The sequence below is a fragment of the Methylomonas sp. 2BW1-5-20 genome, from assembly GCF_052474515.1.
In genome coordinates this window covers 57672-288357 of sequence record NZ_CP184127.1, presented here as the reverse complement: position 1 = coordinate 288357, position 230686 = coordinate 57672, and the positions used below count along the sequence as shown (strand labels likewise).

At 49.9% G+C, this 230686-nt stretch carries 202 protein-coding genes, 3 tRNA genes and 3 pseudogenes (2 of these 208 only partly in view); 86 read left to right on the top strand and 122 right to left on the bottom strand.

Going from position 1 to position 230686, the window contains the following annotated elements; genetic code table 11:
- On the top strand, positions 1-967 hold the 3' portion of the coding sequence (locus ACH50O_RS01295) for a putative transporter (RefSeq protein ID WP_446810262.1). Its footprint begins 695 nt before the window's first position; the window shows 967 of its 1662 coding nt (coding positions 696-1662); the start codon falls outside the window, past its left edge; it ends in the stop codon at positions 965-967.
- A gap of 81 nt (positions 968-1048) precedes the next feature.
- A complete protein-coding gene (locus ACH50O_RS01290) occupies positions 1049-1690 on the top strand; it encodes an alpha-ketoglutarate-dependent dioxygenase AlkB family protein (protein ID WP_446810261.1) in 642 nt (213 codons plus the stop codon).
- Here ACH50O_RS01290 and ACH50O_RS01285 read toward each other — a convergent pair.
- The 4 genes from ACH50O_RS01285 to ACH50O_RS01270 form a co-directional block, all read right to left on the bottom strand.
- Positions 1626-3383: an LTA synthase family protein gene (locus tag ACH50O_RS01285; RefSeq protein ID WP_446810260.1), complete on the bottom strand. Its 1758-nt coding sequence runs from the start codon at positions 3381-3383 to the stop codon at positions 1626-1628. The genes ACH50O_RS01290 and ACH50O_RS01285 overlap by 65 nt on opposite strands.
- A gap of 36 nt (positions 3384-3419) precedes the next feature.
- Positions 3420-3962, bottom strand: a complete 543-nt coding sequence (locus ACH50O_RS01280) for a hypothetical protein (protein WP_446810259.1) — start codon at positions 3960-3962, stop codon at positions 3420-3422.
- 109 nt (positions 3963-4071) lie between these two features.
- Entirely contained in the window at positions 4072-4467 is a 396-nt protein-coding gene (locus tag ACH50O_RS01275) for a hypothetical protein (protein ID WP_446810258.1), read from the bottom strand.
- 30 nt (positions 4468-4497) lie between these two features.
- Positions 4498-4956, bottom strand: coding sequence for a DUF302 domain-containing protein (locus tag ACH50O_RS01270; protein ID WP_446810257.1), 459 nt, complete (start codon positions 4954-4956; stop codon positions 4498-4500).
- A 17-nt stretch (positions 4957-4973) separates the two neighbouring features.
- On the opposite strand from ACH50O_RS01270, the gene mobA reads away from it, so the two are divergent.
- Together mobA and ACH50O_RS01260 are read left to right on the top strand one after the other, a co-directional pair.
- A complete protein-coding gene (gene mobA / locus ACH50O_RS01265; protein WP_446810256.1) occupies positions 4974-5576 on the top strand; it encodes a molybdenum cofactor guanylyltransferase MobA in 603 nt (200 codons plus the stop codon).
- A 98-nt stretch (positions 5577-5674) separates the two neighbouring features.
- Positions 5675-6619 carry a hypothetical protein gene (locus ACH50O_RS01260; protein WP_446810255.1) on the top strand — a complete coding sequence of 315 codons (945 nt, stop codon included), beginning with the start codon at positions 5675-5677 and terminating at the stop codon, positions 6617-6619.
- A 186-nt stretch (positions 6620-6805) separates the two neighbouring features.
- Here ACH50O_RS01260 and ACH50O_RS01255 read toward each other — a convergent pair whose 3' ends face one another.
- Complete coding sequence (locus tag ACH50O_RS01255; RefSeq protein WP_446810254.1) at positions 6806-7138, bottom strand: hypothetical protein; 333 nt, start codon at positions 7136-7138, stop codon at positions 6806-6808.
- 603 nt (positions 7139-7741) lie between these two features.
- Here ACH50O_RS01255 and ACH50O_RS01250 point away from each other — a divergent pair.
- From ACH50O_RS01250 to ACH50O_RS01230, 5 genes are all read left to right on the top strand, one after another.
- The gene (locus tag ACH50O_RS01250; protein ID WP_446810253.1) at positions 7742-7894 is read left to right on the top strand and encodes a hypothetical protein; all 153 of its coding nucleotides are present in this window, start codon (positions 7742-7744) and stop codon (positions 7892-7894) included.
- 8 nt (positions 7895-7902) lie between these two features.
- On the top strand, positions 7903-8427 hold the full coding sequence (locus ACH50O_RS01245) for a cytochrome C oxidase subunit II (RefSeq protein WP_446810252.1): 525 nt from the start codon (positions 7903-7905) through the stop codon (positions 8425-8427).
- Positions 8420-10039, top strand: coding sequence for a b(o/a)3-type cytochrome-c oxidase subunit 1 (locus ACH50O_RS01240; protein ID WP_446810251.1), 1620 nt, complete (start codon positions 8420-8422; stop codon positions 10037-10039). Before ACH50O_RS01245 ends, ACH50O_RS01240 begins: the two co-directional genes overlap by 8 nt.
- A gap of 2 nt (positions 10040-10041) precedes the next feature.
- Complete coding sequence (locus tag ACH50O_RS01235) at positions 10042-10689, top strand: c-type cytochrome (RefSeq protein WP_446810250.1); 648 nt, start codon at positions 10042-10044, stop codon at positions 10687-10689.
- 92 nt (positions 10690-10781) lie between these two features.
- A complete protein-coding gene (locus ACH50O_RS01230; protein ID WP_446810249.1) occupies positions 10782-11573 on the top strand; it encodes an elongation factor-1 alpha in 792 nt (263 codons plus the stop codon).
- 52 nt (positions 11574-11625) lie between these two features.
- Here ACH50O_RS01230 and ACH50O_RS01225 read toward each other — a convergent pair whose 3' ends face one another.
- Together ACH50O_RS01225 and ACH50O_RS01220 are read right to left on the bottom strand one after the other, a co-directional pair.
- Positions 11626-12555, bottom strand: coding sequence for an HDOD domain-containing protein (locus ACH50O_RS01225; protein ID WP_446810248.1), 930 nt, complete (start codon positions 12553-12555; stop codon positions 11626-11628).
- 11 nt (positions 12556-12566) lie between these two features.
- Positions 12567-13868, bottom strand: coding sequence for a sigma-54 interaction domain-containing protein (locus ACH50O_RS01220; RefSeq protein ID WP_446810247.1), 1302 nt, complete (start codon positions 13866-13868; stop codon positions 12567-12569).
- 201 nt (positions 13869-14069) lie between these two features.
- On the opposite strand from ACH50O_RS01220, the gene ACH50O_RS01215 reads away from it, so the two are divergent.
- A complete protein-coding gene (locus ACH50O_RS01215) occupies positions 14070-14906 on the top strand; it encodes a PEP-CTERM sorting domain-containing protein (RefSeq protein ID WP_446810246.1) in 837 nt (278 codons plus the stop codon).
- Positions 14907-14959: 53 nt separating this feature from the next.
- On the opposite strand, the gene bfr is transcribed toward ACH50O_RS01215, so the two are convergent.
- From bfr to rsxA, 9 genes are all read right to left on the bottom strand, one after another.
- Positions 14960-15424: a bacterioferritin gene (gene bfr, locus ACH50O_RS01210; protein WP_446810245.1), complete on the bottom strand. Its 465-nt coding sequence runs from the start codon at positions 15422-15424 to the stop codon at positions 14960-14962.
- A gap of 1 nt (position 15425) precedes the next feature.
- Positions 15426-15647, bottom strand: coding sequence for a (2Fe-2S)-binding protein (locus ACH50O_RS01205; protein ID WP_446810244.1), 222 nt, complete (start codon positions 15645-15647; stop codon positions 15426-15428).
- 2 nt (positions 15648-15649) lie between these two features.
- Entirely contained in the window at positions 15650-15913 is a 264-nt protein-coding gene (locus ACH50O_RS01200; protein WP_446810243.1) for an RnfH family protein, read from the bottom strand.
- 12 nt (positions 15914-15925) lie between these two features.
- Entirely contained in the window at positions 15926-16627 is a 702-nt protein-coding gene (locus tag ACH50O_RS01195) for an electron transport complex subunit E (RefSeq protein WP_446810242.1), read from the bottom strand.
- Positions 16628-16905: 278 nt separating this feature from the next.
- The gene (gene rsxG / locus ACH50O_RS01190) at positions 16906-17658 is read right to left on the bottom strand and encodes an electron transport complex subunit RsxG (RefSeq protein ID WP_446810241.1); all 753 of its coding nucleotides are present in this window, start codon (positions 17656-17658) and stop codon (positions 16906-16908) included.
- A gap of 8 nt (positions 17659-17666) precedes the next feature.
- Positions 17667-18728 carry an RnfABCDGE type electron transport complex subunit D gene (locus ACH50O_RS01185; protein WP_446810240.1) on the bottom strand — a complete coding sequence of 354 codons (1062 nt, stop codon included), beginning with the start codon at positions 18726-18728 and terminating at the stop codon, positions 17667-17669.
- The gene (gene rsxC, locus ACH50O_RS01180) at positions 18725-20224 is read right to left on the bottom strand and encodes an electron transport complex subunit RsxC (RefSeq protein ID WP_446810239.1); all 1500 of its coding nucleotides are present in this window, start codon (positions 20222-20224) and stop codon (positions 18725-18727) included. Before rsxC ends, ACH50O_RS01185 begins: the two co-directional genes overlap by 4 nt.
- Positions 20225-20235: 11 nt before the next feature.
- Positions 20236-20769, bottom strand: coding sequence for an electron transport complex subunit RsxB (gene rsxB, locus ACH50O_RS01175; RefSeq protein ID WP_446810238.1), 534 nt, complete (start codon positions 20767-20769; stop codon positions 20236-20238).
- 10 nt (positions 20770-20779) lie between these two features.
- Positions 20780-21361, bottom strand: a complete 582-nt coding sequence (gene rsxA / locus ACH50O_RS01170; RefSeq protein WP_026147191.1) for an electron transport complex subunit RsxA — start codon at positions 21359-21361, stop codon at positions 20780-20782.
- A gap of 273 nt (positions 21362-21634) precedes the next feature.
- On the opposite strand from rsxA, the gene nifL reads away from it, so the two are divergent.
- Both nifL and nifA read left to right on the top strand, forming a co-directional pair.
- Complete coding sequence (nifL, locus tag ACH50O_RS01165; protein ID WP_446810237.1) at positions 21635-23272, top strand: nitrogen fixation negative regulator NifL; 1638 nt, start codon at positions 21635-21637, stop codon at positions 23270-23272.
- Complete coding sequence (gene nifA / locus ACH50O_RS01160; RefSeq protein WP_446810236.1) at positions 23265-24791, top strand: nif-specific transcriptional activator NifA; 1527 nt, start codon at positions 23265-23267, stop codon at positions 24789-24791. Before nifL ends, nifA begins: the two co-directional genes overlap by 8 nt.
- Positions 24792-24866: 75 nt before the next feature.
- Here the strand turns inward: nifA and fchA are convergent, their stop codons facing one another.
- The gene (gene fchA, locus ACH50O_RS01155; protein WP_446810235.1) at positions 24867-25496 is read right to left on the bottom strand and encodes a methenyltetrahydrofolate cyclohydrolase; all 630 of its coding nucleotides are present in this window, start codon (positions 25494-25496) and stop codon (positions 24867-24869) included.
- 71 nt (positions 25497-25567) lie between these two features.
- Positions 25568-26935: pseudogene (cysS, locus tag ACH50O_RS01150) on the bottom strand (cysteine--tRNA ligase); the annotation flags it as partial.
- A gap of 183 nt (positions 26936-27118) precedes the next feature.
- Between cysS and ACH50O_RS01145 the strand changes: the two are divergent.
- From ACH50O_RS01145 to ACH50O_RS01115, 7 genes are all read left to right on the top strand, one after another.
- Complete coding sequence (locus ACH50O_RS01145; RefSeq protein ID WP_446810234.1) at positions 27119-27631, top strand: peptidylprolyl isomerase; 513 nt, start codon at positions 27119-27121, stop codon at positions 27629-27631.
- Between the two features lie 48 nt (positions 27632-27679).
- On the top strand, positions 27680-28405 hold the full coding sequence (locus tag ACH50O_RS01140; protein WP_446810233.1) for a UDP-2,3-diacylglucosamine diphosphatase: 726 nt from the start codon (positions 27680-27682) through the stop codon (positions 28403-28405).
- A 361-nt stretch (positions 28406-28766) separates the two neighbouring features.
- Positions 28767-29561: a S1 family peptidase gene (locus ACH50O_RS01135; RefSeq protein ID WP_446810232.1), complete on the top strand. Its 795-nt coding sequence runs from the start codon at positions 28767-28769 to the stop codon at positions 29559-29561.
- 32 nt (positions 29562-29593) lie between these two features.
- Positions 29594-30982 carry a TIGR03013 family XrtA/PEP-CTERM system glycosyltransferase gene (locus ACH50O_RS01130; RefSeq protein WP_446810231.1) on the top strand — a complete coding sequence of 463 codons (1389 nt, stop codon included), beginning with the start codon at positions 29594-29596 and terminating at the stop codon, positions 30980-30982.
- Positions 30983-31162: 180 nt separating this feature from the next.
- Complete coding sequence (locus ACH50O_RS01125; protein ID WP_446810230.1) at positions 31163-32236, top strand: hypothetical protein; 1074 nt, start codon at positions 31163-31165, stop codon at positions 32234-32236.
- A 10-nt stretch (positions 32237-32246) separates the two neighbouring features.
- Complete coding sequence (locus ACH50O_RS01120; protein WP_446810229.1) at positions 32247-34028, top strand: AMP-dependent synthetase/ligase; 1782 nt, start codon at positions 32247-32249, stop codon at positions 34026-34028.
- A 77-nt stretch (positions 34029-34105) separates the two neighbouring features.
- A complete protein-coding gene (locus ACH50O_RS01115) occupies positions 34106-35224 on the top strand; it encodes an SDR family oxidoreductase (RefSeq protein ID WP_446810228.1) in 1119 nt (372 codons plus the stop codon).
- Positions 35225-35241: 17 nt separating this feature from the next.
- Here ACH50O_RS01115 and ACH50O_RS01110 read toward each other — a convergent pair whose 3' ends face one another.
- Positions 35242-35448, bottom strand: a complete 207-nt coding sequence (locus tag ACH50O_RS01110; protein ID WP_446810227.1) for a hypothetical protein — start codon at positions 35446-35448, stop codon at positions 35242-35244.
- Between the two features lie 22 nt (positions 35449-35470).
- Between ACH50O_RS01110 and ACH50O_RS01105 the strand changes: the two genes are divergently transcribed.
- A complete protein-coding gene (locus ACH50O_RS01105; RefSeq protein WP_446810226.1) occupies positions 35471-36418 on the top strand; it encodes a ThiF family adenylyltransferase in 948 nt (315 codons plus the stop codon).
- Positions 36419-36438: 20 nt separating this feature from the next.
- Entirely contained in the window at positions 36439-37500 is a 1062-nt protein-coding gene (locus tag ACH50O_RS01100) for a hypothetical protein (RefSeq protein ID WP_446810225.1), read from the top strand.
- A gap of 26 nt (positions 37501-37526) precedes the next feature.
- Here the strand turns inward: ACH50O_RS01100 and ACH50O_RS01095 are convergent, their stop codons facing one another.
- The 3 genes from ACH50O_RS01095 to ACH50O_RS01085 form a co-directional block, all read right to left on the bottom strand.
- Positions 37527-38405, bottom strand: a complete 879-nt coding sequence (locus tag ACH50O_RS01095; protein ID WP_446810224.1) for a class I SAM-dependent methyltransferase — start codon at positions 38403-38405, stop codon at positions 37527-37529.
- Positions 38406-38558: 153 nt separating this feature from the next.
- Complete coding sequence (gene prsT / locus ACH50O_RS01090) at positions 38559-40382, bottom strand: XrtA/PEP-CTERM system TPR-repeat protein PrsT (RefSeq protein ID WP_446810223.1); 1824 nt, start codon at positions 40380-40382, stop codon at positions 38559-38561.
- A 171-nt stretch (positions 40383-40553) separates the two neighbouring features.
- Positions 40554-41573 (bottom strand): EDSAP-1 family PEP-CTERM protein, encoded by a 1020-nt coding sequence (locus tag ACH50O_RS01085; RefSeq protein ID WP_446810222.1) that lies wholly within the window; start codon positions 41571-41573, stop codon positions 40554-40556.
- A gap of 1089 nt (positions 41574-42662) precedes the next feature.
- On the opposite strand from ACH50O_RS01085, the pseudogene ACH50O_RS01080 reads away from it, so the two are divergent.
- Positions 42663-42903 (top strand): annotated as a pseudogene (locus ACH50O_RS01080) (transposase); the annotation flags it as partial.
- A gap of 12 nt (positions 42904-42915) precedes the next feature.
- On the opposite strand, the pseudogene ACH50O_RS01075 reads toward ACH50O_RS01080, so the two are convergent.
- The 5 genes and pseudogenes from ACH50O_RS01075 to cysC all read right to left on the bottom strand — a co-directional run.
- Positions 42916-43998 (bottom strand): annotated as a pseudogene (locus tag ACH50O_RS01075) (transposase); the annotation flags it as partial.
- Between the two features lie 356 nt (positions 43999-44354).
- Positions 44355-45251 carry a hypothetical protein gene (locus tag ACH50O_RS01070; protein ID WP_446810221.1) on the bottom strand — a complete coding sequence of 299 codons (897 nt, stop codon included), beginning with the start codon at positions 45249-45251 and terminating at the stop codon, positions 44355-44357.
- 33 nt (positions 45252-45284) lie between these two features.
- The gene (locus ACH50O_RS01065; protein ID WP_446810220.1) at positions 45285-47657 is read right to left on the bottom strand and encodes a VanZ family protein; all 2373 of its coding nucleotides are present in this window, start codon (positions 47655-47657) and stop codon (positions 45285-45287) included.
- Positions 47658-47668: 11 nt separating this feature from the next.
- Entirely contained in the window at positions 47669-48622 is a 954-nt protein-coding gene (locus ACH50O_RS01060) for a DHH family phosphoesterase (protein WP_446810219.1), read from the bottom strand.
- A gap of 9 nt (positions 48623-48631) precedes the next feature.
- Positions 48632-49246, bottom strand: coding sequence for an adenylyl-sulfate kinase (cysC, locus tag ACH50O_RS01055; protein WP_446812097.1), 615 nt, complete (start codon positions 49244-49246; stop codon positions 48632-48634).
- 164 nt (positions 49247-49410) lie between these two features.
- Here cysC and dusB point away from each other — a divergent pair, with 164 nt between their 5' ends.
- The 4 genes from dusB to purD are packed head-to-tail and all read left to right on the top strand — an operon-like array spanning position 49411 to position 53575.
- Positions 49411-50388: a tRNA dihydrouridine synthase DusB gene (gene dusB, locus ACH50O_RS01050; protein WP_446810218.1), complete on the top strand. Its 978-nt coding sequence runs from the start codon at positions 49411-49413 to the stop codon at positions 50386-50388.
- Positions 50389-50652, top strand: a complete 264-nt coding sequence (locus ACH50O_RS01045; RefSeq protein ID WP_446810217.1) for a helix-turn-helix domain-containing protein — start codon at positions 50389-50391, stop codon at positions 50650-50652. It abuts the gene before it with no gap.
- Positions 50653-50689: 37 nt separating this feature from the next.
- Positions 50690-52270 (top strand): bifunctional phosphoribosylaminoimidazolecarboxamide formyltransferase/IMP cyclohydrolase, encoded by a 1581-nt coding sequence (purH, locus tag ACH50O_RS01040; protein ID WP_446810216.1) that lies wholly within the window; start codon positions 50690-50692, stop codon positions 52268-52270.
- Between the two features lie 15 nt (positions 52271-52285).
- Entirely contained in the window at positions 52286-53575 is a 1290-nt protein-coding gene (gene purD / locus ACH50O_RS01035) for a phosphoribosylamine--glycine ligase (RefSeq protein ID WP_446810215.1), read from the top strand.
- Positions 53576-53652: 77 nt separating this feature from the next.
- On the opposite strand, the gene ACH50O_RS01030 is transcribed toward purD, so the two are convergent.
- On the bottom strand, positions 53653-54057 hold the full coding sequence (locus ACH50O_RS01030) for a septal ring lytic transglycosylase RlpA family protein (protein ID WP_446810214.1): 405 nt from the start codon (positions 54055-54057) through the stop codon (positions 53653-53655).
- Positions 54058-54789: 732 nt separating this feature from the next.
- Here ACH50O_RS01030 and ACH50O_RS01025 point away from each other — a divergent pair.
- The 3 genes from ACH50O_RS01025 (at position 54790) to ACH50O_RS01015 (ending at position 57898) form a co-directional block, all read left to right on the top strand.
- Positions 54790-54987: a hypothetical protein gene (locus tag ACH50O_RS01025; RefSeq protein ID WP_446810213.1), complete on the top strand. Its 198-nt coding sequence runs from the start codon at positions 54790-54792 to the stop codon at positions 54985-54987.
- A gap of 150 nt (positions 54988-55137) precedes the next feature.
- Positions 55138-57414: a Tex family protein gene (locus ACH50O_RS01020; RefSeq protein ID WP_446810212.1), complete on the top strand. Its 2277-nt coding sequence runs from the start codon at positions 55138-55140 to the stop codon at positions 57412-57414.
- A gap of 103 nt (positions 57415-57517) precedes the next feature.
- Positions 57518-57898: an exosortase system-associated protein, TIGR04073 family gene (locus tag ACH50O_RS01015; protein ID WP_446810211.1), complete on the top strand. Its 381-nt coding sequence runs from the start codon at positions 57518-57520 to the stop codon at positions 57896-57898.
- A gap of 47 nt (positions 57899-57945) precedes the next feature.
- On the opposite strand, the gene ACH50O_RS01010 is transcribed toward ACH50O_RS01015, so the two are convergent.
- The 24 genes from ACH50O_RS01010 to ACH50O_RS00895 form a co-directional block, all read right to left on the bottom strand.
- Complete coding sequence (locus ACH50O_RS01010) at positions 57946-61389, bottom strand: AAA family ATPase (protein WP_446810210.1); 3444 nt, start codon at positions 61387-61389, stop codon at positions 57946-57948.
- Positions 61390-61530: 141 nt separating this feature from the next.
- Positions 61531-63561: a tetratricopeptide repeat protein gene (locus tag ACH50O_RS01005; RefSeq protein WP_446810209.1), complete on the bottom strand. Its 2031-nt coding sequence runs from the start codon at positions 63559-63561 to the stop codon at positions 61531-61533.
- A gap of 79 nt (positions 63562-63640) precedes the next feature.
- Positions 63641-64102, bottom strand: coding sequence for a pilin (locus ACH50O_RS01000; protein WP_446812096.1), 462 nt, complete (start codon positions 64100-64102; stop codon positions 63641-63643).
- Positions 64103-64385: 283 nt separating this feature from the next.
- Positions 64386-66149 carry an asparagine synthetase B family protein gene (locus ACH50O_RS00995; RefSeq protein ID WP_446810208.1) on the bottom strand — a complete coding sequence of 588 codons (1764 nt, stop codon included), beginning with the start codon at positions 66147-66149 and terminating at the stop codon, positions 64386-64388.
- 35 nt (positions 66150-66184) lie between these two features.
- A complete protein-coding gene (locus tag ACH50O_RS00990; RefSeq protein WP_446810207.1) occupies positions 66185-67444 on the bottom strand; it encodes a phenylacetate--CoA ligase family protein in 1260 nt (419 codons plus the stop codon).
- 92 nt (positions 67445-67536) lie between these two features.
- Entirely contained in the window at positions 67537-68631 is a 1095-nt protein-coding gene (locus ACH50O_RS00985) for a glycosyltransferase family 4 protein (protein ID WP_446810206.1), read from the bottom strand.
- Positions 68618-69826 carry a TIGR04063 family PEP-CTERM/XrtA system glycosyltransferase gene (locus ACH50O_RS00980; RefSeq protein ID WP_446810205.1) on the bottom strand — a complete coding sequence of 403 codons (1209 nt, stop codon included), beginning with the start codon at positions 69824-69826 and terminating at the stop codon, positions 68618-68620. The genes ACH50O_RS00985 and ACH50O_RS00980 overlap by 14 nt, the downstream gene beginning before the upstream one ends.
- A 69-nt stretch (positions 69827-69895) precedes the next feature.
- Entirely contained in the window at positions 69896-70978 is a 1083-nt protein-coding gene (locus tag ACH50O_RS00975; RefSeq protein WP_446810204.1) for a nucleotidyltransferase domain-containing protein, read from the bottom strand.
- Complete coding sequence (locus ACH50O_RS00970) at positions 70975-71892, bottom strand: HprK-related kinase A (protein ID WP_446810203.1); 918 nt, start codon at positions 71890-71892, stop codon at positions 70975-70977. The genes ACH50O_RS00975 and ACH50O_RS00970 overlap by 4 nt, the downstream gene beginning before the upstream one ends.
- Positions 71893-72169: 277 nt before the next feature.
- Positions 72170-72943, bottom strand: coding sequence for a hypothetical protein (locus ACH50O_RS00965; protein WP_446810202.1), 774 nt, complete (start codon positions 72941-72943; stop codon positions 72170-72172).
- A 160-nt stretch (positions 72944-73103) separates the two neighbouring features.
- A complete protein-coding gene (locus tag ACH50O_RS00960; protein ID WP_446810201.1) occupies positions 73104-74993 on the bottom strand; it encodes an XrtA/PEP-CTERM system amidotransferase in 1890 nt (629 codons plus the stop codon).
- A gap of 20 nt (positions 74994-75013) precedes the next feature.
- Entirely contained in the window at positions 75014-76150 is a 1137-nt protein-coding gene (locus ACH50O_RS00955) for a TIGR03088 family PEP-CTERM/XrtA system glycosyltransferase (RefSeq protein ID WP_446810200.1), read from the bottom strand.
- Entirely contained in the window at positions 76150-77355 is a 1206-nt protein-coding gene (locus ACH50O_RS00950; RefSeq protein WP_446810199.1) for a TIGR03087 family PEP-CTERM/XrtA system glycosyltransferase, read from the bottom strand. Before ACH50O_RS00950 ends, ACH50O_RS00955 begins: the two co-directional genes overlap by 1 nt.
- A complete protein-coding gene (locus ACH50O_RS00945; RefSeq protein WP_446810198.1) occupies positions 77355-78374 on the bottom strand; it encodes a FemAB family XrtA/PEP-CTERM system-associated protein in 1020 nt (339 codons plus the stop codon). Before ACH50O_RS00945 ends, ACH50O_RS00950 begins: the two co-directional genes overlap by 1 nt.
- Positions 78375-78380: 6 nt before the next feature.
- Entirely contained in the window at positions 78381-79244 is an 864-nt protein-coding gene (locus tag ACH50O_RS00940) for an XrtA system polysaccharide deacetylase (protein ID WP_446810197.1), read from the bottom strand.
- Positions 79245-79252: 8 nt separating this feature from the next.
- Positions 79253-80380 carry a non-hydrolyzing UDP-N-acetylglucosamine 2-epimerase gene (wecB, locus tag ACH50O_RS00935; RefSeq protein ID WP_446810196.1) on the bottom strand — a complete coding sequence of 376 codons (1128 nt, stop codon included), beginning with the start codon at positions 80378-80380 and terminating at the stop codon, positions 79253-79255.
- 4 nt (positions 80381-80384) lie between these two features.
- Positions 80385-81416 carry an XrtA/PEP-CTERM system-associated ATPase gene (locus ACH50O_RS00930; RefSeq protein ID WP_446810195.1) on the bottom strand — a complete coding sequence of 344 codons (1032 nt, stop codon included), beginning with the start codon at positions 81414-81416 and terminating at the stop codon, positions 80385-80387.
- 11 nt (positions 81417-81427) lie between these two features.
- On the bottom strand, positions 81428-83023 hold the full coding sequence (locus ACH50O_RS00925; RefSeq protein WP_446810194.1) for a TIGR03016 family PEP-CTERM system-associated outer membrane protein: 1596 nt from the start codon (positions 83021-83023) through the stop codon (positions 81428-81430).
- Between the two features lie 64 nt (positions 83024-83087).
- Entirely contained in the window at positions 83088-83990 is a 903-nt protein-coding gene (locus tag ACH50O_RS00920; RefSeq protein WP_446810193.1) for an XrtA-associated tyrosine autokinase, read from the bottom strand.
- Between the two features lie 23 nt (positions 83991-84013).
- Positions 84014-85561 carry an XrtA system polysaccharide chain length determinant gene (locus ACH50O_RS00915; RefSeq protein WP_446810192.1) on the bottom strand — a complete coding sequence of 516 codons (1548 nt, stop codon included), beginning with the start codon at positions 85559-85561 and terminating at the stop codon, positions 84014-84016.
- Positions 85562-85636: 75 nt separating this feature from the next.
- Positions 85637-86293 (bottom strand): polysaccharide biosynthesis/export family protein, encoded by a 657-nt coding sequence (locus tag ACH50O_RS00910; RefSeq protein WP_446810191.1) that lies wholly within the window; start codon positions 86291-86293, stop codon positions 85637-85639.
- An 18-nt stretch (positions 86294-86311) separates the two neighbouring features.
- Positions 86312-88708, bottom strand: coding sequence for a tetratricopeptide repeat protein (locus tag ACH50O_RS00905; protein ID WP_446810190.1), 2397 nt, complete (start codon positions 88706-88708; stop codon positions 86312-86314).
- Positions 88709-88989: 281 nt separating this feature from the next.
- Positions 88990-89727: a PEP-CTERM/exosortase system-associated acyltransferase gene (locus ACH50O_RS00900; protein ID WP_446810189.1), complete on the bottom strand. Its 738-nt coding sequence runs from the start codon at positions 89725-89727 to the stop codon at positions 88990-88992.
- 29 nt (positions 89728-89756) lie between these two features.
- Positions 89757-90230, bottom strand: a complete 474-nt coding sequence (locus ACH50O_RS00895) for a Crp/Fnr family transcriptional regulator (RefSeq protein ID WP_446810188.1) — start codon at positions 90228-90230, stop codon at positions 89757-89759.
- A 98-nt stretch (positions 90231-90328) separates the two neighbouring features.
- On the opposite strand from ACH50O_RS00895, the gene prsK reads away from it, so the two are divergent.
- On the top strand, positions 90329-92428 hold the full coding sequence (gene prsK, locus ACH50O_RS00890) for an XrtA/PEP-CTERM system histidine kinase PrsK (protein ID WP_446810187.1): 2100 nt from the start codon (positions 90329-90331) through the stop codon (positions 92426-92428).
- A complete protein-coding gene (gene prsR / locus ACH50O_RS00885) occupies positions 92415-93791 on the top strand; it encodes a PEP-CTERM-box response regulator transcription factor (RefSeq protein ID WP_446810186.1) in 1377 nt (458 codons plus the stop codon). Before prsK ends, prsR begins: the two co-directional genes overlap by 14 nt.
- A 23-nt stretch (positions 93792-93814) precedes the next feature.
- On the opposite strand, the gene ACH50O_RS00880 is transcribed toward prsR, so the two are convergent.
- The 5 genes from ACH50O_RS00880 to ACH50O_RS00860 form a co-directional block, all read right to left on the bottom strand.
- The gene (locus ACH50O_RS00880; protein WP_446810185.1) at positions 93815-94588 is read right to left on the bottom strand and encodes a PEP-CTERM/exosortase system-associated acyltransferase; all 774 of its coding nucleotides are present in this window, start codon (positions 94586-94588) and stop codon (positions 93815-93817) included.
- 165 nt (positions 94589-94753) lie between these two features.
- On the bottom strand, positions 94754-98065 hold the full coding sequence (locus ACH50O_RS00875) for a transglutaminase family protein (protein WP_446810184.1): 3312 nt from the start codon (positions 98063-98065) through the stop codon (positions 94754-94756).
- On the bottom strand, positions 98062-99315 hold the full coding sequence (locus ACH50O_RS00870; RefSeq protein ID WP_446810183.1) for a hypothetical protein: 1254 nt from the start codon (positions 99313-99315) through the stop codon (positions 98062-98064). The genes ACH50O_RS00875 and ACH50O_RS00870 overlap by 4 nt, the downstream gene beginning before the upstream one ends.
- A gap of 154 nt (positions 99316-99469) precedes the next feature.
- Positions 99470-100414, bottom strand: a complete 945-nt coding sequence (locus ACH50O_RS00865; protein ID WP_446810182.1) for an alpha-E domain-containing protein — start codon at positions 100412-100414, stop codon at positions 99470-99472.
- Positions 100408-101841: a circularly permuted type 2 ATP-grasp protein gene (locus ACH50O_RS00860; RefSeq protein ID WP_446810181.1), complete on the bottom strand. Its 1434-nt coding sequence runs from the start codon at positions 101839-101841 to the stop codon at positions 100408-100410. The genes ACH50O_RS00865 and ACH50O_RS00860 overlap by 7 nt, the downstream gene beginning before the upstream one ends.
- A 176-nt stretch (positions 101842-102017) precedes the next feature.
- On the opposite strand from ACH50O_RS00860, the gene ACH50O_RS00855 reads away from it, so the two are divergent.
- From ACH50O_RS00855 to ACH50O_RS00845, 3 genes are read left to right on the top strand one after another with little or no spacing between them, the layout of a single operon-like run.
- The gene (locus ACH50O_RS00855; protein ID WP_446810180.1) at positions 102018-102212 is read left to right on the top strand and encodes a hypothetical protein; all 195 of its coding nucleotides are present in this window, start codon (positions 102018-102020) and stop codon (positions 102210-102212) included.
- Between the two features lie 40 nt (positions 102213-102252).
- Complete coding sequence (locus ACH50O_RS00850) at positions 102253-102429, top strand: hypothetical protein (protein ID WP_446810179.1); 177 nt, start codon at positions 102253-102255, stop codon at positions 102427-102429.
- Positions 102384-102863, top strand: a complete 480-nt coding sequence (locus ACH50O_RS00845; RefSeq protein WP_446810178.1) for a PfkB family carbohydrate kinase — start codon at positions 102384-102386, stop codon at positions 102861-102863. Before ACH50O_RS00850 ends, ACH50O_RS00845 begins: the two co-directional genes overlap by 46 nt.
- A gap of 24 nt (positions 102864-102887) precedes the next feature.
- On the opposite strand, the gene ACH50O_RS00840 is transcribed toward ACH50O_RS00845, so the two are convergent.
- The 5 genes from ACH50O_RS00840 to ACH50O_RS00820 form a co-directional block, all read right to left on the bottom strand.
- Positions 102888-103622 carry a DUF5765 domain-containing protein gene (locus tag ACH50O_RS00840; RefSeq protein ID WP_446810177.1) on the bottom strand — a complete coding sequence of 245 codons (735 nt, stop codon included), beginning with the start codon at positions 103620-103622 and terminating at the stop codon, positions 102888-102890.
- Between the two features lie 166 nt (positions 103623-103788).
- Positions 103789-104949 (bottom strand): efflux RND transporter periplasmic adaptor subunit, encoded by a 1161-nt coding sequence (locus ACH50O_RS00835; protein WP_446810176.1) that lies wholly within the window; start codon positions 104947-104949, stop codon positions 103789-103791.
- Positions 104950-104957: 8 nt separating this feature from the next.
- A complete protein-coding gene (locus ACH50O_RS00830; protein ID WP_446810175.1) occupies positions 104958-106403 on the bottom strand; it encodes an efflux transporter outer membrane subunit in 1446 nt (481 codons plus the stop codon).
- A complete protein-coding gene (locus ACH50O_RS00825) occupies positions 106403-107983 on the bottom strand; it encodes a DHA2 family efflux MFS transporter permease subunit (protein ID WP_446810174.1) in 1581 nt (526 codons plus the stop codon). The genes ACH50O_RS00830 and ACH50O_RS00825 overlap by 1 nt, the downstream gene beginning before the upstream one ends.
- Positions 107984-108007: 24 nt before the next feature.
- Positions 108008-108865 (bottom strand): hypothetical protein, encoded by an 858-nt coding sequence (locus tag ACH50O_RS00820; RefSeq protein ID WP_446810173.1) that lies wholly within the window; start codon positions 108863-108865, stop codon positions 108008-108010.
- 91 nt (positions 108866-108956) lie between these two features.
- Between ACH50O_RS00820 and ACH50O_RS00815 the strand changes: the two genes are divergently transcribed.
- Positions 108957-109889, top strand: coding sequence for a LysR family transcriptional regulator (locus ACH50O_RS00815; protein WP_446810172.1), 933 nt, complete (start codon positions 108957-108959; stop codon positions 109887-109889).
- On the opposite strand, the gene ACH50O_RS00810 is transcribed toward ACH50O_RS00815, so the two are convergent.
- Positions 109862-110848 carry a 2Fe-2S iron-sulfur cluster-binding protein gene (locus ACH50O_RS00810; RefSeq protein WP_446810171.1) on the bottom strand — a complete coding sequence of 329 codons (987 nt, stop codon included), beginning with the start codon at positions 110846-110848 and terminating at the stop codon, positions 109862-109864. The genes ACH50O_RS00815 and ACH50O_RS00810 overlap by 28 nt on opposite strands.
- Before the next feature lie 15 nt (positions 110849-110863).
- Positions 110864-111244, bottom strand: a complete 381-nt coding sequence (locus ACH50O_RS00805) for a group I truncated hemoglobin (RefSeq protein WP_446810170.1) — start codon at positions 111242-111244, stop codon at positions 110864-110866.
- Between the two features lie 196 nt (positions 111245-111440).
- On the opposite strand from ACH50O_RS00805, the gene ACH50O_RS00800 reads away from it, so the two are divergent.
- The 8 genes from ACH50O_RS00800 to ACH50O_RS00765 all read left to right on the top strand — a co-directional run bounded on the left by ACH50O_RS00800 (position 111441) and on the right by ACH50O_RS00765 (position 118580).
- On the top strand, positions 111441-112073 hold the full coding sequence (locus ACH50O_RS00800; protein WP_446810169.1) for a helix-turn-helix transcriptional regulator: 633 nt from the start codon (positions 111441-111443) through the stop codon (positions 112071-112073).
- Between the two features lie 143 nt (positions 112074-112216).
- Positions 112217-113380: a D-alanyl-D-alanine carboxypeptidase family protein gene (locus tag ACH50O_RS00795; protein ID WP_446810168.1), complete on the top strand. Its 1164-nt coding sequence runs from the start codon at positions 112217-112219 to the stop codon at positions 113378-113380.
- Complete coding sequence (locus tag ACH50O_RS00790; protein ID WP_446810167.1) at positions 113377-114216, top strand: D-amino acid aminotransferase; 840 nt, start codon at positions 113377-113379, stop codon at positions 114214-114216. Before ACH50O_RS00795 ends, ACH50O_RS00790 begins: the two co-directional genes overlap by 4 nt.
- Positions 114213-114479: a YbeD family protein gene (locus tag ACH50O_RS00785; RefSeq protein WP_064036031.1), complete on the top strand. Its 267-nt coding sequence runs from the start codon at positions 114213-114215 to the stop codon at positions 114477-114479. Before ACH50O_RS00790 ends, ACH50O_RS00785 begins: the two co-directional genes overlap by 4 nt.
- A 9-nt stretch (positions 114480-114488) precedes the next feature.
- Entirely contained in the window at positions 114489-115109 is a 621-nt protein-coding gene (gene lipB, locus ACH50O_RS00780; protein ID WP_446810166.1) for a lipoyl(octanoyl) transferase LipB, read from the top strand.
- Positions 115110-115201: 92 nt separating this feature from the next.
- Positions 115202-116161: a lipoyl synthase gene (gene lipA, locus ACH50O_RS00775; RefSeq protein ID WP_446810165.1), complete on the top strand. Its 960-nt coding sequence runs from the start codon at positions 115202-115204 to the stop codon at positions 116159-116161.
- 31 nt (positions 116162-116192) lie between these two features.
- Positions 116193-116639, top strand: coding sequence for a putative lipoprotein (locus ACH50O_RS00770; RefSeq protein WP_446810164.1), 447 nt, complete (start codon positions 116193-116195; stop codon positions 116637-116639).
- Between the two features lie 39 nt (positions 116640-116678).
- Positions 116679-118580, top strand: a complete 1902-nt coding sequence (locus ACH50O_RS00765) for a hypothetical protein (RefSeq protein ID WP_446810163.1) — start codon at positions 116679-116681, stop codon at positions 118578-118580.
- 37 nt (positions 118581-118617) lie between these two features.
- Here the strand turns inward: ACH50O_RS00765 and ACH50O_RS00760 are convergent, their stop codons facing one another.
- From ACH50O_RS00760 to ACH50O_RS00750, 3 genes are all read right to left on the bottom strand, one after another.
- On the bottom strand, positions 118618-119556 hold the full coding sequence (locus ACH50O_RS00760) for an alpha-E domain-containing protein (protein WP_446810162.1): 939 nt from the start codon (positions 119554-119556) through the stop codon (positions 118618-118620).
- A gap of 1 nt (position 119557) precedes the next feature.
- The gene (locus ACH50O_RS00755; RefSeq protein ID WP_446810161.1) at positions 119558-121012 is read right to left on the bottom strand and encodes a circularly permuted type 2 ATP-grasp protein; all 1455 of its coding nucleotides are present in this window, start codon (positions 121010-121012) and stop codon (positions 119558-119560) included.
- A gap of 172 nt (positions 121013-121184) precedes the next feature.
- Positions 121185-121322 (bottom strand): hypothetical protein, encoded by a 138-nt coding sequence (locus ACH50O_RS00750; protein WP_446810160.1) that lies wholly within the window; start codon positions 121320-121322, stop codon positions 121185-121187.
- A 236-nt stretch (positions 121323-121558) separates the two neighbouring features.
- Between ACH50O_RS00750 and ACH50O_RS00745 the strand changes: the two genes are divergently transcribed.
- The 10 genes from ACH50O_RS00745 to ACH50O_RS00700 all read left to right on the top strand — a co-directional run bounded on the left by ACH50O_RS00745 (position 121559) and on the right by ACH50O_RS00700 (position 136706).
- Positions 121559-124090 carry a circularly permuted type 2 ATP-grasp protein gene (locus ACH50O_RS00745; RefSeq protein ID WP_446810159.1) on the top strand — a complete coding sequence of 844 codons (2532 nt, stop codon included), beginning with the start codon at positions 121559-121561 and terminating at the stop codon, positions 124088-124090.
- A 10-nt stretch (positions 124091-124100) separates the two neighbouring features.
- Complete coding sequence (locus ACH50O_RS00740) at positions 124101-124982, top strand: transglutaminase family protein (protein ID WP_446810158.1); 882 nt, start codon at positions 124101-124103, stop codon at positions 124980-124982.
- Between the two features lie 165 nt (positions 124983-125147).
- Positions 125148-129290 (top strand): EAL domain-containing protein, encoded by a 4143-nt coding sequence (locus ACH50O_RS00735; RefSeq protein WP_446810157.1) that lies wholly within the window; start codon positions 125148-125150, stop codon positions 129288-129290.
- Between the two features lie 115 nt (positions 129291-129405).
- Positions 129406-129993 (top strand): hypothetical protein, encoded by a 588-nt coding sequence (locus ACH50O_RS00730; protein ID WP_446810156.1) that lies wholly within the window; start codon positions 129406-129408, stop codon positions 129991-129993.
- A gap of 25 nt (positions 129994-130018) precedes the next feature.
- Entirely contained in the window at positions 130019-130465 is a 447-nt protein-coding gene (locus ACH50O_RS00725) for a hypothetical protein (protein ID WP_446810155.1), read from the top strand.
- A gap of 154 nt (positions 130466-130619) precedes the next feature.
- Entirely contained in the window at positions 130620-131243 is a 624-nt protein-coding gene (locus ACH50O_RS00720; protein WP_446810154.1) for an inorganic pyrophosphatase, read from the top strand.
- Between the two features lie 133 nt (positions 131244-131376).
- The gene (locus ACH50O_RS00715) at positions 131377-131634 is read left to right on the top strand and encodes a type II toxin-antitoxin system Phd/YefM family antitoxin (RefSeq protein WP_446810153.1); all 258 of its coding nucleotides are present in this window, start codon (positions 131377-131379) and stop codon (positions 131632-131634) included.
- Positions 131635-131986: 352 nt separating this feature from the next.
- Positions 131987-133249, top strand: coding sequence for a hypothetical protein (locus ACH50O_RS00710; RefSeq protein WP_446810152.1), 1263 nt, complete (start codon positions 131987-131989; stop codon positions 133247-133249).
- Positions 133250-135478: an ATP-binding protein gene (locus ACH50O_RS00705; protein WP_446810151.1), complete on the top strand. Its 2229-nt coding sequence runs from the start codon at positions 133250-133252 to the stop codon at positions 135476-135478. It begins immediately after the preceding gene.
- A gap of 1 nt (position 135479) precedes the next feature.
- Entirely contained in the window at positions 135480-136706 is a 1227-nt protein-coding gene (locus tag ACH50O_RS00700) for a hypothetical protein (RefSeq protein WP_446810150.1), read from the top strand.
- Between the two features lie 185 nt (positions 136707-136891).
- On the opposite strand, the gene ACH50O_RS00695 is transcribed toward ACH50O_RS00700, so the two are convergent.
- The 5 genes from ACH50O_RS00695 to ACH50O_RS00675 all read right to left on the bottom strand — a co-directional run bounded on the left by ACH50O_RS00695 (position 136892) and on the right by ACH50O_RS00675 (position 139292).
- Positions 136892-137137 carry a hypothetical protein gene (locus tag ACH50O_RS00695; protein ID WP_446810149.1) on the bottom strand — a complete coding sequence of 82 codons (246 nt, stop codon included), beginning with the start codon at positions 137135-137137 and terminating at the stop codon, positions 136892-136894.
- Between the two features lie 295 nt (positions 137138-137432).
- Positions 137433-137858 carry a hypothetical protein gene (locus ACH50O_RS00690; RefSeq protein ID WP_446810148.1) on the bottom strand — a complete coding sequence of 142 codons (426 nt, stop codon included), beginning with the start codon at positions 137856-137858 and terminating at the stop codon, positions 137433-137435.
- A 410-nt stretch (positions 137859-138268) separates the two neighbouring features.
- Positions 138269-138655: a hypothetical protein gene (locus tag ACH50O_RS00685; RefSeq protein ID WP_446810147.1), complete on the bottom strand. Its 387-nt coding sequence runs from the start codon at positions 138653-138655 to the stop codon at positions 138269-138271.
- Between the two features lie 121 nt (positions 138656-138776).
- Positions 138777-139016, bottom strand: a complete 240-nt coding sequence (locus tag ACH50O_RS00680; protein ID WP_446810146.1) for a hypothetical protein — start codon at positions 139014-139016, stop codon at positions 138777-138779.
- Between the two features lie 9 nt (positions 139017-139025).
- Positions 139026-139292, bottom strand: coding sequence for a TolC family protein (locus ACH50O_RS00675; RefSeq protein WP_446812095.1), 267 nt, complete (start codon positions 139290-139292; stop codon positions 139026-139028).
- Between the two features lie 357 nt (positions 139293-139649).
- Between ACH50O_RS00675 and ACH50O_RS00670 the strand changes: the two genes are divergently transcribed.
- The 4 genes from ACH50O_RS00670 to ACH50O_RS00655 all read left to right on the top strand — a co-directional run bounded on the left by ACH50O_RS00670 (position 139650) and on the right by ACH50O_RS00655 (position 141822).
- The gene (locus ACH50O_RS00670) at positions 139650-140195 is read left to right on the top strand and encodes a hypothetical protein (protein ID WP_446810145.1); all 546 of its coding nucleotides are present in this window, start codon (positions 139650-139652) and stop codon (positions 140193-140195) included.
- A gap of 50 nt (positions 140196-140245) precedes the next feature.
- A tRNA-Gly gene (locus tag ACH50O_RS00665) sits at positions 140246-140321 on the top strand.
- 49 nt (positions 140322-140370) lie between these two features.
- A tRNA-Cys gene (locus tag ACH50O_RS00660) sits at positions 140371-140444 on the top strand.
- A gap of 163 nt (positions 140445-140607) precedes the next feature.
- Positions 140608-141822 (top strand): tyrosine-type recombinase/integrase, encoded by a 1215-nt coding sequence (locus tag ACH50O_RS00655; protein ID WP_446810144.1) that lies wholly within the window; start codon positions 140608-140610, stop codon positions 141820-141822.
- Between the two features lie 36 nt (positions 141823-141858).
- On the opposite strand, the gene ACH50O_RS00650 is transcribed toward ACH50O_RS00655, so the two are convergent.
- Entirely contained in the window at positions 141859-142101 is a 243-nt protein-coding gene (locus tag ACH50O_RS00650; RefSeq protein WP_446810143.1) for an ogr/Delta-like zinc finger family protein, read from the bottom strand.
- 202 nt (positions 142102-142303) lie between these two features.
- Here ACH50O_RS00650 and ACH50O_RS00645 point away from each other — a divergent pair, with 202 nt between their 5' ends.
- From ACH50O_RS00645 to ACH50O_RS00565, 17 genes are all read left to right on the top strand, one after another.
- On the top strand, positions 142304-142522 hold the full coding sequence (locus tag ACH50O_RS00645) for a hypothetical protein (protein WP_446810142.1): 219 nt from the start codon (positions 142304-142306) through the stop codon (positions 142520-142522).
- A gap of 122 nt (positions 142523-142644) precedes the next feature.
- Positions 142645-145995 (top strand): hypothetical protein, encoded by a 3351-nt coding sequence (locus ACH50O_RS00640; RefSeq protein ID WP_446810141.1) that lies wholly within the window; start codon positions 142645-142647, stop codon positions 145993-145995.
- 57 nt (positions 145996-146052) lie between these two features.
- Complete coding sequence (locus ACH50O_RS00635; RefSeq protein WP_446809210.1) at positions 146053-147279, top strand: IS256 family transposase; 1227 nt, start codon at positions 146053-146055, stop codon at positions 147277-147279.
- Positions 147280-147320: 41 nt separating this feature from the next.
- Positions 147321-148037 (top strand): hypothetical protein, encoded by a 717-nt coding sequence (locus ACH50O_RS00630; RefSeq protein WP_446810140.1) that lies wholly within the window; start codon positions 147321-147323, stop codon positions 148035-148037.
- A 188-nt stretch (positions 148038-148225) separates the two neighbouring features.
- Positions 148226-148981: a hypothetical protein gene (locus tag ACH50O_RS00625; protein WP_446810139.1), complete on the top strand. Its 756-nt coding sequence runs from the start codon at positions 148226-148228 to the stop codon at positions 148979-148981.
- A 95-nt stretch (positions 148982-149076) separates the two neighbouring features.
- Positions 149077-149343, top strand: a complete 267-nt coding sequence (locus ACH50O_RS00620; RefSeq protein WP_446810138.1) for a helix-turn-helix transcriptional regulator — start codon at positions 149077-149079, stop codon at positions 149341-149343.
- Between the two features lie 295 nt (positions 149344-149638).
- Entirely contained in the window at positions 149639-150121 is a 483-nt protein-coding gene (locus ACH50O_RS00615) for a hypothetical protein (protein ID WP_446810137.1), read from the top strand.
- The gene (locus ACH50O_RS00610; protein WP_446810136.1) at positions 150118-150483 is read left to right on the top strand and encodes a hypothetical protein; all 366 of its coding nucleotides are present in this window, start codon (positions 150118-150120) and stop codon (positions 150481-150483) included. The genes ACH50O_RS00615 and ACH50O_RS00610 overlap by 4 nt, the downstream gene beginning before the upstream one ends.
- A 104-nt stretch (positions 150484-150587) precedes the next feature.
- Positions 150588-151454, top strand: coding sequence for a toprim domain-containing protein (locus tag ACH50O_RS00605; protein WP_446810135.1), 867 nt, complete (start codon positions 150588-150590; stop codon positions 151452-151454).
- Positions 151454-152965: a primase-helicase family protein gene (locus ACH50O_RS00600; protein WP_446810134.1), complete on the top strand. Its 1512-nt coding sequence runs from the start codon at positions 151454-151456 to the stop codon at positions 152963-152965. The genes ACH50O_RS00605 and ACH50O_RS00600 overlap by 1 nt, the downstream gene beginning before the upstream one ends.
- Complete coding sequence (locus tag ACH50O_RS00595; protein ID WP_446810133.1) at positions 152962-153318, top strand: hypothetical protein; 357 nt, start codon at positions 152962-152964, stop codon at positions 153316-153318. Before ACH50O_RS00600 ends, ACH50O_RS00595 begins: the two co-directional genes overlap by 4 nt.
- A 70-nt stretch (positions 153319-153388) precedes the next feature.
- Positions 153389-153703, top strand: coding sequence for a hypothetical protein (locus ACH50O_RS00590; RefSeq protein WP_446810132.1), 315 nt, complete (start codon positions 153389-153391; stop codon positions 153701-153703).
- Positions 153704-153812: 109 nt separating this feature from the next.
- Positions 153813-154178: a hypothetical protein gene (locus ACH50O_RS00585; RefSeq protein WP_446810131.1), complete on the top strand. Its 366-nt coding sequence runs from the start codon at positions 153813-153815 to the stop codon at positions 154176-154178.
- Between the two features lie 76 nt (positions 154179-154254).
- Positions 154255-154530 (top strand): hypothetical protein, encoded by a 276-nt coding sequence (locus tag ACH50O_RS00580; RefSeq protein WP_446810130.1) that lies wholly within the window; start codon positions 154255-154257, stop codon positions 154528-154530.
- Between the two features lie 68 nt (positions 154531-154598).
- Positions 154599-155243 (top strand): hypothetical protein, encoded by a 645-nt coding sequence (locus tag ACH50O_RS00575; RefSeq protein WP_446810129.1) that lies wholly within the window; start codon positions 154599-154601, stop codon positions 155241-155243.
- Between the two features lie 74 nt (positions 155244-155317).
- Positions 155318-155788 carry a phage integrase gene (locus ACH50O_RS00570; RefSeq protein WP_446810128.1) on the top strand — a complete coding sequence of 157 codons (471 nt, stop codon included), beginning with the start codon at positions 155318-155320 and terminating at the stop codon, positions 155786-155788.
- 677 nt (positions 155789-156465) lie between these two features.
- A tRNA-Gly gene (locus ACH50O_RS00565) sits at positions 156466-156541 on the top strand.
- A 222-nt stretch (positions 156542-156763) separates the two neighbouring features.
- Here the strand turns inward: ACH50O_RS00565 and ACH50O_RS00560 are convergent.
- From ACH50O_RS00560 to ACH50O_RS00550, 3 genes are all read right to left on the bottom strand, one after another.
- Positions 156764-160675 (bottom strand): DUF3683 domain-containing protein, encoded by a 3912-nt coding sequence (locus ACH50O_RS00560; protein ID WP_446810127.1) that lies wholly within the window; start codon positions 160673-160675, stop codon positions 156764-156766.
- A gap of 244 nt (positions 160676-160919) precedes the next feature.
- The gene (locus ACH50O_RS00555) at positions 160920-162131 is read right to left on the bottom strand and encodes an autotransporter outer membrane beta-barrel domain-containing protein (protein WP_446810126.1); all 1212 of its coding nucleotides are present in this window, start codon (positions 162129-162131) and stop codon (positions 160920-160922) included.
- Between the two features lie 176 nt (positions 162132-162307).
- Positions 162308-163984, bottom strand: coding sequence for a serine/threonine-protein kinase (locus ACH50O_RS00550; protein WP_446810125.1), 1677 nt, complete (start codon positions 163982-163984; stop codon positions 162308-162310).
- A 249-nt stretch (positions 163985-164233) separates the two neighbouring features.
- On the opposite strand from ACH50O_RS00550, the gene ACH50O_RS00545 reads away from it, so the two are divergent.
- The 3 genes from ACH50O_RS00545 to ACH50O_RS00535 all read left to right on the top strand — a co-directional run bounded on the left by ACH50O_RS00545 (position 164234) and on the right by ACH50O_RS00535 (position 169217).
- Positions 164234-165982, top strand: coding sequence for an autotransporter outer membrane beta-barrel domain-containing protein (locus tag ACH50O_RS00545; protein WP_446810124.1), 1749 nt, complete (start codon positions 164234-164236; stop codon positions 165980-165982).
- Between the two features lie 190 nt (positions 165983-166172).
- The gene (locus tag ACH50O_RS00540) at positions 166173-166886 is read left to right on the top strand and encodes an alpha/beta fold hydrolase (protein WP_446810123.1); all 714 of its coding nucleotides are present in this window, start codon (positions 166173-166175) and stop codon (positions 166884-166886) included.
- A gap of 69 nt (positions 166887-166955) precedes the next feature.
- Positions 166956-169217 (top strand): caspase family protein, encoded by a 2262-nt coding sequence (locus ACH50O_RS00535; protein ID WP_446810122.1) that lies wholly within the window; start codon positions 166956-166958, stop codon positions 169215-169217.
- Positions 169218-169425: 208 nt separating this feature from the next.
- On the opposite strand, the gene ACH50O_RS00530 is transcribed toward ACH50O_RS00535, so the two are convergent.
- From ACH50O_RS00530 to ACH50O_RS00505, 6 genes are all read right to left on the bottom strand, one after another.
- Positions 169426-170634, bottom strand: a complete 1209-nt coding sequence (locus ACH50O_RS00530; RefSeq protein WP_446810121.1) for an ABC transporter permease — start codon at positions 170632-170634, stop codon at positions 169426-169428.
- Positions 170625-171344 (bottom strand): ABC transporter ATP-binding protein, encoded by a 720-nt coding sequence (locus ACH50O_RS00525; RefSeq protein ID WP_446810120.1) that lies wholly within the window; start codon positions 171342-171344, stop codon positions 170625-170627. The genes ACH50O_RS00530 and ACH50O_RS00525 overlap by 10 nt, the downstream gene beginning before the upstream one ends.
- Positions 171341-172627, bottom strand: coding sequence for an efflux RND transporter periplasmic adaptor subunit (locus ACH50O_RS00520; protein ID WP_446810119.1), 1287 nt, complete (start codon positions 172625-172627; stop codon positions 171341-171343). The genes ACH50O_RS00525 and ACH50O_RS00520 overlap by 4 nt, the downstream gene beginning before the upstream one ends.
- Complete coding sequence (locus ACH50O_RS00515; protein ID WP_446810118.1) at positions 172627-174147, bottom strand: efflux transporter outer membrane subunit; 1521 nt, start codon at positions 174145-174147, stop codon at positions 172627-172629. Before ACH50O_RS00515 ends, ACH50O_RS00520 begins: the two co-directional genes overlap by 1 nt.
- Positions 174148-174303: 156 nt before the next feature.
- Complete coding sequence (locus tag ACH50O_RS00510) at positions 174304-174879, bottom strand: TetR/AcrR family transcriptional regulator (protein ID WP_446810117.1); 576 nt, start codon at positions 174877-174879, stop codon at positions 174304-174306.
- A gap of 961 nt (positions 174880-175840) precedes the next feature.
- Positions 175841-177211: a hypothetical protein gene (locus tag ACH50O_RS00505; RefSeq protein ID WP_446810116.1), complete on the bottom strand. Its 1371-nt coding sequence runs from the start codon at positions 177209-177211 to the stop codon at positions 175841-175843.
- A gap of 288 nt (positions 177212-177499) precedes the next feature.
- Here ACH50O_RS00505 and ACH50O_RS00500 point away from each other — a divergent pair, with 288 nt between their 5' ends.
- Positions 177500-178162, top strand: a complete 663-nt coding sequence (locus ACH50O_RS00500) for an LCCL domain-containing protein (RefSeq protein WP_446810115.1) — start codon at positions 177500-177502, stop codon at positions 178160-178162.
- A 244-nt stretch (positions 178163-178406) separates the two neighbouring features.
- Here the strand turns inward: ACH50O_RS00500 and ACH50O_RS00495 are convergent, their stop codons facing one another.
- From ACH50O_RS00495 to ACH50O_RS00440, 12 genes are all read right to left on the bottom strand, one after another.
- Positions 178407-179108 (bottom strand): PEP-CTERM/exosortase system-associated acyltransferase, encoded by a 702-nt coding sequence (locus ACH50O_RS00495; protein WP_446810114.1) that lies wholly within the window; start codon positions 179106-179108, stop codon positions 178407-178409.
- A 450-nt stretch (positions 179109-179558) separates the two neighbouring features.
- On the bottom strand, positions 179559-180500 hold the full coding sequence (locus tag ACH50O_RS00490; protein WP_446810113.1) for a glycosyltransferase family 2 protein: 942 nt from the start codon (positions 180498-180500) through the stop codon (positions 179559-179561).
- Positions 180493-181695: a glycosyltransferase family 4 protein gene (locus tag ACH50O_RS00485; RefSeq protein WP_446810112.1), complete on the bottom strand. Its 1203-nt coding sequence runs from the start codon at positions 181693-181695 to the stop codon at positions 180493-180495. The genes ACH50O_RS00490 and ACH50O_RS00485 overlap by 8 nt, the downstream gene beginning before the upstream one ends.
- A 22-nt stretch (positions 181696-181717) precedes the next feature.
- Positions 181718-182587: a glycosyltransferase family A protein gene (locus ACH50O_RS00480; protein WP_446810111.1), complete on the bottom strand. Its 870-nt coding sequence runs from the start codon at positions 182585-182587 to the stop codon at positions 181718-181720.
- Entirely contained in the window at positions 182584-183375 is a 792-nt protein-coding gene (locus ACH50O_RS00475) for a glycosyltransferase family 2 protein (protein WP_446810110.1), read from the bottom strand. The genes ACH50O_RS00480 and ACH50O_RS00475 overlap by 4 nt, the downstream gene beginning before the upstream one ends.
- Before the next feature lie 3 nt (positions 183376-183378).
- On the bottom strand, positions 183379-184323 hold the full coding sequence (locus ACH50O_RS00470) for a class I SAM-dependent methyltransferase (protein ID WP_446810109.1): 945 nt from the start codon (positions 184321-184323) through the stop codon (positions 183379-183381).
- A gap of 20 nt (positions 184324-184343) precedes the next feature.
- Entirely contained in the window at positions 184344-185663 is a 1320-nt protein-coding gene (locus ACH50O_RS00465) for a lipopolysaccharide biosynthesis protein (protein WP_446810108.1), read from the bottom strand.
- Positions 185664-185672: 9 nt separating this feature from the next.
- A complete protein-coding gene (locus ACH50O_RS00460; protein WP_446812094.1) occupies positions 185673-186932 on the bottom strand; it encodes an O-antigen ligase family protein in 1260 nt (419 codons plus the stop codon).
- A gap of 9 nt (positions 186933-186941) precedes the next feature.
- On the bottom strand, positions 186942-189296 hold the full coding sequence (locus tag ACH50O_RS00455) for a polysaccharide biosynthesis tyrosine autokinase (RefSeq protein WP_446810107.1): 2355 nt from the start codon (positions 189294-189296) through the stop codon (positions 186942-186944).
- 3 nt (positions 189297-189299) lie between these two features.
- Positions 189300-190400, bottom strand: coding sequence for a polysaccharide biosynthesis/export family protein (locus tag ACH50O_RS00450; RefSeq protein WP_446810106.1), 1101 nt, complete (start codon positions 190398-190400; stop codon positions 189300-189302).
- A 12-nt stretch (positions 190401-190412) separates the two neighbouring features.
- Positions 190413-191834 (bottom strand): undecaprenyl-phosphate glucose phosphotransferase, encoded by a 1422-nt coding sequence (locus ACH50O_RS00445; RefSeq protein WP_446810105.1) that lies wholly within the window; start codon positions 191832-191834, stop codon positions 190413-190415.
- A gap of 465 nt (positions 191835-192299) precedes the next feature.
- A complete protein-coding gene (locus ACH50O_RS00440) occupies positions 192300-193772 on the bottom strand; it encodes an IS1182 family transposase (RefSeq protein ID WP_446808290.1) in 1473 nt (490 codons plus the stop codon).
- An 812-nt stretch (positions 193773-194584) separates the two neighbouring features.
- Between ACH50O_RS00440 and ACH50O_RS00435 the strand changes: the two genes are divergently transcribed.
- On the top strand, positions 194585-195625 hold the full coding sequence (locus tag ACH50O_RS00435; RefSeq protein WP_446810104.1) for an IS481 family transposase: 1041 nt from the start codon (positions 194585-194587) through the stop codon (positions 195623-195625).
- Between the two features lie 71 nt (positions 195626-195696).
- On the opposite strand, the gene ACH50O_RS00430 is transcribed toward ACH50O_RS00435, so the two are convergent.
- The 15 genes from ACH50O_RS00430 to nifE form a co-directional block, all read right to left on the bottom strand.
- Entirely contained in the window at positions 195697-196857 is a 1161-nt protein-coding gene (locus tag ACH50O_RS00430) for a protein kinase family protein (RefSeq protein ID WP_446810103.1), read from the bottom strand.
- A 336-nt stretch (positions 196858-197193) separates the two neighbouring features.
- Positions 197194-198306 (bottom strand): methyltransferase, encoded by a 1113-nt coding sequence (locus ACH50O_RS00425; RefSeq protein WP_446810102.1) that lies wholly within the window; start codon positions 198304-198306, stop codon positions 197194-197196.
- Positions 198307-198936, bottom strand: a complete 630-nt coding sequence (locus tag ACH50O_RS00420; protein WP_446810101.1) for a TetR/AcrR family transcriptional regulator — start codon at positions 198934-198936, stop codon at positions 198307-198309. It abuts the gene before it with no gap.
- Positions 198937-200166: 1230 nt separating this feature from the next.
- Complete coding sequence (locus ACH50O_RS00415; protein ID WP_446810100.1) at positions 200167-201441, bottom strand: (Fe-S)-binding protein; 1275 nt, start codon at positions 201439-201441, stop codon at positions 200167-200169.
- Between the two features lies 1 nt (position 201442).
- Entirely contained in the window at positions 201443-201895 is a 453-nt protein-coding gene (locus ACH50O_RS00410) for a hypothetical protein (RefSeq protein ID WP_446810099.1), read from the bottom strand.
- A gap of 3 nt (positions 201896-201898) precedes the next feature.
- Positions 201899-202861 carry a Rossmann-like domain-containing protein gene (locus tag ACH50O_RS00405; protein WP_446810098.1) on the bottom strand — a complete coding sequence of 321 codons (963 nt, stop codon included), beginning with the start codon at positions 202859-202861 and terminating at the stop codon, positions 201899-201901.
- A gap of 9 nt (positions 202862-202870) precedes the next feature.
- Entirely contained in the window at positions 202871-203251 is a 381-nt protein-coding gene (locus ACH50O_RS00400; protein WP_446810097.1) for a hypothetical protein, read from the bottom strand.
- Complete coding sequence (locus ACH50O_RS00395) at positions 203248-203754, bottom strand: hypothetical protein (RefSeq protein WP_446810096.1); 507 nt, start codon at positions 203752-203754, stop codon at positions 203248-203250. Before ACH50O_RS00395 ends, ACH50O_RS00400 begins: the two co-directional genes overlap by 4 nt.
- 3 nt (positions 203755-203757) lie before the next feature.
- Positions 203758-204081 (bottom strand): (2Fe-2S) ferredoxin domain-containing protein, encoded by a 324-nt coding sequence (locus ACH50O_RS00390; RefSeq protein WP_446810095.1) that lies wholly within the window; start codon positions 204079-204081, stop codon positions 203758-203760.
- 717 nt (positions 204082-204798) lie between these two features.
- Entirely contained in the window at positions 204799-205113 is a 315-nt protein-coding gene (fdxB, locus tag ACH50O_RS00385; protein WP_446810094.1) for a ferredoxin III, nif-specific, read from the bottom strand.
- A gap of 9 nt (positions 205114-205122) precedes the next feature.
- Positions 205123-205338, bottom strand: coding sequence for a CCE_0567 family metalloprotein (locus tag ACH50O_RS00380; protein ID WP_446810093.1), 216 nt, complete (start codon positions 205336-205338; stop codon positions 205123-205125).
- Between the two features lie 8 nt (positions 205339-205346).
- Positions 205347-205820, bottom strand: a complete 474-nt coding sequence (locus ACH50O_RS00375) for a NifX-associated nitrogen fixation protein (RefSeq protein WP_446810092.1) — start codon at positions 205818-205820, stop codon at positions 205347-205349.
- Between the two features lie 428 nt (positions 205821-206248).
- Entirely contained in the window at positions 206249-206680 is a 432-nt protein-coding gene (gene nifX / locus ACH50O_RS00370) for a nitrogen fixation protein NifX (RefSeq protein WP_082769255.1), read from the bottom strand.
- Positions 206681-206724: 44 nt separating this feature from the next.
- Entirely contained in the window at positions 206725-208122 is a 1398-nt protein-coding gene (gene nifN, locus ACH50O_RS00365; protein ID WP_446810091.1) for a nitrogenase iron-molybdenum cofactor biosynthesis protein NifN, read from the bottom strand.
- A gap of 1 nt (position 208123) precedes the next feature.
- Positions 208124-209566, bottom strand: coding sequence for a nitrogenase iron-molybdenum cofactor biosynthesis protein NifE (gene nifE, locus ACH50O_RS00360; RefSeq protein ID WP_446810090.1), 1443 nt, complete (start codon positions 209564-209566; stop codon positions 208124-208126).
- A 504-nt stretch (positions 209567-210070) separates the two neighbouring features.
- Between nifE and ACH50O_RS00355 the strand changes: the two genes are divergently transcribed.
- Positions 210071-211738, top strand: a complete 1668-nt coding sequence (locus ACH50O_RS00355; RefSeq protein WP_446810089.1) for a methyl-accepting chemotaxis protein — start codon at positions 210071-210073, stop codon at positions 211736-211738.
- 81 nt (positions 211739-211819) lie between these two features.
- On the opposite strand, the gene ACH50O_RS00350 is transcribed toward ACH50O_RS00355, so the two are convergent.
- On the bottom strand, positions 211820-212020 hold the full coding sequence (locus tag ACH50O_RS00350) for a YgaP family membrane protein (RefSeq protein ID WP_446810088.1): 201 nt from the start codon (positions 212018-212020) through the stop codon (positions 211820-211822).
- A gap of 8 nt (positions 212021-212028) precedes the next feature.
- Positions 212029-213306 carry an NAD(P)/FAD-dependent oxidoreductase gene (locus ACH50O_RS00345; protein WP_446810087.1) on the bottom strand — a complete coding sequence of 426 codons (1278 nt, stop codon included), beginning with the start codon at positions 213304-213306 and terminating at the stop codon, positions 212029-212031.
- Positions 213307-213513: 207 nt separating this feature from the next.
- On the opposite strand from ACH50O_RS00345, the gene msrB reads away from it, so the two are divergent.
- Genes msrB through ACH50O_RS00320 form a run of 5 tightly spaced genes read left to right on the top strand, consistent with a single transcriptional unit; the run spans position 213514 to position 220357 of the window.
- On the top strand, positions 213514-213909 hold the full coding sequence (msrB, locus tag ACH50O_RS00340; protein ID WP_446810086.1) for a peptide-methionine (R)-S-oxide reductase MsrB: 396 nt from the start codon (positions 213514-213516) through the stop codon (positions 213907-213909).
- Positions 213906-215210 carry a M18 family aminopeptidase gene (locus ACH50O_RS00335; RefSeq protein WP_446810085.1) on the top strand — a complete coding sequence of 435 codons (1305 nt, stop codon included), beginning with the start codon at positions 213906-213908 and terminating at the stop codon, positions 215208-215210. Before msrB ends, ACH50O_RS00335 begins: the two co-directional genes overlap by 4 nt.
- 47 nt (positions 215211-215257) lie before the next feature.
- Positions 215258-215839 carry a YfiR family protein gene (locus ACH50O_RS00330; RefSeq protein ID WP_446810084.1) on the top strand — a complete coding sequence of 194 codons (582 nt, stop codon included), beginning with the start codon at positions 215258-215260 and terminating at the stop codon, positions 215837-215839.
- Positions 215832-218192, top strand: coding sequence for an EAL domain-containing protein (locus ACH50O_RS00325; RefSeq protein WP_446810083.1), 2361 nt, complete (start codon positions 215832-215834; stop codon positions 218190-218192). Before ACH50O_RS00330 ends, ACH50O_RS00325 begins: the two co-directional genes overlap by 8 nt.
- An 8-nt stretch (positions 218193-218200) precedes the next feature.
- Positions 218201-220357, top strand: a complete 2157-nt coding sequence (locus tag ACH50O_RS00320; RefSeq protein WP_446810082.1) for a TonB-dependent receptor plug domain-containing protein — start codon at positions 218201-218203, stop codon at positions 220355-220357.
- Here ACH50O_RS00320 and ACH50O_RS00315 read toward each other — a convergent pair.
- The 9 genes from ACH50O_RS00315 to ffh all read right to left on the bottom strand — a co-directional run bounded on the left by ACH50O_RS00315 (position 220354) and on the right by ffh (position 226447).
- The gene (locus ACH50O_RS00315) at positions 220354-220776 is read right to left on the bottom strand and encodes a hypothetical protein (protein ID WP_446810081.1); all 423 of its coding nucleotides are present in this window, start codon (positions 220774-220776) and stop codon (positions 220354-220356) included. The two genes, ACH50O_RS00320 and ACH50O_RS00315, sit on opposite strands and share 4 nt — an antisense overlap.
- Before the next feature lie 90 nt (positions 220777-220866).
- Positions 220867-221640 carry an acyl-ACP--UDP-N-acetylglucosamine O-acyltransferase gene (lpxA, locus tag ACH50O_RS00310; RefSeq protein WP_446810080.1) on the bottom strand — a complete coding sequence of 258 codons (774 nt, stop codon included), beginning with the start codon at positions 221638-221640 and terminating at the stop codon, positions 220867-220869.
- A 2-nt stretch (positions 221641-221642) separates the two neighbouring features.
- A complete protein-coding gene (xerD, locus tag ACH50O_RS00305; RefSeq protein WP_446810079.1) occupies positions 221643-222527 on the bottom strand; it encodes a site-specific tyrosine recombinase XerD in 885 nt (294 codons plus the stop codon).
- A complete protein-coding gene (locus tag ACH50O_RS00300) occupies positions 222524-223030 on the bottom strand; it encodes a methylated-DNA--[protein]-cysteine S-methyltransferase (RefSeq protein WP_446810078.1) in 507 nt (168 codons plus the stop codon). The genes xerD and ACH50O_RS00300 overlap by 4 nt, the downstream gene beginning before the upstream one ends.
- 95 nt (positions 223031-223125) lie before the next feature.
- Complete coding sequence (gene rplS / locus ACH50O_RS00295; RefSeq protein WP_020484866.1) at positions 223126-223473, bottom strand: 50S ribosomal protein L19; 348 nt, start codon at positions 223471-223473, stop codon at positions 223126-223128.
- 12 nt (positions 223474-223485) lie between these two features.
- Positions 223486-224226 carry a tRNA (guanosine(37)-N1)-methyltransferase TrmD gene (gene trmD / locus ACH50O_RS00290; RefSeq protein ID WP_446810077.1) on the bottom strand — a complete coding sequence of 247 codons (741 nt, stop codon included), beginning with the start codon at positions 224224-224226 and terminating at the stop codon, positions 223486-223488.
- 8 nt (positions 224227-224234) lie between these two features.
- A complete protein-coding gene (gene rimM, locus ACH50O_RS00285) occupies positions 224235-224726 on the bottom strand; it encodes a ribosome maturation factor RimM (RefSeq protein WP_446810076.1) in 492 nt (163 codons plus the stop codon).
- A gap of 25 nt (positions 224727-224751) precedes the next feature.
- On the bottom strand, positions 224752-225003 hold the full coding sequence (rpsP, locus tag ACH50O_RS00280; protein ID WP_101051787.1) for a 30S ribosomal protein S16: 252 nt from the start codon (positions 225001-225003) through the stop codon (positions 224752-224754).
- An 88-nt stretch (positions 225004-225091) separates the two neighbouring features.
- Positions 225092-226447, bottom strand: coding sequence for a signal recognition particle protein (gene ffh, locus ACH50O_RS00275; RefSeq protein ID WP_446810075.1), 1356 nt, complete (start codon positions 226445-226447; stop codon positions 225092-225094).
- A gap of 126 nt (positions 226448-226573) precedes the next feature.
- Between ffh and ACH50O_RS00270 the strand changes: the two genes are divergently transcribed.
- Positions 226574-227371: a cytochrome C assembly family protein gene (locus ACH50O_RS00270; RefSeq protein ID WP_446810074.1), complete on the top strand. Its 798-nt coding sequence runs from the start codon at positions 226574-226576 to the stop codon at positions 227369-227371.
- A 79-nt stretch (positions 227372-227450) separates the two neighbouring features.
- Here the strand turns inward: ACH50O_RS00270 and ACH50O_RS00265 are convergent, their stop codons facing one another.
- Positions 227451-229979 (bottom strand): 6-hydroxymethylpterin diphosphokinase MptE-like protein, encoded by a 2529-nt coding sequence (locus ACH50O_RS00265; protein WP_446810073.1) that lies wholly within the window; start codon positions 229977-229979, stop codon positions 227451-227453.
- A 23-nt stretch (positions 229980-230002) separates the two neighbouring features.
- Positions 230003-230686, bottom strand: partial view of a flagellin N-terminal helical domain-containing protein gene (locus ACH50O_RS00260; RefSeq protein ID WP_446810072.1) — the 3' portion only. Its footprint extends 171 nt past the window's final position; 684 of the gene's 855 nt are visible here — the last part of the coding sequence; its start codon lies beyond the right edge, outside the window; the stop codon is at positions 230003-230005.

Sequence of the window (230686 nt, the reverse complement as noted above, 5' to 3'; positions counted from 1 at the left end):
CTTCGAAGGCATGAACGTGGTCATGACCCGGATTCTGCATAACGGCGAAGTCGATGTTGCCGGTCAGGATAGCCGGCTGGCAATAGGTGACACGATTCGGCTGGTCGGCGAACGGGAACCGCTGGAACAGTTGAAAATCCTGATTGGCCCGGAATCGGATATCGATTTGAAACAAATCGCCACCAATTTACAAAGCAGACGGCTGGTGGTCACCAACAAATCCGCGATCAACCAAACCGTCGGCAATCTATGCGTATTGTATGGCGTCACTATTTCCCGAATTCATCGCCCCGATGTCGAATTCTCGCCAACCAGCAACGTACACGTGCATTTCGGCGACGAATTAAATGTAGTCGGCAACCTGGAACCATTGAACAGTATCGAAAAAGCCCTGGGCAACTCGCTGGAAGAGCTTGATCATCCGCAGATCATGCCGATTTTTATCGGTATTTCGCTGGGCGTGTTGCTCGGCAGCATACCCCTCTATTTACCCGGCATTCCGTCGGCGGTGAAACTGGGCATGGCGGGCGGGCCGCTACTGGTGGCCATCATGCTGAGCCGGATAGGCAACTGGGGCGCCATGACCTGGCATCTGCCGAAAAGCTCGAATATCATTTTGAAGGACATCGGCATCGTATTGTTCCTAGCTTGCGTTGGCCTGCACTCGGGAGACCAATTCGTCGAAACCTTGGTAAAAGGCGACGGATTTTACTGGATGGCCTGCGCGGCATTGATCACCTTATTGCCCTTGTTGATCATTGCCGCAGTAGCGCGGATAGTCTATAAGCAAAACTTCCTGAGCCTTTGCGGTTTGCTGGCCGGCAGCATGACCGATCCGCCGGCGTTGGCATTCGCCAATAATCTCAGTCCGTCGGCGGCGGTTTCGATGGCTTATGCCACCGTCTATCCGCTGGTAATGATTCTGCGGATCATTGCCGCACAATTGATTATTTTGTTGGTGAATTAAAACTGTAGCGGCCTGAATTCATCGACCTCGTGGCCTTAGGGCGATAAACCGCCCTGACGCATAGTTCAAGATCACATCGCCATGCCATCCGCGAACGGCTTACCGGCCAGCCACCAAAACCTTGCCCCCGGCGACGGTGAGTTATATCTGCTGCGAGCCTTCTATCCGCGGGCGATGGCGAATGACTATTTGCAAAACCTGCTGCAGACCCTGGCCTGGCAATCCGAACAAATCCACATTTACGGGCGTTGGCTGCAAGTGCCTAGGCTTATGGCTTGGTACGGCGATGCGGGGGCAGAGTACCGCTATTCCGGCGTCGCTCACCAACCGCTGCCCTGGACCGCCGAACTGTTGGCCTTACGAGTCGATGTCGAAACCGTTTGCCGGCAATCGTTCAATAGCGTATTAGCCAATTTATACCGCGACGGCCGCGATTCGATGGGCTGTCACGCCGACAACGAAAAGGAACTGGGGCCCAACCCGCTGATAGCCTCGCTCAGTTTCGGTGAAACCCGTTCGCTACGATTTCGGCATAACCGCAGCGGCGCTAAATTGGACATCGATCTGAACCACGGCGATTTGCTGATTATGGCTGGGGAATTACAACACCACTGGCGCCACCAGTTGCCGAAAAGCGCCAAGGCCAAACAGCCTCGCATCAATCTGACGTTTCGGCGGATTGTGTCAGCGCCCAATTCGCCCGATCTATCCGCAACGCGTTGAGTTTGTCGACCAATAGCTGTCTACCGGCTCCTTCCAGCGGCAATTTGCTGACGACCCGCGTTTCGTCGCCATCCAATTTGATCAGAAAATCTTCATTATCGCTAAATACGCTGACCATATCCCGATTGTCACCACGGCGATGAAAAATATATCTAGGCGAGACTTTGGTTTCGCCCAGCAATACCCCCCGCCAATTCGAGTAGCATTGCCGACCGGCGACCATACCCTGCAAGCTGTTGAATACGTCGATTTGTTGGTATTGCCCATTCTCCGTTACAGCGGACCGGTTTCCATCCGCAATGATTAAAGGCACTTTTGCCGTGGCTTTATACTGGCCGTATTGCTCGACTTCGGCTTTTTTCAACGGCGTCATCGAATGATGGTCACCAACGATAAGCAAAATACCGTTATTAAAAAAACCCTTATTCTGCAACTCCCTATAAAACCGGCCCAATTGTTTATCGGTATAACTAATCGCCGCGGACTCCGACTTTTCTTTACTCTCCGGATTAATATAAGGATGATGACTGCTGACGGTTTTAATAAACAACAAAAATTTATGCTTTTTATTATGCTCTACCCTAGCCAAAGCACGCTTATATAACGCTTCGTCGGGTGCGGCTTGAAAATGAAAACGCTCCCATTGCTCGTATTCGGGATGATCATGCCCTTCGATATAATCAAAACCCACGCTTTTTGCCCAGACCCCAGTATTGCCGAAGCTCAAATCGGCGGTGGTTAAAAACTCCGTTTGATAGCCATGTTTTTTCAGAATATTCGGTAAGGAATCTTTTATATTATAAAAACTATAGAACGAAGTTCCGCCATCGTCGGAATAACTAGATGGCGGATAAATCGGCTGCAAACCGGTCAACAAAGCAATTTCGCCGTCTTCGGTTATAAAGCCGTTAGCGTAAAAATTCTTGAAAGACATATTCTCGCCGGCGATCATGTCCAGATTGGGCGTCCAATCCTGGATGCCCGAAAAATAGCGGCTCTGATAGACCGATAGCGACTCCACCATCAAAATTATAATATTCTTGGCTTCGGCGGCTTGTGGCTGACAAGCAGTATCGTCCTGATAGGAAAACGCATCGACAAAGCCGTCACTATAGGGCGCAGCCTCGGATAAGATAGTCAAGTTGTAATCAATGACGTTTTTATAGATCCAGGCGTGAGCATATTTTTCATTATCGGCGAACGCCGCCGCTAATGGCGTGATCAGAATTACAAAAATAGGCAGCTTGGTATATCGCGGCGTTACCGCTTTAAATTTTGCCCAGGAAAAATATAAAGGCAATATCAAGATAAGCAGCGAGCAGCCCAACATGCCGAAGGCGCTTAAACCGTATATTTGTTGAATATATTTATAGGAATAATCGGCGTATTTTACTGCGTCGCCCCACGCCAGATGGGTATTGAAATTAACGATGACGACATAATCGATAATATAGACGGCAAATAGAAAAAAAGCCGTTAAGCGAAATAGCGCTCCCAGCCAACGATTTACTGCAGATAGAAACGATAAATACAATAACAGAAAAATACCGCAATAAATCGCCGCGTCGTTGAATAAGACCTGGGTAAATCCCAGCAAACGGGTACCGGTGTAATGATAAATAAAATTATCGACATACCAGCCTTTCAATAATAAAGGCGCGACCAAAATAAGCATCAATACTGTTTTGCTCATGCCTGGTAAATCAACTGAAATGTTAAAAAGGGACGGTTAATCGCGCTTGAGTTGCAGAAAATGAAAAATATCGACCTCAATCACACCGAAGGCAACGATCCACAACAGCGCGTCGTAAGCATCCAGCCAATCCGAGTGCATCAGCCACGCCACCACCATACCGAGCAAACCGACGAATACGGCCACGGTCATCAACCAAAACGCGGACCGGTGCCGCGCCACCAAAGACGGCCAGCGTACTTCCAATTCGAGTAACACTATCAACGCAAACCACAACAAGGAGTTAACCACCTCCAACCATTCGTTATCGCGGATATAGCTGCCAAACACTAATGCAATCACCACAATCAATACGTTGCGTACTGCATGCAGGGTACTTGCGGCAAACGGTGCGGCCTTGACGGTTTCCAGTTCGAACATCACCAACAATATCACCCAGGCCAAGGCATCGACCGCGGTCGTCATCGTGTCGACCGTTGCGTAAATGCCAATATTCAGCGTCAACAAAGCCAGAATCGCCAGTTTGAATTTAGGGTATGAAAGAAAAAACGCTGCGTTGGGCATAAAGGTAAAATGCATTGAATCCGGTAGCGAACGCCAAACCGCAAATGTTGCCGCGGTGTGGCGCGAGAAGAGCTTAAGCCATGATGCCAACCAAGCCGGCGCCATCCATCATGGTCAATAGGGCTTAATTCACGAAACAAGCCTTTTCGGCTTCGGCTTCGGCATCTTTTAGCCGCGTACGCAAATCCTTGGATTGTTTAGCGTCGCGAAACGCCGCCCCTGCTTCGCCCGGCGTTTTTTGCATCTGGGTAAAGGTTTTAGCCGATTCGTATTCTGAGAAACTGAGTTTTTCGGCGATTTTGTCGATTTTGCAGCCGCAGGCATATTGGCTGATATAAGTCAGACCGCCGTGTTTGGCAACGCATTCCAGCACATACTCGACGCGATCGCGGGTTGGATAATCGTTGGCCAATGCGGCCGGCTCACCGGCAGCGGCTTCGGGTTTTGCGTTTTCCTGGGTGCTGGCGCAACCGCTTAGCAGCGCTAAAACAGCGAGGGTAGAGAATAATGAATTTTTCATGGTACTCGGTTGTTATGTTAATAAGGATTTTTATTGTTCGGCGGCGAAATCGACAATCTGCCGCAATTGCCGGTTCATTTCTGTAGCGAATTTATTCAAGGCCGGGTTATCGGTGTCTTCCGGTAACAAATGCGTCCTGACGATGGTTTTGCCTTCGAATTGATAGGTCACCACATTGCAGGGCATATAGCCTATCGCATGTGGCGTTATCTCGAGTACGGTTCTAGCCAGCGTAAGATTGCAAAACTGTACTGTATCGTATTCCGGAAAATTCGCGGCGCCTCTATCGCGAATCACCTTCCCCACCCTGCTATGACCGGTGATGCGAAAGTTGTGTTCGGCAATCGCCACCTCCAACTCCGCCAACACATCGTCGTAGGGTTTTCCGGTTTCAACCTGATAATAGGTTACTTCCTCGGTATGCGGAGATTGCGCGGCGCAACTTGCAATCAGCGGCAGGCTTGCGAAAATGACAACTCTATTAAACATCGGCAAAGCTTATCATCATGAGCGGGCAAAACAAAGTAAGCGGCGTGGTGCTGGCCGGCGGTATGTCGCGGCGCATGCAGCAGCAGGACAAGGGCTTGCTGTTGTTCCAAAACCGCCCTTTGGTCAGTTATGCGTTGGCAGCCATGCGGCCTTTGGTGGATGAATTGCTGATCAGCGCTAATCGCAACCAAAACCGCTACCGGCAATTCGCTTATCCAGTCGTCAGCGATATAGAACAGACCTTCGATGGACCGCTGGCGGGGATTCTGGCGGCCATGCAGGTTGCGGAAAATTCGACACTGCTGATTGCGCCCTGCGACTCGCCGCTCGTTAAAACCATTCATTTACAACGTTTGCTGACCGAGCTTATCAAGGACGACGCCGAGATTGCCGTCGCCTATGACGGCGAACGTTTGCATCCGGTATTTGCCGCTCTCAGAACCGATCTGCAAGCCGATCTGCGAGCTTACTTGCAGCGTGGCGAGCGGAAACTGCAAATTTGGTTTCGCAGACATCGTATGATCAAAGTTGACTTTAGCGATGCCGCGCAAATCTTTGTCAATATCAATACGCCGAAGGAATTGGCGGAACTGGAAAAGACCGAAACCAATCCGCAGTAAAGCTACCCCCCTCAAACTACATATTACCGACAGGCACGGGGCAGCTAGCCCATCCGCGCGCGATTATGCTAACGTGGCGCTTTTGCCCCGGAATTGCAATGAAGCCAATCGCTCTCAAACTAGCACTCGCGCTGTCTTTAGTCTTGTCCAACCTGCTTTACCAAACAGCGCATGCGGACGCGACACCGGCAGGCCACGATAAATTGCGCATCCATACCGGCATGCCGAGAAAAACCAGTGATTCGCTGTTTTCATATACCGCCGAATGGCGTATCGACGATGGTGAAATTTACCGCTCGACCGGTCTGAGCTTTTTAAACGCCGCCAAAATTGATAGCGCAACGCCTGCCGCGCAAATTACCAAAAAGCTGCTTACGTCGATGAAAGACGGCATGATCCAGCTGGATCCGAATTGGCGGGGCATTACGCTCAGCCAGCCACAAGACCAAGCGGAACTGCTGATCAGCAACAAGGCCGGATATTCGCTGACCACGGTTACGGTCCGGGATTACAGCAATCAAGCCTTACGCTTCGACCTTATTGACAAGAGTTTCAGTGCCGACGGCGTACAAGTCGGGCTGGACTTGGTGTTTGCCGCCGATGTGGAATACCTGGACGGATTTTCGTCTAAAAAAGCCCTGACCGCATCGCAAGGCGAAATCCAGATCGTCATTGACGACCAAAAACCCGTCCAAATCAAAACCGACGGTAAAACCACCCGCGAACTTGAACAGGAAATCGCCAAAGCCTTGATAAGCTCGCAATTAAGCGAGACGCCTTTATATCCCGGCATGGTCACCAAGGACACCCGCAACAATAAACCTTTCGATGGCAGCGAAGTGCAATTTTTAAATCTTGCCGCCAAATCGATTGCAATCGACATAAGCGACCCGGCTTTGGGCGTGTTGATGAAATTCAAATATAAAGACGAAAATCGTTCGGTTCAGGTTGCCGAACCGCGCTTCATGCTGGGGGTTTTAGCGTTGATCGTCATCGTGACCATTGGGTACTTTTGGCGCCGAAACGCGAAAAAACCGGCATAAGCCAGCACTGAATCCGGCATAACCGGGCGTCATATATTTATTTCGCCCGACTTATTCCTTCGCTGCCAGCCATTCTGGCTAAGTGCGTGGCGTGTGAATTCAAGACCAGGTTTTGACAGCCGTATTGCGCCGGTTAATGACACGATGGCACGGGAGCTATCGTACATTTTCGTTAAATCGCAACTTTCAATACGGCAAAATCGACAGATTCAAACCTATCATCGCGACATTAACAACAAACCCGTAATTCGCCATTGTCTTCCTGAGTCTTGACTTGAACATGGCGATAGCCGCCAAGCCCAGGCCGACGATATCCGTTCCGATAAAAAACACCAACAAAAAACGCATGCCGCCACTATTCGATATTCCGTCCGTGGCGGCATAAATCGGAAATAAAAACACCAGCCAAATCAAAAAGTTGGTAGCCGCGATTAACAGCGCGGCGTTCGAAAAGCCCAGCAGACGATAGCGCACATTTCGATGTCGGTCTTGGTCGAATTCATTAGTCGGTTGGTTCATTGTCATCATCGTTTGTGTGGCAGGGATAAGACGTCGTGCGCCACGCCCAAGACTGGGCATGGTCAGCCAAACCTGGAGTGGCATGGTTGGCTAACGAAACGCCAGTTCATTTGCGCATTAAGCCCCCGGAACAGCTTACGGCGATAGACGCCGTTAACCAGGCTTCGTCCATCCCAGGAATTGCACTGGCCCTCCGAGAGATATCCGCAGTCTAACCTGAACAGAACCGTAACATCCATGAGGAAATATAGCCGAAAACATGAAAGCCTCCGGTTTGAGGCTGGAATCGATTCCGCAAAACGCCGGCGTTGAACACTTCGCCGGAGACCAGCGCACGCCGGTTATCTTTATAGCAAACGTCCTCGGCAGCTTTTTGCGACGGCATTCGAAGCCAAACGACTGCCTTGCTAGCAAGCTTCCGCATAAACCTCCTACAAACATTTAATAACATTGATTTATCGCTTTCGATTAAAGCGGCGCTAGGGGTATGATTACCCCAGCAATCGGATGGTAAAGTCATCGAAAAGAATGACGGAACCGATACTGTCCATGCCGTTAATTGCCAACATAATTCCTATCAAAACGCATACAAGAAGGAAGGATATGAACAATCTCTCTGAAGAAGAACGTCAAAAAATTCTGCAAAGCGCCCCGATTGGCACCTGGGCATTAATGCTGATCGTCAGCGGCGGCATGGTGATTGCCTGGCTACTGATGTATTACGGAGTGTTTTTACCTCGTGGTCATATAGGTTAGGGGGCCGCATGCATATCCATAAACTGGAAAAACAGTGGGCGGCCATTGCACTAATGATCGCGGGACTATTTGTAGTAGTCATTTTATCTTCCGCATTATTCCATGGCATTCACGCTCCTAGTAATGTTGAAGCGATCGATTCTGCCCGACTGCATCTGTCGGCGGAATTTGCCGAAGACAAACTTGGTGTCCAACAACATCCTGACGGCAGCGTCACTGTGCGGATGGTGGCCGGTCGTTACGGGTTTTATCCGAAAAACCTCGTTTTGCCGGCGGAAACCAACATTACCTTCCGCTGGGTCAGCCTTGACGTCATTCATGGCGTTCATATCCCTATGACCAATATGAGCACGATGATCGTGCCCGGCTATGTGGCACAAGTCAAAACCCTGTTACACCATACTGGCGACTATCCGTTGCTGTGCAACGAGTATTGCGGCATGGGCCACGCACACATGTGGAGCAACGTTAAGGTAGTCGGCAAAGCGCAGTGGGAAGCGCTCAACAAACAAGGGGGAGCAAATCATGGATAACACAGTGGAAAAAAAATTGGCGCTCACCCATTTCTGGGTAGCGTTCGGCGCGTTCGCGCTGGCCTGCCTACTGGGCGGCTATCAAGTCATCGAACGTAGCGGCTTTTTCAAAATTCTGGAATCTAGGGAAGTCTATTATGCCTCGGTGAGTACACACGGTGTTTTGATGGGTTTTGTATTAACCACCTTCTTTATCATGGGTTTTGGCTATTACGTTGCCACCAGCAGTTTGAAATTACCGGTTTGGAATAAAACATTTGCCTGGACAGGCTTCGGTGTGGCATTGACCGGTGTGGTACTCGCGGCATTACCTCTGCTGGGTGGTGCTGCCTCGGTTATGTTTACCTTTTACCCGCCTTTACAAGCCCATCCCTTGTTCTACATAGGAGCGACCTTGCTGGTGGTTGGCTCCTGGTTTTGGGCCGTGACAATGATCGTCATGTATATGCAATGGAAAAAGGCAAACCCTGATCAGCCGGTGCCGCTAGCGATGTTTGCCACCACAGCCAACGCAATCTTATGGCTGTGGACCAGCGCCGGGGTAGCTGCTGAAGTCTTATTCCAATTGATCCCATGGGCTTTAGGCCTGATTGATACCATAGACCCCGGTCTGGCACGGACGCTCTTCGCCTGGACCCTGCACCCCATCGTCTATTTCTGGTTGATTCCTACCTACACCGCCTTTTATACCTTGGTACCAAAGCAGGCTGGCGGCTATTTGTTCAGCGACATCATGGCTCGCGCCGCCTTTATTCTGCTGGTGGTCTTCAGCCTGCCGATCGGATTCCATCATTTGTATATGGATCCTGAACAAAATCATAGCTGGAAAATCCTGCATGCTATTGGAACTTTCGTGGTGACCTTGCCGACCTTTGTTACCGGCTTTACCGTAATCGCCTCGCTAGAAATTGCCGGGCGTTTGCGCGGGGGTAAAGGCCTATTCGGCTGGATAGCCGCCTTGCCTTGGCACAATCCGATGGTACTGGCGATCATCCTGGGTTTATTGATGCTGATCTTTGGCGGCTTTGGCGGTCTGGTCAACGCCAGCTATGCGATGAATGCGATGGTGCATAACACCGCGTGGATTTCAGGTCACTTTCACCTGATCTTCGGCGGCACAACCATCATCATGTATTTCGGCATAGCCTATTACTTCTGGCCGGTTTTAACCGGCAAGCCGCTATATAGCAACTCGCTGGCTACCATCCAATTATGGACCTGGTTTGTCGGCATGATCATCATGACTACCCCATGGCACATTCTCGGCTTGTTGGGACAACCCCGCCGAATCGACAGCGTCAATTACAATAATTTACTGACATTGTCTTGGGAGCCCTATGAAGTGACGATGATATTCGGCGGCATGATACTTATCTTTTCTGCGGGATTGTTGATATATAACCTTTGCAAAACTCAAACCGGCAGCGAAGTGTTCACAGGTGAAGTCGAGTATGCTGAACAGGCTGATAGCCCTGACTACCTTCCCGGCTATCTGAATAGTTTCAGTTTGTGGAATATCGTCATCGGCGTTTTCATGCTGATTGCCTTCGGCTACCCGATTCTGCAATTCTTCTTGATGGAAACCTTTGGTTCAGGCAGATGGGGGGTCTGATCATGAAAAAATTCATTTTAAGCGCTGTCTTAATACTGCCAACTGCGGCCTTGGCGCAACCCTCTTCGCAAGTGGCGTGGACTGCCGAGCAGCTTAACTTCGTTAAAGTCGGCAATCCGCAAAAAGGCCAGGAATTGGCCAAAACCTGTAGCGCCTGTCACGGCGAAAAAGGCATCAGTGCCTCCGCAGCATTTCCGTCGCTGGCCGGACAATTGCCTACCTATCTGTATAAGCAATTGCAGGATTACACCGACGGCAACCGGGAAAATGCCTTAATGGCCGGCCTGGCGAAAACCTTAAGTAAGCAGGACGCTGCCGATCTAGCGGTCTGGTTCGGTTCGCAACCGGCTGCTTTTCAATCGCCCAATCCCATGGTTTACGAGCAAGCGGAAAAACTGGTAAAAAACGGCAATAGCGAGCGGGTGTTACCGCCTTGCGAGGTGTGCCATGGCGGCAACGGCAAAGGCCAAGTCGTCGACATCCCTGCCCTATCGGGTCAAAACGCCGACTATCTGACCGCGACATTACAAGCTTTTAAGAACGGCACTCGGCGCAACGACATCTACAGTCGCATGCGCATCGTTGCCCAGGCACTGACTGACCAAGAAATCAGCGAATTGGGTTATTACTACCAAAACATCAAAAAATAGTAATATGCTTAGCACGCGGGAGGCTTGGCTTTTGCCTCCCGCTCTTGGTCTTGCTCTTAGCACCAACATCCTCAACCATCCGGAATAGGCCCATGTCAGATCGTAACGATACACCCGTAAAATATGCCTATAAAGGCGCTAATCTGATCAGTTTCGGCCTTTCGATCAAACTGCTGTTCACCGGTTATTTGACCACGATAGCCGCCGGCTATCTGATGGCATTAATCCAGATTTTATTTACGCACGGCATGGCCGACGGCAAATTCGGCTTGTCGCTGGACGACATCGTCTACAGCTATTACGGCGACCGCTCCGGCTCCGTGTTGGAATCCAAACTGAACGGCTCCATGAAATACAACGCGCCGGAACAGGAGCGCTTTAAAATTGTGCAGTGGGTTAGAGACGGTGCCGACGAAGCGGTTTATAACAAGAATGTCAAACCGATAGTCGACCAATTTTGCGTCGGCTGCCACGGCCCGAATGCCGGCACCTTGCCAGACTTCACCAAGTTTGCCACACTGAAAAAACTGACCGAATCCAATGAAGGCGCGACATTCCAATCGCTGACGCGGCTGTCGCACATCCATTTGTTCGGCATCAGTTTTATTTTTATGTTTGTGGGCATCATTTTCAGTTTCAGTACCGGCGTGCCGGGCAAATACAAATACCCGGCGATCGTAATGCCGTATTTGTTCTTGCTGATCGACATCGCTTCGTGGTGGCTGACCAAACTCAACCCGCACTTCGCCTTGCTGGTGTTCGTAGCCGGTGCCGGACTGGGTATTTCCTTCGCATTTATGTGGACCGTGTCCATGTATCAAATGTGGATACTGGGCGGGATCAGGAAACAATCGGACCGTCGCAATGCAATATTGCGCGACTAGCCGGCTGTTACCAAACTAGATTGGCGCCGGCATTTAAGGACCGGCGCTTTGCTTAATCGGTAAGTTGCTCGGCCGTCGCCAGAATTTTCGCCAGTTCCTCGTTTTGACTGTCGAGGATTTGCAGGCAAACCGCCTCATCCAACCCCAACAAGGCCGGCACTTCTTCCGGGCAGACCTGATTGACGGCGTCGCCTATCCCTAAACGCCCTAGCAAGCAATCGCTATAGAAAGTCAGCAGATTCAATTGATGATTTTCGCCGCGGTAGCAGGGATTATGATGGTGATACACAATATCGGTAATCATGCGCGGCATGGACCAGACATTCATCAGCCAAGCACCGATTTCGGCGTGATTGAGGCCGAACGCAAAGGTTTCCAGATTAAAAATCGCCAGGGTGGGGTTAGCTTTGATCAAGCCGCTTAAGTAGCTGAACTCGTCGGGAAAGCGATGCCCCAACAACGGAAAACCGATATTGTGCATAAGCCCGGCCAGAAACAAGGCCTGCGGCTCCGGCCGGCCAGCAGCCGGCATCACTGCGGCCAATTGCGCCATCATCCGGGTACTGGCCAGGGCATGCGTCCAAAACATCCGCGTTCCTATCTGACCTTCCTTGGGTGATTTAAGCGGCGCTAACACCGCCAGACCTAAAGCCAAATCCAACACGAAATCAAACCCCAAAACCCGGGTAATCGCATCGTGTACGGTCGTAATCTGGCCACGATAACCATAGAGCGCGGAACTGGCCCAACGGGTGATTTGTGCGGTCAACAAGGGATCGAGTTCGATGATGTCCGCCAATCTCCGCGCATCGGCACTGGGATCGGCGATCAGATTTAAAATGCGTAGCGCACTACCCGGCAACGGCGGTAAGGCTTTGATCTGGGCGATAGTCTCGCGCATATCTCTAGGTGGCGTTAAACCGTTGCGCTGCCGGCTGCCGATATTGTCCAGCGTCCAGTTTATCAGGTTGGATTCCATCATTGCTCCGCCGCTTAATTCAGATTGAGTCGATTAAGTTTTCTATACAGCGTCCGCTCGCTAATATTCATTTCCGCTGCAATCAATTTGCGATTACCCTGATATTTATTAATCAAACTGTTGATAAATTCCGCCTCGAATTGAGCCATGCTGCTAACCGGCAAGGGCTGATTGGATTCGTGCTGTCTATGGCTGTCGGCGGGCTCGGTGATACTCTGGCGCTGCATAAAATGAATATCGGTTTCTTGAATAATCCTATCCTTGCACAATCCGGCCGCTAGTTGCAGACAATTTCTCAGCTCGCGGATATTGCCGGGCCAGGCGTATTGGATAAGTTTGATTAAGGCCGACTGCGTAATCGTATAGTCGCTCTCGACATTCACACTCAACTGATTTAAAAAATGATCGATCAGTAAGGGTAAGTCCTGTCTACGCTGCCGCAATGGCGGTACCTCAACCGGAAATACCGAAAGCCGGTAGAACAAATCTTCACGAAACAAACCGGCTTTAACCATGTCCGCCAGATTTCTGTGGGTGGCGCAAACCACTCGGACTTTGGCCTTTTGCATTGCTGTGCCGCCAACTCGCCGGAATTGACCGCTTTCCAGTGCCCTTAATAATTTGGGCTGTTGCGATAGCGGTAGGTCGCCAATCTCATCGAAAAACAGAGTACCGTTATCGGCCAACTCGAATAAACCTTTTTTCGCGGATGTCGCACCGGTAAACGCGCCCTTTTCGTGACCGAACAATTCGCTTTCAAACAACTCTTCGCCAAGAATCGTGCAATCGACAATTACAAAATTGTCACCAGCCTGTTTTGAATGCCGATGTACAAACTCCGCGGCAAGTTCCTTACCGGTACCGGTTTCACCGAGCAATATTACCGGCGCCTGGGTTTCGGCGGCCTGCTGCAAACGGATTTTGAATTGCGTGAACGGAGCGGATTTGCCGATCATGCTGGATGCAGTATCCCCGGCCGGAGGTTTATTCAAGACGGTGAGGGTTTCGCCTAGATATAGGGTTGCATCGGCATCCAATAACGGGAAACCTCGCACATTTAGCAATCTTTGCGAACTTGGGTTGGAAGCGTCTGCGAAGATACCGGCATAAGCTTCCAGCGTTTGAAACAAGCGCCGGTGCCGGCAATCCCGGTTGTCGAGACAGCAAGGCTGCCCGATCAATGTTTGCCGCATAACGCCAAAACCAAGTTCCCAAGCCCGATTAACCGCGATAATGCGCAAGTCGGCACCGATAATAATCAGCGGTAAATCATGGGTTTCCAACAACGATTCCAGCGTAAAAGCACTTTGCGGCATAAATTCCAATATCTTCCCAATTCCAAATATTCACTGACAGCTTAACAACCGGCCCTGCCAGGGCCGTCACCGATACTGCCAGTCTTGTCAGTATTTTAAACGCCATTTTAACTGGAAACGGCGACAAACCTAGGCGGATAGGCCTTGGCATCATTCTTGTAATGTGAATAAGAATAGCTCATTCATCATTAAGGGACACCCATGAAAGTTTTACGCGCACTCTCGCTTGCAAGCATTTGCATCAGTCTTAACGCCAACGCAGCCAGCATAACCATCGACGGCAATCTGGCAGACTGGGGTTTGCACAGAAACGGCAATAGTGCCGACTGGCTTCCCAATTCCTCTCTAGTTCCCAGTTCGCAATACACAGTTGAAGACCAGACTGGCAATTCCGGCACTCGTCTGTTTCCAGGTTACGGCGGCCAAGCCTACGACGCCGAAGCATTTTACATTACGATGGATGCCACCTATCTGTATCTTGCTTTAATCACCGGTCTGTCGCCGAATACACCCAACGACCCGGCGCGTAATAGTTATGGTCCGGGCGATTTTGCGATCGATTTTGGTCGCGACGGTACCTTTGAATTCGGTGTGGAAACCACCGGTAGTCAGGCTGGCAGCGTCTTCAGAGTTAGCGCCTGGGATTACGGATTGTGGGATACCAATGGCAACTACAATCCCAACCATCCCGACCTTAGCCATCCAACATCGATAAAGACAGGAACCTTGGTCAGTAGTGCCGGCCAGTTGATTTACAACAGCAATCCTTTCAAGAATATGGGGATTTATACGAACGACAATCACTATGCGATCGAAGCAGCCATACCACTGATCGCATTTAGCGGATTTTCTGGGAAATTTGACGTACAGTGGACCATGAATTGCGCGAACGACGCCATCTTGGTAGACCCCAACTTGGCGACAGTACCGGAGCCTAACTCTTTACTGCTGTTGTCTGCCGGCATACTGGGACTGTTCTCAATAGGTCGCAAGAACAGTTCATGGCCAACCCAATACGTGTCTGTGCCTGCTATTTGATGTTAAACCAAGCGGGGATGGCACCATCCCCGCCGATAGATCTGCTAGGCAACTTACATCTGCGATTGCAGATAATTTTGAATTCCAACTTTCTCGATCAGATCCAACTGGGTTTCCAGCCAATCGATATGTTCTTCTTCGCTCTCCAGGATGTGCTCTAACACTTCTCTGGAAATGTAGTCGTTGACCGTTTCGCAATATGCGATCGCTTCCTTTAGCAACGGCAGCGCCAATTGTTCCAATTTTAAATCGCACTCCAGCATTTCCTTTGGATTCTCGCCTATCATTAGCCGTCCCAAACTTTGCAGATTAGGCAACCCTTCCAGAAATAAAATACGCTCGATCAAACGGTCAGCGTGTTTCATTTCGTCTATCGATTCGTGATATTCCTTTTCATTAAGCTTTTGCAAACCCCAGTTTTTAAACATGCGGGCATGCAGAAAATATTGATTGATCGCGGTTAATTCGTTTTCCAGCGCTTTGTTTAAATATTCGAGGACTTTCTTATCGCCTTGCATGTCAAATCTCCTGGTTTTTTGTAATTGGGTGCGCATCGTTAGCGGCCTGTAATAGCCTACATGCATTTTTTTGGTTCAAGATCCTGACTATATCCCGGTTGCATTTGCCGCAATCGCCGCCGACCCCGAAACATTGAAATAACTGCTTCCGCGAGCACAGACCGCTGTCAATAGCCGCATCAAGTTGGCTATCGGTCACCGCTTTGCACAGGCAAATATACATGGCTAGGCTACCCGGCGCCGTTGAACTTGGGCAGGATCGGCGGTAATCTTCCGATAAATCTCCACCCTATCTCCTTCCTTGACCACTGCGTCCAGTTTGGCAAGTTTACCGAAAATGCCGACCTTTTGGGTTTCCAAATCGATTTCCGGATATTGCTTCAACACGCCGGACAACTCAATGGCCTCGCCGATGGTACTACCTTCCGGCACCTCCAGCCGCAACCAGATTTGCCGATCCGCCTGCGCATAACATACACCCACATTCATAGTTTACGCCTCTTATTCAACGATAACGGCTTCCAATACATTAGGTTCGGTAGTTTTTACTGCCGCTTTTTTGTCGAGCAAGCGTTTCAATGCCACCATAAAACCCAGCATGATGAAACCACCGGGTGGCAAAGCCATCAACAAAAAACCCTTGTATTCCGGAATCAATGTCGTTTCTAAAAATCGAAAGCTCTCGCCCAATAGTACCGAAGCGTTGGCGAACAAGGTTCCGGCAGAGCTAATCTCTCGCATCGCCCCCAGCACAACCATCGCTGCGGTAAAACCCACTCCCATCATCAAGCCATCCCACATCGACGGCATCACTGGCTGCTTGGAGGCAAAGGCCTCTGCCCGGCCGAGGATTACGCAATTGGTAACGATCAATGGGATAAACAATCCCAACACTTTGTGTAACTCATGCATCCAGGCATTCAGGAAAATATCCACCAAAGTAACCAGCGCGGCGATCAACAATACAAAAATCGGGATACGAATTTCCGATGGAATCAAATGCCTGCTTACCGATACCGCGGCATTAGACGCGACCATCACCACCATGGTAGCTAATCCCATGCCCAAACCATTGGTAGCAGTGCCGGTAACAGCCAGCAACGGACATAAGGCCAGATTCTGCGTCAGGACCACGTTATTGTCCCAAAGTCCGTCGCGGGCAATTTTTCTGTATTGCTCTGAAAACAGAATCGAAAGATTCATGATAGTTTCTCCAAAAACTTAGAAAACTTGGTGTTGGCCGAGGTTTTGTCTATTATGCCCCGCGAAGCACCGGCGGGTTTAACGAACATGCCTATGAAGCGGACCCTTTAGATACCGGGTTTTAGCGTACGGGCTTTCCCTCTTCCGCCCCTCATCAAAAGATGCTGTGCCCAGGTTATCAGATCGCCTTTTCTTTAATGACGAAGTAAAACAATGCGCCCGCTCGGGGGCAAGGCCCTTATTCAAATACTTACGTCGTCACAGCTGCACCTAAAACGCTATTGACCAGACTCAACTGCAGTGCCGAGCAACTCGGCCTGATTTGCCTTGTAAAACTCCAAACCCCGCTTGATTGCCTGCACGACCTTGCGTGGCGTAATCGTCGCCCCGCTAAACTGGTCGAACACCCCGCCGTCTTTTTTCACGGCCCATTGTTCGACGGTGAGATTATTCAGCGATTTACCGTTAAACGACAACACCCATTTTGATTTGGTCACTTCAATCTTGTCGCCCAAGCCCGGTGTTTCGACATGGGCAATGACCCGTACGCCAAGAATCTCGCCCTTGCTATCGATACCCATCACCAAACTGATAGGCCCAGCGTAGCCGTCCGGCGCGATGAATTTAAAGCAAACAGCATTGACCACGCCCTGCTTTTTAGCCAGATAAACCTCGGTTTGCTCGGCCCCCAGATTGGCATCGGCCGATGCCAAAACCACACTATCCTTCAACAAATTGTTGTCATAAAACTCGGCGGGGACTACCTGTTCCAGATTCGCTTGTAGATCTTCCTGCAAACGCCGCTCAATCACGCCACGCGTTGCCAGATCCGCAATACCCAATAAAATTGCCGCCAACAACGCAAAACCGGCCAATACGCCGGCCTGAAACTGTAATTGCGGCCTGAGCAATTCCAGATGCCCCGGCTCCAACCAGACTGCCAGCTTTTGCTTTCCAACTTTTGTTACGCGCAATAAGTAATCGAGCACTTGATTGGCTTTTGGATTTTGTTTAGCAGGTTCGGAATTCATGACCGGTCTCAAGGATTGGAAATATCGAGCGGCTTACCGTTACGGTAGCGGCCATAAATTCTCGGACGAATATAATGATCGATCAGCGGCGTGACCGCGTTCATCAACAAAATCGCAAAACCAGTGCCTTCCGGATAGCCGCCCCACGAACGGATTACAAAAATCAGCAAGCCGCAACCGGCGCCAAAAATCACCTGCCCTAAAGGCGTATTTGGTGAAGTGACGTAATCTGTGGCGATGAAGAATGCCACCAACATCACTGCGCCTGAATTCAAATGCACCCAAGGTCCCAAATAATGCTGACTATCCAGAGCATGAAACACAGTAGATAGCAAAAAAACACTCAGCAGCAACAACACGGGAATATGCCATTTGATAACACCTTGCCGCATCAACCAGATGCCGCCGGCCAATAGCAATAAAGACGATGTCTCGCCCAGACTACCGCGTTCCCAGCCAAGAAACGCCAAAAAGCCGGAATACTCCATCAGACTGCCCGGTAACAGCCGATTTTGCGAAAACTCGGTCTTGACCCAACCCAGTGTGGTAGCGCCGGTTACCGCATCGGCATTTTCCAAGCCGCCGAAGGTGATGGCTAAACTATCTATCAGGCCCGGTCCGGTAAACAGCGGTGACACGTTGGCCCAAGTGGTCATCTCTATCGGAAAGGAAATCAACAACGCTACCCTGGCCAACATCGCCGGATTAAATAGGTTCTGCCCTAAACCACCGTAGACGTGCTTACCCAGAATAATCGCCATTGCCGAACCTACCGCACCTATCCACCAGGGCGCCCATGGCGGTAGCGTCATCGCCACCAGCAAGCCGGTCACTATCGCCGAACCGTCACGCAAATAAGGTGTCGCCGCGACACCTTTTAATTTCAAGCACAAGGCTTCAAAAGCCATCGCCGACAACACAGTCACCACCAACAAATACAACGCCGGCCAACCGAACAACAACACGCCGCAAGCCGTTGCCGGCGCTAAGGCAACAATCACTAAACGCATAATTTGATCGACGCGGCGGGTGGCCGCAACATGAGGACCGCTGATAGGTTTAGTACTCATGCGGTCTCCTCCGCTTGCGTTTGTTGGGCTTGCTGCGCCGCCAGACGCGCAGCTCTGGCCTCCTGTGCTCTTAAGGCTTCCGCTTCGGCTTCCAGGCGCGCCCGCTCCATCCGGTTGTTCCGATCTTCAATTAGGCGCTTGGTTTGTTCAGACTTATGCTCCGCCTGTTGACGTTTGACCAATTCGCCGGAGGCGAATTTGAAATAATGCACCAACGGAATATTCGACGGACAGACATAAGAACAACTGCCGCAACTGATACAGTCTTTCAGCCCCAAATCGACTGCTGAATCAAGTTGATTGGCTTTGATTCTGCTCGCCATTTCCAGCGGCAATAGTCCCACCGGGCAGGCCGTCACACAACTGGAACAACGGATACAGGGCTGCACCGGCGGTTCGTCTATATCGGCGTGAGACAAGGCCAGGATGCCGTTGCAGGCTTTTACGACCGGGACCTCCGCAATCGGTAACGCATCGCCCATCATCGGTCCGCCCATCACTAAGCGAGCCATTTTAGATTTTTCCAAACCGCAATATGCCAGTACCTCAGACATCAAGGTTCCGATCGGTACTTCCACGTTTCTCGGTTTGGCAACGGCCGCCCCGGAAACCGTCACCACCCGGCTGATAAGGGGTTGACCTAAGCATATCGCCTGATAAACCGCATAAGCGGTAGCAACATTATGTACCACCACACCGATGTCGGTCGCTCGACCATCGGCGGGAATTTCCTGCCCCGTCAGATACCGCAACATTTGCCTGTCCCAACCCATCGGATAGCGAGTAGGTACTTGGGCTACGACGATATTCGGAAAATCCTGACTGGCGGCAAGCATGGCTGCAAACGCCTCGGGCTTATTGTCTTCGATACCGACCATCGCCTTCGGCGCATCCATACCGCGCAACATTAAACGGATGCCGGCGACAATTTGTTCGGCGCGTTCCTGCATCAAACGGTCGTCGCAAGTCAGATAAGGCTCGCATTCACCGGCATTGATCAAAAGAGTATGAATCTTGTTTTTACGACCCAGGCTAAGCTTGACGGCAGACGGAAACACAGCGCCGCCCAACCCCACCACTCCCGCCGCGCCGACGCGCTCACAAATCTCTTCAGGACTCAGTTGATACGGATCGTCAGGAATGCTCGTTTCCACCCATTGTTCTTTACCGTCGCTCTCGATCACTACGGTACGAATCGGCAGTGCCGACGGATGCGGCGCCGGAAAATCTTTTACATCGGCAATAACGCCCGATGTTGGTGCATGAACGGGCGCCGAAATGGTGCCTTGGCTATAAGCCAACAGTTGACCCTTTAAAACTTTCTCGCCGACTTTCACGACCGGTTCGGCGGGTTTACCAACATGCTGCTGCACCGGGATGTAGAGTTTCTTGGGTAACGGAAAGTCGGTGACGATACTGTGCGGCGAGGTTTCGGACTTGTGCTCCTCGGCATGAATGCCGCCACGCAAGCGGGGATTTTCGAATAAAGCGAACATAGGCGTCTCCGTCAGGCGGCCAAGGGTTTCGGCCAGCGCCAGTTGCGCAGGGTGACTTCGACCGGGTGCATTTGCAAACACTCGGTCGGGCAAACCTCCACGCATTTTTTGCAGCCGATGCAGGCATCCGCCACTACGGCATGGATCTGTTTTGGTGCGCCGACGATCGCGTCGGTAGGACAAACCTTGAAACAGCGGGTGCAGCCGGTGCAAGTTTCTTCCCAAACTCTGGCCACCATCGCTTCCTGATCCTGAGTCTGACTCAAATCGACATCGACCCCCAACAATTTAGCTAGTTGTTCGACCAAAGAAGTCCCGCCCGGCGGACATAATGTGACTGGCGCCGCACCGGACACCACCGCTTCGGCGGCGGGCCGGCAACCTGGAAAACCGCATTGGCCGCATTGCGAACCCGGCATCAAGGCTTCGACCTTCTCGATCAGCGGATCGGATTCCACCTTCAAATATTTGGCGGCAACGCCCAATGCCAAACCAAGTAACAGCCCAAGCGATGTCAAAATAACGATGGCAGATAAAACGTACATGATGTGCCTCTTATTTGCTGTAAAGCCCCGCGAATCCCATAAACGCCAGCGATAGTATGCCGGCGGTAATAAAAGCGATGGGGGTGCCGGAAAAAAGCGCCGGCACTGCCATGAGCGCTAAGCGTTCACGTAGACCGGCGAAGAGCACCATCACCAGGGTAAAACCCATTGCCGAACCAAAGCCGAATAGCAGGCTTTGCACGAAATTGTATTTCTCTTGAATGTTTAGCAGCGCCACACCCAATACCGCGCAATTAGTGGTAATCAGCGGTAAAAAAATTCCTAACACCTGATACATAACCGGACTGGTTTTATGAATGACCATCTCGGTAAACTGCACCACGGCGGCAATCACCAAAATAAAGCCCAGCACCCGCAAAAATCCGATATCGAAGGGTATCAACAAACGATGTTCCAATACCCAACTGGCCGCGGAGGCTAGCGTTAACACGAATGTCGTTGCCAAGCCCATGCCCAATGCGGTATCCAGCTTGTTGGAAACCCCCATGAAAGGGCATAAACCCAAGAACTTGACCAACACGACGTTGTTGACCAAGGCTGTACCCAATATTAGAAGTAAGTATTCGCTCATCGCTTTCGACCAGATGTTTTGTAACAAGACAGCATCATTTGTGCCAATGCGGCAAATGCTCCGTAAGTCGCCGCCATAACGCCATACGCACCGGAAACGGCTTCACGGCCTCTGTCCTAAAATACACAGAGCCGGAACAAGTGCGCTTAAAATTGTCGTAAACCATACAAATTACCTGGATTTACTGACAGCAGCTCAGCCGAAACAGATCTGGCTCTCAAATTGCATGTAATTTTCCAACTTTTGTTACAAAATACCCGAGAACAATTTGCCATGACCAAATCCACCCCTGACTACCTGCAAGGCCAGATTGAGATTGAAACGGCCGATCTGTTAGCGCCGGCACTCGGCGCCAGCGGGCAATTACCTAAACCCGGCAAACCGGCTAAGACTTTACCGTTTTCACTATTTGTCAAAGCGGTTGAACAAGCGCCGGTCGCTATTTCGATTACCGATAAAAAAGCCAATATTCTGTATATCAACGAAGCCTTCACCGATGTGACCGGCTACAATGCCGCCGAAATTATCGGCCAGAACGAATCGCAACTGTCCGATAAATCCACGCCGCGGCAAATCTATTACGATCTTTGGCACACGATTTCCCGTAAACAGGTTTGGCACGGCCAACTGGTCAACCGGCAAAAGATGGGACAACGCTATTTAGCCGATCTGACCATTGCGCCGATGCTTGATGAGCGCGGCGCAATCAGTCATTACATAGGCATGCACCGCGACGTCACGCAGGCCCATTACGCCGAACAGCAAGTCAATAATCAAAAGCAATTGATCGAATCGGTACTGAATGCTTCACCGGTAGCGATGGCGGTATTGGATAACGACAAACGCGTTGTGCTCGACAATCAAATGTACAAGATGTTGATCAGCGAACTCGACAAGAAGGAACCGGCCTTATTCTTCCTGGAAGCTTTGGAGCAAGATATGGGCGATTTATGGGGGGACAACATCAATCGTCAGCACGGCTTCGCCAACCGAGAAGTTCGAATCGAAAGCGCCGGTCTTAAAGGGACACGCTGGTTTTCCTGCTCCGGAAATTGGTTTATCGAAAACGATGTCTGTGCCGACAGTTTTTTCGCCCGGCAATCCAAAGATTATTTGCTGTTAACGATTAACGATGTCAGCGCGCTACGCCGCCAACAGGAAAAGCTGCAAATCCAGACCTTGCGTACCATACTGGCGGAAGAAGAGCATATTCGCAGCATCCGCGAGACCCTGCTCGGCGCCATGCATCAAATCCGCCAACCTTTGAATCAGGTCAATGCGGCAATCCAGATCATGACCCAACGCAACGATGCCAACAACTCGCCGCTACGCGACTTATTGGGTCAAGTTCAAAAAATGGGCGAAGAAACGCTGGTCACCCTGCAACGTTGCGTGCCTGAAATACCGGAATCGGCAGTGGTGCCGGTCAATTTAAACCAATTGCTGCACGAGGTAATGTTGCTGTACAGCACTAAATTTCTGGCCAACGGCATCGTGGTGGATTGGTTACCCAATCCGGTATTGCCGTCGATATTAGGCTCGGAAAACAAATTGCGAATGTTATTCAAGCAGTTAATCGACAATGCTGTAAATGCGATGAACCGGGCCGGCAGCCGGGAGCGGGCGATCAAAATCAGTACTGCCACCGATCACGATTGGGTTTGCGTCGCCATTGACGATACCGGACCCGGCATTCCGTCCAATCAGCGCAGCAAGGTATTCGAACCGTTTTTTACCACGAATCAAAGCTCGTTCGGCGTTCAAGCCGGCATGGGCTTGGTGATGGCAAAGGAAATTGTCAATCAACATAGCGGTATGATAGAAATCGACCCTCATTATCAAAACGGCTGCAGCTTTAAAATCAGCTTTCCCTGTCAAAAAAACACGGCCATGGTGAATATCCATGAGTGATCGTTTATTGCTAGTTGAATCCGAGCTGGATACCCTGTTTCTAGTCAGTCAATTGCTGAACAGCACGCATGACTTACGCACCAAACTAAAGGGTATTCTGGAAATTTTGCATAAGCGCAACGGCCTGCATTTCGGCATGATTACGCTACGCGATGTCGAAGACGACAGCATGAGTATTTGCGAGATCTACGGCGAAGGCATAGACCGTTCGGTGCGCTACCAGCCAGGCGAAGGTTTGGTCGGTGCGATTCTTGACGAAGGCAGCACCATCGTCGTCGAACGTATCGCCGACGAACCGCGCTTTCTTAGCCGACTCGGCGTCTACAACCCGGATCTGCCGTTTATCGGTTCCCCGTTGGCCATCGAGCAGGGCGAAGTGGTCGGTATTCTGGCCGCCCAGCCGTGTAGCTCAACATTCTTGGGCGAACGCGCCCGCTTCATGGAGATGGTGGCCAACCTGATCGCCCAAAGCGTAAACATGCTGCGGGTGATGGAGCGCAAGCAAAACGAACTGGTCAGCGAGCGTGACTACTTAAAGCAAACGCTGGTCAAGAATTACCGTTTCGAAAACATCATCGGCCATTCCGAACCGATGCTGAAAGTGTTCGACATCATCCGCCAAGTAGCAAAATGGCACACTACGGTGCTGATCCGCGGCGAATCCGGAACCGGTAAGGAAGTCGTTGCCAGCTCCATCCACTTCAATTCCGCTTGCGCCAACGGTCCGTTCTTGAAATTGAACTGTGCGGCACTGCCGGACACGCTGTTGGAATCCGAACTGTTCGGGCATGAGAAAGGCGCTTTTAGCGGCGCGATAGGTCAACGTAAGGGCCGTTTTGAGCTGGCAGACAACGGCACGCTATTTCTCGATGAAATCGGCGAAATTTCCGCGTCGTTCCAGGCCAAATTATTGCGGGTATTACAAGAAGGCGAGTTCGAGCGGGTCGGCGGCGTTCGTACGCTTAAAGTAAACGTCCGCATTATCGCCGCCACCAATCGTAATCTGGAGCAGGAAGTGGCCGACGGCAACTTCCGCGAGGACTTGTATTACCGCTTAAATGTCATGCCGATCAACATGCCGCCACTGCGCGAGCGTATCGAGGATATACCGGAACTGGCCAGTTTTCTGTTAAACCGCATATCCCGTCAGCAAGGCGGCCGGCCGCTGGAGATCAAGGAAAGCGCAATCCGAATTCTGATGAAACACGATTGGCCCGGCAATGTTCGCGAATTGGAAAACCGGCTGGAACGCGCGGCGATCATGAGCCAGGAAGGCATTATCGACCGCGACGTGATTGCCAGTACCGGTTTGGAGAACGAAATCGGCATCAGCCGTACCCCGCAATCGATCAAACACGTCGACTTGCACGACGAAAACATGGATGAACGGGAACGGGTAATCGCCGCGCTGGAGCAAAGCGGCTGGGTACAGGCCAAGGCTGCGCGCCTGCTGGATATGACGCCTCGGCAGATTGCTTACCGGATTCAGACTTTGAATATCAACGTCAAGCAGATATAGCAAACTGACGTTGACCTGAATCGGAACGACTGTGGGCGATTTAAATCGCCCACGGCCCAGGCAACCGTAATAAGCTTAAAGCTTATCCCTGACTATCCGGTAAATCTGTTCGGCGGCCTGTTCGCCGGCTTGCAAAAGCATATCCAGTTCGGCGAGCCGTTCTTCGGCGAACGCCCTGTCTTTCAAACTGGCGGCGTTAATTTGCACATTCAGCGCCGCGCTTTTTAGTCCGGCGTAAGCCGCCATCACCGCGACGCCGGCATCGCTAATCACACCCAGATTGCCGTGTTCGGCAGCCACCCGACTCAGCTCGATGGCCTTGGCACAGGCTTTCGCGCATTCCAAGGGCACGAGAGTGGCTTCTTTCAACACGGCTTGGATTTGCAGAGTGCGTAGCGCTTTTTCGTCGTCGCTACTTTTCGGCAAGCCGTAACAGGCCATCAGTTTGTCGAACACCTCGACATCGGCCTTGATCATGTCGATCAAGGTTGCCCGTAGCGCTTCCGATTCCGCCAGCAGCGCCTGCATTTTCGCTTCCACTTCGGCGTATTTGGGTTTACCGATGGTCAGGTTACAGACCATGCTGGTCAAGGCCGCCGCTTGGGCGCCCATCACCGCCGCCGCGCTACCGCCACCCGGCGTGGCTTGTTTGCCGGCTAATTCGTCCAGAAATAGCTGTACCGATTTATCTTTGATTTCGCTCATCATTATGTCTTTGAAATATCAGCCTCATCGCTGACAGGGACTGGGTCAGAAATTTTAACTTGAATCGTTGCGCCTCTTCTCCAAATCGTAACCCCGTCACCGCCATCCTCCAATTGAATTCCGTGATTCTTAAGTTGATCACGTATCGCATCGGCTTGCTTCCAGTCTTTATTGATTTTTGCAGCCTTTCTAACATCGATTAGTCGCTCGATTTCCGCTTCACTTAAGCCATCAACCTCTGCACCGCCCTGCAAGAAACTGTCGGGATTCTCTTGCAGTAAGCCCAAAATGGCCGCCAGTTGCTTCAGAGTTGCCGCCAGCACGGTTTTGTCGTCAGCTTTGTTCAACTCGCGCGCCAGATCGAACAGCACCGAGAGTGCCACCGGCGTGTTGAAATCGTCGTCCATCGCCTGCTCGAACCGCAAACGGTAGTCAGCACTGATGGCCGCATCGACGATCTTGACACCTCTTAAGGCCGTGTAAAGCCGCGTCAATGCCGCGCCCGCCTCGTCCAGCTGCTCATCTGAATAATTCAGCGGGCTGCGATAATGGCTGGACAAAATGAAAAAACGAATCACTTCCGGACGGTATTGCTTTAAAACCTCGCGCACAGTGAAAAAATTACCCAAGGATTTGGACATTTTTTCTTCATTGACCCGCACAAAACCGTTATGCATCCAGTAATTGACGAATGGCTCACCTGTGGCGCCTTCCGACTGGGCGATTTCGTTTTCGTGATGCGGAAACTGTAAATCCATGCCCCCGCCGTGAATATCGAAATGATTGCCTAGGCAGCAAGTGGACATAGCCGAACACTCGATATGCCAGCCGGGCCTGCCCTGGCCCCACGGCGAATCCCAGTAAGGCTCGCCAAGCTTGGCCATTTTCCACAGCACGAAATCCAGCGGATCGCGCTTGGCGGTATCGACATCGACCCGCTCTCCCGCTTGCAAATCGTCGATATTTTTGCCGGACAATTTGCCGTATCCGTTAAAACGGTTTACCGCGTAAAATACATCTCCGTTGCTGCCGACATAGGCTAAATCTCGCTCGATTAATGTCGAAATCATATTAACGATGTCGGTGATGGATTGGGTAGCCCTTGGCTCGATATCCGGCGGCAACACCGACAATGCCAGCTCGTCTTCGTGCATTGCCTCGATAAATCGCTCGGTCAGCGAGGTAAACGCCTCGCCATTCTCGTGGGCTCGCTGAATAATTTTGTCATCGATGTCGGTAATATTTCTGACATAGGTAAGCTGGTAGCCCGCGTGCCGCAAGTAGCGGGCAACAGTGTCGAACACCACCATCACCCGCGCATGGCCGATGTGGCAGTAATCGTAAACCGTCATGCCGCAAACATACATGCCGACTTTGCCGGGATGCTTGGGAACGAATTCTTGCTTGCTTCGAGTCAGGGTATTGTAGATTTTCAGCATGATAGGGATCAGTAGATACGGCAAAACACTTGGCAATCTATCAAGATTCCAGCTTCTCTTTCAAGATAAAAACACATAGAATTCGCCGCTTGCAGCGAAATTAAGGAGCTTTCCGTGCGTACTACCCTGGTTTACCTAATGCTGTTTTTATTCTCAACTCTTTCATTTGCAACAGAAAATAAAATGTCCAACACTCATAGCAAAGTCAAATTAAGCACTTCACTGGGCGATATCGTCATTCAATTGGAAGACGAGAAAGCGCCGGTTTCCGCCGCCAACTTTGTGGCTTACGTGAAACAAGGCTTTTACGCAGGCACCATTTTTCACCGTGTCATTCCGGGTTTTATGGCGCAAGGCGGCGGTTTTGATACGTCTTTCAATCAGAAAGCAACCAACGCGCCGATTAAAAACGAAGCCGACAACGGCCTGAAAAACAAACGCGGCACCTTGGCAATGGCGCGTACCAACGATCCAAACTCCGCGACCGCGCAATTCTTTATCAACTATAAAGACAATTCCTTTCTGGACCATACCAGTCCGACTCCAAGCGGTTGGGGCTACGCGGTATTCGGCGAAGTCGTGGAAGGCATGGATGTAGTCGACTCAATGGCCAAACAGGCTACCGGCAACCGCGGTCCGCATCAGGACGTACCTAAAACCGATATCGTGATCGATAAAGCTGAAGTTATCGAATAACTAGTGCAGCTTCCGCCCAGCCCAGGGCGGAAGCCATTTCGAATCAACTTGAAACAAGACATACTGTTCATATCCGACCTGCATCTGGCTCTGGAAAAAACCCAGATCACCCGGCGTTTTCTAAATTTTTTGCAACAGCGCGCGCCCCTGGCAAAAGCGCTATATATATTGGGCGATTTGTTCGATACCTGGATAGGTGACGACGACAATACCTCACCAAACCGCACTATCAAAACCGCCCTAAAGCAACTCGCCGAATCCGGCACCGAGATTTTTCTGTTGCAGGGCAACCGCGACTTTCTATTGGGCGCGGATTTTTGCCGTGAAACCGGCATCCAAATGCTAGACGACTACGCGGTGATTGAACTAAATGGTCAACGAGTTTTGCTGACTCACGGCGATTTGCTCTGTAGCGACGATCTGACCTATCAGGCTTTTAGAATCAAATCTCACAGTACGGAATGGCAACGAAACGTACTATCCAAACCTTTATGGCTAAGGCTAGTAGCCGCACGCTGGTATCGGTTACGCAGCTATTTTCATAAACGCGGCAAAACGCTGAATATTATGGACGTCAATCAGGACACAGTTATCGCGACGCTACGACTGTACCAATGCCAGGTTTTGATTCATGGACACACTCACCGGCCGAATAGACACGAATTTACTGTAGACGGCCGACCCGCCACGCGTTTTGTATTGGCTGATTGGAAGGCCGACAGGGCTGAACTTTTGTGCTGGAAAAATAGTGGGTTTGTAACTGAAACAATTTAGCCGCCAATGCCTATAAAAAAATCCGGTAACATTTCAACGAGCTTGCAAACTAAGTCGGTGTCACCGATTACCTGCCAAGCAACTGCCTAACACTACCGGAAATTGTATTACTATCTCCGCCAACATTGACTAGTTATAAACCAAGTAGTTCACTTGGTTTATAATTTTCACCATCGGGTTTCGCCCAAGCAGGCCAGCAGACAAGAATAACCTGCTTAATCAAAAACTTACCTACTATTGTTTTGATTAACTTAGCGTTATTACAATAACCTGCAATTGGGACGGCGAAACAGTTAACTATCGATGCCGACTGCATTCATGCTAAGTTAGACTACACTTTCCAAGCTTTCGCTTACCTAGGATGACATCCACTCTCGCCATGAAAAACCGGACTTTGCATGTGCTGGCACTGTTGCTCGGATTGACGCATCTACCCAACAGCGAAGCCAGCGACCCCAGCCTGCCGGATATCCTTGCCCGAATTAAGCCCGGCATCGTCGCAATTGGCACCTATATGCCAACGCGTAATCCACGCGCTGTTTTTCTCGGCACCGGATTTGCGGTTGGGGATGGCAAAAAAGTCATTACCAATGCCCACGTCACCGCAAAAAAGCTGGATGAAGAACATTTGGAACGTTACGCCGTATTTTACCGCCACGAGCAAAAAGAACAGATGCAGATTGCCGAACTGGCAGCAACCGACGCCGACCATGATCTGGCATTGCTCAAAGTGGATGGCGGAGCATTGCCGGCACTGGAAATTGGCAATTCGGAGCGCGTACGGGAAGGCGAACAATATGCTTTCACCGGGTACCCAATCGGCATGGTGCTGGGATTGTATCCGGTCACGCACCGCAGCATTATCGCGGCAATCTCGCCCAACGCCATACCCGCCATTGCGACTCGGCAGCTAAACGTCAACATGCTGAAACGACTACAAACACCTTTCGATGTCTTTCAATTAGATGCGACCGCCTATCCCGGCAATAGCGGCAGCCCCTTATACGACACCAATTCGGGCAAGGTCATAGGGATTATTAATAAAGTATTTGTACAAGGTAGTAAAGAAAACGCAATATCTAATCCCAGCGGGATTACCTATGCAATACCCGCGGAACATATCAAGACGCTTCTAAACCAGAATATCGTCAAATAGTTTCTATTCAGGAGTTAAGCGGTAGCTTTAATATGATAAGAATTTTTCGACATTACATCTCCACCGCCTATTTGTGGTTACTGCTGGCGGAATCCTTGGTATTTTATTTAGCCCTGTATTGCGGCGCGGGCGTGAGGTTTTTATATACCGCATCCTGGTATTCGCAACCGGAGTTGGCGGCGGCGGCAGCCGTTTTTTCGGCAGTTTTCATTGTCAGCTGCTCCGGACTGGGTTTATACCGGAAAACCCTGGATAAGGAAGAATATAACATCCTGCAACGCATCAGTTTCAGCTTTGCCGTAGCGGTTTTTATATTGGCATTCATCTACTACATAATTCCAGGCTTGATGCTGGCTCGCAGCGTTTTGGTTTCGGCGATTATTTTTTCCTTCGTCGGCTTATTAGTCACACGCTATCTATTTTATCGTTTCGTCAATCTGGACAACTTAAAGCGTAGAGTACTGGTGGTCGGCTGCGGTCAACGGGCCGGGGAACTCAGCGTCGTAAACTCCAGCTATATTTACAGAGGCTTTGAAATCGTAGGCTACATTACATTGGAAGACGAGCCCGTCAGCGTGCCGCATGCCATTGCCCTAAACGATAAGATCAGACTCACCGACATCGTAGAAGCCGCTAATGTTGACGAAATTGTAATAGCCGTCGACGACCGCAGAAAAAAACTACCCGTCGAAGAACTACTGGACATCAAGATGTCCGGCGTACAGATTATGGACTTACAAACCTTCTACGAAAGAGAACAACGCTTGGTTTTTCTGGAGGCATTAAGCCCAAGCTGGCTGATGTTTTCCGACGGATTTGTTAACGGCGGCTTCCGCCCTATTGTCAAACGCAGCTTCGATATTATCGCCAGCTTGCTGCTACTTGCCGTGAGTTGGTGGCTTATGTTGATAACAATGCTGGCTATCTATCTCGAAAGCGGCTTCGGCGCCCCGGTTTTCTACCGGCAAAAGCGCGTCGGCTATAGGGACGTCCCTTTCGACGTCATCAAGTTTCGCAGCATGCGCATCGATGCTGAAAAGAATGGCGCGCAGTGGGCGAGCCAAACCGACGATAGGGTTACTCGCGTCGGCAAGGTAATTCGGAAATATCGAATAGACGAACTCCCGCAACTGCTCAACGTATTGAAAGGCGACATGAGCTTTGTCGGTCCTCGCCCGGAGCGACCGGAGTTCGTCAAAGGTTTTGAAGAAAACATTCCTTATTACAAAGAAAGACATAGAGTCAAGCCCGGTATCACCGGCTGGGCACAACTATGTTACCCCTATGGCGCTAGCGAATACGACACTCGGCAAAAACTCCAATTCGACTTGTATTACGTCAAAAACTACAGCCTGTTTCTGGATTTGACCATAATGATGAGCACTGTCGAAGTGATTTTGTGGGGCAAGGGCGCTCGCTAACAGCGCGCCATAAGGCCATCGCAGCGATAGCGAAGCGCAGTTTCAAACAGCGCGCTACTCGGACTTAGATAATCTAATTATCGACCAAACGGAAATTAACAACCGAGATCTAACTTTAACCGAAGCCCAAGACACGCATCGGGACTGTCAAATTTTACTACCCCATCTGGCGAGGCAAACATGGCCAACTGTAAGCAATGCTTGATTTCCGATGCAGTACCCGAAATCGCTTTAGACGCAAATCGCGTTTGTAATCTTTGTCGGGACTTCAATCCGCAAGAGCAAACACAAGCGGAACAGGGCCGCCTGGAGCGGGAACACGACCTGGAAAAAGCGCTGAAAGATTGTAAGGGTCAAGCGGAATACGATTGTCTGGTGCCGATCAGCGGCGGCAAGGATAGCCTGTATTTGGTTTACAAATTAAAAGTCGAATACGGCCTAAAAGTCCTAGCCTTTACTACCGATATCAATATTCCGCCAATTGCCTGGGATAATATCCGGCGCACACTCGGCAAACTGGACATAGACCATCTGGTATACCGCCCGTCCGACAAGTTCTACCAAAAAATCTTTCGTTATCTGTTAAAAAACCAAGAACCCAGAGGCGCGGTCTACACAATCTCGTATGTCTATGCCCCTTTATTCGAAGGTGATGCGATCAAGCTCGCCATGGAAAAAAACATACCGTTAATCCTGGCCGGATATTCGCCCGGCCAACCCGAACCGGAAAGAATGCTCTACGAGTTTTCCAGGAAACTCATTTGCGAGGTTGACTGGACCCCGCCAGCACTGAAAACCTGCGGCGAATTCGATGAAACAGAATTATCGCGTTTTTTCAATCCCAACAATTACCCAACAGGCACTCAGTTTCCGCGCTACTTAGCCCCTTATCATGCATGGAAATATAATCAGGAAGAGGTCATGCGAAAAGTTGTTGAATTAGGCTTAGTTAAATCAAGTAAGCATGCCAACCCAATTTTCAGCAATTACCCGATCAATTGGCTATTAATGTATTCCGATCTGAAACATTTCGGCTACAACCCCTATCTTCCGGAATTTGCCGCGTTAATCCGTGCCGGCAAAGCCAATCGTCAGCAATGGAAATTCATAATACCCATTGTTGACTACATGATCAGATATAAAGTCTATTTAGGTAAAGAGGTTAAAACCAGCCTGGAATGGTTGGAGATATCTGAAGATGATTTAGTTATTAACCAAACCCAAGGCGCATACGATCCACCCATGTCAGCATAAAGGAGGCTGCATGAACCGACAAGCAACAACGCTACCGGCACTACTAGAAGTCAGCGCACGCGAGAAACCTAACGAAATAGCCGCTTGGTATCTTGATAAGAACGAGCAATGGTCGCCGGTCAGTTTTCAAGAGTTTTATCGGCGAATTATAGGGTTGACGTGGAAATTTAAATCGTTAGGGATAGACAAAGGCCACGTTGTCGCAATCATGGCTACAACCGGACTGGAATGGGAATTGCTCCACCATGCAGTATTAGCCATTGGCGGTATTGTCGTTGGTATTGATCCTGACGAAGCGACTGAACAATTGGCTCTCATCGTCAAAACTGCCGGTATCAAAACGCTGATTATCGATAAATCGGAACGGCTCGATAAATTCGGGGCGGCGGAAACGGCACAACTGCAATCGATTATTCGCTTCGGCAGTCCAACTACCGATAAAAATATCGAGAAATTAACGTCGTTAGATATTCTTGGCATCCTGCCCGACGGACCGGAGCCTCGGCCGTTAGGCAGCACAATACATCCCGAGGATATTGCCACCATCATTTTCACATCCGGCACCACCGGCACCCCTAAAGGTGTCGCATACCGACACGAACAGATCATCGCCGCGATAAAATCGATATTAGATACCTACCCCGAGCTTAGCGAACTGCCCTGCCATTTGGTGTGCTGGCTACCTTTGTCGAATTTATTCCAACGCATTATCAATCTCTGCGCAATCGCCAGCGGCGCCCAAGTGTATTTCGTCAATAGACCTCAGCTATTACTCGATTACCTACCAGGGATCAATCCCCATATTTTTATTGCCGTTCCGCGTTTCTACGAAAAACTGTATCAGGGATTGGAAGCAAAGCTGAATCAACACCCCAAACCAGTCGCCAGACTACTCAGACTCTGTTTAAGCGTCGGCGAAACCGATTCGAATCCAGGCAAAATATTCCGCACAATCAATCGCCGGCTGTTCCATTCGTTCATAGCTATATTCGGCGAAAACATTCGCTTTGCGGTCAGTGGGTCCGCGCCCATGCCGCTAAGTTTACTAAGACGCTTTTATTCCCTGGGCCTTGTAGTGTTGGAAGCCTACGGCCTGAGTGAGAACGTTATTCCCATTGCGGCAAACCGCTTTTCCGAATTCCGTTTCGGTTCCGTCGGCAAACCCATGAAAGGCAACACAGTTCTGCAGGCTGAGGATCATGAACTACTGGTGAAAGGCCAAGGCGTTTTCAACGGCTATCTTGCCAGTCAGGACCCGGTCCGCCATCTTAATGCCGATGGTTATCTCGCCACCGGCGACTACGCCGAAATTGATGCGCAAGGCTTCATCCATTTAAGAGGTAGAAAATCGGAGCTATTCAAAACCTCGACCGGTCGAAAAATAGCACCGGTCGCCATTGAAACGTTACTTCAGCATACCCCTGAGGTAGAACACGCAATTGTATTTGGAGAGAGTCGACAATTTCTGATTAGTTTGATAACGACAGCTGAACATCGCCCGTTGGACAATATTACCGCCATCGCGCAAGCTCAAAAATTAGCCATGAATTTGAAGGAGCGTATCGCCGAGTTACCCAACTATAAACGCCCGGTCGGCGTCATTTTGCGTTACGCCAGTTTGTCTATCGAACGCCAAGAGCTCACCGGAACACTCAAAGTTCGGCGTCAAAACATTTATCGGCAATACCATGCATTGATAGATGCGCTTTATCAAGCACTGGACGACCCTTCATCGGCAATCCATAAACAACCGATAGTAATCGAACAGGGAATAGTACTACTCAAACTTTAACCAAAAAGCTCACAATGCTGCCGACTCGGCTCGGGAATAGTCAAACCATTCAGCAAACTTAGACAAGGTCCTTAAAAGTGACAAACAAGTATTTCGTAACCGGCGCAACGGGCGCTATTGGAAGCGCGCTGTTACCACTACTGCTGGCAGAGCCGGAAAGTAGAATTTGGGCGCTGATACGCGCCGATAGCCCCGAGCAGCTGACAAATCGCCTGGAGGAGCTCATTGCTTTTTGGGAACTGGACCCACCCCAAGTACAGGACGCCCGTAATAGAATCGTAGCTTTGCAAGGTAATACCGATCAAAATCGATTTGCCCTGCCGGACGGCATCTATTCCAAAATTACCGGACAATGCACGCACATTATTCATTGCGCCGGCGTCGTACGCATGAATCTACCACTAGACACGGCAAGGCGGCACGCAATAGATGCAGCTAAAAATATCGTCGATCTGGCTATTACTTGTCAGAAATCCGGCGTACTTCAAAAAGTTGAATTTGTCAGCACTGTCGGCGTCGCCGGAAAGATGCCTGGATTGGTACCGGAAACCTGGATTACGCGGCCAAGGGAATTTCACAATACATACGAACAATCGAAAGCCGAAGCCGAGGATTTTTTACGAGAACAAATCGACCGACACCAATTACCCGTTACGATACATAGACCAAGCATGGTAGTGGGTGATTCAAAAACAGGAAAAATTATCCATTTCCAGATTTTTTACCATATCTGCGAGTTTCTGACGGGTCGGCGGACATTTGGCTTATTGCCCCATCTCGGCAACGCAAAGTTAGATATAGTGCCAGTGGACTATGTTGCTGCCGCAATAAAATACTGCTCGGAACGGCAAGATAGCATCGGAAAAATTTTCCATTTATGTTCTGGCCCCGAGCAAGCTATCAAGCTAACCGAATTACAAAAACTGGTCCGGATAACTTTTGCAGAAGGCAATATTGCATTACCAATCAGCGTTAGTCTACCCGTTGGAGTATTTAACGGCCTGATACATTTGATTTCGCCGCTACTGAGCGCCAGAATGTCACGATTAGTTAAAACATTCCCTTTTTTTCTCGACTACTTAGCCGACCAACAAGTATTCGACAATTCGCTTGCCAAGCAATACTTAAACAGCATACCAAAGGTTAGTAATAGCCAACTAGGCATTACACTCAAGACATATCTACACAAAACCTAACCATTCCTCCTGCCGCCTCAAATCTTTTGATCTACTTGTGTTTTGGCATTGACTTCTAATCCCACCGGCACGCGCAAATCACTATTAGATTCTATAAATACCTGGATCACATCAATATCTGTACGCTCGGTGGCAATTTTGACAAAAACGGTTTTTTCCACGACCTGTTGGACCAGAGCGGCATTCCCCCCAGTATCTGGAAGACTCCCAGAATCGAAATCCAAAACTCATTGGCAGGACTGATAGATGACGGTTGACAATATAGCACCGAACAAAGTACAACCGGCTCAAGAACAGAATCAGGAGTTTGCCGTGACGACATTATTTAATTATCAACAAGCGTTTTCTCGCAATATCGGCTGGGTAACGACTGAAGAGCAAACAATATTGCGCGGCAAAAAGATAGCAATTGCTGGTATGGGCGGCGTCGGCGGCAGTCATTTAATAACGCTGACACGGCTTGGCATTGGTGCATTCCATATTGCCGATTTCGACAAATTCGAATTACCTAACTTTAACCGGCAAGTAGGAGCAACGGTTTCACATCTTGATAAACCTAAAACCGCAGTAATGGCAGAAATGGCAAAGGATATAAATCCAGAGCTGAAAATTAAGCAATTTCCGGATGGCGTGACTTCAGACAATCTGTCGGAGTTTTTTACAGATGTGGATTTGTACGTTGATGCCCTCGATTTTTTTGCATTCGACGCTAGAGAGAAGGTATTTGCTTATTGTGCTGAACACCACATTCCTGCGATAACAGCAGCACCTTTGGGTATGGGTACTGCTCTGCTTAATTTTTTACCCAGAAAAATGACATTTGAGCAATATTTTCAGCTCGAAGGCAAATCCGAAACCGATAAAATTTTGAATTTTTTGTTGGGCTTATCTCCAGCCATGTTACAACGCTGTTATCTGGTCGATCAGAGCGCCGTAGATTTAATCAACCATAAAGGTCCCTCCACACCAATGGCTTGCGAATTATGTGCGGGAGCTGCCGCCACCCAAGCATTAAAAATTTTACTCAACCGTGGCAAAGTGCTGGCTGCGCCGTGGGGACTGCATTTTGATGCTTACCGTAATACGTTAGTTAAAACCTGGCGCCCAGGAGGTAACAGTAATTTAATACAGCGTCTTGGAATCGCATTAGCTCGACGCCAATTTCTAAGGCTGGCAAAAGCCGATCTGAATTAATCAAAAACAGAGAACACGTGATGGATAGGCAAATATTACAAAAAATTTTAGAAGCAGGCGTTAGAGCTCCCTCCGGAGACAACACTCAACCATGGCGATTTGAAACAGCAAATGAATATACGCAATTGGACTTGTTTAACCTGCCGGAAAAAGACGATTCTTACTATAACTACGAGCAAGTCGCATCTTATGTAGCACATGGCGCTGTTATCGAAAATATAAAAATAGCAGCTCGGGTTTTGGGATTTAACGCTCAGGTAGAATTATTTCCCAATCAAACTAATACTGATCACGTTGCACGGATTAAATTTATTCAAACAACGCCCGAACCCGATCCACTTTACGAAGCGATTTTTAACCGTTATACCAACAGATTTCCTTACGAACGACAGGAGTTATCGGGGGAAGATATCGAAAACATTTCCAACTCGGTAAAATCCATTGCGGACATCAACGCATATTTTGTGCACAAACCAGAGGCTATCAAAAAATTAGCCAAGGTACTAATGGTTAATGATCGGATAGTTTTTGAACGCCGGGACATACATCGCTTTCTTTTCGACAAAATACGGTGGAATACTGCTCAAATCACCAGTACAAATGACGGCATGCCCGTCGACACCTTAGGTCTAATTGCCGTTGAAAAGCTATTTTTCCCTTTGATGCGCTTCTGGTGGTTGGTCAATGCTGCCAACTATCTGGGTTTATCACACATTATTGGCCTGAAATGTTGGAATAACTGCCGGAAAGCTTCATTGCTAGGACAAATTACAGCCAACAGAGCAGATAAACACGGCTTTGTGAATGCCGGCTCTGCAATGCAGCGCGTATGGCTGGAGGCAACCAAACAAGGCCTAGCGTTTCAGCCTATTATTGGATTACCCCTGTTAATTTATCGATCAAGGCAAAACGCCTTGCAAGCATTATCAGACAAACACCGGGAGATCGTTGAACAGTCCGCAAAATCGATCAGCGAGTTGTTTGAGATAGATCAGACCGAGACTTTGATCGTCGGTTTCCGGATTGGAAAAGGCCGCTCCGTTTCAACCAGAACACAACGGATGAATGCCAGCATAGATTGAAAACGGTGCGAAAATGCCTTGAACTTTTAGTTTAAATAAGGCGATTTCAGTCCACCTAGTCGAAAAAAAAGCATAAGATCTTTCAAATCAGTTTGATGATAGCCCGGCATTGCCCGTTTCAGTTCTTGCAATTGATCGAGTAAATCTGGGTCTATCTCACGTCTTACACCTGATTTAACAACCATCATATATGGCATAACAAACGTTTTATAGAAATTGCCACATCCGGCCAAATATTTTTGATAAAGGCTGAAAAAATCCTGCGGCCAAAAAGCAGCCCGCAAGGAATATAAATAATCCAGTGTAAACAATTCAGCCTGTCTATCCGCATACTGATAAGCAAAATCCCTAATCGACTTTTCAGACTTTAAATGCCCAAAATCTACCAAATACAAACCGCCGCCTGGCTTTAATACACGCTTTATCTCAGCAAAAGTACCTTCCAATGCCGTAAGATCAGGCAAATGATGCAAGACAACGGTACTCATGACTGCGTCAATACTAGCATCCGCTAGAGAAGATAATTCAGTAATATCGCCTTGCCGAAACTCGACGTTTGTGAGGTTTCTTTGCTTGATGTGGGCTTGAGCTTTGTTGAGCATCTCCTCAGATAAATCCATTCCGATAAACTGAGTTCTCGGATTTAGGCGCGCTACCATCGCCAGTTGAGTCGCCGGGCCGCAACCAAGATCGAGCACGATATCACCAGACTTTATGACTTCGCAAATTTGTGCGCAGTGAAAAAGGTATACGGGCGCCATCACTCCGTCTTCACATCCAGCCCGTGTATAGGCAGCGACCTTTTCAGGGTCGTCCATTACCAAATCGGGCTCTTGTTCACGTAAGGCTGTTTGTTTGACTAATAATTCGCGACAGAAAGCTTTAATGACAGTGGGACTTGGCATAAATATTCTCCAATAAAAGAGCCTTACTATGGTAAGTATAGCCCTTATATTTTGGTCTAACTCTAAGAAAACTTGGCAGTGGGGTAATTAACAGAAAACCTGCTGAAGAAACCGTTTTAGACAACCTGAAACACTAACGTAGACTCATGCCTCTTATTGAGATTCCAGTTTTTTAAGCAATTCGTTGCTAGCTTCACGTTCTTTAAAGACCTGCTTGCTGGATAGTAAGTTTCTCAAGATATTCTTGGCTTCTTCTTTATTAAAGCTAACTAATGACTGCGCCAAATGGTATTTGATAGTTACGTTATCAGGTGAAACAGTTAGTGCCTCCCGTAACAGTTCCGTCGCCCTTTTTGCCTGATTTTTCTTTAAAAGGATAGCGGCTAAGGTATCCGTTACTAAGGGGTCCTTCGGAGCGAGCTGGTGATTTTTTTCTGCAAGCTCAAGTCCCTTATCCAACTCACCTTTTTCAGCTAGTAGCCAAGCAAGATTATTGCTTGCATCCAGCCTATCGGGTTGTAACTTCAATACCTCAACATAATATTTTTGTGCATCTTCAAAATTGCGCTTATCGAGCAACATATCGGCAAAAATCATGCGCACTGAGATATCATTTGGGTGTTTTGCAATCCATTCGCGAAGTGTTTCATAACCGGCTTCAATTTTCTGCATGGCTATTTGCGCCATTGCCAATTGTACAATTAGCAGGGGGTTATCCCCTTGCTTCTTTAATGCAACATTAAAGTACCCAATAGCTTCTTCAGGCTTGTTTTTCGCCATCGCGATTTTACCCAACAGTTCAGGAATGTTAGCGCTATCAGGATCCGAGTCTTTCAATTCCTTAAGCAATTTTTCTGCTGAATCGAACTGACCATTAGAAGCCATCAGCCTGGCACGAACAAATTTGGACGACTCGTAAGTAGGATCTAGCTTAAGTGCTTTATCAATTTCATTTAACGCATCCTGCTTACGCCCAAGTTGTTCGAGAGTTAACGCTAAGTTGTAATGTACTGCTAAGTCGTTAGGCAATGCTTTGACAGTGGACTGCAGTAAGGGCAAAGCCTTTCCTGCAAAACCGTTCTGTAAAAACGTAACACCTGCAAACTGCATGAGTTCCGGTCGCTCTGGAAACCGCTGAAGAGATTCTTCCAATAAAGCTATAGCTTTTGAAGGCTGCCTGATAGACAAATAGATTTGCGCCAATAAAATCCGCGGCTCAAGTTGATTGGGATTTTTTGCTACACCTGACTCTAATAGCGACACCGCTTTTTGTGGGTTATTTGATTTAAACTCCAAATCTGCCAAAGTATTTAGCGTTTGCAAATGATCAGGATTTTGTGTCAAAACGTTGTTCAAGGTAGTTCTCGCCTTTTCAACGTTTCCCTGTTTAAAGTAGAGCGCGGCCAAATTTCTACCGGCTTCCGGGTCTCCTGGATGTATTTCTAAAGCCTTTTCAAAGGAAACTAATGCCAACTTCTCATCGCCGATGCCTATATATGCAATTCCCGCCAACGTATAACCTTCTGGAGAGTCAGGAGATTGATTTTGGAGTCCTTTAGCTACCTCTAAAGCTGCGCTGTATTCTTTTCCTTGCAAATAAGTGGAGGCAATGATGACGCCAGCCACTGGCAAGGATTTATCCATTGCCCAAGCATCTTTCAGTTTGGCAAGCCCCTCCTGCCTTTTACCGTTGCGTATATCGATCAAAGCTTCATCGATTAGTGAACGGATCTTATTTTCTACTACCGCACCTTCGCCGAGATCGCGGAACAATTGGGAAGCATCAAATTCGTCATCTTTCCGAGGCGTTAAAAAATCTTTCAATATCGTGGATCCATCAAGATCTAATGCTTTTTGAGTAGCCGCAAAACTCAAGGGGGCTACAAAACCGGATACAATCAACAACATTGTTCCTGTCATTCCGATGCTAAGTACCTTGTTACCAAGCTGGCTAGATTTCATTTTGCCGATGTTCATTGGAATGTCCTTACTAAAAATTCTACTAAAACGGATATGAAAAATAGACGTCATCGCCGAAGCTGTCAAAAAAACCGACACAGGTCTTTTTGCCTATAACGCTCTTAATAAAAAAAAGCCGCTTGCCAAAACACTTGGCAAGCGGCTTTTACTGTACTGATTTATCTAAATTTAGGCAACTAAGCTAGATGAGTTTGGAAATTTACGTGAGGACAACCCCATGCCCAGCAAGCCAATACCCAACAAAGCAAGCACTTGCGGCTCAGGAACTGTTTCCAGTTTAACGTTCGCATCTGTTGTAATGGTCGCAGTCAAATTATACGTTTTGAGGTGGTCCAAGGCCAAAGTTTGAAATCCTAAGGCAGTAGTAATCAAAGCACCAGTAACAGGATTATAACCAGCAATCGAATTTTCTAACACAGTGCCAGCCCCTGGAGTACTATCCGACAGGTTTTTACCCAAGCTAAATGTTCCAGTGCCGCCGCCAGCAAGAATAATTTGAGAATTACCTGCCAAATCTTCTAGGGCGAAAGTAATTGTGTAAGCAGATTTAGCGTTAACGCCAGCACCAGATGTCAAATAAGCACCGATATAAGCACCAACATCAAAAGTAAAGTTCAGAGCGCCATCAATACCTGAAAAGCTGAATTTCGCGGTCAGACCACTATTCGTACTTGTACCTGCAGTGCCTGTTGTAGCATCTAAGGAAGCATAAGACGCGTTATATAGCGTAGCTGAGCTCGCTGTGGCGGCAGGGAAGCCAGTGATAGGGGAACCAACTTCATTGGATCCAGACGCTGCAAAATTACCGCCAATAATCGGGAGAGGTGTTACCGTAAAAATTGATGGTGTAGCTGCTGAATTATTAAGAATTTCAGTTGAAATATTTGCAGGCACTATTGTACCCACGGACGCACTAGATGCCAAATTTGAAGCATCTCCAACATCAAGCTGAGCAGGAGCATTGGACGTGGCGTTGACTGAAGCTTGCACCTTTTCAGTGCTTGAAGGGGTCAATATATCGAAATCACCCTTATCAACTTGAACGCCAGTACTGGCATAAGAAATTTTGAAATTTTGAAGTGTAACAACAGACTCCGCAGATGCTACCGGAACCGCTTGTGCTGAACTAGCAACAAGGGAACCGGCTAAAATTGAGCCGATAATAGCGGCTAATTGTTTGGTTTTCATGATAATGCTCCTGTACTAAAAATAAAAATTCGCATTTCTTTTAATGCAATATGGTTGCCAGTATTTTTTTTTTATTTAACTTCAATTAGTTAGAACAAATCAACCTCTAGTTAAACTAGATTCAACACAGGAATGTAAAATTTCCCGACAACATGATTTGCGGGACCTTGCCGCCCTTACATGACTAACAAAATGAAAGCCCAAACCAAAGGGATAACATTTTCAAAGTTGCATTTCAATTTGCCAGATCACGTTAAGACGACTCAGGAGTGTTTCTCAGTCTCACGAACACATTTTCAACCGGTAGCAACACTTCCAGAGGCGCCAATCAATGGCATCGTTACCAATTAAACCACCCGACAATCTCGGAGGCATTAGGTTATGAGTTAGCTTGCCCTTAATACAAACCAACGATAGTTTCGGCGAAACGCTCGGTATATCGGATCGGAACGTACTGTACACTGGAACGATTAAAGTGACGACGGACAGCAACCAAAGTAAAGCCATAGCCCCCAATCAACTGGGTCAGCAATTCAAGGTCTCTCAGCCGAATCAGGTGTGGACAACTGATATTAGCTATGTCCGGCCCCTACAGCGGGCTGGCTTACGTTGCGGGTCGTTATCGATCTGTTCTCCCGCCAATTGGAGGGCATGGCAATTGGCGACCATATGCGGACCTCACTCTGTGCCAAGGCGTTACAAATGACCTTCTACCCACCGGGCACAAGTGGCGTCGCAAACCGCCGCTTGGTTTGCAGCATCACTCGGATCGTGGCGGTCAAGCCGGGAATATCGGCAACATCTGGCGGTGATGCACATGAGGCATGTGCATGAGCCGAAAAGGCAATTGTTGGTAATTCGCCTACGGAACACTTTTTCCACAGCTTTGAAGTATGAACAGCTCAACTACGAAAAATTCAAAACCCACAAGAGGCGGCAAAACTGAGCGTGATCGACTATTTGGCTTTTTACAATGGGCGTTGATCGCACTCAACATTGAACTACCAAACCCTGATCAAATTCGAGCGGGAATTTTATAGAAACACCGCATGAACTGGTGTCCGGTTTTTGTTGACAATTACAGAGTTCCTCGAAGCGATGCAAACACGTCAGAACAAATCGTCTGACAGCACGCGCATCCGACAGCAAACAGTGGAAACATCCCTTTGGCACCCTAAAAGCCTGAATGGGATCAACTCATTTTCTGATCGAGACACTGGACCACGTCAGTACGGAGATGAGTTTGCATGCACTTGCCTACAACTTCAAAAGAGCGATGAATCTACTGAGAACCTGCCCTGGTAATCCCCCCATTATCAGCAGAATCTAAAAGTAGAGGTTAAGCGGCAATTGCCAATTTTTGTTTGGGAGTGATACCACCGATGGCCATGTTGGGCCGTTCATGATTGCAGATCCATAACCAGCGCTCAGCAAAATCTTGAACCTGTGTGATGGAATCAAACAGATGCTGAGCCAGCCATTCGTAGCGCACGGTTCGGTTGTAGCGTTCAACGTAGGCATTCTGTTGCGGGTTGCCTGGTTGGATGTAATCGATCCGAATACCATGTTGCTCAGCCCACGTTTTTAACGTTTCGCTGATATATTCCAGTCCATTGTCACTGCGAATGGCGTCAGGTTTTCCACGCCACTCGATGATGCGATCCAAGGTGCGGGTGACCCGCAGAGCCGGTAACGAGAAATCCACTTCAATGCCTAAACCTTCCCGATTAAAGTCATCGATGACGTTGAGCAAACGGAACGCGCGGCCATCTGTGAGTTGATCATGCATGAAATCCATCGACCAAACGGCATTGATGCGATCCGGGACGGTCAAGGGGTGTGGGGTTCCCCGTACCAAACGTTTCTTGGGCTTGATGCGCAGGTTGAGTCCAACTCTCGATATATGCGATAGACCCGTTTGTGGTTCCAATGAAAGCCCTTCACATTGCGCAAATACAAGTAGCATATCCAAATCCCCAGGCGCGATGGGTATCGGTCAGGCGCAGCAGCCAGTCGGCAATCTCGGCGTTTTCAGTCGAGCGCTTTGACTGATAGCGATAACCGCTGGAGCTGATGCCTAAAGCCGAACACACCAACCGAAGACTGGCCCGGTTGGCCTGAATCATGAGTTGCGCCATTTCGCGGCGGCAAGATGGCGTTAGGCATTTTTTTCCAGGGCTTCCTTGATGATTTCGGCCTTTAGCCGCTCTTCGGCATACATTTTCTTCAGTCACCGGTTTTCGTCTTCCAGTTCTTTCAGGCGCGCCATCTAGGACGCATCCATGCCGCCATATTTGGAGCGCCATTTGTAAAACGTGGCAGAGCTAACGCCGTGTTCCCGGCAAAGCTCAGGCACTGGCGTGCCGGCTTCAGCCTGCTTCAAAATCGCCAGAATCTGACTATCACTAAATCGTGAGGTCTTCATGTAAAACTTACTCCGTCTGTTACGAGAAAATTCCACTTTTAAACGCTGCTTTTTTCAGGGGGATTACCCCCTGATGGAAGCAATGGTAGCTTGACAGCCAGTTATTACTCTTAATTTAACCTCTTACCGATGGCTATTAACATCAATTTGGCTAAACCAAATTAATAAACCAGAAACACCCTTCACCCTTCATCAGCGCTAGTCGCTCAAAGCGGCCTTAGCTCAATAAAATTGCTCGATATCCAATGGATATTTCAACGATTCATCGTTTTTACATAGCCTGAACCATGGCTGGCATCTCGAAACTGGCGTTGATGCTGAATTATATCGCTGCCTGGTTATTAATCAGAGCTTCCTTAGCTTAAATCCTGCTTTATAAAAAATCTAAATACTCGACGAAGCACGCTAATACCCATGACGCCTAACAAAAAATATATGAAATTTTTGATTGTCAAGTATTTAAAGATGGCATAAATTCGACTGATTTCAATAGCATCAGCATGAGAAATATTCTCATAAGAAAAATCCAACACCACTTTACCTCCGCCATCCTTGTGATTTGTTTTATTTGAGAAATTTTCAAACTGACTCATATTAGCGGCATCATATGAACGCCCCCCTAAAACAATCATAGCACTCATTTGACTGTCCAGCCCGACAAATTGCCTGAACTTTCCAACAAAATCGCTTCCATTAAAATTATATTCGGCCATTCTAGAGTAGATCAGATCATCTATATCCTTAATGCCATAGTAAGTCCAAACTAATTTATCGTAAATTTCATCACCTAAGCCAATTTGAACCTCATAGAGCATATTTTTATATGAAAAAAAATCATCTTGAAAATTATATTTCTTCAAATCCTGATTCTTTTTTACAGGGTAGAAACTCTTATTATCTAGTTTTGAATTTAACTCCTTACTTATCCCCTCCTGCTCCTCAAAGATAGGTTTTGAAATACCCCCTCCCTTAACAGACAAACCGTTCAGAGCGCTATTTTCCCCGGAACCTTCACCACTTAAATCTTGACTTTTAACAGCACTATTTTTTTTTCCATCTATAGCTGCATCAACTTCCACCCCCTTTTCAAGAACAACTGGCTGTTTTTCTAACCCAATTTTAGCTCCAGCGGCCGCAACATGGTTCCAGACGCCAATATCTGCCGCAACCACATTCCTCGCGAATAAGCTTATCAAAAAAATAAATATAGAACCGACAATCTGCAAACTAATAAACTCCGAGAATAAGTGCATGCCACGCCGCGTCAAAAACCATCAACATCTTAATCAGACAATCCTTTTCGCCCTCGAAAAACCAGTAAAAATTATAGCCACCGGCACTTGAGCGATATAAACCATGATAACAAATCCGGCGTGCATGATAAAAAACCGCTGCCTTAAAGTCTCGCCGGAAACCAAATGACTTCTGTCCCGACTTAATAAAAATTGCATCGCTGAAAACACGGAGTCATACTTTATGATAAATTGCTCAGTCCCCCAATTTAATAATTGATAACCAAAAGGAAAAGATAATACAAACAAAAGACTTACAATAATTAGCCTACGAAAATTACTAAAAACTGTATGCAATGAAATGGATGAACCAAGCCATCCAACCAGGAAAAAATATATGCAGATACTTAAAACTAGAAATGAATAACCGTTGTTAGCCATTAATTCCGTTAAGTTATCGGTCGCCGCCTCTACCACAACAATCCAATAATCGATCGACAACAATAGAGTCGCCCAAAAAAAACCTAACAAGAAAAGCCGAAAAAACTCCCTACTAGAGACAATCCAAAAAAGTGCAGCGTGAGCGGCACCTAGGATCATCAATGAAAATATACTGAACAACGCAAAAAACCGAAAAATTAACTCTACCTCAGCGGGAATACTTAAAATTGGCGATCCCAGTATATCGTGTATGCTTTCCATAGGTATAACTGATCTGACTAATAACCAAGCTCCCAAAGACTGTATTGCAACGAATCTGACGTAAAATAACCCGTCTAATTTATTTTTTTTTGCCTCATTTATTAAGGAGTATAACGGATAAGAAAAACACCAATACATTAACAGGGCCACACCCAACGCACTGATAATTGGGAAATTTTCCGAGAAAAGCTCTCTCACATTGTAAGGAACCTCAGTAGAAATACTTAAAAATATTAGAACTCCAAAGACCGCAGCCACAGATCCGCTTGCTAACAGCAACTCAATATTTCGAACACCTCGCGATTTACTTTTAATGCTACTTATAAAAATAGGATCCCGATTTAAATTTTCTTTCGGGCTTGGCGACACTGACGCAGAATAGTTTTTCTGACTATCCTTACCCTTCCAAATAGACGCTTCATGATGCATTAATTGCTTAGCCAAAACAAACCCCAGAAATCCACCTAAAATCTCTAAAATAACATCTGTACTATCGGGGTTTTTATTTGGTAAAAATAGCTGCCCAAACTCGATGCCTAACGATGTAACACCTGTCCCTAGCACAACAAAAAAAATAGCTGGAACTTTATTAGCAACAGACTGAACGGCTCCACTTAAAATCACGCCAAAAGGAATAAAGAATAACACCTTATGAAAAACCTCTGTAATCGCTCTAAACTCAGTACCGTAATAATAGGCATAAAATGGCAACCTGAGAAACCTATCACTCCAAGTCAAGAAGTTAGCGTAACTAAATTTAAAATCGTAAGGATACCAAAAAACCAATACTACAACTAAAGCCCATAACAAATATCCTAAGCAAACATATAAAAAATAGTGCTTTCCAGGACTTTTCAGGCCGGCATTTCCGCCATCCTGCACATTATCCTTAAAACTAATGCCAATTAAACTTACACCTATAAGCCCGCCGATCCACGCTAACAATATATCGGTAATATCTGTAACCCGGCTATACACAAATAACTGAAAAAACTCAATTAATGCCGCTGAAACCAAAACCCTTTTTAACAAATCCCGCTTACTAAAATTTCCAAGCTTATGCCATAACCAAGGCACAGGAATCCATAATGCAATATCGGAAAGGCAATCGTAAATATCTCTGAAAATATCGCCTGTTATACCGGAAAAAGGTACCAGAATGACCCGCCCCTCGCGCCACTTATGATAAAACTCGACCGGGCTTAAGGTTAAGTCTAAAGGCAATACATTATAAAAAAACATGCAGCCTAAATAGACTTGCAAATAGGGAATTGTATCTGTTTTATTTATTTGCCAATTCTCTAACCATTCAATAAATTTCTTACCTAGAATCCACCAAGAAAAGACACCAAGCACCGCACCCAAGCTTTCCGCGACGATGTCGTTTAGCGACACTGTTCTAGGCGGAAAATATAATTGGGTAAACTCTATAACGGAGCAAAGCAAAAAACAGGCTATCAATACAGCAGCCGATGCGACGAGCTTTCCAATTAATTTTTGCTGGAGCGAAAGCCTACACAGCCAGAGAAAAGCGAGGGGTATAAAGAGCAGGATATTTGCTACCCAATCCGCCCTTGAAGCAATCCCTAGTTCAAAATATTCAATGTTTTGAAAACGATACCAAGCCTCATTTGGTGACAAGCTATTAAATTGCCACGGCACCAAGCTGCCATAAATGACAAAAATCGTATAGACAATGCAAGCAATTAGTAAGCGATTTTTCACAAAAAACTAGATCATGGATATTGAGCTTGAAACGCCGCTACAAAATTGTTTAATTGTTCATATGGAAGATGATTAACACCGGCTGCCGCCTTTCTACCTCCACCGAAAAATGTTGCGCATAATCCATCTGCACCGATCTTTTTACTCAACGGCGCTCGCACGCTAACTTGATAACCGCCTTGTTGATTGTTACTTATGATAGCGTGAGCCCTGTCCGGATATCGATTACACAATTCGTTCCCCCAAACCCCGCTTACTCGCCGCGCCCATTTTTCATCCGGCAAAATAAACACAGCCGTTGTATCGGTCTGATATTCAGCATTAACTTTTTCCGCAAGGTTCATATCTCCGGCATACCCATCCAATAATTGCCGATAAATCTCGGCCTTGTCGGCTATAAAATCAAGCGGGGAAGCATAGCCCGCCATTTGTCTGTAAAGCGCATCAGGCGAAAAATACAAATCGTCGACACAGCTACCGTAAGCGTTGTAATTGATACAGATTCCCAATTGCTTTACCTTAAGCAATTCCCGGGCCGTCAAGTTACTTGATTGTGACACCAACAACGCGGCATCATCCAAATTATCGCCGAACGCCCCCGCCACAGCCCACGCTGTAAAGCGTTGCCCCAGATGAGCATTCATCAATAAGCTTGTACAAATATTCGCTTCGGTGTTTATGTGCGTTGTCAGGCCCGGATGAACGGGAATTTCGCCCGCATAATGATGATCCATGTAAAAAACTCTGACACCCTGATTCAGCAATTCGGATAACGCCGAACGATTTTTATCTAGCGACACATCCAGCACCACTACTTGATCATCAGGTTGCGCAGAAACCCGAGTCAACAATTCGATATCACGCTTAACCCCGGTAATGAGAGTCGATTCAACAGGAAATGCAAGCCGCAGTTGCAACAACGCACAAATGCCATCCGCATCACCATTAAACACATCTATATTCACGATATTTCCTTAAGCAGGCATGTTTATAACGCCACGAAGTTCAAGTACGCTCAGCACCCGCTCTACACACTCGCCCAAATCGCTGATCCCAGTATCTATATATAAATCCGGCTTTTCGGGCACCTCATAAGGAGAAGAGATACCGGTGAATAATGGGATGTCACCTTGTCGCGCTTTTCTGTAAAGCCCCTTTACATCGCGCTGTTCGCAGATTGCCAAATCGCAATTACAGTAAATTTCGATAAAATCACCATGGGGTACTAAATTCCGCGCATATTGCCGTTCGGCGCGAAACGGGGAAATAAACGCCGTCAACGTGATTAGCCCGGACTCCAACATCAACTTTGCCACTTCGGCGATTCTGCGGATATTTTCCTGTCGATCTTGATCGCTAAATCCCAAATCTCCGCACAAGCCTTGGCGGACGTTATCGCCGTCCAGCACAAATGTCCGGCAACCCAAGTGATACAATCGCTCCTCCACGGCGTGGGCAAGCGTCGATTTACCGGCCCCGGACAAACCGGTAAACCATAAAACAGCCGATTTGTGACCATTCATAACCTCCCGCCGACTACGATTTACCGTAGCATGATGCCAGACAGTATTTGTGCTGTGTTTTTCCATCATATTCCACTCCATAATTGTCATTCCAAGACTACTGCATTCGCGGCAAACGATGCAATCTTCTCGGCACAGCAATCGTGCGTTTCGACAAGCTATTCTTGCCATCGTTATTCGCGACATTTTCGGGTATCATTTGCGGCCTTTTTCGACGAGCCCGGCTTTTCATGCGAATTGGCCCTTACCAACTTCCTAACAATGTATTGCTGGCCCCAATGGCTGGCATTACCGACGCACCGTTTCGGGAAATCTGCAGCGAATTTGGAGCGGGCCTCACTGTCTCCGAAATGGTAATTTCGAATCGCAGCTTACAGCACCACCCAAAAACCTTAAAAAAATTGGATTACAGCACTAGCAATAACCTGCGTTCGGTACAAATTTTAGGCACGGACCCTACACAAATGGCCGAGGCCGCCAAATTGAATCAGGATCGAGGCGCCCATATTATCGACATCAATATGGGCTGCCCCGCGAAAAAAGTATGCGCAGTTGCGGCGGGTTCCGCGCTATTGAGAGACGAGGATCTGGTATCGCGAATTTTGGATGCTGTTATCAGTGCCGTAAACCTTCCGGTAACCTTAAAAATCCGTACCGGCTGGGATTTGGCTAACCGTAACGCGGTCAATATCGCTAAAATCGCCGAGCGTTGCGGCATTCAGGCACTAACCATTCATGGCCGTAGCCGCGCCTGCAAATTCACCGGAAGTGCCGAATACGATACTATCAAGGCCGTTAAACAAAGTGTCAGCATTCCGATTATCGCCAACGGCGACATCGACAATGCGGCTAAAGCCAGACAAGTCCTGAACTACACAGGTGCCGATGCAGTAATGATAGGCAGAGGGGCGCAAGGCAAGCCTTGGATATTTAGCGACCTAAACGCTAATCTTAATAACACCGAATATTCCCCGCTTTCCTTGACCGAGATCAAAACCGTCATTAACCGGCATCTGGAAAATTTATACAGTTTTTATGGACACGACTGTGGTGTTAGAATCGCCCGCAAGCACATCGGCTGGTATTTCGACCATCTCGGCACACTACCTGCTGAACAAAAGACTGCAATTAATCTAGCCCAACAAGCTGCGCGGCAACTCGCGCTAGTCAATGACTCTTTCAATTTGATGACACCACGAGCCGCCTAGATGGGAAAACACCTTACACACAAAGTTACAGACAGCGAGCAAACGCTGGCCGACCATGTCCGTCATTGTGTCGAAGATTATTTCGCCCACCTGAACGGCCACGACTCCTCCGGCTTATATCATTTGGTTTTAGCTGAAGTGGAAAGACCCTTATTGGAAACCACGCTAAAACACTGCGACTACAATCAAAGCAAGGCCGCGATCATCCTTGGCCTCAGCCGCAGCACCTTGCGCAAAAAACTCGAAAATTACGGCATAGGTTAATTTCCAGCCCTTCTCTTTACCCTTTCCTGAGGTTTGCATGAATACCCCTTTGGGCATAAATAAAAAAGTGACCCGCGCTCTGGTCAGCGTTTCCGACAAAACCGGTGTTCTGGAGTTTTGCCGAGAACTGGACCGCTTGGGCGTCGAGCTACTATCGACTGGCGGCACCGCTAAATTATTATCCGAGCACCAGATTGCCGTTACCGAGGTCTCCGACTACACGGGTTTCCCCGAAATGATGGATGGCCGGGTGAAAACCCTGCACCCCAAAGTTCATGGCGGCATCCTCGGACGACGCGGCATAGACGATGCCGTGATGGCGGAAAGCGGTATCAAACCGATTGATATGGTATTGGTCAATTTGTATCCGTTCGAGCAAACCGTCGCAAAGCCCGATTGCGACCTGGAAACCGCGATAGAAAATATCGATATCGGCGGCCCGAGCATGATCCGCGGTGCGGCGAAAAACCATGCCGATGTGGCGATAGTGGTGGATCCGACCGACTACCCGACAATTCTGGCTGAATTAAAGGACAATTCCACCTCGCTCAGTCACGGCACCCGGTTCAAATTAGCGCTAAAAAGCTTCGAGCATACCGCCCGTTACGATACGATGATCGCGGCATACCTCAGTAAAGTTGTCGACGCCGACAAGTTCCCGGAAACTTTGAACCTACAATTCCACCGCCTGCAAAGCATGCGTTACGGTGAAAATCCACATCAACACGCGGCGTTTTACGGCGAGAAAACTCCGCCGGCCGGCAGCATCGCCGCCGCTAAACAATTGCAAGGCAAGGAATTGTCTTATAACAACATCGCCGATGCCGACGCCGCCTTGGAATGTGTCAAAGCATTTAGCGACCAGCCCGCCTGCGTGATTGTGAAGCACGCCAACCCGTGTGGCGTAGCGGTTAGTGGCGATATATTCGACGCTTATAATTTGGCTTATGCTACCGATCCGACTTCGGCATTTGGCGGCATCATCGCTTTCAACCGAGAACTTGACGAACAAACCGCCGCAGAAATTACGGGACGCCAATTCGTGGAAGTGATCATCGCACCGGCAATATCAGCAGGTGCGCAAGCGGCATTGGCGAAGAAACAGAACGTCCGAGTGCTGGAGACTGGCCACTGGTCCGATAACCAAACGTCTGCCCTGGATTTTAAACGCGTCGCCGGCGGCTTATTGGTACAGGATAAAGACACCGGCAATATTTCTGCCAGCGATCTGACAGTGGTCAGCAAGCGCGCTCCAACCGAACAAGAATTGGCAGACCTATTGTTCGTTTGGAAAGTCGCCAAATTCGTGAAATCCAACGCCATCGTCTACGGCAAAAACGGCCAAACCGTCGGCATAGGCGCCGGACAGATGAGCCGGGTTTATTCGGCAAAAATCGCCGGCATTAAGGCTGCCGATGAAGGTTTAGCGGTACCGGGTTCGGTAATGGCCTCCGATGCATTCTTTCCATTCCGTGACGGCATTGATGCCGCTGCGGCGGCCGGCATAACCGCAGTGATTCATCCTGGGGGCTCGATGCGAGACGCGGAAGTCGTTGCCGCAGCCGACGAGCATAATATCGCCATGGTTTTGACCGGCATGCGCCATTTCAGACATTGATACCGGATTTAGAAGATGAATATATTAATTGTGGGAAGTGGCGGCCGAGAACACGCCTTAGCCTGGAAAATTAGACAATCCGCAAGCGCCAAAAACGTATACGTGGCCCCCGGCAACGCCGGCACCGCATTAGAACCCGGTATCGACAACGTAGACATTCAAGCCGATGACATCGACGGCTTACTCAGCTTTGCCCAGGTTAGAGATATAGCTTTGACCATCATTGGGCCGGAGGTACCCCTGGTTAGGGGTATAGTCGACCGATTTTCCGCGTCCGGCCTGAAATGCTTCGGCCCAACCGCGCAAGCTGCCCAACTGGAAGGCTCCAAATCGTTCTGCAAGGATTTTATGATCCGCCACGGCATACCCACCGCTGCATACGAAAGCTTTACCGAGACTGAGCCAGCTATCGCTTATATTCGGAAAAATGGCGCACCTATCGTCGTCAAGGCCGACGGCCTGGCAGCCGGTAAAGGCGTAGTCGTCGCCCAAACCGAACAACAGGCTATCGATGCAGTAGAAGACATGCTGTCCGGAAACAGCTTCGGGAGCGCCGGACATCGAGTGGTCGTAGAAGAGTTTTTAGATGGTGAAGAAGCCAGCTTCATCGTTATCGCCGATGGCTTGCATGCGCTGCCCATGGCCACGTCGCAAGACCATAAAGCCCGCGACAATGGAGATCAAGGCCCCAATACCGGCGGTATGGGAGCCTATTCTCCAGCACCGGTCGTAACGCCGGAAATACATCAACGAGTCATGGCTGAAGTGATCCAACCAACCCTGCAGGGCATGCGTGCCGACGGCAACGAATATACCGGCTTTCTATATGCCGGCCTAATGATAGGTAAAAACGGTAGTATCAAAGTATTGGAATACAACTGCCGCTTCGGCGACCCCGAAACCCAACCCATCATGATGCGCTTAAAAAGCGATTTAGTTGAGTTATGTTTGGCAGCATTGGACAAAAAGCTAAATCAGATCACTACCGATTGGGACGAACGCTCGTCCTTGGGCGTAGTTTTGGCAGCCGGCGGCTATCCTGACGACTATGCTAAAGGTCGTCCAATCAACGGCTTGCCAAGCAATACCAGCGGCGATTACAAAGTGTTTCATGCCGGCACCAAACAAGTCGGCGATAACGTCGTGACAGCTGGTGGCCGAGTGTTATGCGCATGTGCGTTAGGCGACAGCATCGCTCAAGCCCAGGAAAAAGCCTACGAACTATGCCGCCAAATCGATTGGCAGGATATTTATTATCGGACGGATATCGGCTTTAAGGCGATTAAAGACCAAGCTATTGAGTAATACATAAAGCTCATTAATACTTGGGAGTGTGGTGTATCCGTTAAAAAAACGGATACACCACCAGAGCAGGGTCACACCTAGGCGTCACCTACCCGTAGAACTTCAATTTTGACCTTGGCTAGGCCAGCTTGTATGAAACCAAGTTCGCTGGCAGCCCGTTTGGACACATCAAGCAAGCGCTTATTGGCTTTGTGAGCGCGGCTATTTATCCGCAACTCGACACTACGATTATTATTCAGGTTAACGACACGCACTAAAGAACCAAACGGCAAACTCGCGTGAGCCGCAGTCAATGCGTTTTTATCATAAAATTCACCGTTTGCTGTCCGCTGACCATGCATTTTGTCGCTGTAATAGGACGCGACGCCGCTTTGTTCAAGGGAAAGAAAACCGTTCCTTTCTGTTTTCGCTAAACTTACAGAGCTAAAAGACGCTAGACTGGCTGAAAGCAATATAATTGCCGTCAATTTCGTTTTTCGCATCCTACCCTCCTTTCGTTGAGTATTGACAGGAGGTTTGAGGTTATCCGAATAAAAACGCTTTGACAAGCTTTTTTCGTTAGCCTACAAGATACATATTTTGTCAACAATTATTTATTGACAGCTAATTCCCCTCTGAAAGCCCGAGAAGATCGGACATTCAGCTTAGATTCAGACAATCTCCAATCCTGATAAAAAGAAAAAATTTGCTACATCGGTTCAAACCAAGTCAGGCAAAATAGAAAATCATCAGTCCCTTTTGAAACCTACAGAACAAAGTGATGCTAGGTAAACCGCAAAAAAGCGGACAATTCAGTCACCTCAAGCTCGTTTGTAGCAAAGCATACGCGCACGTCCCAATGCTTCGAAACTTAATTTATCGCCAGAAAACCGCATTGTCCCCACTAAACAGGCTTCTAGAAGGCTGAACCAACCCGCTTCCCTACAATCGGATTTCCCAGCACGTAACCGCCCTAGCGAACCCAGAAGCATTGATAGACGTAGCTTTTGACAAAGGTAGTTTTTACATAATACACACATAACATTTTGAAAAATAATGACTTTAACAAAAACACGACAGCAAAAAGCCCTTAGCTAAAAATATTGTTTTGACACAAAACATTTTTACGTGTAAAAAATACCCCGTCGACTAACAATAATACTAAATTCGACATACAACTCGAGTTGCCCCTTTTTAGGGCTAATTATTACAACAACAAGATGAGGATTATAGAAATGGCTGAACAAGAAAAAGACAATACCTTTACTGTAGTTGCTATTGTTACTGCAATTGCGATTGGCGGCGTAGTTCTGCTAAAAGCGGATGAAACCAAACATCTTAAATACGGCGGCGAAACTTCTGCTCAAGCTGAAGCGCAAGTTTTAGCAAAACACAAAGATTTTAATAATGATGTGTTAAGCCAAGCGAAATAATTTGCTTTGCAATTTAGGCGTCAGCCGGATTACCGGCTGACGCCTTTTTTATGCCCGTAGGCTTCTCCCCCACGTAACAAGTGCATCGCTTTTTCAACACCCAACCCTGCTGTAGAATAGAGAGTTTTCCAAATTCTACTTTACACTCTGATGGACGTTATCCAACGCATTGCCGAAGAACTTTCTGTTAAGCCTCAACAGGTCGCCGCTGCGGCCACCCTCCTTGACGAAGGGGCCACGGTACCATTTATTGCTCGTTATAGAAAAGAGGTAACCGGCGGACTAGACGACACTCAGTTGCGTAACCTAGAAGAAAGATTGATTTATCTGCGAGAACTCAATAGTCGCCGCGAGTCAATACTCGACACCATACGCTCGCAAGGAAAACTCACACCCGAGCTGGAACGGACGATACTCGACGCTGATACCAAAACCCTACTGGAAGACTTATATCTCCCTTACAAACCCAAACGCCGCACTAAAGCGCAAATCGCTCGCGAAGCCGGCCTGGAACCGTTAGCCGATGGCTTACTCGAAAATCGCAACCTGATTCCGGAACAAACCGCCGCCGCCTACATCGATGCAGATAAAGGCGTGAACGACGTGACTGCCGCGTTGGATGGAGCACGGCAGATCATTATGGAAAACATCTCCGAAGACGCCGAATTATTGAGCGAATTACGCGAGCGGATTTGGAACAAAGGCATCCTGCACGCTAACCTGATCACCGGCAAAGAAGCTGAAGCTGCAAAATTCAAAGATTATTTCGATTACAGCGAGGCAATCAATAAAATACCGTCACATCGGGCACTGGCATTGTTCCGTGGCCGCAACGAGGACTTGCTGTCTTTAACCTTAAAACCGGCCGAATTGGAACATGAAGAACACCAACTCTGCGCACAATTTGTCTGCCAACGCCTACGAGTTACGGACACAAGCAAACCCACTGACGCCTGGCTAGCCGAAACCGCACGCTTTGCCTGGAAAATCAAGCTCTTTACCCGTATCGACATGGATTTAAAACAACGACTGCGTGAAGCGGCTGAGCAAGAGGCCATCCGGGTATTCGCCAGTAACCTACGCGATCTGTTACTCGCCGCGCCGGCGGGGCCAAAAGCAACAATGGGCCTGGATCCAGGCATACGCACCGGTGTCAAAGTTGCGGTCGTAGACGCTACCGGCAAATTGCTAGCCACGGAAACCATTTATCCGCATCAACCGAAAAATCAGTGGGATCAATCCATTGCAGTTCTGGAGAGATTAATTAAACAGCATCAAGTACAGCTTGTCAGCATCGGCAACGGTACCGCATCCCGGGAAACCGATCAGTTGGTTGCCGATTTGATGAGAACACATAAAGAACTCTATTTCCAAAAAATTACGGTTTCCGAGGCCGGCGCCTCGGTATATTCGGCATCCGAACTGGCAGCCAAGGAATTTCCGGAACTCGATGTATCCTTGCGCGGCGCGGTATCGATAGCCCGCAGGCTGCAAGACCCACTGGCGGAACTGGTAAAAATTGACCCTAAATCGATAGGCGTTGGCCAATACCAACATGACGTCAACCAAGTACAACTGGCTCGCATGCTCGATACCGTCGTGGAAGACTGCGTAAATGCGGTGGGCGTTGATGTCAATACAGCTTCGGTGGCCTTGCTGAAACAGGTCTCCGGCCTTAGCGGCAGCATCAGCGAAAACATCGTGGCTTTTCGCGACGCTAACGGCCCGTTCGCCAACCGCAACCAATTGAAAAAAGTACCGCGCTTAGGCGACAAGGCTTTCGAACAAGCTGCCGGCTTTTTAAAAATCATGAATGGCGATAACCCGCTGGATGCATCTGCCGTGCATCCGGAAGCTTATCCGGTCGTCAACGCAATTCTCGACGACACCGGCAAATCGATCCGCGATCTGATTGGACAAAGCCAATTTTTGCGCGGCCTGAATCCGGCGAATTATGCCAACTCGAACTTCGGCTTACCCACCGTCACCGATATTTTGCAAGAGCTGGAAAAACCAGGCCGCGATCCACGCCCTGAATTCAAAAGCGTACAATTTAAGGACGGTATAGAAAAAATAACGGACCTTGAACCAGGCATGACACTCGATGGCGTAGTGACCAACGTTGCCAATTTCGGGGCTTTTGTGGACATCGGCGTCCATCAGGACGGCTTAGTGCATATCTCGCATCTCGCGGACGATTTTGTTAAGGATCCACGTAGCGTAGTAAAAGCCGGCGATATGGTGAAAGTACGAATACTGGAAGTAGATGTATCGCGCCAACGCATATCGCTTAGCATGAAGAAAAATGTCGATACCGCAGACATTATGCCAAAAGACAAATCGCCTAAAACGACACACAAACCAAAACCGCAGCCCGTATTGCAGAACAGCATGAGCAATGCGTTCGCCAAGGCACTGAAAAAGTAAACAAGCGGCCGTCTGCTATACTTTCGAGTGAAACGCGAAGCCGAGCCGGTTAACCGGCTCAGCCAACCGATGCCAACATCCGTTCTAAACTACAGGATCAGTCATGAAACGAAATACCCGCACCTTAGCCGCTGTGTTGACGGCTACTTTCGTCTTTACAAGTTTATCAATTCAGGCGGATGAAACCGAAAGCTATGGCGAAACCTTCGGACGAAAATTAGTTAACGGTTTAGCCAATATCACAACGTCATCGCTGGAAATTCCAAAGAACATAATTCTCGTCAACAATCAAAGCAATGTAATTTACGGTTTTATCGGCGGTACATTCAAAGGGTTGTTGAATATGGGCGGGAGAATCGGCGTAGGTGTGCTGGATTTAGTTTCAGCCCCTATCCCCACGCAACCTATCGTGCATCCCCTGTACGTTTGGGACAATTTCAACGCGGAAACCACTTACGGCAGAGCTTTCCGCCCGAATAACTAGACCTATATCACTGGTGGCTTCAGCATCGCGCCGGACGCCACCATATATCAAGCAACCATTTTCAATTCACTCAAGCCATTGGCTTTTTTCACTAATTCGATCTGCGTTTTAATGCGCTTCTTTACTGCTTCGACATGAGAAATCACACCAACGGTTTTACCTTGCGTTTTTAAACCTTCCAGCACACTCATCGCTAAATAAAGCGCTTCCGCATCCAAATTGCCAAAGCCCTCATCCAAGAACAACGAATCGATAGCCTTACCATTATTGGCAATCTCCGCCAAAGCCAGGGCCAGGGCCAGACTCACTACGAAGCTCTCGCCACCCGACAGTGTCTTGGGCAGTCGCCGCTGGTTTTTCTGCCTAGTATCTTCTATCTCCAACCCCAAGCCGTGATCACTGGCCACGTTGCGCACATAATAACGGCCGCTGAGCTTTTCCAGTATCTGATTGGTTTGCGACAACAACTTATCTACCAACAACTGCTGAATACGTCGCCGAAACCCGCCCTGCTCATCGCCGATCAATTTCACTTCCGCATCGGCTTGTTCATGTAACATTAGCTTTTCTTTCAACTGAACCTGCAAATTTTGGTATTTTTCGCGATAAGCCTGTTGTTTATCGAGCTTACTTTCCAAACTGGCGACCTCATGCTCGGCAATGTCGATTTTTTGGGCCAGTTGCCGTTGCACCGCTAAAAGATCGTCTTCGCTGAGAGCACTTGAAACGCCGCCTGACATCTGCTGCAAATCCGCAGTAACTTTGACAAGTTCCTCGTTAATGCCTACTAGCTGAAAACGCGCCTGTTCCAAACTTTTCTCGATATCCAACCGGCTATCAAACAAACTTAACGCCGCCCGCAAACTGTCCACATCGCTGAAATTTCCACCTGCGATTTTATTTGCCAACACTCTCAACATCGCATCCAGCTCAAGCTGCAAGGTGGATAATTGCCGCTCCAGTTCGGCAATCAATTTTTGCTTCTCGATGACTGCGATGTGTAAAGCCATCGCTTCTTGACCTTGCAAAGCGCTCAAATTGTCCGCCATCTGTTGTTGATACCGGATGATTTTTGCTTCGCCGGCTTGCAGACGTTCCTGCAAACTTGCAATGTCTTCCTTCAAGCCTTTCTGCCGCAACTCTCTGATCTGGTAGTCCTGCCGCCGACTGTTCAGCCGATCAAATAATACGTTTTCTTTGCCCCTCGCCGGCAGTTTTTCGCTTAGCCCAGCCAATTGCTTTTCAAGCGTATCTATCAGTGCTTTTTCTTCAGCCTTACGATTCGTAAAACGTTGCTCAGACTCTATATGCTCGGGCGGACGATTATTCCATGTAGCCTCTAGTTGGGAAACCGATGCCGTAAGCTTATCCAAAGAAGCTTGTTTCGTGTCGACTTCTGCCAACCATTTAGCCACATTGCGCTGCAATTGCGCGTGTTCATTGACTAAATTTTTAATTTTCTCCAATTCCTGCGCTTCTTCCGCTAACAAATGCTTTTGTAAAGACAGGTTGTCTATATTCAATTCCGCGCTGGCCACGTTCAATCGATTGCTTAAAACCAGCCATTGCGAACGCATTTGCTGCAAACGCTGCTGCCTGGCGGACAATTGCGAACCTTGCTTTTGCGCGACAGCCAACTGGCCGGAAACAGTATTGATAGCCGTTTTTAACGCCTGCATTTTGCCGCGCTGGTCGACCAAAGCTTTTTTCGAATTGGTCAATAGCGGTGGCTTTGATACATAAGGATGCTGTAAAGAACCGCAAAGAAAACAAGGTTTCCCGTCAACTAGCTTGTCGCGATCGCCACTAAATTTTTTCAATAGAGCTTCATTCAACACAGCTTGCTCAAGCGCTTTACCGATATTTTCTTCACGCGCCATTTCCTCGCGCAGCTCGTCCAACCTCGCTTGCAGCCGAGTTTCGTCGGGCAGATCCGGCTCTTTATTGCGGGCAAACCAACTGAAGAAATTCTTTTTGGTAAATTTGGCATTTACGCTAGCCAAAGAATACAACTCTTGAAAATCGTTTACGCGAACCTGCTGCTCCAGCAGCAATTCCTTCAATTCGTCGAAGCTCTTGCCTTGAGCCAATTCAAGCATGGTTTTCCGGGCCAGCTCAATCCGCTCGTTCAATTCCTTGATTGTAGTTTTGGCATCGTTCAACGCTGACTGACTTTTTTTCAATGCCGCGGAAGTATTTTTCGACCAGTTGATCTGCGTTTTCTGTTTCCCCGCCAATTCCGCCAACTCTGTTCTGAGATTGCGTAATTGCACGACATCCGGAAACGCCACCAATAAGGCGGCATCGGCCTGATGGGCTTGCAGCCAGTCTTCTACCTCGGCTAGCGCGGCTTTTCTTTCATCCAATTGCAATTGCGCAGCTTGCACCGACTCGTTTTCACGAGGCAACTCCAATTTCAGCTCACCAATTTTTAGTTTTAACGCATCAATCGCCTGTTTTTGTTCTACAAGACTGCCGCCATCCACATTCGGGACATTATCGCCAGCCTCCTCCGCCAATTGCCGCTGTAACATACCGAGCTCTTGGCGATAAGCCGTCAGATTTGCCTCAGCTTGGGTAAGCTGTTCTTGCTTACGATCCAATAGCGTCAATTCTTCACGGAATTGCTTCGCCTGTTGCGCCTCCCCAATGCGTCGCAAATCGCGCTCCAAGCGATCGATTTGCTCCTCAACCTGTTGAGCCTGGCGTATAAACTGCTGTTGGCGGCCTTCAAGATCGGCGATGTTTTTGACAACCAGCAATTGCTGTTGCAACTGATTTTGCTGGCTTTTCAAGTCTATGACTTGCTCCTTGAAATCCTGCAAATCCTGCTCACCAGCCTGCAGGGCTTCCGGACTAAGCAATGGAATCAGCTCGATATCCTGCTGTAATTGAGTCAAACGGCTGAGCGATTTCCGGAAATTGTCTTCCGCCTGCTGTCGATAATCGGCGTAAATATTGGTGCCGCTGATCTTTTCCAGAATGTCCATGCGCTCGCTATCCAGCGCATTTAGAAAAGCCGCAAAATCGCCTTGCGGCAATACCATGGATTTGCTGAATTTATGAAAATCCATCCCCGTCAGCTCGGCGATTCTAGTCCGCACAGTATTCGGTGTTCTGGCTAACAACTCCTGCTCATCGTTTAGCCGCATCAAACTCATTTCCGGCTGTAAAACCTGGTCTTGTCTCTCAGCCGCAGACCGCTTGACTCGCCAACTGGAGCGGAATTTCTCGCCATCCAAAGCAAACTCTACTTGCGCAAAACTGTCCTTACTTTGTTTAGTAATTACATGCTCGGCGGGCTTATCGAAACGAAAAGTCTCACCGTATAAACCCAGCGTGATGACATCGAGAATACTGGTTTTACCGGAGCCATTAGGCCCGGTGATGGCAAACACACCGCTATCAGCGATGGGACCCTGGTCGAAATCGACCCGACCTTCGCCTTCCAGTGAGTTGATGTTTTTAAAGACAATATTAAGTATCCGCATAATCCCAGGCCTTGTGGGCTGTTGATGGCAACTTGCTCGACCTCGAATAGCGTCGAGCTATCCACGCAAATCAGACTGTAAATCTTGCGGTATTTTAGTGAATTTGAACAGAAACTGCTGAGATAATATCTGCGAGCGCCATTATGGCACTGTTGGCTCTGCAACTAGGCTTTTCCGTTGCATTGCATCTCTAAGCGTTTGGAACTCCTGAGCATCAAACCCGTTAGCAATACCAAGACTTTCGGCATGTCTAATCACATTCTCGGCGTTATCGAATTCGTTAAGCGTTACAAATAAATAGGCTTTTTCGGCATAGAAATACATTCTGTCAGGAGACAGAGCAATTGCTTTATCTACAAATTCGAGCGCGCGTGCCACTTCCCTCTGATTGAAATAAATCTTTGCCTTGATCAGATAAATCATCGGCACATCAAAAAAACCGGGTTGTGCTAATGCAGCATCGACCCATGCCGTTAAATTTGCAGCGATATTTTTACACTCATAGTCACCATTAATCAGGCAGTTGGCGGCACTACGGAGACCGAGCATCGTACGAAGTGGGTATGTTTTTGCAGTTATACGCCGTATTATCTCTTCATGAATGCGCTCTTTCAAAGAGTCCATATATTTACTATCAAAAACAAGTGGAGCGTCATAAGATTGGGGCAACGCAATATTTTGCTGATATTTATTAACATCATGATAGTAGATCAACCTGTTGAGCTCCATAAAAACCTCTAATAATGTTGAAACTTCAAAGGTATTTAGCTGCGCAGCAATAAGGTAGTGGTTATAGGTTTCCAGATTAGGCCCATGCTTCAACTCAAGACTATTTGCGTAAACGCTGTTAGTCCGCGCTGATTGCGGATGATTGCGCACCTCAAAGTAACTGAAACTATCCAGGCTGGACCAAATTGATGCGCGAGCATAAGTAGCAAGCGCCATGCTAATAGCAATACAGGCGTAAAGCGAGTTAAGCATCCACTCGCTTACTCTTTTAACAAAAATCTCATAAACTAAGACCACACCACCGATAACAATACCAATGCTAGGTAAGTAATTACGGTGTTCGTATATCAACTCTAACGGGTAAATAGTGGACTCAATACTATGGCCGATAAAAAACCAAAGGATCCCAAAACTTACAAAGGGCATTTTTCTGCGGAGACTGTTATTAAGTGCAACAACTATCAGAAAAATGATGCCAATCATCGACAATAATGTATTTGTCGGCTCCAACAATCCTTTGCTTAATGTAAAGTCATCATGAAACAAACCTAGTTGGGTATTGTCTGGATAGAACAACAAACCGAGGTAATAAAACAAAATCCTGCTCTCAGTCATTCCCCTTTCTACTAGCGTAAAATCTCGAAACTGGTAGCCACTTAAAACATGCTCAGGATGCTTCAGCAGATAACCAACGCAGAACAATATAGGAATGATTACAGTGATAGCATAGTAACCGTAAATCTTGTTTCGGTGCGCCCGCTCCGAGACGACTGGCATCAGTGTCCATTCACAGACGGCAATCAACAGCGGTAGTAGTAGCGCATTTTCTTTTGCTAACGCTCCTAGCATAACCCCAAAAAAACATCCGGCTGCCATATACACGATCCCACCGGTTTTATCTAAATTTAGACGGCCTTTCAGAAAAACTAAAAACCCGCTTAACATAAAAAAACAGGCCATACTGGTCATTCTTTGCACTACGTACAAAACTCCGGTTAGTTGCAAAGGATGAACGGCCCAAATTAGGGCCGTTAGAAAAGCTAATTTTTGTGCCGGATAGCTCGGTACGACTACGGTTATTAGTAATCGACTTAGAAAAAACACCAAAAAACTATTTAGGATATGAATAGTAATATTCGTTAGCTTAAAAGCGACGCGATCAAAATGCTGGCCAGCAAAATAATAATTCAAGGCGAAGCTAACGCTGGCGAATGGACGCTTTAATGCACCACTGGTATTCGCAGTCCAGGCAGAGGCCAACGACTGGCCATCTAAATGCTTGAGTGCAACCCCGTTATTATCGAGGATGTTCGGATAATCATCCGCGAGGAACGGGCCTGCTTTACCTGGCAGATAAACACTTAAAACTAGAATGCCTAGCAGCATCAGCATTAGCCAACTTGCTTGCCACCAAGGCCTACTGAATTGATTTGTAGGATTCATAATGGATTGCCAGCACAATAAAATTGCTTCCAAAAAAAAGGGGCCTTTCAGCCCCTTTTCTCCTAAATATAATTTTTAATTACAGTTTAGGATGGAATTTAGTCTGAACGGTTGTATTAGCACCAGTGGTAATATTCCATTGCATTCCAGCGCCTTGGCTACATACTCCTCTGTATTCAATCTGATTGGTGGTTGATGAGAGAGAAGTGCCTATAACTGTATAGGTAATTAATACCGATGCGGTACTTGCCGTACTGGAGGTTAGAAGAACAGAACGAACATATTTGCCCTTAATTGAAGTAGAACCAGCTAAACCATAGTCGCCATTTGTTTTAGTCGTTGTGGAACTTCCCAAATCTTGCTCACTACAAGCAACACCAGCAGCAGTGAATGCTGGCGAAGCCAAACTTGGACCTTCTGAGACTTTGGATTTGACAGTGTAATCTTGATAAGCCGGAATCGCGATAGCAGCCAGGATACCGATGATCGCGACTACGATCATTAACTCGATCAAGGTAAAACCTTGTTGTACTTTTTGCATTTGCTTGTTCATAACGACCTTCTTTGTTTATGTTTGATGGGGTTTAAACTCCCAAATACATAAACAATTAGCATGCCAACTACTTTTAAACCTTGATTAAACGAAAAAATAAAAGCACGAAACCATATATTTCAAGGCCTTGATAAGAGCCCATTCCATCGAAAACAATGGCGATATGAAAACTTGCAACCTGCAACAACCCTTTGTAACAAGTCGTCTTTGTTCATAACTGACGTTTTTTGTCACACCAGCAGAGTTTTATTAACCAGCGCAGATCGATCAACTACAAACCCTTCCCGACAAACCAAAACTCCAGCATCATCAGCATCCACACCAAATCACCGTAATAAGCGGCATGGACGCTTTGATGCATCTCGATAGCATGATCCAAAAAATCCGGCCTGAAAAACTCGCGCCGCTTCAAGTCATGTATCGCACCGTAAGCCAATTGTTTTAGGGGGTGATGATCTTTGAGCCACACACCGAAAGGCAAACCAAAACCATGTTTGGGCTTATTGATAATCCGCTCGGGCAGAAAATCGGCCATTGCTCGTTTGTAAAACCAACGCAGTTTTTGCCCGCGCAATTTGTCATTCGAAGGAATGCGGCATGATAAATCGATAATACGCCGGCCCAACAAGGGGTAGCACACTTCCACACCGGCCATCTCACACATCCTATTGACCTTCACCAAATCGTTATCGTGCAGCGTATTTTTCCAATCCAAATACAACATACGATTTAAGGTGCTAGCGGACTCCGGCCGCCAATAGTCTTCCCTAAGTTGCTGCAATGGTGCGGCAGTATCAATTTGCGCTAAAAAATCAGCCTGAAAAATATCTGCCGCGGCATGCCGGTGCAAAAAATTGTAGTCCTGCAAGCGATCGGGCATTGCGGCATTAGCTTGATCGATATAGCGTTTTGCCTTAAACAGTAGTTTCTGTTTGGCAATTACATCCGGTAAGCAATTCAATGTCCCTTCAAGACCGGCGCTAACGAATTTTGGGAGACGATGGTAGCTCTCGAACAACATTTGCTTGGCGTAACGCTCGTTACCGGCAAAAATCTCGTCGCCACCATCGCCCGCGAGCAAACGGTTAACACCATGGTCCTTAGCCAATTTGGCACAATAGTAGGCTGCCAAGGCCGACGCATTCCCGAAAGGCTCATCATAGTAAGCTGCGATGCTAGGCACTGCATTGACGGTATCTTCAGGAGTAACGTAATACTGATGTTGCCGGGTGTTAAAACGTTCGACAGCAATATTGGCATATTCGATTTCATCATAGCCATCGGCTTGAAAACCCATCGAAAATGTTTTCGCCTTGCCGGGAAATACTTTCGACAATGCACCCGCGACGCTAGAACTATCCAGCCCACCACTCAAAAACGCACCGGTATTGTCTTCATTGTCAACCATGCTTCTGACCGCATCGATCAACTCCCGCTGCAATTCACGGCCGGCTTGCGGCAAATCGCAAGCTTGCTCCGAAAATGCCGGCAGCCAGTAATGCTCGATTTTTATCCGACCATTTTGATAAACCAGACACTGCCCGCCTTCCAGCTTTTTCACCTGTTGGTAAATAGTGTTGGGACTTGGGCAATGGTTGAGATAGATATAATCGAATACGGCTTGCGGTGCTATGGCATTACTGACCTGCGGATGGCGCACCGCAAAATCGGCACTGGAGCCAAACACTATGCCACCGGGTATCTCTGCGTAGTAGATATGACTGAGGCCAATCGGGTCGGTCGCCAATATAATTCGTTGTTGTTTGTCATCTATCAACACCAACGTATCGGCATCAGGTAGCCCAACTAAAAAATTTACACCGCGGTTTACATAAGCGTTCAATAGGCTTGGTTCGCTACCTGCTCGCGAACTCGATTGCGGCATTACCAAAAGCAATTCATCGGTCTCATAAATATTTTTAGACAACGCCGCCAATGCGTAGCCTTGGCCATGCCGGTAAGTAAACGCCGAATCCGCCGCCGTCATTTGCTCCAGCAAAGCGATAGCTGCTTCGTTTTGGAGATTACTCCCCATCCATCCCGCGAATTTAGTCATAGTGGTAGTTTTGATTATGTCTTGACGTGACTGATCACATATCGGAACTTGCCAGAGCGTTCCTTCGGAATGTAATCGGTATATTCGATATTGACGGCAACTGCTTGCCCTAAACGTTTTTTAAATTCTGCGACAATCTTTTGTTCGTAAGCGGGCTGATAGCTGGCTGTTTTAACAATTTGTACAGTGGTTTTATCCAAACTATCCTGTGTTATTTTGAATGCATCGACCCCCTCTAAATCGCGCAGCACATAAATTAATGCCAACCCATGCAAAACGGTGCCGTCTTGAGCGACCACAAAGTCGGTGGTGCGGCCTTGGATATCCTCGAGCACCGGCAAACCTCGACCACAGCCACACGTTTTATCCGACAAAATACCCATATCGCCGGTGCGGTACCGGATGAACGGAAAATCGCGCGTGGCCAGATGCGTTACTACAATTTCGCCGAGCTCGCCATTAGGTAATGGCCGTCCTTGCTTGTCGACAATCTCAACGATAATGTCTTCGGCGGTAATATGCATACTGCCTTGCGGACATTGGTGAGCAATAAACCCGGCATCGCGCCCGCCATACCCATTCGCAACCGGACAGGCAAACACGCTTTCTATCTTGGCGCGCTGGTGATCGTAAAGCCGCTCCGATGTCACAAAAGCCACCTTAATCCCCAGATTATTTAAGGCAATACCTTGTTTCTCGGCATGACTCGCGATATGAGCCAACGCCGAGGGATAGCCAAACAGCATTTTCGGGCGAATCTGCTGAATTTCTCGAATGAAGCCATCCAGTTTTTCGGACGACATCTCGAAAGCCGGAATCAGATGAGTACGAATTAATTTATCACGCAGTAAACGAACTTTATCCTGAGCACCTAGTTCGATAGGCGACCCCCAAATTACGGCTTCCGGATCGCCGATATCCACCCCCCACCAACGGGTGGCTCGCCATTTTGCCGCCACATCGTGACTTACTCGCTGCTTGCCTATATAAAAGATCAGCGGCTCACCACTCGATCCGCCCGTATTGAAACGCGCTAGGCCGACCGCATCGTCAGCTTTCATCTCAGCGAGATGCTGCCTAATTTCCGGCTTACTTAGCAGAGGTAATTCAGCTAGTTTTTGTACACTATCGATATTTGCTGGTTCAAATCCCAAGTCAGCAAATAATTGCCGATAGTAAGGCACATGTGCCTGCAAATCTTGCAGAAATACTCGTAGATTCTGCAGCTGCAATTGCCTAATTTCCTCCGGCTTAAGCCATTGACTACGTTCCATGCCGCGGCGAACCCCGACTGTACTATGTTTTTTCAAAGCCTCATGAAGTGGAAACAGAATGGAAGAGCAAAACCATGTATAACAAGCCATTATCACTTCGCCACCTTACTATAGAGGTTTAGCCATTGATATTTAACGTTTTTCCAATCGTAGTTTTCTACCTGCGCGATACCGTTTAATACCAGTTTTTGGTACAAAAGAGGATTGTCGATTAATTGCTCAACTTTGGCGGCCATCATTTCCGGATTGTTAACTTCAACCAGCAACGCCGTCTCATTGTCGGCAACAATATACGGAATTCCACCGACATTGGTTGTCACTACCGGCAAACCGTTAGCTAGCGCTTCTAAAACCGAATTTGGCATATTATCCACAGTAGTGGGATTTAACATGATATCGACATCCTGATACAGAAGGGCAATTTGTTCAGGTGTCAGCTTTCCCGTGAACTCGACATTTTCCGTGAGACCCAAACCTTCTACTTGTCCCACTAAGACACTTTGCAACGGTCCACTACCAGCAATGAATACTTTGATTTTTGGAAAACGCCGCTTCAGAATAGCCACAGCATCAATAGCTGTTTCTATTCCATAAATTTTTTCTAGATTGCGCGTAATAACTAGCTTGGGCAAGTCGAAATCTGCCACCCCGGTTCGTTGTTTGAACTTAAACTTATGCAAATCGACAATATTGGGAATGACTTGCGCCGTAAAACCAAATTTATCAAAAACGTGCGCTAAAAAACCTGAAGGGACAATGATTGCGGACGTTTTTCTTAAAGTAGGAGCCACCCATTTCATTGAAGTGCGAAAATACTGCTCGGCTTCCCCTCCTCGATAATTAACGATAACCGGCACGTTTTTTAGCCAGCCTATCCACACCGCGGGGGCGGCGTACAACTGCCATGACCAACCTGAATTTGCCATTATGTGCAAGCAATCGACATGACTCGCTTGTTTCCAAAGCGCGATCAAATAAGGAATAAGCCGAAAAATGGCCCTTAGTCCTTTAATATTTGTAGCCCATTTAACCGGATAATCAGCGTTTGTCTGAATTAGCGTAACTGCAATCCCTTCGGTTACGAGTAAGGAATTAAGTTGTTTCGTTTGATTAGCCATTCCGCCAAACGGCGGCGGCAATGGCCCAATCAACCCAACATGCAATTGGGAATTATCAACTTGCGGCATAGCACTTTGCATAAAGGTCCGAATATCTTTCTACACTTCGTTGCCAATTACGCTCTTCTTCAACGTAACGTCTACCCGCAAGCTTTATTTGCTCCCAACGCTCTTTTTCGCTTAATACCGCCAATACGGTTTCCGCCAAAGCAGTTTTATCTCCCGCCTTGAACAAATAGCCAGTTTCACGGTTACGAATCAGTTCATGATGCCCACCAACATCGGATGCCACCAACAAACGCCCCTGAGCCATCGCTTCAAGCGGTTTCAAAGGTGTCACCAAATCGGTTAAACGCATAGCCAATCTGGGATAAACAAAAATATCCACCAAATTGTAATATCGCTGTACATCTTGATGAGGAACCCGTCCAGGCAAAACCACCCAGTCTTGCAAACCCAGTTCATTAATTTTTCGATTGATTTGCTCTTGTTGCGGCCCGCCTCCGACCAGCAATAAACGAACATTCGGCTGCTGTTGGATAATGGTCGGCAAGGCGTCCAACAATAACAACAAACCCTCATAAGCGTAAAAAGACCCGATAAAACCAAGCACAACCTTGTCAGTTAACCCCAATGAGCCAACTAAACCGGGATCGGCACCCTCGCCATAAGTAAATTTATCTATATCAACCGCATTGGGAATAACCGTAATTTTTTCAGCCGCGACACCACGCCCGATGATGTCGTTCCGCAATCCTTCGCAGATCGTGGTGACGGCACTGGCATGCTTGAAAACGTAAGTTTCCAGAGATTTTGTTAAGCGATAACGTAAACTGCCTTCTTGAGTAGTGCCATGATCGACCGCTGCGTCCTCCCAAAAAGCCCGGCATTCGTAGACTAACGGTAGCCCGTATTTTTTAGCCATTCTTAACGCCGCAAATCCATTCAGTGCCGGAGAATGAGCGTGCAAAATATCCGGTTTAATCTGCGGAATGATTTCATCTAGTCTTTGAGTTAATGACTGCACGACCGCCCATTGATTAAGAACCGGTAAATTTGCAACCCAACTCTGCGATTGCGCGGATCGATAAAACGTCAATCCATCGACAATTTCTACATTGGAAGATGTGAGATGATGCTTGGCAGAGGTAACGTGAAAAGTCTCCCAACCCATTTTTCGTTGCTGTTCAAGAATGGCGCGGGTGCGAAATGTGTATCCGCTATGTAGCGGAATTGAATGATCCAGAATATGTAATATTTTCATGTCGAAACAAGTTCAGTGTATTTTTTCCCCGCCTGATAGAGCTGCCACTGTCGACACGACTTTCACAGGTTAATGCTGTTCTTTACCAATTAGCCTCATCCAAGCCTTCCTCGACAAGTGCGGGATCAGCAGATACAAAGGCATTTTTAGCCAATGCGCACGCAGATACAACAGCCATCGCGCAAAACCAGACCAACGATCATTACAACTGGGATGGATCGGCATCAATGCCCGCATAAACAAAAAATCCATCATCGCCAGAAAGCTTGGGTTAGTGGGCGCCGCTTTATTCATTTTTTCCAATAGCTCACTGGCCCCAGGCGTAAGTAGTATTTTAGACGAGTAACGTAAGGCGTAAAGTACAGGCTGCTGTAATCCTAATTGTATGGCTCTGTCTATCAGCTTATGCCGATCATGACCAAGCGCCCGAATTAATGCGTCCAAATCTACCAGATCGCGCAAACCATGCTCAAATTCACCGTCATAAAACAAGTGCGTGGCGCTATGAATCACTTGATCACAAGGATCCAAAACTTCTAACCCCTCATACCCCAATACTGGCTCGGTATTCGCAATTAACAAATTGGCGTTAGGACAATCGGCGCATGTAATGGGTAATATATTGTGATGTAAATCAATCACACTACCTCGAGTCATATGCTTAAGCGGCGGAACTTCATGCATCCAGCGGCGATAGTAGCGTTGGTCGTAAGCAGTTTGATTAACACCAACCCACCCATTCAACATTAGTTGTTTTTCAGTTATCGGAATTTTATCAATTGGCACCAGAAGATCGATATCGGAAAAAATACGTCCTTTAGCCGCCAAACTTCTCAATATTGCATAAGCAGCGCCCTTTAAAAAAATCAAAGGGAAATCAAGCTGTTTTGCAACTTTTTTGAGATTCCTGGCTTCCCAAAAAAGATCGTTAAGCTGTTTGTCCGAATGGACTTTAGCGGACTGTAAATGGCGTATTATCGATAGCGATAAATTTGCCAGCATTCCTTGCTCTTCAACCAGATAATACAATTTAGCCAATAACATAGTACTTCGTGCTTGCCTAATCAGTAAATCCCACTGTTTCAGAGAAAGATTGGCGATAGCTAGCTGCTTGTTTAATACCCGTACCAGCAACGGTAATTCATAAGTCATAGCTTTGGCTTCAAGGCGTTAAATATTTGAACTGCCTCGTCCAGCTGGCTATAGCAAAGCTGATAGCAATCTGCCGAATCTATAACATCGCGTAGAACATTAAAGCCAGACGCACCTAAGCGGCTATAGTTAAAAGAGTTATCCGCAATATCAATAAAAGCTCGCGCTTTGCTTTTGGAAACAAATTCGGTTTCGGCGCCCTCCTCGTACTTAGGAAAAATAACCCACGCTACGGGGCAAGAAAGAAACTGTTTTTGCACACTCGATCCAGGAGGCTTGGCGTGACAAACAGTTCCCTTGGATGTATCGGTCGATAGCGGCCCAAACACTACGTCAGGATAGCGCTCGGCAATAATATCTATAGATTGATTTTTTAAACTTACCGGACGCGGGAAAGGTAAAACCAATCCTGCATGTAGATCGATCAAAGTTAACTCATCGGACAGCAACCGCCAACCTTCTTGAATTAAACTAGCGGTGAGGGTGCTCTTACCGGATCCAGGTGGTGCCGGTAATATCGCAGCGTAGCCACCTTTTTCAATAACGGCGGCATGGATAATCAAATGCGTATTGATTTGACTAGAAACGCACCAATTCATTCCCCACTCGATAAGAGCTGGGGCATGCTGATATGGAAGCGAGTTGAAAGGCGCATAGCCGTCAAAAAAAAACTGGGCCTGCTTAAAACAAAATTTTCTGGATAAACTTGGGGAGTCTACGGAAATATGAAAATCTAAGAACTGGTCATCTGCATCAAGCACCACTTCATAATCAGCATAAAGAACATACAAACTTTCCGATATACTTGAAAAATGACTCTTTATACGAAAGGAAAATGGGCCCAATCTTAAATCTAGACCACTAATCTGTAATTTTCTTTGTATTTCGGGAAAAGGCAGACTGGCTAATATCACTCGATTAATATTTCAATTAAGTCTTTTTTTTGTAGATCACTTAATAAATCTCTCACATAACTAGCCGCGCCAGTAAATCCTAACTCGGGAAAAATCGTCATAACGTCGTCAACTGAGTTCGAAAAACTATATGGCTTTATAAAAAAAGATCTAAGTAAGGAAACTGGCACCCCTGAAACAAGGTGAGTATCTCCTGTATTACCACTATATATTACTGCCTCGCCCTGCCAATCCTGTAGCAAAACTTCTCCAACGGTGTGCCAAGAATCACACGCAATCATGCGGTAAAAATATAGTTTAAAAAGTCCACGCATTGTTGTGCTGTCCAGACTCCCGAACCAAGATCACATGAAGTATTAGAAGATACTGCAGCATACACTTTTTTACAATCGGCCACACTCAAAGGAAAATCGACATAAGATGGATCAGAATCTTCTTCTTTTTTCTTAGCACTTAACAAAGCGGCAAGACAAAGACTTTCATTTGACGTCAAGCTATTATGTAATTTTGTCCATAGCGCGCTACTGTCCGTACCATAAGCGAATGCGGAATTCATAAAGCACTTTCGACTCGTTTGATCCATATTATCTTCCCGAATGCGATTTGGTGTAGACGCGCTTACGGGTGTCCAACTCGGCCTGTAACTCTGGTTAACCCTATAACATTTATATGTTCTGCTACCAGACGACGTTCTAACTGTAATCGTGCCATCATCCTGACCTGGAGCACAGCTTTTCGGCCACTTATCGGCTCCATAGCCAGTTAACCCACAATTATCGTGCCAAAACTTAGGCGTGCATTGCGAAAACCCGCACGATCCAGTTTGCGTAACACCAGAAACCGCACCATTTCCCTTCACATGTAAAGATGTAAAACCGGAGACCTGACAATCAACTTTGGTCCCAGAGCCCCATGCGGGACGATTTGCTAAAGTCATTATAACCGGTGCCACCACGCCGACCTTAGTAAAGGTTCTTCTTGTTTTATCAATTAGTTGCGCGCCCGATACCTGTTCGTGTTGCTCAGGCAATTTGCTATTTTCTTCACTCATTTTGACTCGCCTTTAATTAAACTTTGAAATGGCTCACACTCTAGCAAAACACTCAGTCTCTGTCTATTGCACACTAGTACAGTTCAAATGTTTTTGTAAAAAATAACACACGCTCAAAAATGACCTATCGGCAAGAAATAGTCATTCTCTGACAAAGTGATCAATTGTGATTATTTCGAATGAAGGCTTCAAACATCAATAACGACCAAATTGACGCACTATAGTCACGCAACCCAGATTGGTGCTGAGTAACCAAATGGCGTAAAAAATCCTCATCAAACCAACCGGTCTCTCGTAAAGTATTCCCAAGCAGCGCTTGCTTAACGCGTTGCTTCAAGGGACCTCTAAACCAACTGCTCAATGGTACCGCAAACCCCATTTTCGGCCGATACAAAATATCGTTCGGCAAATAAGACTCCAACGCTTTTTTGAAGAGGTATTTACCTTCACGACCATGCAATTTTAAATCGGGTGGCAAGGTCGCCATCCATTCCACCAGTTTGTGATCCAGTAAGGGCACCCGCACTTCTAAGGCGTGCGCCATACTGGCCCGGTCGACTTTGGTTAAAATATCACCCGCCAAATAGGTTTTCAAATCCAGGTATTGCACCATTGACAATGGATGATCCGGCGCTTGTTCGCTATAACGACGGAATACCTCAATGGCTTGGTATCCCTGCAACTCCCTTTTCAAACTATCGCTAAATAACTGACTACGCATACCATTGGAGAGTAACGATACACTGTGAAAATATCCCGCCATAGAATCGCGCCCAATCGATTCCAGCGTGGTTTTAGCCCTGAATACCTTGGGCGCCCAATCCAACTTGGGATAAACCCGACCTAAAGTCGAGAACAACGGCACCCGCAAAGTATCCGGCAGTAATGCTCTCATCCTCTCTTCATAGGTATGCCAGCGGTAACGACGATAACCGGCTAGGCTTTCATCGCCACCGTCGCCGGACAACACCACGGTTACCTGCTTCTTGGCCAGTTCACAAACCCTATAAGTCGGCAGCGCCGAACTATCGGCGTAAGGCTCATCGTAAAGTCCGGAAAGCTGATCGATCAAACTGAAATCGTCGGGATCGACTTGCTCGACACGGTGCGCCGTATGGTAGCGTTCGGCAACCTGGGCGGCAAATTGCGATTCGTTAAACTTGGGATCGCCGAAGGAAATAGAACAAGTGTTGACGGGCTCTTTGGACAATCCAGCCATCAATGCCACCACACCACTGGAATCGACGCCGCCGGATAGGAACGCACCCAGCGGCACATCGGCGACCATCCGAATTTTCACGGCCTCGCGCAAACGCTCTATTAACTCCTCCCCGGCTTCGACAGCACTTCCGCCAGAAGCCGGTTGAAACTTAACGTCCCAATATTGTTTAGGGCGAAAACCGCTCTGTCCACGCTTGATCGTCAGACAATATCCGGGCTCAAGCTTATAAACGCCTCGGTAAATGGTCTTGGGATCGGGAATATAACCAAAACCGAAGTAGTCTTCTATCGCAGTGGGGTCAACGTCTTTAGGCAATAGTGGATGCTGTTTTAAGGCTTTCAGTTCGGAACCGAAAATGAATTGCCCGTTGCTTAACTCAGCATAAAACAGCGGTTTCACACCCAGCCTATCCCTAGCCAAAAATAAGGTCTGCCTTGGCCGGTCCCAAATTGCAAACGCAAACATGCCGCGCAGTCGCTCGACGCAAGACTCGCCCCAAGCCTGCCAGGCATAAAGAATCACTTCGGTATCGCAATGGGTTCTAAAGCTATATCCCAACGCTTCCAACTCTTCGCGCAATTCCGGAAAATTGTAGACTTCGCCGTTATAAGTCAGTACCACATCACCGTCCTGACTGTGCATCGGCTGTTGACCGCTGGACAAATCGATGATGGACAAACGCCGGTGTCCAAAACCCAAACCGGGTTCGGTATGTAGCCCTCCTTCGTCGGGCCCGCGGTGGAATTGTGACTCGTTCATCCGCGACAACAGATTGCGGTCTATTTCACTAGCACCTGTAATATCGAAAATACCGACTATGCCGCACATATGAGTTCTCTCTGGATCATTTACTGCTTGTCATAAACTCGCCGATAGCGATCCACCATGCTATCGATTGAAAATTCCGACTGAACCCGCCGAAGCGAGGCCTCACCGAGTTGCCTCCGTTTCTCGTTATCGGCAACTAAATCTCGCATCGCCAACGACAAACCCTCAATATCTTCTTTTTCTACCAAACAACCGGTCTGCCCGTCCAACACCAACTCAGGGTTACCGCCAACGCGGGTAGCGATAACCGGCAGACCGCTCGCCATGGCTTCTAATATAGTATTGGAAATACCTTCTGCCTTGGACGGCAACACAAAAATATCCAGGCTACGCAAAATTTCCGGAATATCGTTACGCTCGCCGGGCAACCAAGCTTTATCCGACAGATTAGCAGCGTTCAACAACTCAATGGCATTGGTACGCAATGGTCCGTCACCTATCAAAAACAAACGAGCAGTCAGGGCAAATTCCGCCGAAGTTTCGCAAGCATCGATAAATGCCCTGACCAAAGTCAGTTGGTCCTTAACCCCGTGCATACGTCCGACAGCACCAATCACTAACTTTTGAGTCAAATTCAATAAGCAGTCTTCCGGAACCCCTCTATCTTCCCTGCGAGGATAAAAGATTCTGGTGTCAACACCATTACAAATACGGGTGATTTTTTTGGCCGGGATACCTACCCGCGTCAGTAAATACTCTTGCAAATGCTGCGAAAGGGGAATAAAGCGATGGATTAGCAAGCCTAAAGCCCGCCGCAGCCATTGATATTTGACATTGCTACCGTCCGGATCGAACACATCCCAGCCATGCTCGCCATGCACCCTGTAAGGCACGCCCGCAAACAACGCACAAACTTGATATTCGATAGCGGCCAAATTACGAGTATGCACTATCGCCGGCTGCCATTGTTTCAGCAAGCGATACACTTTATAGAACGATGCCCAATCTTGCCCAGGACGCTTATGTAATTGATGGACAATTACATCTTGCCGTCGGATACGCTGACTGAATTCGGTACTATCAGTCAAACAAATAATAGCGTGCCGATAACGGCCTTCCGACAGATTATTGATAATATTGACCAAACCGTTCTCTAACCCACCAATGCCCAATCGGTAAATTATATGGACGATTAGCGGCGGCAACTGCCCGGACATTATGCTGCCTCACCGCTCAACAACCGAGACAAACGTTGGCCGTTTTGCTTCCAACTGAAATCACTTTCGACATAACGACGATTAACCAAGGCAGGTTTGACCGGCTGCGATAGCAGTTGCAACACATGATCGGCAAATCCTTCCGCTTCATCAGCCACCGCCAGTTGCAAATCCGCATTACCGGGAATTCCTTCTATTGCGGCCGTGGTAGCGACTATAGCTTTAGCCATCGCCATGGCTTCCAGTACTTTATTTTGAATGCCTCGAGCGATTCGCAACGGTGCGACGACAACATTGGCGTGAGCAATAAAAGGCCTGACATCGTCAACTCGACCGGTAACGATGACCGACGCATCGTTTTCCGCTAGTTGCAACACTTCTCTGGCCGGTTTGGAGCCTACTATGTAAAATTTCACGTCTGGCCGACGGTTACTAATGATTGGCAATACTTGTTCGGCAAACCATTTAACAGCATCAACGTTCGCCCAATAATCCATCGCACCGGTGAACACAATAGCCGCCTGCTCGACCGAAAATGGCCTGACCCAAGACAAGTCAGGATCGAATCTATTAATATCTACGCCATTATTGACGAAACCGATCTTGCCGGCCGACGCGGGCGCCAATGTTTTGAACAACCCTGCTTCTTGTTCAGATACGAATATCGTGGCATCGGCTCGTGCGGCGATACGTTGCTCATAGGCCAACAGTTTTTCCGCTTCGCGCCGGTAAATCCAATTGGCGGGCCAAGTTTTACTTTGCGCATATTGCCGCCATTTGTCGGAATCGACATCCACAAAATCGGCCACCCAATGCAAATGGGTATATTTCTCGACGTACTGTGCCATCGGCGATGAAAAAATCATCACCCGCTGGATATCCTGTTCGACGATAGTTTTATCCACCCATTCCCGCAACTCACGATTACGGTAATACGGCAAACTTAAGGCCTCCCCGCTGAGTAAACCTTGCAGACTCTTAATTTTGCCGAGCTTGGGATTTAAATCGATGCAGCGGACATCCTGGCAGAACAACTTTAAGATAGCTATATGCTGACGATCATCCGGGTCGTCGATAAAGGTTCCGAGAAATATTTGATATTCCTCTGCTAAGGCCTGCAAAAAATGAAAGGAACGAATCTTATCGCCTTTGTTGGGCGGATAGGGAATACGATGAACCAAATAGAGTAGTTTGGGCTTTGCCATCAGCCCAAATCCTTGGCAAGCCAAGGGCCCACCAGCTGACTAATCGGTAACGGCAGACGTTTCCAGGCAGCAATAAACAAGCGGTATTTGGGATTGAGCGGATTGATCTCCGGAATCTGCTTAGCCTTGACCAAATCAACTTCGTAATACAACGGTTCCGGTTCAAAGCCCCAATGTTTTTTAAAGCGATACGAGCCGGTGCCGATTTTACTGCGACCATAATCGAAAATCTTGCAGCCCTTTTCCACCGCGCGCCGCATCACTTCCCAATACATGAAATCGTTAGCTTTCAAATCGCGGGCCGCATCGGTACCGCCGCCGTAATACGGCAAAACTTCGTCTTTGAAATAAAAACTCATCACGCTGGCAACCAATTGGCCTTCGTGCTCTATCGTCAGAACTTCGCAAGTTTCGCCAAAAACATCCTGCAAAATTTGAAAATATTTTTTCGGAAACACAGGGGTTCCCAGGTTTCGGACGCTTTCAGAATACGCCCGATATAAACGCTCAACATTCTGATCGATGACACTGGTCAAACCGGCTTTGATGCCTGCTCTCACCATGGCGCGTTGCTTGCGCGGAATGGCATTCAGATTTTTTTCGACATCGGGATCCAGCTCTTTTCTAAATGTGACATACAACTCTTTGTGCGGCCAGTCGGGATGACGCTGTTTCTGATTCCTCATTTCCAGGCTGTCCACGCCCAATTCTCTGGCCAGTTTTTGGGCTTGGGCTTGCAATTCGGCAAAAGCCTCGTCGTTACTGGCGATAATTCCGCCGTAGACACAAAATGCATTTGAAACTAAAGAATTTCCGAACAACAAGCTTTTGACATGGGTTAACGGCAAGATACCGGTAATTTCGCAATCGTGCTCGGAGTAGTAATAGTAAGTATTGTGCCCAAAAGCCTTCTTGATCACCTGCTGCCAAGCAGACAAATGAAAAAAACTGCCCTCGGCCGTAGCCATGACATAGTGATCCCAACGTTCGCTATGGGCTGGCTCAAGTAATTTGATCATGTCTAACTAGGATGGTTGGTTTGTCTGTTTGGATAAAAACACGTTGCGCATGGTATCCCAAGCAAAATCGGTTAGTAAGCTGTTAAGACGATTTTGCATTCGATTTAAATTCAGATAATGTCTGAATTGTGTTTTGAAAGACAGATCATGCTGCCGCGGTTGCTCGGGATCGATTTCCCAAGGGTGAAAATAAAAAATTCCGGACTGTTTTTCGTGATCGTTGAGATAACGGTATGCCCATTTCGAAAACTGATACGGATACAACCGAAAAAAACCGCCGCCACCGCAAGGAATATTACGATCCAGAACGTTCAATGTCGTAATGGGTATTTCCAAAAGTTTCGGTGCATTTTCGGGCCTATAGGCAAAGCGCGGAGCCCCCGGCATACCGTACAAATCATGCTTGACCGGATAAATACTGGAGCTGTACTGAAAGCCTTCGTCTTCCAAAACCTCCAGCGCCCAAAGATTTTTGGCGCCGATCGAATAACTGGCCGCCCGATACCCAACAACAGCTTGGCCTCCTATATCTTCAAGAATCTTCCTGCTGATTATGAGATCCTGCCGAAACTGTTCGGGCGTTTGTTCTGTTACCCTTATATGTTGATAACCGTGAGAAGCAAGTTCATGCCCTTCATCCACTATCCGCCGCACCAGCTGCGGATAACGTTCTGCCACCCAGCCCAAGGTAAAAAAAGTCGCCTTTACTTGATGCTGCTCGAACATATCTAAAATTTTATTCGTGTTTTGTTCGACCCTGTGCGGAAGGGCTTCCCACTGCTCACGCTTTATATTCGACTCAAAGGCCGAGACCTGAAAATAGTCTTCGACATCTACGGTCATGGCATTGATTGGTGTTTGCGAACTCATGCCGATACTCAACCGGCCAACTGATAACGTCTAACGATTTCATCGACGATACGCTCCGCGGCCTTACCATCCCAATATTCCGGAACCCGACCACTTTTGCCCCCAGTATCTAAAATATCATCGACGCATTGCATAATTTTGACAGGCTCGGTGCCGACTACCGTATTAGTGCCCTCATTGACAGTAATAGGTCTTTCCGTATTTTCCCTTAACGTCACACAAGGCACCCCTAATGCCGTAGTTTCTTCCTGCAGTCCTCCGGAATCGGTCAACACCAAACGTGCCGACTGCATCAAACCCAGCATTTCCAGGTACGCAACCGGAGGCAACATAATGACTTTCTGTTCCGGCAACACACCCAATAAGCCGGCTTCAGCGATTTTTTGTTGCGTCCTGGGGTGAACCGGAAATATCACCGGCAGTTTTTCGCTGATATCGCCCACCACTCGAACCAAGCGCGTTAACGTTTCTAGATCGTCGACATTGGAAGGTCTATGCAGAGTCAACAAAGCATAGGCTTTTTCCGAAACAATCTGTTTTGCGCCGTATTTCTGCAAAGTTTCTTGCACGGACAAGGCTTGCTTACAGTTAGCAAGCAAGGTATCGATCATGACATTACCGGTAAAGCATATCCGTTGCTCGGAAATCCCTTCTTTCACCAAATTATTAGCGGCATCGCGTTCGGTAGTGAACAACAGATCGGATAGCTGATCGGTCAATATCCGGTTAATCTCTTCCGGCATCTCCCGATCATAACTTCTCAAGCCGGCTTCAACATGAATCAGAGGGATATTTTTTTTGACTGCGACCAAACCACACGCAATTGTAGAATTGACATCGCCAACCACCAGAACGGCAAATGGCTTAATTTCATCCAAGACCGGCTCAAACCGTAACATGACATTGGCAGTCTGCACGGCATGGCTACCTGAGCCTACACCTAAATCTCTATCCGGCTCGGGAATCCCCAGCTGTTGAAAGAAGGTATCTTTCATGGCCTGATCATAATGCTGGCCGGTATGCACCAGATAGGGGGTAACCATATGTTTAACGGCTTGTAATTGCCGTATAATCGGCGCCATTTTCATAAAATTAGGCCGCGCACCTACCACACAAACCAAAACTTTGGGAGACATGTCGTTAATCCAAGGAGGGAGTTTCGCTGTAAACCGCATCCATATCCAGCTGCAGCAAAATGGCTTTTCTTAGCAAAGCTTTTTCCTTATTCATGCTATTCCGAAGATTACTGACAACATCTTCTAGCCTAGCCATTCGTTGCTCAAGAGAGTCGGCTTCCGCAACGCTGTAATGATGCAAAGCCAATGTTGAACCTCCAATCTCCTCCTCAACGGACTCCAGTAACATCTCTTCCTTTACTTCAACAATAACCTTAGTTACGGCCTGCTCATCAAGCAAGGTTAATTCTTCCAAATAACCAAACAATAACAGACGATCACACAAGGAATTTATTCGCCGTGGAATACCGCCGCTAAACTCGTGAATTGCTTCAAAAACACTTGAAGTAAACTCGGGAGTTCCGGACCAACCCGCTGTCTGTAATCTAAAAAGTATGTATTCCTTAGTCTCTTCCAAGTCGAGCGGGTCTAATTGAAATGTCGAGACAATCCTTTGTTTGAGTTGCTCCATATCAGCAGAATAAATGGTGCGCTTCAACTCAGTCTGTCCCACTAAAAACACTTGAAAAACTGGATTACCGTTAACATCCAAATTAGTCAACATCCGCAGTTCTTCCAGTGACTGCTTCGGCAAATTTTGTGCTTCGTCCACAATTAATAATAAGCGACGACCTTCTCTAGCCTTTTCAACAATAAACTTTTCAAAGCCCGACAACAAACTGGCCTTATCCGTAAGTGAAAATGTAAATCCAAAAGTTGAGGCAGCCATTCTTAGAGTATCTTCCGGGCCAACCTGCGAAGTCATCATCACGCCGATTAACAGTTTCTCCTTATTCAGATTCTTGATCAAACTCTTGACCAACATGGTTTTGCCGGTACCAGGAGAACCAATGACCAACACAAACCCTTCCCCTTGGGTCAAGCCGTAATGCATATAAGCCAGCGCGCGCTTATGTACTGAACTCTGGAAAAAAAAATCAGGATCGGCACTAAGTTGAAAAGGTTTTTGAGTAAGGTTATAAAATCCGTCGTACATGTTTTGGCCGATTAGAATCGCACGTTAAAATTGGCTGTTGCTCTATTTTCAACGTAGCCACTAAATTGAGCAGAATCAGACGTTAGATTAATATGGCGCAATTCAAGCCCAGTATTCATTAACAAAGGTCGTCCGAGATTGATGGGAATAGAACGGTTGACACCTAAAGCAACATCGTACCTAGTGTTACTAGATAGACTGCCCTCGGTATGCATCCATGATGGTTGTAAATAAAAGTTTAATCTAGGCTCATATTGCCACTGCCAGCCACCCGAAACACCATACGATAGATCTTCGCCAGTGCGTTTACCATAAGTACGACGCTCATTAAACATGGACGCGTTATAACTACTTTTGCCAGTTTGAAAACTAAAAGTGAGATTACCACGCTTTCTAATAATAACGTCATCTACCAAATCAAATGGATTAAAAACAAGTTGGGAGTTATTATAATTAGGACCTTTGATCAGATTTCCTGAAGAATCAATCGATAGAAAACCTTGCGTAAACAGATCTTGAGTGTTTGCGACCTGAGTAAAGTTTCCTGACGAATCTCTTAGAAAAAAACCCTGCTGTGTCAACAATTGCTGTAGGGTGGTCGTTTCCTGAGAATAATTAAATCCAATCGAAGCCTGTTTGAAAACATAATTGAAATTGGCATCCCAAGAACTACCAGTATTCAACCCTACAGATTTATCATTATATGTAACCGTAGAACTTAAATTTGCTGACGGGTTAAAACGCATAGTTACGTGTTTGTTATTACCATAACCTGCTTCGAGAGAATACCAACGACTAGGACTCCACTGTCCTCCCAAAGTATAGAAAAATCCATTTTTAACACTATTTGACAGCGTTTGATAATCGTTATTAGAATAGCCAGCCTGCCCAAACACATTAAACTTACGGTTAATATAATAACGCGCATCCCCCTGATATTGTTCAAAACGAACATCTTGACCGGAAGCCCTGTTCTGATGTTGAGAAGAGTAATTTACCCCCCAACTAACCCTACTAAAAGCACTACCACTAGACAATCTAGCTTGTCTAGTATAAGTCTCCGAATCGGAAATTAAATTAAAGCCTCCATTTTGGATTATTTTACTTAATTCAGGCGAAATCGTCGAACCATTCGTATTATCAAAAGAGGATTTATTATAGCCAACTTTAAATAACCCATTCGCATATTGGCCAAAATTTGGTGTCCAATAGGGGGAAACACTAAAAGTTTTAACCTCAGTTCGTCCACCATTCCCGGAAATATTATCAGTCGCAACATTGCTACTAAGATTCTGCTGGCTTATTGAACTACTGGTTTCTAAATAAAGCTTATTCTTAACAGCCTGATACAATGAGTTCATATTAAGCTGATGATTTATATCAACAGCATCCGCACCCCCAGCATTATAAAGACCTTGCAACCGATAATTTAGGTTAAACGTACTCCACGTTGACGAACCATATAGCGATAAGCCTGGATCAACCTCACTAACAAAACCACTTTTTTTATTATCTTGCGAAAGTGTCAAATTATCTGAGAACACTTCTCTTGCAGATAAATTTGGGGTTAGGCGCCAATCCAGCGCAAAACATGAAACCGAATACATACACGCGCCAACACTTCCAATAAGAAACAGCAGGCTTAAACGCCAATGTCGCAGCGCTATACAATCACAAATGCCCATATTTCCCATAGCTATAGTTATGACCGTATATGTCAATCTCTTTTCTTGTTTTATTTAAAAGTGTCATAACGACATCGCAATTACTAAGTTTCGCTACTGATTCGTTCACTACGCTTTGCGGAGTTGTCTCAGCTGCGATAACTAACACCACTTGCCCAACAAGTTCAGCTAGAATTTGAGCCTGAGTAGCAACAAGCAATGGCGGCGAATCAAAAATTACAATCCGATCCTTATAACGTCTACTGACCTCCTCCGCAAACAGATACATCCTTTGACTCGACAATAACTCAGTAGAATATTTATGCCGCTTACCTGCGGTTATTAAACTCAGGTTTGGAAGATCTGTTTTTAACAAAATATCAGAAAATGTAACCTTATCATCCTCCAGATATTCTATTAATCCCCTAGGGCTATTTATTCCCAATTGCTTTGAGATGCTTGGTTTCTCGACATCAGCGTCTATTAACAACACGCTTTTATCTCTTTCATTAGCAATGCTTAAGGCCAAATTGATCGAAACAAATGTTTTGCCTTCGCCCGGCAAACTACTACAGATAAGAATTAAATTAGATCGATTAATACCATTATTCTCAGATCCTTGTATATTATTTACCAACGGCCTTTTGATGACCCTAAACTCCTCGGCTAGTTGCGACTTCGCGTTATTATTGTCTATAAAACCATTTTCCGCCAAACTACGCCAATTTATAATAACTTGCTGCTCTGATGAAAGTAAGGAGGCTGTATTTCTTACATCAACGGCACCGGAAACACTTGACGAAGATTCAGAAACACTATCTCTATCCTTAATAGATATACTATTCCCGGTACTTTCAACAACCAACCCTTGGCTTCCTGCCTTTTTTAGCGCATTTTCAATGATGCTCATATGCTTAATCCTGTTTAATACCTTTATTTAAGCATCTCAAATATCATAATGCCGATATAGCCACTTATCAAAATAAGAAACGTTGATATTAACAGCCAATCCACGCTATTAGTCTGACTAATACCTTGCGATGTGAGAGAAACACTACCTAAGGATGGCAAGCCTGTAACAATCCTTACCTGTCTAGCAGACATGAAGACAGGACGAATAAAATACACTAAAAATGCCACACCAAATCCCAATACAACCCCAGCCAAAAGCGCAAACGAATAAAATAACTTTCTATTAGGGAAACTAGGTTTATTAGGCTTGCTTGGAGGGTCCGCAATTTTAAATTTTAGCCTAGAGGTCTGATCATCCACCCGTTCAGTAATGTGCGCCTGTTCGCGCCTATCTAACAGTTCAGAATATTTTCCACTAATAGTTTCGTAATCCCGATTTAGATTTTTCATTTCAGTTTCGATAGTTAACCTCTCATTTAAACCTTCTTCGAGCTTTGCTATTCTGTTTCGGATAGACTCTACCAACGTCTCACTAGACGCAACTTCTGCCTGAGCATTATCAAACCCCATTTTTAACGCCTGAACATAAGGATTCGACATTTTATCAGCACCTATATTCTCGGAAGCCACCATCCCTGAACCTACATCTTCGTCCACTTTATCGGATTTAGCCCCATTTTCTTGATTTTTTAACGTCGCTATTAATTTATCGATTTCAATGATTTCCGGATGACGCTCGGTGTATTTAAGCAACAACTCTGTTCTTTTATCTTTTAACGATTCAATTCTTGCATTATCTGCAGACACCTCCTGAGTAGAAGTTGGCAATCCCCAGTCTTCGTCAGATTCTTGTATTTCGGCAACTTGCTCAGCTAATACATTGCGCCTGGAAATGGCTTGCTGTAGCGCCGTGTTAGCATCCAAATATTGTTCCTTCATTTTCTGCAAGCTTTGAAACTGATCGGAATCATTCAACAAATCTAGATTTGCGCGTTTGAATTCTTCTTTTGCTTTTTCTGCATCTTGTAACCTAATTTCGTATTCACGTATTTGCTGCTCTATGAACCTCTGGGCATCACTGGCATCGGCCAAAGCTTTGCCTTCCGTTTGTTCAGAAAAGACTGTCAAAACCGCCTGCACCACACTTTTAGCGACATCGGGGTCCTGCGACGTATAAGCAATATCGAATATATCACCCCTACCACCAGCTATGGTTATATCTTTCTTCAACTTTTCGATTAACTCCGAGCTAGAACTGGTATTATCCTGAGATCGACTAAGCTGTGATAATTCAATAATTTTTTCCAGATTAGGCCTTGTAAACATAAGCTGTTGTATGATCCTAATTAGAGCTGATATATCTGGCTCTATTACCATTCCCCGCATTAATGGCCTAATCACGGTCGCAGAATCTATATGCACTTTTGCCTTTGACTCATATTTATCAGGCATCATAAAGATGTAAGACCACGCCCCCATGCAAACAACTAAAGCAAAAACAACCGCGAGGCGCTTGTATTTAAGAGTACCTTTTAAATAAAAATAGACTTCAGAAAGATCTTGCTGCATATTAACAGACCATCGTTTTCAAACTACAATTAACAATCACACCGACCCGGACAACCTTCAATCTTTTGCTAAACTTTAAAAGTAAGCGTCAGGAATAATTAAAATATCACCGGGCATCATCAAAACATTTGCAGATAAATCTGTATCGTCAATTAAATCATCAATCCTAACACCAAAGGGCTTCAACTCACCATTAACATCCCTTATGACACTTGCTCTGTTGCCATCAGCATACTGATTAAGACCAATTTGAATAATAACATCTAATAGAGTCATCCCCCGTTCGTATGGAATAGACTTACCTTGATATCGCCCCGCTCCCCCTACTGCTCCACCACTACCGCCACTACCGCCGCCGATTCTACCAATAACCCTGATTTGCTGGGTACTAATTCCTTTAAAACCACCCACCATAACCACTACCTGAGGGCTTTTAATATAAGTTGATAAGACCTTTTCGATATCACGAGCCAATTGGAATGGCGTCTTGCCACTCGCAAGCAATTCCTCAACCAACGGTACTGTTATCTTTCCATCAGGCCGCACAGGCGCGGAAGTTGACAATTCTGGATTCCCCCAGACAAATATGTTCACACTATCCCCTGGCCCAATTTGATAGGTGTAATCAGCGGCCTGCTGTATATCTTCCAAAAGCGGCTGCGAACACCCCATTAGGTTCAGTACAAACAACAAAACACAATGGCTTAACAATTTTCTATTAAATATCGACATAATCATATTCTAAGTAGTTTACTTACCAGAAGAAGCCTCTAATTCTTTAAGAATTTTCTCCGCATTATCTTTGCCTGAAAATTGTCTCTTTTGTTTATCCGAGAGGCTAATAGCTTGCTTAAGCTCCGTGATTGCCGTAGCTCTGTTACCCGTATTAAAGTGAGCAACACCTAAATGGTATCTAAACTCTGGCAACTTAGGTTCTTTTAGGACCAGAGACTCTAATATTTTCAAGCCTTCCGCTGTGCTACCCGTTTTAATCAAGCCCCAAGCATAAGTGTCTTGGAAGTATGGGTTCTCCGATTCTTTAAACCTAACCGCCAACTTCATACCTTGCTCAATATCGCCAGACTCTATTAGGAGAGATGCAAGATTATTTGCCGCTAAATTCGCTTCAGGATTCTTAGCCAGCAATTGCTCATAAACTTTTCTAGCTTTTTCACCTTCGTTTGTTTGTTCGTATAAACCAGCCAACGCTGTTAACAACTGTGGATCGTCCTTGTTAACCTCCAAGGCTCGAAGAAAAACATTCTTAGCAGCCCCCACATCTTTGTTCATGATAGTCTCTATTCGAGCCTTGGCAAGGTACAATGATATGGCTTTTGGTGTTCGCTTTAGCTGATCGGCTAACAACTTATTCGTTTTAACGACGTCCTTATCAGCCATATAAAGATCACTTAATACGCCAACAGAGTTTAGGTCGTCAGGATATTTAAAGTGATGATTTTCCAAAAAAGATATTGCCGCCTCTCTATGCTTCAGAGCCTCGTACGACTCCACAAGGCTTATCATGGATTTTAAATGATTAGGAAATTGCTGCAGTATTTTTTCGTATAACGCAATAGCCTCTGGATATTTCCCTCTTCCCTTTAAAATATTAGCCTGCAAATATACAGGCACAGCCTTTTCTTTTGAAAACAACGCCAAACGCTGCACAACTTGCTGAGCATCATCCCATTTTTTTTCCGAAATATCCAACTCAGCTTTACTTGTAAGAAATAAAGCTTGGTTAGGCATTTTTGCGAGTGCTCTTTCTAGCAATTGTCTAGCGGTTTCTTTTTGCCCAGCAGCTATATATCCACCGTATATGTAGTCAAACGCAGTTAAATTTGCCGGATTTGCTTCCAGGGCCTGCTTGAAGCTCTTATCGGCCTGCTTTCGATCTTGTTTTATTAGGTACGCCTGACCTAACAATGAATAAACGTCATCAATATTGGTTTTCCCCCAAACAAGCCTATTGAGAAGCTCAATTGACTCATCCGTTTTATTTTTCACCAAAAACAATCTTGCCTTTAGTAAATTAGCCTGGATAAACTCAGAGTTTGCATTAAGAATTTCGTTAATAGAATTTTCAGCTTCATCATATTGTTTATCGGCCAAGGCGATTTCAGCAAGAATAGTTCTTGCTGTTAAACCGGCATTACTCTCCTTTTCGATATCGATAACCTGCTGTAGCCCTTTTTTTGCCTCCGGTACATATCCAGCACCAAGCATCCATCTCGCCAATTCCAATATAATCTTAGATTGCCCTTGATGGCGACTGAGCATGGACTGGTATTCATCTACGACTCGGTTCTTTTCTTTCGCATTGAAAAACTCTATCAATACAATTTCCGGCTCTAGCTTATCATCCGACTTCTCGACAACCTCTCTTAACAAGGCTTCAGCAGCATCCAACTTATCTGTCATTGAATAAATTGAAGCCAAGCTTAGCTTAAAGTTATTTACATATGGATATAAGCGAATGAGCTCTTTATACCCTTCCTCAGTCTTATCGACATTATCCCGTCCATTAAGTTTGATTTTAAACAACCTAAGAGGCAAATTTTTATTGTCTTTTTCAAGCGCCTTGTCGATTAATGCCAATGCTTGGTCTACTTCATTTTTTTCATAATGCAGTTGCGCCTTAATCGATAGGGCATCAATATTATCCGGCACACTTTTTAAGATTGAATCGACAATCTCTTCTGCTTGATCTCGCTTTTCTTGCTTAAGATAGACGGAAGCTTTTATCGCCTGCGCGTCGGTGTTACCCTCGTCCAATGTCAAAATCGAATCCGCTTCAGCCAACGCTTTATCTGACTCTCCAAACAGGATATCCAGCTTACCTAGCTTTAATCTGGCTTGAAGCATGGCAGGGTCCAATTCCAGAGTCCTAATTAGATTTTGCCTCATTGACTTGAAATTGTTATTTTTTTCATCTAAAAGCGCCATAAAATAGTAAACTTCCGGGTTTTTATCGCTACTCTGATTCGACGTTTTTAATTCTAGCAGGGCTTTATCAAACTCGCCTTTTTCAAAAAAATCCTTACCCTTTTGCAAATGACTCTGAGCGACTTCTTCGGGAGAACTACAAGCCATCATCAATAAAAAACTACAGACAACCCCTGCTATTCCGTTCCAACTTATTTTCATTTGACCCACAACCACCCAAATCACCTCAAGAATAAATTCTTACCATTTAATTAAATTAATTATCCGATCAAAAAATCCTAAATCAACTATTACTTGCAATAACAAGCTTTAGGAACAAAAAACCAATAAATTGCTAGAAATCTCAACAATTTACATCGCTTTCAGACCGAGCGCCTTAAACGCAAACACTTATATTGTGTAAAATACAATATAAGCATTCGCCCAAGACAGCCCAAATCAAAGAAATATTTTTCAATCGCACGGTTAGATAGATAAATACCTTACCCTATATTTACTTTTATCCATTCATATAGCTCCCTTAGTTCAGGATGCATATTTTCTAAAACTGTCTGAGTAGTAATATAGTAAGGCGCTCGTATCCCATGATAATCAATATCTTTACCGACTCGTCGAAAATCAATACCTGACCTGTGCATCATTCTGGGCAAAAAAGGCTCCATCATGGCAAAAACATTGGTTCGGCCATCGATTTCAGTCAACACTGTAGCCGCAAAAAAACAAGCAACCGCTATCGATGAAAAAGTCCTTTGCTCCTGCGCTGAAAATTGCAAACCGTTAACCTCACCGAAACGTGTCAACGTCTCTCCAGTCCGCCTGCGAAACGCGCCGTCAACTGCCAGCCTTGATATCTCGCATATAGTGTCTCTTGACAGATTTAGACTATCGATAAATTGTCTATCAAGACTAACACCACAGTATTTTTCTAATGGTAACGGCTCGATTTCCCGAACGTCTACAGCAGGAACCAATCGCACACAACCAGCCGGAATGCCGGTTTTCAGGTGAGTAATCAAACAATGTCGAGAATAACGATCATATTCATCAATCTCAAGGCCATCAGAAAACCTCTCAACAGCTTCATATCTAAATTCTTCGCAATAAACTCTATATCTTATTTGAAAAACCTGTTCTTTTTGGATAGCGCTCTCTGCAAGTTCAACCTTAAAGTAGGAGCTAAAGCTTTCCGCCAAAGACAACTTAGGTGCGGCATCCATCATTTCCTCTCATACGACGAAATGTCATCTAGCTATAAATATTTGTCGATATCATGAGCCTTAATTCCCCAAGCTAAAAGATGCTCTATACGATCATTAGCCAACCCTAGACGATTGGACATTGCTTGGAACAGCGCCTTCAAAAATAAATAACCTTGGACAGGATGGTCATCCAAATAGACACTGAGCATATCGCTTCGCACTTCGAGTAACTGAACTTGCGTCAAAGCCACAACCGACGCTGTTCTCTCCTTCGACTCATATAAACAAACGTCGCCAAAAACTGCTCCAATCCCCAAATCGCATAAGCCCGGGCTTATGCGACGATTTCCATCCAATTCCGCACCACCCAATACCCTAACGACCCCCTCTTCGACGAGAAACAGAGTATTGCCCTGCTCGCCTTTTCGGATAATAGTCTCACCTGCATTTAGGCTATATCGTTTCCAACCCGAACCTTCGGAGAATTTTGCATTAGCTAGTACGTCACTAAATAATTCTTTCATGTCCGCCCGACTGTAGAAAGTAAAGGATCATCCTGCTGCATTTAAGGTCGCTATGTTATATAAAGCTATTTTTCAAATCTCTTGAACAACGACATAGAATGGAAAGCTACATATATTACAGCTACTTGAGCGCCGCAGTCGCTTATGGACTTTTACTCCTATACGCCTTATTAAAAGAACCTCGCCATCTGCCTTTCATCATAGCAGCTTTATGCTCTTTACTATGGTCGGCAAGCGTGACAATAGCAACAAAAAACAGTCATTTTTTCTTCGCAGACACCCTGCCGTACGAAACAGCCCGCAATGCTTCCTGGTTTTTTCAGCTTGGCGTGCTGCTGTCTAAGCAAAGGTATAACAATTACAAACAACTGTTCAGATCAAGTATCAGCATAATTGCCGCTCTGTTTTTAGCTCTGAATTTTACCATTGAGATATTTCCCAGCAGCCTAATTTTAATTAGAGAATCGTTAAACATAGACCCTCGCTTCGCATCCCATGTAGTATTCGCTGTATTTGGGCTTATTTTGGTTGAGCAGCTTTACCGAAGCACTCCTCTAAAACAGCGATGGAACCTGAAATTTCTATGCATAAGCCTCGGTGCCTTGTTTGCTGTAGACTTACTTGTTTACAGCAAATCCCTACTGTTTAGCCGACTAGATTTCTCTCTTTGGCAATCGCGTGGCGTTATCAATGCGCTAATGACGCCATTTTTAGCGGTCACACTAAGCCGACTTAAGCTTAGCAGTCATGGCACAGAACTGACAACACCTCGCAAAACTATTTTTTACACAACAATCCTGTTCGGTTGTGGCATCTATCTAATATTAATGTCTTTCGCCGGATTTTATATCAAGCAGGCAAATGCCGAATGGGGAGAATCAGCACAGACTTTATTTATTTTCCTATCTATTCTGGTGCTGGTTATCCCTTTTACCTCCGGCAAAATCAGAGCTCTCACCAAAGTTTATTTTAGTAAGCACTTTTTTCATTACAGTTACGATTATCGTGAGGAATGGCTCAAAATCAGTAAATCGTTGGCTAAATTAGAATCTTTGGAAGAGCTTAAGGGATTCATCATAACCACCCTGACCGAATTGGTTGAAAGCGCCGGCGGCGGATTATGGTTAAAAAACGATCAAGGCCATTTTTTTTTAGCCGCCGAGCAAAACCTCAAGCTTACCCCGCAAGAAATCGAATATCTGCACAACATTGGCGATCTACCGCAATACTTAGCAAACAAACAATGGGTAATCGATTTTTTCGAACTGGCTCACGCGCCCGAAGTATATGACGATATAGATTTATCACCCTGGTGTTACGAAGACAGTCAAGTTTGGCTAATTGTACCGCTATTTCACTTGAACAAACTCGAAGCTTTCGTGGTATTAACCCAGGCGAGGGCCCCCAGAAAACTCGATTGGGAAGACCACGATCTCCTGAAAACTGTCGGCATGCAGCTGGCCAACGCACTTGCGCTAAACAGAACCAGCGAGGAACTGGCCAACAACCGTCAATTTGAGACCTACCACCGTTTGTCGGCATATTTGGTACACGATTTGAAAAATCTGGTTGCCCAAATTTCCCTGATAGTGAGAAATGCCGAAAAACATAAACATAATCCGGATTTCTTCGACGACACAATCGACACGTTAAACAATGTCGTTAAGAAAATGCACCATATCGTCGAACAATTAAAACAAGGCGAAACCAGCACCGCCAACCCCAGCACTTTCGTCAATCTGGCCGATCTGGTGAAAAATATTAAACAACAACACCTCGGCACTCCCGCCATACAACTGAATACAACCCTTGCCGACTGCTTGGTCAGGGCGGACAAAATCAAACTGACCAATATCCTGACCAATTTGGTGCAAAACGCCCAAGACGCAATAGTTACAAACGATGGCTGGGTTAGGCTTGAATTAACAAAAAACCAAGACTATGCTGTCCTAAAGATCATCGATAACGGCATAGGCATGGATCAACAGTTCATATCGGAGCGTTTATTCAAGCCGTTTGACACCACAAAAGGCAATGCCGGTATGGGAATTGGCGCGTATGAGGCCCGAGACTATATTTTAAAGCAATCGGGAAGTATTCAAGTAGAGAGCCATCCCGGCCAAGGCACGGCTTTTATCATTCAATTACCGCTAGCTCAACGAGCTTCAGCGAAACAGAGAAATAATGACCAACTCTAAAATACTATTAATAGTCGAAGACGACCCTGGATTACAAAAACAGCTCAAATGGAGCTTTGAGCAATACGAAGTTGTTATAGCAAGCAACAGAAATGAAGCCATTACGGCACTGAGGCGCTATACCCCGAGCGTTGTTACCTTAGACCTTGGCCTCCCTCCCGACCCCTCCAACGCCAGCGAAGGACTTGCCACGCTCAAAGAGATCCTCGCGCTCGCACCGGCCACAAAAATCATAGTCGTAACCGGCAACGACGATCGGGCAAATGCTATTCACGCCGTGGCATTGGGGGCCTACGATTTTTATCAAAAACCGGTCGACCCCGATGTATTGGGCTTAATTATAGAAAGAGCATTTCAGCTTGACGCTCTGGAGCGTGACTATCAAGCACTGCAACAGCAAAAGCCTCTGACCGGTATCATTGCCACCAGTCCGCAAATGCAATCCGTAATGCGTATGATCGAAAAAATCGCGCCGACCCAAGCGACTGTATTGCTGATCGGCGAAAGCGGAACTGGCAAAGAACTGATGGCAAAAGCATTACATCGCTTAAGTTCTCGCGCCGAACAACCATTTGTTGCGGTAAATTGCGCCGCCATCCCGGAAACCCTGTTAGAAAGCGAATTATTCGGCTACGAGAAAGGCGCATTCACCGGCGCGGTCGCGCAAACCAAAGGCAAAATTGAATATGCTCAGGGCGGCACCTTTTTTCTGGACGAAATTGGCGACCTACCTTTTGCTTTGCAAGCCAAATTACTTCGATTCATCCAGGAACGGGTTATAGAGCGCCTGGGAGGCAGAAAAGAAATTCCGGTCGATGTGCGCATCATATGTGCGACGCACCGGCATCTGCCAGATCTTATCGCCCAGGGCAATTTCCGGGGCGACTTATATTACCGACTCAGCGAGATCGTCGTCGATATCCCTCCCCTACGCGAACGGGAAGGTGACATCATCACGATAGCCAATGCCTTACTCCAACGCTATTGCCGTGAAAATAATGCTAAGGAAAAACACTTTTCCCACGATGCAGCCCGCGCGCTTGAAGCGTACAACTGGCCGGGTAATATTCGCGAGATGGAAAATAAAATCAAACGCGCCGTAATCTTGTCTGACAGTAATTTCATTACCGCCGAAGAATTGGAGATTGGCACTGATAACGACAAGTCAATGCCGCTCAATCTAAAGACCGTGCGGGAAGCTGCAGAAACCATAGCCATCAAGCGCGCGTTGACTTATGCTGACAATAATGTATCCGAAGCGGCCAAATTATTAGGAGTGACTAGACCTACATTGTATGGCTTATTTGAAAAATACGGGCTGCAAGGCATGGTCCGCAACCATACCGAAGAACATTCGGATTAGCATAAAAACAATTTAACGGCTAATCAAACTCTCGAGACAAACGAAATGACGCCAATTTGCTTTAACTGGCGTCTTACCGTAGCGGTATAAAACTCGGTCTCCAAATCCGAATATAACCAATAGCCATTACGATAATCCTCACGCCATAAAGGATTCTCCAGGACTTGGTTCACACTCAAGTAATACGGCAGGCGCTGATTATGTCGGTGACGTGAGTCGCCTATTTGCTGAATGTCAAAACCTTCCTTATTAACAAAATAAGCCAACGCCGGGCTAGATAAAATATACCAGTGCTTAATGTCGTGCTCCGCGGAATAGAGCGCGGCCGCCCGATATAAGCCCCAAATGATGTTTCTATTCATATTGGCATGATCGTGAAGAAAACTGATTTTGCGGTTTTCTTCCGGCACATCCATCGGTGAACTTTTTAACGCAAAACGCCTTGCGGATTTAAGAACGCACAATCTGGAAATTTCAACGGAACTTTTATACCTAGCCTTTGAGAGCTTATCGTAAGTCGTACATCGTTCCTGAAAAGGAAAGCCGTGGGCGTTGTGCCTAACCAAGCGTAAGCAGCCAAGCCATTGGCCGTTGTATTTATGCCTAACTAAAAAATGAACAGCATCGCTATCCCACTCATCTGTTTCCAGTCGCTCCGGGAAATGTGCGTTAAGCTCCACACCCATTTCATCGCAATAAACTTGGTATCTGAGTTGATAGTGGATTTTCTTGCTTTCTGGCGTATCGGCTAAAAACACCTCAAAACAATTGTCGAAAAACTGCTTCTGTCGATTCAAGAGACACCATACCTTAATAAAGACATATCCCTAACAAGTTCAAATAGCTAAGCTATTTTCTCTTGCCCCCTTGAAAAGATGGTATAGCAAATCGAGTTATTTTCAAGCTAAATTGTAAAAAAAACCGACACCAAACAGCCGCTATCTAGCTATGAGTCGCTAAAGCTAGCCGGCATTCCAACGCAAATCCAACGTAAACGGATAATCTTTATTTAGCTCCTCGCTCGGCAAATCCAACACCGTATCGGTCGGCGTATGACCGTGCTGCCAAAAACGACTGACCCGCCGACCTTCGGCTTCGTATGCATTGACCGGTAGTGTGTCGTAATTCCGTCCCCCCGGATGTGCCACATGATAAGTACAACCGCCAATAGCCCGATTATTCCAGGTGTCAACCAGGTCGAACACCAGCGGCGCCTGCACACCTATACTCGGATGCAATGCAGACGGCGGGTTCCAGGCCCGATAACGAATACCGGCCACCATTTCCCCTTGCTTACCGGTAGCCCGTAACGGCACCCGACGACCGTTGCAGGTCAGCGCATAGCGCTCACCCATGGCGCCGCTAAGTGTGACCTGCAAGCGCTCCACCGAGGAATCGACATACCGGGCCGTCCCGCTACTGGTAATTTCCTCACCGAGTACATGCCAAGGCTCTATCGCCTGGTACAAATCCAACTGCAAATCGTCAACCCGCAAACTGCCGATCCGAGGAAACCGAAACTCCAAAAACGGCGCAAACCATTCCGCCTTAAACTCGTAACCGGCTGCTTGCAGGTCTCGCGCCACATCGTAAATATCGCTAGCGATAAAATGCGGCAGCATGAAGCGGTCGTGCAATTGCGTCCCCCAGCGTACCAACGGCTTTTTGTAAGGCTCGCGCCAAAACCAAGCCACCAGGGTCCGGAGCAACAACATTTGCATCAGACTCATCCGCGCATGCGGCGGCATTTCAAAAGCTCGCAATTCCAACAAACCCAAGCGTCCGGCATCGGTACCCGGCGCATAGAGTTTATCGATACAAAACTCGCTACGATGAGTATTGCCGGTCATGTCCACCAGTAAATTCCGCAACAATCTATCCACCAGCCACGGCGCGGTTACTTCACCGTCCGGCATCTGTTGAAAAGCGATTTCCAGCTCATATAAACTGTCGTTGCGCGCCTCGTCGACTCTTGGCGCCTGACTGGTAGGTCCGATAAATAACCCCGAAAACAAATACGACAAGGCGGGATGATGTTGCCAATACGTTACTAGGCTGCGTAACAGATCAGGGCGCCGTAGAATCGGACTATCGGCAGGCGTAATACCGCCCAAAGTCACGTGATTACCGCCGCCGGTGCCAGTGTGCCGGCCGTCCAGCATGAATTTTTCAGTTCCCAACCGAGTCAACCGCGCCAGCTCATACAGCGTGGTGGTGTTATGCACCAATTCCTGCCAGCTTGCCGCCGGATGAATGTTTACCTCTATTACGCCCGGGTCCGGCGTCACCGGCAAACGCGTTAAACGTAAATCGTGCGGTGGCTGATAGCCCTCGATCACCACCGGCATCTTTAACGCGGCCGCCGTGGCTTCAACAGATGCAATGATGTCCAGATAATGTTCCAGTTCATTGGTAGGCGGCACGAACACATAAAGCCGACCTTCGCGTACTTGTACTGACAAGGCCGTATGCGGTATCCATTCCGGATCGTGCGGAGTTTCGTCGTCGGCCACCTCCATTTCGGTGGGATGCAACTCCTGCTTAGCCATTTGGCTGTAACGGCGGCTGACTTCCGAGTCGATGTCCCCCAACGGCTCAACGACCTCGTAAAGGCTGCGCTCGTGGGCATGATCGCGGTCTTCGAACGGCACCCAAGGCAAGCTGTTCAGCGGCAAGCGTAAACCCATTGCAGAGTCGCCTGGCACCAGAAACATTTCGCCACGACGAAATTCCCAAGCACTGCTGCTCCAAGCTCCGGCTTGATAGCTCCAATGCAAGGGTAAAACATATCCGACGGGCGCCCCGAGATCGGCACTGAGCAATTTGGCCAAGCGCTGCCGCTCCAGGTCGTCTTTTAAATCGACTTTTGCCGGATCCAAGTTTTTGGGGACCAAGCCTTCCTGCAGCAAATAGTAAAGCGGATCTTCGTAGCCGGGCAGAATGAACTCACCTTTTAAGCCCAAGCGCTTCACAAGATCGCGGATAAACGCTTCGGCCTGCTCGCGACCGAATCCGTAATCGCGGCTTTCGTCCGCCAACAAGGCCTGATTCTTCCAAATCGGCTTACCGTCCTTGCGCCAAAAACACGCCAATTGCCAACGCGGCAATGGCTCGCCGGGATACCATTTGCCCTGACCGAAATACAACAAGCCGCCGGGTGCAAAACTGTCGCGTAGCCGCCTGACTAGTTTGCCGGCCAGCTTGCGTTTCTCCTCGCCATCGGCAGCGGTATTCCATTCCGGCGCATCCATATTGTCGATGGATACAAACGTCGGCTCACCACCCATCGTCAAACGCACGTCGCCGGCTACCAGTTCGGCATCGACTTTCTCGCCTAGCTGCTCGATCTCGGTCCACTGCCTGTCGGAATAGGGCTTGGTGACGCGCGGGTCTTCATGAATACGGCTGACGCGATTCGAAAAGCTGAATGAGGTTTCGGCTTTGCCAATAAACCCGCCGCTAACCGGTGCCGCACTGACGTAATCGGCGGTACAGGCCAATGGAATATGCCCTTCCCCGGCAAACAAGCCGGAAGTCGGGTCTAGGCCAACCCAACCCGCCCCCGGAATATAGACTTCGGTCCAGGCATGCAAATCCGTAAAATCGTGATCGGTACCCGATGGCCCGTCCAACGATTTCACATCCGCCACCAGTTGCACCAGATAACCGGACACAAAACGCGCAGCCAATCCCATATGGCGCAACACCTGCACCAGCAACCAGCCGGAATCCCGACAGGAACCTAACTTCTTTTCCAGAGTTTCTTCGCAGCTTTGCACGCCCGGTTCCATCCGGATTGCATAATTGACGGCCTGATTCACCGCTTGATTGATGTCCACCAAAAAATCGACGATACCTTGCTTATCCCGCTTCAAATCGGCTAGAAAGTCTTGCAACAAAGGGCCTTGCTCACGAATTTCCAAGTACGGCGCCAACTCCTTGGCCAATTGCTCCGGATAAGCAAACGGATAATGCTCGGCATACTCTTCCAGAAAAAAATCGAAAGGATTGATCACCGTCATGTCGGCGATCAGGTCCACTTCTATCGAGAATTCGGTGGTTTTTTCCGGAAACACTAACCTAGCCAAATAATTGCCAAACGGGTCCTGCTGCCAGTTGATAAAATGTTTGTCGGGTTTGATGGTCAGCGAATAAGCGCTGACCGCCGTCCGCGAGTGAGAAGCCGGCCGCAGACGCAACACGTGCGGCGCCAACTGAACCGGATGATCGTAGTGATAACTGGTTTTGTGGTTGATCGCGACTCTGATACTCATGCTGACACCGGATTGGCTGCTTCGCTTTCGGCTTGCAATAGCCGCAGATTTTCCTCTACGCCCGCAGCATGCGTTAATTCCGCAACATTTTGCTTGGTAAAAAAGCCGTCGAAATTACCGAAACGCTGCACGTATTCGACGATCAACGAAGAATGTTCGGACGCGCTGGAAAATATCTGTTTCAGTCCTTCCTCGCGGGAACCGATCACATCCAGCAGAAAGTCCTTCCCTCTGGCCCGGATCGCCTGCACCACATAATCGATATTGGCCTGACCGTCGATCTCGCCGTCCGCCACTTCCAGCGCCACATGGTGTAAACGCGGTCCGTAATTGCGCACAAAACTCTCTGTCGGCGACGGCAGGCCCACCAGATGATTAACGAAATAAGGGTGATTGGCGGCGGTAAACACTTTGGCCGGACTGATCCGCTCCTCGGGGTAATGAATACTTTTGGTGACATTGGTGGACGAATTCTGATTGGCAATATCGTAAGACCCCCAATAGTAGTAACTGGATAGCGTCAGATATTCCAAAATTGCCACTTCCCGATTCTGGCTATAAACCCGGGTGGCCAAATGATCGATAGGCCGAATCAGCTTATCCAGCCCCAATTCTTCCTGAATTTCCTTGGCTTGCAGATAACCGCGATTCACCTCGTCGAGAATCACGCTATTACCCAGCGCATAGACCCGAATATCCTCGGGCGGGCGTTCCCAATAAGCGACGATGTTATGGGTATACGGCGACGGCTTAACGATAGCCATATTGCCCGGCAATTCCAGTTTGCGAATCTGGTCTTGATTGAAGAACCGTATCTCGCGGGCTTTTTGCTGCTCGACCACTTCGTGGAGATTGCTGACTCGAAAAATTTCGCCCATGTACCGCGAATTGGGCTTGTGCGCACCAATCGGATACACCTCATTCAAGCTGCGGAAGATGTCGCCCCGACCGGGAATACGCACTTCCCGCACCAACAGGTCGGGTGAATTCATATCGATCCGCAGTACGTGGGTCCAATGGCTTTCCGATTCCAACGTCACCAGATAATGGTAAGGCGTCATCAAGGCTAATTCGCTGACATAGGCAGCGGAGCAACCCGGCTCGACCGTCAACATTAACGCGTCGATTTCGCGGATCATTTCAGTCAGTCCGGTACGATCCCGGTTTTCCAATAACTTGACTAAAAACTCGTCGAACCAGGGCGAATTTGCCTTATCGCCCTGCTTGGGGTGGATCAGTGAATTTATCATCCGTTTACCTCTAACACTATTTATCCGTTACCGGGCGAATCGCCGCAAAAATTTCAGAAGCAACAATAAACGACGGCAGAGTGAACGACACAATAGTCGCGTCGTTCAAAGACAACCGTCGGCCTATCTACTATATCCGACGCCTCTCAAGCTGTTATTCCGGCCCGTTTAGAAAGGCGCGCTGAATTTCGGCGCCGAGCGCATTGTTGCGCAGAATGAAATCCTGCAAAAATTCATGTAAACCGATATTAAAAATGTCCGCCATCCGACCGTAGTGCAGCCTAGCATGATTTTCACCTGCCAGACGCAGACATTCTCGACCGCGCAGGCGGCATAGTTGTTCCAAAATCGGTGCCAATTCATCGTAGCAGGCATGCAAGGAACGCGGCATGTCGTCGCGCAACACCAGTAATTCCGCTACTTTCCAGGGTTCGATGGTGTCTCGAAATACTTTTTGATAGGCTTCAAAAGCCGACACCGAACGCAACAAGGAACTCCATTCGTAATAATCGACCTGGCCTCCCGGTGCTTCCACTGTCGGCAACAACAATTGATATTTGGCGTCCAATAAACGAGCCGTGTTGTCGGCGCGCTCGACAAAGCTGCCCAAACGCACGAACTTATAACTATCGTCGCGCAACATGGTGCCGAAGGTAACACCGCGAAACAGATGAGAACGCGATTTAACCCAATCGCAAAACTCGCTGATATCGGCTTCGTGCAAACCGTGCCGAATCCGTTGCCGCAATTCCAACCATAAAGCATTAACCGTTTCCCACATTTCCGACGACATGGCAACCCTAACCGCTCTGGCGTTCTCTCGTGCCGAACCGAGCGCACTGACGATACTGGACGGATTGCGCTCGTCCAACGCCATGAAACGAATGACATTTACTGCCGTATAGCCGGAATAGTTTTTCTCGAAGGCTTCCACATCGTCGGCAATCTGCACCGGCGGTTTCCACCTCGCCGCTTCGTCGTAGGCACTATTGGCTACCAGCGACATCCGATAGGTCACGTCCAGCACCCGGGCCATGTTCTCGGCACGCTCGATATAACGCGCCATCCAATACAGATGATCGGCGGTACGGCTCAGCATAGTTTGTCTCCGTTCAGTACCCAAGTATCCTTAGTGCCGCCGCCCTGGGAAGAATTGACCACCAAGGAACCCTCGCGCATCGCCACCCGGCACAAGCCTCCGGGCACTAAGGTCACGGTTTTGCCGGACAACACAAAAGGCCGCAGATCGACATGCCGCGGCGCCACGCCTTGCTCTACTAGAGTCGGACAGGTGGACAAAGCCAAGGTAGGCTGAGCGATATAATTGTCCGGATCGGCCAGAATCAGTGCGCGAAAATCCTCAATCTGCTGCTTGGAAGCGGTCGGCCCCACCAACATCCCGTAGCCGCCGGAACCCTGTACTTCCTTGACCACCAGCTCAGCAAGATGCTCAAGCACATAGCTGCGGTCGTCCGGATTTTCCAGCTTATAGGTAGGCACGTTGGACAAAATCGGCTCCTCGCCCAAATAAAAACGCACCATATCGGGGACATAGGTATACGTTGACTTATCGTCCGCCACGCCGGTACCGATCGCATTAGCCAAGGTCACGCCACCGTTACGGTATACCGATACCAGACCCGGCACTCCCAACATTGAGTCTTCGCGAAACGCTAACGGATCTAGAAAATCGTCGTCGATGCGCCGATAAATCACATCTATACGCTTAGGCCCTTCGGTGGTGCGCATGAATACCGCATTGTCCTTGCAGAATAAATCCTGACCTTCGACCAGTTCGATACCCATTTGCTGCGCCAGAAACGCGTGCTCGAAGTACGCGCTGTTATAGGCGCCGGGGGTCAGCAACACCACGGTCGGATCGTAAACCCCGGGTTGCGCCACCGCGCGTAAATTGTTCAGCAACACCTGCGGATAATGCTCCACAGGCGCTACCGCATAACGGCGGAACAACTCCGGAAACAAGCGCATCATCATCTTCCGGTCTTCCAGCATGTAGGAGACGCCGGACGGTGTACGCAGATTGTCTTCCAGCACGTAAAACTCGTTCTCGGCGGTACGCACGATGTCAACGCCCGCAATATGGGCGTAAATCCCGCCCGGCACGTCGACACCCTGCATTTCCGGCCGATACATCTCGTTCGTCAGAATACTGGCGGGCACGATCCCGGCTTTGATGATTTCCTGATCGTGATACAGATCGTTCAGAAAGGCATTCAAAGCGGTCACCCGCTGAATCACACCGGCCGACAGCTGCCGCCATTCCGTGGCAGCCAGAATGCGCGGCACCACATCGAACGGGATCAAGCGTTCGGCGCCGGCTTCATCGCCGTAAACGTTGAAAGTGATTCCCACCCGGCGAAACAACATTTCCGCCTCGCGAGACTTTTGCATCAACTGGGCGTGATCGGTACCGTTCAGCCACTCTTCGAATGGTTGGTAAAGGCGCCGCACACTACCCGTTGACGTACGCATTTCATCGAAAAAAGTATTTATGTTCATAACCATCCTTCAGCAATCCACATGCCAATCTCATTAACCCCTATTTATCAAAAAGTTAAATCGCTACTTAACCACTTAAACTCGAATAAGCACCATAACGGTGCAAAGCTCGCCCGCAGGCGCCCTGAAAACGAACAAAGCCGTTCTAAGTCGATTGTCATTTACCCGCACTTTGATTATTGTTGCCGGCCCAAAACAGCAATAGCGGCGAGGCCAAATTCATTCATACCGCTTTATTTACGATATTCGGCGAAGTGTTGTTCGACAATTTCCCCAACGGCAACCGGGTGCTCGGCGGCGCACCCTTCAACGTCGCTTGGCATTTGCGGGCTTTGGGCCGGCAAGGTTTATTTATCAGCCGCGTGGGGGGAAGATGAAGCTGACCGGGAGATCCTCGCAGCCATGCAAGGCGCCGGCATGCAGATCGACACCGCTCACCCGACCGGCCGCGTAGCGATCAGCATAACAGAAGGCCAACCCAGTTATCGGATTCTCGACCGGCAAGCATACGACTGCATCCCCGGCAGGGATTGCTCTATCACGGCAGTTTGGCCTTACGAAAATCCTGGAACGGTCCGGTATTTCTGGATGTAAATCTGCGCGCACCCTGGTGGCAGGCTGATGAAGTACTGGGGTGGATTGCCGGCGCCGATTGGTTGAAACTAAACGACGAAGAGTTGGACTTGTTGCTGCCGGGCGAACAGAGCATTGACAACAAGATGCACTTATTGCAACAGCAATATCGCTTAAACGGCGTGGTCGTTACCCGAGGCGGCCAAGGTGTTTTAGCGCTGGATCCGGTTGGAGATTTGTCGAGCATCGCCCCATCCGGCAATATTGCGGTGGTCGATACCGTCGACGCAGGCGACGCGTTTGCGGCGGTTTTGTTGCTGGGTATCGCCGAAAGCTGGCCGCTGGCTCTGACCCTAAAGCGGGCGCAGGACTTTGCGTCGGCACTGGTCGGTCAGCGCGGCGCTACCGTCGCCGACCCCAGGTTCTATCAGGGCTTTATAGAAGCCTGGAGCTAGTAGACGCGCAACATCTCGCGCCGTTTAAGTCTGCTGTCTGGCCGGCACACCGTCCGACCAATCGCCAGTTTGGGCCGAGAAAAACTTTTTAAATTGCGGCATGAAGCTGGCCGTGATCGGAATCGAATAAAAACAATACATCGCCGCCGCTTCGCCAGTGCTAACGCCGAACAACCATTGCGGCATAAATAAGGTCAGTATTGCCATCACAAAATGGTAAGAAGCGATGCGGCGGTTGTTCTTCCACACAAAACCGCTCAAGGCCAAAGCAAACAAGGAACCGTGTGTCACAAAAGTGCCGAAGGCGCTGGAGATGGCATAGCCGATGTGATAAATCCCCATAAACAAACAGGACATCATGTCGCCGATAAAGTTGGGTTTTAGACCAAACAACTGCCATTCGCGCGGTAGAAACGAGCAGATCAAAAACAAACCGCTCAAAGTGGCACCGACAATGGTAGCTTTTTTCAAGGCCTGCGGATCGGAGGAATATGTCGCCAAAGCCGGCATGATCGCAAAAGCCTGCAAACTAATATGATAGGTGGACAGTTCACTCAATAATAAATTGGTGCCGTAACCACATTGGTCCGCCACCGGATAACCGAAATATTGGATAAATTCCATCAAGGAAAAATGGAAGATGGCATAGGCCCTAGCCAATCTAACCCAAAAAGTCTCGTCTTTATCCAGAAAAGTCACGCTCGATGCGACCAGGCCGGCGACGCCCAATCCCAGCGACATATTGGCACTAAAACACATAGTTAATCCGTCATTTAAATTTTAGAAGCGGCGCGCGCCTTATCGCAATCGCCAGTTTGATTTATGGGTTTCGGTCATGTTTACCGGAAGGCAAAGATACACGGCGCGGCGTTTTATTGCAGTAATTTTGTGGAAATTCACAGTTCGCCTCCTGGAAAAAGCTACCTTAGCGCGGCCGATTGGTCAACACGATACTCTCGATCAACTGTTCGGCGCCGTCCAATTCCCGGTCGTAAACGTCGGTGCGATAAGCCTCGCCGTTCAGCGCCACAGGGGGTGCCGATACCGGACCGTCTGTGTTCGCAATATTGATACGGGTTAAGGTGGAGAGGCCGGGCTGCAGGGGATTGGCCCTGAGTTCCGCGGCATCCAGCGCGACCCGCACCTGCATGCGCTCTGCAATATGAATGAAATTACCCGTGGCATTATCGGTCGGCAATAGCGCAAAGATACTGCCGGTGCCCGGATTAATGCCCTGTACCCGGCCGTGATAAACCCGGTCGTCACCATACGCCGCCACGCGAATTTCCGCCGCCTGCCCCGGCCTGACCCGGGCGATCTGGCTTTCCAGAAAGTTGGCTTCTATCCACAGATCGTCCAGCGGCACTATAGCCAACAACGGCGCGCCGGCTTTCAGAGTGTCGCCAACTTGTACCTTGCGTTTGGCCACGCAACCCGACACCGGCGCCCGCAGATTTCGGCGCTGATAGTCCAGAAAATCCTGGCGCAGCCTGCTCTTGGCTTTTTCCACGGCGGGATGATTATCGATACCGGAATCCAGCAATTGCGCATCGACGCCGCTTTGTTCGGCGCGAATTTCTTTAATCGCCGCGTCCAGCTCGCGGATTTTGTCCTGTGCGGTTTGCAGTTGCTGGTCGGAGACCGCGCCATCTTTGGCCGCCGCGTTGAAGCGCACCAGATCGTGATTGACTTGTTCCAGTATTGCTTGCTTGACCGACACCCGCTGCTTCAAGGTCTCGGATTTGGCTCGCAAACTGACAATATTCCGCACCGCTTCCGCCAATTTGGCTTGCGTCTGCTGCAAGGCAATACCGGCATGCACACCATCCAACCGCACCAATAGCTGGCCTTTTTCGACGCATAGCGTGTTTTCGGCCAGCACTTCCACCACCGTACCGTCGGTTTGCGTTTTCAGCGTAATCAAATGCCCGGCCACGAAAGCGTCGTCGGTGGCAATCCAGTCGCGATGCACCAGCCACCAATACCCCAGATAAGCCAAGCCGGCCAGTAACAAGGCCAAGGTGACGCCTTGCAAACGGCGCCGGCGTTGGCGCAGAATTTCCCGGGGACGAATTTTTTTTTGCATGCTTGAAGTCATTGCTTTGCGGGTTTAGCGTCGCTGTAGCCGCCGCCCAGCGCCTTGATGATATTGATCCGAACTTTGTGCTGTTCGCCAACCAGAACGGCCAAGCGAAACTGCTGCTGATAGACATCCAGCTTGGCCAGACTCGGCGGGGCCCGATCCGACAAGCCGTGGCGATGTAAGCTGTCGGCTAGCTGTTCAGCGGCTAATGCGTCGGCCAGACTTTGCCGCTGTGCCACCAATCTTGCATCAAGCTCACGCCAGCGGCTCAGCGCATCAGCTACTTCCTGCACCGCATGCACCAAGCTGCGGTTATAGCGCTCGACCGCGGCGTCATAAGCAGATTGCTGATATTCCAGATTAGCGCGCAAGCGGCCGCCCTCGAAAATCGGAAGCTCTATGGACGGCCCGACCGCATAAGCCAAGCTGGAACCTTGCAACAACACATCGCTCAAGCTGACGCTATGCAGACCAGTGAAGGCCACCAGATTGACGTCCGGATAAAACGCTGTCTCGGCCACCTTGATTTCCTCGGCCGCCGCCTCGGCATGCAAACGTGCCGCGCTGACATCGGGACGATGCGCCAACAAATGCAAAGGCAAATCAACCGGCAGTGTTAACGTCTGGTCAACCTGACCTGGTTCGATGACGATGCCAGCCCCCCAATCCGCCCCCTTCCCGGCCAGCGCTGCTAACAGGTTTTTATTTAACTCGACGTCGGCGCGCGCCACAGCCAAACCTTGCTCGGCATTAGCGAAGGCGATTCGGGCTTGCAATAGTGGCGCGTCGGTGGCCAAACCGGTCGTCAGACGCGTTTGTTCGAACCTCAACAACGCTTGGCGCTCGGTGACGATACGTTCGGCGATGTCCTGTTTTTCGCTGGCTGCCAGCAACTCGAAATAAGCCTTGGCCACGCTAGCCGCCAACAATAGCCGAGCGTCGGCCAGTTCCGCCGCGACCGCCAGCGAGCGGCCGACCGCGCCTTGCAAGGCCGCTTCATCGCGTCCCCAAAAATCCAGGTGGTAACGCAAGATCAAGGGATTGATCAGCATTTGCCGAAAGTTTTCCCCGGCCAGCTTGGCTTGCACGCTGTTCGCCGAGAAGCGTTGCGCCGAGAAACTGACATTGGCATCGACCGTCGGGTACAGCTCGGCCGCCTGCGCATCGACCATCGCCTGTGATTGCCGCAACCTTGCTGCGGTGACCTTGAAATCGGGATTGTCGGCCAGCGCGGTGGTTATCAAGCGCTGCAATTCCGGGCTGGCGAACCCCTTCCACCAGGTCTGTGACGGCCAAGCATCGCTACTTGCGAAACTGCCACGTGCGGCAGCGACGCTGTTTGTCATATCGGGCATCGGCAACAGACTGGCGCGTGTACCCTCTTCGTCGCCGAACCGGGCGCAGCCCGCCGAAAAGTCCACGACCAAAGCCAGCGCAATCAGTCGGCGAGCAGACATCAGGCTTCCTCCGCGAGCAATTCCTGAGTTTCCCGCCGCAACTCCTGCTCGGCACTGACTTTAACCGGCGTGCGGGTCGGATGCGCAAACCAGACCAGCGCCGCCATGCCGACAAACAGGCAACCGGCCATCCAGAACGCATCGTTCATACCGTGCAGCACCGCATCGCGGCCGGCCAGCTTGGCATATTTGGCCAAAGCCGCCGGCTCGACGAACCCCAACGAATTCAGTGCGGCCAGCGCAGGATGATCGGTCAGTTCGAACGCGCCATGATTTTCGGCAAAGCGCGTCAAATGCTGCGGTACCCGCCGGTACAACACAATGCCTTGCACGGCGATGCCGATTGCCCCAGCGGCTATCCGCAACAGATTGGCCAGCTCCAGCGCCCGCCATTGCCGCTCGGCCGGCAGGCCATGTAGCAGCAACGCGGTCATGGGTACGAAAAAGCTACCCAGGCAGGCGCCTTCCAACAATTTCGGCCAAAACAATTGCGCAAACGCGTCCGGATCGTCGAAGCCGCTCAACCAGAAATAGGTGGCGGCAAACCCCAGCAAATTGGCGCTGGCCAACAGCCGAGCATCGCAGCGTTTGACGATCTCGTGAAAGACGCTAGCCATCGGCTTGGCGAAGATGGCCATCGGCAGAAATACCAAACCGGCTTCCCAGGATGAGTAACCGAACGCCAGTTGTAACTGCACGATTAATAAGGACAACAAGCCTTGAAAACACAGAAAACCGGTGAATAGAATAAATACGCCGATAGCAAAATTGCGATGGGCAAACAAGCGAATATCCAGAAATGGCCGGCGCACGTTCAATTCCCACACCACCCAGCAAATCAAGGTGGCGCCGATAAACGCGATTAAGCCATCGATATAGGCCGAATTGGTCCAGTCCCAATCGTTGCCTTGATTCAACAAAGTCTGTAAACCAAACACCAGCATCGCCGACAAGATAAATCCGACGCTATCGAAGCGCTGCCAGGATAGTCGGTGACCGCGCCGATACAGCAGCGCGCCGACGATGCCGGCAATCGCCAACGCCGCCGGAATGTTGAGCCAAAACAACCAACGCCAGCCCAGGTTATCGGCTATCCAGCCACCCAGGGGCGGTCCGAAGGTGAACGGCGTCAAAGTAAATATGCTCCAAACCCCGATGCCGAGCGATTTACATCTGTCGGGATATTCCTTGAGCAGCAAGGCCTGGCCCAAGGGCAGCGTCAAACCACCGGCAAATCCCAATAGGATACGGCCGGCCAGATAGCTATAAAAGGCAGTGCAATAAGCGCATATGAAAGAGGCTAAGGTAAAAGCCAGGAAGGCCGCGACGAAGGGCCGATATTCGCCGAAGCGCCGCGCCAACCAGCCGCCCACCGGAAACGCCAGCGCCAGCGCTATCATGTAATCGGTCTGGGTCCAGGTCGCAAAGCTGGGCGGCACGCCCAAGCCGCCGGCCACTCTGGGCAGCATGGCAATGTAAGCGCCGGCATTGAAAATCACCAGTGCATGCCCAAACCCCAGACAGCAATTAAATAACGTAAAACGCCAGCCGCGCAGACGTTTTTGATAGACCACGCTCATCCGCTTATTGGCTCTGCCGGCAGGCTAAGACTCATTGGCTTGAGGCGATATGCGCAGACCGATGTCACCCAAACTTTGCCGCAACAGCGGCACCGCCATATCGCTGATCAACTGCTTAAACGCTTCGCCGCCGTTATCCAGGGAGGCGAGCGCCTGATCGTCAACTCTGAAACTCTCGGAAAGCGTGCGGGCGATGACGTTGCGCGACACCGGATCGATGAGCTTGATCAATAGCTGCAAAGACGTTTGCCCTTCGAAGATTCGATATCTGCCGATACCGACCTCTATCACCGCATCGTAACTGCCCTTAGCCGCATAATCGATTGGCGTGGTATTTTGGCTGTACCACGCTTGGATAGCCTGATGCCAATGCTGCAAACTGGCATCGCCCGCCGCAGGCAGCTGATAATAGTCGCTACTCAATTCTCCTTTGCGATTTTCCGCCGCCAATAAACCGCGCAATTTCTGCGCTGCAGCCTTGGCCGGGGTCCAAACCAATTCGGCATTCTCGGCGGCACCTGAGGCCGTTGGAGGCGCCTTGGTAAGCGCATCCACATCAGCCGCTTGACTGTCGCTGACCATCCCCGCGATGACGATGCCGCCGGCGGTTTGATATAGCTCGGTGGGTAGGGCAAAACCCATGGCCATGTTTTGGGCATGCCGGTAAGCCGGATCGCGGCGCTCGATCAAATCAGGTATCACTTCCAGAGGCGGCGCTTGCACCGGCACAATCAAAAAACTGTGCAACCGGTCGATTTGCGACGCGGCAGGCTTAATACTTGGCGCTGCGCAGGCCGCCAACAAACACGGTAAAGCCAAGCCCAGCAGGACTTTTTTGTGGTCGGCAAATAGTCTGGTAAACAAACATCTTGAAGTTTTCATGATTTCCTCCGGGCCAATGAATGCCATCGAATCGATACATTACTAGACGGGCACTATAAAAACCGCTTTGACATAAGACAAGCGATATTTATTGGACTTTAATATCGACAAATGCAATATTAAAACCATGGACATCGAGCAAATCCGAACCTTTTTAAGCGTCGCGGCCAACGGCAGTTTTCTGGAAGCCGCCAATCGCCTATATGTGACGCAATCCACTGTCAGCACCCGTATTCAGCGCCTGGAAGCGTATTTGGGTGTGACGCTGTTCGTCCGCAACCGCTCCGGCGCGACCTTGACTTTACCGGGCAGGCGCTTTTTACGGCATGCCAAATCCTTGCTATTAACACTTGAACAAGCCCGGCACGATATAGGCCTGCCCAGCCGGTTTCGCGGCAGCATCAGCATCGGTGCGCGGATTGCCTTGTGCGAAACCTTGTTACCGGAATGGATCGGCGAGATTCGGCAGGCTATGCCGGATATTTCCATCCGTAGCGACATCGGCTTTGAAGACGACTTGATGCGCAGCCTGGTGGCGGGCGCATTGGACATCGGCTTGATGTACACGCCCCAGCACAGCCCCGGCCTGCAAATCGAACATTTGTTCGACGAGACATTGGTGCTGTTGACCACCGACCCCAAGCAACCCTGGCCGAACGACGATTACATTTATGTCGATTGGGCGCCGGGATTTTACGCCCAGCACAGCAACAGCTACCCCAATCTGGAACGGCCGGCACAGGTGGTCAATATCGGCTGGATGGCGGTACAGTTGATTCTGGCGCAGGGCCGTGGCTCCAGTTTCCTGCCGGTGCGTCTGGCCGAACCGCTGCTGCAAGCCGGCACACTGTTTCCGGTCGCCGACAGTCCGCAGTTCAAATTACCGGCGTATATGGTGTCGCAGCGCGATAACGATGCGCCGGTTTTGCAGCAGGTGCTGACGCAGATCCGCGCCCTAGCGACACTGGAGCGGCAAAAGGTTTACCCGCGTCCCCCTCAATCCAGTGTTGCCGACGCCACATGAAACGCATCGGCATGGATATCCTGCAAGGCCGCACCATGCAAAAACGCCTGGCGTTTGGTTTGATGGACCATATCAGGATGGCCGCATAGATACAGCCGCCAGCCTTTCAAACTGGGCAACAGGGTCATCGCCACGTCGTTGGCTCGGCCCTTGGCCACGCCGTCCGGCGCATCCCCACGCGATATACACGGCGTATAGTGAAAGTTAGGGAACTGGGCGGCAAGTGCCTGCATTTCCGCTATCCAATACAAACCGTCCATCTCTCGGCTGCCATGAAACAGATGGATCGCCCCCTTATGCCCGTGATGCAAAGCTTCGCTGACAATCCCGGCCAAGGGCGCCAGGCCGCTACCGGTGCCGATCAGCAGCAGATTATTCTCTTGGCTCGTGGGCAGGTAATAGCACAGTCCTTGCGGATCGGACACCTCAAGCTTGTCGCCGACATTCAGTTCCTGATGCGCCCATTCGCTGAAGCGGCCGCCGGCCAAACGACGGATATGAAAGCTGAGTTTGTTGGCGTGCAAACGATTGTTGGCGATCGAATAACTGCGGGTCAATCCGTCGGCGCGTTTCAGATTAACGAACTGGCCGGCGTAATAATCCATGGTTTCCTTGCACTGCAAGGTCAGTTGCAGCGTTTCCGCATTCAGCAAGCTTTTTTCAATCACCGTTGCTTCGGTAAAAAATTCGGCAGGCGGACTAATGCTGATCGCCATATCCTGCTGCGGATAACACAGACATGCCAGGAAATGGTTTTGATGGCGCAACACGTCTTTTAAACCGTCTTGCGCCGCCAGCGGCGGCGGGCCCTGCAAGCTGCGCACCATGCAGCTTTGACAGGCGCCCTGCCGACAGCCGTAGGGGATGTCGATGTTTTCGCGCAGACAGGCTTCCAACACGGTTTCGCCAGACTCGCAAAGAATTTCGCGGTCGTTCACGCTGAGTTTATGCAAGCTCATCCCCTACTCCAGCGCCTAGCGGTCCAACACGTCGTTACGCGTGCTTTCGGCAATAGCCGCAACTTGATTAATCAATTCCCGCGGCACGTTCAATTCTTCTAAGGTAGCTGCCAGATTTTCCACGACCGCATCGAAATGGGTATCGTCCAGTCCCAGTTTTTTTACCAGATGGGCATGGGCCTGACGCATATCGGCGCCCGAGTAGTTATTGGGACCGCCGAAGGCCATGGTTAAAAACGATTTTTGTTTGGCCGCCTGTTTATCCATATCGGTGTTATCGAAAAAGCGGTTGATGCGATGATCGCTCAAGACTTTGCGATAAAAAATATCGACGGCGGCGTTAACAGCCGCTTCGCCGCCCAGTTGTTCGTATAGAGTTGCCGTGGTTTCGCTCATGATGGTCTGCCTTTCGTTGCAAATTAAAAAATGCGGCCGTTCAAAGCCGAGCGCAGAGTAAGCGAAAAAAACTACTTTTGCAATATTTTTATTATAAAAGTTATTTATATGGCAAATATAGCTTTATCGTGCTTTGCCTGTTAGTTGATCCGGCGTAGAATGCGGCATCCCTTATTTCCGACCACCCGACATACACATGGTCAAACTTACCGGCTCGCGCCAAGAGCAAATCCTAAAATTATTGTTGTCCAACGCGGCCGGCATGAGTATCGACGAGCTGGCCGCGCAATTGGAGATTTCCAGAAATGCGGTGAAACAGCATCTCACCGGCTTGGAAAAAGATCAGTTGGTTCAGGAAGCGGCACTGAATAGCACCGGCGGACGGCCTTCACGCAATTACACGCTGACAGAGCAAGGCCGCAACCGTCTGCCTAAGCAATATCCCTGGTTTTGCAACTTGTTATTGGGTGAGTTGAAAACTGAGCTGGGCGAAACCGCTTTGCGGCAAATGCTGTGGCGCATGGGCGTCAATCTGGCGCAATCGCTGGCTCCGCAATTCGCCGGCAAAAACCCGGAGCAGAAGCAAAGCGCGCTGGTGGAATTGATGCAATCGCTGGGCTATCACGCCGAAATGGATGCCGAACAAACGCAGCCGACCATCAAAGCCGTTAATTGCGTTTATCACGATCTGGCCCAGCAACACCCGGAACTGTGCGAATTCGACCGCGCGCTGATTACCACCCTATTGGAGCACCCCATCGAGCAAACCGCTTGCATGGCCTTGCAGGATTGCGCCTGCAAATTCAAAATCTGCAATGCTGGCGTTTGAGCCAACTTTCCAGATATTCCAAACAGTTGCAACAATCTCCGACTTTTGGCTTAAGCCGCGTAGTACAATACGAGGGTTTTTCTAAGCAGCGGCTCTCGGTGGTACAATGACCGCTTCCAGAACGACTTTTTTGAATTGCGACCATGAGCCAACCTTTCCGTACGACGATCAGCCTATTCAGCGGGTTGCTGTTACTGCTAACCGCATTCTCGCTGCATGCCGCCAGCCCGATCTTCACCCCGGCAGCCCCCAGCGTGGCGGCCTCCAGTTATTTCCTGATGGACTTCGACAGCGGCCGGGTTTTGGCGGAAAAAGAACCGGACAAACGCGTTTCTCCGGCCAGTTTGACCAAGATCATGACCGCCTACGTGGTGTTCCGCGAATTGAAAGCCGGCCATCTGACGCTGGACGAAAAAGTCACCATCAGCCAGAACGCCTGGGAAACCGGCGGTTCGAAAATGTTCGTCGAAGTGAATAAACAAGTCGTGGTGGAAGACTTACTGCAAGGCATGGTCATTCAATCCGGCAACGACGCCAGCGTGGCTCTGGCCGAACATGTGGCCGGCAGCGAGCAAACCTTCGCGACGATGATGAACGAACAGGCCAGCCGTCTGGGTATGACCAATAGCAACTTCGAAAACGCCACCGGTCTGCCCAGCCCGAACCACTATAGCTCGGCGCATGACTTAGCCACCTTAGCCAGAGCCGTGATCAAGGAATTTCCGGAATACTATCGCTGGGATTCGCAAAAAGAATTTACCTACAACGGCATTACCCAGCAGAACCGTAACCTGCTTCTGTGGCGCGACCCATCGGTAGACGGCTTGAAAACCGGGTTTACCGACGATGCGGGTTACTGCATGGTCGCTTCGGCCAAACGCGAAGACATGCGTTTGATCTCGGTGGTCATGGGCACCGCCAGCGCCGCTGCTCGCTCCAACGAGAGCCAATCGCTGTTGAATTACGGCTTCCGCTTTTTCGAGACCCACCGCCTCTATGAAGGCAACAAACCGCTGAGTGAAGCCAGAGTCAGAAAAGGCGTGGTATCGAAAGTGGCAGTCGGTTTACCGGAGGACCTGTATGTCACCGCCCCGCGTAAGCACTTTACCGAACTGAAAGCCGAAACCGAGATCGACAAGGGAGTATTCGCCCCACTGAACAAAGGCGACACGGTCGGCAACTTGAAAATCTCCCTGGCGGGCGAGCCCATATTGACCAAGCCCCTAGTGGCACTGGACGCCGTCGCCGAAGGTGGAATTTTCCGCCGCCTGTACGATGCAGCCATCGGTCTGTTGGAAAAACAATGACGGCACAAGTTTATCTGAATGGCGAATATTTGCCGCTGGCCGATGCCAAGGTGTCGGTGCTGGATCGCGGCTTTTTATTCGGCGACGGCGTCTACGAAGTGATTCCGGCCTACAGGGGCCGTCTGTTCAGATTGGAAGATCACATCGCCCGCCTCAACAACAGCCTGAACGGTATCCGTCTGCCGCTGCCGCATAGCGTGACTGACTGGGAAGCGATTTTCCGGCCACTGCTGGAAAACGACATAGACCAATCCGTTTATCTCCAAATCACCCGCGGCTATGCTCCCAAGCGCGACCACGGCTTTCCGGAGCAAGTGGTGCCGACCATATTTGCGATGAGCTCGGAGCTGAAACCGTTTGCCGGCCGTACCAGCGGCATTAAAGCCGTCACGCTGGACGACACGCGCTGGCAGCGCTGCAACATCAAAGCCATCACCTTGCTGGGCAACATTTTGCTAAGACAGGAAGCTATCGATCAGGGCGGCGCGGAAGCGATATTGGTGCGAAACGGTTACGTGGTTGAGGGTGCCGCCAGCAATCTGTTTGCGGTACTGGATAGTGAATTGATCACGCCGCCGAAAAGCCACGAAATCCTGCCCGGCATCACCCGCGACGTGATTTTGGAATTGGCCGCAGCCAACAATATCCCGTTCCGGGAAGACGTAATCGCGTTGGAAGCACTGGAAAACGCCAGCGAAGTTTGGGTGACGAGCTCCATCCGCGAGATCGTCCCGGTAGTCGAACTGGACGGCAGGCTCATCGGCAACGGCAAGCCCGGACCAATTTGGAAACGCATGGACGACTTACTGCAAGCTTACAAAACGTCACTAACATGAGCGAAACCGAAAGTTTACTAGAATTTCCCTGCCAGTTCCCGATCAAGGTGATGGGCAAGCATCGCGACGATTTCGACGCTATCGTGGTCGAAATCGTCCGCCGCCATGTCCCGGACATTCTGGAAGGCGCGGTCACCACCCGGCCCAGCAAGGGCGGCAACTACCTGTCGGTGACGGTAATGATCGAAGCCCATAGCCGCGAGCAACTGGACGCGATCTACATGGGCTTGACGGCCTGCCCCGATGTGCTGATGGCGTTGTAAACCCGACAGATGCCAAGCAAGGCGACGACCGTCCTGCGCAATCTGGGGAAGCAAGACTATCTCGGCGTCTGGCGAGACATGCAGCAATTCACCGCCGAACGCGATAGCGACACTGCAGATCAAATCTGGATTGTCGAGCATCCGCCGGTCTACACTCTGGGCTTGAACGGCAAACGCGAACATCTGCTGAAAGCCAACGCTATCGAGATCGTCGAAAGTGATCGCGGCGGCCAAGTGACCTATCACGGCCCCGGCCAATTAGTGATCTATCTGTTGGCCGATTTGCGCCGCCTGAACAAAGGCCCACGGCAAATGGTCACCATCCTGGAAAATGCGGTGATAGACACCTTGCGGCAATATGGTATCGCCGCTCAGGCGCAAGCCAAAGCGCCCGGCGTCTACGTCAGCGAGCGCAAAATTGCCTCGCTGGGACTGCGTATCAAGCACGGTTGCTGTTACCATGGCCTTAGCGTCAACAACGATATGGATTTGGCGCCGTTTGCGGACATCAACCCTTGTGGCTACGCCGGCTTGCAAGTGACGCAACTCGCCAACTTGGGGGTTAAGATAAAGACCCAGGAACTGGCGGTGCCGGTGGTGCATCAGTTGCTTAATGCAATAGAAACGTAAAACAATCAAACTCTATCAACTTGGGCTTCTCCGATCGGAAAAACTCAAGCTGGTAGAGAGTCAAAATCGAATTCAACGTGCCCGGTGGCAATATGACACTCAACGCCCCTTCCCGTTCTACCCCCGAAACTCACCAACGCAATGCCGACAAGCTATCGCGGATTCCGGTGAAGGTGGAAAAGCCCGAGCAAATCCTGCGCAAACCGGACTGGATCCGCATCAAATTGCCGACCGGCGATCAAGTCAACCGCATCAAACAATCGCTACGCGAAAACCGCCTGCATACGGTCTGCGAAGAAGCCGCCTGCCCCAACTTGAGCGAATGTTTCAGCCACGGCACCGCCACTTTTATGATCATGGGCGATTTATGCACGCGCCGCTGCCCGTTTTGTGACGTCGCCCACGGTAAGCCGCAACCTTTGGACGCGGAAGAACCGACCAATCTGGCCGCGACTATCGCCGCGATGGCTTTAAAATACGTGGTCATCACTTCGGTAAACCGCGACGATTTACGCGACGGCGGCGCCAGCCATTTCGCGGCCTGCATCGCGGCAGTTCGGAGCGAGTCGCCCAACACCACCATCGAAGTATTGGTGCCGGATTTTCGCGGCCGAATGGACACGGCGCTGGACATTCTGCAACAACAGCCTTGCGATGTGTTCAATCACAATCTGGAAACCGTGCCGCGTCTATATCTACAAGCCCGCCCCGGCGCCGATTATCAAATCTCGCTAAATCTGCTGCAACAACACGGCCAGCGCCTGCCCGAGGTGCCAACCAAATCCGGCTTGATGCTGGGTATAGGCGAAACCGAAGCGGAAGTGGTAGAGGTGATGAAAGATTTGCTGGCTCACGGCGTGAGCATGCTGACCTTGGGTCAGTATTTACAACCCAGCAAGGAGCATTTGGCGGTGCAGGAATACATCCATCCCGACCAATTTCAACGCTACGCGGAAATCGCCCGCGAATTAGGCTTTAAACAGGTTGCCAGTGCCCCGTTGGTGAGATCTTCTTATCATGCGGATTTGCAGGCCGCGGGCGTGGGTAAATAAAAACCACTACTTTCAAACACACCTAAAGCATATGAACCGATTCAGAACCTTTACTTTAGTAACTACCATCGCTCTGGGAACTGCGCTAAGCAGCGGCTGTTCGTTTTCCACCAGTGCCGAAAGTTCGTCAGACAGCTCCAAAGGCCTATTCAACAGTGCCTCCAGCCCGTTCACCTCAAGTTCGTCCGATTCCTCGCGCAACAGCCACGAAAAATACGAAGGCGATGTGGCCGACTATACCGCGGAATTCGTGGTAGCGAGTAGCGGGACATTAGACAGCTTTCGCGGACATATCAGCGAAATTGCAGAGCAATATGAAATCACCAATTGGGAAAGCGACCGTATTACTTACGTGGGCATCGGTCGCGGATTGGCCAAAGCCAAACTCGGTAAACCGCAAATTTCCGCATTTACCGAGAGCCTGAGCGAAAAAGATCCCGTGAAAAAACAGGCCATCGAAGAAGGCTTGAAAAAATAATCCCGGCGGCAGCCGCCCTTCGCCATGCCGGCAACTGGCTTGAAATATGTAAAACAGGCTCTGGTGCTGAGTTTGGCGATTTGGGCATCCATTGCGGAAGCCGATACCGGTCGCCGCTTGGAATTTCTGTACATCAACGCCAACGAGGGCAGCGCCAGCGGCGGTCATGCCGCGCTTAAACTCGACCAGCAGGTCTTTCATTTTCAGCACGTCGAGCCCGGCTTGCTGCGCCTGTTTCGCGACGATTTCGCGGCGTTTGAGTTTGCCTACGGCTTTCAGGAAAACCGTACTATTCGCGGCCACAGTATCGAGGTTGCCGAAGACTTTTTCATCGCTTTACGTGGAGCCTTTACCCGCCGGCTCTTGATTCAAAACCAGCAGTTTGCCGCGCTGCAAGCCCTGTACGATGACCAAGCGCTAATATCCGGACTGCAAAACCCAGGTACGGCCCGGCATTTGCCGCTCAAGGCCCTGGGCTATTTTTTAAGCGAGTATCGGGCCGGCGAATCGCCGGCTTCGGTTGCCGATGCCTATAGCACGAGTAGCGCGAGCCCGCAATTGATGCAATTGCGGCAGGCTATCGGCAATGAATTCGGCGCGGATTTCCTGGCCGGCAAACGCCTACAGACTTGGCAAATCTTGCGATCGATCAAGCCTGACCTATCGGTTACCATCACAGACCTCAGCGACGACAATTTCAAAGTCGCGGACGCATCTTTTGCCCGGCGTTACCGCGACCAAATACTCAATCTCGCCGCGCTGGATGTATTACATGCCGCAATGCCGCCAAGCGGCGAAAGCTTAATCCGAGCCGCCCTACCTGAGTTTCAACTCAAGCCCACGCAACTCGGCAAGCTGGCAAAGTTTCGGCAATGCCTGTTCAACGATCTGGTCAAGCTGATGCGCAGCCGGCGCACCGACTGGGGCTTTCCGTTGCTGGTGGGAATGGCCCGGCTCCACGCACTTGACGACTCTATCGCCTCGGGATACTTAACGGTACTGGATCGTAGCCGACAGATACCCGATCAACCGCAAAATGCTAGTGTTGACGCCGACACCCTGCCCAGCGCTTTGCAATACACTCAGCAGGTATTTAACGCCGCCGCCAGCCAACTGAACGATGCGGAGGAACTTGACGAGCGCGGCTACGCCGAGTTGGAATTGAGCGCCACGGCCCTAAAACAACTGCATCGCCCGACAGACGGCAAACAACAGCCGCTCAAACTACCGCCGTTGACCACGACTCCCACTCGCGCCGCAACCGCCGAACTCGTCAATTTGCCCTTAAGCACCGCGGAACTTGCGCGATATGAAAGAAAAATCGCCGAACAGATTGATACTTACCAGGACCGGTTATTGGATTTGTACGACTATCAATTGCTAAGCCGCAATTGCGTCACCGAGATTTTTCGAGTCATCAACCAAACCCTGGCATCGGTTGCCGGTCGGGAAGCACTCGAAACTCCATCGCAAGCGTCGCGGCGCTTGCTGGGTGGTTATATCGACGAACAAGGCCTAAACATCATCCCATTTTTGGCCTATGCGCGCGTGGCTGACGAATATCGGGTCGGCACCAGCTTCGAACGCTTACCTTACCGCGAACAGCAACGCCGCGAACTTTACCGGCATGCGCCGGAATGGCAGGTCGATTTACAGGAATCCAATCCGCTTAGTTCCAGTATTTACCATTGGAACGATACGGACGCCGCGTTTTTATTTTTCACCCAAGACCAGATCTGGCCCAGACCGCTAATGGGTAGCCTCAATTTGGCGGTCGCCGGCGGGCAAGCCCTATACGGCTTATTCAGTTGGCCCTGGGATGAAGGGGAGAATCTGCACAAAAGCCTGAAAGGCATTTTCGTCAGCTTGCCGGAACTGCTGTTCTGCAATATCCGCAAAGGCTCGTTTCCGGGATTATTACCGGGCGTGACGAAACCTTGAACGATGCTCTCCCCTGCTCTTTTCCATCGTTCAAGTTTTAGGCATCGACATTTTTTAAAAACCACATGGCAGCGATCTGTCCGTGTAAACCATCGAATTTCGCTTGTAAACCATCCAGTACCTGGTGCAATTGCTCCGGCGTGGTTTGTTGAATATCTATTGCCAACACCTGTTGCTCGAGCTGCTCCAGGAACGGGTATAGCTCGACAGCATTCGGCAAACGCTTGATGCAGTGCGTGATCTCCTCCAGGCAATACAGCACCGCCCTGGGGAAGTCCGGGTTTTTTAACAAATAATTCAATACATCTTCGCCCTTGATGCGATTGCGGACATGCTTACGGTACATCAATACCGCGCTCAGCGATTTTAAGACGTTGATCCACAGAATGGTTTCGTACTCGCGCATTTTAGTGCTGCGATTTTCCGCCAACAGCACGGTGCCAAAATCCATGATCCGGCTGGTCATGTCGGCGCGTTCCAGATTGCGGCCGATACAGATAAAGCGGGCGCTGTCGCTGCGGCTCATCGCCCCGGACATGAAGCCGGTAAAGCGTTGGCAACCGGCCATGATTTCCTGTAAAAACAGCGCTCTACCCCGGCGATTGGACAGGCTGTCCAGATTATTGTTGGCATACAAATACATTTCGTTGACTTGCTGCCAGGCCTCGTCGGGCATCAGCTCGCGACTGGTGCGGATATTCTCGCGGGCAAACGACAACGAAGCCAGCAAGGAACCGGGATTGCTCATGTCGGCCAGTAAAAACCGGGTGGTATTGTGTTCGCTGGGATTTTTAAAGCGCTGATAAAACGCCTCTTCGACGCCGCAAATATTCAGCAGATTGCGCCAGCCCAGTTCCACGCCATACGGCAGATCGTAGATCAAATGCATCGTGGCGCTGATCAGGCGGGCGGTATTTTCGGTGCGCTCCAGATAACGGGCCATCCAGTACAAGCGTTCGGCGGATCGCGATAACATCTTATTGCTCCCTGTTGATAATCCAAGTGTCTTTACTGCCGCCGCCCTGCGAGGAATTCACCACCAGCGAACCGGCCCGCAGCGCCACCCGCGTCAGACCGCCGGCGGTCACGAAGCTGTTTTCCCCTTGAAGGATAAACGGCCGCAAATCGATATGCCGCGGCTCCAGTTTATCGCTGCATAGCGTCGGACAAGTTGATAACGCCAGTGTCGGCTGAGCGATGTAATTGCGCGGGTTGTCTTGAATCAGTTTGTGGAATTGTTTGATCTCCTTTTGCGTGGCATGCGGACCGACCAGCATGCCGTAGCCGCCGGACTCGTTAGCCGGCTTGACTACCAACTCAGGCAAATGCGCCAACACATACGCACATTGCTCCGGGTCGCTGCATAAGTAGGTCGGCACGTTGGGCAGAATCGGCTCTTCATTTAAATAGTAGCGAATCATCTCCGGCACATAGGCATACACCACCTTGTCGTCGGCCACACCAGCGCCGGGTGCATTGGCCAACGCCACGTTGCCGGCTTTCCAGGCCCGCATCAGGCCTTTTACGCCCAATACCGAATCCTTATGAAACACTTCCGGATCGAGAAACAGATCGTCTATGCGTCGATAGATCACGTCGACTTTTTCCAGTCCCTTAATGGTGCGCATGTAAACACAATCGTCATCCTTGACCAACAAATCGCCGCCTTCCACTAATTCAGCGCCCATTTGCTGCGCCAGGAACGCGTGTTCGAAATAGGCCGAGTTGTAAATGCCGGGGGTCAATACGGCGATTTGCGGCGTGTCGTCGGCGCCCGACGCCAGCGAAGCCAGCATTTCGAACAATTGGGTCGGGTAATCGTCCACCGGCAAAATATTCAAATTTTCCAGCAACTCCGGAAAGATGCGTTTGGTAATCACCCGGTTTTCGATCATGTAAGACACGCCGGACGGCACCCGCAGATTGTCTTCCAGCACGTAAAGCTTGCCGTCGCCGGCCCGTACCAGATCGCTGCCGCAGATATTGGCCCAACTGCCGAACTTAGGTTGCATCCCTAGGCATTCCTTGCGGAAATTGCTGGAGCTGTTGATCAGGTCGGCCGGCACTAATCCATCCTTGATAATCTGTTGCCGGTTATAAACATCGTTTATAAAACAATTCAAGGCTTTCAGGCGTTGTTTCAAGCCGGCTTCCACCGCTTGCCATTCCTGAAAATCGATGAGGCGCGGGATAATATCGAAGGGCCATGCCCGGTCGATATTGCCTTCGTCGCTATAGACGGTAAAGGTGATGCCCATCTCCATGATGGCCGCTTCCGCCGCCGACAGCCGGCCTTTAATCGCGTCCATGCCCAAAGATTGTAAGTACTGACTCAAACTGGCGCAGGCTTCACGCGGTTTCCCGCCTGCGGCTATCATCTCGTCGTAAGCCCTGTCGGCGCTGTAACGCGCCCAAATCGATTGTGTAGCCATACTGTTTACATCCGTGACATTGCTTTGATGGTGCGGATACGCGCTAAAACGGTGCAAAAAATGCCGCACCATTTCAACGCATGCCGGTTCTAATGGGTTAATGGACTTAAAGCAAACGCAGTGCCAAGTTACCCGAGGGATAATCGAGCTAATGGCTCTGCGATCACTTCGGCTACTTGGGCCATCTAAACAAGGCGGCTTTCGCTACGACTTGCTCGTCCATACCACTATCGAGCGTGAGCAGCGGCTTGACCAGACCATAAAATACCGCTCGCCCGCAGAGAGTCGAATGGCTAACTTCCGCAGACATTGCCCGGCTCGGCCCGAACGGACTAAAAAAAAATTGGCCGAGGATTGACGAACAGATAGGCTAATTGACCCGGCACGCTACTTGCTGTCCTCTTGGACCATGCCAGCTACCACACGGCGATCCGCCGCCATAATCGTCAGCCCAACCACGGCAAAATCCGGCGGCGGCCAGTCCGCGCCATCCGTTTGTACTTTGATCAATTGCGCAATACCAGGTAAACCGGCAAACTAAGGGACATGAGAACGTTAAGTATTCAAGAAGCTTTCGCGCCGGGCTATCGCCTCGACACCGGCACTTACGACGAAATGCTGGACGAAACCGGCCGGGTGCGGCCGCATTGGGCACATCTGATGCAGGCCTTGCAGCAACTCGGCCCGCGCGAAGTGGGCCTACGCCATCAGGAAGCCTTGAAGCTTTTGCGGGAAAACGGCGTAACTTACAATGTCTACGGCGATCCGGACGGCATCAACCGCCCATGGCAGTTGGACCCGGTGCCTTTATTATTGTCCGGCGAAGAATGGTTCGATATAGAGGCCGGCTTGCTCCAGCGTGCCGAACTGCTGAACCTGATACTCGCGGATTTATACGGTCCGCGTCAGCTGATCAAGAAAAACTTGCTGCCGCTGGAGCTGATCTATAACCATGGCGGTTTTCTGCGGGTCTGCGATCAAATTTACCTGCCCGGCCAACATCAATTGGTGCTGTATGCCACCGACCTGGCTCGCGGCCCCGACAAAAAAATGTGGGTGCTGGGCGACCGCACGCAAGCGCCCTCCGGCGCCGGTTACGCGTTGGAAAACCGTATGGCGATGTCGCGAGTATTGCCCAGCTTATTCCGCGACACCCATGTGCACCGGCTGGCTCGTTTTTTCCAATCTTTGCGTGCCGGCCTGAGTGCGATCGCGTCGGACGACGCCGAAACGCCGCGCGTGGTGGTACTCACCCCAGGCCCGTTAAACGAAACCTTCTTTGAACACGCATATTTAGCCTCTTATCTGGGCTATCCGCTGGTACAGGGCGACGACCTCACCATCCGCGACGGCTATGTCTGGCTTAAATCGCTGGTCGGTTTGCAACGGGTGGATGTGATTTTGCGCCGGGTCGACGATAACTACTGCGACCCGCTGGAACTGCGCGAAGACTCGCGGTTGGGCGTACCCGGCCTGTTGGAAGTGGTCAGACGCGGCAATGTCGCAATCGCCAATCCCTTGGGCAGCGGCATTCTGGAAAATCCCGCGATCATGCCCTTTCTGCCCGGCATCGCCAAACACTTCCTCGGGCAACCGCTCAAACTCAATTCGATAGCCACCTGGTGGTGCGGCCAGACTCGCGAATTAAATTATGTATTGGCCAACCTCGAACGCCTGGTCATCAAGCCCATCTACCGCAAACCCGGTGAACACTCGGTATTCGGCCATCAACTCAGCCGAGCGCAGCTCGCCGAATGGCGCGCGCGCATCAAAGCCCGTCCGGCGCTTTATGTCGGGCAAGAGTACGAAAGCTTTTCCACGGTACCGTCGCTGGTGGCCTGCGGTTACGAGCCGCGCCAGACCTTATTGCGTTGCTTCATGGTGGCGCGAGCGGACGGTTATGCGCTGATGCCCGGCGGCCTGACCCGCAGTGCGCCGAAATACGGCAATATGATGATCACCAACCAAACCGGCGGCATCAGCAAAGATACTTGGGTGGTTGCCACCGAACCGCAACACCCGGCAATTCAGACCAAACGCAGCAACAGCCTGAGCGGTCACGGCAATGCCCTACCCAGCCGCGCGGCGGACAATATTTTCTGGGTCGGCCGCAATGCCGAACGCGCGGAAGGCGGCGTACGCTTGCTGCGCGCCACCATCAAAAAACTATTCAGCAACCCCGACCGCGACAATCCCGACTATCAACTCAGCCTGGAAGCCCTGTTGCGTTGCGTCACCAGCATGACCGGCACTTACCCCGGCTTTTTCGCCGAGGATAACGACAGCTTACTGCTTGCGCCGGAAGCGGAACTGGTAGCCGTGGTGGTCGACGAAACCCGGGCCGGCAGTCTGGCCAACACGGTAAACCGGATGGCGCAATCGGGTTATGCGGTGCGTGATCTATGGTCATCGGACACCTGGCGGGTAATCGATGAAATCGACGAACAAATTGCCGAAGCCCGGCGGCTCGGCAAAACCGGCCTCTGGTCGATGCAGGAGCAAATGGATCAGCTGATCACCACCTTATCTGCCTTCAGCGGCCTGGTGATGGAAAGCATGACGCGCGGCAACGGCTGGCTGTTTCTGGATATAGGCCGGCGCCTGGAACGCGGCCTGCAGTTGGTATCGGTATTGAGAACCGCGTTCGCGATGCCGCAAAGCGAGGCCGCGGAAACACGTCTGCTGGAGTCCTTGTTGGATACCAGCGACAATTTGATCTGTTATCGCCAACACTACCGCAGCAATCTGGAGCTGAGTTCGTTTTTAGAGTTACTGCTGATGGACCCGAACAACCCGCGCTCGCTGGCTTACCAAATTGCCCGTTTGCAGGAGCATGTCGGCAAACTGCCGCGGGAACCCGGCAAACGCCGCATCAGCCCCGAAGAAAGACTGTTGCTGGAAGCCAGTTGCATTCTGAATATCGCCAATATAGACGACCTGTTGAGCGTATCCGAAGCCGGCATCCGCGAGGCGCTGGACCAGCAACTCAGCAATATTTATGCGCTGCTGGCTAAATTGTCCGATACTTTAACCGCCACTTATTTTCGGCACGGGGACGCGCCGCAATCGCTGTCCTAAGGAAGCCACCATGCGTTATCGGGTTACTCATACCACCACTTATCGTTACCAGCAAACGGTGGGATTATCCTACAACGAAGTGCGGATGCAGCCGCGGCCCTGCCCCAATCAGTTGTTGCTCAGTTCCAACCTGCAAATCAGACCCTTGCCCTGCGATTACCGCACCCGCACCGATTTTTTCGGCAATCAGGTGGCCTGGTTTTCCATCCGCGAACCGCATCAGGAGTTTGTGGTAACGGCCAGCAGCGAGGTGCAGATTTTTCCGCAACCGGTACAACTGGATTTCAGCCACGGCATGAGTTGGGAAGCGGTCAAGGAAGCATTATGGAACGACAGGAGCGAACCGATGTTGGAGGCCAGGCAATACGCGCTGGACTCGCCGTTCATCAGCGCCGACTCCGATCTGGCCGGCTACGCCCAAGCGTCGTTCACGCCCGGTATAGCGCTGATAGAAGCGATACACGATCTGATGCAGCGCATCCACCGCGATTTCACCTTCGATCCGGAATTTACCAATCTGGCCACGCCGTTAGCGACCGTGCTGCAACACCGGCGCGGCGTCTGTCAGGATTTTGCCCATCTGGCGATAGGCTGCGTGCGCTCGCAAGGTTTGGCCGCCCGCTATGTCAGCGGTTATATCGAAACCCTGCCGCCACCCGGCAAGAAAAAGCTGGTCGGCGCCGACGCTTCGCACGCCTGGTTTTCGGTGTACTTGCCGGATTTAGGCTGGATGGATTTCGACCCCACCAACAATCAAATACCCGTTGACCGGCACATCATCGTGGCCTGGGGCCGCGACTACAGCGACGTAACGCCGTTAAAAGGGGTGATTTTCGGCGGCCAAAACCACGAGTTAAAGGTCGCGGTGGAAGTGGAAAATCTGGGGCCGTAAAGTTAAGCAGCCCCTCTTAAAACTTGTCCGAAACATTTATTTGCTATCCACACGCTAAGGGCAAAAATACAAGCACTTAGCCCGTGACAAAACCTTGCATTTCATGAGATAAACAGCGCCTTTTGGCTGACCGTCCAAAAGTAGTTAATAAATCAAGGTATTCTTTTGCAGCGTTTATCGATCTATTCCAATACAGACTTGGCCCGCCTAATCGGCTTAGCTGTCGCCTACGCACTAACCGCAAAACTGGTGCTGATGTTTTTCGCGGCCAACCATGTCGTTTCCATCATCTGGCCGCCTAGCGGAATCGCTTTAGCCTGCCTGCTGCTGGGCGGTCAAAAATTATGGCCCGGCGTATTTATCGGCGCATTGGCTGGCAATCTTTGGGCCGGCAATCCGTTCGCGCTGTGTTTACCGATAGCCTGCGGCAATACCTTGGAGGCTTTGATGGCCGGCTATTTACTGCGTGCCGACCCAAGATTGCAACAACCGCAAGACTACTTGCGTTTAGTGTTTTCCGGTGGATTGGCGACCGCCGTCGCGGCCCTGACCGGTTCTTTAAGTTTACTATATACCGCAACGATCGGGCCGGAGCAGTGGCTATCCAATCTGGCCCACTGGTGGATGGGAGACGTCTTGGGTATCGCGATCGTCGCGCCCATGCTTCTAACCTGGAAACTGCCCTTGGGTTTTGAATGGACTCAGCGCCAGACTTGGCGGGCGATTGTCTTTTCGACAATGGCATTTCTGGCCGGTCAACTGATTTTCCTGCAATGGCCCGTCGACCCGGGTCACTACGGCAAGGCTTTTTATATGTTCGCCTTCCTGGTCTACGGTGCGCTACATTTTGGTCTGCACGGCACCTTGCTGCTAATCGGCATGGTGACGTTACAAAGTATGTTTGGCGTCATTCTGCAAGTCGGATTCTTTGCAGTCGACTCCGGCGAAACCGGCTTACTCCTGCAATGGTCGTTTTTACTGGTCATGTCCAGCGCCGGTATTTCCCTAGCGCTGGCTATCGAGCAATACCATCGCTCCAAGCAAACCGCTAAAGCCATTACCGACTTCAATCTGCATATATTACGTTCCATCCAGGAAGGCGTAGTGGTTTACAACTTGGAAGGCCGCATCCAGTTATGGAACAGTTTTCTGGAAATCCTTAGCGGCCAAACCCAAGCCGATTGCCTGGGCAAAACGCCGGTCGAGCTGTTTCCGTGGCTGGCGCAAACCGACATCCCGGAAGGCATACAAAAGGCATTGAAGGGCGAAACGGTCAATCATGCCCCGTTTACCGCAGCGGACGGCCGCTGGCTCAGTTCGGTGCAGATGCCATTACGCGACGAACAGGATCAAATTGTCGGTGTCATCGAGCTGATCAAGGACGAATCCTCGAATATCGAGTTCGGCAAATCACTATCGGTTAGCGAATCGCGTTTTCAAAGCATCCTGGATAACACACCCACGGTGATATACAGCAAGGATTTGCAAGGTAAATTTCTGCTGATCAACCGCCAGTTCGAAAAGCTGTTTGCCTTGAACAACGAGGCCGTGAAAGGCAAGTGCGACATGGATTTGTTTCCCCATGCCCAAGCCGAGCAGTTACGGGAACACGACTTAGAAGTAATTAGTAGCGGTGAGGCGCGGATATTCGAAGAAAAAGTGCCGCACCGCGACGGCGAGCTCCATACTTATCTGTCACATAAATTCCCCCTACGCAACTCCCAAGGCGAAATCTATGCGGTTTGCGGCATTTCCTCCGACATCAGCGAACGCAAGCAATCGGAAAAATTATTGCAGGAAAGCGAGCTGCGCTGGAAGTTCGCCTTGGAAAGCGGCGGCGACGGCGTTTGGGATTGGGATCTAAGCAACGGCAAAGTCTTTCTGTCGCCGCGCTGCATGGAAATTCTGAACTTTAGCGAACAAGACCGGGACAACGATTACCGCAACTGGGAAGCCACGATACATCCGGAAGACAGTGCCAACATGATGTCCGATCTGCAGACGCATCTGAACAACGGCAGCGAGCGCTTCAGCAACGAACATCGGGTCAGGCATGGCGAAAATCAGTGGCGCTGGATCCTGACGCGCGGTCTGGTGGTCAGTCGCGACGCCAACGGCAAAGCTTTACGCATGATCGGCACCCAGACCGACATTACCGAACGCAAACAAACGCAATGGCTGCAATTGTCCAAGATTGTCGACGGTTCGCCGGAAGCTACGCTGCTTGTCGGGGAAAACGGCATCATCAAGCTGGCCAATCCGCCAGCGGCAAAAGTGTTCGCTTACCCGCTGGAGCAATTGATAGGCCTGACCGTCGAAGCTCTGGTACCTGAACGCGCCCGAGCCCGCCATCCGCAGCAGCGCGCGCAATTTTTACAGGAAAACAAAGCCAGACCCATGAGCGCCAGCCGCTCGCTAACCGCCATGCGCGGCGACGGCACGGAATTTCCGGTGGAAATCAGTTTGACGCCGATCGACATCGACAATCGGCGCTACATCATCGTCTCGGTGCTGGACATCAGCGAACGCAAGCGGCTTGAACACGAAATGCAGTTGATGGCGATGATTTATCAAGCCATCGGCGAGGCGGTCATGGTGGCCGATGCCGATAATCGCATCATCGCCATCAACGACGCGTTTACCCGTCTGACCGGCTACACCGCGCAAGACGCGATAGGAAACTCCACCGACATTCTGAAATCGGGCCAGCACACCCCGGATTTTTATCAGACCATGTGGCATTCGCTATTGCAAACCGGCCATTGGCAGGGCGAAATCTGGAATAAACGCAAAAACGGCGATATTTACCACGAATGGCTGGTCATCAACACCATATACGGCGAGCGTGGCGAAATAGAGCGCCGGGTGGCGATGTTTTCCGAAATTACCGAACAAAAACACGTCGAACAGACCATCTGGCGCCAAGCGAATTTCGACCCGCTTACCGATCTGGCCAACCGGCGCATGTTCCAGGACCGCTTGAAGCAGGAGATCAAAAAAGCCCATCGAGACAAAAACAGCCTGGCGGTCATGCTGCTGGATTTGGATCGTTTCAAGGAAATTAACGATACCCTGGGTCACGGCATGGGCGATATTCTGTTGCAGGAAACCGCGCGGCGCATCTTGGCTTGCGTGCGCGACGTGGATACCGTGGCCCGCTTGGGCGGCGACGAATTTACCATCATCCTGGGCGAACTGGACTCGGAAACCAACATCGACCGGGTGGCGCAAGGCATTCTCCAGCAACTTGCCGAACCCTTCGTCCTGGGCGAGGAACAGGCTTATATCTCGGTCAGTATCGGCATTACCTTCTATCCGCAAGACGCACTGGAAGCCGAACAACTGATCAAAAATGCCGATCAGGCCATGTATACCGCCAAGCAACAAGGCCGCAACCGTTACAATTTCTTTACCAGCGAGATGGAGCAAACCGCGCAAAACCGCATGCGCCTGACCAGCGATCTGCGCCACGCCTTGGCAAACCAAGAATTCACGCTGTTCTACCAACCGATCGTCGAACTGGCCAGCCGCAAGATGCACAAAGCCGAAGCCTTGATTCGCTGGCAACATCCCGTGCGCGGCATGATCAGCCCGGCGGATTTCATCCCGCTGGCCGAAGAAACCGGCTTAATCGTCGAGATCGGCGATTGGGTGTTTCAGGTTGCGGCCGGGCAAATCGCCGAATGGCGCGCCAAATACCGCCCGGACTTCAAGATGGGCATTAACAAATCGCCGGTACAATTCACGCGCAGCGATAGAAGCGACAGCAAATGGATCGCCTATTTGCAAGAACTGGACTTATCCGGCCAATGTATCGTTATCGAAATTACCGAAAGCCTGTTGCTGGACGCCGACAACATCGTGCGCGACCATTTATATGCCTACCGGGACGCCGGCATCCAGGTGGCGATAGACGACTTCGGCACCGGTTATTCGTCGCTGTCTTACCTGAAAAAATTCGATATCGATTATCTGAAGATCGATCAGAGTTTTGTGCGCAACCTGGAAGCCGACTCCAGCGATCTGGCGCTGTGCGAAGCGATTATCGTGATGGCGCATAAGCTCGGCTTAAAAGTAATCGCCGAAGGGATAGAAACCGCGCAGCAACTGGAATTACTCTGCGCTGCGGGTTGCGACTACGGACAAGGTTATCTGTTTTCCAAACCTCTGCCCGCGCCAGAGTTTGCGTTGTTGTTCGACAAGGAAGATCACCAGCCCACGCCGCCGCCAGCGCCCGCCAAAGCGCCAAGCAAACCCGGTGGACGCGGCGACTCCAGCATATCCAAGTTATTCGGTTCAGACAATTAACCGGTTTGGGCAAACGCGTATTATCGAAAAATCCGTTTTGAATATTGAACACTTTCGGCATCGGCCGGCCAAAGTCGCTAATATGAAGCAGTATGCCAACCCACATGGAGTATTTATGCGTCTCGACAAATCCGTTTTCCAAGTCATTTTACTGAGCGGCAGCGCGCTATTCTGCCAAGCCGTCAGCGCCCAGGACGCACCCAGCCCGCAACAGGCGCTGCAAAACTTCGGCATCAGCGCCACACAAATCCCGCAACTGGAACGCGGCGAAATCATCGGTTACGACGTCAGCGAAACCAGTCAAAAAGAACTCGCCATCGGCGTGGCGATGATTATGCCGGTGGGCTTAACTCAACTCGCCGATTACATTAAGAAAGGGAAACTCAATGCCGGCGAAAGCGACATCGTCGCCACCGGCACGCTGGACGGCAATGCCAGTGTCGATAGCTTTAAGAAATTCGCCTTTACCGAAAAGCAGCTGGACGAAGCCAAGGCTTTTCTGGAAGCGGAGCCGGGCGACGAATTCAATCTATCCAAAGCCGAACTGGATAGTCTGAAAAGCCTGCAAGCCGGCCTGGAAGGCGCCGACAACAAAACCTTGCTGAAAACCGCCAATCAAAAATACCGCGAGTTTTTGCTGCAACGCCTGCAAGCCTACAAAAAAAGCGGTCTCAGCCGGCATTGCCCCCTACAGCCGCGATGACGGTACGGCCGACCCGGCCGCGGAATTGCGCAACGATGCGGTCAACAGCAAAGCCTGGGCCCGCTACTTTCCGGAACTGCAACAAGCTTGGTTAAATTACCCCGCCGCCTTGCCCGCCAATGCCAGCGAACAGTTTTTGTGGCTGAATCGGCGCGTGGAAGACCGGCCCACCGCCGTGCTTAATCACCGAGTGATCGCCATCGGCGAAGGCGGCGGCATTATCGTCTCCCGCCAGTTTTACGTCGGCCATTCCTACAACTCCAGCCATGTGGTGGCAGGCGGCTTGCCTTACAAAGACGGCACACTGGTGTTTTACTCCATCCGCAGCTCCACCGATCAAGTGGCGGGCATGGGCAGCAGCCTGAAACACTCGATAGGCCGCGAACAGATGAAAAAAGAAATGATCAAGCGCCTGCAACGGCTGAATAAAGACATGAAACTCAAACCCGCGACAGTCGCCGCCGAAGAATAAGCGCCACAAACAATTTCGATGATTTTTAACGCACGCCAATCGACCGCTGATATTAGGCTTGATTGGCTTGCGTATTGCCCCAATTCGGGTAATTATCTTTTACCTCCCTTATTTCATTTACTAAACTTATTCCTCCCAAGCCCCCAAACCCTAGATGAATATTAAACACAAAGCTCACCCCTGGCATGGCATACACCCCGGCGACAATACGCCGGACATCGTGACAGCGTTTATCGAAATCGTGCCGTCCGATACGGTTAAGTACGAAATCGACAAAGACAGCGGCTATCTAAAGATCGACCGACCGCAAAAGTTTTCCAATATGATTCCCACCCTTTACGGCTTCATCCCCCGCAGTTACTGCGCCGAGAAAACCGCCGAGTATGCCGCCGTCCAATCCGGCAGAACCGTCAGCAAAGGCGACGGCGACCCTTTGGATATTTGCGTACTGAGCGAACGCAGCGTGACCCACGGCGACATCCTGCTGCAAGCCATACCCATCGGAGGATTCCGCTTACTGGACGGCGGCGAAGCCGACGACAAAATCATCGCTGTGATGAAAGGCGACGAATTCTACCGGCAATGGCGCGATGTCTCCGACTGCCCGGAATCGTATATCAACCGCTTGAAACACTACTTCCTGACCTACAAACATCTACCCAGCGAAAAAAGCGTCTGCGAAATCACCCACGTTTACGGCCGGCACGAGGCACACGAAGTCATCAAACGGGCAATGGCGGATTATCAGTATCATTTTGGCTGCCAGGACGACGAATAGTCGTGATAGCGAATGGATGCGCCTAGTCGTTTGCGGCGCGTCCAGGTTAGCCACTAAATTTTCTCTGCTCCGCTGAGGACAAACGGCAAAGACGCTTGATAGACTAAGTTAACTTGGTTTACTGGAGTTCATCGTGCAAACCGTTAATATCCACGAGGCAAAAACTCACTTATCTCGTTTGGTGGAACAAGCCGCGAAAGGCGAACCCTTCGTGATTACCAAGGCCGGCAAACAGCTAGTCAAGGTTTCCGCACTGGACAGCCCAACCGGCGATCGAGTCCGGCGTTTGGGGTTCCTGAGCGGATATATCAAAGTGCCTGACGATTTCGACAGAATGGGCAGCGAAGAGATTGCGCAGTTATTCGGCTCCGATGATGAAACTGCTGCTTGATACTCATCTGCTGCTTTGGGCGGCTGGCGTTCCTGGTGACTAATTTGCCGAAAACACTTTCTAGTGACAATGTGTTCATATCCAACGAGACTAAACAGCGAATCCAGCATCGATATATCGAGGTTCTACAACAAGCCACAGACGCCATGAATCATTTAGAGCTCAAATTTTTTTGATATTGGGTTTTAGGTCAATTAGTCAAGCCACTTGACAACGTACTGGGTTTCACATTGCTCAACCCAGTCTATGGGCTATAATGACAACTTATAAATGCGAAACGCCAGTTAGTCAAAATATATCTAAGAACAAAAAAATGTCAGTTTTTTTCGCATAAATAAGGCGAGTGAATAGGATGATTCCCGTTAAAGACATTAGCAAATTTGATTTCGAATCCGTCGATATAGACCCATTTTGGAATGTAGGCTCAGAGAAAGAATTCAAAATGCATCGAATTCACGCCTATCCTGCAAAATTTCCGGCTTTTATTACTACCAAAGCCCTCGAATACGCTAATACTCAAGGGTATGGCGTGACTAAAATTGCTGACGTTTTTTGTGGTTGCGGCACTTCTGCTTTCGAAGCTAAACGCAATGACATCGACTTTTGGGGGTGTGACATTAACCCCGTTGCCACTCTAATTACAAAAGTTAAGAGTCGCCAGTATCAGAAAACAAAGTTAGAAGACTATCTTGCTGCAATCCTTAAGTTTTATCGAGAAAACCCAATTATCGAATGCTATTCGACTGCTCCAGAACGTCTACAGTATTGGTACAGAGACCGACAGTTTAATGAACTCGCCCATTTAAAGCATGCCATTATCAATAGCACGCCGATTGATAGTGACTATAGACTTTTTTTCTTTTGCGCATTTTCTAATATCTTAAAGCCAACTTCGGTATGGCTGACAAAATCTATCAAACCACAAGTCGATCCTCTCAAACAACCGGCAGATGTTATTAGCTCTTTTGAAAGTCAATGCGATTTTATGATGGCGGCCAATCAAGAAATAGATAACCTAGGTGACGCCAACTCAGAAATCATAACCGCTAGTTTCCTTGCTAGTGAGGTGCAAGCACCAAAGGTAGATATGATTATTACTAGTCCGCCTTATGTGACGTCCTATGAATACGCGGATTTACACCAATTATCGTCGTTGTGGCTGGACTATGTTGACGATTTCCGGGAATTACGAGAGGGCGCTATTGGCAGCCTTTATCATGACTATAATTTCAATCGCGAATTAAAACGGCTAAATAATACCGGCACAAAAATAGTGACTTGGTTATTGGATCAATATAAGCCAAAAGCCCGTTCTGTTGCTAAATATTTTTTGGACATGCAAAAGGTAGCCAAAAAAAGTGCCGACATGCTAAATTCAAACGGTTTGGCTATCTTTGTTATCGGTAATACAGAATATAAGGGTGTCAGAATCGACAACGCGAAACATTTAGCGGAATCGATGATGGATGCCGGTTTTAGAGAAATATCCGTTACTAAACGAAAAATCAGTAAGAAAATTCTAACACCATATCGGGACGAACGCGGCAAGTTCACCACGAACGCCGGCGGCAGAAAAGTATACAGCGAGGAATTTATTCTGTTAGGGAGAAAATAAATGGCCGAAAAACTAAGGATTAGGCCTTACGCCCGCCTGTTGACAATGCTGGGCGAACAACTGATTAAGAATGAACGCATTGCATTAATAGAACTAATCAAAAACGCATACGATGCGGACGCCGACTGGGTAAAAGTCTCTTTTTGCGGATTCGGTGACGGCTATAAAATTCTGCCAGGGTCTAAAATAGTCATTGAGGATTCCGGACACGGAATGTCGGTGGATATCATTAAGAAACATTGGCTAAATCCAGCCACACCCGAAAAAAAGAAACGGAAAAACATCAAGGAAACCACCGAAAAAGGCCGAGTAATTCAGGGTGAAAAAGGTATAGGACGCTTTGCTATTTTAAAGCTAGGCAAGAAAATCGACGTCTTCACCAGAGCAAAAAGCGAAGATATTGAACATCATATCGGTTACGACTTTACTCCTTATGACGACGAATTCTTAACACACAATGGAGAGGAAAAAGAACTCTTTATTGAAGACATTTCGGTTTCGTATTCCAATCGCAGCCCAGAAACCATTGTTACCCAAGTAATCCCATTAGGAATCGAATCGATATCTAGGCCTCCATACGGCACTAGAATCGAAATTACCTATTTGAAGGGTAGTTGGACCGAATTAAAGGTTAGAGATGTATACCGTGATATTAGCCGCCTGCAATCCATTTTTGTTGAACAAACAAGAAAAACGCAATCCGATTTCCGTGTATTGTTCTATAAAGATGCTGAAAAGCAAAATTACGACGAGTCGTATTATGAAAAACTGCATTTCTTGCTAAATGAACGAACGGTTCTGAAAGTTGAAAATGGCATATTTGATGATCAAGCCGTGCGCTTTTCGTTTGATTTAAACGGAGAACCGGTTAGTTTTGACTTATCCGAAACTGAATTAGTCGGGCTAAAACCTTTTAAAGAGCGATTTGGCAATGCGGGTATACTGTTAAAACAACGCCCACTCGAGTGCGGCCCTTTTAAATTTGGATTCTATATATTCGACATCAGCCCTAAAGCCACTGCACAATTTAAGTTAGATGCTGACGATAAAAAATTATTAAAGGACCACCGCATCTACCTCTATCGGGATGGTATTAGAGTTTATCCCTACGGTGAACCTGACGATGATTGGCTAAGGGTAGACATGATGAGAGGTACCGTTAGTGCAGGAGCTTTCTTGAGCAACGATCAGGTTGTTGGCTACGTTAACATTACCCAGAAAGACAATCCTAGGCTCAAAGATAAAACCAATCGCGAAGGATTGATAGACGAAGGTGAGGCAACTCAAGACTTTATAACTTTGATTCAAACACTGTTATATTACTTACGACACAAACCTTTCCGGCAGTATCAAATTAACCAAGAAAACAAGAAAGTTCAGGATAACTACAAAACCGAGCTGATTCAACAAGACTTAAAAGCCCTAAAAGAAGCGGTTGGCGATAATAAAAAAGCTCAAGAATTAACTGCGCGAATTGAAAGCGAATATAAAGCGGAGCGCCAATATTTAACCCAGCGTGCAGAAACCACCGAAGAATTGGCTGGCGTTGGTCTTTCGGTAGAAACCGCCTCCCACGATATTATGGCGATGATGGGCAAAGTGTTCGCCAACCTAGACGGGCTTATTTCCGATTTAATGGTAGCCTCAGAGATTCACAAAGATTATCTATTAAATCAACTAAAATCCGTGAGAGGTGGTTTAGGCTTTATTGAAGCGCAACTAAAAGACATTCAATTACTATTTAAATCGTCAAAACAAAGACGTAAGATTATAAAAGTTATAAGCATTATTGAAAAAGTTGAGCGGCTTTATAAAAACATATTAGCAAAAGAAAATATTGCGTTAAAAGTCACTACCAGTGGCTCACCTTTAGTCGCTAAAACCACAGACGCCGTTTTACTGCAGCTTTTGCTTAATTTATTCGATAACGCGGTCTATTGGCTAATGCAGGTTGACAAGCGTGATAAAAAAATTGAGATTCTTCTAGACGGCAATAAATGTCAAATGACTTTTGCCGATAATGGTCAAGGAATTGACCAATCCGATGCCCCCTATATCTTCGAGCCTTTTTATTCTGGCAAAGGCGAAGAAGGTCGAGGGCTAGGGCTTTATATCGCACGGCAACTGCTCGAGAGAGCTGAATATTCGATTCAACTTGCAGAATTAAAGTCTGAAAAAATATTGCCTGGCGCAAATTTCATTGTGAATTTTTTTACCGAGGAAAATTAACGTGGATATCTTAGAGCTGTTTAAAGGAATAGCAGTTATCATTGACGATGAAGTAAATAACCCATCCGTAAAAGAGCTTCAAAATATTCTGACTCAAATCGAAAGTAAAGAAATTCCTTTACTGAAATACGACTCAATACCATCATCAGAAAAATCTTCTTATTTTAAGAATCTTTCCTTTGTAGTTCTCGATTGGAAACTTATTCAAACTGAACCATTAACTGAAGAAAATGAGCTTGGACTTAAACTTCCAGATACATTACAAGAATATAACGCTGAAGATAATATAAATTTTATTAAAAAACTTACAGCCACCTGCTTTTGCCCTATTTTTATTTTTACTAATGAAGAACCCAATGATGTAATCACTTTACTAGAGACAGAAGGTCTTTATAAAAAAAACAGCCCATGCCATATTTTTGTAAAAAGAAAAACTGAATTAACCGGAAAAACCAAGCTATTTAAACACATTGAGAAATGGGTAAAAAGCAATCCGTCAATTTATGTATTAAAAGAATGGGAAAGGGAGTACCAAAAAACAAAAAACAAACTTTTCTCCGAACTTCAGGATATGAGCCCAGTTTGGCCTAGAATCATGTGGAAAACATTTGATGCTGATGGAGCAAATAAGTCATTTGAATTAGGTGAACTTATATCACGTAATCTACACACAAGAATGACACCCTTTGAATTTGATGCAAGCATTTTAAATAAAAAAAGGAAAAATCCTGAAGATAAGGAATTGAGGCGCGTTCTAGAAGGTGAGCGTTATTTAAAAAATATAAACCTTCATCCCGATCACATTTCCACTGGTGACATATTTAAAGAAGCGTACACAGAAAATGGTGAAAATAAAATTCGGTATTTTTTAAACATTCGCGCCCAATGTAATTTAATGAGGGGCTCTAACATTAACGAAATAGAACTATATTGTCTGAAGGGTAGAATTATAGAAGAGTCAAAAATAAATATTAAACAAGGAGGAGTTCAATTCAGTTTTGGTCAATTTATTGAAAAGATAGATCATGGGATTATTCCATTTATTGATGATGGGAAAATAATTGAGTTTATGTTTAGAGATTTAAAAATTAAGAAATGGAAAGACTTAAAAAATATACGTTGCGGACAATTGCTTCCACCTTACATTACTCGCATCCAACAGCGTTACGCACTATATCTGCAGAGACAAGGCTTACCAAGCATACCCGAGCGAGCAATAATTAGCTGAGCCCGTAGATAAACTAATTCTACGCGGTATCGAATGTAGATGTCGAACAAAGTAAAGCCCACAGTTCGCGACCAATGCGTCTTTCTTTATTCATTAGCATCCTATTAGCCCACATAGTTAGGTTAACCGTTCTGGCAATGTAATTTTTTACTTCAGTAACACCCTGAATATGATTCGGATGGCTTTTATAATCGAATACGGGAAAATGGCTGCTTGTGTCCGTCAAGGACTTTGAAGTAAATGGTATAAGAGAAACGCTTCTTCGCTAGCATACAATAACAACCAAAATGAACAGCACGAACACCGCCATACAAAGCTAAGGAATCGATTCCAGCGAAAAAAGCCCTCAACACCGGCCTCCTATCGCTCGTAAAACCGATGCGCTTGAGCTTTTCCACGGTGGGTAGCCGATGTAGTTCGTTGATAGCCATATCAAACCCGCCTGTTAGCGTGTTAAACCGATACTAGCCGGTATTCTTCACCAAAAACATCAAACTGAAACAGTACCAAACACCGACCATAATAGACATCGGGATCAGTCACCCACTGCTGGGTTTTGCCCGCAGAATCGGCCATATCGCCGAATATCGACAGTGTTGACGAGCCTATAACGACAAGAAATTCGCTCGGATGGTTTCCTCAGATATTCATCATGCTTAATGAGCCTGCAGGGTTATTGGCAATATTGGTGTTGATAGGCCTAAACGCGGCGTCTTAAATGAGGATTTATTGACCTTTTTTGGTTAATTCAGCACAGCCAACCGTCGCGTCCGCGCCGGACTCGGTATAACACGCGCTTATGGCATTTTTGCCGAGAATTCGGCCCTGGTTATAACCCTTGCTATCCGCCGCCACCCAGGTAAACGAGGCGTTATCTGCATAGATGATTCCAAAAAAATGTTTGGTGCCATCAGCGTAGGTAAAATGCCCTTTGAATATCCGTCCTTTCTGCTCGGATATTTCAATAGTCTTATTCCAGTTTGAATAACCTTTTTTCTCAGAGTAGGTTTGATTTTCTCCCGTCCAAGTGCCGACGAGATTGGGTATCTGATCATCCTGCGGGGTGGCTCGGCAAACTTCGATGTTTGTCAGCGCCAATACAAAGGTGGCAACGGGTAATAAAGCGGTCATGGATTTAGTGAATTGGCGCATAAATAATTTTTCGTCGAAAAGATAGAGTTAAAAAAATCGGATATCAAAGCCGCGAAAGCAAACAGCTAGGCAAGGTTCGGCGCTGCTTCGCGGACCTAGGCTTTGTTCGGCTTCGTACCGTCAAAAATGGCGTGACTGAAGCCTGCCTCTAAAACCTTGGCGCGGGTTAAATCGGCATGGTCTGGGACTGCGGCATACAGGCTGGCGGAAAATAAATCCGGGCCGCACCTGAAATATTGGTATTGCAGTTTGGTTGCCTAGAAAAAGCTTGTCAATCCGAGATATAAAAAAAGGAAATATGCCGTTACGCCGGGAAATATCAATCCTATCGATTCGGTTGCATGCGCCGCCGCTGAGCATTGTCACGATGACTTGCCCCCAAAACGCTATTTAACTTGGCATATTCAGGCTTAGTGCGAACGGCGCGAGAAAGGGAATGTGATCTTTTGTCTTTTCAAATTACTGGTGGCCACGCGGTGAGTTACGGCCAATTTGGAATGATTGAATTTGGCGGCATTCATGCGCCGCGCGCGTTTAGCCGCAATGGCATGGACTGCACCGCTATGCGCCGCAACCACCTGCGCCGAATCCCGATAAATCAAAAAATGCACCACCGGAATCACCACCAACGAAAACAAAGTCGAGGCGGCGGTCAAAAAGATCGGACTCAAGCTGGTAGCGCCGGCTTCGATAATCGCGTCGACCAAAGAAATATCCGGGTTACCGCGATAAATATTTTCGATAAAGTCGATCAGAATAATCGAGTTGCACACCACGATGCCGGCCAATGCGATCATGCCTATCATCGCCGTGGCGGTGAAGTAAATCGGGCTAGCATATACACTGACATCGCCAGCAAACCGCTCTGGCCGACCAGCAGGATGTAAATCATTACCATCGCTGCCACGAAGGCCAAACCTAAATCACGGAATACATCGACAGTGATTTTCCCCTCCCCTCCCCGGCCATCTCCGCACCATAACCGACCGGCAGCGGCTTGGCGTCGAATACGTCGAACAAAACCGGAATCGCTTCCACTGGGCTGCACCCAGCCATTTCACCGGTGACAACTTGGTCCGCTTCAATGGCTACCAACTCTCCGTAATCAGCAGTGGCCACATTATTCGCCAAGCGATTACGGGTGGCGGATTTTCCCAATTCAGGGCTTTATTTCGCAGCCTGATTTGAGTGGTAGTCCTTTCCGCCGCGAAACAATGAATAACTGGCGGTAACTTGCGGCCGGTAATTGTCGACTCCGCTTGGATGATTGAAATCGCTGCTGTTAAAATCCAGCCGCCGTTGAGCGATGATCTTCGCAAACGCTTGCGCGGGATGATTGCTATGTTGATAAGTCAGGCTGGTTTTAATCGGCGGATAAAAACTGGCTAACGCTCCGCCCAGTTGCGCATCAGCCTGCTCGATACGAGCCTGCATGATGTTCACTCGGGATGCTTGGCTAAAGAGCGTAGTCCGCGGCTTGCTCCAGCATATGGGTTTTAGCGGACGGCTCGAGTGCTCCAGCCCATTTGCATAGCAAAAACATCGTCAGCATAGTGAAGTATTTCAGATGGATTCGCATAACGGCGCCAAATGTTAGCAACTAAGTTTGTTCCAATATTGCCGGCAATTTCTAAGCTCTCTCAGCTTTTTTATCCTGTCATGTTCATTTTTGCTACAGTTGCACTTAAGATAAATAGAAACGACTAAGAAATGAATGCTTGAAATGTTCGAACGGCGTGGTAACTTTAGCCACTTAACCATAATAATAACTAGCTTAAGAGGAAACATCGCATGAGCCTTGACGAAAACAACAACGAGACCGAAAACGTAAATCAAGCTGAAGAGCCTAAACAAACAGAAACCAATACAGCAGCCGATTCGGCAGCCGCCGCAAAAAACGCAGCGGGCAATATTGTGGCCAACCTGCTGGCACTGAAAGAATCCAATCCTAAAGTATTTTTTGGCGGTGTCGGCGCCGTTGCATTAGTGTTGGCAGTTTTGATTTTCGGTGGCGGTTCCGATGTCAAATTGCCGGTTCATCAAGCAAAAGCCATGGTGCCCGGACAAAGTTACGTATTGAAAAGTCCGAATACTTACGATCCCAATGCAACCGTTAGATTGGTCTCCGTGCCCGGCTCCATGGCTGCTTACGACGATACCGAGGAAAATGATCGTGACGGCGCTTGCAAACATATGCCGCTTAATACCCCGGTCAAACTGATTCAGTCTCAGTCGGATAGTACCGATAAGAATGTTGTGTGGGCGGAAGTCGAAATCACCGAATCTGGCGAATGCCAAGGTAGAAAGGCCTGGACATCTGCAATAAACCTGCAATAACTGTTGACACAAAAAAATATCTTTTTATAATACGCAGGATAGTAAGCCAAGCGGGAATAGCTCAGTTGGTAGAGCACGACCTTGCCAAGGTCGGGGTCGCGAGTTCGAGTCTCGTTTCCCGCTCCAAATTTAAAAAGCCGCGGCAAATCGCGGCTTTTTTTATTGTCCCTATAAAGGCTGCGTAGCAAAATGGTTATGCAGCGGCCTGCAAAGCCGTATATACCGGTTCGATTCCGGTCGCAGCCTCCATTACTATATTCAATACCGTTCGATAGAATTCATAAAACCCGCTAGCCGCAAGGCTTAGCGGGTTTTTTTTGTTCAATAGCGTTCAACAGGATTCATTGAAATCCGGGGGCAACTGGGGGTAACATTCGGGGGTAACTGAGTTACCCCAATTGGAGTTACCCCCATGGCCCTATCCGATACCGCATGCCGCAACGCTCACAAAAGCGACAAAGCCAAAGACGGCAAGGCTTTCAAGCTGTTCGACGACAAAGGCTTATTCCTGCTGGTCAAACCGACCGAAAGCGGCTGGGGCAAGTGGTGGCGGTTTAAATACCGCTTCGAGGGGAAAGAAAAACAACTCTCGCTCGGCACCTATCCGGAAGTCAGCCTCGGACAAGCCAGAGAAAAACGCGACGAAGCGAGAAAGTTAGTCGCCGCGACAATCGATCCCGGCGAAAACCGCAAAGCCATCAAAGAAGCCCGCGCCGACAGCGTGGCCAACAGCTTCGAAATCATCGCCCGCGAATGGGGCGCCAAAAAAGTCGAAACCTGGGACGAGAAAAACAACCGCTCCAAGCGCATGCTGGAACGCAACATATTCCCTTGGCTGGGCGCCCGGCCGATTGCCGACATACTACCGAAAGACATACTGACCAACCTGCGGCGCATCGAAGAACGCGGCACCATAGAAACCGCCCACCGCACCTTGCAAATCTGCGGGCAAGTGTTTCGTTATGCCGTCGCCACCGGCCGCGCGGAACGCGACATTACCCAAGACCTGAAAGGCGCCCTGCCCCCGGCCAAAAGCGAACACTTTGCCGCCATTACCGAGCCGAAAGAAGCCGCCGAACTATTACGTGCGATCGACGGCTACCAAGGCTCTTTGCCGGCGGTTTGCGCGCTGAAATTAGCGCCACTAGTCTTCGTCCGGCCGGGCGAATTGCGCGCCATGCAATGGCAAGACGTCAACCTGGACACCACCGAATGGCGTTACCTCGTGACCAAAACCAAGGTGCAACACATCGTGCCGCTGTCGCGCCAGGCGGTCGCCATTTTAAAAGAACTGCAACCGCTAACCGGTCACGGCCGCTATGCCTTCCCGTCGGAACGAACGCCGTCCGGCATCCGCTGCATGAGCGAAAACACGCTGAATGCCGCCTTAAAGCGCTTGGGGTACGGCAAAGACAAAATGACCGTGCACGGCTTCCGGGCGATGGCTCGGACTATACTTGACGAAGTGTTGGGCGTGCGGCCCGACTTTATCGAACACCAGCTTGCCCACGCGGTGCGCGACCCCAACGGCCGTGCTTACAATAGAACCGCGCATTTGCCGGAACGGCACAAGATGATGCAGCAATGGGCAGATTATTTAGATATTCTCAAAAGAGGGGCAATGTAAGTCCCAAAGTTAAGCGCACAGCGCCTAAATGCAGCTTTATTTCAATAGCTCTGCCTTCTCTTCCTTGCTCAAGTGGTTCAACAGATTTAGTGCAATTTGCGCGGTCGTTTTAGCCGGCGGGTTAATCCAGCGTGTGAACGAATTTGTGACTACAAATCTCGCCTGGCATAACGGGTTTTTGCATTCGCAATATAAGTCGACGACGGTTTTTTCTTTGGTGAGGGTATTGCGCGATGTGATCCGCGCTTTTTGGAGGCAATTCGGGCAATCAACGGACATGGCGGCCTATTCCTGGGTTGAAAGCGGCATTATGCACGCCCGGTCGGCAAGTTTGGCCGTTAATCGAATATTTTCTTCATCCGTATAGCGTTAGCTCTGCAACATACGGCATTCGTCCCCCATTTTCGGTTAAACTTTTCGGACGGCTTTCGCTTGAACGGATTGGATTTTGGTTTATTTCAGGGGCTACGGCAAAGATCAAATGGCCGTGCACTGCTTGCGGGCGATGGTCAGGACTATACTTGCCGAAGTGTTGGGCGTACGGCCGGACTTTATCGAACACCAGCTCGCCCACGCGGTTCGCGATCCTAACGGTCGTGCGTACAACCGGACGGCGCATTTGCAGGAACGGCACAAGATGATGCAGCAATGGGCTGATTATTTGGATAGACTGAAGAGCATTGCGAAGGCAGCCAAATAACTGGGCTAGGCTAATTCACGTAAGCTCTTGCAATAACCAGTTTCACTTTCTTTATACAGCGGACGGCAGCGTCTACATGTGTAAAGCATAATTACTTAAATTATGGAATCTTAAATACAACCATGACGATAACGCAGCTACCTAAGGGTAATGAGGCTAGAGACGCAGTTGATGCCTTACAGGGGTATGTCTATCAAATATACCAATCTGCCCTTGCATGGATCGAAATGGGGGTCGAAGAGTTCTTATTTCTTGAGGTGGCTGAGGATTATGTAGCTGTTGCCAGAGACGCTTTAAATGCAGTGCAAGTTAAAGGAACCAAACATAATGTAACCATTAATTCTGACGATATAGTCGCTTCTATTGATAGTTTTGTTGAATTACAGTTAAAAAATCCAGAACTGCAGATCAGGTTGCGCCACCTGACTACCTCAATGATAGCGAAAGAAAAATCTAAAGACCATCGCATCGGCGATACTCCAACCTTAGAGACATGGAGAAAGCTAGCTAAAGCCGGGGATATACAACCCCTTCGGAATATACTTGAAATATCCAAGCTTTCACAGCAAACCAAGATCTACATCCAGAACTTGGATGACACAGAATTTAGAGAGCAATTTCTAAAAAGAATTCACTTTGATTGCGGAGCGCTAGAATCAAGATTTTTATTATCACAGTTGAAAAGCAAGCTTTTCGCACTAATTAGGGGGCGAGGGGGTGTTCATTCACAAGTTGACGCCTGTTTGAACAATATTCTGATAACTCTATTAGTCAAGGCAACGCAAAGTGAAAAGGAACAAAGATCTGTCGATAAATGCTCTTTAGAAAAGTTACTAGATGAAGCAACTCAAATTCCAATCAATCGTGCGCATTTCGACATACAAAGCCAACTCATAAACAAAATTCTTGCAGAATCGGCTTACAAAACTACAGATCTTCAGTTCAAAAGAATTGCAGAACCACGGCCTATTGATGAGGTACCCTTGCCGTCGGCAATAGCTAGTCGGACTATCCTAATAAACAATATCGTGTCCGCATTGACCCAATATGGATTTAGTTGGGTGTATGGAGCTTCAGGCGTCGGAAAGACTGTTGGCGCCAAAATGGCTGCTAGGCAAATAGGCGGTGATTGGGGAACTATCAACCTAAGGGGGCTCAACGAAGAGCAGGTGGGATTAGTTCTTTCAGACGCCATAGACTGGGTAACCGAGCGATCAATTACTGGTTTCCTAATTGACGACTTTGAATGCCGAATCGAACCACACATAAATGAAAAACTCTTGATCTTGAAATCGGTATGTGACCGAACAGACTCTCTTCTATTGTTTACTGCTCCAAGGTCACCAGGTCAGGACTTTTTATTTTATGCCGGCCTTCAAACAATAATTGAAATTAAGTTTGCTGAATTCACTGAATCTGACATACAAGAAATACTAGTTGGGCTTGGAATTAATAATGCAAACTGGGTGAATTACATCCGCATTCTTTCAGGAGGGGGGCATCCACAGCTTGCCATTGCTGCAATTCAAAGCATGCAAAGTAGCGGTTGGAATGTTAGTGAATTTAGCACCATGGCCTCTTTGTTTGATGGAAATCCTGCAGTTGAGCAAGTCCGCATGCGCACTAGAGAAAGACTGTTGAATGAATTGCCAGAAAACGGCCGGAGATTACTAGAACGACTATCCCTTAAGTCTGGTAGTTTTAGTCGGAGCTTTGTATTGGATATGGCGCAAATTGCTCCGATTGTGCCTGATGGTGGGATACATTTCGATTATTTGATTGGTGCATGGGTTGATCAGCATGAGCGTGATCGGTTCGCTTTGTCGCCGCTACTCTCAAATTTAGCGATAAATACATTGACTGATGAACAGAAACGCAAAGTCAACTTTGAAATTGCAAATTCGCTTACTAAGGGAAATTCATTAAACCCAATAGATGCAAATTCGGCGCTTATTGCAGCAATAATCGGAAAAAATACTAAAGTTATTGTCATTCATTGTTTAGCAGTACTTGGAGCGGACCAAAAACAATTAGAGATGATAGCCCCATATCTCATAATATTTACCTTGATTAGATCGGACACCATTGCATTTGAAGATGATCCGTATGTTAGCCTAATGTTTCGTGGTGCACAGTTACTTCTTCTTTGCCATGAAGAGAAAACAAACGAGAAATTTCAAGATGTCCTAGAAAGCTTCGAAGCTGATAGTAATCGCGTTGACGATGTATTAAAAAGGAACTTAACCGCTCTGATGGTTTACAGCAAATTATTGAGTACAACATCAAAATTTGGAGCAATTCCTAATTTTTTTTATATTATTCTTAAACTGAATATTTTGCTGGAAAATAAACAGAACTTTCTTCCCTCTACAGAATTTGAAAATATCGCACCACAGGAATTAAACGGTATTTCAGTCGTTGGTTTTTTGTTTTTAAACCAAACACAGCAAATTAAAAAAATTAATGAATTGATTCCAGTTTTCGAATTCCTAAACTCCTGCAGACAAGTATTTCGTGAAAAATTATTAAATTCATTTAATGAGCTGGATATTGAAATTGACATGTTAGTCGCTGGCGCATGGCTGAAAGAGCATGCAGAAAAAACTCTCGATCCTCCGAGGCATTCAGAAATTTTTGCTCAATTGGAAATATATGCAAAATCATGGTCCCACACTAACTTGGCCGTTTGCTGCAGAAAATTCCAAGCAATCATGATTGACGAATATGGCAACGATAAAGATCGAGCACTCGCAATTCTTGATGAGGGATTATTGCTTTATGGTGAAACTAATTCGGAACTTGTGAGGGCAAAAGCTAAAGTTCACTATCGAGCAGAAGATCATCAGGGTAATCTCGAATTGTCCAAAGTATTAATTGAAAGTGATGCACCGCTCAACAGAACTGAGAAAGTTTTTCTGGGGCGTGAAGCCGCCATAAGTGCCGAAACGCAAAGTGACTTTGGCACAGCCAGAATCTATTACCTTTATGCCAGTGATGCGGCCAGAAAATGTAGTATCCCCGACATGGTGCCGATGCGTATAGGCTTGATGGCTGATGCGGCGTTGGCTAGTTGGTATTCCGGAGACCGTGAAACATGCTTACGCGATTTCATGATAGTTCTCAAAGAACTTGAGAATATCGACTCAACCAGTTCTATACGTGCGGCTCACTGTCACGCAACAATTCGTCACGTCTTACTTTGGCTTACCCAAGACGTAACGGGTAAAAAAATTCTTCTTGGCGATGGCGAAGAAACGAAGATATATCCAGGTGTTGTAAGTAATCCTGAGCCTCATCCAGAAATTCAAAAACGATACCTTGCTCCCATTGAAATGGCTTGGTACATGCTGGCCGCTGTAGAAAATGAAAGTTGCCTAGATGTCGGGATTACAAAAAATCTGACAAGCCATTTACCAAATGGGCCTGTGTTTGAGGGTGAGATATATTTAACGCCTTCTAAAATGAGGGTGTAAGAATTTTTGTGTAAACGGTCATTAGGCAGGAAACTGCCCTTACTTTGAGGAGTAACTATGACCTTACCCAAATCGATCCCAACCGACCTAATCGATACCTTATTGTCCGGCTATCAAAAACCGGAAGACCTGCTGGGCGAAAATGGCCTGCTGAAACAACTCACCAAGGCGCTGGTGGAGCGGGCTTTAGAAGCTGAAATGACCGAACATCTGGGGCATGGCAAGCATGAGTCTGTCAGTAATGCTACGGGGAATACGCGCAACGGCAAAAGCCGTAAAACGCTGAAAGGTGATTTTGGCGCATTGCCGATTGAGATTCCACGTGATCGTCATGGTCAGTTCGAGCCGCAAATCATTGGCAAACACCAATCCCGTTGGACGGGCTTTGACGACAAGATTATTTCGCTTTATGCCCGAGGGCTGACGGTCAGGGAAATCCAGAGCCATCTGGAAGAGCTGTATGGCACTGAAGTGTCGTCTAGCTTGATTTCCTCAGTGACGGACGCCGTGATTGAGGAAGTGAAAGCCTGGCAAACGCGACCGCTCGACCCGGTTTACCCCATCGTTTATCTCGATTGCATCCACGTCAAAGTGCGCGATACCGGTGCGGTGCGGGTCAAGGCCGTTTATCTGGCGATTGGAATTAACCTAAGCGGGGAAAAGGAAGTGCTGGGCTTATGGATTGCCCAAACCGAAGGTGCCAAGTTCTGGTTACAGGTGGTGACAGACCTGAAAAATCGCGGCGTCCAAGACATCTTCATCGCCTGTGTCGATGGCTTGAAAGGCTTTCCCGAAGCGATTGAAACCGTCTATCCACACACAGCCGTTCAACTGTGCATCGTGCATTTGGTCCGCAACAGCCTCAACTATGTCGGCTGGAAAATGCGCAAACAGATCGCCGCCGATCTCAAGCAGATTTACCAGTCAGCCACCGTCGCCAAGGCGGAGCAGAAGCTGGCTGAGTTCGAGGTGCAGTGGAACGAGGCCTACCCTCCCATTGCCCAAATTTGGCGACGTCATTGGGATCGGATCATCCCCTTTTTCGACTATCCGCCGGAGATACGCCGCATCATTTACACCACCAATGCCATTGAGTCGGTCAACATGAGTTTGCGGAAAATCACCAAGAATCGCGGTTCATTTCCCAGTGATGAAGCCTTGTCGAAATTGTTCTATTTGGCCCTGATGAATATCAGTAAAAAATGGACCATGCCTTTGCATGACTGGAAAGCCGCGTTGAATCGGTTTAGCATTCAGTTTGAAGACAGGATGCACAATCGATAATTAAATCCCGTTTACACAAAATTCAGGACACCCTCTCTAAAATGCATAAAGCATTCACTTTACTGGATACCCAGCTTTTCATTTCTGCCTTGAAGGAAACTGTAGCATCTTTAGCTTATGCTCGCAGCCGGGGTCTAAGCAATAGCTTTAACCCGTATAACATGACTTATGGCTCGATTCCGGCTCCAACGTTTGAACAAGAGTTAGAACTATCTGATCTTGCGGAAATGCTTTTACTTTGCTTTGGTTGCAATTGCATTTTTGCAGAAAACATTCTGGCCTTAGATCAGCTAGTTAAGTCCTTAGAAATAGCCCAAGGGTTTAAAATTCGAAACGAATTTCTGAATTCATTCAAAGGATACTCTCCCGCTATCGACTTCAACACTTCATTGGCGGAACTTATGACGATTCACCGGCAAGCAAGTGAAAATACAGTTACACCATCGCCGAGACAGGTTTTTGAATTGGTATTTAAAGTCCTTCAAATCGCCGGCACTACAAACAGCCTTAAAGTGATAGTTAAACCGGCTTTCGAATGGTTAAGTGCGAAGTGGATTTTTATTTTGGATCACCAACGTTTTTTACTTAGAACACCTTCGTTTTATGAAAAGTCGATTACGCAAGCGTGCACCGGAGAAGCGGGTTCATATCTTGAAAAAATAATTGTCTTGTTAGAAGTGGTGATTCCGGCGCTGGGATTAAGCAAAGAAAATCAATTTATTGCGATATTGAAAGATATAAGATCAACACAACTTTGAATGCTGGCTTTCATGACTTGAAACGCATATCGAACGATTCTAGAAGTATTTTCTTTCAGAACAGAAAATAATAACTTTCTATTGGTTATAATTTAATCAACCGGATAGCCCGACGGGGCAACAAGCGGGTTTCGTCAACTCGTTTCCGGTTTTCCTTATCTGACGGCATTCACTTTGACGGAGTGGGAATGGTTCTGGTTTATTTTCGCGGGCATGGCGATTGGCTTGTCGATGACGAGCAAGGCCGGCCGGTTCACTTGATTAAAGCCGAAGATAGGGGAACCTATGTCAGCTCCGGAATAGGGCTCGGTTACCACTTTTACCGTCCCTGCGATCTAGTCAAAAGCGCTTTTGCATTGAGCGAAGCCGATGCGAAGCTTTTCAATATGACCGGAAGTTTATCCGGATTTAAAATCGACCGTTTAGTGCCGATCCGGCAGGACGACAGCGCGTTCACCAAGATGGTCGCCAAAGGATTATTGTCCGATGCAGATTTCGACCGGTGCTATTTTAAAATCGCTTCCAACAAATACAAACCGAGTCGCCTGCGAAGTAAACCGGAATTGGTCGAGAAAGGTAGGCTTGATTACGACCTGGTACTGTACAAACCAATTACCGATGAACCGCAATCCATTGTTCAACCTATCGACCCTTCATATCCAGCCATCCTTCAGCGAAAACCGATCACCAGAAACACCGAAGCCCTGGAAGTGATTCACGCCGCTTTGGATGCATTCGAAAGCAAATACGACAAAACGCCTACCGAAGTGGAAACCGTCGCCTATATGTTGAGCGAAGAGTTTCGACATTCTTGCATTGTCGGCCGCACAGATCGAGAACTTCGTCTAATCGGCAGAAAAATTCTCGACAAGGCAAAGATCGAGCGAATATACCGGCGCACAATATACCCGGACGCTGCAAAAGCTGACATTAAGAGCCAATAATGACCATTAAGGTACATTAACAGCCATTAGGCTGTTTTTCTTCTAGCGGTCAATAAGATGCACTCACGTTCAATAAACACGAGGAGCGCGTCTACATGGCAACTGCAACCCACAAACTACCCGAAACCGGATTCTTGCGGATCTGGGATATTGTCGGCGACAAGAAGAAGAAAACCCCGGCCTTGATTCCGGTGGGCCGGACGACGTTTTTAAACCGGGTAAAGGAAGGCATCTATCCCCAGCCGGTTAAAATCTCGGAACGGACCACCGCCTGGCGCGTTGAGGATATTCGCGGCTTGATCGACAAGATCGGCGGTAAAGTCGAAGCCGCGCCGGCCGACGGCGAGGAGCGTGCCGCATGAACCGGTTGACAGTTTCTAGGCACAAGGCTATTCTGAATCCGCTTTCGCAAAAAACGAGAGTCGGGATTTGCAACCCGTTGAGAAAAGGCGTCAAGACGCCGAATCAAGGCGTTTTTTATTGCCTCACGAAAATGGTCGCGCCCTTGGTGCGTCCAAGTATTTTGGTGGCGCGTAGCGGGCAGCCGCAAGGCTGGCCGGCTCCTTTTCCCGGTATTGCAAACCTGTTACGCGTCGCCGCCCGACGATTTGCAACGTTAGGCGGCGGTTATCAAGCCTCAGAAAAGGAATAACCGCTATGAACACCCAAGCTACGGGCAAAATCCGCCCAATCATCAGCTATAGCGATGAATCTGTAAAACTCAACGCCGCTATATCCGGCATCAACGAAATTTTCCATCGGCTGATCGAGCATTCCGCTATCGATCATTCCGCGCCGCACAATTTGTTCGTGTGCCTGGAAAGCCATGCAGAGGATTTAATCAACGTCTGCAAGGCGATCGACACCAGCGGCGGCAATCCCGCTGCCTTAATCCGCTTTAACGCTAAAAAGCGCCGGATTAAATCCTATGGAGGCGCCGCCGTACAACTCAATCAATCAGTCTCTTCAATCAATAGCATTTTCCACCTGCTGATCGAAAACGCTTTCAAGGGCATTTCGGCAAAATTCGATTTAATCGTATGCCTAACCACCGAAGCCGAACATTTGGTCAAGGTCTGCCAATACATGCAGGAAAGCGCCGACAGCACCGTTTACGGCATTGAAGGGGGGGCGGCATGAAAGCGCAACTATCCCCAAAATCCGTCGGCCGTGCCGAGCAAACTGCCACGCTGAATGCCGTTAAACCGGCCGCCGGCGCGCCGGCGATTGCGCCCGACTCTGCCCAGCAACTCAGCTTCTGGCGCGGCGAGGTAGACGACTTTATCAACGAGTTGAGCAAGCTGCGGTGCTTGTCCGGATTATTGGCCGGCCAGCAATCGGGCAGCGGCGCGATTGAGCTGTCCGAGTTGTCTTGTTTGATGGATCCGAGCATCGACCGTTTGAAAGAGATTTGCGACGGCGTCACCGAGCTGTTTTACCAAAAACAGGTGGCGTTTCTGCAAACGGCCGGCGAGCGTTCGACCAAAACCGACGCCTCTTAACGCCGACCGGGCATCCATCAAACTGCCGGTATCGCGCGGGCCGTGGCCGATCTCCGTCTGGCGATCGGCCGCCGCTGGCGACATGGCCGGCAAGGAAGCAGATCATGACGAACAACTATCAAAATATCATCGACCAATTCCGTGCCGACATGGCTAAGGCTGGGATGGTCGTTAAAGAACCGCTATTCGGCGACAGCCTATTGCATCGCGTTTATGTGGAAGGAGATAGACCCGGCAAAAAAAACGGCGCCTATATATTGCATGCGGACAATCATCCGGCCGGTTACTTCGAACACTTTCCCCAAGACCTTAAAGTCATTTGGCGGCAAGGCGATGCTTGCGGCAAGCCGCTATCTTTGGCGATGCGCCGGCAAATCGAAGCCGAACGCAAGCGGCGCCAACGGGAGCGCTGGCAACGCCAACAAGAAACCGCAGAGAAGGCCCGTTGGATATGGCAGAACGCCAAACCGGTGTTCGAGACCAAGCAACACCCTTATTTGCGGCGTAAGCGGGTAAAGCCCTACGGCATCCGCACCGGGCGCGGTTCATTGATCGTGCCGTTTTACGACGACACTCGCGTACTGGTCAATCTGCAATTCATCGACGCCGAGGGCAACAAGCGCTTTCTGGCCGGCGGCCGCAAGAAAGGCTGTTTCTCGCCGATCGGCCAACCGATGGACGGCGAACGCTTGCTGATCTGCGAAGGCTGGGCCACCGGCGCCAGTTTGCACGAAGCCTTGGGCGTGGCCGTGATGGTGGCGGCCGATGCCGGCAACCTGGAGCAAGTCGCTTTGGTGGCCAGGCGCTTGTATCCGGCGGCCGAGATCGTCATCGCCGGCGATAACGACGAAAGCGGCGTCGGCCAAACGGCGGCGAAAAAAGCCGCGTTGGCGATCGGCGGCAAGTATCTGATTCCGGCGCAAACCGGCGCCGACTGGAATGACGTGATTTCGGCGGGAGGCGCGGTCTAATGGACGCTGCCGACGACTTAAGGCAAGACTTGTTCGAAAACCTGGCCGAACAGGGCGAACTGCCGGCTATCGCGCCAGCTGCACCGTACAAAAGTACGGGGCAGACTGCCGACTTGCCCACGATGCCGCCCAAGGCCGCACTCGATTTGAACGATGCCGTCGATCCGCTGGAAGAGGATCCGGATTTATTGAACACGTTGCCGGACGGCACGGTGTTGAGTCCGGATGACATTGCGGTGTTGAAACGGATGATCAAGGACTATTGCCATGCCTTGGTCGGCGGTAAAAATGTGATCGTTGGCCAACGCTATTGCCAGGTACAAGGCCTTGTGCTGACCTTTGAGCCGTTGGGCGAATTTAAGAAAAAATTCATGCATGCGCCGTTGATTGGCGGACGCGATAACGTCGGGCGAGGACGCCCCAAAAACCCCGCTCAGGCTTGGCTGGAATGGTCTGGAAAAAATCTCAAGCTTGGCGGCGTCGGCTTTTTTCCCAATCCGAAAAAATGCCCGACCGACGTGCTCAACTTTTACCGCGGCTTGCAGGTAAAACCCAAGGCCGGCGACGTTAAACCCTACCTGGACCATTTGCGCTACGTGATTTGCGCCGGCCATGAGCCTTCCTATCACTATTTGGTGGGCTGGATGGCGCACTTGTTCCAAAAGCCGGACATCAAGCCCAGCGTGGCCGTGGTCCTTAAGTCCGTCGAAGGCACCGGCAAAGGCACCATGGCCGAACCCTTGCTGCGGATCTTGGGATCGCACGGCAACAAGACCAACGGCGCTTATGCGATCGCCGGCCGTTTTAACGGCTTGGTGGCTAATCGGTTGTTGATCTTTGCCGACGAGGTGGATTTGACCGACAAGCACGTCGCCGACCGCCTGAAAGGCATCATTTCCGAAACCACGGTGAACCTGGAACGCAAAGGCCTGGAGATCGAACCTTTGCCGAATTACTGCCGGCTGATCTTCGCCAGCAACCACGCCAGGGTATTGAGCGCCGGCATCCGCGAACGGCGATATTTGGTGTTAGAGCCTTCCGATAGTTTCGCGCAAGATCCCGGTTATTTCCGCCGGCTGTGGCATTGGATCAATCACGACGGCCCGGCCAAGCTGCTGAATTATCTGCTGATCGTCGACATCGCCGACTTCGACCCGTATCGCTGTCCGCAAACCGCCGCGTTAATCGCCGAAAAGCTGGGCAACCTGAGCGGTGTTAACCAGTTCTTTTACCACCAGATCGCCAAGGAGGAACCGTTCGACGGCCGGCTGAGGATTTTGGCTACCGAGTTGGTTGACGACTTTGTAGCCTGGAGCGCCGAGGAGGGCGAGAAAGTCTCCAAGGCGGCCGCTGCCAGTTTTACCGGACGGATGATGGCCAAGCTGGGTATCGCCGTGCACGGCCGCTCCGATCGCGGCGGCGGCAAATTCTACGAGTTACCGGAACGGGCGGTACTGGTACAGCGTTTCGCTGATTTGCTGGATATACCGCTTGAGGAGCTGGACCCATGAAATTCTGCAAACCGGCGCTTTTGCTGTACCACCTATACCACCAAATAAAAGCCGTTAATTATCAATGTATTAACTGGTATAGGTATAACTTACTTACCTATACCATAGCTATACCACCAATACCAAAAACTCGGAAAACAGCCGCTCGGTGGGGCAGCGGTTTAAAACCCATACCACTCTTTTTGGCACCTGTACCCCACCTGAAAGCCACGCCAGCCGTGGGCTTGAGGGATAGTGGTATAGGTGGTATGGCAAAAATCGCGTTTTTTTTCTTTTTTTATTTCGTCGGCGTTTTCCGCCGTTCATTCCCCTATTTGGCGATCGAGCGCGGCGCCAGGGAGGCGACCCTCTGATCGACTAAATCATCCCGTTGGACCGGCCAGGGCTTGAGGAGACAACCAACCACCGACGAGGAATAGCGATATGACAACAATTAACCCATTAGCCGAGCTTCGGCGGAAAGGCTTCGATGCCGATTTACACCAAGATCGGGTACGCGTGTGGCCCAGGCACCAGGTGACTAAAGCACTGGCCCGGTTCGTAACGTTTCATTTGGCGGAGATCGCCCAAGCGTTGCGAGTGGAAAGCAACGAGAAAATGATTAACAACGTGTTCCTTTGGGATTTGCCGGCGCCGCAGCGCACCGCGACCGGCCACCCGGACGACTCGGCGGCCGGCGAGATACCCGACTACATGAACGGCGAACGCTTTGCCGGTGTTAAAGCGGCAAACCCTTAACTAATACCCGCTACGGAGGCGAACAGCAGAAATACCGAATGCAAGGCCAGGCTTGGGAGCAGTTCCGGCTGTAAACCGGGTTTCTTAACGATTACTTTGGAGAACGAAAATGGCATTAACACCACTTCCCGTTAATTCACCGCTCACTCAGCTACGCGCGCAAGATTTCGAAGCAGAACTCGATCGAGCCCGGCTGGTGGTTTATCCGCGTCCGAAATTCAATAACACGATTCGGCAATTCGTCAGCGATAACCTGGAGTCTATCGTCAACGAATTGAATCTGGAAGGCTACTACACCAAGAACCCCGATCCGCTGGGATACCTCGCTAGAAACAACGGTGATGCTCGGCGCAACCAGGGTTGGCTTATTTGGGGACTTAACGACTCAATCAGAACGCAGCTGGGCGCCAAGCCGATCGACATGACGCTCGACAGCTTTCCGGATTCTATGAACGGCAATTTACCGCTTTCATAGTTTGGAAAAGGGCTTGAGGAGGCTGGGCCGGACAGCGCAAAGCCGGTATTTTTCAACTGAACACGAGGTAACTACCATGAACCAACTTAGTGAACATCAAAAGCAGTATCTAAAAGAAACCTTCCAAAAGGTTGTGGGCATAGCGCGCAAAATCAAATTAGGCCGTTCTATGTCATCCGAGGAAGTCGACAGCCTTCAAAAGGAAATCGACGACGTGAAAGGAACGCTTTTCATATTTAGCGACATCCATGGCAATGTCGAACACATTGAGCTTTACAAGGAAGCAGCGGATATATTGGAAAATGTGCTCAATCTGACGTCCGGCGCCCATCGATACGACCACTTGCTCTAAACCCAGCGAAGCGCTACGCGGTGCATGCCGTGTAGCGCCCCCTAGCATTCAATATTATGGTGAATAACATGTTAAACAATGAACACATCGCGACTTATCGCCGGGCAAAAGCCGACATCGACGTTTTGAACGGCCGATTGCTGGAGAAACGCCAGGCGGTTGTCGGTGCTCAACGGCAAATTGCCGATTATCGGCGAACGATCGGTGAGATTGGCGAACAGTTGCGGATCGAGGATTTAGCGTTGGAAAGCCCTTCGCGGTTACGCCGGCCCACCTTGACCGAAGAACAGTACGAGGCGCAGCGGCAAACGGCGGCGGCGTTGGAAACGAAGTTGCCGGCCCTGCAAAGTCAAATCGACCAGGCGAATCGGGAGATACAACGGCTGGATCTCGAACTGTCCGACCTGCATAACAGAATGAATTACGCGCAGGCGCAAATCGCTGTCGGCATGGTGGATCAGTCTGTTGACCAATTGATCGAAACGGCGAACGACTCGTTCAAGAATCTGGTGATGGCGTTGATCGCCAGGGAGGGTAGAAGCCAAGGCTATACCTTGGAAGAAAAGGATTTCTTTAAACGGGAAACCTCGCACTTGCTATGCGAGCTGTTGTATCAACGGGCTTTCGGCGTGGGGCCGAACGGTTACGAGATGCCCGACCTACACCACGCCACGGCGCACGTCATCGGCGTGATCGAGACCGCGCCGCATTAGCGCCGGCCACGGCAGGCCGGCGCTGTTCGGCTTGCCGTTTCAAGTTCCACGACCGATACCAGGAGGCTTACCCCATGGCAATCCATCAAGATGCTAACGGCTTTTGGCAAGTACAAATCCAGCGGAAAGGGATACCGCGTATCCGGCGGCGCGGCTTTCTATCGCGAGACGCTGCTGCCGTCTTCGAGCGCAGTTACTTGGAGAAGTACCAAGTCGCGGCGGGATCGTTGGGCGACGGCCGCTTGCTGTCCGAACTGATCGAGCTGTGGTTCGTGCGCCACGGTGCGCACTTGATCGACGGCAAACGCCAGCGCCGCCAACTGTTAGTCATGGCCACCGAGCTGAAAAACCCGGTGGCCAGCCGGCTGTCGCTGGATCAATTTGTGGCTTACCGCTATGCGAAAACCCAACGGGCCGACGCGGCCAGGCAGCGACTGTTCAACCAGGCGCACCATAGTTTGATCGCCATGTTTAACCGTCTACACAACCTGCGCGAGATCGATTACACCTCGCCGGTCTGCAACTTGGCGCTGATCGAACTGTAAACGTCCGGTCCCGGTACACCGTACTTTCTAGCCGTCGGCCAGGCGTAAATTCACTCCTCCTCGCCCGCGCGGTTTCTGCATAAAAATTTGCGTGTGAAATTAACTTTGCACCTACCCAATCCCGAAGATTGGCCGGCAAGCCGCGAAATTCGCGGGTTTAAAGGGCCATATTGGCTTCGCCGGCCGGCTTAACATATTTCATAAATTGAAACAAAAAGGCGGTTTGTGAAATAACGGGCGGTAAAATGCAAAGTCGAATTGGCCCTGTTTTTGCGCAACACATTGAATAAATTAGTATTTTTATCCGTTTCATATTTTTAGCAGCTTTTCTTCGAACGAGGCCCGTCGGGCTGGAAGGCGCGGAATATCTGCGTTCGGCGATGAAGGGAATCGCGGAAATTGGCGTAAGGCTGCATTACTCCATGTATAGGACTTGCGTCCGATCAGTCCCGATTTTCTTGGGTGCCCTATGTTCTTTTTTACGGCATCAAGAAAAGCGGTTTTTTGCTGCCGATTGTCCCTTGCCTTTTTCCGGGGTTTTATGTGAAAATGGCCGCTCTTTCGGAGGTAGCAGGGGTAACTTTTGGGGTAACTCAAATTATCGAAACCTGTAAAAGCCAGTAAAGACGCTACTTACAGAGGTTTTTGTGGTAGTGGTCGCATCCATTACTATATTTGCGGGAATAGCTCAGTTGGTAGAGCACGACCTTGCCAAGGTCGGGGTCGCGAGTTCGAGTCTCGTTTCCCGCTCCAAATTCAAAAAAAGCCGCAATTCATTGCGGCTTTTTTATTGCCTGAAAATAATTTTTCGTTACGCAATTACCGCAGCGTTTGCTAGCAGAATTTCACCAAAAACATCCATCACCCAAATAAATCGAACTCTTAGGCCCTACGGTTGCCCGACTTTAGTTACGGACTACTTGCGACGACGACAAGCCGGCTACATATCCATGCCGGCTTGATCGTCAAGTAGGCTCAGACCAAAACCCGCTCAACCCCACCTTTGGTAACTCGATCCAAATAAACACTCATCCAGTTATCGCCCAATAAGTGTTTGGCGATTTCCACGACGATATAATCGACTTCCATCTTATCGACTTCATCTTCAAACCGCTGTAAGCCCTGCATACAGGACGGGCATGAGGTCAACATCTTCACTGCGCCTTCATAGCCGTCAGCGCGTAACTTAGCCGCATCTTTTTGCAATTCTTCCGCTTTACGAAAACGAATTTGCGTGGAAATATCCGGCCGCGCCACCGCCAAAGTGCCCGACTCGCCGCAACAACGCTCGGATTTACCGACCGGCGCGCCAACCAACTGACTAACCACTTTCATCGGATCTTGCTGCTTGAATGGACTGTGGCACGGATCGTGATACAAATAGCGCTCACCGCTCACGCCTTCCAGCCGTACGCCTTTTTCCAACAGGTATTCATGAATATCGATCAGCCGGCAACCCGGAAAAATTTTCTCGAATTCGTAATCCTGCAATTGGTCCTGACAAGTACCGCAACTGACCACCACGGTTTTAATATCCAGATAATTCAGCGTATTAGCTACGCGGTGAAACAACACCCGGTTATCGGTGGTAATTTTCTGCGCCTTATCGAACTGGCCTCCGGCACGTTGCGGATAGCCGCAGCACAGATAACCGGGCGGCAATACGGTTTGCACACCAATCTCGTACAACATGGCCTGCGTCGCCAAGCCGACTTGCGAGAACAAACGCTCGGAACCGCAGCCTGGGAAATAAAACACGGCCTCGGAATCGGTGCGGGTTTTCGTATGATCGCGAATGATAGGCACGATTTGTCCGTCTTCGATGTCCAATAGCGCCCGCGCCGTTTTAGTCGGCAAATCGCCGGGCATTTTACGATTCATGAAATGAATCACCTGCTCGCGTACCGGCGGCTTGCCGACCGTGGCCGGCGGCTGCGCGATCTGCGCTTTGCTCCAAGGCTTTAACAGCGTATTGCCGATGCGCTGGACCTTGTAAGCCCAATCAATCATCGCCGTGCGCATGGCCTTAACCGTGTTCGGACTGGACGCGGAAAGAAAAGCAATCGCCATGGTTTTGGCCGGGTTAAAGCTTTGCTTGCCCATCTTGCGCAGCAAATTGCGCATATTCATCGATACGTCGCCAAAATCGATGTCCACCGGGCAAGGGTTGAAGCATTTGTGGCAAACCGTGCAATGATCGGCGACGTCCTCGAACTCCTTCCAATGGGTAATCGAAATCCCCCGTCGCGTCTGTTCTTCGTACAAAAACGCTTCGATCAATAACGAAGTCGCCAAAATCTTATTCCGCGGCGAATACAACAAGTTGGCCGCCGGTACGTGCGTCGCGCAGACCGGCTTACATTTGCCGCAGCGCAGGCAGTCCTTCACCGAATCGGAAATCGCGCCGATATCGCTTTGCTGCATGATCAGCGACTCAAAACCCATCAAACTAAACGAGGTGGTATAAGCCGAGCGTAAATCCGCACCCGGCATCAACTTGCCGCGATTGAAACGACCTTCCGGATCGATGCGGTTCTTATAGGCGTGAAAATCCGCCAATTCGTCCTCAGTCAAGAATTCGTATTTGGTGATACCGATACCGTGCTCGCCGGAAATCGCTCCACCCAGCGACCGCGCCAAAGCCATGATCCGCGCCACGGCGGCATTGGCCTCTTGCAACATTTCGTAATGATCGGAGTTGACCGGCAGGTTGGTATGTACGTTGCCGTCGCCGGCGTGCATGTGCAAGGCGACGAAAACCCGGCCGCGCAGAATTTCCTTATGCACCGCTTCCACACGTTCGACGATAGGTTTGAAGTTATCGCCCTCGAAAATCTCCCGCAGCCGCGGCAGCAACTCCTGTTTCCAAGAAACCCGCAGCGAATAATCCTGCAAGCGATGAAACAGAATCGGCTCGGCGGCGCGATTGCTCAATTCGCCGATTTGGATGCCTTTAGCCGCGAAGGCTTTTTCGGCTTCGGCCAGTGGCATATCCAGATTGTCGAAAATCCATTGCCAACGCTCTTTTACGGTGTTCACTGCATCTAAAGCCAAAGCCCGGCGCTCGTCGAGCAATTCCGCTTTGTTTACCCCCTCTTCATATGCACGCAACGGCAAATCGCCGCCCAACAGCTCCGCTAATGCCCGGCACAGGCGCAATTTATTATTCAGCGACAATTCGATATTGATACGCTCGATGCCGTCGCAATAATCGCCCATGCGCGGCAACGGGATCACCACATCTTCGTTGATTTTAAAGGCGTTGGTATGTCTGGCAATCGCCGCCGTCCGACCGCGATCCAGCCAGAATTTTTTGCGGGTTTCCGGATTGACCGCGACAAAACCCTCGGCGCCGCGTGCATTGCACAGACGCACAACTTCCGAAGCCGCCATAGCCACTTGGTTTTCGTCGTCGCCGACGATATCTCCGATCAACACCATCTTCGGCCGGCCGTGGCGCTTGGCTTTAGTGGCATAACCGACCGCCTTCACATAACGTTCGTCCAGGTGCTCCAGACCCGCCAGCATCACGCGATTGACGCCTTCCTTCGGCAGGCCGGCCAGATAGTCGCGAATCTCGACGATAGAAGGCACGGCCTCCCGTACTTGACCAAAAAACTCCAGACAAACCGTACGAGTCACCGGCGGCATTTCGTGCAGAATCCAGCGCGCGGAGGTAATAATGCCGTCGCAACCTTCTTTCTGTATGCCCGGTAGACCGCCTAGGAATTTATCGGTGACATCTTTGCCCAGACCGGTCTTGCGGAAAAAGCTGCCGGAAATTTCCAACGTTTCTTCACCTAGCAGCTGCTTGCCGCTGGCGTCGAAGCGTTTCAGCAGAAAGCCGGCTTTATCTTGCTCGTGGATTTTGCCGAGATTGTGATTCAGCCGCTCAACTTCCAGCCAATTGCCGTCGGGTGTTACCATCCGCCAAGAGGCCAGGTTGTCCAATGCGGTTCCCCACAACACGGCTTTCTTACCGCCAGCGTTCATCGCAATATTACCGCCGATACACGACGCATCGGCGGAAGTCGGATCGCAAGCGAACACCAAACCGGCTCGTTCGGCAATTTCCATTACCCGCCGCGTGACCACGCCAGCACCGGTATGAATCGTTGCATACGAACTATCCACGCCGGGCAACAGGGTTTGCCGATCAACAGCCCCCATCGCCAGCAGTTTTTCGGTATTAATTACCGCGGAGTAGGCGTTGAGCGGCACCGCACCCCCGGTGTAGCCGGTACCGCCGCCACGCGGAATAATAGTCAGACCAAGTTCGATACAGCCACGCACCAAGTGCCCCACTTCGTCTTCACTGGTGGGATACAGCACCACAAACGGATATTCCACCCGCCAATCGGTGGCGTCGGTGACATGACTGACGCGGGCAAAACCGTCGAAACTAATGTTGTCCTTGCGCGTGTATTGCGACAGCAAGCTGAGCACGCTGCGGCGCAATTGCGCGGTGCGTTCGAAATGCGCTTCGAATTCGTTTACCGCCTGATGGGCGGCGGCGATCAATTGCGCCACGCGCCCCGCCCGATCGGCGTTTTGACTCTCCAACTCCGCCTGCCGAACTTCCATCTGCCGCAAACGATGCCGCAGGGCTTGCAGCAAAGCCCGCCGCCGCTTGCCGTTGTTGAGCAAATCGTCTTCCAGATAGGGATTGCGCTGCACGGCCCAAATGTCACCCAGCACTTCGTACAACATACGCGCCGAGCGCCCGGTAACCCGCTCTTCGCGCAAGGAATCAAGCACCCACCACATATCTTCGCCCAACAGGCGAATCACGATTTCACGGTCGGAAAAAGAGGTGTAGTTATAAGGAATTTCCCGCAGTCGCGCGGGGGTTGTATCGTTGGATACGGGTAATAATTGGGAAGCCACTGGCAATCGGCGAACAGGAAGTGATAATGCGCCGAATTCTAGCATGGCGGCGAGCGATGCATGATCGAAAAATAAGCTTACGAACCGCGAAAACTCTGCACTTATATCGTGATCATTAATAAGAGCGACGGACTATCGAAAGGCACAATAAAAGGCCTTCGCTGCCGGTTAAGCATTGGATATAAAGACAAATAACACCCTGTGGCGGCTTCACCCCAAACGAGCGAGGCCGCCCATATCCAGTCTAAAACTCCAGTCTGGCGCCCAGCATCAACCTGTTACTGTCGATATGGCGATAACCCTGCAAGGTCTCGTAAGCCAGGAAGGCGGAGACGCCGCCCGGCAATACGCTGGACACCTCGGCACCGAAGGTATAGTAATCGCGGCTTGGAGCGTCATTCACTAAGGTGAACGTCGAGCCGGTGCCGTCGGCGACGAAACTGCCCGTCACTTGCCGGCGGCCATCAAGAAACTGATGATGCCACTCGCCGCGCAATTGCGGGATCAACACCCCCCAAGGAAAACTGAAGGTATAAGCCGTTTGCACCCCGACCGTGGAAATCAGCGACTCAATATTTTGTTTGGCGAATTGCACGGCGGCGGGACTGCCGGATTCGCTGTACCGATCGATATTCAAACCGGTATATTCGCCTCGCGCATAGGGCGCGACCGTTAAAGCTTGATAATTGAAATCGTAGCCGCCGCCCCAGCTGAAAGCGTATTGCTCGGCCACCGGCTTGGCTTTGGCAATTGAAGAGAGGCCGCCAAATGTAACATTGCGAGTGGTTTCATAATCCACGCCGCCATAGGACGCAGTGGCATCGATATGCAGGGCTTTGGTAATAAAGTACGAGGTATACAAACTGCCGGCATAGCTATCGCTTAGAGTTTCACCGCGTCCGGCATTGAAAACGGCGTTGCCGTGCCGGTAGTTAAAGTAGGCTCCCGTTATCCAACTATCGCTGATCCGATAATCCGCTCCGCCCATGAAATTGTGGTTATCGAATTTGAAACCCGCCAAGTTCAGCGCCGTGGTGTCGTGAGAACCGAAGCCGCTATCCACCTTACCCCAAAAACTCAATGCGGAAAAATCGGCATCGCCCGAGCCGCCGCCGATCTTAGGTTTATTGACACCGAAATAATCGTACGGCACCCCGTTTTTGCCACCGTTGATACGGGTAGCCATGGAACTCATCCCAAACACTTGATCCGGCGTCAGGCTTTGCAGATCGGAAAATCCGGATTGGCAGACATCCGGCGGACTTTCCTGCTCTTGAGAATAATAGGCGTCCTGGCAATTACTCAAAGCGCCACCCACCGACGACTGATTCGCATTGAGATTATAGTTCGGCACCGCCCACGCATAACCGGACGACATTGCCAGGAAAATCATATTGATCGACGTGGCATAGCCCAGTTTGGGAACCAGTGATAAGGTAAAGCTTGAATTGCGCATTAGCGTCTCCAGAAAATGTGTTGCCGGCATACTACATCTCACCGCCAAAACCACCAAGTTAAGTTGCATATAAATATAATGATAAATCAGATAATTACAACAATATATGAAATTAACTTTGCAAATAATCCCTTTTGGTTGATGCTTCCAACCAACAACAAACTGTTTTACTTAACCTAATTAAATCTGAGTTTTTCTCTAAGACTCAACAAACCCTTGTGCGCCGGATTGACCTCCAGCCCCTCTTGGACTTTTTTTAAGGCCTCGGACCGGTCGTTTTTTTCGTAGAACTCCCAGGCCTGTTGCTCCAGGGTATCGGCGATTTTATTGATACCGGCAATTGCCGCATTGTTATACGGATCGATTTTCAACACTTCTTGATATGCCCAAAAAGCGTTGCTGCCTGTCGGCGCGGTGAGATAACCAACGTCGAAATGAATATCCGCCAACTCCAGCAAATCCTTTATTTTCTGATTTTGCTCGGGGTTCAATTCCACGGCGACCTTCGCTACCTCGGTATTGGCGTGGTTTTCGTTCAACGTCCAATAGACATTGACACCAATCAGGCACGCCAGCAAAACACCAGACGACCAAAGTCCGTAATATACGGAAGAATGTGGGCCGATCGCCGTTAAAAACTCGTCGATACTCGCGCTGCGATCCTCTTGCCTGAAGGCCAAGCCTTTTTGCAAACCTTTCCATTGCCGGCGCTTTAATTGAGCTATCGGCTTGGGTTGCAGATTCACTTCCATGGCCTTTTCGGCCGACAAGCGGCCGAACGGATGTTTGCCGCTCAACAATTCGTAAGTAATGCAGGCCAAAGCGTAAATATCGTCACGCGGATCGGGATCGCTACTTTGCAGCTGCTCCAAACTGGCATAAGCCGGCGTCATCGCCCCGAGCGAACGCGCATTAAAAATGGTAGCGTCGTGGCCGTCTTTTTCGCTGCGGTTGATAGCGCAAGCGATACCGAAATCCAGGACTCTGATTTCGCCGTCGTCGCCGATAAATACATTGCCCGGTTTAAAGTCGGAGTGGACGATATTTTTCTTGTGCGCGTGCGCCAAGGCTTCTGCCATTGCACTTATGATAGGCCAAGCTTTCTTGAACGGTAATCCGCTGTCGACATGCTCGCGTATCAAATGGCTTAGCGGCTTACCCTGCAGGTATTCCATCGACATGAACACATGCGCGCCGTCCCGGTCGAAATCGTATACTTTGATAATATTGGGATGAGACAGGGTTTGCGCCCGCTTGGTCTCACGCTGTAAGGCCACCAAAGCCATGGGATTGAATTGAAAATCCTGGTTCAACACCTTCAAAGCCACAAACGGCTCTTTGTCCGACGCCTCCACTTTACGCAAATCGGTGGCTTTAAACACCATCCCCATGCCGCCGACCCCGAGCAACTCCTCCAGCACAAAGCGGTTTTTCAAGGTACTGCCGACGCTTAGCTCGGTCCGCGGCTGCGAAGGATCCAAACCGTGCAATAGCGATTCCGTGGTCAGCGTGGGGGTTTGCGTCGCTGGCGAGGGCGGAGTGATCGTCGCCGGTTTAGCCGGCAAGGGAGTCGACACGATACTGGTCGCATCGTCGGAAACAGTTGTATGAGCAAGCGGCGCAATCTGGGTTTCGTCGCTAACGATCCTAGTTTCGTCCTGTAACACCGAGTGCAATCCGCGATATACATCAGCCCCTAATGCACCGTTCCGGTATTCCGCTTCCAACAATTGCCGGGCAGCATCGTTAACATGATTGGGCTGGTTAGCCACATCGCGCGCAACAGCCAACAAATCTTCATATGCTATTTGCGCCTGTTGAAAAGCTTTCAATGCAAGTTCAAATCTGGACATGGCAAGCAACAGTCAAGGAAAGGCTAAGGATTTTAGCCCAAGAGCACCTTTGTGTCGCCGCAATTGGTATTGGCAATTCCAACCCGGAACATAACCGGTCGTATCCAAAACGGCAAAAATCATTGCCGTATCGAAATATTGGATACACGCCAAGCGCCGGCCCTCAACCCGATACACCTATTTAATTACTATTGCTGACATTGGCATGCACCTATAATAAGCGGTATAAATAATTTTGGATAAATGCGCATGAAGTCACTGTTTTTTTCTCAACTGTCGTATTCCAAATTTTCGGCCGGTAAATTGCGCGGTTCCGGCACACTGAAGACAAGCGCATTCCTGACGCTGGCATTAGCGTCCCCTTTTGCCATCGGTGCGGAAATTGCCAGCGGGACATTCAATATCACCAGCTCGGGCGCCGGCTCGATCGGTTATCTACCATTTTCCCTATCGGAAACCACCGCGGTGGATATTGCCACCAGCGGTCCGACGATGGACCCTTACATTTACCTACTGACAGGCACCCGCAGTTTTACGGTGAACTCATTTATTACCGAAAGCGACGACGCTTGCAACCCGATAGATTGCGGCGCTGCGGGCAGCAGTCCGGAATATAACGCCTTAATTAACGATTTCACGCTATCACCCGGCAGCTACACGGTGGCTGTAGCCAATTGGCGTTTCTCTTCACAAGAAGTCATGGCGGGATCAAAGACTAATATTTCAACCGGCAATGTGTTAGTCATAGTAGGCGACTCGAATTTGATCATCCCCGGCACGGGCACGGGTTCCGGCAGCGCCAGGCTGGTTAGCTTCGCCGGCAGCGCCGGCACCGTCGTTTCCGAATCACAAATCATCGAATCGACATCCAATACCACTGCCACCTCGCTGGCAATCAACAGTCTGTGCGCATCCGCCGATAACCTGACGGTCATAGGCAACTGCGCGGCCGTCGCCAGCCTCACCCCGGCGGCGAAAGCCGACGTCGTCGAACAAATCACGCCGGAAGAAATCAATACCATTGCCGCCACAACGGTTGCGACCTCGCGGGCGAATTTCAGCAGTGTGCTGGATCGCATCGCCGGACTGAGAGCCGGCAATGTGGGCGGCATCAACCTGGGCGGAAACCGTGTTGGCGCCGCCAGCGCCGACGAACTGCCGGAAATTTTCCAGCGCCTGGGTATTTACGGCAATATCGACGGCAGCTTCGGCAACCGGAAAAGATCGGTTAACGAGCAAGGTTACAATTTCGACAATCAAGGGGTAACGGTCGGCGCGGACTACGCCGTCACCGATAACTTGTTTGTCGGGATGGCATTTAATAACGCCCATAACAAAGCGGATTTCAGCAACCGGGCCGGGCAACTTTACACCGCGGCCTACACCGGCTCCCTGTACAGTACGTTAAACATTCAGGATTTTTACGTCGACGCGCTAGCCAGCTTCGGCGGTATCGATTACGAATCCGAGCGGACGATGAGCTTTTTCAATACCTCCGCCAAAGGCAAGACTTCCGGCATGCAATACGCGTCCAGCCTGGGCGCCGGCTACAATCATCACATTGAAAAACTGGTTGTCGGCCCCTACATGGGTTTCGATTACACCAAAACCGAAGTCGACGCTTACCGCGAATCCGGCGGCGCCAGTTTTGCCGCCCGCTACGACAAGCAGAACATCGAATCCGTACTCACCAAGGCCGGCGCCAGAATGTCTTACGCGTGGAGCCAGCCATGGGGCGTTATCGTGCCGCAAGTCAATGCCGAATGGATTCACGAGTCCAGCTATAACACCCAATACAGCGTAGTGCGCTTCGTGCAAAACGGTACCGGCTTCACCATACGTTCCGATAATCCCGACCGCGATTACATGCAACTGGGGCTAAACATGGCCGGACAATTTGCCGGCGGCATCTCGGCTTTCGTGTCGTACAACACGGTCATCGACCGGGAAAACGTTACTAACCACGCTTTTTCCAGCGGCATTAGGATGTCGTTTTAAGGATAACTCCGATGCGGCTTCAGACGCCCTGCCGCCAGAAGCCGGACTTGCTAACCCGACACACCGGAACATTACCTACGCTGTTTTCGACATGTGCCGAAACAAAAGACGATATTTCTCTATCGAACTAGGCTTGCTGCTAATACTGTCCGCTTGCAGCTCGCCGGCCGCCCGTCTACACGATCAAGCAATGCAATTCGGATTCCAAGCTGTCGAATCGGTAGCCGCCGGTTTCACGCTAACATCGTTTAAACATCTGCCAGCATCGGGCGGTAAACGCTTGCACGTATATCTGGAGGGCGACGGCCGCCCCTGGGAACGCGGGATGTTTCCCGCCGCCGACCCGACCACCCACGCATCGGTCATACTGAAACTGATGGCGTTGGACCCTTCGCCGGCGTTCTACCTGGGACGGCCTTGTTATAACGGCCATGCCGGCGATCAAGGCTGCACCCAAAACTTATGGACTGGCGCGCGCTACGGCGAGCGCGTGCTAAGGTCCATGACCCAAGCCATAATTGATTTTTGCGACGAACACGGCTACCGCGAAACTGTATTGATCGGCCACAGCGGCGGCGGCACACTGGCGTTGCTGCTGGCGGAGAGACTGCGGCAAACCGTGGCCGTGGTGACGCTGGCCGGCAATTACGACATCGATACCTGGGCCGACCACCACGGCTACCAACGCTTGAGCGAATCTTTGAATCCGGCTACCCGCAACGATACCGGCATTTCGGAATGGCACCTATTGGGCAAACGCGACAGCAATATTCCGCCGGACTTATTTCAAGAGGCGCTGCAAAGACGGCGCAACAGCCATGTGCAAGTCGTCGATGCCGATCATAGCCAGGGTTGGCAAGCCATTTGGCCGCAAATGCTGCAACGCCTGGAACAACTGCGTTAGCCGTTTGCGGACTGGCGGTTTTCTGCTATGGTTGGCGGACAAACACCATTCATTCGAAGGCGGCACACCATGGCGACACAAAGAGTATTGAATCGGACGCTAGCATTGGCAATTGGCGGCATTTTAATGTCCGCCTGCGCCCGTGACGTTAGCCAGGAAGAAATGGCCAAGGCGACCGAAGGCTATATCGTGGCGGACACCGGCAAACTGTTTGTCGTCGATTGTCTACTACCGGGTCAAGTACGGAAACTGGGCTCGCAAATGACCTATCTCAGCGCCCGCCGCCCCATCCGTACCACCGCCGCCGATTGCGAGGTTCGCGGCGGCGAATACGTCGCTTACGACCGCGCCAACTACGCCAGCGCTTTAAATATCTGGCTGCCCAAAGCCCAGGAAGGCGACGCCGCCGCCCAGCTCTATGTCGGCGAGATTTTCGAAAAAGGCCTGGGTACGCAAGCCGACTACAAAGCCGCCGCGCAATGGTACGAAAAAGCCGCCAACCAAGGTAACTCCCAAGCGCAGCTGAATTTGGGCCATCTCTACGAAAAAGGCCTGGGCGTTGCGGAAGACAAGGAAGCCGCATTGCGTTGGTATCGCAAATCCGCCGGTCTGGAGGACGCCGGCATCCAGTTCGCACCGGCCGTGAATGCGCAGGCCATCGCCAACAGCGAAGAACTGGCAAACTTGCGCAGCGAAGTGGCCGAATCCCGCCGCGAAACGGAACAGCTGCGCGAGCAATTGCAAAGCACTCGTCAGCAAACCCTGGATCAGCAGGAAAGCCTGCGTAAGGCCCAAAACGAACTGGAAGCCCTACGCAATAAATTGCAACAACAAAAATCCACCACGCCCGGCGGCTCCAGCGACATCGAATCGCTGGAAAAGCAATTACGCGAAAAAGAAAGCCAATTAAAAGACCAGCAAGCCAAGCTGGGCAGTTTGACCCAGTCGTTAAGCCAGGAAAGACTGCGCATGAAACGCGAACTGGAAACCGCACGCCAGCAAAGCCCCAGTGCGAAAGCCGCCGAAAGCAAAACTAACGATATCGAGAACAAGCTCAACGAAAAAATCGAAACCTATCAAAAACAATCGGCGGAACTGACCGGCTGGCTAACCTCATCGGACAAACTGGACAGAAACCAAATAGATCTGCGCAAGCAGGCCTTGCAACAGCAAGCCAAGGAAATCGCCGCGCTGAAAGAAAAATTGCAACAACAATCATCCAATGTAGTGGCCTCGGGCAACGGTCCGAATATCGAATTGCTGGAACCCGCCGTCACCGTTACGCGCGGCATTCCGAGTATCCAGTTCGGCTTGGGTGAGAGCAGCAAACGCATCGTCGGTAAAATCGATGCCGCCACCGGTCTCAGCCGTTTATTGTTAAACGACAAAGCCGTCAAAGTCGACGCCAACGGCCGATTCGAAACCGACGTCAGCTTAAAAGGCGAAGAAACCCTGGTACGCATCGTCGCTACCGATAAGCGCAATCAGAGCAGCGATTTAAGCCTGCGTTTGCTGGCGTCCGGCAATGCGGCGGAGGCAGTGTTTCCGAGCAGCAACGGCAGCGAATTGAAACGCTCCGGCGACATTCAGTTCGGCAAATTCTACGCGATCATCATCGGCAATAACGAATACGGCGCTTATCCGTCCTTGAAAACGCCGATTGCCGACGCCAAAAGCCTGGAACTGTTGCTACGCGAACGTTACGGCTTCACCACCAAACTATTAATCAACGCCAATCGCCACGCGATCATGTCGGCGTTCAACGAACTGAACCAAAAACTCACCGAACAGGATAATTTACTGGTCTATTACGCCGGCCACGGCGAAATCGACAAGAAAAGCCAAACCGCGTATTGGCTACCGGTCGATTCGGAAACCGGCAATAGCGCCAACTGGATTTCCAGCCAAAGCATCACCGAGTTTTTAAGCATCATGCCGGCCAGGCACATAATGGTGGTGGCCGATTCCTGTTACTCCGGCGCGTTGACCGGATCGGCGGTCGCCAAACTGCCGGAAGGCATGGACGACGCCAAGCGCGAACGTTGGCTAAAAGCGATGAATAGCCGCAAAGCCCGCACCGTGCTGACTTCCGGCGGCGTAAAACCGGTTATGGATCAGGGCGGCGGCGATCATTCTGTGTTCGCCAATGCGTTTTTGAAAGTATTGCGCGGCAACAAACGCATTATCGAAGACTACGACATCTTCCGGGACGTGGCCAATCAAGTAAGAGCGTCGGCGGCGCGCGGCGGTTTCGAACAAATGCCGCAATACGCCCCCTTGCAGCATGCCGGCCACGAAGGCAGCCCGTTCTTTTTCGTACCGGAAGTTTAGTCGGCTTGCCTATTCCGATTGAAAACCGCCACGTATTCCGATGACGTGTCGGTTTTCAATTTCGATGTACTTGCGTCATTAGAGAACAAGGCCTTTGGGAGAGGCGAATTGTCGCAATCGCCCACTGTTGTTGTTCTATCATTTTGCTCCGATGGCCGATATATGCAATAAAACCGTCTTTACACATTATTTTGGAGATTTTGGCAAATCACTCATGCCGCAACGCCACAATTGGATCCAGTTGCGCCGCGCGCCGGGCCGGCATATAACCGAACACAATCCCAATCGCCGCCGAAAAGCCGAACGCCAACAGGTTAATGCTGGGATTGAACAGAAACGGCAGATGCATCAAGGTCGACAGCGCGATGCAGGCCAGGAAAGCCAGAATAATTCCAATCAAGCCTCCCAGGCAGGACAACATTACGGCTTCGATCAAAAATTGCAGCAATACTTCCTGTTCCAGTGCGCCAATGGCTAGGCGAATGCCTATCTCCCGGGTTCGTTCGGTCACCGACACCAGCATCACGTTCATGATGCCAATGCCGCCGACCAGCAAACTCACAGCCGCCACCGCACCCAATAAGGCAGTCATGGTGCCGATGGTACCGGACAGGGTTTCGGCGATTTGCTTGGTATCCATGATATTGAAATTGTCGGCCTCGTTGTCGGCCATTTTGCGGCGCTCGCGCAAAATCAGGCGGATTTGCTGCATGGTTTTTGATGCGTCGGCGCCATCCTTTAGCGATACCAATAGACTGGAAACATCCTGATTGCCGGTCAATCGGCGTTGCACGGTGGATAACGGCATCAACAAGGTATCGTCCTGGTCCATGCCCATCGCGCCCTGACCTTTGGCGGCCAGTAAACCGATCACCTGGCACACAAAAGTCTTGATGCGGACTTCATCACCTAGTGGATTGCGGTTACCGAACAATTCTTTTTTTACCGTGGCGCCGATAATGCAAACCGCTTTGCCGGAGCGTTCCTCGTCGTCGAGAAATTCCCTGCCGGCCGCCAGTTTCCAGCTGCCGGCGACCAAATAGCCATTAGTGGTGCCGTTGACGGTGGTGGACCAGTTGTTATTGCCAGCCACCAAAGTGATCGAATGGCCGACCACCGGCACCACTTCCCGTAAACCCCCGATCTGTGTCCGAATCGCCTCGGCATCGGCTTTCTTGAAATTGGGGGCGCCGGCCGAATCGCGTCCCGGCCCTAAGCGTTGGCCCGGTCGCACCATCAACAGATTGCTGCCGAGGCTGGAAATCTGATCGGAGACCATCCGTGTTGCACCCTGGCCCAGCGTTACCATCGTCACCACCGCGGCCACGCCGATAACAATACCGAGTATCGTCAGGAAGGAGCGCATCAAATTGCGGCGTATCGTCCGCAACGCCAACAACAAAGTATTCAGCCACATGCTGATTCTCCCGTGATTTGATCTTCCGCCACCCGGCCATCGACAAAATGCACGGTGCGCCGGGCGTAGGCCGCCATGTCCGGCTCATGGGTCACCATCAGGATGGTGATGCCTTGATCCCGGTTTAATGCCACCAGCAGTTCCATGATTTCATGGCTACGCCGGGTATCAAGGTTGCCGGTAGGCTCGTCGGCCAGCAATACCAGCGGCTGGGTAACGATGGCGCGGGCAATGGCCACACGTTGTTGCTGGCCGCCGGACAGTTCGGCGGGCGTATGTTCCTCCCAGCCGTCCAGCCCGACACGGGTCAGTGCCCCCTTGGCGGCGGCGTGCCGGGTAACAGCGTTTTCGCCGCGATAAAGCAATGGTAATTCGACATTTTCCAACGCCGAAGTACGCGCTAATAAATTAAACCCCTGAAACACAAAGCCCAAACAATGACGACGCAGCAAGGCGCGCTGGTTACGTTCCAACTGTTCGACGTGAACGCCTTGGAACTGGTAAGTGCCGCTACTGGGCGTATCCAGGCAGCCGAGGATATTCATCGCTGTCGATTTCCCGGAACCGCTCGGCCCCATCACCGCAACGAAATCCCCGGCGGCGATGCGCAAATCGATGCCACGTAGCGCCTGAAACGCAGCCTGGCCTTCGCCGTAGATTTTGGTAATGCCGGACAGCTGAATTAGCGGTGGCGCGTTGACTTCGCTCATGGCTTGGCTTCCTGATAATCGGTGATCACGGCCATGCCTGGTTTCAAGTTGCCAGAGATGATTTCTGTCAAACGGCCGTTGCTCTCGCCAATCCCGACCGCCAGCACTTTGGGTTGTTGATTGTCGTCGAGTATCCAAACCTGCGGCGAAGTAGATGTCGTCGAACCATTCTGCTTTTTAGGTTCGGCAGGCGGGCTCGGCAGCAGACGGCTGATGAAACTGCCGTTCTGTTTGGGTCCCGCAGTCGCCGGCGGCGTGAAGCGCAAGGCCGCGTTCGGCACCAACAATACCTGGTCGCGGCGGGCGGTGACGATGGTCGCAGTCGCGGTCATGCCCGGTCGTAGCGCCAGATCGTCGTTACGCACTCCAAGTACCGTCTTGTAGGTCACTACGTTATCGACAATGGTCGAGCCAAGACTGACGCGCTGGATAGTGGCCGGAAAGTCCTGCCCCGGCCAGGTTGAAACGGTAAACGTTGCGGACTGCCCCACCTTGACCTTGCCGACATCGGCTTCGTCGACCTTGACCTGCAATTCCATGTTGGTCAGGTCTTCCGCCAGCGTGAACAGCACTGGAATGGTCATTGCGGAAACCACGGTCTGACCCGGCTCGATTTTGCGCGACAGTACCACGCCATCGACCGGCGAACGTATCGTGCCCTTGGCCAGATTGGTTTCGTCGGTTTTTAAGGCCGCCTGGGCCTGCTCGACTGAAGCCTGGGCGCCGGACTGGTTGGCGACGGCACGTTGCAGCGTGGCCTCGGCCTTCTCCAGCTCGGTTTGGGCCGGCACCTTGCCTCCGGAAATTGCCGCGACTTCGCGCATCCGCGACAGCGACGCCTTCGATTCGACCACCGAGGCCAGGGCTTGCGCCACAGATGCCTGTGCCGACGCGAGTTCGGCTTTGGAGCGGGTCACGGCATCGTTTAATTTGGTCAGATCGAGTTGCGCCAGTAGTTGGCCCTTTTTTACATGATCGTTTTCCTGCACCAGCACACGGGCCACGGTGCCCGACATTTCGCTACCGACGTCCACCGATGTGGTCGGTTCCAGGGTACCGCTGGCAGACACCGTCACCACCAAGTTACCGGTCGCGGCCGCTTCGGTAAGATACTGCTGAGCGTTTTGTTTGCCGCCGGGGGCCAATAGCGCAAGCACAAGCAGCAGGCCAACAATGGCCGCACCGATCCACAACCAACGCTTTTGGCGCTTGCTCGATTGCTTGGCGTTGGAGTTCAGGATGGTTTGCAACGCATCCTTTGAGTTTTCTGTCGATGAATTCATTAGGAGCTACTCCGTTCAGATGAAGATTGAGCCGGTGCGCTCGGCATCTCTTGCCAACCGCCGCCCAAGGCTTTGTAAAGACTGATCAGACTGGTTCTGAGCCCGGCCTCGGCGGTGGCCAGATTGTCTTCGGCGCTTAAACGCGTGCGTTCGCTGTCCAATACGCTTTGAAAATCGGCAAGCCCGGATCGATAGAGTTGGCTGGCAAGTTGCGCGGCGTTGCGGGCTGAGTCTGCGGCGGCGCTACGGGCTTCGACTCGCTCGTGACCCGCGGCATACGCTTTAAGGGCATTTTCGACTTCTTCCAACGCGGTTAATACGCTGTTCTGATAACTCACCAGTGCCTGTTTCTGCACCGCGCTTTGAATATCCACCGCCGCCCGCAACCGGCCGGCATCGAACAACGTCGTGCCCAAACTGGCGCCTATGCTTTGAATTGCCGTGCTCATGCCGGCCGAGGCAAAGGTGTACCAGCTCAGCGAGCCGCTCAGCGTCAGACTGGGAAAACGCTTGGCCAGTTTCTGCCCAACGCGCGCAGTTTCGGCCGCCAAAGTACGTTCGGCGGCGATTAGGTCCGGGCGCTGACGTAATACGTCGGTGGGGATGCCGGTAGCCAGACTCGCCGGCAAGGCAGGCAATTCCTTGACTTCGGCGAATTGCGTGTGCAGATCGCCAGGATTGCGCCCCAGCAAGACCGCCAGACGATTTTCCGCCGTCCGTAAGCCCACTTCCAAATCGGGAATACCGGCGCGAGTCTGTTCGCGGCTGGTATTGGCTTGCTCGACGTCGCTGGCATTGGCCAAACCGGCCTGATAACGCCATTCGGTAATTTGCGCCGTTTCGCTTTGGCTGGCCAAGTTGTCTTTGGCAATCGTTAACCGGCGTTGATAGGAACGCAACTCGATATAGTTGCGCGCCACTTCGGCCACCAGGGACACGCGGGCATTGTGCAATTTGGCCTCGGCGGCCGCTTCGTCGGCAGTTGCGGCTTCGATGCCGCGGCGGATGCCGCCGAAGATATTGATTTCCCAACTGGCATCCAGACCCGGGCTGTAAGTGGCGCCATTGACCGTGGAGCCGACCCCGCCCGAACCGATGCCGGCTCCGATGTTACTGCTACCGCTTGTCGCACCGTTGCCGGAACCATCAACTTCGCGCTGATTGATACTGCCCGACGCTTTCAGTGTCGGATAAAGCTCTGCCTCGGCTTGGTCGCGAGTCGCACGCGCTTGCTGTAAACGGGCCTTGGCACTGCGTAAATCAAGATTGCCGGCCATAGCTTCGTCGATCAATTTATCCAGACTCTCATCACCTAACTGCCGCCACCAGCGAGCCAGGTCCTGCTCGGATTTGCCGGCCGGTTGCGTATTGGCTGCGGTAACCGAACCGGACCAATTGGTTGGCAAAACCAATTCGGGCTGTCGGTAATCCGGGCCGATTTTGGGAAAAAGCTCGGAGCAACCGCAAAGCACTGCCGCGGGTAACACCAGCAAATAAAGGCGAGGTATTGTTTTATTCATAAACAACGACTTCCATAATTTGTTTTGGGCCTGGTTCGCGTGCAGCAATCGGTATACTGGAAATCAACTGAATCGCCGCTAAATTCAGCCATCCAATTGAGCTTGGCCTTAGTTTGAGGCTGCTATTCCACCAGGAAACCGTCAACGTCCCAGCGTTCATGCCTTGGCTCCTGTAAAGCCGTTTAAAAACAGCTCAACGACAAAATCGACGTGGGCCTTGGCACTCCAATCGGCTGGTAATTGCCTGAACAGGGCTTTATTGCGAGGTTCGGCAAACAGCATTTCCAAAAACAAGACTGCAGCCCGGTCGATGCTCTGCGCCGACAACGCCGTCTGTTTGGCATGTTGCCGCAAATATTCCGCGATCACGTTTTGAATACGCATCGGCAGGGCATCTCCCATCCGTTCGTTGATTTCCGGCAAATGCATCGATTCGGCGACGCCCATCCGGTAAAACGCCACCATATCGGGATGCATCACTCTGGCGAGCAGCATTTCACCCATCGCGCCAAGACCATCGGCCAGTGTCATCTGCGGCAGACTCGCGATAGAGGACAGTTCAGAAACGTCTGTGTCGACCATGCGTCCGATCGAAGCCAGCAGCAATTCGGCCTTGTTTTTGTAACGCTCATAAATAGTTTTCGTCGATACGCCCGCTGCGGTGGAAATTTTTGCGATACTGGTTTTGCTGTATCCGTCGTGAATGAACATGCGTAGTGCGTGATCCAACAAATAATCGATCCTTTCGGCTTCGGTTCCGGCTTTGGGGCGACCCGATCTGGGCTTCTCTGGTTTGCTAGAAAGCATATAAGACCTTGAATTAAAGTAAAACAAAACGTTTTGTTTTACTTTAATTCAATATCGACTCTTCTGCAAGGGGAAACAATTGGAATACAGCGTCAATGAGGGCAACTTTGTCTCGGTAATTCCAAGCTTTACCTGTGTTCTAGCGCATACCTAAACGCTTGGTTCGTGGAAATCTGCTTGTGAATAGCGGGGAGAGCTGATAGCGATTTTGAATTGATCGGCTACTAAAGAACGTTTTGGCCTGACTGGCATTGCGGTAAACGGCATTGTGGAGCCACCACCGGATGTGGCGGATAAAGGCATCGGTAACCGACAAGGTTGAAATTCAGCTTTAGGACTCGTTATCCGGCCGGATAATTACGCGCTTTTTTATGCCCAGTGGTTACGTTATTACACTCGTCTTCACATGAAAAATAAGTTATTTGCCACACTTTTTTTAAGAATCTGTTGCCTTTGCTTAGTGAATGGTTGACGAACCAGCTTGGTTTAGATTGTTTAGAAAAAACTTAAAAAATTGAATTTATTTGGGTTTTATGGAGGGTGTAAGGTAAAAAAGATTACGACGATAGCAAAATACCTCGTGCGTGAGCTCAAACGGGTTGCGAGCAAGTTAAAAGCAAGTAGCCTCTATGCAATCGAGGTTTCGAAAGACACTGTCCTACAATTGCCAGTGCTGATTGGGTGACCAGCGCCCCGACACCCTCGAATCCGCTGATGCCGCATCGAGACTACAATCGCCCCGCAGCGTTGCAGTCACCGACAATCGACATGCAGTTATCGACTTATGGCCGGCTGGAGCCACCGGTAGGTTTCAATTGAAATCGGAACGGATTAAATAGCCGGGCTAGCAGAGGTTACCCGGCCGATTTTTAAACGGCGGAAACTATTATTTCCACTTTTTGAGCAAACCTTTCAGTCCGGCAGGCTTGGCGGGTTCGACTGCGGCGGCGATTGTTTCGGCAATCGGCTCGGGTTCCGCCGCTACCGGTTCAGTCTCAACGACAGGCTCTGCCGATTTTTTACCGAACAAACTTTTCAGCTTACCGCCAACGCCGGCAGCCGGCTCTTTAACCGCTTCGGCGGCAGTTTCCGCGATTTCCACCACATTTTCTTTAAGCTCAACAGCCGCTTCCATTATAGGTGCGGCGATTTCTTCCAATTCTTCCTGGATAGCCTCGGCTGCAACCTCGGTTTGTGTACCCAGCTTTTGATCCAACTTGGCCATTTGCTGCATAGTGTTGTTCAACATTTGCTTGAATTTGCCGAAACCGCCGCTTTTCTCGGCCAACTTATCCACGGATGACTGCTTTGCCGGTGCCGGCTCGGCAACGACAGGTTTAGGCTTAGCGGCAACCGGCGCAACTTCCAGCTCAACCGGCTTTGGCGGCTCGATAGGTGTCGGCTGGGCTTGCACCGCAACCGGTTGAGCAACAACAGCCGGGGATGCCTGAATCGCGGGAGCTTCGTAAAACGTGGCTTTTGGCTCCGGCTTGGATACCGGCTCCGTTGCCGCCAACGGGCGTTTAGCCGAGTCGGCGTAACGCGCCAGTTCGGTCTGATGCTTTGCCAAAGTCTCCGCCAGCCGTTGTTCGGCGCCGGCTTGCTCGCGCTCGCGCAGGATTTTTTGTTCTTCGACAGCCAACTCCAGTTTGTTCAGCTGTTCGGTTTGCGACTCCAAGCGCAACTGCAACGGCCCGATTAATGCGTCTTTTTCAGCCAGTTTGGCCGTTTCCGCCCAAAGCGCCAGTTGCAGCTCGGTTTTACCTTGCTGTTCGGCTTTAAAGCGTTCGGCGATTTGCGCGGTAATGGCGGCATATCGCGGCCACAGGTCGGTGGATTGCAGGTCGTTGGCGGCCGGCAAGCCGGGTTCGGTCAGTTCGAAGTTGCTTGCCAAGGTTTTGATGCTGTCGATTACTTGCCGATTCGCTTGTACAAGCTTGCCTTCCAGACTTTCGGCCCGCTGCGTTTCGCTGGCAGCGGCCGCTTGCGCGGTTTCCAACTGCTCAAGGGCGGCGGCTAATTGTTCTTGCAAGGTTTGCAGTTGTTGCCGAGCGCTATCCAAATCGGTTTGCAAGGCAATGCGCGCTTTTAAATTAATGGCATTGGTTTTCTTTAAAAAATAAATCCTGATACTGTAAAACATTGCCGTCAGCAACCACACGGCAAGCACTAAGGATCCGGCATATTCCCGGTTTTCCAAGGTCAATCGATACCAATCCGACAGTATGCTTTGAATCATGGGCAAATAAACTTCCATAAATAATCCTGGCTAATATAATTTTTATAATAATGACGTAGGCTTCCGACCCGAAACAGTTGAATTCAACTTGGGCCAGACGGCAGCGAGTATATCAGTTTGACCCGGCAACTTTACCGTAAGCTTCTGGAATAAGACAGAAAATCGCTGATGTCTTTAACCGGGAAAGTCTTCGGCTAAACGCGATACACACCGATTGCCCTGGACGCGTATTCAAGTTTTAACCTTGTGCGGATTTACGGAAGGGCTTAATCTCTAGTCTCAAGCTGTTCGGCCCAGGAGACTTCGATGGAAGAAATCGTCAAAACGCTGTTTAGCGCCCCATTAGCCACGGTGTTTGTGATGGCGGGCCTGATATTTCTCTTGGTCGCTGTGGTCGGTAATATTAGCGGCAGGATCGAACCGGGTCCGAAAGGAAGAATTTTTTCCGGCGTACTGGGCTTGGTGTGCGTTGCGGTCGGCCTGACAATGCATTTCGCGCAAACATCGGCGCAAATTGCCGACTCGCCGCTTAAGGTAACGACTCCCGGTCCGGCCGTACCGGTCATTACGGCGGCTAACCCCATGGCTACTAGCAATCCGCCAGCATACCCCGCCAATCAGCCGGCAGCGACAATAAACAATCCGACTAACGCGGAAGTAATCGAAGCAGGCTGTAGTTTCTCGGCGGCGCAGATTGAAGGCGGCCCCGGCTCGACGCATTTAGTTGCCTGCCCGGCGGAGTGCGACGCGGCTTATCAAATATTGAACGGTACCGACGCATATACCAGCAATTCTTACATCTGTTTGGCCGCCATTCACGCCGGACTGATTAGCCGGCAAGGCGGAGCGGTGCAAGTTATCGTGGAAAAAGGCCGCCCTGCCTACCGCGGCTCGATGCGCAATGGCATTCAGTCTTCCGACTATGGGAAATACGACGGCTCTTTTCGGCTGGCGCCGCCTGCGCAATAGCTTTAAACGATTAAGTTATGCGCTATTCGATCAAAATCTCCAAGCGGAGCGTGACGATTTTATCCACGCTGCCAATGCGATGATAAGACAGCGCCGCGACAGAGTTTCAGCAGAGTGGAGAACGGGAAGGCTCTAGGCGGAGAATATATCCGAACCCGGCCGGCCTCTAAGGCTATCGCCTTTTTATAAGGTAACGGCGCCGGGAAACCGTCATCAAAACTATCGAATCGCTAAATCCGACCTATCAAGCCCTTTGTCTTTTGGACGCCGATCTCTCGGTCAACTCGGAATATCGGCGATATTCCAATTTATAGTCTTTTTGCCACAGTGGATTAAGAAGAATGTGATCGACATCCAACGCATAAGGAATTCGTTGCCCTCTATGATCGCAAGCGCCTCCCACTTGCTGCATTTCGAAACCTTCTTTCTTCACAGCATACGCCAGCGACGGCGTGACCAATATATACCACTGCTTGATGCCGTTCTGAACCGAATACAAAACGGCTGCCCGGTACAAACCCCACATGATGCTGCGGCTTTGATTCTTGATGCTGTGTAAATATCTGACGTTGCTGACTTCCTTGGCAGTCTCTTCGCCGTTATTGCCGTGCGAGAACCCTCTCGGCGCAAAACGTCTGGCTTCTCTAAGAACACACAGGCGGGAGATTTCTATGGACTGCGCGTACTGTTGCGCGCTTATCGGTTGATCGGGAACACATTTGGCTTCGAAAGGGAAAACGGCTTGATTTTGATAAACCAATCGCAATGCGCCCAGCCACTGCCCTGTGTATCGGTGCCGCACCATGAAATGCACCGAATGCTCATCCCATTCGTCGAACTCCAATTGATCCGGAAACTTATCCTTGTCCTCAAAACCCATCTCGTCGCAATAAACTTGGTATCTGAGGTTGTAATGAATTTGTTTGCTTTCAGGTGTGTCAGCCAAAAAAACCTCAAAACAACTATCAAATGAATGCTTTTCAGAAATCAAGATGAAACTCCATAACGTAATTAATCAAATCCCTAAATATCCGGGCAATACTTCTTTGACGCTAAGGACTCAGACAACCAAATGCACTTTGATTGTAATCCCGCTCTCACCGCAAAAGACTTTATCAATCATTATCCAGACCCAATCATGCATTTTCAACCAAGCTCCAGCGTAGGATTTTACCCGGCTATTAGGACAACAGCATCACTACTGCAATCACTAAAAACGGCGCCGGAGTCGGAGAAACGCAATGTTGGAAAAGAATTTACAGCGTCAAGATGAAGAAACACTGTAATTTAGATTAAGATAAGATGAAGATTGGATTAATTTTAGAATGATTTAAGGCGTTACTAAGCATTAACGCTTAGTCGATCCGCTAGTATTTTCCGGCAAAATAATGCCGCTTTATTCACCTGCATTTTCGGGCGCGCCCCGAAACCAATAGCCTTTGTGCAAACTAAAATATCTATTGCAACTCGGCGGTAATCTGCCGGGCATCACTCCACCCAGTTTATAGCCTAGCCATTTCAATCCCGTGCGTAAAAACGCGGCGGGAATCAGCCACGGCGCATGTCTGACCAGATAACCCGCTTCGGAAACCACAAACCGCAAACCCTCGCCCGATGCGCCGCCAAAAGTCTGCTGCAACCAGGGGGTATGCGCGTGAAAAACGCCGATATCAAAGTAACGCCTAAATTCGTCGGAAAACCCGTAATCGTGAGAGTGAAACACGGCGACATCGCCGCAATAAGCTACTTTCCAGCCGTTTACCAACATCTTGCCGACCACAAAAGTATCTTCGTTCATGATGGTGTTCAGCGGAAACCCGCCGGCATTCATCAAGGCACTGCGCCGGTAAGCGGCAAAAGAATTGGAAATAAACACGGTCTTGATGCCAAATTGCGCCTTGTCCCGCAGGCTACGCAACTGACTTTGCGGCGGATAATTGAATAAACGGGCATGCGCGCCAATCGGCCCGGCATTCCGGTGCGGCAACTGCCGGCCATAAGCTGCGCCGACACTTTCATCCGCGAAGACCGCCACTAACTTTTCGATGGCATCGGGTCCCGCCAGCAGAGCATCCTGAGTCAGGAACACCAGAATATCCGCATCCGCCAGCCAATTCACGCCGAATTGCCGGGTACCGCCATGATTAAACTCGGACTTGGGTATCACCTGCACGTCAAAGCCCGCTGCAAGCGCCAAAGCCACCGTATGGTCGTCGGATGAGGAATCTATCAGCAGCAAATAATCCGGCTTCAGCGTTTGCGCGGCAAAGGCTTGCAACCAGGACACCCAAAGTTCGCCGGCATTCAGGGTCGGCACGATCAAACCCACCTTACTCATAAGAAGAGCCCTCTATCAAGGACTGCGGCAGACTGGCATGATTCGCCTTAGTCAACACGTTCCAGACTTTATCGCCCAGTTTAACCGGGTCCAACTGCTGTTCGACATATTGCCGGCTACGCAACGACATTTCTTGCCAAGTCGCTTGAGTCACCACTTGCGTTTGCCTTAGCACGGCGCAGACCGAAGTCTCGTTGCGCTCGAAGACCAAGCCGGCGCCATACATTGCCAAGTGATCCCAGGCCAAGCCTTTCGCAACCAGCACCGGCCGGCCGGCAGCCATCGCCTCCGCCACCACATTGCCAAAATTCTCGCGCATGCCGCCAGTCTCCTCCAGACCGGACGGCAACACCAGAAAATGACTGTCGGCCAGCAATTGCTTTACTTCCGCGACCGGCAGATAACCTTTGTAGCTGATAGCCCCTTGCGCCTGCGCCAGCAAGGCCTGAAACTCTTCAAAATACGCGCCATCGACACTGCGGCCGGCCACAATCAAACGGTCATTGGGCCGGCGCGTTTGCAACCAGGCCCGGATAAACGCGTTAATGCCTTTTTCTTGCTGAACATGACCCAGAAAGCATAGCTGTGTGCCCTCGCCTTGCGGATAGCCTGCGACTTGGAAATCCCGACTGTCGATGCCGTTCGGCACCAGTAACACCCTGGCGTCCTTGCCCAACACGCCGGTTACGCCCGCCGCTTCGGTATCGCTGGTGCAATGCACCGCAATGGCCCGGCGCAAAGTCGGGAAAGTCAGCCATTTATAAAACAACCATTTGTGCGGCTTCTGCCGCCGAATCAGCGCCACATGTTCCGGCATCAACCCGCCGTGTACCGCGACCATAAATGGCCGGCGCAACAATACGCAAAACACAGCCGCCAAAGTTGAAGGCCAAGTGGCAATACCGTGGATATAGATTCGTGGTGCCTGCCAGCAGAGCTTGAAAATCTTAGGAATGGCTCCCAACCCGAAACCCCAACGCCGGAAGCCGTAACAAGGATACAGTCTGACATCGACTTGCTTGCCAAGTTTTACATCCTCGGCGCGTAAGCGACCGTTTATCGACTCGTCGGCGGCAGCCAACACCATGTTGTGGCCGCGTTCGCCCCAGGCTTTGGTCAACACGCCACAGGTGACCGATACCCCGCCATAGCCTTTAGCCGGCGGCACATGGGTCGTGACAATACCTACATCCATTTCATTTCTCCTGAAACCGTCTTTAAATACATTTTTCTGATTTGCGGTACGCCAGAAACCCGCGCCAGATACCGACCAGGTTGTAAAACGAATACGCCAGTTTTTGCGGATTGAAGGTGACCAGCGCCAAAGCCATTTTCAACACCGGCGCGACAAACATCTTGCGCACGATGTAATACAAAATAAACGCGTCGTGCTGATTGGTAAACTTGCGGATATAAGCGCCGATGCCGGTGGAATACATCAGCATCCTGGCGGTGCCTAGCTTGTAATGATCCTTGTTGGCGTGAAAAATTTTGATTTCGGGCGTATAAAACGCGTTGCCGCCGGCGCGCAGCAAGCGGTACAACAGCTCAAAACCTTCCGCGCCGGAGTATTTGGAACCGATGCCAAAATCGTGATCCAGATGAAACTGCCGCCTATCGACCTGTTGCAGATCGAAAAACTGGGTAAACTCCACCCCCATCATCCGGAAACGGTTGAAATAGCCGGCTTTGTGGCTATTCACACCTATGCTGAATCGGGTGGCGGAAAAATCGTAGGAACCCGCCACCAGAATGGCGAGGTTTTCGCGGCGCTTAAATTCCGCCACCACTTTTTCCAACACGTCCTTGTCATAGGCACAATCGTCGTCGGGAAAGGCGACGATACGGCCCTGCGCCAGACCGATGCCATAATCCCTGGCCCGGGCATTGCCGGTAAAATCCACCTTGATGTGCTTGATGTCCATCAGCGCGTGGTAAGACTCAAAAATGGCATCGATCTTACCGTCCCGATTTTGATCGATGACTATCAGCTCGAAGTTTTTATAGGTTTGCAACAGCAGGGATTTCAAAAAATCCAAGACTTCGCAGTCCCTACCCAAGGTTGCCAACACCAGCGAAACTTTCATAGCGCACTCCTCGCCCAGCTACCGGCTTTTGCTTGCAAATAAATCGTGGCTTCGTACCAGGTAAACATCAGCGCAAACTCCAAGCCAGCCGCACCGTCCAAAAAACCGCCACGCAGCAGATAGTGATAAGCAAACCGCGCCAGCACGCGCAGCCAGGAGCGACCCAGCAGCACGCTTAAGCGGCCGCGCGTGGTCATCACCGCACCGGCAGTCGGTTGCAACTGCACTTCTTGCGCGGCCTTGCCGACGTGTTTGTGCATCCATTCGATGATTTCGCCGTGGTAAAAATAATGTTCGTAGGCAATCTCGGAATAGCCGATGCGGCAGGTATCCAGCACCGCTTCGCCATGCCCGGTGTGGTTGCGCACAAAATTGGTTGTCTCGCGGCGCACCAGCCTGGGGTGATAGATCGGATAACCGGGCGCATGATTCAGACGTTTACCGCGCAGATACAACACCGACGGCACCATCAATACATCGATGCCATGCGTATCGGACAGCTTGGCTTCAAACCAGTCGTAAAAGGTTTGCGGATAGATTTCGTCGGCATCGACGAACAAGATCCACGGCGTATCTATGCCGCACTGCCGGATCGCAAAATTGCGTTGTTCGGCAAAACCGGGCCAGGGATTGCGGTGAATGGCGCAGCCTCGTTCTTGGGCAATCGCCAGCGTGTTATCGGTACTGCCGGAATCGACAATCGCGATAGGGTACCGTTCGGGTATGCCCGCCAAGCAGCGCGGCAGATTGGCTTCCTCGTTTTGGGTAAGAATAACGACGGTCAACATGGCTTATTTCTTCACCGCGTAGACATTCAGGTAAATACCCAAGCCCAACGCATCCATTAAGGCTGCAAACGGCATCTGCGCATACTTCACCAGTGCGTTGGTCAGCTTTGCCAAACCACCTTTCAAACCCAAGCGTTTGGATAGCGCGTTGTAAGGAATCCGGGTAACTTGCTCGGTTTTAACCACCTGCACGCCATTACGCTCCAGCAAGCTTTTCAGGCCTTGTTCGGTAAAATAATTCACATGCTCCGGCACCCACAGACAGGCGTTCTCCTTGGTGCCCAGTAGTTTGACCAAAAACGAAGCATAGTTAGGCACCGCGCAAGCCAGCACGCCACCGCTTTCCAGCAAACCGGCGACCTTGGCTATCGCCTGATCCGGTTCCAACAGATGCTCCAACACTTGCGACATCACCACGACGCCAAAGGCTTGCTCCGCCTGATACTGCTCGAACATGATCGGCAAGGGCTCGTCGCCGTTTAAATCCCGGAACACCCGATTTTCATACTGGCCGGGATTGATGCTGACGGTGCGATAACCCAACAAGCGCAAGGCTCGGGTATAAAAGCCAAAACCGGAACCGATATCCAAAGCTCGGTGATTGCCGGACTTGTTCAACTGGTCGGCGTGGAGTGCCATGCGCTTGGCATCGACGGTGCAGTTAGGAAAAACCTGTTCCCTTAATAATACTTCGTCCAGCGTAATCGCCTGCGTCAACGCCTGACCGGAGTATTTATAGATGGCTTGCAACCACTGCCGATGCGGCGGCTGATTCAAAAAACCAGTGCCGCAGCAAGCGCAGCGGTAAATCCGAAAGGCTTTGCTGCTGGTGCTATCGGTATACAGGTAATCTTTTTGCCGCCAAAAACCGATTTTCTCCGCGCCGCATGCCACGCATGCGTGCAACACATCGCCGTAAGTTTCCGTTGTCATTGTCGCGTATGTCATTGTCTCCACCGTTGTCACTCTTAGGCATCCGCCGCAAGCGGTTCTTTTCTCAAGTTTTGAATAGTTCCCAATATGGGGCTGGTAGCCGCTTGCCAGGGTTTTGCCAACAGCGCCAACACCATGGCTTCGATACCGAAATAAACCGGATTGGCCCAGGCCGCGCCAGGTAAACCGTATTGGCTGATCAGCAACGGAATCGTAATCGCCGCCGTCACCGCACCGCACAACCGCCCTTTCAGCAAGGTTTTGGTAAGTTTGCGCGCCAGCAGCGGTTGCGCCACAGCCGTGCCCAAGGCATGCAAGGCGCAGCCCAGCGCCATGGCCGGCATTAAATCCACCGCGGCGTGATAGGACTTGGCCAGTACCATGGAAGCCACCCAATCCTTAGTCAGCAGTAACAGCAACAAACCTGCCACGCCCAAGCCCGCGACGCTGGCTATCCAAATCCATAACATCGAAAAGGCCTTTTGCAATTGTTGTGCGGAAAAGGCTTGAAAATACGCGGGCTGAAAGGTGCGCAGCAACACCATCGCACTGCGGTTGAAGGCTTCGTTGACGATCATATAGGTCGCGGCATACAAACCCACATCGGCGGAGCTCAGCAAATAGCCGATCACATACCGGTCGCCCAAACCGTTGATCCAGAAAATCAACTCCATTGGAATCAAGGGCAAGGCGTATACCCACACTTCGCGGCTAAAAGCCCGGCTAACCTGCGCTGGCGTCCGTATGGCGTTGCGGCGCTTAACAACTATCCAAACCAAATTCGACACCAAACTGGCCAGGATATAGCCCAGCAGCACCGATTCCGGATTGCCGCCCATCCACCAGACCAGCGCTATCGCCAATGCGGGCCTTAACACGCTGTCGCTGGTTTGCCAAAGACTGGCCAGGCGTTGTTTGCGCTCGCCTATTGCCAACTGTATGCCCAGTTCGCGCTGCACCGTAGTCGCTAATAACATGCCGGCCAGCAAAAACAACGCACTGCTGGCATCGGTAAAATATCCGAAAACAAAACCGCCCAACACCAACAAAGCTATCGCCAAGCCAGTAGCTTTCAGCGTCAAGGCGGCTACCGCCGTATGCAGACTCCGGCGCTCGGCCGGATCTTGGCATTCCGGGACAATACGCATGCCGGCGCAAATAAACGGATAAGAAAAAACCGCCACACCCAACGCGACAAAACCGTTCAACAAGGCCACTTGCCCGTAAACCGCAGGGCTGACCAATTCAGTCAATAAGCGCGTACCCAGCAACAAGGCCAGAGCCGACGCCGCCTGGCCGAACAAGGCCCAAAAGGCATCGCCGCATAATTTGGATTTTTTTAAGGTTCTAAACATTCGCAAGGGTTATCGCCAAGGCTGAGAGTAACCGGTTTGCGCGGATACCGGTGCTTGTGCCATGTCGGAATTAGCCGCATGTTTTTTCGTAGCGCAGCCCAGCACCATGCCCCACAACAACATCAACAAGGCATTCTGCGGAAAATACTCCCACATATTAAAAGTCAGGCCAGCTGCGAAAATAAACATCGTCACCAGACCTTTATTGGGGTGGACAGACATTCGTGTCGTAGTCCATAAAAACAGCAAATACGCCAACAAACCGATCACGCCGTAGCCGTTCAACAAGAACAAATACAGACTATCGGAATCGAACTGGCCGGGGAAATACTCGGCACCGAACAACAGATTGACGGTATTGGAACTCAAACCCAAACCCCAGCCAAACAACACATCCATCGGCCCGTGCACATGATTGGCAAATACCCGCTGCCACAAATCGATCCGACCGTCCTGAGTGGGATCGGCATCGTCTCGGCCGCTCAACAGGGGGCTGGAGGCCAAAATCAACGCCCCCACCGCCAGGATCGGCGCCGGCATCAGCAAAGCCCAACGATCACGCGGCCTTAACGCAGCATAAACTTGAAAAAACACCACCAACAAGGAGCTGATAAACGCCGTACGCGAACCGCTCAGCAAGGCCAAAAACACGCTTAACGCCAACCAACGCCGCATACCCGGTACCAACGCAAACACCAGCGCGCAAGTCGCCATCGTCGCGCCGAATAGATTGGGGCTGACGAAGGTGCCGAATGGCCGACCGCCACCCAGCATTGATACACCAAACAAAGGCGGCGCCCACAATGCTTGAGCTAAAGCCAATACGGTCTGCAGCACCAGGTAGTAGCGCAGATAGCTGGCAAACTTGTACAGCACATAGTCGCCGGCCCCCAAGCGACTGGTCACGAAACCGATCAAGGCTACCGGCAAATATTCAAAAACCCGCAGGCCGGTCAGCGGCACGACCAAGGGCAAATCCAGATACAAGGCGTAACCCACTTCAAACAAGACATAGGTACAAATCAGGCCCAGAAAAGCCAGCACCGAGCTGCTAAAAATCCCGTTGCGCAAACGCGGTTCCAGCCAGGCGTAAACGATCAACACAGCCAACAAGGCCTCGCGCAGAATCCGCAAACCCATTTCCTGTTCGCCGTAGACTTCCTTGATTCCGGCCCAAGCCGATTCGACTTGCGGCAGCGAAGCGACCGTTGACGCGCCGACCAGCGCAACCAAAAGGGCAGGCAGATCTTTTTCCAGGCGGAGTCTCATCACTGCTAGTTAAACCCGCTCGTCGGTTTCGGCGGGAACCGGCAATAGCTCCCTATCCAACTGCTTGCCCAACCAGTCACCCACTGCATGATACTTATCGCTCCAGGTGGACTCCTCCTTCGGTTCCTGATCGGCGCGTTGATAGGCGTAACCGTAATACGGATAGTAAGACGAGCCTTCCTTCATATCGTTGATGATGAAGCCATTGGGTTTGATGCCCACTTGCAGGAAGCGGCGGGCGCTGACTTCCAGTTCCTGCGCGGTGTAGCGGCCTTCTTTCACCACCAGGAAAGTAGCATCGGCATGCTTACCCAGAATCGCCGCATCGGTGGCACCCAAAATCGGCGGTGAATCGATGACAATATGATTATAAAAACTTTTCAGCTGCTCCAGGGTTTCGGACAATTCGCCCAATACCAATAACTCGGCCGGGTTTAACACCATATTGCCGCGCGGGATCAAGTCGATACCCACATCCGGCAAACTGACAATCACTTCGCCCAACGTCGCTCTACCGGCCAATAAATCGGACAAACCCGGTTGTTTGCCTATCGAGAAAGTCTCGTGCAAACGGCCGTTGCGCATGTCGGCATCGATCACCAACACCCGTTTTTTAATGCTGGCCAGCAAGGCCGCCAAGTTGGCGCTGACAAAGGATTTACCCATGCCCGGCGCCGGACTGCTAACCATGATCACCTTGCTCTCATGCTGGGCCAACGTGGCTTCCAGCGTGGTCCGCAAACCGCGCAGCGACTCGACAGAAATATCCAGCGGATCCTGGCTGACTAATATGCCGTTGTCTTTATCCTTACCAAGCAAGCGTCCCAATTTATGCTGCTTTTTGCTGTGCGGAATCGCGGCGAACAGCGGCAAACCGACTTGATATTCCAGCAAGGCCGGATAGTTATCGTGGCGTTGCAGCGAATGTCTGAGGAAAATCAACGCCGAGCCCAAGCTCAATCCCAACAGGCCGGCAATCGCCAACAACAAGCTAGGTTTGGGCCAGTACGGTTTTTCCGGCGTGACGGCGAAATCGACGATGCGCGAGTTGCCCAAGGAACCGGCGGCGGCGATGCGCTGTTCCTGCGCGCTGTTCAACAAAGAGGTGTATAGCTCGGTATTGACCTGTACATCGCGCGACAAACTGACCATGTTTTGCTGGGTTTTCGGTAAATCCTTGATGCGTTTTTCCAAAGCTGCCAGTTTGTTATTCACGCGTTTGATCTGCGCGTTGGTGGAGATCATGTCCGGATGCTCGGATTCCAAGCGCTGACTTTGTTCGTCGTATTTTTGTTTAAGCTGAATGCCCAGGGTTTCCATGTCCGACGCCTGTTTCAACAGAATCTCGGCCTCGGCGGAAATATCCACCGCGCCGTGTTGCTGACGATACGCGCTCAAACCTTGCTCGGCTTTTTCCAGACGCTCCTTGACGATGGGCAACTGGCTTTCCAGGAAACCCAGTTTTTGCGAAGCTTCCGCCGATTCCCAATTCACCGTGGCGTTCACGTAAATCGCCGCAATATCGTTCACCGATTTAGCCAGTTGCTCCGGATCTCGGCCTTTCAATTCCACGCTCAGAATATCGGTGTCCTTCGACACTTCTTTTACCGCAAAGGCTTTTTGCAGCGTTTCGATGGCTGACAGCGCGGTACGGCGGGTCAATTCGAAATGCGTACCCGGATGCGCTTCCAGGGTTTCGACTTTAATCGTCACCGGAGTTTTCTCGCCGATCTCGGCACTCAATATTTCGCCAACCTGACCAGCCAACAATTCGTCGCCGCGAGGATCGAGTAATTGGAAACGACCTTCTTCAAGCGCAATCAGGATAAATTCTTTTTCCAAATAGCGATCAGGGACGCTGAATGCGGCGATTTTCAGCTTTTCGCCGCCCCAGGCCCAGCGACTGAAGCCCCACCAGGCTTCCGCAATGCCGTCATGGGCATCATGCCGGCGCGCCAAGGTTTCACCAATAAATGGAAAAAAATAAGGCTCTGTTTCTATGGTCAAATTCAGGTTATCCACGACTTTGCCCAACACCGAACGCGAGCGCAAAATCTCAACTTCCCGTTGTGCGCGCGGACTTTCAGCTTCCGCCGGCGCTTGGTTGTTTTCGCTGCGCAGCGTCGCGGACAGCAAGGCCTTGTTTTTGTCGATTCGCAGCAAGGCGTCAGCCTTGTAAGTGCGCGGCGCCAACACCAGATATACGGTGGTAATCAGCAACACTGAACACAGCGCAATGAAAATGGTTTTACGGCCTTCTATCAACAAATCGACATAGTCACGAATACTGACGCTAGGCTCTGCCATCCGCGCCTGATTCACCGTTTGCAATACCGGCGTAGCTTCGTTTTGTGAGTAATACATTGGTTACATCCCCATCATCGCGGCTTGCGACATGATTGCGGTAAACGAGCCAGGTAAAATCTGGTTCAGCACCCGCGACCATTGCGTGACACCGGCGGTACCGATGAACAGCGTGTCGTGGGCTTGTAGCGGAAACTGATCGGCCAGAATCATCGCGTCGGGCGATTCGGCATCCAGTTGGAAAATCTCGGGATGCATGTCTCCGGCGCGAATCACGTAAATATCGCCGGGCCGTGAGGTATTGAAATCAACCCCGGAGGCTTCGGCCAAGGCTTGCGACAGACTCATGCGGCCTTTGTTAATCTGGATGGCTTGCTGGCGATTGGCCTCGCCCATCACAAACACCTTGCTATCTTTTTGATCGCCGACATTCAGCACGTCGCCGTCTTTCAACAGCAGGTTCTGGGTGGTCAGGCCTTTTTCGTACATAGACTGCACATCCAGTTTGTAGAGCTTGCCGTCGCGGGCCAGCGCCACATTGGCAAAATCGGAGTCTTTGGTAGAACCGCCGGCGCGGGTGATGGCTTCCGCGACGGTTAAAGGTGTTTCGTTCATGGTTTGCACGCCGGGCCGCACCACTTCACCCACCACCGCTACTCGGTGCGCCTGGAAGGACAACACCCGGATATCGAGTTTGACCTTTTTGAAGTATTTGGACAGCTCGCGGGTCAAGTCGGCGCGGGCCTCGCTGACCGTCTTACCGGCCACGTGCATGCTGCCGACATAGGGGTAATACAGGTCGCCGTTTTCGTCGACCACTTTCCCGGCCAGTTCCGGCATGATTTTCTCGCCGCCGGGATCGTTTAGTTCCGGATGCTCCCAGACCGTAATCTGCAATCTGTCCTGCGGACCGATGCGGTAGCTGGTTTTGTTAGGGTCCACCGGTGGCAGGCTGTTAATGGCATGCCGGCGATTGCTCTCCCGCTCGATGATCAGATCGGCGGTAATCGGCACGATGCGGACTTTCTCTTTCACCAACTGCCCGTCTCGGTTGCTTGGCAGTTCGATTTCGGTCATGCCGTTATCGTTATTCATATCCATGCCCGGCGCCAGGAAACAACCGGGCAAGGTTAAAATCAGCATGATGGGAATCAATCTAAACATGTAAGCGTGTCCTTAGTAGGCGTTTTTATTGATAAATCCGGTCAGTACGGTGCGGAAGGCGATCTCCAGATCGAACCACAGCGACCAATGCTGGATGTAATACAAATCGTGTTCGATGCGGCGGTTCAAATCGGTGTCGCCGCGCCAGCCGTTGACTTGCGCCCAGCCTGTGATGCCGGCTTTCACCATGTGTTTTTTCATGTAGTTAGGCACTTGATCCTTAAACACTTCGACAAAGTCGGGACGCTCCGGACGTGGGCCGACCAGCGACATATCGCCACGCAACACATTGATCAATTGCGGCAGTTCGTCCAGGCTGGTTTTGCGCAGGAAGGCACCGAACGGCGTGGCGCGATTTTCGCCGGGTTTGGCCCAAACCGCGCCGGTTTTGGCTTCGGCATCGACCGGCATGGAACGGAACTTCAGCATCGTGAACGAACGATTATTCCAACCTACCCGCTCCTGCCGATAAAACACCGGACCGCGCGAACTCAGTTTCACACCCAGTGCCAGAAACAACATCAAGGGGCTGATCAGCAGTAATAAAATCAAAGCCAGCAAGCGGTCTTCCACTTCCTTAATGTAGCGATTGATACCGTGCAGCGGCGACACCGAGAAATCCAACGTGGGAATACCGGCCACGGTGTTCAAGCTAAGGAATTTACTTTGCTTGAAGGCAAAACAATCGATCACCAGCCGAATGCTGACCGGCAGATGACGCAGCTGATATTGCGCACGCTCGGTCAAGGATTCGCCTTGATAGGCTACCCAGACTTCATCGATGGCTTGAGCAGCGATGATGCCCGGCAGATCTTCCAGTTTACCGAGACGCGGCAGCGCGAAATCGCTGATCGAATTTCTATCATCGCCTCTATCGTCTACATAACCGACCACTTGCAGCCCGGCCCAAGAGGAATGATTCAACTGCCGTGCCACCGCAACCGCCATTTGATTCAAGCCGACCATGACGATACGGCCCTGCGACCAGCCGCGAGCCCGCAAGAAACGCAGCACTTGCGACAACACGCCGCGCGCCGCCAACACGAACACCAAACCCAGCACACCCCAGGACGCAATCCAGCGGTAACTGGAACCGAACCAAAAATGCAACCTGATTAACGCGACGATGGACACCACCGCCACTAACGCCGAGATCCAGCCTCTGACGATACGGGCAATCTCGCCGCGCATCGCATCGTTACGCCAGGGCCGATACACCTGCCCGATTTCGAAGAAGATAATGGCGCCCAGGATACCTAGTGCGATGACGATCCGGTAATCTTGATCGACGACGTATTCACGTAACCAGAAATAGTGAGTCACCCAAGCGGCAGCAAACAACATGGCGACGTCGATGACGCGCAGCAACAGAATCACCGTGTGTCCATACTGCTTGAAAAGCCCGTTGAAAATATTTCCCAAACCGAGTGGCATGTGTGTAACCCCTATAGCGTCTTATCCCAATGACAAGGGTCGCCGTCCCTGGAAACCCAACCTGATGCAAACGGGTTGATATTCCCTATTCGCTTGGGTTTGTAGATTACAGAGTCAAGATGAGAGAAAGCCTGAGGGTTTAATTAAGATCGTATTAGGAACGGCTTAACTTTGGATGAGGGGCAATTTGAGGAAGGTGTTATTGGTATCCAAGAATGGGCGTTTCAGAAGGGATGCAGCGAGTTGGTCAGACGATAGCAGGCTGCGTTCGGCCCAGACCGTGTAAAAACGCACAAATTGAGATTGTTCGAGCATGGATAAGGCATTTAGTGGGGTTCTAAAGCTGCCGTGGAATGTAGGAGAGAGCTTCGCTCGAGACAAACAAGAATTTACCATTTCCAAAATGGAACCCTGGAAAGCCTTGTTGACAGATGGGCTTTACACAACCGTACTCTGAAATAGCCACTAACCGGCTATGGTTGATTCATTAGGACGACACAATGCCATCTTGGCTTTTATACCGTCAATCAGCGCTGTAAGACCTATGATATTGATCACTCGCTTCAAATTATAGGCCAGCACATGCAAGCTCATTTCGGTACGAACGTGCGCCAAGGTTTTCATCAGAAAGTGAGTAGCCCCCATCCAGGCTTTGAGCGTGCCGAAAGGATGTTCGACAGTTTGTCGGCGAATTCTCATGCTGTCAGGTGCCAAGTCCAAGCGAGTTTGCATGGCGTCAAGAATGTCCTCATGCTCCCAACGCTTGACGCGCCGTTGGGGGCTGGGCGTACATTGCTCCTTGAGCGCACAGTTTTGACAGGCCGAACTCCAGTAACAATGTAATTTCAAGCCTTTCTCAATAGTGGAAAAGCGCCAAATCAAAGCCTCCCCAGCCGGACAGCGGTATTCGTTTTTCTTGCTATCAAAAATGAAATCAGCTTTGCCAAAACGGCCATCGGCTGTGGCGATTGATGTCACGGTCTTAGGCACAATCGCGGTAATGCCGGCTTCGTGGCAGGCGAGGATTTCTTCGCCTTTGAAATAACCGCGATCGGCAATGACGGTTAAAGCGTCAACCGCCATGGCACTGCGGGCTTTTTTCGCCATGTTGGAAAGCTGGCTGCGGTCCACACCCTCATTGATCACCTCGTGCGCCACAATCAGATGATGCTTAGTGTCAACAGCGGTCTGAGCGTTATAACCCACGATGCCAGTACCCCGCGTTTTCATGGAACGGGCATCGGGATCAGTCAGGGAAATCTGTTTGTCGGGTGTTTGGTTGAGCTGAACTTCAACGTCTTTCAGGGCTTTCATCTGCGCTTTTAGGGCAGCAATTTTATCTTGCAAACGCTCGGTTTTTGCCTCTGCCACGGCGGGTTCTTGCCGATCGGCGCTATCCAGTTCAGTCAAATATCGATTGATACTGGATTCGATTTCTTCCATACGCCGTTGCAATTTGGCGCTGGTGAAGTTGCGATCGCGGTTATTAACGGCTTTGAACTTGCTGCCGTCTATGGCCACCAGAGCTTCTGAAAATAAACCCAGCTGCTGACAGAGCATGACAAATTGGCGGCAGACGTTACGGATGGCTTTACCGTTCTCTTTGCGGAAAGTGGCGATGGTTTTGAAATCCGGCATCAAGCGTCCGGTTAACCACATCAACTCGATATTACGCTGCGTTTCTTTCTCCAAACGACGGCTGGATTGGATGCGATTAAGGTAACCGTAGATATAAATCTTCAGTAAAACCGCAGGGTGATAGGCGGGTCTGCCGGTAATAGCGGGTTGAACACCTTCGAAACCGAGTGGCTTAAGATCCAACTCATCCACAAAGACATCAACGACACGGACGGGATTGGTCTCCACCACATAGTCATCCAGACTTTCAGGTAGCAAGGTAATTTGAGTGCGACATTCACCTTTAATGAATCGATTCATCGGCTAACTCCAATCAATAAACCCTGAGCCAAATTATACCAAAGCTGGCGTTTTGACACAGTCTGGGCCAAAAGCTGACTATCGCGCTTGTTGGCTCAGCGACAGAGGGTAGTTACGGAGCAGCCATTCAACAATGAGGGTAGCTTTTGGTGGTCAAGTTGACCGGATGGTTAGGCTCCGGTTTCAGTTTTGTATGCAAGCTCAATAGTAACTTCTATGTAATTGCAGCAAGGATCACCTTTTTTGCGACCCTTCGGAGATCCTTCGTGCCCATTGCAATGAAAGGTATTTTCATAGTGAGTATCTCGATTTCTAACAAGGCCATCGATTATCCATTGCAGTTCGTACCCTCCTTGTTGGCACCTTGGATTAGAGCACGAAATCTTTGCGGGCAAATTAGATGCTGTGTAATAAAGGTGCGAACGATGTTCAATAGGTATGGACATAATATTTCGAAAATCTCCCTGCTCCTTCCCAGTTAGAGTAAGCGATTTTACGGAAGGAAAGACCTTGTCGAAGGTTGTCGGTTCGCCTTGCAAAAATGGTCTGTGAGTCATCTATATCTCCTGCTACCTGGATGTATAACGCTGTGGTTAGTGGGCCGGTGTAGCGAAGCATTGCTTATGGTAAAAGAGCGAAGTGATACCATAAATAATGCAGAGCGTAATTGGCTCCACTGAACCACCTTGTTATGGTTCATAGCTTAATTGTATTAGTCTCAACTTAATCTGACACATCGACTTGAAAAGATGAGAGTTACCGGTTTTGATAGGGGTGTCGAATCCTTACTCAAAACACAAAAGGTAACTCCCATGTTGCATACTAACAATCCGATCATTAAACACAAAGCAGGGCTGTTAAATTTGGCTCAAGAGCTGAATAATGTGTCCAGAGCCTGCAAGGTGATGGGCGTATCACGTGATACGTTTTATCGCTATCAGGAACTGGTGGCCGAAGGCGGTATCGATGCCTTAATCGATAAAAATCGCAGATCACCGAATCTCAAGAATCGCGTGGACGAAAGCATTGAAATCGCGGTGAAAGCGTATGCAGTCGAGTTTCCGGCGCATGGTCAGCACCGAACCAGTAACGAGTTGCGTAAACAAGGTGTATTCGTTTCCGGCAGCGGCGTTCGCTCCATCTGGTTACGGCATGATCTTGAAAATTTTAAAAAGCGTCTCAAGGCGCTGGAAACCCAAGTAGCCATCGAAGGACTGATTCTGAGCGATGCGCAGATTGCGGCGCTGGAAAAGAAACAGCACGATGACGAAGCTTGCGGCGAAATCGAAACTGCTCATCCGGGTTACCTCGGCTCGCAAGATACCTTCTACGTTGGCAACCTCAAAGGTGTGGGACGAATTTACCAGCAGACTTACGTGGACACCTACAGCAAAGTCGCGCACTGCAAGTTGTATACAACCAAAACGCCGATCACCGCCGCTGACATTCTGAATGACAAAGTGTTGCCGTTCTATGAAGCGAATGAATTGCCCGTGCTACGTATTCTGACGGATCGTGGCACCGAATATTGTGGCAAGGTCGAGCAGCATGACTATCAGCTGTACCTGGCGATTAACGACATCGACCATACCAAAACCAAGGCCATGTCGCCGCAAACCAACGGGATTTGTGAACGCTTCCATAAGACCATCTTGCAGGAGTTCTATCAGGTCACCTTCCGCAAAAAGCTCTACAGCGAGCTAGCCGAATTACAAAAAGACCTGGACGAATGGCTGGTTTATTACAACAATGACCGAACTCATCAGGGCAAGATGTGCAATGGCAGAACGCCAATGGATACTTTGCTGGATGGAAAACGGATTTGGGCTCAGAAAAATCTGAACCAAATCTAATCTGACAGGCACCTCGCAAAACCGGTAACTGTCAGGTTAAGTCTGAACTAATACAGCTTAATAAACGCCAATCAACTCGGCTTGATATTTTGAAACGCTTGACGCAATTCATCAATGTCCTTAAACCTGAGCCTCTTATCACTGTTAAGACCATTTTCGATAAAGGTGCTCAGATTTGTAGATACTTTGTCGGTGCTAGTTTTTCCGGTTAGTACGTAATATAGAATGCGAGTGAGAGCATAAGTCTCATGTAGGACATCGTACTTATCAAATCCTTCGACTACCAGGTTTGGATCATTAAAGTAACCCTTAAATGTAGTGTTTACTGAAGTTAAATCGCTATCTACAACTTTCACTAGACCGAAGTCCGCTATTTTCACAACAACTACATCATCATATTTTTTAATAAGAATATTCTTTGGACATATATCTCGATGCAGAATGTTTTTAGAGTGTATATATGAGAAGCCTCTAATAATTTGGATGCCTAACTTAAATCTTTCCTGAAAGGATAAATTTGCATTATTTTTTGAAATATACTTATCCAAGGATGCATCCATAAACTCCATTACATATTCTTTATTTGATTCATTGTAACCAAACACCTCAAGAACGTATGGGGAACTTAAACCTCTCATTTGTTCATATTCACGCCTAAATCTTTCTAGCTCTTTTGAGGTTAGATCTTTTCTTGCGCGCTTCAAAGCAAACGTTTTAATATAAAACTTATCAACATACTTAAAAACTTGAGCATACGATCCCTCTCCGATCAACTTCAAATCAGAAATGTTCTTTTGATTCTCAATAACAATTGAGTTCTGTAGATAGAATATGGGAATTGTGTAGTACAGTTCCATTTTTTCTGTATTCGGAGGTATTGCGCTTCCACCACTTTTGCTTAAGAACGTTTTGCAAAAAGATAGCTTTTCTCTGTAGTATTCATCTATAGCAAAAGCAAATTCAGATTTTTTTAGAGACCGCTCTAAAGCTTCGATAATTTCAATAGTTTGAGCTAGCTCTCGACTTGGATCCGCCCAGAAATGATTGGAGTTATCTGCTGTCGGCAGTCTGTGATTCATTGAATCAAATAGATTAATAACTCTCGCATGAAGCGTAGAAAACAAAATCCTTAGCTTTTCGTTACTGATTGACTCATATAGATCTTCGTATTCATTAAGAAGGCTATCAGCAAGCTTTCTGTAATGAGTTTCGATTGAATTTTCAACATTCATTACCGCTAATCAACCCTTGGCACATTGAAACCAGAATAAGGAATTATATAGTCCTCCCTATATCTGCCAAGAAATGATCTTTGACACGATAATTTATTGATCAGCATTTCAGTTTCCTTTTTGCATATCATCGGTGTCAGTTGTTTATGTCTGGTAATGATCCAATTGCCGCCATTGAAGCATGTTAGGCGATAGACGGCAACGGGTCGGTTTGGCTCAGTGACGAACGGCTGCTTTCAGGTATCAGAATTCAATGGCAGCTTTCCGGTGATGGTGATTGGTGCTTAAATTGAATGACAGTGTTACCAACTTGTTTAATCATACCGGATATAACAGTTAACTTGCCTTTACGACAAGAATACTGCCAAACGACTGGAGCCCGACGACCTCTTCGAGTTTTAGTCCCGCAGCATTTATCAACGAGGTCCATTCTTTCAGGGTTCGTTCCCGACCTCTGCAGCCCATGAACATTTGCATATCTAAAGATGCTCCTGCAAGGTCAGTCCCGATTTCAGGCAAGATGATTTCCATCAGGGCTATTCTGGCCCCCTTGGTGCCGATGGCTTGAGCCAGATTACGGAGAGCCTTGAGGCTGCTTTCGTAATCGAAACCATGCAATACAGCCGAGAGCAGATAGATGTCTTTGGGGCCTTCAGCTGCAGGTACTGACCTGAGCAGATCACCTCCTTGAAAGCGAATTCGCTCAACATCTGCAGACGGGTTTGCTTCCCAGTACTGCCTTGCCTCAGCAATTACCTGTGGACGATCAACGACCACAGCGGTCAGATGCGGGTACCGCTTTAGAATCGTGAGTGACTTGGCGCCTCGTGAGCCTCCGACATCAATGATTCTGTCAAATTGACTCCAATCAAAGTCTGTCGCAAAACTATCGCCAGTGAGTGCTTCGACGCTGTCCATGGCTTCAGAGAATAGTTGATCGAACTCGCGATGGTTGTCCATGAAATCGAATAATTCTTCGTCATGGGTTAACTGAAATGGTGAGGTGCCTTCCCTTACTCCCTGTTCCAACTTCTCGAACCAGGGACGGCTCATGGCTTCCGAATTGTGCATCAGAATCATCGCTCGCACAGTGTTTGGATGGTTTTTGCGAAGATAGACTGAAACCTTATTGTTCTTAAAAACACTTGGCGCCGTTTCTTCAAAAATCCCCATAGCCTGAAGCATTCGAAGTAAACGGAATACGGCATCGGGATTGGCCGATACCTTTGACGCAATTAAGCCTGAGCTCAATTCGCCATCAGCAATGACAGATGCAATATCGAGTTGGGCTGCCACATACAGTGCGCGTGACTGCCAAAAGGCAGAACCGATTTGCATGAGCCAAAACGGAGGCGGCGTTAGCTTGTTAGGGATGTTTTGCAGCCATGAGCCAAATTTCATGATCATCGAAAAGCGGCGTACGGCACTCGTGTTCATTTGCAGCGTCATCTATTGATCTCTTGGCTCTTGGGAGTTGCCAGGCGCTAACCCAGCTAAAAACAGATGGCCGTTAAATTCCGCCAAACTGTCCAAAAATGCGGTATCCATAGGCCGTCCCATTTGTTCCTCAAAAATATCCTTCAAGAGGATGGGCGTCATTGCCAAACTGACGAATGCGAGTCGGAGGATGTCGGGGTCCACGGTAGAAGAAATTTGCCCCTGATCTTTCAAATCGGATACCCTGCGTGTACCTTTGGTACGCCCACGTTCCAGAAGTTGCTGGATAAATCGGCGACCGGGGCCGTGGTTTAGCGCAATTATTTTGAGAATAAGTTTGGGGAACTCAGGCTTTGCAGTCATCGTGTCGTAATACAAACGAAGAAAATCTTTGAAGCCAGTCACCGAGGCAAGCATGGGACCATCAAGAACGGACAACATCGGATTAAGGGTCTCCCGGATCATCTCCTCATAGAGTCCCTGCTTATTTCCGAAGTAATAACGGATCATCGAGATGTTTGTGTTTGCCTTTTCTGCTACCAGCCGAGTAGAAACTTTGTGGTATTCATCAGCAAGGAAGCATTCAAGGGCTGCGCGGATTAATCTATCCCTTACCGAGTCTGAATTGTTTTCTGTGGCCATGATCTGCAACCCCAATATCGAGTTTATATGCAGATTAGCACTGTTGGCAGACTAGGTCGGCATAGTTTCGTCAATCAATTTTGGCTATTTGATTGAACGCTATCCTTTAGATCAGATGTTTGCTTCTGGCTACTTGGTTGAGGTCGCCAACGGCTGGTTTGTAGTTCGCCAGTGTTCAGAACCTGGCTTTGGCCGACTGACCGCTTTAGAGAAGCTCGAGTGACAAAAATGGGTCGGTGTTGATCATTCGCCCCTAGAGCAATCTTAACAATTAGTTCTCGATTAATACTTAATTTTCCGCCCCCCAGTTAAAACCCAATCTTAATCGTTGGTCGGACAATTTTATCCACCATTCTGCTGGCAAAACAGCGGTATACCTATTCAGGCTCGATCATTTAAGTGTCGAGCCTCGATGATTCAGCTCCGAGAGAGAACAATGGAGAAAAAAGCTCGGCCAATGTCGTTCTGAGCCTGATTGTTCAAGAGAATTTCTAAATTACTCGAGTTTCGAACTAGATGATTCTAGAAAATTACTCGATCATTCGAGCTATGAACTGAATCATTCAAGAAATTATCTCGGTCGTTCGAGCTCGGAGCTGAATCATTCAAGAAACTATCTCGGCCGTCCGAGCTCGGAGCTGAATCGTTCAAGAAATTTTCTCGGCCGTTCGAGCTCTGAACTGAATCGTTCAAGAAATTATCTCGGCCGTTCGAGCTCGGAGCTGAATCGTTCAAGAAATTTTCTCGGTCGTCCGAGCTCGGGGCTGAATCGTTCAAGAAATTTTCTCGGTCGTCCGAGCTCTGAACTGGATCGTTCAAGAAATTTTCTCGGTCATCCAAGCTCGGGACTGAATCGTTCAAGAAATTTTCTCGGTCGTTCGGCTTCCAAGCTAAATCATTCCTACATTATGCTCGATCTTGGATGCTTAGCGATTCTGCGTCCATCCAATATCATTCACGGGCGAGGTCGGTTGCAGAGCGACAGTGAAGCTGGGCCCGCCGCTATGCGTCGGCTTCGAGAAAGCAATGTCAGCTTGCTAATTAAAAAACAATTGCTCCAAACACAAAAGGCCGGGACAGTCCGCGCCGATTAGCGATAGCTTAGCCGGAGGAATGTTGGCTTCGAAGGGTACGATTACATAAGCTAATCGCACCTTTTGTCATGACAGCTTATTTGGCAATAAGGGTTCTAACCTGGCCATTGCATGTAACGTTTGACCAAGGACTAAACTACACCCTATCCGCCAACAAGCGTATCGGATGCACCAGTTTCCGGGCGGTCTCGGCGCGGTCGGCATTGAGGTAAAACGCGCAGCTGAAATTGCTGCTGACCACCACGTCCGCACCGGAGCCTTCGATGGCTTGGCGCTTGGCGTTGCGCAGTGGCTGCGCATTTTCAGGATGACTCAGCATGTAACTGCCGCCGGCGCCGCAGCAGAGTTGATTGTCCGGCAAGGCTTCGATATTCAAACCGGGGATTTTCCGCAGCAGTTCGTGAACGGCACGGCCGTTTTTCAACACATTGCGCTGGCTGCAAGGCTCGTGTACCGCCACGTTTAAGTTGGACGCCGCCGGCTCCAGCGTATCCGGCCAATGCGCCAATAAAAATTCGTTGATGTCTTGCAAGCTGCGGCCGAACCAACCGGCGGTTTCGCTATCGTCGCCTTGGTATTCAGTCAGCATGGCGCCGCAACCGCTGGCGACATAGACCACCGCTTCCACTTCCAGCTGGTAAAACGCTTCGATATTTTTATCTATTAAAGCTTGCGCGGAACAGCCGTTGTGCTGGTGAATCGCCCCGCAACAGCCTTGGCCTTCCGGCACCACGACTTCGTAGCCTATGGTATTGAGCAGTTTGATCGCGGCGCGCTGAGTGGCGCGGTCGAAATGCTCGGCCAGACAACCGGTAAACAAGGCCACCCGCCCGCGCTGACGCTGGCGTCTGCCGACCGGATAAATCCCGGCCAAACTGCCCAAGGCCGGCTCGTTAAGCAAACTTTCGGCGGTAGCCAATTTTAATTTGCGCAGCAAGCCGCTGGCTCGCAGCGGTTTTCGCAAACCCGAGCGTAAATACAAGGACAGCAAGGGCAACAACATGCGCCTCCGGCGTTTATGTTCGATTAAATACATAGCCAGTTTGGCTAACCAGGGCCGCGCAGCGGTTTGCCGCAGTTTCATTCTGGCCTGATCGAACAGCGCGCCGTAACTCATCCGGCTGGGGCAGGCGGTTTCGCAAGCCCGGCATTGCAGGCAGTTATCCAGATGGCCGCGCTCTTCCGCGCTGATCGGCACATCCTCTACCAATACTTTACTGATGGTGCGGATCCGTTGCCGCGGGGTTTCCGCGTCGGTTTCGAATAAACGGAAGGTTGGGCAACTGCTGACGCACATGCCGCAGCGCATGCATTCGCTGGCTTCCGGGATATACGGACCGCTGGGCGCAGGCGAATCCGAGCCGCTATCGCCCGTGAATTCACCGATGCCAAAATCCATAATATCGAACATGTCAGCCCTCCATCATTTTTGTGTAAGCCCGGCGCAGCAACTCCATTTCGGCTGGCGGCCGGCCGCGTAATTCCGGCAAAGTGCGCATCTGGCAGCCCAAGCGCTGCATCAAGCGATGCGGCGGATCCAGCAGTTTGAAGCGCGCCATGTAGACGGTGACGACGCCTTTCGGGGTATCGACGTATTCCTGATAACCGGCTTCGGCGTGCAGCAAATCGTTATCGAAACCTAGCATTCGATTGATGGCGTTGATCAACGTTGCCGGGTGAACGGTGATTTTCCCTTCGGTTACCGCCGCGCCTTCATCGAAGGCGACGGACAGCGGCGGCAAGGATTGCGGAAAGCACACGCTACCGGCGGCCTGTTGCGCAAACATGGTTAGGGCGCTGATATCGCCTTTGTACATCAACAACAATCTATGGCTGGCAAATACTTCCGGCACTGCAATATTCATGCACTACCCAGCGGCATAGTTGTCCCACAGCGATTTAAAACTGCTATCCAGGCGCGACAGCCGGCTGTTGATCTGATCCAGCAAGGAGTAATGCGGAAAGCGCGCCTTATTGCCGTCGCGATACCATTGTTCCATTGCTTCGGTAAGTTGGGTGCGTTCGGCAAAGCAATCGGCGATTTGCTGTTTCAACCAGCTGATACTGCTTTGCGGCGCCAATTCCGCCACCCGATAACGTAAGCCGTTGTTAAAGATCCGCACGCCGCCGCCTTGGGCTGCAGTGTGATACAAAGCGTCCTGATCGACGATTTCCACGCCGGCCAAATAATCGATGCCAAACTCGTGCAACTGCGGCAGCCAGGGTACGGTAGGCCCCATCAACACGGTTTTGGCATGGCTGGACAGTTCCACCAAGCGCGGAAAAGTTTTATTCGGAATGCTGCTGGCGGTCAGAAACACCCAGTCGGCTTGCGGCAACAAAAACTCGCACGCGGAATCCGGCAAATCGGCGGCGGACGGCTGCCGTTCCAGAATGGTTAAATGCATCTTGTCCTGATAGCGCTCGATGCCCGGATAACGGCCGATCACCACCACATTTTTGCTTTGCAATTGCGGCAAAAAATATTCGAATACCGCCAGATTGGCGTGCTCGTCGTGGCTGTCCAGCACTACCGATTCCGGCAAGGGACGAGCGTTGATGCAGCTATTGATCGCGGCCATCGCCACGGTAGCCTTGTAGGGTTCCCATTCGGTGATCCAGGCCGCCAGATCGGTGACCGGCTTACCGCCCAGGGTACCGGACCACGGCAAGGTCCGCGTGCTCTGCCCCGGACTCATCGCCAAGCCGGCGGTAGCCTTACCCTTGCATTGGCAAAGGGTCCACACCAAACCTATCATCAGGTTGTCCACCACGGCATCGCTGCTGCAATAATCCAGCAGCAATTCGTACAAACGTTTTGGATTAGCCATTGCCCCCCCTTATTGCGGGATGTCTAGCAATTTTGCTTCGGTTTTAATGTTGTCTTGCTGCCCCCAGGCATTGATTGCTTCGACGAACCATTGCTTTTTGCTTGGGTGCGGCTGCACAACGTCGTATTCGGCATAAAAACTGCCGTCGCCATGAAATTTGATCTGGCCAATGCGCTGCTTACCGGCGCTATACCAGTAACCTACCAAATCCTGCGTTTGGGTAAACGGATCGGTCACCAGACTGAATTCGGCGCTATCAAAATCCGGCAAACTCAACTGGGTTTGCACCGAAAAGCCCAAACGGGCGATATTCTCGGAGATACGTTGACACACGGCCCTACCGAAAACCCGTTTGGCCTCGACATGTTCGCTGATGCTGTTGGCGGTCATGCGGCATCCTCCATCACCGCGTCGGCCAGATCCATGATCACCGATGCGCCTGAACGATCTTCCGGATCGAGCGCCCGCATCAGTACCAGAATCGATTGCGCTTCCGCGTCCAATTGCCGCCGCAACTTGATAAATGCCAGGGCTTTTAAGCTATACAGGTAAAACAAGGCGATGTCGCTGACATACATATCCCATTGTTCCAACTCCCGGCCCAATTGCCGATAATCGGCCGGAAAACCGCCCTGACGAGCGGCCTCGGTCAGCGCGGCCATCACTTCGCACTCGGCTTCCAGCAGGCGGCCTTGGTAAAAATAGAACTTATACAAGGCAAAATAGGTTTGCAGACATGTACTATCCAAGGATTGCGCCTGTCTGAAATACTTTTCCGCCAAGGGTTTGTCGGCGTGGCTGGCAACCACCGCCATCTGCAACAGTCTATTTACCTCTTCCGGCACATCCGGACTGAATAAAACCCGCTCTTCAAAAAAGCCAACCTGACTCATGGTTTACCAAACCTCGGCGGGCGCTACCAAAGCGGCGACCGGCGTACCGCCCAACAGATGTTGATCGATAATAGTTGTTACATCTGCTTTGGTAACTTTGCCGTACATGACGCCTTCGGGATAGACCAGCACGCTGGGTCCGAGCATGCAAGGCCCCATGCAACCGGTATTGGTTAAACCGATTTTCTCGAACAGATTGCGAGCTTGAATTTGGTTCATGAACTCGTTCATCACTTCGGCACAGCCGCTGGCGGTACAGGAGCCGCGCGGATGTCCTTGCGGACGGGCTTGAGTGCAGACGAATACGTGTTTATCGGGACGAGGCATAGTGGGATTCCTTATGGTTTAACTTAAAAATAAGGTGTCGCTATCGCGACGAATTCTTTGATGTCGGTTCTCGGACCGACGACCGAGATACTTTCTTTTGCTCCACCAAAAGAAAGTATCCAAAGAAAAGGCGGCCCGAATGCCGCTTATCCCCTGTGTTCCTCGCTTTTGAACGGGGTTGCCGAAAGGGGCTTCCTGCCCCTTCGGCAACGCGCCGCATCCCTGCGGCGCCCCTGCGGGCTAACCCGTTCAAAAGCTCCGGTGCTCGGCGCGGCATACGGGAGACAACCGTTCTACATTCTGCTCCTAGATATACATTTAGCACCAGAAATCTAAAAAAACGCTTTTACAAAACATTGTGAAGCTTCTTCAGCTGGCGGCGGCTCGATCCCGAATTTATTCGGACAACCTAGTAATTCCGGGACAAGCCCCATCCCCTATGCCGCGCCGAGCACCGCAGCGTTTATCGAGAATAGCCCGAAGGGGCACCGCAGGGATGCGGTGCGTCGGCAGAGAGGCTGGGAAGCCCCTTCTGCTGACCCTCAAGAAACGCTACGGCGCGCAGGATCAAAGCGGCATCGGGGTGGCCTTTTCTTTGGATACTTTCTTTTGGCCAAGCAAAAGAAAGTATCTCGGCCGTCGTGCCAGCGACACATTGTTTAAAATCCGCGTAGGCACAAAAACCGTGCCCACCCTACGCAACTTAAAAGCTAAAGATCAAGCCGCAGCCTTATGCTGATGCGTAAAACAATCCTTAGGACAAACCTTGGAACACGCTTCGCAACCGATACAATCTGCAGCGTTTTTCAGGCTCATTACCATACTGTTGTCATCGTCCTCAAAGTCGCCGTAGTCGTCGCCAAAATCCTCGGCCTCCAATACGTCGTCCTTTTCCACCAGATCGAAGACATCGCGCGGACAAACCTTGAAGCAACGGCCGCAGCCGATACAGGTACGCTGATTGATATCGGTAACGTACGATGGTGTCCAGACTGTGCCGCCGTAGGTCACGCCGGTTACAAATTCGCTCATAATCGCCTCCTAAGCCGATTCGCTACTGGCAGCCAAGAATTTCTTATTGGCCTCGTCCCAGGCTTTGCAAGCGTCGTAAGTCGCCTGCGCGATGCCCATCAATTCGCCATAGGCGTCGGGTAGCCTATCTTCGATCAAATCGTGCAGCACGGATGCCGCCTCGCTTGCGATACGTTTGGCTTTCTTGACGTCTTTTTCCAGTTTTTTGAGTTCTTCGTCGCTCATCACTCACCTCAAGCTTCGGCTACTTCTCTATAGGTTTCGATCAAGCCCAGCGCTTTTTCGATCGTCGCATCGGTTTTAGACGCCAGATCTTCCAGGCTAGGGAATCCGAAGCGATGCACGTCGCGCAATACTTTATCCACCACGATCAATTTGCCGACCAATACCAAGGCCCGGCCGAAACCTTCGTGGGTGATGTTGATCACCGGCACGGCCATCAAGCCGCCTTTCTTCTCGATCAGCGAGGCGATGGAGTTGTAATAGGCTTTAACGCGGGCCAAGGTGATTTCATCGGGATCGCCGATAATCGGAATCTCGCGTTTGCGTTCTTTGGTCATCACCAAAGGATCAATGATTTTTTCTTCCGACCACCCTTCGTAGGTATCGTAAGTATCGAGTGCGCGCAGTTGTTTGACCATCTCGACAACGATATCCGAGGTCATGAAGGGGTCGCCGGCTTCGACGACTAATGCTGGTTGGGCCATGGTGGTTCTCCTTTGGTTTTTTGTTTGGTTAGGTTTGTGGCCTAACTGAAAAGTATTCATTGAGTGTCGCTAACGCGACGACTGTTTTAATGTCGGTTCTCGCACCGACAGGCGAGATACTTTTCTTTGCTTGTCCAAAGAAAAGTATCCAAAAGAAAAGACACCCGGATGCCGCTTCTTCCCTGCGCTCCTCACTTTCGAACGGGGTTACCGAAAGGGGCTTCCTGCCCCTTCGGCAACGCGCCGCATCCATGCGTCGCCCCTAACGGGCTGTTCCGTTCAAAAGCTCCGGTGCTCGGCGCGGCATACGGGGCAAAACCATTCCGACGCGCCAACTCTTTTAACTATTTACGAGCTACCCCTCTCCTGCTGGGGAGGGTTGGGGTGAGGAGTATTAAAACCATTTCATCTCGCTCTCCCCACCCAATCTATTCATCCCAACCTTCCTCTTCCATCGCATTAAACCGCTCAGGACTCGGCCCTTTGTGTTGGTTGATGGCTTTCGCCAGCCAGCTGGATGGACCGGCTTTCATCTCTGCCTGTAAATCCGAGATCAAATCTTTTATCGTGGCGCCTTCTTGGACTTTGATCGGCTGAATACCTTGCGCGACGATTTGTTTAACCGCCGATGCGCCGATGGCCAGGCAGTAAACCGCCGCACAGCCTTCCAGCAATTGAATCTTCACGGACAGTTTGTCTTCGTTGCCGTCCTGGGCCAACTCGCCAAACTGAGCAGCTTCCATTAACTCCGACTGTTCTGGATCGACCGCATAAACGGCAAACGATTTGGCGGAACCGAAATGCTGATTGACATACACCATGTCGGTGGTGGCAAAAGCGACTTTAATAGCGGTTTCCATGGAAATCCTCTGTTCGTTTGTATGCAAAACTTGTATGCGGCGCGTTAATGACATGACGGCGAGCAGGCTTGACGTTCCGATTCGGGTTTTTGCGCATATGGCGAGTAGTAAGGCTCGATCTCCTCGTGGGCAAAATTGATCACTAGATTGGCTAAGTCGAACAAGGTTTGCCGGGTGCCGCGATAACCGATCCAGGTTTTTTGATAGCCGCCGATGATGTCGTAGAGCGGAAAGCCGATACGTAGAATGGGGATGCCCAACCGTTCGGCGCTGGCGACGGCGTGCGAGTTACCGATCAGCAATTGCGCTTTGCGCTCTTTCGCCATCACTTCCAAATCTTCCAAATCGCCAATCTTGATGCTGTCTACCGGCGCGGTCGCCAGCACAGGGGTGTTGCCAGCGCAGATAGCAGTGACCACTTCAGCGCCCATGCCTTGCACCAAATGAATCAACGCATTGAGCTGATCCGGATCGGCAGCGATGGCTACACGTAGCTGACCGAGCATGAAATGGGTATCCAGCATCGCGTCCTGTAATTGCGCGCGCTGCCGTTCAATTTTTTGCGGCACCGGCATTTCGCTGATGTCGGCCAAAGTTGTAATCAAGGCATCGTTAGCTTGCAAACCGTACAAATGGTCGAAATAGTGGCTGGGCACGCCGGTTTTTTCCTGCAAGAGTTCGCCGGATTTACGCAGTGAAGCGCCAATTATCAAGCTGGCTCGGGCTTCTCCCAAGGTCGCCAGTTCCGAAACCGGCGTACCGCCGATAGTTACCGGCGAGAAGTCGTCGTCGGTCAGACTGCCATCCAGAGAATCGGACAAGTCAGGTACGAATACCGGGCGTAAATTGAATTGTTCGATCAAATCGCGCAAGGCCTCCAGGTCGCCCGGCGTCAGCATCGGGCTGACCAAACAGTTGACCTGCCGTTGCCGATTGCCCGGCTTTGTGCCGGCACTCACTGCGTCCGGCACCAAGGCCTTGACGATTTCGTAAATAGTCGCCGCGTAACCGGTTTCTACGCAGCCGGTAAAATCAGGGGTATTGACTGCCACTACAGCGACATGGGCGTATTCCGGATAACGCTCACGAAACTCGCGAACGTTACGATGTACGTCGCAACCTTGAGTTTCCGCCAAACCGGTAGTCAGCACTGCAATTAAAGCTGGATTAGATTTTTCGGCGATAGCCTTGATACCTTCGATGACGTTCTCATCGGCGCCCAATACCGAGCTGGCTTGGTCCATCGCCGTGGTTTGCAAGGGAATCGGCTCGCGAAAATGCCGCACGAAAAACACCTTGGCAAACGCGGTGCAACCTTGCGAACCATGTAGCATCGGAATCGCCCGATCGAAGCCTAGGCAAGCCAGAGAACCGCCGGTAGGCTGGCTGGCCTTTAACGGATTGACCGACAGGGCTTTGTTGCGTTTGACGATTTCGGCCATGTTATGCTGCCTGAGCCGATAAAGGCTCTGCTTGAATCTCTGGGGCAGCCGACTTTTTCAGGCCACCGGTGCGCCAAGGCGGTGTGGCCCGCACGGCTTCCCAAACCGGGCTTTCCAAGGTTAAAGCCAATTGCCGGACCAGTTCCAGCATGCCTTGATAGCCTTCATAGCCGAACTCGCGTTCTTGATTGATATCCAGGAACGGAATGCGTGCTTTCAAGGCGGTGTACATATTGCGACCGCCTGCGATCAGAATGTCGGCTTTGTAATCGGCAACCACTTTCAACAAAGCTTTTGGGCTGCCGTCTTCGATCATTAAGGTGTCTTCGCCCATCAGTTCGCGAATCCGCGCTTTGTCTTCCTCGGTAGATTTTTTGGTGCCGGTCGCAACCACCACCATGCCTAAATCTTGCAGCGCGGAAATGACCGACCAGCTTTTCACGCCGCCGGTAAACAACAACACGCGTTTACCTTTTAGTCTTTCGCGCCAAGGCGCCAGCGCTTCACGAATACGGTTTTCTTCGCGGGTAATGATCGCTTCGGTGCGTTCGATTAAATCGGGGTCGTTAATCACCCTGGCAAAATCGCGCAAGGCTTGGCTGGTGTCGGTGATGCCGTAAAAACTACCCTCAAACCAAGGTGTGCCATAGCTTGTTTGCAGCTTGCGCGCGACGTTGACCATAGCTTTGGAGCAGACCATCATGTTTACTTCGGCTTTGTGCATGGTTTGCACTTCACGGAAACGGGCGTCGCCGGACAAAGTACACAATACCCGCAGCCCCATTTCGTCCAGCAGTGGCAGCACATGCCAGAACTCGCCCGCGATGTTGTATTCACCCACCAGATTGACGTCGTGCACCTTAATGCCGGGCCGTTCAGTGCCGGGCGGCAAGGGGTCAGGATCGCGAGTGCCGATCACATGATTAACCATCGCGTCACCGGCAATCCGATTACCCAAGTTTTTGGTGCCATAGAAGCCGGCACAGTCGATAGGCACCACCGGCACACCCCAACGTTCGGCGGCGGATTTGCAGGTGGCGTTAATATCATCGCCCACCAAAGCCGGGACGCAGGTGTTGTAGATAAATACTGCGGGCGGATTGTAGGTTTCGATGGCTTGTTTGATGGCGTGGAACAGGCGTTTCTCGCTACGCCCCATCACCACGTCTTGCTCGGTCAAATCGGTGGTCATCCCGATTCGGTATAATTCCGATCCCGAAGAGCGGGTGCCGCGGTTGTCCCAGGAACTGCCGGCACAAGCGATAGGACCATGGACGATATGCGCGACGTCGGCGATCGGCAATAACGCTATCTGTGCACCGTCGAAAGCACAACCGCCCGCCGCCGAGCCGGGTTTGGGTTTGGCGCAGCCGGACTTTTCCTTCTTGTTATGCTCGCAAGCCGGTTCGTCCAGCAGTTCCGCAATGTCTTTGGTCGATTTCATGGCATCACACCTCGCTTTTTGTTAATGACAAAGCAACCGGTGTGCCATTTGATAAGACACTGATTTTTATCTGATTTTATTGAATTTAAATTGTAGCAAACACGACAAAAGCCGTTTGACGGGGAATGATGACGACAATTGCCGGCAATTTCGAGCGATGCATAAGTCCCCAAGCCACCATCTTGTCCCCAATGGTGGGATGCAATCGCATCCAAGCCCCGGCAACAATCGCAAAGCCACCAAGGCGCTGCGCTATCGACATGGCCTGAGCTTACAAATTCGGTTCTGCGCACCAAAGCCCGTCGTGGGAGAAAGCATATCCGGCTTCATCATTATCCCCTGTTAACGCAATATAGAAATGCATTCGAATCACCGACAAGATCGGTTCCGAAAAAAAATAGACTCATCTTCACTTGTAGATAATCTGATATGGATCAATACTTCTGGCACCAGGACGCCGAATAGTTGCCTCATTCTACCCACCTTGTCCGAATAGGAACTTATATGAATTGGATAGCTGATCTTTCATTACGCTGGAAACTGACCGGCCCTCTCATGGTGTTGTCGGCCGTGATATTAAGTATTGCCTGCACCGCGTTATTCAGCCAAGCGCAAATCCGGCAGACCACCGAAGACATGGGCACAACCTACCTCCCGGGTATCGAGAATCTATTGGAAGCAGACCGAGACCTCTATCAGGTTCAGGTAGCCGAACGGACCTTGTTGCTGAGTAACAAGGATTCATCGCCACAGTTCGCGAGTAAACAAATCGCACAGATCGAAGAAAATCTGCAACAGTCGGCTGAACGTATTCAAAAGTTTATCGACATCGCCAAACGCAATGACGTCATGGCGGCCAATATCGGCGGGCAAGTAAGCAAATATCGCGATTCCCGCTCGCGCTGGGAAACCCTCAGCCGAGAAATCGTGTCCCGGCAAGCATCCGGCAACCCGGACGACAAAGCCCAGGCTCTTGCCCTCAGTTTCGGCGCGGCGGCGGATCAATTCGCCGAAATGCGCGGCGTGATTAACGAACTCACCGAGTTCACCGAAAAGCAGGCGCATCTTGCCGAAGAAACCGCTTCCAAGGTTAGCCGGCAAAGTCAATTCGCGAATGCAGGTATTGCTTTGGCCGGCTTGTTTATCGCTTTAGTCGTCATTTTGTCAGCCCCGCGTAGCGTGATCGCACCGATTAACGCACTTATCAAACATCTGGAGGATATAGCCAAAGGCGGCGGCGACTTGTCCTTGCGTTTGCCGGTGGCCAGTAAAGACGAAATTGGCCGCATGGCCACCGCTTTCAACCGCTTCGTGGCCGAATTACAGGATTTGGTCAAAAGTATCGTCGAGACCAGCGTTTCTCTGGCCAGCGCCGCGGAACGCCAGCGTCAAGCGGCGGAAGGCGGCCGCTCGTGCATTATTGAGCAACGTCAGGAAATCGAACACGTGGCCACGGCGATGAACGAAATGACCGCCACGGTACACGAAGTGGCGCGCAGCGCGGTCAACGCCGCCGACAGCGCCCGCAACGCCGACAGCGACGCCGCTGTCGGAAAAACCGCGGTTAACGAAACGGTCGCATCCATCAGCGACTTGGCGAAAGCAGTGCAAAACGCTGCAGCCGTGGTACATGACCTGGAAAAAGAAAGCGCCAACGTGGGTTCGGTACTCGAGGTGATCAAAGCCGTTGCCGATCAAACCAATCTACTCGCACTCAATGCGGCAATCGAGGCTGCGCGTGCCGGCGAACAAGGCCGCGGTTTTGCCGTGGTTGCCGACGAGGTTCGAACGCTGGCTTCCCGTACCCAGGGTTCGGCGCAGGAAATTCAATCGATGATAGAAGCCCTGCAAAACCAAGCCAACCGCGCTGTACACGTCATGAACGAGGGACGCAACAAAGCCGAGAGCAGCGTGACCCGGGCAATGTCCGCCGGCGATACGCTGAATAAAATAACGCAAGCGGTAGGCTTGATTAACGCAATGAATGCGCAAATTGCGACCGCCGCCGAGGAACAAAGCTGCGTCAGCGACGAGATCAACCGCAAGACCGTAAAAATCAACGACTTGGCGGGAGTAACCGCCGCCAGAGGCGATGAAGTTGCCGCGTTGGCCGGTCAAATCGATCAGCTTGCGCATACCTTGGCGGGCCGTGTCGGACGTTTTAAGATTTGATTGAGATTATCGGCATCGACCGCGAAAATACGGGCTGAAGCAGGAACGGCTCAGCCCGAGCAAGCGCTTGATAAATGGTGCCTAAAACGCGCAGCCCGATTTAACGCCGAGCTTTTTCAAAATAATCGCCAGCGGACAAAAGCCGCTGAAAGACGCTTGCAGTAAATTGGCGCCGACGAACGCGGTAAACCATAGCCAATTCGGCGAATGCCAGTGCGCCAAGGCCACACTGATCAGGACAAACGAACCGGCAAACGCCATTACCATACGATCGATAGACATAAAGCCCCCTATTTCAAACGTACCACGCCCATCAGTTTCAGCATCATCCGCTCGTAGAACGGTTCGCTGATGCCTTTTCTGACTTTACGCATAAAGTATTTTTCAAAGCCAATTTTCGCCAGATGCACCCATTTACCATGGTTGGACCAGGTGGTATTACGGGGCGGGATTTGCGGCACTGCCAAAAATGCCACGCCGGTATCGCCCAAGTCCGCCAGGCACAACGCGCTTAAACTAGGGATATCGGACGGCTGTTTACCGGCCAATTCGTCGCGAATATTGTGCGCGGTAGCGGTAACCATGGATTCAATCATATACCCGGTTTTCGGTGTGCCGGTAGGCACCGGGGTTTTTTCCACCGGCGGTAGCGCCACGCAAACACCGACAGAATAAATGTTTTTGTAGGTCGGATTACGCTGATATTGATCCACCAACACAAAGCCGCGCGGATTGGTCAATCCCTCCGCTCCACTATGCCGCACCGCATCGACACCGGTAAAAGCCGGCAGCATCATCGAATGCTTGAACGGTACTTCGTGTTTTTTCTTTTCGTTGCCGTCTTCATCGACTTCGGTAACATACATCATGCCGGCTTCGATACGGTCCACCTTGGCATTGGTAATCCATTTGATGGTTTTGTCGCGGAGCGCGCTTTCCAGCAAGCCTTTGGTATCGCCGACGCCGCCCAAACCCAAATGGCCGATATAAGGTTCCGAGGTGACGAAGGTCATCGGCACTTTGTCGCGGATTTTGCGCTTACGTAGTTCGGTTTCCAGAATCATCAGATATTCGTAGGCCGGACCGAAACAAGACGCCCCCTGCACCGCACCTACCACAATCGGGCCGGGATCGGTCATAAATCGATCCCAATCCTCGGTAGCCACCGCGGCATGATCGACATGACAGACAGACGAAGTATGGCCGCCGTGCGGCCCCAATCCGGGTACTTCGTCAAAAGCCAGACGCGGGCCGGTGGCGATGATCAGATAGTCGTATTCGACGGAACTGCCATCGGCCAGATCGACTTTATTGTTGCCCGGATCGACCTTGGTTGCGGCTTTCTGGATAAAGTTGATGCCTTTTTTTGCCATTACCGGCGCCAGTTCGATTTTCAAATCTTCCGGTTTACGCCATTTCGGTGGCACCCACGGGTTCGATGGCACAAAGTGGAACGTCGGCGAATCGGAAATCACTACCACTTCATGCGCCTTGCCGACAATTTCTTTCATTTCATAGGCCATCGGCACACCGCCGATACCCGCGCCTAACACTACGATTCTAGCCATGACATTCTCCTCGATGCTGTTTAGATGAACGCTATTGAAGTATTTTTTATGATTATTTTGCTGTTATTTGCTTCAAAATCGCGCGCATCAAGAATATTAGAATTATCTAACATAATCAACTGAAATATTCTCGGCCGTTGATTGCTTTTGATGCCGCGGGAGACTGAGTACAATGCCGGTCATCACTTGCCTCCGCAGACAAACACCATGACCGATCAACACGACACCGAACAAGCCTGGCGCGAGAAACTGACTCCCGAGCAATTTCATGTCTGCCGGGAAAAAGGCACCGAGCCGCCGTTTACCGGCAAATATACCGATTGCGACGAAGCAGGTATTTATCGTTGCGTCTGCTGCGGACATGCTCTGTTTACTTCCGAACATAAATTTCATTCGGGTTGCGGGTGGCCCAGTTTTTGGAATCCGCTTGCCGCCGACAGCTTGAATCAACAACCGGATACCAGCCACGGCATGCGCAGGGTCGAAGTGACCTGCCAATCCTGCGGCGCGCATCTGGGACACGTGTTCGAAGACGGACCGCAACCGACCGGCCTGCGTTACTGTATCAATTCGGTCGCTTTGACGCTGGACAAGCAATCATGACAATTCAAACACAAGTGCAGGATTTGCTGGACTTTATCGACGCCAGCCCCAGCCCTTGGCATGCCGTTGCGACGATAGAGCAACGTTTGCAGGCGCAACAGTTCCAACGCATTCAGGAAAACGACTCATGGTCGTTGGCGGCCGGCGGCCGTTACTATGTGATCCGCGACGCTTCGTCCATCGCGGCATTCGTCATCGGCAAGCGCGATTTGGCGGAAACCGGCTTTAAAATACTCGGCGCGCATACCGATTCTCCCGGCTTGCGCGTGAAACCGCAGCCACTGATCGACTCCGACAAACTGCTGCGTCTGGCCGTGGAAGTCTACGGAGGTCCGATTTTGGCGACGTTTACCGACCGCGACCTTAGCCTGGCCGGCCGGCTCGCCTACCTGGATAGCGATGGCAATATCGCCAGTCGGCTGCTACGTTTCGACCAAGCGCTGCTTCGGCTGCCGAATCTGGCCATCCATATGAATCGCGGCGTCAATGAAGACGGCTTGAAGTTAAAAAAACAAAGCGAGTTACCGTTGTTGTTCTCGGCAAGCGCGGAACAACAACTACCCGCCGATCGCTTCAGGCAACTTCTGGAAAGAAGCAGCGGCATCGCCGCCGACCGAATTTTAGGTTGGGAACTGAATGTTTACGACACGCAGAAGGGCACGCTGTGGGGCGACGAGCAACTGTTTTACGCCGATAGCCAGTTGGACAATCTGGCGTCTTGCCATGCAGGTTTGAGCGCCCTGTTGGATAAGGACAGCTTAAATAGTGGCAATACGCTGGTCTGCGCGTTTTTCGATCATGAAGAAATCGGCAGCGAAAGCTGCAAAGGCGCAGCCGGTAGCTTCCTCCCGGACGTATTGGAACGGATTGCGAACTCGCTTGGCAATAAACCGGACGATTATCGACGCGCGCTAGCCAATAGCTTTATGATCAGCGCAGATATGGCGCACGCGTATCAACCCAACTTTCCCGGCGCTTACGAGTCCGGCCACAAAGTCATCGTCAATCACGGGCCGGTCATCAAGCTGAATGTTAACCACCGTTACGCTTCCGAATGCATTTCCGAAGCCATGTTTATGCAGATATGTCGGCAAGCCGAGGTGCCGTTTCAAAAATACGCGCATCACGGCGATCTGCCTTGCGGCAGCACCATAGGCCCGATAAGCTCGGCGAAATTGGGCATCCGTAGCGTCGATGTAGGCTCGCCGATGTGGGCCATGCACAGCCTGCGCGAAAGTGCCGGCGTACTGGATCACGCCTATATGATTCGGGCGCTGCGGGGATTTTTCGGCAACCGATAATTTTTCAACTATCCTTGCCTGATGATTCTATCCGGTAGGGAATAACCTTGGTTTCCGTCTTTTCCACTGATGACGCATTCTTGTTGCGCCGCGCTGTCGCGCTAATTAAGTGGGTATTACTATGTTGCTGCGTCGGTCAGCAGTCGCAAGCCGACGAACTGAACCTGGAATACAAGATCAAGGCGGCTTATCTATACAACTTTACCAAATTCATCACTTGGCCGGAAAAAACCAGTCCGACTTTTAATATCTGCATTATAGGCAACGATCCCTTCGGCGGTTTACTCGGTCCATTGGAGAGTAAAACCGTTCAGGATAAGCCGATTCGTTTGTTTAAATTCGATACCCCGAAACAGGCGAAAGACTGCGATATCGTTTACTTCGACAACCCCGATCAACGCGCCGATCTGGCCCTGCCCGGCGTGTTGCTGGTCGGTTCGTTGAAAAAGTCATTGACGGTCAGCAGCGAACCGTTTTTTGCCGAATCCGGCGGCATGATCGGTTTTGCGCTGGACGACGGCAAAGTCAAACTCCACATTAACCTGAAGGCTCTAAAACAAAGCGGTTTTAGCGTCAGCGCCAAGCTCATCGAAGTTGCCACGCTGGTGGAAGGCGGCGAGCATGAGTAAGGTTTTCGCCCGGCTGTCCATCAAAGGTAAATTGTTTACCATTGCCATTACCTCCAGTCTGTTTTCCATGCTGTTGGCTCTGGTGATATTGGTAACGGTCAACGTTACCGAAGTGAAACGTAAAGCGCAGAGCGATTTAATGGCGGTAGCCAGCTTGATCGCCAATCGTAGCGTCGCCGCGGTGATGTTTGACGACGCCAATTTGGCTAAGGAAAACCTGGTTTCGTTAAATAACTTACCCGACTTGCGCAGTGCTTGCGTCTACACCAAAAAAGGCCTGCTGTTTACCTCGCTGGACAAACAAACCACACTCTGTCCGCCCGTATCGCACGGCTTGCGCAACTATTTCGACAAACTCAGCCTTTATGTCTATCAACCGATGCGGGTGGACGACGAAATTGTTGGCGCTATTTTTCTATCCGCCGACCTCAGCTCGGCATTCTGGCGGGAATTGAAGTTCATCGGGGTCGTGCTGATTGTGCTTTTTGTGGCCTTATCGATTACTTTTTTGCTAACCGCTCCACTGTTAAACCGAGTGGCTAAGCCCATCGCCCAATTAGCCAAAACCGCGCAAAAAGTCAGCGAGGAACATGACTATTCCATACGCGCCGCCAAGCATAGCAGCGATGAAATGGGCATTTTGGTCGATGCATTCAACGATATGCTGGATACTGTCGAGATTCAGAATAAAGCGCTGATTAGCGTCAAAAACAATTACCAAGCCTTATACGACAACAACCCGACCATGGTCTTTAACCTGGATATGCAAGGGCAAATTATCTCGGTGAATCGCTTTGGCGCCAGACAGCTGGGCTTGAGCGTTGAAGAACTGCAAGGCTGCTCGATTTTCAATTTCGCCCATCCGGAAGACATCGGTAACTGCAATCAATTTTTCCAAAGCTGCCGAAACCATCCCGAGCAAGTGCATAAGCTGGAAAGCCGCATCATCTGTCGTAACGGCAATATTATCTGGGCCCGGGAAACCGCGCGCCTGGTGAAAGACGAAAACAATCGTCAGCATCTATTGTTGGTCTGCGAGGACATCACCGAAACCCGGCGCTTGTCGGAAAAAATTGCCTATCAGGCCAGCCACGACGAATTAACCGGTCTGGTCAATCGCCGCCAATTCGATATCCATATTCAAAACTTGGTGCTGGAAGCCCAAGCCAACGATAGCCACCATGTATTGTGCTATTTGGATCTGGATCAATTCAAAATCGTCAACGACACTTGCGGCCATCTGGCAGGCGACGAATTACTGCGGCAGCTCGGCGAAGTGCTACGCCAACAAGTGCGGAGAATGGACATATTAGCCCGCCTGGGCGGCGACGAATTCGGTATATTGATGTCGTATTGTTCGTTGGAACAGGCCATCATCACCGGCGAAAAACTGCGTAATGCCGTGTGCGATTTTCAATTTGCCTGGGAAAACCGCAGCTTCAATATCGGTGTCAGCATTGGTATTTCGCCGATCAATCGGGCCTGCGGCAATGCCGTGGATGTGTTGAAAGAAGCCGATGCCGCCTGTTACGCTGCCAAGGAAAAAGGCCGTAACCGGGTGCATATCTTCAGTCCCGACGACGAAGAACTGACGCTGCGCCAAGGCGAAATGCAATGGGTGGAAAAAATCCGCATCGGCATTGAACATGACCGTTTCCAGTTATTCGGTCAATTGATTGTGCCGATCGCCGAGAACCGCGGCGGTCTGCATTTCGAAACCTTGATCCGCTACCGCGACGACCAGGGCAAAATCATTCCGCCCGGCGCCTTCCTGCCTGCCGCGGAACGCTACAACATGGCATCGCCATTGGACCGTTGGGTTATCTCCCGCCTGTTCGAGTATTTGGCGACGACGCCTGATTTTCTGAATCGTTTGGAAATGTGCTCGGTGAATCTATCCGGTTTATCGCTATCGGATCAAACGATGCTGAGCTTTATCGACGAACAATTCCGAAAATGGCAGATACCGACCCATAAAATTTGTTTCGAAATTACCGAAACTGCGGCGATTAGCAATCTGTCCTATGCGCGGCAGTTTATCGACTCTCTGCGCCAAAAAGGCTGTTCATTTTCCTTGGACGATTTCGGCAGCGGTTTATCGTCATTTGCTTATCTGAAGAATCTGCCGGTAGATTATTTAAAAATAGATGGTCTATTCGTAAAAGACATACTGGAAGATCGCGTCGATTTGACTATGGTTAAAGCGATTAATGAAGTCGCCCACGTGATGGGCAAAAAAACCATCGCCGAATTTGTGGAGACCCAAAGTATATTTGATCTACTGCAAACCTTGGGCGTGAATTACGCGCAAGGCTACGGTATTGCCAAACCGGTGCCCTTGCGCGAATTATGAGAAATTCTATGTTGGACATTTTGAGAAATCGGCTTTTCAAACCTTCCCTGCTGGTGGGTTTGCTTGGCCAGCCCGCCTATGCTGAGCAAACTGTGAACGACTTGTTGGAGCTGTCGCCAGCCGAGCTTGCCAATATTCCGGTCAGTATTGCTTCCGGCACGGCCAAACCCATATCGCAATCGGCTGCGGTCGCCAGCGTCATTACCGCCGATCAAATTGCCGCAATGGGCGCGACCGATCTACATGAAGTGCTGGAAACCGTACCCGGCATGCATGTCTCGATCCAACCTGTCACTAACGATTACAGTTACACCATGCGCGGCATTCGTAACGAGACCAATGCGGAAGTATTACTGATGCTCAACGGCACGCGTTTTTCGGTGCCATATCAGGGCACGCACATGGCCGGAATGATCATTCCCGTCGAAAACATTCAGCGCGTCGAAGTGATCCGCGGACCGGGTTCGGCACTCTATGGCGCCGACGCCTTCGCCGGCGTGATTAATATCGTCACCAAAAAAGCGGCCGATATTGACGGCACCACGATTGGTGCGCGCGGCGGCAATGCCGATACCAAAAGCACATGGGGCCAGTATGGAGGCAAATGGCAAGGTTGGGATGTGGCAAGCAGCCTGCAATACAGTCATAACGGTGTCGATCCGGATCGGATTATCGCCGCAGACGCGCAAACCAAAGTCGATCAAGTTCTCGGCACCAATGTATCGCTCGCTCCCGGCCCAATGCAAACTCAAAACGAACGCTGGAACGGCCACCTTAATTTGCAGCGTAAGCATTGGGATTTGGGCTTTTGGGCTTTTAACGAATCCGATTACGGCTTTCGTTCCGGCGCCTATGGCGCACTGGATAACAAAGGCAAGGGTAATGGCGCTAATTACTTGGCGGATGTGCGTTACTCCACGGAGGACGACCTGGAGAACTGGGAATTGCAAGCCCATGCCAGTTTTTTGCATACCGACGTATCAGCCAATATTTACGGTTTTCCGGCCGGCACAATATTACCGATCGGCGCGGACGGTAATGTCACCGATCAGTTGGCGTCAACCAGAGGTTTAGTGCTGTTTCCGGAAGGTTTACGGTTCATAGGCGGCTTTAAAAACACCGTCCCCAGTTTTGAATTGACCAGTATTTACAAAGGCTTTTCCAATCATCTAATCCGCATGATCACGGGATTCCGCTACGAAGAATTAAATACTCGGGAAGCGCGCAATTACGGTGCGGGCGTGATCGACGGCGCCACCCTCTCGCCAAGCGACATAAACCTAGCGGGCGGCCTGCAAAATCTCACCGGCACACCATTAACCCTGATAGAAGACCACCATAGAGACATCTGGTCGATGGCGGTCCAAGACGAATGGCAATTTGCCGAAAATTGGCATCTCACCACCGGCCTGCGTTACGACCACTACTCCGACTTCGGCAGCACCTGGAACCCACGCGCCGCTTTGGTTTGGGACATTAATTCGCAGCTAACCGGAAAACTGCTGTACGGCCAAGCGTACAGAGCCCCTAGTTTTCTGGAGCAATATCAGCAAAATAGTCCGCTGTTTCTCGGCAACCCCACCTTGCGTCCGGAAACGATCACAACCACGGAACTTGCTTTCGATTATCGGCCCACGAAAAACCTTAGAACTGCGCTAAATTTATATCATTACGAGATTCATGATCTAATCAGCGGCCCAATTGCTAGCGCCACCACACTGACCGAACAAAACACCGCAGGGCAGGACGGTTACGGCAACGAATTCGAATGGGATTGGAAGTTTCATCCGGACTGGAATCTGCGTGGTAACTACGCTTGGCAATTTGCCCGTAACGAAGTAACTCACGCCAGGGTTAGCAACGTCCCGGAACATCATGTTTACAGCGCACTCGCCTGGAATTTTATGCCGAAATGGCAGATTCAAACCCAAATCAACTGGATAGGCCATCGCCTAAGCAGCCCGGAAGATACACGAGTTTTAAAAGATTATGAAACGGTCGATTTGACTTTAAACGCTAAAAAACTGATGGGCTATCTGGATTTGACCGCATCGGCTCGCAATCTATTCGATAGCCATGGCAAGGAACCGGCTACGTCCAGCTATCCCTACAATTTACCGATTGCCGGACAAACTTTTTATTTCGAAGCGGGTTTTCACTTTTAGCTGATTGCCTGAACAGAATAATTTTGGTGAATCGCATCCAGCACATAAGCCACGATTTTACGGCTTAACCAAGCTTCGCCGGCGGCCACTGCCCGTATCATCCTGTTAATGTATGTCGCTAACGACAGGCTATTTTGATAACCCTTGGCGCCGGCCAACACGCAATGCAGAATTTGCTCTTCATGTAAGTCGTCGCCAATAATTACGATGTTGCTGGCGGGGCTTGCGGCCAATAACAAATTGGTATAGTCGGCCGTTTCGCTGCCACGCAGCGCAAAATTCAGCAGAATCATACTGGGTTGCAATTGTTCGGCAGCATTAAGCGCCTGAATTTCATCGGAATAAAAAGCAACATCCGCTTCCGCCATTAACATTAGCGGCTGAATTTGCCCGATGTTATCGATTACTTGAATTTTCATTATATCTTGCTGTCTGTTTTCTGCTGCCTGGTATGCAACTTTAGTCTTATGACTATCCTAACCCGCTAAAATTGCCCTTTACTATAAAAATTAGCTGGTGACATCGATAAAACCGTGCAGACCCCGTTTTGAATCCACCGCCAGCCAATGCCTTAAGTATTGCAGCTCTTCCGTAGATTGCAATTCATCCAGGCTTTTTTTATTTTTTAAGAGTCTGAATGCCGCCGAAAGCACCTTGTAATTCTCGCCGACAATCCCGGCACGTCTTAAACCTACAATGTTCAACCGATAATGCTTCGCGGGACGACCGCCAATCAGCATAAAAGGTATCACATCCATGTTAATCCCCGTTGTACCCTGGACAATAGCATAAGCGCCTATCCTGCAAAATTGATGAACGACTACCGCACCGCCCATAAACACATTATTACCAACCTCTACATGGCCACCAATCGCCACGTTATTCGCAAAAATGGTTTTATCGCCTACCGAACAATCATGCGCAACATGACTGTTATTCATAAAATAGCAATCGGAACCAATTTTGGTCGCACCGCCGGTTACGGTAGCGCGATGCGCGGTGAACCCTTCGCGAAAGACATTGTTATCGCCAATTTCAAGCCATGTTTCAGTCTGAGCCTGGAACCCCAAGTCCTGAGGCAAACCGCCGAGCACGGCATGCGGATGCAAAACATTACCAGCGCCCATTTTGACGCGGCCGTGTATCACCGCATGCGCACCAATTTGGCTGTTGGCGCCGATCGCGGCGCCCGACTCTATCACCGCAAACGGCCCGACGCTGACATTTTCGCCCAATATTGCCCCGGTTTCGATAAATGCGGTTGGATGAATCAGTGCGGTCATGCTTAGCCTCGTGGATGATGTTGGGTATGTAATGCTTTCAGCCGCTGTTGGGCGATATGCGTATAAATCTGGGTAGTTGATAAATCGGAGTGGCCGAGCAAAAGCTGTACAACGCGAAGATCGGCGCCATGGTTGAGCAAATGCGTGGCAAAAGCATGCCTCAACGTATGCGGCGACAGATGTTTATCGATACCGGCCAATTGCGCGTAACGCTTGATGATATGCCAAAAAGCCTGCCTAGTCATACAGCTGCCTCGAGAAGTGACAAATAAGTAATCGCTTTGCCTGTTTCCCAAAATTGCTTGCCTGATGCCTTGCAAATAACGTTCGGCCCAGTCCATGGCTTCTGCGCCAACCGGCACCAGACGCTCCTTGTCGCCTTTGCCGACGATACGTACACAGCCTTGCCGAAAATTGATCTGCCCGAACTTAAGTTCGACTAACTCGGATACCCGCAACCCGGTAGCGTAAAGCATTTCGAGCATCGTCCTATCTCTGAAGCCTAATTTATCGGTGATTTCCGGTGCGTTTAACAATAACTCGACATCGGTTTCCGATAATGAATCTGGCAACGTGCGACCAAGCTGCGGCGCATCTATCAATTGGGTGGGATCGACGCTAATTTCACCCTCGCGCAGCAAATAACCGTAAAAGCGCCGCAAACACGATACTATTCTGGCCGAGGAGCGGCTTGTTATGCCTTGTTGCTGGCGGACAGCCAAAAAGCTCTTGATCGTAGTTTCGTCAACAGACGTTATATCCTTATCCTTCAACCACTTCGCAAACAATTTGAGGTCGCTGCCGTAAGCCGATAGCGTATTGTCGCTTAAGCCGAATTCCAGCCACAATGCGTTTAAGAAAGACTCTATGGTCTGAGCCGAATTCATTCGCCAGCCAATCCCAGACCACGTTCGTATTCAAGTAAACGGTGCTTAAGCGCGACAAACTCGCCATCAACATGCCCCATAAAACCGCCGATGCCATTTTTGGCCACCACACGGTGACAGGGAATAATCCCCGCATAGGGGTTATTGCGGCAAGCTCCGGCTATTGCCCTAGGCCCCGAACTCAACTTCTCAGCCAATCCTGAATATGTTTCTACTTGTCCGACGGGAATCGCCAATAACGCGTTCCAAACGGCATTGCCGTGAGCGCTACCCTGACTTAGCAAGGTAACATACAGCTCGGTTTGCCGGGGATTTAACAGATAACTTTGTACTCTGACAGCCTGCGGTGACAAAGCCTTGGTTAACTCGCCTCCAACATGCCAAGAGGCATCCGTAATGATTTCACCAACCATGGTTAATCTCAATTCCGCATCGAGTATTGGCACGGAGAGCAACGACTCATCCCCATCCGCAACAGCTTGCCAAACGACATGTAAAGGCATGACTATTCTCTTGCTGTCGGCAAAAAAAAAGGCAGCTAAGCAGGCCGCCTTTTCTAATTAACTGATTCGATATAAACGAACCAGATTGCAGCGTATTAAGAAAGTTTTTCTTTAATACGTGCGGCTTTACCAGCCAAATCGCGCAGATAGTAAAGTTTAGCGCGACGAACGTCACCGCGACGCTTTACTTCGATGCTACCAACCGACGGGCTGTGAGTTTGGAAAACACGTTCAACGCCAACACCATGCGAAATTTTTCTGACGGTAAATGCTGAATTCAAACCGCGATTACGTTTAGCAATCACGATGCCTTCAAAAGCCTGTAATCTTTCCCGTGTGCCTTCAGTTACTCTAACCTGTACCACGACAGTGTCGCCCGGTCCGAATTCCGGCACATCTTTTTTCAGCTGTTCAGCTTCCAATTCTTCAATAATTTTACTCATAACCACACCCTATTAAACAACTTCAGTTCTAAATTCTTTCAACAAAGCATCCTGCTCTGCGCTTAATGTTATCTTTTCCAGCAAATCGGGCCGTCTCAACCACGTTCGCCCCAATGCTTGTTTCATGCGCCATCTTCTGATCTCGGCATGATTTCCACCTAGCAGCACATCCGGGACATCGCCAAAATCGCTATGTTCGGGCCGCGTAAAATGCGGACAATCCAACAACCCATCAGCATGCGAATCTTGTTTAGCGGACTCCTCGTCGCCGAGCACACCAGGGATTAACCGCGAAACAGCGTCAATCACGATCAAAGCTGCGAGCTCGCCGCCGCTAATGACATAATCGCCCAGCGACCATTCCTCATCGCAACCATACTGAATAAACCGCTCGTCTATTCCCTCGTAACGGCCTGCCACGAGGATCAATTGATCATAGCGACTGGCTTCCTGCAACAAATCCTGACTAATCAACCGCCCCTGAGGGCTCAGACAAACCACTCTACTGTTAGCAGAGAGATTATGCTGTTTAGCTGCATTTACTGCATCGAGCAAAGGCTGACATTTCATCACCATACCCGGACCGCCGCCATAAGGCCTATCATCGACAGTCCGGTGTTTATCATGCGTGTAATCGCGAGGATTCCAAACGGATAAACCAACCAAGCCGCGTTCGATTGCTCTACCAGTTACTCCATAACTAGCAGCATTGGATACCATATCAGGGAAGAGACTGATAACATCGAAACGCATGCCTGAGGCTAAAAGTCAGGATCCCAATCGACAATAATCAAGCCATCGTCAAGATCGATTTTTAATATAGTACTCTGCTGCAAAAACGGAATCAGACGCTCTAATTCGCCATCGACTACGACCAGAACATCGTTAGCGCCGGTTTCCAACAAATGACCAACTTTGCCTAATTTACAACCTTCTTGATTGCGTACTTCAAGGCCGATCAGGTCAGCCCAGTAATACTCGCCATCACTCGCTTTGGGCAGTTGTTGCTTGCGTATCAGAATGTCCGCACCGATTAATTCCGCCGCTAGATCCCTGTCGCCAACACCGTCTAACTCCGCAACAACCAAACTACCTTGCCGACGACCAACAAGCAGTTTAATTTCCCGAAGCTGATTGTTCTTCTGCAAAAACCAAGGGGAGTACTGCAATATGTTTTCGCGGGGATCGGTGAAAGAATAAACTTTTACCCATCCTTTTACACCAAAAACGCCGGACACTTGGCCGACGTTCAAAAAATCCCCTACTGGCAAAGCTAAATTAAGCGACTGCTTTATCGGCGTCTTTAATCAATCTAGCGACGCGGTCGGTTGGTTGGGCGCCGTTGGCTTTCCAGTATTGGACGCGCTCGCTATCCAAAACCAATCTTTGCTCACCACCGCGAGCCAAAGGATTAAAGAAACCTACGCGCTCGATGTAACGACCATCGCGACTGCTTCTGCTGTCGGTAACAACAACATGATAGAAAGGACGATTCTTAGCGCCGCCTCTGGACAAACGAATGCTTACCATTTGGATACCTTAAAAAACATTGAATCAAAAAACTTAATCAAACTATTCTACGCGATTTTCATAATAAGTGAAGGACAAATTACGACAATCACATTCTCATGCCGCGCATATTGCTCTTCAAGCCGCGCATCATATTGGCAATATTGCCCTTGCTGAATTTTTTCATCATCTTTTCCATCATTTGATGTTGCTTCAACACGCGGTTTACAGCCTGCAAATCCAGACCGCAACCATCGGCAATCCGCTGCTTACGACCACCTTTGATCAAATCAGGAAATCGCCGCTCTTGCTTGGTCATCGAGTTAATAACCGCTATCTGATGCGCCAGATCCTTGTCGTTGACTTTATCCTTAATATCCTTAGGCACGCCGCCCATACCCGGCAGCTTGTCCATCATCGCGCCAAGTCCACCCATATTCTGCATTTGTTCCAACTGTTCTTTCAGATCGTTCAAATCGAAGCTTTTGCCTTTCTGCAGCTTTTTGGCCAATTGCTCGGCTTTTTTCTTGTCGACTTTTTGTTCGATATCCTCGATCAGCGACAACATATCGCCCATACCCAAGATACGCGAGGCCAGCCGATCAGGATAGAAAGGCTCCAAAGCATCGGTTTTTTCGCCGACACCAATGAATTTAATCGGCTTACCAGTGATATGCCGAATGGACAGCGCCGCGCCGCCACGCGCATCGCCGTCGGCCTTGGTCAAAATCACGCCGGTGAGCGGCAAGGCATCGTGAAACGCCTTGGCGGTATTCGCAGCATCCTGACCTGTCATGCTATCCACCACGAACAAGGTCTCGATCGGCTTGATCGCGGCATGCAAAGCCTTGATCTCCGCCATCATTTCGTCATCGACATGCAAACGACCGGCGGTATCGACGATCACCACATCCAGAAACTGACGTTTTGCGGCATCGATAGCCCTGTTAACGATATCAATCGGATTTTCGCTGACATCGCTTTCGAAAAACTTCAAACCAACATCGGCCGCCAAAGTCTCCAATTGCTTAATCGCAGCAGGACGGTAAACGTCGACACTCACCACGCCCACCTTTTTCTTTTTCTTCTCTTTCAGATGACGGCCTAATTTTGCCACCGTAGTGGTTTTACCGGCCCCCTGTAGGCCGGCCATCAATACGATCGCGGGCGGATTGGTGCGTAGATTCAGCTCTTCGTTGGCTGACCCCATCACTTTAACCAATTCCGATTGCACCACCTTGATTAGCGCCTGCCCGGGAGTCAAACTGGTTTGAACTTCCTGCCCCAGAGCTCTCTGAGTCACTTGTTCAATAAAATCGGTGACCACCGGCAAGGCAACATCGGCTTCCAGCAAAGCCATTCGCACTTCGCGCATGGTGTCCTGGATATTGCTCTCGGTCAGACGGCCCTGGCCTTTAATTTTTTTTAGTGTGCCACTCAGGCGATCGGATAAATTATCAAACATATCTGCGTCTTTATTTTTCTAGGGTTCCGGCGAATGTCTGCCAACACAAACGGATTACAACAATTGGGGCGCTTAGTTTAACATAACCGTATCCCAACACCTTTTGATTATTCCCTAGCCATCGCCATGTACACCACACCCGTCGGTATATTTTCGATATTGAGCTATACAATCGCCACATTGCTGATCGTCAAAGAAATCTTCGGCGCCAGACAACATCGCAATTCAATACAGCTCGCTTGGCTGGGCGCGGGCCTGCATAGCGCCTATACCGTGTTGAACATTCAAAACCATGAGGGATTTAATTTCAGTTTTTTCAGTACCGCAGCGCTGGCTGCGTTAGTCATTAGCTTGTTATTGCTGTTCGCGGCCCTGGACAAACCGGTGGCAAAACTGGGCGTATTGATTTTTCCGGTCGCGGCGGCAATGTTGGCATTAGATATTATTTACCCAACCAAGCCACATCCACTGATCAACCACAATTGGCAGATGAGCACCCATATCCTGACCTCGATTTTGGCATTCAGCCTGCTCAATATCGCCGCCTTACAAGCTATTTTATTGGCCATCCAAGATCAACAATTGCGCCATCACCATCCTAAACGCTTTATGCTGGCTCTACCACCTTTGCAAGCCATGGAGTCTTTGCTATTTCAGATGATTGCAACGGGATTACTGTTTTTGACGGCGTCCTTAGTTAGCGGCTTCTTTTTCATCGAGGATTTGTTTGCGCAACATCTGGTGCACAAAACTGTGCTGTCGATTTTAGCTTGGATAATTTTTTCCGCGCTGCTATTCGGTCGAATACGTTACGGCTGGCGCGGGCAAAGCGCCATTCAGTGGACATTAATTGGATTTACGTCGCTACTTTTAGCCTACTTCGGTAGTAAATTGGTTCTGGAATTGATTTTAAAAAAAATCTGATCCAAACACTCTCACCCTTTTTGCATCAAACCATGCTTCCGCCTTTAACTTGGCTGCGTTGATAAATTTCAGGTCAATTTCACGATGAGTTCTTCAAAGCGCTACCCACATCCTTCATTTCTGAAAGATGCCGCCTCATAACAATCGCGGCTTCATAATCGGGTCTTTGCTGCAAAATGTAATCCAACATCATTTCGGCACCTTCATATATTTCGCACTCCCCGTATAGGGCCGCCAACTTCATTTGCACTAAAATATCTCGCGGAAATTGGCCAATATAAGCGGCGTATGAATCTATCGCCGACACCATGTCACCGTGTAAACGTTGAGCCTCGGCAAATAACGGCAAATAGACCGGATTGAGCTGCGATAAGCATTCCAAAGCCAGCTTAGCGGTCTGCGCATCGTCGCGCTCCACGCCTATCGATGCGATTCTAGCCAATGCTTCTTCCAACAAACCGTCACCGATATCAACGATCTGTTGATAGGCGTCAAGTGCGGCATCGAACTGCTTATCCAATTCAGCCAAATACCCCTCAACCAAAAAGCGGTAAGAAATTGCCGCCTCCTGTTGCTCATGCTTGACTAAGGCGGAACGTAAATCGGCCAATTCGGCGGTTTTATTATGTTTAAATAATAAACCCGCCCGCTTTTTAACTGCCGCCAAGTTACTAAGATCCTTGGCTCGAGCCATATGCCGCGTATTGCGATCGGAAATGACAGCCGCAAACCGCGCGTCCAAGTCATCGAACTGCCTCCCCACATCCGGCGACAGCAATTCCGATGAAAAACGTTTACGCCATAGCCTGACGCGCCCATAGCCCCTGTCTTTCTGCGCTTGCTCCACCAATACAGGAAAATCCGGCCGCGCATCCGCTTCCCGGCGCCGAGCATTAACACGCTCTATAGCTGCATCGATCAATCCCAACAACTTGTTAGCGCCTTCCGCGTAGGCGTTGTAATAAACGTTGCCAAGCTGTCTAGCCTCTTCCGCGCTCCAATCCTCATCCTCAAAAGGCTTCGCCAATTTAATTAAACTGCGAATACCAAACTTCTTGACCAACTTGCTGAATTGCCGATGTTCGCGTTTAAATTTTTTCTCGATTTGGTCCAGTTTTTTCTTGTCGTAAAAACTGACGATAGCGCCTTCCGTGTTATACATCGCGTCATTAATTTGACGAGCATTTGCCGATAATTTTGCTATCGCTCTAACCTGATACTGCGCCCGCCTAAGTTCGTCGGCTACCTTATCGAGATTTTGAAATTGATCTTTAGCCGAGTTCAGCTTCTCCGCCGCCTCCGCCGCAATATCAAACACATCACTATCAAGCTGAAGCGCCGACAGCGGCTGATATTCAATATCTTTTATTTTGGCCGCACCCTCGGCCACATTGATCAACCGGCAACCTGCGTTGTTCAATAATTGCGCCTGCCGGGCCAAAGACTGGATTGCCTGAGCAAAATCGCAACTGGTCGGCGCCATAAAGCCCGCGTTGGTTTCCACTTGTAATGAGGTCAGATTAAATCGCGGCCCCGCCAATTGTTCGTCGCTACCCTTGGCGTGAGTAAAGCCTTCTCGGGTAAAACACAGATCCACGCCGATCAAAATCATCCGGCTGAATCCAAATTCGTAGGCAACGTTTAAAGCGGTATTGGTAACCGTAGGGCCCGCGCTGCTGAGATTTTTTACGTTCAAATCCGATTGCCAAGGCAGTCGAGAACCTAAATACAACAAGGTGCCCGTCCACTGACTGACCAAGGTGGGCACGGCATGGTGCGAACAGACAAAAATCGTCTTATCGCTGAAACTGAGCATTTCCTTGCTAATATCGAAACTGAGCTCGGTCGGATCAACAGAAAACACAAAATCGGGCTCGATACCGGCCGCCAACAGTTGCCTGGAAATGCGGGAAACGGCAAATACGGCCAATTGTTGCCGGTGTTGTTTTATCCAGGGCAATGCCTGATCCAATGACGGACCGCCGGCAAGAATTGCCACTGTTCTGCCGGAAAACGCTTTTGCCAACAATTTTGCCGGCATTCGGTTATCGGCAACATTATGAATTTGGCGAGACATAAACGCCTCAGTCCCTAACTCGGCGCTATAACGCCAATTTAATTGGGACAGCACCTCGGTAATATGCCAACTCAATTCGGCATATTCATTGATAAAGTCGTCTTCCGCGCAAAAGGCATTGACCGACTTAACCGCGTCAATATAGAAATAATCCGCAACTTTAAAATTCTGTAGCGCCCTAGGCCAATCATCCGGGTTGACGCATACGATGCGCTCGTCCAACTCGCCCAATAGATCGTAGGCTTTTAACGCCAGCAACACCGAATCGGGTTCGATAAAGATATAACGCGTACCTTTTGGCAACGGCCTACTCTGGATATACCGCAGCAGCATACCCGAGTCCGTACCCACGACAATATTCAGTTCATCTTCCTTGAACAGAATTTCGCCGAATTTGGTATCGAACAACGCCCCTGCGCTGACTTTGTCAAACGCGTGGCGATTCAGATTGAAGAAATAACTGTCCCCAAACGAATTAATCGTTAATGGACCAAGCAATTGCCCGTCTACCAAACTTATCGGATCTGTCATATGTCACTTTTATTGGTCTGAGCTTATTGCAATAGTTTCAAGACCCCTTGCGAGACTTGATTCGCCTGCGCCAACATTGCCGTACCTGCCTGTTGCAGAATTTGACTGCGTGTCAAATTCGACGTTTCAGAGGCAAAATCGGCATCCATAATCCGCGAACGAGCGGCGCTTTGATTCTCAACGGATGATTGTAGATTAGCAATCGTCGTGGTGAAACGATTTTGGATTGCACCTAAGTTGGAGCGGAAAATATCGATCTTTCCAATGGCAGTGTCGATTGCATCAATCGCGGAGCGGACGAAAGCGGAACCCGCATCGCTACCGATGGAACGATTAGTGCCGAACAACTCATTAATGCCCGACATACTGATCAAATTGGAAACTGTAACCGAAATCTGATTGTCCGATGCGGTATTGGCGCCGATTTGAAAATTTGCGCCTTGCAAGGAACCGTTAAGAATCTTCTTACCGTTAAATTCGGTATTGGTAATAATCCGCTGTAACTCGTTCCCAAGTTGCTTAAACTCGGTTTGCAACTTTTGCCTATCGCTATCACTCACCGCCGCACGGTTTGCCGCCTGAATCGCCAAGTCGCGCATCCTTTGCAAAGTTTCCGTTAGGGTACCCATGCCTGCCTCTGCGGTCTGCGCCATGGATATGCCGTCGTTGGCATTACGCATCGCAACCGTCATACCGCGAATTTGCGA

Bases quoted from the DNA above. Each gene is read 5' to 3' on its own strand.
- ACH50O_RS01290 (WP_446810261.1), top strand. From the start codon at position 1,049: ATGCCATCCGCGAACGGCTTACCGGCCAGCCACCAAAACCTTGCCCCC.
- ACH50O_RS01285 (WP_446810260.1), bottom strand. From the start codon at position 3,383: ATGAGCAAAACAGTATTGATGCTTATTTTGGTCGCGCCTTTATTATTG.
- ACH50O_RS01280 (WP_446810259.1), bottom strand. From the start codon at position 3,962: ATGCATTTTACCTTTATGCCCAACGCAGCGTTTTTTCTTTCATACCCT.
- ACH50O_RS01275 (WP_446810258.1), bottom strand. From the start codon at position 4,467: ATGAAAAATTCATTATTCTCTACCCTCGCTGTTTTAGCGCTGCTAAGC.
- ACH50O_RS01270 (WP_446810257.1), bottom strand. From the start codon at position 4,956: ATGTTTAATAGAGTTGTCATTTTCGCAAGCCTGCCGCTGATTGCAAGT.
- mobA (WP_446810256.1), top strand. From the start codon at position 4,974: ATGAGCGGGCAAAACAAAGTAAGCGGCGTGGTGCTGGCCGGCGGTATG.
- ACH50O_RS01260 (WP_446810255.1), top strand. From the start codon at position 5,675: ATGAAGCCAATCGCTCTCAAACTAGCACTCGCGCTGTCTTTAGTCTTG.
- ACH50O_RS01255 (WP_446810254.1), bottom strand. From the start codon at position 7,138: ATGAACCAACCGACTAATGAATTCGACCAAGACCGACATCGAAATGTG.
- ACH50O_RS01250 (WP_446810253.1), top strand. From the start codon at position 7,742: ATGAACAATCTCTCTGAAGAAGAACGTCAAAAAATTCTGCAAAGCGCC.
- ACH50O_RS01245 (WP_446810252.1), top strand. From the start codon at position 7,903: ATGCATATCCATAAACTGGAAAAACAGTGGGCGGCCATTGCACTAATG.
- ACH50O_RS01240 (WP_446810251.1), top strand. From the start codon at position 8,420: ATGGATAACACAGTGGAAAAAAAATTGGCGCTCACCCATTTCTGGGTA.
- ACH50O_RS01235 (WP_446810250.1), top strand. From the start codon at position 10,042: ATGAAAAAATTCATTTTAAGCGCTGTCTTAATACTGCCAACTGCGGCC.
- ACH50O_RS01230 (WP_446810249.1), top strand. From the start codon at position 10,782: ATGTCAGATCGTAACGATACACCCGTAAAATATGCCTATAAAGGCGCT.
- ACH50O_RS01225 (WP_446810248.1), bottom strand. From the start codon at position 12,555: ATGATGGAATCCAACCTGATAAACTGGACGCTGGACAATATCGGCAGC.
- ACH50O_RS01220 (WP_446810247.1), bottom strand. From the start codon at position 13,868: ATGCCGCAAAGTGCTTTTACGCTGGAATCGTTGTTGGAAACCCATGAT.
- ACH50O_RS01215 (WP_446810246.1), top strand. From the start codon at position 14,070: ATGAAAGTTTTACGCGCACTCTCGCTTGCAAGCATTTGCATCAGTCTT.
- bfr (WP_446810245.1), bottom strand. From the start codon at position 15,424: ATGCAAGGCGATAAGAAAGTCCTCGAATATTTAAACAAAGCGCTGGAA.
- ACH50O_RS01205 (WP_446810244.1), bottom strand. From the start codon at position 15,647: ATGTATATTTGCCTGTGCAAAGCGGTGACCGATAGCCAACTTGATGCG.
- ACH50O_RS01200 (WP_446810243.1), bottom strand. From the start codon at position 15,913: ATGAATGTGGGTGTATGTTATGCGCAGGCGGATCGGCAAATCTGGTTG.
- ACH50O_RS01195 (WP_446810242.1), bottom strand. From the start codon at position 16,627: ATGAATCTTTCGATTCTGTTTTCAGAGCAATACAGAAAAATTGCCCGC.
- rsxG (WP_446810241.1), bottom strand. From the start codon at position 17,658: ATGAATTCCGAACCTGCTAAACAAAATCCAAAAGCCAATCAAGTGCTC.
- ACH50O_RS01185 (WP_446810240.1), bottom strand. From the start codon at position 18,728: ATGAGTACTAAACCTATCAGCGGTCCTCATGTTGCGGCCACCCGCCGC.
- rsxC (WP_446810239.1), bottom strand. From the start codon at position 20,224: ATGTTCGCTTTATTCGAAAATCCCCGCTTGCGTGGCGGCATTCATGCC.
- rsxB (WP_446810238.1), bottom strand. From the start codon at position 20,769: ATGTACGTTTTATCTGCCATCGTTATTTTGACATCGCTTGGGCTGTTA.
- rsxA (WP_026147191.1), bottom strand. From the start codon at position 21,361: ATGAGCGAATACTTACTTCTAATATTGGGTACAGCCTTGGTCAACAAC.
- nifL (WP_446810237.1), top strand. From the start codon at position 21,635: ATGACCAAATCCACCCCTGACTACCTGCAAGGCCAGATTGAGATTGAA.
- nifA (WP_446810236.1), top strand. From the start codon at position 23,265: ATGAGTGATCGTTTATTGCTAGTTGAATCCGAGCTGGATACCCTGTTT.
- fchA (WP_446810235.1), bottom strand. From the start codon at position 25,496: ATGAGCGAAATCAAAGATAAATCGGTACAGCTATTTCTGGACGAATTA.
- ACH50O_RS01145 (WP_446810234.1), top strand. From the start codon at position 27,119: ATGTCCAACACTCATAGCAAAGTCAAATTAAGCACTTCACTGGGCGAT.
- ACH50O_RS01135 (WP_446810232.1), top strand. From the start codon at position 28,767: ATGACATCCACTCTCGCCATGAAAAACCGGACTTTGCATGTGCTGGCA.
- ACH50O_RS01130 (WP_446810231.1), top strand. From the start codon at position 29,594: ATGATAAGAATTTTTCGACATTACATCTCCACCGCCTATTTGTGGTTA.
- ACH50O_RS01125 (WP_446810230.1), top strand. From the start codon at position 31,163: ATGGCCAACTGTAAGCAATGCTTGATTTCCGATGCAGTACCCGAAATC.
- ACH50O_RS01120 (WP_446810229.1), top strand. From the start codon at position 32,247: ATGAACCGACAAGCAACAACGCTACCGGCACTACTAGAAGTCAGCGCA.
- ACH50O_RS01105 (WP_446810226.1), top strand. From the start codon at position 35,471: ATGACGGTTGACAATATAGCACCGAACAAAGTACAACCGGCTCAAGAA.
- ACH50O_RS01100 (WP_446810225.1), top strand. From the start codon at position 36,439: ATGGATAGGCAAATATTACAAAAAATTTTAGAAGCAGGCGTTAGAGCT.
- ACH50O_RS01095 (WP_446810224.1), bottom strand. From the start codon at position 38,405: ATGCCAAGTCCCACTGTCATTAAAGCTTTCTGTCGCGAATTATTAGTC.
- prsT (WP_446810223.1), bottom strand. From the start codon at position 40,382: ATGAACATCGGCAAAATGAAATCTAGCCAGCTTGGTAACAAGGTACTT.
- ACH50O_RS01085 (WP_446810222.1), bottom strand. From the start codon at position 41,573: ATGAAAACCAAACAATTAGCCGCTATTATCGGCTCAATTTTAGCCGGT.
- ACH50O_RS01070 (WP_446810221.1), bottom strand. From the start codon at position 45,251: ATGCACTTATTCTCGGAGTTTATTAGTTTGCAGATTGTCGGTTCTATA.
- cysC (WP_446812097.1), bottom strand. From the start codon at position 49,246: ATGGAAAAACACAGCACAAATACTGTCTGGCATCATGCTACGGTAAAT.
- dusB (WP_446810218.1), top strand. From the start codon at position 49,411: ATGCGAATTGGCCCTTACCAACTTCCTAACAATGTATTGCTGGCCCCA.
- ACH50O_RS01045 (WP_446810217.1), top strand. From the start codon at position 50,389: ATGGGAAAACACCTTACACACAAAGTTACAGACAGCGAGCAAACGCTG.
- purH (WP_446810216.1), top strand. From the start codon at position 50,690: ATGAATACCCCTTTGGGCATAAATAAAAAAGTGACCCGCGCTCTGGTC.
- purD (WP_446810215.1), top strand. From the start codon at position 52,286: ATGAATATATTAATTGTGGGAAGTGGCGGCCGAGAACACGCCTTAGCC.
- ACH50O_RS01030 (WP_446810214.1), bottom strand. From the start codon at position 54,057: ATGCGAAAAACGAAATTGACGGCAATTATATTGCTTTCAGCCAGTCTA.
- ACH50O_RS01025 (WP_446810213.1), top strand. From the start codon at position 54,790: ATGGCTGAACAAGAAAAAGACAATACCTTTACTGTAGTTGCTATTGTT.
- ACH50O_RS01020 (WP_446810212.1), top strand. From the start codon at position 55,138: ATGGACGTTATCCAACGCATTGCCGAAGAACTTTCTGTTAAGCCTCAA.
- ACH50O_RS01015 (WP_446810211.1), top strand. From the start codon at position 57,518: ATGAAACGAAATACCCGCACCTTAGCCGCTGTGTTGACGGCTACTTTC.
- ACH50O_RS01010 (WP_446810210.1), bottom strand. From the start codon at position 61,389: ATGCGGATACTTAATATTGTCTTTAAAAACATCAACTCACTGGAAGGC.
- ACH50O_RS01005 (WP_446810209.1), bottom strand. From the start codon at position 63,561: ATGAATCCTACAAATCAATTCAGTAGGCCTTGGTGGCAAGCAAGTTGG.
- ACH50O_RS01000 (WP_446812096.1), bottom strand. From the start codon at position 64,102: ATGCAAAAAGTACAACAAGGTTTTACCTTGATCGAGTTAATGATCGTA.
- ACH50O_RS00995 (WP_446810208.1), bottom strand. From the start codon at position 66,149: ATGGGGAGTAATCTCCAAAACGAAGCAGCTATCGCTTTGCTGGAGCAA.
- ACH50O_RS00990 (WP_446810207.1), bottom strand. From the start codon at position 67,444: ATGGAACGTAGTCAATGGCTTAAGCCGGAGGAAATTAGGCAATTGCAG.
- ACH50O_RS00985 (WP_446810206.1), bottom strand. From the start codon at position 68,631: ATGCCGCAAGTTGATAATTCCCAATTGCATGTTGGGTTGATTGGGCCA.
- ACH50O_RS00980 (WP_446810205.1), bottom strand. From the start codon at position 69,826: ATGAAAATATTACATATTCTGGATCATTCAATTCCGCTACATAGCGGA.
- ACH50O_RS00975 (WP_446810204.1), bottom strand. From the start codon at position 70,978: ATGACTTATGAATTACCGTTGCTGGTACGGGTATTAAACAAGCAGCTA.
- ACH50O_RS00965 (WP_446810202.1), bottom strand. From the start codon at position 72,943: ATGAGTGAAGAAAATAGCAAATTGCCTGAGCAACACGAACAGGTATCG.
- ACH50O_RS00960 (WP_446810201.1), bottom strand. From the start codon at position 74,993: ATGTGCGGCATAGTCGGTATTTTCGATATTACAGGTGCTAGTGAAATA.
- ACH50O_RS00955 (WP_446810200.1), bottom strand. From the start codon at position 76,150: ATGTCCGGGCAGTTGCCGCCGCTAATCGTCCATATAATTTACCGATTG.
- ACH50O_RS00950 (WP_446810199.1), bottom strand. From the start codon at position 77,355: ATGGCAAAGCCCAAACTACTCTATTTGGTTCATCGTATTCCCTATCCG.
- ACH50O_RS00945 (WP_446810198.1), bottom strand. From the start codon at position 78,374: ATGATCAAATTACTTGAGCCAGCCCATAGCGAACGTTGGGATCACTAT.
- ACH50O_RS00940 (WP_446810197.1), bottom strand. From the start codon at position 79,244: ATGAGTTCGCAAACACCAATCAATGCCATGACCGTAGATGTCGAAGAC.
- wecB (WP_446810196.1), bottom strand. From the start codon at position 80,380: ATGTCTCCCAAAGTTTTGGTTTGTGTGGTAGGTGCGCGGCCTAATTTT.
- ACH50O_RS00930 (WP_446810195.1), bottom strand. From the start codon at position 81,416: ATGTACGACGGATTTTATAACCTTACTCAAAAACCTTTTCAACTTAGT.
- ACH50O_RS00925 (WP_446810194.1), bottom strand. From the start codon at position 83,023: ATGTATTCGGTTTCATGTTTTGCGCTGGATTGGCGCCTAACCCCAAAT.
- ACH50O_RS00920 (WP_446810193.1), bottom strand. From the start codon at position 83,990: ATGAGCATCATTGAAAATGCGCTAAAAAAGGCAGGAAGCCAAGGGTTG.
- ACH50O_RS00915 (WP_446810192.1), bottom strand. From the start codon at position 85,561: ATGCAGCAAGATCTTTCTGAAGTCTATTTTTATTTAAAAGGTACTCTT.
- ACH50O_RS00910 (WP_446810191.1), bottom strand. From the start codon at position 86,293: ATGTCGATATTTAATAGAAAATTGTTAAGCCATTGTGTTTTGTTGTTT.
- ACH50O_RS00905 (WP_446810190.1), bottom strand. From the start codon at position 88,708: ATGAAAATAAGTTGGAACGGAATAGCAGGGGTTGTCTGTAGTTTTTTA.
- ACH50O_RS00900 (WP_446810189.1), bottom strand. From the start codon at position 89,727: ATGATGGATGCCGCACCTAAGTTGTCTTTGGCGGAAAGCTTTAGCTCC.
- ACH50O_RS00895 (WP_446810188.1), bottom strand. From the start codon at position 90,230: ATGAAAGAATTATTTAGTGACGTACTAGCTAATGCAAAATTCTCCGAA.
- prsK (WP_446810187.1), top strand. From the start codon at position 90,329: ATGGAAAGCTACATATATTACAGCTACTTGAGCGCCGCAGTCGCTTAT.
- prsR (WP_446810186.1), top strand. From the start codon at position 92,415: ATGACCAACTCTAAAATACTATTAATAGTCGAAGACGACCCTGGATTA.
- ACH50O_RS00875 (WP_446810184.1), bottom strand. From the start codon at position 98,065: ATGAGTATCAGAGTCGCGATCAACCACAAAACCAGTTATCACTACGAT.
- ACH50O_RS00870 (WP_446810183.1), bottom strand. From the start codon at position 99,315: ATGATAAATTCACTGATCCACCCCAAGCAGGGCGATAAGGCAAATTCG.
- ACH50O_RS00865 (WP_446810182.1), bottom strand. From the start codon at position 100,414: ATGCTGAGCCGTACCGCCGATCATCTGTATTGGATGGCGCGTTATATC.
- ACH50O_RS00860 (WP_446810181.1), bottom strand. From the start codon at position 101,841: ATGGTTATGAACATAAATACTTTTTTCGATGAAATGCGTACGTCAACG.
- ACH50O_RS00850 (WP_446810179.1), top strand. From the start codon at position 102,253: ATGCAGATCGACACCGCTCACCCGACCGGCCGCGTAGCGATCAGCATA.
- ACH50O_RS00840 (WP_446810177.1), bottom strand. From the start codon at position 103,622: ATGTGTTTTAGTGCCAATATGTCGCTGGGATTGGGCGTCGCCGGCCTG.
- ACH50O_RS00835 (WP_446810176.1), bottom strand. From the start codon at position 104,949: ATGCAAAAAAAAATTCGTCCCCGGGAAATTCTGCGCCAACGCCGGCGC.
- ACH50O_RS00830 (WP_446810175.1), bottom strand. From the start codon at position 106,403: ATGTCTGCTCGCCGACTGATTGCGCTGGCTTTGGTCGTGGACTTTTCG.
- ACH50O_RS00825 (WP_446810174.1), bottom strand. From the start codon at position 107,983: ATGAGCGTGGTCTATCAAAAACGTCTGCGCGGCTGGCGTTTTACGTTA.
- ACH50O_RS00820 (WP_446810173.1), bottom strand. From the start codon at position 108,865: ATGAAAACTTCAAGATGTTTGTTTACCAGACTATTTGCCGACCACAAA.
- ACH50O_RS00810 (WP_446810171.1), bottom strand. From the start codon at position 110,848: ATGAGCTTGCATAAACTCAGCGTGAACGACCGCGAAATTCTTTGCGAG.
- ACH50O_RS00805 (WP_446810170.1), bottom strand. From the start codon at position 111,244: ATGAGCGAAACCACGGCAACTCTATACGAACAACTGGGCGGCGAAGCG.
- ACH50O_RS00800 (WP_446810169.1), top strand. From the start codon at position 111,441: ATGGTCAAACTTACCGGCTCGCGCCAAGAGCAAATCCTAAAATTATTG.
- ACH50O_RS00795 (WP_446810168.1), top strand. From the start codon at position 112,217: ATGAGCCAACCTTTCCGTACGACGATCAGCCTATTCAGCGGGTTGCTG.
- ACH50O_RS00790 (WP_446810167.1), top strand. From the start codon at position 113,377: ATGACGGCACAAGTTTATCTGAATGGCGAATATTTGCCGCTGGCCGAT.
- ACH50O_RS00785 (WP_064036031.1), top strand. From the start codon at position 114,213: ATGAGCGAAACCGAAAGTTTACTAGAATTTCCCTGCCAGTTCCCGATC.
- lipB (WP_446810166.1), top strand. From the start codon at position 114,489: ATGCCAAGCAAGGCGACGACCGTCCTGCGCAATCTGGGGAAGCAAGAC.
- lipA (WP_446810165.1), top strand. From the start codon at position 115,202: ATGACACTCAACGCCCCTTCCCGTTCTACCCCCGAAACTCACCAACGC.
- ACH50O_RS00770 (WP_446810164.1), top strand. From the start codon at position 116,193: ATGAACCGATTCAGAACCTTTACTTTAGTAACTACCATCGCTCTGGGA.
- ACH50O_RS00760 (WP_446810162.1), bottom strand. From the start codon at position 119,556: ATGTTATCGCGATCCGCCGAACGCTTGTACTGGATGGCCCGTTATCTG.
- ACH50O_RS00755 (WP_446810161.1), bottom strand. From the start codon at position 121,012: ATGGCTACACAATCGATTTGGGCGCGTTACAGCGCCGACAGGGCTTAC.
- ACH50O_RS00750 (WP_446810160.1), bottom strand. From the start codon at position 121,322: ATGTCTGCGGAAGTTAGCCATTCGACTCTCTGCGGGCGAGCGGTATTT.
- ACH50O_RS00745 (WP_446810159.1), top strand. From the start codon at position 121,559: ATGAGAACGTTAAGTATTCAAGAAGCTTTCGCGCCGGGCTATCGCCTC.
- ACH50O_RS00740 (WP_446810158.1), top strand. From the start codon at position 124,101: ATGCGTTATCGGGTTACTCATACCACCACTTATCGTTACCAGCAAACG.
- ACH50O_RS00730 (WP_446810156.1), top strand. From the start codon at position 129,406: ATGCGTCTCGACAAATCCGTTTTCCAAGTCATTTTACTGAGCGGCAGC.
- ACH50O_RS00720 (WP_446810154.1), top strand. From the start codon at position 130,620: ATGAATATTAAACACAAAGCTCACCCCTGGCATGGCATACACCCCGGC.
- ACH50O_RS00710 (WP_446810152.1), top strand. From the start codon at position 131,987: ATGATTCCCGTTAAAGACATTAGCAAATTTGATTTCGAATCCGTCGAT.
- ACH50O_RS00705 (WP_446810151.1), top strand. From the start codon at position 133,250: ATGGCCGAAAAACTAAGGATTAGGCCTTACGCCCGCCTGTTGACAATG.
- ACH50O_RS00695 (WP_446810149.1), bottom strand. From the start codon at position 137,137: ATGGCTATCAACGAACTACATCGGCTACCCACCGTGGAAAAGCTCAAG.
- ACH50O_RS00690 (WP_446810148.1), bottom strand. From the start codon at position 137,858: ATGCGCCAATTCACTAAATCCATGACCGCTTTATTACCCGTTGCCACC.
- ACH50O_RS00685 (WP_446810147.1), bottom strand. From the start codon at position 138,655: ATGATCGCATTGGCCGGCATCGTGGTGTGCAACTCGATTATTCTGATC.
- ACH50O_RS00675 (WP_446812095.1), bottom strand. From the start codon at position 139,292: ATGCAGGCTCGTATCGAGCAGGCTGATGCGCAACTGGGCGGAGCGTTA.
- ACH50O_RS00670 (WP_446810145.1), top strand. From the start codon at position 139,650: ATGAGCCTTGACGAAAACAACAACGAGACCGAAAACGTAAATCAAGCT.
- ACH50O_RS00655 (WP_446810144.1), top strand. From the start codon at position 140,608: ATGGCCCTATCCGATACCGCATGCCGCAACGCTCACAAAAGCGACAAA.
- ACH50O_RS00650 (WP_446810143.1), bottom strand. From the start codon at position 142,101: ATGTCCGTTGATTGCCCGAATTGCCTCCAAAAAGCGCGGATCACATCG.
- ACH50O_RS00645 (WP_446810142.1), top strand. From the start codon at position 142,304: ATGGCCGTGCACTGCTTGCGGGCGATGGTCAGGACTATACTTGCCGAA.
- ACH50O_RS00640 (WP_446810141.1), top strand. From the start codon at position 142,645: ATGACGATAACGCAGCTACCTAAGGGTAATGAGGCTAGAGACGCAGTT.
- ACH50O_RS00635 (WP_446809210.1), top strand. From the start codon at position 146,053: ATGACCTTACCCAAATCGATCCCAACCGACCTAATCGATACCTTATTG.
- ACH50O_RS00630 (WP_446810140.1), top strand. From the start codon at position 147,321: ATGCATAAAGCATTCACTTTACTGGATACCCAGCTTTTCATTTCTGCC.
- ACH50O_RS00625 (WP_446810139.1), top strand. From the start codon at position 148,226: ATGGTTCTGGTTTATTTTCGCGGGCATGGCGATTGGCTTGTCGATGAC.
- ACH50O_RS00620 (WP_446810138.1), top strand. From the start codon at position 149,077: ATGGCAACTGCAACCCACAAACTACCCGAAACCGGATTCTTGCGGATC.
- ACH50O_RS00615 (WP_446810137.1), top strand. From the start codon at position 149,639: ATGAACACCCAAGCTACGGGCAAAATCCGCCCAATCATCAGCTATAGC.
- ACH50O_RS00610 (WP_446810136.1), top strand. From the start codon at position 150,118: ATGAAAGCGCAACTATCCCCAAAATCCGTCGGCCGTGCCGAGCAAACT.
- ACH50O_RS00605 (WP_446810135.1), top strand. From the start codon at position 150,588: ATGACGAACAACTATCAAAATATCATCGACCAATTCCGTGCCGACATG.
- ACH50O_RS00600 (WP_446810134.1), top strand. From the start codon at position 151,454: ATGGACGCTGCCGACGACTTAAGGCAAGACTTGTTCGAAAACCTGGCC.
- ACH50O_RS00595 (WP_446810133.1), top strand. From the start codon at position 152,962: ATGAAATTCTGCAAACCGGCGCTTTTGCTGTACCACCTATACCACCAA.
- ACH50O_RS00590 (WP_446810132.1), top strand. From the start codon at position 153,389: ATGACAACAATTAACCCATTAGCCGAGCTTCGGCGGAAAGGCTTCGAT.
- ACH50O_RS00585 (WP_446810131.1), top strand. From the start codon at position 153,813: ATGGCATTAACACCACTTCCCGTTAATTCACCGCTCACTCAGCTACGC.
- ACH50O_RS00580 (WP_446810130.1), top strand. From the start codon at position 154,255: ATGAACCAACTTAGTGAACATCAAAAGCAGTATCTAAAAGAAACCTTC.
- ACH50O_RS00575 (WP_446810129.1), top strand. From the start codon at position 154,599: ATGTTAAACAATGAACACATCGCGACTTATCGCCGGGCAAAAGCCGAC.
- ACH50O_RS00570 (WP_446810128.1), top strand. From the start codon at position 155,318: ATGGCAATCCATCAAGATGCTAACGGCTTTTGGCAAGTACAAATCCAG.
- ACH50O_RS00555 (WP_446810126.1), bottom strand. From the start codon at position 162,131: ATGCGCAATTCAAGCTTTACCTTATCACTGGTTCCCAAACTGGGCTAT.
- ACH50O_RS00550 (WP_446810125.1), bottom strand. From the start codon at position 163,984: ATGTCCAGATTTGAACTTGCATTGAAAGCTTTTCAACAGGCGCAAATA.
- ACH50O_RS00545 (WP_446810124.1), top strand. From the start codon at position 164,234: ATGAAGTCACTGTTTTTTTCTCAACTGTCGTATTCCAAATTTTCGGCC.
- ACH50O_RS00540 (WP_446810123.1), top strand. From the start codon at position 166,173: ATGCAATTCGGATTCCAAGCTGTCGAATCGGTAGCCGCCGGTTTCACG.
- ACH50O_RS00535 (WP_446810122.1), top strand. From the start codon at position 166,956: ATGGCGACACAAAGAGTATTGAATCGGACGCTAGCATTGGCAATTGGC.
- ACH50O_RS00530 (WP_446810121.1), bottom strand. From the start codon at position 170,634: ATGTGGCTGAATACTTTGTTGTTGGCGTTGCGGACGATACGCCGCAAT.
- ACH50O_RS00525 (WP_446810120.1), bottom strand. From the start codon at position 171,344: ATGAGCGAAGTCAACGCGCCACCGCTAATTCAGCTGTCCGGCATTACC.
- ACH50O_RS00520 (WP_446810119.1), bottom strand. From the start codon at position 172,627: ATGAATTCATCGACAGAAAACTCAAAGGATGCGTTGCAAACCATCCTG.
- ACH50O_RS00515 (WP_446810118.1), bottom strand. From the start codon at position 174,147: ATGAATAAAACAATACCTCGCCTTTATTTGCTGGTGTTACCCGCGGCA.
- ACH50O_RS00505 (WP_446810116.1), bottom strand. From the start codon at position 177,211: ATGGAAGTTTATTTGCCCATGATTCAAAGCATACTGTCGGATTGGTAT.
- ACH50O_RS00500 (WP_446810115.1), top strand. From the start codon at position 177,500: ATGGAAGAAATCGTCAAAACGCTGTTTAGCGCCCCATTAGCCACGGTG.
- ACH50O_RS00490 (WP_446810113.1), bottom strand. From the start codon at position 180,500: ATGAGTAAGGTGGGTTTGATCGTGCCGACCCTGAATGCCGGCGAACTT.
- ACH50O_RS00485 (WP_446810112.1), bottom strand. From the start codon at position 181,695: ATGGATGTAGGTATTGTCACGACCCATGTGCCGCCGGCTAAAGGCTAT.
- ACH50O_RS00480 (WP_446810111.1), bottom strand. From the start codon at position 182,587: ATGAAAGTTTCGCTGGTGTTGGCAACCTTGGGTAGGGACTGCGAAGTC.
- ACH50O_RS00475 (WP_446810110.1), bottom strand. From the start codon at position 183,375: ATGTTGACCGTCGTTATTCTTACCCAAAACGAGGAAGCCAATCTGCCG.
- ACH50O_RS00470 (WP_446810109.1), bottom strand. From the start codon at position 184,323: ATGACATACGCGACAATGACAACGGAAACTTACGGCGATGTGTTGCAC.
- ACH50O_RS00465 (WP_446810108.1), bottom strand. From the start codon at position 185,663: ATGTTTAGAACCTTAAAAAAATCCAAATTATGCGGCGATGCCTTTTGG.
- ACH50O_RS00460 (WP_446812094.1), bottom strand. From the start codon at position 186,932: ATGAGACTCCGCCTGGAAAAAGATCTGCCTGCCCTTTTGGTTGCGCTG.
- ACH50O_RS00455 (WP_446810107.1), bottom strand. From the start codon at position 189,296: ATGTATTACTCACAAAACGAAGCTACGCCGGTATTGCAAACGGTGAAT.
- ACH50O_RS00450 (WP_446810106.1), bottom strand. From the start codon at position 190,400: ATGTTTAGATTGATTCCCATCATGCTGATTTTAACCTTGCCCGGTTGT.
- ACH50O_RS00445 (WP_446810105.1), bottom strand. From the start codon at position 191,834: ATGCCACTCGGTTTGGGAAATATTTTCAACGGGCTTTTCAAGCAGTAT.
- ACH50O_RS00440 (WP_446808290.1), bottom strand. From the start codon at position 193,772: ATGAATCGATTCATTAAAGGTGAATGTCGCACTCAAATTACCTTGCTA.
- ACH50O_RS00435 (WP_446810104.1), top strand. From the start codon at position 194,585: ATGTTGCATACTAACAATCCGATCATTAAACACAAAGCAGGGCTGTTA.
- ACH50O_RS00430 (WP_446810103.1), bottom strand. From the start codon at position 196,857: ATGAATGTTGAAAATTCAATCGAAACTCATTACAGAAAGCTTGCTGAT.
- ACH50O_RS00425 (WP_446810102.1), bottom strand. From the start codon at position 198,306: ATGACGCTGCAAATGAACACGAGTGCCGTACGCCGCTTTTCGATGATC.
- ACH50O_RS00420 (WP_446810101.1), bottom strand. From the start codon at position 198,936: ATGGCCACAGAAAACAATTCAGACTCGGTAAGGGATAGATTAATCCGC.
- ACH50O_RS00415 (WP_446810100.1), bottom strand. From the start codon at position 201,441: ATGTTCGATATTATGGATTTTGGCATCGGTGAATTCACGGGCGATAGC.
- ACH50O_RS00410 (WP_446810099.1), bottom strand. From the start codon at position 201,895: ATGAATATTGCAGTGCCGGAAGTATTTGCCAGCCATAGATTGTTGTTG.
- ACH50O_RS00405 (WP_446810098.1), bottom strand. From the start codon at position 202,861: ATGGCTAATCCAAAACGTTTGTACGAATTGCTGCTGGATTATTGCAGC.
- ACH50O_RS00400 (WP_446810097.1), bottom strand. From the start codon at position 203,251: ATGACCGCCAACAGCATCAGCGAACATGTCGAGGCCAAACGGGTTTTC.
- ACH50O_RS00395 (WP_446810096.1), bottom strand. From the start codon at position 203,754: ATGAGTCAGGTTGGCTTTTTTGAAGAGCGGGTTTTATTCAGTCCGGAT.
- ACH50O_RS00390 (WP_446810095.1), bottom strand. From the start codon at position 204,081: ATGCCTCGTCCCGATAAACACGTATTCGTCTGCACTCAAGCCCGTCCG.
- fdxB (WP_446810094.1), bottom strand. From the start codon at position 205,113: ATGAGCGAATTTGTAACCGGCGTGACCTACGGCGGCACAGTCTGGACA.
- ACH50O_RS00380 (WP_446810093.1), bottom strand. From the start codon at position 205,338: ATGAGCGACGAAGAACTCAAAAAACTGGAAAAAGACGTCAAGAAAGCC.
- ACH50O_RS00375 (WP_446810092.1), bottom strand. From the start codon at position 205,820: ATGGCCCAACCAGCATTAGTCGTCGAAGCCGGCGACCCCTTCATGACC.
- nifX (WP_082769255.1), bottom strand. From the start codon at position 206,680: ATGGAAACCGCTATTAAAGTCGCTTTTGCCACCACCGACATGGTGTAT.
- nifN (WP_446810091.1), bottom strand. From the start codon at position 208,122: ATGGCCGAAATCGTCAAACGCAACAAAGCCCTGTCGGTCAATCCGTTA.
- nifE (WP_446810090.1), bottom strand. From the start codon at position 209,566: ATGAAATCGACCAAAGACATTGCGGAACTGCTGGACGAACCGGCTTGC.
- ACH50O_RS00355 (WP_446810089.1), top strand. From the start codon at position 210,071: ATGAATTGGATAGCTGATCTTTCATTACGCTGGAAACTGACCGGCCCT.
- ACH50O_RS00350 (WP_446810088.1), bottom strand. From the start codon at position 212,020: ATGTCTATCGATCGTATGGTAATGGCGTTTGCCGGTTCGTTTGTCCTG.
- ACH50O_RS00345 (WP_446810087.1), bottom strand. From the start codon at position 213,306: ATGGCTAGAATCGTAGTGTTAGGCGCGGGTATCGGCGGTGTGCCGATG.
- msrB (WP_446810086.1), top strand. From the start codon at position 213,514: ATGACCGATCAACACGACACCGAACAAGCCTGGCGCGAGAAACTGACT.
- ACH50O_RS00335 (WP_446810085.1), top strand. From the start codon at position 213,906: ATGACAATTCAAACACAAGTGCAGGATTTGCTGGACTTTATCGACGCC.
- ACH50O_RS00325 (WP_446810083.1), top strand. From the start codon at position 215,832: ATGAGTAAGGTTTTCGCCCGGCTGTCCATCAAAGGTAAATTGTTTACC.
- ACH50O_RS00320 (WP_446810082.1), top strand. From the start codon at position 218,201: ATGTTGGACATTTTGAGAAATCGGCTTTTCAAACCTTCCCTGCTGGTG.
- ACH50O_RS00315 (WP_446810081.1), bottom strand. From the start codon at position 220,776: ATGAAAATTCAAGTAATCGATAACATCGGGCAAATTCAGCCGCTAATG.
- lpxA (WP_446810080.1), bottom strand. From the start codon at position 221,640: ATGACCGCACTGATTCATCCAACCGCATTTATCGAAACCGGGGCAATA.
- xerD (WP_446810079.1), bottom strand. From the start codon at position 222,527: ATGAATTCGGCTCAGACCATAGAGTCTTTCTTAAACGCATTGTGGCTG.
- ACH50O_RS00300 (WP_446810078.1), bottom strand. From the start codon at position 223,030: ATGCCTTTACATGTCGTTTGGCAAGCTGTTGCGGATGGGGATGAGTCG.
- rplS (WP_020484866.1), bottom strand. From the start codon at position 223,473: ATGAGTAAAATTATTGAAGAATTGGAAGCTGAACAGCTGAAAAAAGAT.
- trmD (WP_446810077.1), bottom strand. From the start codon at position 224,226: ATGCGTTTCGATGTTATCAGTCTCTTCCCTGATATGGTATCCAATGCT.
- rpsP (WP_101051787.1), bottom strand. From the start codon at position 225,003: ATGGTAAGCATTCGTTTGTCCAGAGGCGGCGCTAAGAATCGTCCTTTC.
- ffh (WP_446810075.1), bottom strand. From the start codon at position 226,447: ATGTTTGATAATTTATCCGATCGCCTGAGTGGCACACTAAAAAAAATT.
- ACH50O_RS00270 (WP_446810074.1), top strand. From the start codon at position 226,574: ATGTACACCACACCCGTCGGTATATTTTCGATATTGAGCTATACAATC.
- ACH50O_RS00265 (WP_446810073.1), bottom strand. From the start codon at position 229,979: ATGACAGATCCGATAAGTTTGGTAGACGGGCAATTGCTTGGTCCATTA.